This window comes from Paenibacillus xylanexedens (assembly GCF_007680605.1).
Lineage (GTDB): Bacteria > Bacillota > Bacilli > Paenibacillales > Paenibacillaceae > Paenibacillus > Paenibacillus xylanexedens_B.
Genome location: NZ_VEIO01000002.1, coordinates 427,570 through 658,255, shown reverse-complemented (window position 1 = coordinate 658,255; position 230,686 = coordinate 427,570). Strand labels below are relative to the sequence as shown.

Annotated in this window: 257 protein-coding genes, 7 tRNA genes, 1 pseudogene and 1 riboswitch (1 of these 266 cut by a window edge); of the genes and pseudogenes, 43 read left to right on the top strand and 222 right to left on the bottom strand. The window is 45.3% G+C overall.

Annotated features, from left to right (window positions below):
- Positions 1 to 20: 20 nt before the first annotated feature.
- Both purU and FS818_RS17745 read right to left on the bottom strand, forming a co-directional pair.
- Complete coding sequence (purU, locus tag FS818_RS17750; RefSeq protein ID WP_145333432.1) at positions 21 to 914, bottom strand: formyltetrahydrofolate deformylase; 894 nt, start codon at positions 912 to 914, stop codon at positions 21 to 23.
- 65 nt (positions 915 to 979) lie between these two features.
- Positions 980 to 2,086, bottom strand: a complete 1,107-nt coding sequence (locus FS818_RS17745; protein ID WP_145333431.1) for a deoxyribonuclease IV — start codon at positions 2,084 to 2,086, stop codon at positions 980 to 982.
- Positions 2,087 to 2,254: 168 nt separating this feature from the next.
- Between FS818_RS17745 and FS818_RS17740 the strand changes: the two genes are divergently transcribed.
- On the top strand, positions 2,255 to 2,722 hold the full coding sequence (locus FS818_RS17740; RefSeq protein ID WP_186331459.1) for a DUF2621 domain-containing protein: 468 nt from the start codon (positions 2,255 to 2,257) through the stop codon (positions 2,720 to 2,722).
- A 173-nt stretch (positions 2,723 to 2,895) separates the two neighbouring features.
- Positions 2,896 to 3,807 carry a TIGR01777 family oxidoreductase gene (locus FS818_RS17735; protein WP_145333430.1) on the top strand — a complete coding sequence of 304 codons (912 nt, stop codon included), beginning with the start codon at positions 2,896 to 2,898 and terminating at the stop codon, positions 3,805 to 3,807.
- Positions 3,808 to 3,833: 26 nt separating this feature from the next.
- Here FS818_RS17735 and FS818_RS17730 read toward each other — a convergent pair whose 3' ends face one another.
- From FS818_RS17730 to FS818_RS17655, 16 genes are all read right to left on the bottom strand, one after another.
- The gene (locus FS818_RS17730) at positions 3,834 to 5,588 is read right to left on the bottom strand and encodes a DUF6382 domain-containing protein (RefSeq protein ID WP_145333429.1); all 1,755 of its coding nucleotides are present in this window, start codon (positions 5,586 to 5,588) and stop codon (positions 3,834 to 3,836) included.
- A 115-nt stretch (positions 5,589 to 5,703) separates the two neighbouring features.
- Positions 5,704 to 6,210: an A24 family peptidase gene (locus FS818_RS17725; RefSeq protein WP_145333428.1), complete on the bottom strand. Its 507-nt coding sequence runs from the start codon at positions 6,208 to 6,210 to the stop codon at positions 5,704 to 5,706.
- A 15-nt stretch (positions 6,211 to 6,225) separates the two neighbouring features.
- On the bottom strand, positions 6,226 to 7,266 hold the full coding sequence (locus FS818_RS17720; protein WP_313960270.1) for a pilus assembly protein: 1,041 nt from the start codon (positions 7,264 to 7,266) through the stop codon (positions 6,226 to 6,228).
- A 26-nt stretch (positions 7,267 to 7,292) separates the two neighbouring features.
- The gene (locus FS818_RS17715; RefSeq protein ID WP_186375530.1) at positions 7,293 to 9,521 is read right to left on the bottom strand and encodes a hypothetical protein; all 2,229 of its coding nucleotides are present in this window, start codon (positions 9,519 to 9,521) and stop codon (positions 7,293 to 7,295) included.
- The gene (locus FS818_RS17710) at positions 9,502 to 10,176 is read right to left on the bottom strand and encodes a TadE/TadG family type IV pilus assembly protein (RefSeq protein ID WP_145333426.1); all 675 of its coding nucleotides are present in this window, start codon (positions 10,174 to 10,176) and stop codon (positions 9,502 to 9,504) included. Before FS818_RS17710 ends, FS818_RS17715 begins: the two co-directional genes overlap by 20 nt.
- Entirely contained in the window at positions 10,160 to 10,336 is a 177-nt protein-coding gene (locus FS818_RS17705) for a Flp1 family type IVb pilin (RefSeq protein ID WP_090918085.1), read from the bottom strand. Before FS818_RS17705 ends, FS818_RS17710 begins: the two co-directional genes overlap by 17 nt.
- 11 nt (positions 10,337 to 10,347) lie before the next feature.
- Positions 10,348 to 11,217: a type II secretion system F family protein gene (locus tag FS818_RS17700; protein ID WP_145333425.1), complete on the bottom strand. Its 870-nt coding sequence runs from the start codon at positions 11,215 to 11,217 to the stop codon at positions 10,348 to 10,350.
- 12 nt (positions 11,218 to 11,229) lie between these two features.
- Positions 11,230 to 11,988 (bottom strand): type II secretion system F family protein, encoded by a 759-nt coding sequence (locus tag FS818_RS17695; RefSeq protein WP_145333424.1) that lies wholly within the window; start codon positions 11,986 to 11,988, stop codon positions 11,230 to 11,232.
- A gap of 66 nt (positions 11,989 to 12,054) precedes the next feature.
- Positions 12,055 to 13,350, bottom strand: a complete 1,296-nt coding sequence (locus FS818_RS17690) for a TadA family conjugal transfer-associated ATPase (RefSeq protein ID WP_145333423.1) — start codon at positions 13,348 to 13,350, stop codon at positions 12,055 to 12,057.
- A 45-nt stretch (positions 13,351 to 13,395) separates the two neighbouring features.
- Positions 13,396 to 14,589 carry a P-loop NTPase family protein gene (locus FS818_RS17685; RefSeq protein ID WP_145333422.1) on the bottom strand — a complete coding sequence of 398 codons (1,194 nt, stop codon included), beginning with the start codon at positions 14,587 to 14,589 and terminating at the stop codon, positions 13,396 to 13,398.
- Between the two features lie 160 nt (positions 14,590 to 14,749).
- The gene (locus tag FS818_RS17680; RefSeq protein WP_145333421.1) at positions 14,750 to 15,133 is read right to left on the bottom strand and encodes a VOC family protein; all 384 of its coding nucleotides are present in this window, start codon (positions 15,131 to 15,133) and stop codon (positions 14,750 to 14,752) included.
- 227 nt (positions 15,134 to 15,360) lie between these two features.
- Entirely contained in the window at positions 15,361 to 16,218 is an 858-nt protein-coding gene (locus tag FS818_RS17675) for a DUF6612 family protein (protein WP_145333420.1), read from the bottom strand.
- Between the two features lie 131 nt (positions 16,219 to 16,349).
- A complete protein-coding gene (locus FS818_RS17670) occupies positions 16,350 to 16,772 on the bottom strand; it encodes a thiol-disulfide oxidoreductase DCC family protein (protein WP_145333419.1) in 423 nt (140 codons plus the stop codon).
- A 148-nt stretch (positions 16,773 to 16,920) separates the two neighbouring features.
- Positions 16,921 to 17,199, bottom strand: coding sequence for a hypothetical protein (locus FS818_RS17665; RefSeq protein WP_090918103.1), 279 nt, complete (start codon positions 17,197 to 17,199; stop codon positions 16,921 to 16,923).
- 104 nt (positions 17,200 to 17,303) lie between these two features.
- Positions 17,304 to 17,549 carry a zinc ribbon domain-containing protein gene (locus FS818_RS17660; RefSeq protein WP_090918105.1) on the bottom strand — a complete coding sequence of 82 codons (246 nt, stop codon included), beginning with the start codon at positions 17,547 to 17,549 and terminating at the stop codon, positions 17,304 to 17,306.
- A gap of 250 nt (positions 17,550 to 17,799) precedes the next feature.
- Complete coding sequence (locus tag FS818_RS17655) at positions 17,800 to 18,219, bottom strand: organic hydroperoxide resistance protein (protein ID WP_090918107.1); 420 nt, start codon at positions 18,217 to 18,219, stop codon at positions 17,800 to 17,802.
- 409 nt (positions 18,220 to 18,628) lie between these two features.
- Here FS818_RS17655 and FS818_RS17650 point away from each other — a divergent pair, with 409 nt between their 5' ends.
- Complete coding sequence (locus FS818_RS17650; protein ID WP_145333418.1) at positions 18,629 to 19,993, top strand: Nramp family divalent metal transporter; 1,365 nt, start codon at positions 18,629 to 18,631, stop codon at positions 19,991 to 19,993.
- A 133-nt stretch (positions 19,994 to 20,126) separates the two neighbouring features.
- Here FS818_RS17650 and FS818_RS17645 read toward each other — a convergent pair whose 3' ends face one another.
- Together FS818_RS17645 and FS818_RS17640 are read right to left on the bottom strand one after the other, a co-directional pair.
- Positions 20,127 to 20,825: an HAD family hydrolase gene (locus FS818_RS17645; protein ID WP_186375529.1), complete on the bottom strand. Its 699-nt coding sequence runs from the start codon at positions 20,823 to 20,825 to the stop codon at positions 20,127 to 20,129.
- Between the two features lie 157 nt (positions 20,826 to 20,982).
- Complete coding sequence (locus tag FS818_RS17640; protein WP_090918114.1) at positions 20,983 to 21,411, bottom strand: hypothetical protein; 429 nt, start codon at positions 21,409 to 21,411, stop codon at positions 20,983 to 20,985.
- Positions 21,412 to 21,528: 117 nt separating this feature from the next.
- A riboswitch (cyclic di-AMP (ydaO/yuaA leader) is annotated at positions 21,529 to 21,704 on the bottom strand.
- A 378-nt stretch (positions 21,705 to 22,082) separates the two neighbouring features.
- On the opposite strand from FS818_RS17640, the gene FS818_RS17635 reads away from it, so the two are divergent.
- The gene (locus tag FS818_RS17635; protein WP_123063300.1) at positions 22,083 to 22,562 is read left to right on the top strand and encodes a glutathione peroxidase; all 480 of its coding nucleotides are present in this window, start codon (positions 22,083 to 22,085) and stop codon (positions 22,560 to 22,562) included.
- Between the two features lie 201 nt (positions 22,563 to 22,763).
- Here FS818_RS17635 and FS818_RS17630 read toward each other — a convergent pair.
- Positions 22,764 to 22,846, bottom strand: a tRNA-Leu gene (locus FS818_RS17630).
- 448 nt (positions 22,847 to 23,294) lie between these two features.
- Between FS818_RS17630 and FS818_RS17625 the strand changes: the two genes are divergently transcribed.
- The 3 genes from FS818_RS17625 to FS818_RS17615 all read left to right on the top strand — a co-directional run bounded on the left by FS818_RS17625 (position 23,295) and on the right by FS818_RS17615 (position 25,123).
- Positions 23,295 to 23,996, top strand: coding sequence for an urease accessory protein UreF (locus FS818_RS17625; protein ID WP_145333416.1), 702 nt, complete (start codon positions 23,295 to 23,297; stop codon positions 23,994 to 23,996).
- 261 nt (positions 23,997 to 24,257) lie between these two features.
- Positions 24,258 to 24,461, top strand: coding sequence for a Rha family transcriptional regulator (locus FS818_RS17620; RefSeq protein WP_090918120.1), 204 nt, complete (start codon positions 24,258 to 24,260; stop codon positions 24,459 to 24,461).
- Positions 24,462 to 24,496: 35 nt separating this feature from the next.
- Complete coding sequence (locus FS818_RS17615; protein ID WP_145333415.1) at positions 24,497 to 25,123, top strand: nitrogen regulation protein NR(II); 627 nt, start codon at positions 24,497 to 24,499, stop codon at positions 25,121 to 25,123.
- 94 nt (positions 25,124 to 25,217) lie between these two features.
- Here the strand turns inward: FS818_RS17615 and FS818_RS17610 are convergent, their stop codons facing one another.
- The gene (locus tag FS818_RS17610; protein WP_145333414.1) at positions 25,218 to 25,643 is read right to left on the bottom strand and encodes a helix-turn-helix domain-containing protein; all 426 of its coding nucleotides are present in this window, start codon (positions 25,641 to 25,643) and stop codon (positions 25,218 to 25,220) included.
- 300 nt (positions 25,644 to 25,943) lie between these two features.
- On the opposite strand from FS818_RS17610, the gene FS818_RS17605 reads away from it, so the two are divergent.
- Positions 25,944 to 27,032 (top strand): hypothetical protein, encoded by a 1,089-nt coding sequence (locus FS818_RS17605; RefSeq protein ID WP_145333413.1) that lies wholly within the window; start codon positions 25,944 to 25,946, stop codon positions 27,030 to 27,032.
- Between the two features lie 101 nt (positions 27,033 to 27,133).
- Here the strand turns inward: FS818_RS17605 and FS818_RS17600 are convergent.
- The 3 genes from FS818_RS17600 to FS818_RS17590 form a co-directional block, all read right to left on the bottom strand.
- Positions 27,134 to 27,216: transfer RNA gene (locus FS818_RS17600), tRNA-Leu, on the bottom strand.
- Between the two features lie 16 nt (positions 27,217 to 27,232).
- Positions 27,233 to 27,308, bottom strand: a tRNA-Lys gene (locus tag FS818_RS17595).
- A gap of 119 nt (positions 27,309 to 27,427) precedes the next feature.
- Positions 27,428 to 27,499 (bottom strand) — tRNA-Glu (locus FS818_RS17590).
- 305 nt (positions 27,500 to 27,804) lie between these two features.
- Here FS818_RS17590 and FS818_RS17585 point away from each other — a divergent pair.
- Together FS818_RS17585 and FS818_RS17580 are read left to right on the top strand one after the other, a co-directional pair.
- The gene (locus FS818_RS17585; RefSeq protein WP_145333412.1) at positions 27,805 to 28,581 is read left to right on the top strand and encodes a DeoR/GlpR family DNA-binding transcription regulator; all 777 of its coding nucleotides are present in this window, start codon (positions 27,805 to 27,807) and stop codon (positions 28,579 to 28,581) included.
- Positions 28,582 to 28,585: 4 nt separating this feature from the next.
- Positions 28,586 to 29,479 (top strand): Cof-type HAD-IIB family hydrolase, encoded by an 894-nt coding sequence (locus FS818_RS17580; RefSeq protein WP_145333411.1) that lies wholly within the window; start codon positions 28,586 to 28,588, stop codon positions 29,477 to 29,479.
- Between the two features lie 174 nt (positions 29,480 to 29,653).
- Here FS818_RS17580 and FS818_RS17575 read toward each other — a convergent pair whose 3' ends face one another.
- Positions 29,654 to 30,298: a flavin reductase family protein gene (locus FS818_RS17575; RefSeq protein ID WP_145333512.1), complete on the bottom strand. Its 645-nt coding sequence runs from the start codon at positions 30,296 to 30,298 to the stop codon at positions 29,654 to 29,656.
- An 85-nt stretch (positions 30,299 to 30,383) separates the two neighbouring features.
- Between FS818_RS17575 and FS818_RS17570 the strand changes: the two genes are divergently transcribed.
- Complete coding sequence (locus tag FS818_RS17570) at positions 30,384 to 31,082, top strand: ArsR/SmtB family transcription factor (protein WP_145333511.1); 699 nt, start codon at positions 30,384 to 30,386, stop codon at positions 31,080 to 31,082.
- A gap of 199 nt (positions 31,083 to 31,281) precedes the next feature.
- Here the strand turns inward: FS818_RS17570 and FS818_RS17565 are convergent.
- The 3 genes from FS818_RS17565 to FS818_RS17555 form a co-directional block, all read right to left on the bottom strand.
- A tRNA-Ser gene (locus FS818_RS17565) sits at positions 31,282 to 31,370 on the bottom strand.
- A gap of 6 nt (positions 31,371 to 31,376) precedes the next feature.
- Positions 31,377 to 31,452 (bottom strand) — tRNA-Asn (locus FS818_RS17560).
- 94 nt (positions 31,453 to 31,546) lie between these two features.
- Positions 31,547 to 32,008 (bottom strand): SprT family protein, encoded by a 462-nt coding sequence (locus tag FS818_RS17555; RefSeq protein WP_145333510.1) that lies wholly within the window; start codon positions 32,006 to 32,008, stop codon positions 31,547 to 31,549.
- A 119-nt stretch (positions 32,009 to 32,127) separates the two neighbouring features.
- On the opposite strand from FS818_RS17555, the gene FS818_RS17550 reads away from it, so the two are divergent.
- Positions 32,128 to 32,478, top strand: coding sequence for a hydrolase/acyltransferase (locus FS818_RS17550; RefSeq protein ID WP_145333410.1), 351 nt, complete (start codon positions 32,128 to 32,130; stop codon positions 32,476 to 32,478).
- 282 nt (positions 32,479 to 32,760) lie between these two features.
- Positions 32,761 to 32,904: a cortex morphogenetic protein CmpA gene (gene cmpA, locus FS818_RS17545; RefSeq protein ID WP_123063289.1), complete on the top strand. Its 144-nt coding sequence runs from the start codon at positions 32,761 to 32,763 to the stop codon at positions 32,902 to 32,904.
- 172 nt (positions 32,905 to 33,076) lie between these two features.
- Here cmpA and FS818_RS17540 read toward each other — a convergent pair whose 3' ends face one another.
- From FS818_RS17540 to FS818_RS17510, 7 genes are all read right to left on the bottom strand, one after another.
- Positions 33,077 to 35,290 carry a Tex family protein gene (locus tag FS818_RS17540; protein WP_145333409.1) on the bottom strand — a complete coding sequence of 738 codons (2,214 nt, stop codon included), beginning with the start codon at positions 35,288 to 35,290 and terminating at the stop codon, positions 33,077 to 33,079.
- 524 nt (positions 35,291 to 35,814) lie between these two features.
- Positions 35,815 to 38,004 (bottom strand): alpha-galactosidase, encoded by a 2,190-nt coding sequence (locus tag FS818_RS17535; RefSeq protein WP_145333408.1) that lies wholly within the window; start codon positions 38,002 to 38,004, stop codon positions 35,815 to 35,817.
- A gap of 236 nt (positions 38,005 to 38,240) precedes the next feature.
- Positions 38,241 to 38,591 (bottom strand): type II toxin-antitoxin system PemK/MazF family toxin, encoded by a 351-nt coding sequence (locus FS818_RS17530; RefSeq protein ID WP_024630714.1) that lies wholly within the window; start codon positions 38,589 to 38,591, stop codon positions 38,241 to 38,243.
- Between the two features lie 3 nt (positions 38,592 to 38,594).
- Entirely contained in the window at positions 38,595 to 38,876 is a 282-nt protein-coding gene (locus FS818_RS17525) for a CopG family ribbon-helix-helix protein (RefSeq protein WP_024630715.1), read from the bottom strand.
- A 259-nt stretch (positions 38,877 to 39,135) separates the two neighbouring features.
- A complete protein-coding gene (gene alr, locus FS818_RS17520; protein WP_145333407.1) occupies positions 39,136 to 40,323 on the bottom strand; it encodes an alanine racemase in 1,188 nt (395 codons plus the stop codon).
- Positions 40,324 to 40,702: 379 nt separating this feature from the next.
- Positions 40,703 to 41,917 carry a DUF4367 domain-containing protein gene (locus FS818_RS17515; protein WP_145333406.1) on the bottom strand — a complete coding sequence of 405 codons (1,215 nt, stop codon included), beginning with the start codon at positions 41,915 to 41,917 and terminating at the stop codon, positions 40,703 to 40,705.
- Positions 41,918 to 42,069: 152 nt separating this feature from the next.
- The gene (locus FS818_RS17510) at positions 42,070 to 43,914 is read right to left on the bottom strand and encodes an ABC transporter substrate-binding protein (protein WP_145333405.1); all 1,845 of its coding nucleotides are present in this window, start codon (positions 43,912 to 43,914) and stop codon (positions 42,070 to 42,072) included.
- 145 nt (positions 43,915 to 44,059) lie between these two features.
- Here FS818_RS17510 and FS818_RS17505 point away from each other — a divergent pair, with 145 nt between their 5' ends.
- From FS818_RS17505 to FS818_RS17490, 4 genes are all read left to right on the top strand, one after another.
- Positions 44,060 to 45,364 carry an MFS transporter gene (locus tag FS818_RS17505; RefSeq protein WP_145333404.1) on the top strand — a complete coding sequence of 435 codons (1,305 nt, stop codon included), beginning with the start codon at positions 44,060 to 44,062 and terminating at the stop codon, positions 45,362 to 45,364.
- Between the two features lie 171 nt (positions 45,365 to 45,535).
- Complete coding sequence (locus FS818_RS17500) at positions 45,536 to 45,763, top strand: helix-turn-helix transcriptional regulator (RefSeq protein WP_145333403.1); 228 nt, start codon at positions 45,536 to 45,538, stop codon at positions 45,761 to 45,763.
- Positions 45,747 to 46,526: a DUF3169 family protein gene (locus FS818_RS17495; protein ID WP_145333402.1), complete on the top strand. Its 780-nt coding sequence runs from the start codon at positions 45,747 to 45,749 to the stop codon at positions 46,524 to 46,526. Before FS818_RS17500 ends, FS818_RS17495 begins: the two co-directional genes overlap by 17 nt.
- A 31-nt stretch (positions 46,527 to 46,557) precedes the next feature.
- The gene (locus FS818_RS17490) at positions 46,558 to 46,932 is read left to right on the top strand and encodes a hypothetical protein (protein WP_145333401.1); all 375 of its coding nucleotides are present in this window, start codon (positions 46,558 to 46,560) and stop codon (positions 46,930 to 46,932) included.
- 72 nt (positions 46,933 to 47,004) lie between these two features.
- Here the strand turns inward: FS818_RS17490 and FS818_RS17485 are convergent, their stop codons facing one another.
- Together FS818_RS17485 and FS818_RS17480 are read right to left on the bottom strand one after the other, a co-directional pair.
- Positions 47,005 to 48,060, bottom strand: a complete 1,056-nt coding sequence (locus FS818_RS17485; protein ID WP_145333400.1) for a hypothetical protein — start codon at positions 48,058 to 48,060, stop codon at positions 47,005 to 47,007.
- Positions 48,060 to 49,895, bottom strand: a complete 1,836-nt coding sequence (locus FS818_RS17480; RefSeq protein ID WP_145333399.1) for an HSP90 family protein — start codon at positions 49,893 to 49,895, stop codon at positions 48,060 to 48,062. Before FS818_RS17480 ends, FS818_RS17485 begins: the two co-directional genes overlap by 1 nt.
- A gap of 361 nt (positions 49,896 to 50,256) precedes the next feature.
- On the opposite strand from FS818_RS17480, the gene FS818_RS17475 reads away from it, so the two are divergent.
- The 3 genes from FS818_RS17475 (at position 50,257) to FS818_RS17465 (ending at position 52,860) form a co-directional block, all read left to right on the top strand.
- Positions 50,257 to 51,159 carry an ABC transporter ATP-binding protein gene (locus FS818_RS17475; RefSeq protein WP_145333398.1) on the top strand — a complete coding sequence of 301 codons (903 nt, stop codon included), beginning with the start codon at positions 50,257 to 50,259 and terminating at the stop codon, positions 51,157 to 51,159.
- On the top strand, positions 51,152 to 51,985 hold the full coding sequence (locus FS818_RS17470) for an ABC transporter permease subunit (RefSeq protein WP_186375528.1): 834 nt from the start codon (positions 51,152 to 51,154) through the stop codon (positions 51,983 to 51,985). Before FS818_RS17475 ends, FS818_RS17470 begins: the two co-directional genes overlap by 8 nt.
- A 77-nt stretch (positions 51,986 to 52,062) precedes the next feature.
- Positions 52,063 to 52,860, top strand: coding sequence for a MurR/RpiR family transcriptional regulator (locus FS818_RS17465; RefSeq protein ID WP_145333396.1), 798 nt, complete (start codon positions 52,063 to 52,065; stop codon positions 52,858 to 52,860).
- Positions 52,861 to 52,873: 13 nt separating this feature from the next.
- Here FS818_RS17465 and FS818_RS17460 read toward each other — a convergent pair whose 3' ends face one another.
- On the bottom strand, positions 52,874 to 53,863 hold the full coding sequence (locus tag FS818_RS17460) for a Gfo/Idh/MocA family protein (protein WP_186375532.1): 990 nt from the start codon (positions 53,861 to 53,863) through the stop codon (positions 52,874 to 52,876).
- 312 nt (positions 53,864 to 54,175) lie between these two features.
- On the opposite strand from FS818_RS17460, the gene FS818_RS17455 reads away from it, so the two are divergent.
- On the top strand, positions 54,176 to 55,462 hold the full coding sequence (locus FS818_RS17455; RefSeq protein ID WP_145333394.1) for a DUF5050 domain-containing protein: 1,287 nt from the start codon (positions 54,176 to 54,178) through the stop codon (positions 55,460 to 55,462).
- Positions 55,463 to 55,699: 237 nt separating this feature from the next.
- Positions 55,700 to 57,097, top strand: a complete 1,398-nt coding sequence (locus tag FS818_RS17450) for a helix-turn-helix domain-containing protein (protein WP_186331451.1) — start codon at positions 55,700 to 55,702, stop codon at positions 57,095 to 57,097.
- Between the two features lie 46 nt (positions 57,098 to 57,143).
- Here the strand turns inward: FS818_RS17450 and FS818_RS17445 are convergent, their stop codons facing one another.
- Positions 57,144 to 57,731 carry a GbsR/MarR family transcriptional regulator gene (locus FS818_RS17445; RefSeq protein WP_090918165.1) on the bottom strand — a complete coding sequence of 196 codons (588 nt, stop codon included), beginning with the start codon at positions 57,729 to 57,731 and terminating at the stop codon, positions 57,144 to 57,146.
- A 493-nt stretch (positions 57,732 to 58,224) separates the two neighbouring features.
- On the opposite strand from FS818_RS17445, the gene FS818_RS17440 reads away from it, so the two are divergent.
- Together FS818_RS17440 and FS818_RS17435 are read left to right on the top strand one after the other, a co-directional pair.
- Positions 58,225 to 59,454 (top strand): quaternary amine ABC transporter ATP-binding protein, encoded by a 1,230-nt coding sequence (locus FS818_RS17440; protein WP_090918167.1) that lies wholly within the window; start codon positions 58,225 to 58,227, stop codon positions 59,452 to 59,454.
- The gene (locus FS818_RS17435) at positions 59,420 to 62,020 is read left to right on the top strand and encodes a glycine betaine ABC transporter substrate-binding protein (RefSeq protein WP_145333392.1); all 2,601 of its coding nucleotides are present in this window, start codon (positions 59,420 to 59,422) and stop codon (positions 62,018 to 62,020) included. The genes FS818_RS17440 and FS818_RS17435 overlap by 35 nt, the downstream gene beginning before the upstream one ends.
- A 220-nt stretch (positions 62,021 to 62,240) precedes the next feature.
- On the opposite strand, the gene FS818_RS17430 is transcribed toward FS818_RS17435, so the two are convergent.
- The 11 genes and pseudogenes from FS818_RS17430 to FS818_RS17375 form a co-directional block, all read right to left on the bottom strand.
- Positions 62,241 to 63,212, bottom strand: coding sequence for an ABC transporter substrate-binding protein (locus tag FS818_RS17430; protein ID WP_145333391.1), 972 nt, complete (start codon positions 63,210 to 63,212; stop codon positions 62,241 to 62,243).
- A gap of 262 nt (positions 63,213 to 63,474) precedes the next feature.
- Complete coding sequence (locus tag FS818_RS17425; protein WP_186331449.1) at positions 63,475 to 68,658, bottom strand: 5'-nucleotidase C-terminal domain-containing protein; 5,184 nt, start codon at positions 68,656 to 68,658, stop codon at positions 63,475 to 63,477.
- 397 nt (positions 68,659 to 69,055) lie between these two features.
- Positions 69,056 to 69,286: pseudogene (locus FS818_RS17420) on the bottom strand (ABC transporter substrate-binding protein); the annotation flags it as partial.
- 405 nt (positions 69,287 to 69,691) lie between these two features.
- Positions 69,692 to 71,509, bottom strand: a complete 1,818-nt coding sequence (locus FS818_RS17415) for an APC family permease (protein WP_123063269.1) — start codon at positions 71,507 to 71,509, stop codon at positions 69,692 to 69,694.
- Between the two features lie 338 nt (positions 71,510 to 71,847).
- On the bottom strand, positions 71,848 to 72,699 hold the full coding sequence (rhaD, locus tag FS818_RS17410; RefSeq protein WP_145333389.1) for a rhamnulose-1-phosphate aldolase: 852 nt from the start codon (positions 72,697 to 72,699) through the stop codon (positions 71,848 to 71,850).
- A gap of 344 nt (positions 72,700 to 73,043) precedes the next feature.
- Positions 73,044 to 73,586, bottom strand: coding sequence for a GNAT family N-acetyltransferase (locus FS818_RS17405; protein ID WP_145333388.1), 543 nt, complete (start codon positions 73,584 to 73,586; stop codon positions 73,044 to 73,046).
- 83 nt (positions 73,587 to 73,669) lie between these two features.
- Positions 73,670 to 74,359, bottom strand: a complete 690-nt coding sequence (locus FS818_RS17400; RefSeq protein WP_145333387.1) for an MORN repeat-containing protein — start codon at positions 74,357 to 74,359, stop codon at positions 73,670 to 73,672.
- 156 nt (positions 74,360 to 74,515) lie between these two features.
- Entirely contained in the window at positions 74,516 to 74,797 is a 282-nt protein-coding gene (locus FS818_RS17395; protein ID WP_145333386.1) for a hypothetical protein, read from the bottom strand.
- Between the two features lie 188 nt (positions 74,798 to 74,985).
- On the bottom strand, positions 74,986 to 75,474 hold the full coding sequence (locus tag FS818_RS17390; protein ID WP_145333385.1) for a DinB family protein: 489 nt from the start codon (positions 75,472 to 75,474) through the stop codon (positions 74,986 to 74,988).
- 32 nt (positions 75,475 to 75,506) lie between these two features.
- On the bottom strand, positions 75,507 to 76,469 hold the full coding sequence (locus FS818_RS17385) for a helix-turn-helix domain-containing protein (RefSeq protein WP_145333384.1): 963 nt from the start codon (positions 76,467 to 76,469) through the stop codon (positions 75,507 to 75,509).
- Between the two features lie 342 nt (positions 76,470 to 76,811).
- Positions 76,812 to 77,684: an AraC family transcriptional regulator gene (locus FS818_RS17375; RefSeq protein ID WP_260989900.1), complete on the bottom strand. Its 873-nt coding sequence runs from the start codon at positions 77,682 to 77,684 to the stop codon at positions 76,812 to 76,814.
- A gap of 95 nt (positions 77,685 to 77,779) precedes the next feature.
- Between FS818_RS17375 and lacZ the strand changes: the two genes are divergently transcribed.
- Entirely contained in the window at positions 77,780 to 80,920 is a 3,141-nt protein-coding gene (gene lacZ, locus FS818_RS17370; protein ID WP_145333382.1) for a beta-galactosidase, LacZ type, read from the top strand.
- Between the two features lie 106 nt (positions 80,921 to 81,026).
- Here the strand turns inward: lacZ and FS818_RS17365 are convergent, their stop codons facing one another.
- The 3 genes from FS818_RS17365 to FS818_RS17355 form a co-directional block, all read right to left on the bottom strand.
- Positions 81,027 to 81,377, bottom strand: a complete 351-nt coding sequence (locus FS818_RS17365) for a hypothetical protein (protein WP_145333381.1) — start codon at positions 81,375 to 81,377, stop codon at positions 81,027 to 81,029.
- Positions 81,378 to 81,447: 70 nt separating this feature from the next.
- Positions 81,448 to 81,684, bottom strand: a complete 237-nt coding sequence (locus FS818_RS17360) for a hypothetical protein (protein ID WP_145333380.1) — start codon at positions 81,682 to 81,684, stop codon at positions 81,448 to 81,450.
- A gap of 312 nt (positions 81,685 to 81,996) precedes the next feature.
- On the bottom strand, positions 81,997 to 82,251 hold the full coding sequence (locus tag FS818_RS17355) for a hypothetical protein (RefSeq protein WP_145333379.1): 255 nt from the start codon (positions 82,249 to 82,251) through the stop codon (positions 81,997 to 81,999).
- Between the two features lie 105 nt (positions 82,252 to 82,356).
- On the opposite strand from FS818_RS17355, the gene FS818_RS17350 reads away from it, so the two are divergent.
- Complete coding sequence (locus FS818_RS17350; RefSeq protein WP_313960476.1) at positions 82,357 to 82,584, top strand: helix-turn-helix domain-containing protein; 228 nt, start codon at positions 82,357 to 82,359, stop codon at positions 82,582 to 82,584.
- A 256-nt stretch (positions 82,585 to 82,840) separates the two neighbouring features.
- On the opposite strand, the gene FS818_RS17345 is transcribed toward FS818_RS17350, so the two are convergent.
- The 7 genes from FS818_RS17345 to FS818_RS28865 all read right to left on the bottom strand — a co-directional run bounded on the left by FS818_RS17345 (position 82,841) and on the right by FS818_RS28865 (position 85,888).
- Positions 82,841 to 83,590 (bottom strand): hypothetical protein, encoded by a 750-nt coding sequence (locus FS818_RS17345; protein ID WP_145333377.1) that lies wholly within the window; start codon positions 83,588 to 83,590, stop codon positions 82,841 to 82,843.
- Position 83,591: 1 nt separating this feature from the next.
- Positions 83,592 to 83,723 carry a hypothetical protein gene (locus FS818_RS29320; protein WP_260989899.1) on the bottom strand — a complete coding sequence of 44 codons (132 nt, stop codon included), beginning with the start codon at positions 83,721 to 83,723 and terminating at the stop codon, positions 83,592 to 83,594.
- 4 nt (positions 83,724 to 83,727) lie between these two features.
- Positions 83,728 to 84,234 (bottom strand): accessory gene regulator B family protein, encoded by a 507-nt coding sequence (locus FS818_RS17340; protein WP_145333376.1) that lies wholly within the window; start codon positions 84,232 to 84,234, stop codon positions 83,728 to 83,730.
- A complete protein-coding gene (locus FS818_RS17335) occupies positions 84,191 to 84,895 on the bottom strand; it encodes a hypothetical protein (protein WP_145333375.1) in 705 nt (234 codons plus the stop codon). The genes FS818_RS17340 and FS818_RS17335 overlap by 44 nt, the downstream gene beginning before the upstream one ends.
- Before the next feature lie 71 nt (positions 84,896 to 84,966).
- Positions 84,967 to 85,299 (bottom strand): YolD-like family protein, encoded by a 333-nt coding sequence (locus FS818_RS17330; protein ID WP_145333374.1) that lies wholly within the window; start codon positions 85,297 to 85,299, stop codon positions 84,967 to 84,969.
- Positions 85,300 to 85,311: 12 nt separating this feature from the next.
- A complete protein-coding gene (locus FS818_RS17325; protein ID WP_145333373.1) occupies positions 85,312 to 85,599 on the bottom strand; it encodes a hypothetical protein in 288 nt (95 codons plus the stop codon).
- 127 nt (positions 85,600 to 85,726) lie between these two features.
- Positions 85,727 to 85,888 carry a hypothetical protein gene (locus tag FS818_RS28865; protein WP_186375527.1) on the bottom strand — a complete coding sequence of 54 codons (162 nt, stop codon included), beginning with the start codon at positions 85,886 to 85,888 and terminating at the stop codon, positions 85,727 to 85,729.
- A gap of 123 nt (positions 85,889 to 86,011) precedes the next feature.
- Between FS818_RS28865 and FS818_RS17320 the strand changes: the two genes are divergently transcribed.
- Together FS818_RS17320 and FS818_RS17315 are read left to right on the top strand one after the other, a co-directional pair.
- Complete coding sequence (locus tag FS818_RS17320) at positions 86,012 to 86,263, top strand: DUF7667 family protein (RefSeq protein WP_145333372.1); 252 nt, start codon at positions 86,012 to 86,014, stop codon at positions 86,261 to 86,263.
- Between the two features lie 309 nt (positions 86,264 to 86,572).
- A complete protein-coding gene (locus FS818_RS17315) occupies positions 86,573 to 87,013 on the top strand; it encodes a NucA/NucB deoxyribonuclease domain-containing protein (protein WP_145333508.1) in 441 nt (146 codons plus the stop codon).
- 82 nt (positions 87,014 to 87,095) lie between these two features.
- Here the strand turns inward: FS818_RS17315 and FS818_RS17310 are convergent, their stop codons facing one another.
- The 84 genes from FS818_RS17310 to FS818_RS16915 all read right to left on the bottom strand — a co-directional run bounded on the left by FS818_RS17310 (position 87,096) and on the right by FS818_RS16915 (position 131,547).
- A complete protein-coding gene (locus FS818_RS17310; protein WP_145333371.1) occupies positions 87,096 to 87,512 on the bottom strand; it encodes a protein-export chaperone SecB in 417 nt (138 codons plus the stop codon).
- A 3-nt stretch (positions 87,513 to 87,515) separates the two neighbouring features.
- The gene (locus FS818_RS17305; RefSeq protein ID WP_145333370.1) at positions 87,516 to 87,806 is read right to left on the bottom strand and encodes a hypothetical protein; all 291 of its coding nucleotides are present in this window, start codon (positions 87,804 to 87,806) and stop codon (positions 87,516 to 87,518) included.
- A gap of 15 nt (positions 87,807 to 87,821) precedes the next feature.
- Positions 87,822 to 88,349 carry a hypothetical protein gene (locus FS818_RS17300; protein WP_186375526.1) on the bottom strand — a complete coding sequence of 176 codons (528 nt, stop codon included), beginning with the start codon at positions 88,347 to 88,349 and terminating at the stop codon, positions 87,822 to 87,824.
- Between the two features lie 261 nt (positions 88,350 to 88,610).
- A complete protein-coding gene (locus FS818_RS17295) occupies positions 88,611 to 89,054 on the bottom strand; it encodes a phage holin, LLH family (RefSeq protein ID WP_145333368.1) in 444 nt (147 codons plus the stop codon).
- 3 nt (positions 89,055 to 89,057) lie between these two features.
- On the bottom strand, positions 89,058 to 89,873 hold the full coding sequence (locus tag FS818_RS17290) for a M15 family metallopeptidase (RefSeq protein ID WP_145333367.1): 816 nt from the start codon (positions 89,871 to 89,873) through the stop codon (positions 89,058 to 89,060).
- Positions 89,851 to 90,243, bottom strand: coding sequence for a hypothetical protein (locus tag FS818_RS17285; protein WP_145333366.1), 393 nt, complete (start codon positions 90,241 to 90,243; stop codon positions 89,851 to 89,853). Before FS818_RS17285 ends, FS818_RS17290 begins: the two co-directional genes overlap by 23 nt.
- A complete protein-coding gene (locus FS818_RS17280) occupies positions 90,230 to 90,442 on the bottom strand; it encodes a hypothetical protein (protein WP_145333365.1) in 213 nt (70 codons plus the stop codon). The genes FS818_RS17285 and FS818_RS17280 overlap by 14 nt, the downstream gene beginning before the upstream one ends.
- A 5-nt stretch (positions 90,443 to 90,447) precedes the next feature.
- A complete protein-coding gene (locus FS818_RS17275; protein WP_145333364.1) occupies positions 90,448 to 90,714 on the bottom strand; it encodes a hypothetical protein in 267 nt (88 codons plus the stop codon).
- Between the two features lie 62 nt (positions 90,715 to 90,776).
- A complete protein-coding gene (locus tag FS818_RS17270) occupies positions 90,777 to 91,226 on the bottom strand; it encodes a hypothetical protein (RefSeq protein ID WP_145333363.1) in 450 nt (149 codons plus the stop codon).
- Positions 91,226 to 91,540 (bottom strand): hypothetical protein, encoded by a 315-nt coding sequence (locus FS818_RS17265; protein WP_145333362.1) that lies wholly within the window; start codon positions 91,538 to 91,540, stop codon positions 91,226 to 91,228. The genes FS818_RS17270 and FS818_RS17265 overlap by 1 nt, the downstream gene beginning before the upstream one ends.
- Positions 91,541 to 91,804 carry a phage tail protein gene (locus tag FS818_RS17260; protein WP_145333361.1) on the bottom strand — a complete coding sequence of 88 codons (264 nt, stop codon included), beginning with the start codon at positions 91,802 to 91,804 and terminating at the stop codon, positions 91,541 to 91,543.
- Positions 91,804 to 92,091 carry a ketopantoate hydroxymethyltransferase gene (locus FS818_RS17255; protein WP_145333360.1) on the bottom strand — a complete coding sequence of 96 codons (288 nt, stop codon included), beginning with the start codon at positions 92,089 to 92,091 and terminating at the stop codon, positions 91,804 to 91,806. The genes FS818_RS17260 and FS818_RS17255 overlap by 1 nt, the downstream gene beginning before the upstream one ends.
- On the bottom strand, positions 92,088 to 92,669 hold the full coding sequence (locus FS818_RS17250) for a putative phage tail protein (RefSeq protein ID WP_145333359.1): 582 nt from the start codon (positions 92,667 to 92,669) through the stop codon (positions 92,088 to 92,090). Before FS818_RS17250 ends, FS818_RS17255 begins: the two co-directional genes overlap by 4 nt.
- Positions 92,662 to 93,741, bottom strand: a complete 1,080-nt coding sequence (locus FS818_RS17245) for a baseplate J/gp47 family protein (protein ID WP_145333358.1) — start codon at positions 93,739 to 93,741, stop codon at positions 92,662 to 92,664. The genes FS818_RS17250 and FS818_RS17245 overlap by 8 nt, the downstream gene beginning before the upstream one ends.
- On the bottom strand, positions 93,734 to 94,135 hold the full coding sequence (locus FS818_RS17240) for a DUF2634 domain-containing protein (RefSeq protein WP_145333357.1): 402 nt from the start codon (positions 94,133 to 94,135) through the stop codon (positions 93,734 to 93,736). Before FS818_RS17240 ends, FS818_RS17245 begins: the two co-directional genes overlap by 8 nt.
- Positions 94,132 to 94,392, bottom strand: a complete 261-nt coding sequence (locus tag FS818_RS17235) for a DUF2577 domain-containing protein (protein WP_260989898.1) — start codon at positions 94,390 to 94,392, stop codon at positions 94,132 to 94,134. The genes FS818_RS17240 and FS818_RS17235 overlap by 4 nt, the downstream gene beginning before the upstream one ends.
- Positions 94,392 to 95,357: an XkdQ/YqbQ family protein gene (locus FS818_RS17230; RefSeq protein WP_145333356.1), complete on the bottom strand. Its 966-nt coding sequence runs from the start codon at positions 95,355 to 95,357 to the stop codon at positions 94,392 to 94,394. The genes FS818_RS17235 and FS818_RS17230 overlap by 1 nt, the downstream gene beginning before the upstream one ends.
- A 14-nt stretch (positions 95,358 to 95,371) precedes the next feature.
- A complete protein-coding gene (locus tag FS818_RS17225) occupies positions 95,372 to 96,040 on the bottom strand; it encodes a LysM peptidoglycan-binding domain-containing protein (RefSeq protein ID WP_145333355.1) in 669 nt (222 codons plus the stop codon).
- Complete coding sequence (locus FS818_RS17220) at positions 96,030 to 98,342, bottom strand: hypothetical protein (protein ID WP_186375525.1); 2,313 nt, start codon at positions 98,340 to 98,342, stop codon at positions 96,030 to 96,032. Before FS818_RS17220 ends, FS818_RS17225 begins: the two co-directional genes overlap by 11 nt.
- A 92-nt stretch (positions 98,343 to 98,434) precedes the next feature.
- Complete coding sequence (locus FS818_RS17215) at positions 98,435 to 98,791, bottom strand: hypothetical protein (protein ID WP_145333353.1); 357 nt, start codon at positions 98,789 to 98,791, stop codon at positions 98,435 to 98,437.
- Positions 98,792 to 99,022: 231 nt separating this feature from the next.
- The gene (locus FS818_RS17210; protein WP_145333352.1) at positions 99,023 to 99,430 is read right to left on the bottom strand and encodes a phage tail assembly chaperone; all 408 of its coding nucleotides are present in this window, start codon (positions 99,428 to 99,430) and stop codon (positions 99,023 to 99,025) included.
- Positions 99,431 to 99,449: 19 nt separating this feature from the next.
- Positions 99,450 to 99,911 carry a phage tail tube protein gene (locus FS818_RS17205; RefSeq protein WP_145333351.1) on the bottom strand — a complete coding sequence of 154 codons (462 nt, stop codon included), beginning with the start codon at positions 99,909 to 99,911 and terminating at the stop codon, positions 99,450 to 99,452.
- Between the two features lie 12 nt (positions 99,912 to 99,923).
- Positions 99,924 to 101,249, bottom strand: coding sequence for a phage tail sheath C-terminal domain-containing protein (locus FS818_RS17200; protein ID WP_145333350.1), 1,326 nt, complete (start codon positions 101,247 to 101,249; stop codon positions 99,924 to 99,926).
- Complete coding sequence (locus FS818_RS17195; protein WP_145333349.1) at positions 101,249 to 101,452, bottom strand: hypothetical protein; 204 nt, start codon at positions 101,450 to 101,452, stop codon at positions 101,249 to 101,251. The genes FS818_RS17200 and FS818_RS17195 overlap by 1 nt, the downstream gene beginning before the upstream one ends.
- Positions 101,449 to 101,880: a phage tail terminator family protein gene (locus FS818_RS17190; RefSeq protein ID WP_145333348.1), complete on the bottom strand. Its 432-nt coding sequence runs from the start codon at positions 101,878 to 101,880 to the stop codon at positions 101,449 to 101,451. Before FS818_RS17190 ends, FS818_RS17195 begins: the two co-directional genes overlap by 4 nt.
- A gap of 4 nt (positions 101,881 to 101,884) precedes the next feature.
- Positions 101,885 to 102,304 (bottom strand): HK97 gp10 family phage protein, encoded by a 420-nt coding sequence (locus tag FS818_RS17185; protein ID WP_145333347.1) that lies wholly within the window; start codon positions 102,302 to 102,304, stop codon positions 101,885 to 101,887.
- The gene (locus tag FS818_RS17180) at positions 102,304 to 102,669 is read right to left on the bottom strand and encodes an ABC transporter ATP-binding protein (RefSeq protein WP_186375524.1); all 366 of its coding nucleotides are present in this window, start codon (positions 102,667 to 102,669) and stop codon (positions 102,304 to 102,306) included. Before FS818_RS17180 ends, FS818_RS17185 begins: the two co-directional genes overlap by 1 nt.
- A 1-nt stretch (position 102,670) precedes the next feature.
- On the bottom strand, positions 102,671 to 103,075 hold the full coding sequence (locus FS818_RS17175) for a hypothetical protein (RefSeq protein ID WP_145333346.1): 405 nt from the start codon (positions 103,073 to 103,075) through the stop codon (positions 102,671 to 102,673).
- The gene (locus FS818_RS17170) at positions 103,056 to 103,343 is read right to left on the bottom strand and encodes a hypothetical protein (RefSeq protein ID WP_145333345.1); all 288 of its coding nucleotides are present in this window, start codon (positions 103,341 to 103,343) and stop codon (positions 103,056 to 103,058) included. Before FS818_RS17170 ends, FS818_RS17175 begins: the two co-directional genes overlap by 20 nt.
- A 12-nt stretch (positions 103,344 to 103,355) precedes the next feature.
- Positions 103,356 to 104,264: a major capsid protein gene (locus FS818_RS17165; RefSeq protein ID WP_397351782.1), complete on the bottom strand. Its 909-nt coding sequence runs from the start codon at positions 104,262 to 104,264 to the stop codon at positions 103,356 to 103,358.
- Positions 104,265 to 104,371: 107 nt separating this feature from the next.
- Positions 104,372 to 104,728, bottom strand: a complete 357-nt coding sequence (locus tag FS818_RS17160; RefSeq protein ID WP_145333343.1) for a hypothetical protein — start codon at positions 104,726 to 104,728, stop codon at positions 104,372 to 104,374.
- Positions 104,728 to 105,327, bottom strand: coding sequence for a phage scaffolding protein (locus FS818_RS17155; RefSeq protein ID WP_145333342.1), 600 nt, complete (start codon positions 105,325 to 105,327; stop codon positions 104,728 to 104,730). The genes FS818_RS17160 and FS818_RS17155 overlap by 1 nt, the downstream gene beginning before the upstream one ends.
- A gap of 117 nt (positions 105,328 to 105,444) precedes the next feature.
- Entirely contained in the window at positions 105,445 to 105,735 is a 291-nt protein-coding gene (locus tag FS818_RS17150; RefSeq protein WP_145333341.1) for a potassium-transporting ATPase subunit KdpA, read from the bottom strand.
- Positions 105,736 to 105,744: 9 nt separating this feature from the next.
- On the bottom strand, positions 105,745 to 106,026 hold the full coding sequence (locus FS818_RS17145; RefSeq protein ID WP_145333340.1) for a hypothetical protein: 282 nt from the start codon (positions 106,024 to 106,026) through the stop codon (positions 105,745 to 105,747).
- Between the two features lie 10 nt (positions 106,027 to 106,036).
- Complete coding sequence (locus FS818_RS17140) at positions 106,037 to 107,152, bottom strand: minor capsid protein (protein ID WP_145333339.1); 1,116 nt, start codon at positions 107,150 to 107,152, stop codon at positions 106,037 to 106,039.
- The gene (locus FS818_RS17135) at positions 107,149 to 107,352 is read right to left on the bottom strand and encodes a hypothetical protein (protein WP_145333338.1); all 204 of its coding nucleotides are present in this window, start codon (positions 107,350 to 107,352) and stop codon (positions 107,149 to 107,151) included. Before FS818_RS17135 ends, FS818_RS17140 begins: the two co-directional genes overlap by 4 nt.
- Positions 107,321 to 108,802, bottom strand: a complete 1,482-nt coding sequence (locus FS818_RS17130; protein ID WP_145333337.1) for a phage portal protein — start codon at positions 108,800 to 108,802, stop codon at positions 107,321 to 107,323. The genes FS818_RS17135 and FS818_RS17130 overlap by 32 nt, the downstream gene beginning before the upstream one ends.
- A 15-nt stretch (positions 108,803 to 108,817) precedes the next feature.
- Positions 108,818 to 110,071 carry a PBSX family phage terminase large subunit gene (locus FS818_RS17125; RefSeq protein ID WP_145333336.1) on the bottom strand — a complete coding sequence of 418 codons (1,254 nt, stop codon included), beginning with the start codon at positions 110,069 to 110,071 and terminating at the stop codon, positions 108,818 to 108,820.
- Positions 110,058 to 110,501 (bottom strand): terminase small subunit, encoded by a 444-nt coding sequence (locus tag FS818_RS17120; protein WP_145333335.1) that lies wholly within the window; start codon positions 110,499 to 110,501, stop codon positions 110,058 to 110,060. The genes FS818_RS17125 and FS818_RS17120 overlap by 14 nt, the downstream gene beginning before the upstream one ends.
- Before the next feature lie 352 nt (positions 110,502 to 110,853).
- Entirely contained in the window at positions 110,854 to 111,162 is a 309-nt protein-coding gene (locus FS818_RS17115) for a hypothetical protein (RefSeq protein ID WP_145333334.1), read from the bottom strand.
- 13 nt (positions 111,163 to 111,175) lie between these two features.
- Positions 111,176 to 112,093, bottom strand: a complete 918-nt coding sequence (locus FS818_RS17110; protein WP_145333333.1) for a collagen-like domain-containing protein — start codon at positions 112,091 to 112,093, stop codon at positions 111,176 to 111,178.
- Positions 112,094 to 112,534, bottom strand: a complete 441-nt coding sequence (locus FS818_RS17105) for a hypothetical protein (RefSeq protein WP_145333332.1) — start codon at positions 112,532 to 112,534, stop codon at positions 112,094 to 112,096.
- Positions 112,535 to 112,613: 79 nt separating this feature from the next.
- Positions 112,614 to 112,687: transfer RNA gene (locus FS818_RS17100), tRNA-Ile, on the bottom strand.
- Positions 112,688 to 112,723: 36 nt separating this feature from the next.
- The gene (locus FS818_RS17095; RefSeq protein ID WP_145333331.1) at positions 112,724 to 112,978 is read right to left on the bottom strand and encodes a hypothetical protein; all 255 of its coding nucleotides are present in this window, start codon (positions 112,976 to 112,978) and stop codon (positions 112,724 to 112,726) included.
- Between the two features lie 371 nt (positions 112,979 to 113,349).
- Entirely contained in the window at positions 113,350 to 113,889 is a 540-nt protein-coding gene (locus tag FS818_RS17090; protein ID WP_145333330.1) for a sigma factor-like helix-turn-helix DNA-binding protein, read from the bottom strand.
- A gap of 16 nt (positions 113,890 to 113,905) precedes the next feature.
- Positions 113,906 to 114,109: a hypothetical protein gene (locus FS818_RS17085; RefSeq protein ID WP_145333329.1), complete on the bottom strand. Its 204-nt coding sequence runs from the start codon at positions 114,107 to 114,109 to the stop codon at positions 113,906 to 113,908.
- 11 nt (positions 114,110 to 114,120) lie between these two features.
- Positions 114,121 to 114,924, bottom strand: a complete 804-nt coding sequence (locus tag FS818_RS17080; RefSeq protein ID WP_145333328.1) for a thymidylate synthase — start codon at positions 114,922 to 114,924, stop codon at positions 114,121 to 114,123.
- On the bottom strand, positions 114,924 to 115,139 hold the full coding sequence (locus tag FS818_RS17075) for a hypothetical protein (RefSeq protein WP_145333327.1): 216 nt from the start codon (positions 115,137 to 115,139) through the stop codon (positions 114,924 to 114,926). The genes FS818_RS17080 and FS818_RS17075 overlap by 1 nt, the downstream gene beginning before the upstream one ends.
- Complete coding sequence (locus tag FS818_RS17070) at positions 115,123 to 115,461, bottom strand: hypothetical protein (protein ID WP_145333326.1); 339 nt, start codon at positions 115,459 to 115,461, stop codon at positions 115,123 to 115,125. Before FS818_RS17070 ends, FS818_RS17075 begins: the two co-directional genes overlap by 17 nt.
- Positions 115,458 to 115,883 carry a YopX family protein gene (locus tag FS818_RS17065; protein WP_145333325.1) on the bottom strand — a complete coding sequence of 142 codons (426 nt, stop codon included), beginning with the start codon at positions 115,881 to 115,883 and terminating at the stop codon, positions 115,458 to 115,460. The genes FS818_RS17070 and FS818_RS17065 overlap by 4 nt, the downstream gene beginning before the upstream one ends.
- Positions 115,880 to 116,071: a DUF7167 family protein gene (locus FS818_RS17060; protein ID WP_145333324.1), complete on the bottom strand. Its 192-nt coding sequence runs from the start codon at positions 116,069 to 116,071 to the stop codon at positions 115,880 to 115,882. The genes FS818_RS17065 and FS818_RS17060 overlap by 4 nt, the downstream gene beginning before the upstream one ends.
- Positions 116,072 to 116,292: 221 nt before the next feature.
- The gene (locus FS818_RS17055) at positions 116,293 to 116,673 is read right to left on the bottom strand and encodes a YopX family protein (RefSeq protein WP_145333323.1); all 381 of its coding nucleotides are present in this window, start codon (positions 116,671 to 116,673) and stop codon (positions 116,293 to 116,295) included.
- Entirely contained in the window at positions 116,660 to 117,091 is a 432-nt protein-coding gene (locus tag FS818_RS17050) for a YopX family protein (protein WP_145333322.1), read from the bottom strand. Before FS818_RS17050 ends, FS818_RS17055 begins: the two co-directional genes overlap by 14 nt.
- Positions 117,092 to 117,179: 88 nt before the next feature.
- Complete coding sequence (locus FS818_RS17045; protein ID WP_145333321.1) at positions 117,180 to 117,458, bottom strand: DUF3850 domain-containing protein; 279 nt, start codon at positions 117,456 to 117,458, stop codon at positions 117,180 to 117,182.
- Positions 117,459 to 117,472: 14 nt separating this feature from the next.
- On the bottom strand, positions 117,473 to 117,886 hold the full coding sequence (locus FS818_RS17040; protein WP_145333320.1) for a BC1872 family protein: 414 nt from the start codon (positions 117,884 to 117,886) through the stop codon (positions 117,473 to 117,475).
- Positions 117,887 to 118,198 (bottom strand): hypothetical protein, encoded by a 312-nt coding sequence (locus tag FS818_RS17035; protein WP_145333319.1) that lies wholly within the window; start codon positions 118,196 to 118,198, stop codon positions 117,887 to 117,889.
- 38 nt (positions 118,199 to 118,236) lie between these two features.
- Positions 118,237 to 118,386: a hypothetical protein gene (locus tag FS818_RS28860; RefSeq protein WP_186375522.1), complete on the bottom strand. Its 150-nt coding sequence runs from the start codon at positions 118,384 to 118,386 to the stop codon at positions 118,237 to 118,239.
- Entirely contained in the window at positions 118,373 to 118,669 is a 297-nt protein-coding gene (locus FS818_RS17030; RefSeq protein WP_145333318.1) for a hypothetical protein, read from the bottom strand. Before FS818_RS17030 ends, FS818_RS28860 begins: the two co-directional genes overlap by 14 nt.
- A 16-nt stretch (positions 118,670 to 118,685) precedes the next feature.
- Entirely contained in the window at positions 118,686 to 119,006 is a 321-nt protein-coding gene (locus FS818_RS17025; protein WP_145333317.1) for a hypothetical protein, read from the bottom strand.
- A gap of 376 nt (positions 119,007 to 119,382) precedes the next feature.
- Entirely contained in the window at positions 119,383 to 119,565 is a 183-nt protein-coding gene (locus FS818_RS17020; protein ID WP_145333316.1) for a hypothetical protein, read from the bottom strand.
- 30 nt (positions 119,566 to 119,595) lie between these two features.
- Positions 119,596 to 119,766: a hypothetical protein gene (locus FS818_RS28855; protein WP_186375521.1), complete on the bottom strand. Its 171-nt coding sequence runs from the start codon at positions 119,764 to 119,766 to the stop codon at positions 119,596 to 119,598.
- 20 nt (positions 119,767 to 119,786) lie between these two features.
- The gene (locus FS818_RS17015) at positions 119,787 to 119,975 is read right to left on the bottom strand and encodes a hypothetical protein (protein WP_145333315.1); all 189 of its coding nucleotides are present in this window, start codon (positions 119,973 to 119,975) and stop codon (positions 119,787 to 119,789) included.
- Positions 119,976 to 120,020: 45 nt separating this feature from the next.
- Entirely contained in the window at positions 120,021 to 120,422 is a 402-nt protein-coding gene (locus FS818_RS17010; protein ID WP_145333314.1) for a hypothetical protein, read from the bottom strand.
- A gap of 203 nt (positions 120,423 to 120,625) precedes the next feature.
- Entirely contained in the window at positions 120,626 to 120,772 is a 147-nt protein-coding gene (locus tag FS818_RS29580; RefSeq protein ID WP_397351787.1) for a zinc-finger domain-containing protein, read from the bottom strand.
- 35 nt (positions 120,773 to 120,807) lie between these two features.
- Positions 120,808 to 121,263: a dUTP diphosphatase gene (gene dut, locus FS818_RS17000; RefSeq protein WP_145333312.1), complete on the bottom strand. Its 456-nt coding sequence runs from the start codon at positions 121,261 to 121,263 to the stop codon at positions 120,808 to 120,810.
- The gene (locus tag FS818_RS16995; protein WP_186375520.1) at positions 121,260 to 121,730 is read right to left on the bottom strand and encodes a hypothetical protein; all 471 of its coding nucleotides are present in this window, start codon (positions 121,728 to 121,730) and stop codon (positions 121,260 to 121,262) included. Before FS818_RS16995 ends, dut begins: the two co-directional genes overlap by 4 nt.
- Before the next feature lie 12 nt (positions 121,731 to 121,742).
- The gene (locus FS818_RS16990; protein ID WP_145333310.1) at positions 121,743 to 122,117 is read right to left on the bottom strand and encodes a RusA family crossover junction endodeoxyribonuclease; all 375 of its coding nucleotides are present in this window, start codon (positions 122,115 to 122,117) and stop codon (positions 121,743 to 121,745) included.
- Complete coding sequence (locus tag FS818_RS16985; protein WP_145333309.1) at positions 122,105 to 122,380, bottom strand: helix-turn-helix domain containing protein; 276 nt, start codon at positions 122,378 to 122,380, stop codon at positions 122,105 to 122,107. The genes FS818_RS16990 and FS818_RS16985 overlap by 13 nt, the downstream gene beginning before the upstream one ends.
- A complete protein-coding gene (locus tag FS818_RS28850) occupies positions 122,358 to 122,504 on the bottom strand; it encodes a hypothetical protein (protein ID WP_186375519.1) in 147 nt (48 codons plus the stop codon). Before FS818_RS28850 ends, FS818_RS16985 begins: the two co-directional genes overlap by 23 nt.
- Positions 122,505 to 122,516: 12 nt before the next feature.
- Positions 122,517 to 123,815, bottom strand: coding sequence for a replicative DNA helicase (gene dnaB, locus FS818_RS16980; RefSeq protein ID WP_186375518.1), 1,299 nt, complete (start codon positions 123,813 to 123,815; stop codon positions 122,517 to 122,519).
- Positions 123,812 to 124,177, bottom strand: coding sequence for a hypothetical protein (locus FS818_RS16975; RefSeq protein WP_145333307.1), 366 nt, complete (start codon positions 124,175 to 124,177; stop codon positions 123,812 to 123,814). Before FS818_RS16975 ends, dnaB begins: the two co-directional genes overlap by 4 nt.
- Before the next feature lie 10 nt (positions 124,178 to 124,187).
- Positions 124,188 to 124,931 carry a hypothetical protein gene (locus FS818_RS16970; RefSeq protein WP_145333306.1) on the bottom strand — a complete coding sequence of 248 codons (744 nt, stop codon included), beginning with the start codon at positions 124,929 to 124,931 and terminating at the stop codon, positions 124,188 to 124,190.
- A gap of 12 nt (positions 124,932 to 124,943) precedes the next feature.
- Positions 124,944 to 125,276, bottom strand: a complete 333-nt coding sequence (locus FS818_RS16965) for an HNH endonuclease (RefSeq protein ID WP_145333305.1) — start codon at positions 125,274 to 125,276, stop codon at positions 124,944 to 124,946.
- A 14-nt stretch (positions 125,277 to 125,290) separates the two neighbouring features.
- The gene (gene ssb, locus FS818_RS16960) at positions 125,291 to 125,707 is read right to left on the bottom strand and encodes a single-stranded DNA-binding protein (protein ID WP_145333304.1); all 417 of its coding nucleotides are present in this window, start codon (positions 125,705 to 125,707) and stop codon (positions 125,291 to 125,293) included.
- Between the two features lie 14 nt (positions 125,708 to 125,721).
- Positions 125,722 to 126,534 (bottom strand): PD-(D/E)XK nuclease-like domain-containing protein, encoded by an 813-nt coding sequence (locus tag FS818_RS16955; protein ID WP_145333303.1) that lies wholly within the window; start codon positions 126,532 to 126,534, stop codon positions 125,722 to 125,724.
- Positions 126,515 to 127,297, bottom strand: a complete 783-nt coding sequence (locus FS818_RS16950; protein WP_145333302.1) for a RecT family recombinase — start codon at positions 127,295 to 127,297, stop codon at positions 126,515 to 126,517. Before FS818_RS16950 ends, FS818_RS16955 begins: the two co-directional genes overlap by 20 nt.
- 3 nt (positions 127,298 to 127,300) lie before the next feature.
- Positions 127,301 to 128,929, bottom strand: a complete 1,629-nt coding sequence (locus FS818_RS16945) for an AAA family ATPase (protein ID WP_145333301.1) — start codon at positions 128,927 to 128,929, stop codon at positions 127,301 to 127,303.
- Positions 128,930 to 128,987: 58 nt separating this feature from the next.
- Complete coding sequence (locus FS818_RS16940) at positions 128,988 to 129,194, bottom strand: hypothetical protein (RefSeq protein ID WP_145333300.1); 207 nt, start codon at positions 129,192 to 129,194, stop codon at positions 128,988 to 128,990.
- Between the two features lie 167 nt (positions 129,195 to 129,361).
- Complete coding sequence (locus FS818_RS16935) at positions 129,362 to 129,544, bottom strand: hypothetical protein (RefSeq protein WP_145333299.1); 183 nt, start codon at positions 129,542 to 129,544, stop codon at positions 129,362 to 129,364.
- Positions 129,545 to 129,622: 78 nt separating this feature from the next.
- Positions 129,623 to 129,772, bottom strand: a complete 150-nt coding sequence (locus FS818_RS28845) for a hypothetical protein (RefSeq protein WP_186375517.1) — start codon at positions 129,770 to 129,772, stop codon at positions 129,623 to 129,625.
- On the bottom strand, positions 129,750 to 130,016 hold the full coding sequence (locus FS818_RS16930) for a hypothetical protein (protein WP_145333298.1): 267 nt from the start codon (positions 130,014 to 130,016) through the stop codon (positions 129,750 to 129,752). The genes FS818_RS28845 and FS818_RS16930 overlap by 23 nt, the downstream gene beginning before the upstream one ends.
- Positions 130,017 to 130,029: 13 nt before the next feature.
- Entirely contained in the window at positions 130,030 to 130,191 is a 162-nt protein-coding gene (locus FS818_RS28840) for a hypothetical protein (protein ID WP_186375516.1), read from the bottom strand.
- An 80-nt stretch (positions 130,192 to 130,271) separates the two neighbouring features.
- Complete coding sequence (locus tag FS818_RS16925; RefSeq protein ID WP_145333297.1) at positions 130,272 to 131,030, bottom strand: BRO-N domain-containing protein; 759 nt, start codon at positions 131,028 to 131,030, stop codon at positions 130,272 to 130,274.
- Positions 131,031 to 131,262: 232 nt separating this feature from the next.
- Positions 131,263 to 131,547 carry a hypothetical protein gene (locus tag FS818_RS16915; RefSeq protein WP_145333296.1) on the bottom strand — a complete coding sequence of 95 codons (285 nt, stop codon included), beginning with the start codon at positions 131,545 to 131,547 and terminating at the stop codon, positions 131,263 to 131,265.
- 182 nt (positions 131,548 to 131,729) lie between these two features.
- Between FS818_RS16915 and FS818_RS16910 the strand changes: the two genes are divergently transcribed.
- On the top strand, positions 131,730 to 132,662 hold the full coding sequence (locus FS818_RS16910) for a helix-turn-helix domain-containing protein (RefSeq protein WP_145333295.1): 933 nt from the start codon (positions 131,730 to 131,732) through the stop codon (positions 132,660 to 132,662).
- A gap of 14 nt (positions 132,663 to 132,676) precedes the next feature.
- Positions 132,677 to 133,903: a site-specific integrase gene (locus FS818_RS16905; protein WP_260989897.1), complete on the top strand. Its 1,227-nt coding sequence runs from the start codon at positions 132,677 to 132,679 to the stop codon at positions 133,901 to 133,903.
- A 74-nt stretch (positions 133,904 to 133,977) separates the two neighbouring features.
- Here the strand turns inward: FS818_RS16905 and groL are convergent, their stop codons facing one another.
- From groL to FS818_RS16865, 8 genes are all read right to left on the bottom strand, one after another.
- Positions 133,978 to 135,609, bottom strand: coding sequence for a chaperonin GroEL (gene groL / locus FS818_RS16900; RefSeq protein WP_145333294.1), 1,632 nt, complete (start codon positions 135,607 to 135,609; stop codon positions 133,978 to 133,980).
- Positions 135,610 to 135,683: 74 nt separating this feature from the next.
- Positions 135,684 to 135,965: a co-chaperone GroES gene (groES, locus tag FS818_RS16895; RefSeq protein ID WP_090918205.1), complete on the bottom strand. Its 282-nt coding sequence runs from the start codon at positions 135,963 to 135,965 to the stop codon at positions 135,684 to 135,686.
- 165 nt (positions 135,966 to 136,130) lie between these two features.
- A complete protein-coding gene (locus FS818_RS16890; protein ID WP_145333293.1) occupies positions 136,131 to 136,403 on the bottom strand; it encodes a hypothetical protein in 273 nt (90 codons plus the stop codon).
- Positions 136,404 to 136,465: 62 nt separating this feature from the next.
- Positions 136,466 to 137,248, bottom strand: coding sequence for a twin-arginine translocase subunit TatC (gene tatC, locus FS818_RS16885; RefSeq protein ID WP_145333292.1), 783 nt, complete (start codon positions 137,246 to 137,248; stop codon positions 136,466 to 136,468).
- A 78-nt stretch (positions 137,249 to 137,326) separates the two neighbouring features.
- Positions 137,327 to 137,575 carry a twin-arginine translocase TatA/TatE family subunit gene (gene tatA, locus FS818_RS16880; RefSeq protein ID WP_145333291.1) on the bottom strand — a complete coding sequence of 83 codons (249 nt, stop codon included), beginning with the start codon at positions 137,573 to 137,575 and terminating at the stop codon, positions 137,327 to 137,329.
- Between the two features lie 151 nt (positions 137,576 to 137,726).
- Positions 137,727 to 138,212, bottom strand: a complete 486-nt coding sequence (locus FS818_RS16875; RefSeq protein ID WP_017690080.1) for a MogA/MoaB family molybdenum cofactor biosynthesis protein — start codon at positions 138,210 to 138,212, stop codon at positions 137,727 to 137,729.
- 37 nt (positions 138,213 to 138,249) lie between these two features.
- Complete coding sequence (gene moaC / locus FS818_RS16870) at positions 138,250 to 138,753, bottom strand: cyclic pyranopterin monophosphate synthase MoaC (protein ID WP_311278768.1); 504 nt, start codon at positions 138,751 to 138,753, stop codon at positions 138,250 to 138,252.
- 15 nt (positions 138,754 to 138,768) lie between these two features.
- Positions 138,769 to 139,407, bottom strand: coding sequence for a 5-formyltetrahydrofolate cyclo-ligase (locus FS818_RS16865; RefSeq protein ID WP_145333290.1), 639 nt, complete (start codon positions 139,405 to 139,407; stop codon positions 138,769 to 138,771).
- Between the two features lie 278 nt (positions 139,408 to 139,685).
- Between FS818_RS16865 and FS818_RS16860 the strand changes: the two genes are divergently transcribed.
- A complete protein-coding gene (locus FS818_RS16860; RefSeq protein WP_145333289.1) occupies positions 139,686 to 141,650 on the top strand; it encodes an ABC-F family ATP-binding cassette domain-containing protein in 1,965 nt (654 codons plus the stop codon).
- A 789-nt stretch (positions 141,651 to 142,439) separates the two neighbouring features.
- On the opposite strand, the gene FS818_RS16855 is transcribed toward FS818_RS16860, so the two are convergent.
- From FS818_RS16855 to FS818_RS16815, 9 genes are all read right to left on the bottom strand, one after another.
- Positions 142,440 to 143,999: a 2-isopropylmalate synthase gene (locus tag FS818_RS16855; RefSeq protein WP_145333288.1), complete on the bottom strand. Its 1,560-nt coding sequence runs from the start codon at positions 143,997 to 143,999 to the stop codon at positions 142,440 to 142,442.
- Positions 144,000 to 144,085: 86 nt separating this feature from the next.
- A complete protein-coding gene (locus tag FS818_RS29625) occupies positions 144,086 to 144,316 on the bottom strand; it encodes a hypothetical protein (RefSeq protein ID WP_145333287.1) in 231 nt (76 codons plus the stop codon).
- A gap of 221 nt (positions 144,317 to 144,537) precedes the next feature.
- Positions 144,538 to 144,729, bottom strand: a complete 192-nt coding sequence (locus FS818_RS29620; RefSeq protein WP_145333286.1) for a hypothetical protein — start codon at positions 144,727 to 144,729, stop codon at positions 144,538 to 144,540.
- A gap of 355 nt (positions 144,730 to 145,084) precedes the next feature.
- Positions 145,085 to 146,143, bottom strand: a complete 1,059-nt coding sequence (gene tsaD, locus FS818_RS16840) for a tRNA (adenosine(37)-N6)-threonylcarbamoyltransferase complex transferase subunit TsaD (RefSeq protein ID WP_145333285.1) — start codon at positions 146,141 to 146,143, stop codon at positions 145,085 to 145,087.
- Complete coding sequence (gene rimI, locus FS818_RS16835; RefSeq protein ID WP_145333284.1) at positions 146,140 to 146,661, bottom strand: ribosomal protein S18-alanine N-acetyltransferase; 522 nt, start codon at positions 146,659 to 146,661, stop codon at positions 146,140 to 146,142. The genes tsaD and rimI overlap by 4 nt, the downstream gene beginning before the upstream one ends.
- A 17-nt stretch (positions 146,662 to 146,678) precedes the next feature.
- Positions 146,679 to 147,545, bottom strand: coding sequence for a tRNA (adenosine(37)-N6)-threonylcarbamoyltransferase complex dimerization subunit type 1 TsaB (gene tsaB, locus FS818_RS16830; RefSeq protein ID WP_260984445.1), 867 nt, complete (start codon positions 147,543 to 147,545; stop codon positions 146,679 to 146,681).
- 8 nt (positions 147,546 to 147,553) lie between these two features.
- Complete coding sequence (tsaE, locus tag FS818_RS16825) at positions 147,554 to 148,039, bottom strand: tRNA (adenosine(37)-N6)-threonylcarbamoyltransferase complex ATPase subunit type 1 TsaE (protein WP_145333282.1); 486 nt, start codon at positions 148,037 to 148,039, stop codon at positions 147,554 to 147,556.
- Positions 148,040 to 148,290: 251 nt separating this feature from the next.
- Positions 148,291 to 148,467: an H-type small acid-soluble spore protein gene (locus FS818_RS16820; protein WP_145333503.1), complete on the bottom strand. Its 177-nt coding sequence runs from the start codon at positions 148,465 to 148,467 to the stop codon at positions 148,291 to 148,293.
- Between the two features lie 4 nt (positions 148,468 to 148,471).
- Entirely contained in the window at positions 148,472 to 148,771 is a 300-nt protein-coding gene (locus tag FS818_RS16815; RefSeq protein WP_090918228.1) for a hypothetical protein, read from the bottom strand.
- Positions 148,772 to 148,947: 176 nt separating this feature from the next.
- On the opposite strand from FS818_RS16815, the gene ku reads away from it, so the two are divergent.
- From ku to ligD, 5 genes are all read left to right on the top strand, one after another.
- Positions 148,948 to 149,862 carry a non-homologous end joining protein Ku gene (ku, locus tag FS818_RS16810; RefSeq protein WP_145333281.1) on the top strand — a complete coding sequence of 305 codons (915 nt, stop codon included), beginning with the start codon at positions 148,948 to 148,950 and terminating at the stop codon, positions 149,860 to 149,862.
- A 530-nt stretch (positions 149,863 to 150,392) separates the two neighbouring features.
- Entirely contained in the window at positions 150,393 to 151,262 is an 870-nt protein-coding gene (locus FS818_RS16805; protein WP_145333280.1) for a VOC family protein, read from the top strand.
- A gap of 240 nt (positions 151,263 to 151,502) precedes the next feature.
- Positions 151,503 to 152,600, top strand: coding sequence for a GerAB/ArcD/ProY family transporter (locus tag FS818_RS16800; protein ID WP_145333279.1), 1,098 nt, complete (start codon positions 151,503 to 151,505; stop codon positions 152,598 to 152,600).
- 72 nt (positions 152,601 to 152,672) lie between these two features.
- Positions 152,673 to 153,632 carry an ATP-dependent DNA ligase gene (locus tag FS818_RS16795; RefSeq protein ID WP_145333278.1) on the top strand — a complete coding sequence of 320 codons (960 nt, stop codon included), beginning with the start codon at positions 152,673 to 152,675 and terminating at the stop codon, positions 153,630 to 153,632.
- Positions 153,633 to 153,645: 13 nt separating this feature from the next.
- On the top strand, positions 153,646 to 154,536 hold the full coding sequence (ligD, locus tag FS818_RS16790) for a non-homologous end-joining DNA ligase (RefSeq protein WP_145333277.1): 891 nt from the start codon (positions 153,646 to 153,648) through the stop codon (positions 154,534 to 154,536).
- A 104-nt stretch (positions 154,537 to 154,640) separates the two neighbouring features.
- Here ligD and FS818_RS16785 read toward each other — a convergent pair whose 3' ends face one another.
- Together FS818_RS16785 and cls are read right to left on the bottom strand one after the other, a co-directional pair.
- A complete protein-coding gene (locus tag FS818_RS16785) occupies positions 154,641 to 155,552 on the bottom strand; it encodes a YitT family protein (protein WP_145333276.1) in 912 nt (303 codons plus the stop codon).
- A 353-nt stretch (positions 155,553 to 155,905) separates the two neighbouring features.
- Entirely contained in the window at positions 155,906 to 157,345 is a 1,440-nt protein-coding gene (cls, locus tag FS818_RS16780; RefSeq protein ID WP_145333275.1) for a cardiolipin synthase, read from the bottom strand.
- 319 nt (positions 157,346 to 157,664) lie between these two features.
- On the opposite strand from cls, the gene FS818_RS16775 reads away from it, so the two are divergent.
- Complete coding sequence (locus FS818_RS16775; protein ID WP_145333274.1) at positions 157,665 to 159,017, top strand: hemolysin family protein; 1,353 nt, start codon at positions 157,665 to 157,667, stop codon at positions 159,015 to 159,017.
- 78 nt (positions 159,018 to 159,095) lie between these two features.
- Here FS818_RS16775 and FS818_RS16770 read toward each other — a convergent pair whose 3' ends face one another.
- From FS818_RS16770 to FS818_RS16660, 23 genes are all read right to left on the bottom strand, one after another.
- Positions 159,096 to 160,169 (bottom strand): AI-2E family transporter, encoded by a 1,074-nt coding sequence (locus tag FS818_RS16770; protein ID WP_260989896.1) that lies wholly within the window; start codon positions 160,167 to 160,169, stop codon positions 159,096 to 159,098.
- Positions 160,170 to 160,299: 130 nt separating this feature from the next.
- Positions 160,300 to 161,091 carry an ABC transporter permease gene (locus FS818_RS16765; protein WP_145333272.1) on the bottom strand — a complete coding sequence of 264 codons (792 nt, stop codon included), beginning with the start codon at positions 161,089 to 161,091 and terminating at the stop codon, positions 160,300 to 160,302.
- Positions 161,084 to 161,995, bottom strand: a complete 912-nt coding sequence (locus tag FS818_RS16760) for an ABC transporter ATP-binding protein (protein WP_145333271.1) — start codon at positions 161,993 to 161,995, stop codon at positions 161,084 to 161,086. The genes FS818_RS16765 and FS818_RS16760 overlap by 8 nt, the downstream gene beginning before the upstream one ends.
- 574 nt (positions 161,996 to 162,569) lie before the next feature.
- The gene (locus FS818_RS16755) at positions 162,570 to 163,082 is read right to left on the bottom strand and encodes a hypothetical protein (protein ID WP_145333270.1); all 513 of its coding nucleotides are present in this window, start codon (positions 163,080 to 163,082) and stop codon (positions 162,570 to 162,572) included.
- A 94-nt stretch (positions 163,083 to 163,176) separates the two neighbouring features.
- Complete coding sequence (locus tag FS818_RS16750; RefSeq protein WP_145411995.1) at positions 163,177 to 163,656, bottom strand: VanZ family protein; 480 nt, start codon at positions 163,654 to 163,656, stop codon at positions 163,177 to 163,179.
- Between the two features lie 106 nt (positions 163,657 to 163,762).
- The gene (locus FS818_RS16745) at positions 163,763 to 164,680 is read right to left on the bottom strand and encodes an LCP family glycopolymer transferase (protein WP_145333268.1); all 918 of its coding nucleotides are present in this window, start codon (positions 164,678 to 164,680) and stop codon (positions 163,763 to 163,765) included.
- Between the two features lie 41 nt (positions 164,681 to 164,721).
- A complete protein-coding gene (locus tag FS818_RS16740; RefSeq protein WP_145333267.1) occupies positions 164,722 to 166,053 on the bottom strand; it encodes a UDP-glucose dehydrogenase family protein in 1,332 nt (443 codons plus the stop codon).
- A complete protein-coding gene (locus FS818_RS16735) occupies positions 166,050 to 167,438 on the bottom strand; it encodes a sugar phosphate nucleotidyltransferase (protein WP_145333266.1) in 1,389 nt (462 codons plus the stop codon). Before FS818_RS16735 ends, FS818_RS16740 begins: the two co-directional genes overlap by 4 nt.
- A gap of 54 nt (positions 167,439 to 167,492) precedes the next feature.
- The gene (locus FS818_RS16730) at positions 167,493 to 168,494 is read right to left on the bottom strand and encodes a polysaccharide pyruvyl transferase family protein (protein WP_145333265.1); all 1,002 of its coding nucleotides are present in this window, start codon (positions 168,492 to 168,494) and stop codon (positions 167,493 to 167,495) included.
- Positions 168,460 to 169,845 carry a lipopolysaccharide biosynthesis protein gene (locus FS818_RS16725; protein WP_145333264.1) on the bottom strand — a complete coding sequence of 462 codons (1,386 nt, stop codon included), beginning with the start codon at positions 169,843 to 169,845 and terminating at the stop codon, positions 168,460 to 168,462. Before FS818_RS16725 ends, FS818_RS16730 begins: the two co-directional genes overlap by 35 nt.
- Positions 169,845 to 170,741, bottom strand: coding sequence for a glycosyltransferase (locus FS818_RS16720; protein WP_145333263.1), 897 nt, complete (start codon positions 170,739 to 170,741; stop codon positions 169,845 to 169,847). The genes FS818_RS16725 and FS818_RS16720 overlap by 1 nt, the downstream gene beginning before the upstream one ends.
- A 25-nt stretch (positions 170,742 to 170,766) precedes the next feature.
- The gene (locus FS818_RS16715; protein ID WP_186375515.1) at positions 170,767 to 171,912 is read right to left on the bottom strand and encodes a glycosyltransferase family 4 protein; all 1,146 of its coding nucleotides are present in this window, start codon (positions 171,910 to 171,912) and stop codon (positions 170,767 to 170,769) included.
- A gap of 36 nt (positions 171,913 to 171,948) precedes the next feature.
- Complete coding sequence (locus FS818_RS16710) at positions 171,949 to 173,031, bottom strand: glycosyltransferase family 4 protein (protein ID WP_186331441.1); 1,083 nt, start codon at positions 173,029 to 173,031, stop codon at positions 171,949 to 171,951.
- A gap of 1 nt (position 173,032) precedes the next feature.
- Positions 173,033 to 174,220, bottom strand: coding sequence for a glycosyltransferase (locus FS818_RS16705; protein WP_145333260.1), 1,188 nt, complete (start codon positions 174,218 to 174,220; stop codon positions 173,033 to 173,035).
- A complete protein-coding gene (locus tag FS818_RS16700) occupies positions 174,217 to 175,530 on the bottom strand; it encodes an O-antigen ligase family protein (RefSeq protein ID WP_145333259.1) in 1,314 nt (437 codons plus the stop codon). The genes FS818_RS16705 and FS818_RS16700 overlap by 4 nt, the downstream gene beginning before the upstream one ends.
- A gap of 1 nt (position 175,531) precedes the next feature.
- Positions 175,532 to 176,755, bottom strand: a complete 1,224-nt coding sequence (locus FS818_RS16695) for a glycosyltransferase family 4 protein (protein WP_145333258.1) — start codon at positions 176,753 to 176,755, stop codon at positions 175,532 to 175,534.
- 19 nt (positions 176,756 to 176,774) lie between these two features.
- Positions 176,775 to 177,740: a UDP-glucuronic acid decarboxylase family protein gene (locus FS818_RS16690; protein ID WP_145333257.1), complete on the bottom strand. Its 966-nt coding sequence runs from the start codon at positions 177,738 to 177,740 to the stop codon at positions 176,775 to 176,777.
- Between the two features lie 32 nt (positions 177,741 to 177,772).
- Positions 177,773 to 178,441 carry a sugar transferase gene (locus tag FS818_RS16685; RefSeq protein WP_222128597.1) on the bottom strand — a complete coding sequence of 223 codons (669 nt, stop codon included), beginning with the start codon at positions 178,439 to 178,441 and terminating at the stop codon, positions 177,773 to 177,775.
- Positions 178,438 to 179,346, bottom strand: coding sequence for a UTP--glucose-1-phosphate uridylyltransferase GalU (galU, locus tag FS818_RS16680; RefSeq protein WP_145333256.1), 909 nt, complete (start codon positions 179,344 to 179,346; stop codon positions 178,438 to 178,440). The genes FS818_RS16685 and galU overlap by 4 nt, the downstream gene beginning before the upstream one ends.
- A 232-nt stretch (positions 179,347 to 179,578) precedes the next feature.
- Positions 179,579 to 180,259 (bottom strand): CpsD/CapB family tyrosine-protein kinase, encoded by a 681-nt coding sequence (locus FS818_RS16675; RefSeq protein ID WP_145333255.1) that lies wholly within the window; start codon positions 180,257 to 180,259, stop codon positions 179,579 to 179,581.
- Complete coding sequence (locus tag FS818_RS16670; protein WP_090918286.1) at positions 180,240 to 180,992, bottom strand: YveK family protein; 753 nt, start codon at positions 180,990 to 180,992, stop codon at positions 180,240 to 180,242. Before FS818_RS16670 ends, FS818_RS16675 begins: the two co-directional genes overlap by 20 nt.
- A 65-nt stretch (positions 180,993 to 181,057) precedes the next feature.
- The gene (locus FS818_RS16665) at positions 181,058 to 181,816 is read right to left on the bottom strand and encodes a tyrosine-protein phosphatase (RefSeq protein WP_145333254.1); all 759 of its coding nucleotides are present in this window, start codon (positions 181,814 to 181,816) and stop codon (positions 181,058 to 181,060) included.
- 154 nt (positions 181,817 to 181,970) lie between these two features.
- Positions 181,971 to 182,408, bottom strand: a complete 438-nt coding sequence (locus FS818_RS16660; RefSeq protein WP_145333253.1) for a hypothetical protein — start codon at positions 182,406 to 182,408, stop codon at positions 181,971 to 181,973.
- 339 nt (positions 182,409 to 182,747) lie between these two features.
- Here FS818_RS16660 and FS818_RS16655 point away from each other — a divergent pair, with 339 nt between their 5' ends.
- Positions 182,748 to 183,116: a helix-turn-helix domain-containing protein gene (locus FS818_RS16655; RefSeq protein ID WP_123063221.1), complete on the top strand. Its 369-nt coding sequence runs from the start codon at positions 182,748 to 182,750 to the stop codon at positions 183,114 to 183,116.
- 106 nt (positions 183,117 to 183,222) lie between these two features.
- Here FS818_RS16655 and FS818_RS28835 read toward each other — a convergent pair whose 3' ends face one another.
- Positions 183,223 to 183,375 (bottom strand): hypothetical protein, encoded by a 153-nt coding sequence (locus FS818_RS28835; RefSeq protein ID WP_186331437.1) that lies wholly within the window; start codon positions 183,373 to 183,375, stop codon positions 183,223 to 183,225.
- A gap of 224 nt (positions 183,376 to 183,599) precedes the next feature.
- Positions 183,600 to 188,198, bottom strand: a complete 4,599-nt coding sequence (gene gltB / locus FS818_RS16650; RefSeq protein ID WP_145333252.1) for a glutamate synthase large subunit — start codon at positions 188,196 to 188,198, stop codon at positions 183,600 to 183,602.
- Between gltB and FS818_RS29315 the strand changes: the two genes are divergently transcribed.
- Complete coding sequence (locus FS818_RS29315; protein WP_260989895.1) at positions 188,190 to 188,321, top strand: hypothetical protein; 132 nt, start codon at positions 188,190 to 188,192, stop codon at positions 188,319 to 188,321. The genes gltB and FS818_RS29315 overlap by 9 nt on opposite strands.
- 554 nt (positions 188,322 to 188,875) lie before the next feature.
- Here the strand turns inward: FS818_RS29315 and FS818_RS16645 are convergent.
- Complete coding sequence (locus tag FS818_RS16645) at positions 188,876 to 191,158, bottom strand: YhgE/Pip family protein (RefSeq protein ID WP_145333251.1); 2,283 nt, start codon at positions 191,156 to 191,158, stop codon at positions 188,876 to 188,878.
- A gap of 158 nt (positions 191,159 to 191,316) precedes the next feature.
- Positions 191,317 to 191,907, bottom strand: a complete 591-nt coding sequence (locus FS818_RS16640) for a TetR/AcrR family transcriptional regulator (RefSeq protein WP_145333250.1) — start codon at positions 191,905 to 191,907, stop codon at positions 191,317 to 191,319.
- Between the two features lie 412 nt (positions 191,908 to 192,319).
- Here FS818_RS16640 and FS818_RS16635 point away from each other — a divergent pair, with 412 nt between their 5' ends.
- Positions 192,320 to 193,537: an MGDG synthase family glycosyltransferase gene (locus FS818_RS16635; RefSeq protein ID WP_145333501.1), complete on the top strand. Its 1,218-nt coding sequence runs from the start codon at positions 192,320 to 192,322 to the stop codon at positions 193,535 to 193,537.
- Between the two features lie 288 nt (positions 193,538 to 193,825).
- Here FS818_RS16635 and FS818_RS16630 read toward each other — a convergent pair whose 3' ends face one another.
- Together FS818_RS16630 and thpR are read right to left on the bottom strand one after the other, a co-directional pair.
- Complete coding sequence (locus tag FS818_RS16630; RefSeq protein ID WP_145333249.1) at positions 193,826 to 194,683, bottom strand: cell wall hydrolase; 858 nt, start codon at positions 194,681 to 194,683, stop codon at positions 193,826 to 193,828.
- 130 nt (positions 194,684 to 194,813) lie between these two features.
- Positions 194,814 to 195,416, bottom strand: a complete 603-nt coding sequence (gene thpR, locus FS818_RS16625) for an RNA 2',3'-cyclic phosphodiesterase (RefSeq protein ID WP_145333248.1) — start codon at positions 195,414 to 195,416, stop codon at positions 194,814 to 194,816.
- Positions 195,417 to 195,615: 199 nt separating this feature from the next.
- Between thpR and FS818_RS16620 the strand changes: the two genes are divergently transcribed.
- Positions 195,616 to 196,572 (top strand): D-2-hydroxyacid dehydrogenase, encoded by a 957-nt coding sequence (locus tag FS818_RS16620; protein WP_145333247.1) that lies wholly within the window; start codon positions 195,616 to 195,618, stop codon positions 196,570 to 196,572.
- Between the two features lie 157 nt (positions 196,573 to 196,729).
- Here FS818_RS16620 and FS818_RS16615 read toward each other — a convergent pair whose 3' ends face one another.
- The 8 genes from FS818_RS16615 to FS818_RS16580 all read right to left on the bottom strand — a co-directional run bounded on the left by FS818_RS16615 (position 196,730) and on the right by FS818_RS16580 (position 209,233).
- Positions 196,730 to 197,677 (bottom strand): TRM11 family SAM-dependent methyltransferase, encoded by a 948-nt coding sequence (locus FS818_RS16615; RefSeq protein WP_260989894.1) that lies wholly within the window; start codon positions 197,675 to 197,677, stop codon positions 196,730 to 196,732.
- Positions 197,678 to 197,858: 181 nt separating this feature from the next.
- On the bottom strand, positions 197,859 to 199,571 hold the full coding sequence (locus FS818_RS16610) for a methyl-accepting chemotaxis protein (RefSeq protein ID WP_145333245.1): 1,713 nt from the start codon (positions 199,569 to 199,571) through the stop codon (positions 197,859 to 197,861).
- A gap of 287 nt (positions 199,572 to 199,858) precedes the next feature.
- Positions 199,859 to 200,818, bottom strand: coding sequence for an MsnO8 family LLM class oxidoreductase (locus FS818_RS16605; protein ID WP_186375514.1), 960 nt, complete (start codon positions 200,816 to 200,818; stop codon positions 199,859 to 199,861).
- 43 nt (positions 200,819 to 200,861) lie between these two features.
- Positions 200,862 to 202,277 (bottom strand): deoxyguanosinetriphosphate triphosphohydrolase family protein, encoded by a 1,416-nt coding sequence (locus FS818_RS16600; RefSeq protein WP_145333244.1) that lies wholly within the window; start codon positions 202,275 to 202,277, stop codon positions 200,862 to 200,864.
- A gap of 287 nt (positions 202,278 to 202,564) precedes the next feature.
- Positions 202,565 to 204,448 (bottom strand): molecular chaperone HtpG, encoded by a 1,884-nt coding sequence (htpG, locus tag FS818_RS16595; protein WP_145333243.1) that lies wholly within the window; start codon positions 204,446 to 204,448, stop codon positions 202,565 to 202,567.
- 813 nt (positions 204,449 to 205,261) lie between these two features.
- Positions 205,262 to 206,161, bottom strand: coding sequence for a nickel transporter permease (nikC, locus tag FS818_RS16590; RefSeq protein ID WP_145333242.1), 900 nt, complete (start codon positions 206,159 to 206,161; stop codon positions 205,262 to 205,264).
- A gap of 153 nt (positions 206,162 to 206,314) precedes the next feature.
- Positions 206,315 to 207,319 (bottom strand): ABC transporter permease, encoded by a 1,005-nt coding sequence (locus tag FS818_RS16585; RefSeq protein ID WP_145333241.1) that lies wholly within the window; start codon positions 207,317 to 207,319, stop codon positions 206,315 to 206,317.
- A gap of 264 nt (positions 207,320 to 207,583) precedes the next feature.
- Complete coding sequence (locus FS818_RS16580) at positions 207,584 to 209,233, bottom strand: ABC transporter substrate-binding protein (protein WP_145333499.1); 1,650 nt, start codon at positions 209,231 to 209,233, stop codon at positions 207,584 to 207,586.
- A gap of 1,141 nt (positions 209,234 to 210,374) precedes the next feature.
- Here FS818_RS16580 and FS818_RS16575 point away from each other — a divergent pair.
- Together FS818_RS16575 and FS818_RS16570 are read left to right on the top strand one after the other, a co-directional pair.
- Positions 210,375 to 210,932, top strand: a complete 558-nt coding sequence (locus FS818_RS16575; protein ID WP_145333240.1) for a helix-turn-helix domain-containing protein — start codon at positions 210,375 to 210,377, stop codon at positions 210,930 to 210,932.
- Between the two features lie 30 nt (positions 210,933 to 210,962).
- On the top strand, positions 210,963 to 211,442 hold the full coding sequence (locus FS818_RS16570; RefSeq protein WP_145333239.1) for a YbaK/EbsC family protein: 480 nt from the start codon (positions 210,963 to 210,965) through the stop codon (positions 211,440 to 211,442).
- 169 nt (positions 211,443 to 211,611) lie between these two features.
- On the opposite strand, the gene FS818_RS16565 is transcribed toward FS818_RS16570, so the two are convergent.
- The 21 genes from FS818_RS16565 to FS818_RS16460 all read right to left on the bottom strand — a co-directional run.
- Positions 211,612 to 212,601 carry a glycoside hydrolase family 25 protein gene (locus FS818_RS16565; protein ID WP_145333238.1) on the bottom strand — a complete coding sequence of 330 codons (990 nt, stop codon included), beginning with the start codon at positions 212,599 to 212,601 and terminating at the stop codon, positions 211,612 to 211,614.
- Between the two features lie 301 nt (positions 212,602 to 212,902).
- Positions 212,903 to 213,442 carry a phage holin family protein gene (locus FS818_RS16560; protein WP_260989893.1) on the bottom strand — a complete coding sequence of 180 codons (540 nt, stop codon included), beginning with the start codon at positions 213,440 to 213,442 and terminating at the stop codon, positions 212,903 to 212,905.
- A gap of 242 nt (positions 213,443 to 213,684) precedes the next feature.
- A complete protein-coding gene (locus FS818_RS16555; RefSeq protein ID WP_145333237.1) occupies positions 213,685 to 216,969 on the bottom strand; it encodes a pyocin knob domain-containing protein in 3,285 nt (1,094 codons plus the stop codon).
- On the bottom strand, positions 216,969 to 217,514 hold the full coding sequence (locus tag FS818_RS16550; RefSeq protein WP_145333236.1) for a putative phage tail protein: 546 nt from the start codon (positions 217,512 to 217,514) through the stop codon (positions 216,969 to 216,971). The genes FS818_RS16555 and FS818_RS16550 overlap by 1 nt, the downstream gene beginning before the upstream one ends.
- Positions 217,511 to 218,569 (bottom strand): baseplate J/gp47 family protein, encoded by a 1,059-nt coding sequence (locus FS818_RS16545; RefSeq protein ID WP_145333235.1) that lies wholly within the window; start codon positions 218,567 to 218,569, stop codon positions 217,511 to 217,513. Before FS818_RS16545 ends, FS818_RS16550 begins: the two co-directional genes overlap by 4 nt.
- Positions 218,562 to 218,975: a DUF2634 domain-containing protein gene (locus tag FS818_RS16540; RefSeq protein ID WP_145333234.1), complete on the bottom strand. Its 414-nt coding sequence runs from the start codon at positions 218,973 to 218,975 to the stop codon at positions 218,562 to 218,564. The genes FS818_RS16545 and FS818_RS16540 overlap by 8 nt, the downstream gene beginning before the upstream one ends.
- Positions 218,972 to 219,229 (bottom strand): DUF2577 family protein, encoded by a 258-nt coding sequence (locus FS818_RS16535; RefSeq protein WP_186375513.1) that lies wholly within the window; start codon positions 219,227 to 219,229, stop codon positions 218,972 to 218,974. Before FS818_RS16535 ends, FS818_RS16540 begins: the two co-directional genes overlap by 4 nt.
- Positions 219,230 to 219,235: 6 nt before the next feature.
- On the bottom strand, positions 219,236 to 220,246 hold the full coding sequence (locus tag FS818_RS16530; RefSeq protein ID WP_145333233.1) for an XkdQ/YqbQ family protein: 1,011 nt from the start codon (positions 220,244 to 220,246) through the stop codon (positions 219,236 to 219,238).
- 13 nt (positions 220,247 to 220,259) lie between these two features.
- The gene (locus tag FS818_RS16525) at positions 220,260 to 220,958 is read right to left on the bottom strand and encodes a LysM peptidoglycan-binding domain-containing protein (RefSeq protein ID WP_145333232.1); all 699 of its coding nucleotides are present in this window, start codon (positions 220,956 to 220,958) and stop codon (positions 220,260 to 220,262) included.
- Positions 220,959 to 222,941 (bottom strand): phage tail tape measure protein, encoded by a 1,983-nt coding sequence (locus FS818_RS16520; protein ID WP_145333231.1) that lies wholly within the window; start codon positions 222,939 to 222,941, stop codon positions 220,959 to 220,961.
- A gap of 199 nt (positions 222,942 to 223,140) precedes the next feature.
- Positions 223,141 to 223,563: a phage tail assembly chaperone gene (locus tag FS818_RS16510; RefSeq protein ID WP_145333229.1), complete on the bottom strand. Its 423-nt coding sequence runs from the start codon at positions 223,561 to 223,563 to the stop codon at positions 223,141 to 223,143.
- 233 nt (positions 223,564 to 223,796) lie between these two features.
- Complete coding sequence (locus tag FS818_RS16505) at positions 223,797 to 224,255, bottom strand: phage tail tube protein (protein ID WP_145333228.1); 459 nt, start codon at positions 224,253 to 224,255, stop codon at positions 223,797 to 223,799.
- 1 nt (position 224,256) lies between these two features.
- Positions 224,257 to 225,573, bottom strand: a complete 1,317-nt coding sequence (locus FS818_RS16500; protein ID WP_145333227.1) for a phage tail sheath family protein — start codon at positions 225,571 to 225,573, stop codon at positions 224,257 to 224,259.
- Positions 225,573 to 225,818, bottom strand: a complete 246-nt coding sequence (locus FS818_RS16495) for a YqzN/YkzM domain-containing protein (protein ID WP_260989892.1) — start codon at positions 225,816 to 225,818, stop codon at positions 225,573 to 225,575. Before FS818_RS16495 ends, FS818_RS16500 begins: the two co-directional genes overlap by 1 nt.
- A 30-nt stretch (positions 225,819 to 225,848) precedes the next feature.
- The gene (locus FS818_RS16490) at positions 225,849 to 226,268 is read right to left on the bottom strand and encodes a phage tail terminator family protein (protein ID WP_145333226.1); all 420 of its coding nucleotides are present in this window, start codon (positions 226,266 to 226,268) and stop codon (positions 225,849 to 225,851) included.
- A 103-nt stretch (positions 226,269 to 226,371) separates the two neighbouring features.
- Positions 226,372 to 227,865 carry a tail fiber protein gene (locus FS818_RS29090; protein WP_222128824.1) on the bottom strand — a complete coding sequence of 498 codons (1,494 nt, stop codon included), beginning with the start codon at positions 227,863 to 227,865 and terminating at the stop codon, positions 226,372 to 226,374.
- Complete coding sequence (locus FS818_RS16480) at positions 227,865 to 228,455, bottom strand: YmfQ family protein (RefSeq protein WP_145333225.1); 591 nt, start codon at positions 228,453 to 228,455, stop codon at positions 227,865 to 227,867. Before FS818_RS16480 ends, FS818_RS29090 begins: the two co-directional genes overlap by 1 nt.
- A gap of 101 nt (positions 228,456 to 228,556) precedes the next feature.
- Positions 228,557 to 229,696, bottom strand: a complete 1,140-nt coding sequence (locus tag FS818_RS16475) for a baseplate J/gp47 family protein (RefSeq protein ID WP_145333224.1) — start codon at positions 229,694 to 229,696, stop codon at positions 228,557 to 228,559.
- Positions 229,697 to 229,700: 4 nt separating this feature from the next.
- On the bottom strand, positions 229,701 to 230,156 hold the full coding sequence (locus FS818_RS16470) for a DUF2634 domain-containing protein (protein WP_145333223.1): 456 nt from the start codon (positions 230,154 to 230,156) through the stop codon (positions 229,701 to 229,703).
- Positions 230,149 to 230,559 carry a hypothetical protein gene (locus tag FS818_RS16465; protein ID WP_145333222.1) on the bottom strand — a complete coding sequence of 137 codons (411 nt, stop codon included), beginning with the start codon at positions 230,557 to 230,559 and terminating at the stop codon, positions 230,149 to 230,151. Before FS818_RS16465 ends, FS818_RS16470 begins: the two co-directional genes overlap by 8 nt.
- A protein-coding gene (locus FS818_RS16460) for an XkdQ/YqbQ family protein (protein WP_145333221.1) crosses the window boundary here: on the bottom strand, positions 230,552 to 230,686 show its 3' portion. Its footprint extends 855 nt past the window's final position; the window shows 135 of its 990 coding nt (coding positions 856-990); its start codon lies off the right edge, out of view; its stop codon occupies positions 230,552 to 230,554. The genes FS818_RS16465 and FS818_RS16460 overlap by 8 nt, the downstream gene beginning before the upstream one ends.

Here is a 230,686-nt window from a genome sequence, read left to right as displayed (position 1 = left end):
ATTAAAGCGTGATCCCAAACTTAAAATACGACTGTTTTATTTTCGTGTACAAGAACACGGTCTTCCACATGCCATTTTACAGCCCGCGCAAGCACAACACGCTCAATGGTACGTCCAATGCGTTTCAATTCAGTCACATTATCTCCATGGCTTACACGCTGAACGTCTTGCTCAATAATAGGGCCGCCATCCAGCTCTTCCGTTACATAGTGCGCCGTTGCACCAATGATTTTAACACCACGGTTATAGGCTTGAGCGTATGGCTTACCTCCAACAAAGGCTGGCAAGAAGGAGTGATGAATGTTGATAATACGGTTACGGTAATGCTCGATAAACGTTGGAGAGATAATCTGCATATAGCGGGCGAGAATGATCACATCTACATCGTTGCCGATCACTTCCAGCTGACGCTGTTCTGCTTCTTTTTTCGTATCGGCTGTAACCGGAATATGGTGATACGGAATGCCGAAAGACTCTACATAGTTTTTCATATCTAAATGGTTGCTGACCACAAGCGCAATATCCGCATCAAGATCGCCAGCCTGCCATTGCCAGAGCAGTTCTACCAGACAGTGATCCTCTTTGGATACAAAAATAGCCAACCTTTTTTTGCGGCTCACCGCTGAAAGAGACCATTCCATCTCGAAACGTGCTGCCACATCGGCAAAATCCGCTTCCAGCTTCGCCAAGTTGCTCTCCAGTTGCTGAAGATCGAACTCGATCCGCATAAAAAACATTCCGCCTGACGGGTCCATCGTATACTGGTCAGACTGTACAATGTTGGCACCGTGTTGATGCAAAAAGTGCGATACCGCTGCTACAATTCCGGGACCATCCGGACAGGAAATAAGCATACGCGCTCGATTGGCGCGGTTTTGATCTTCAGGTCGTATTTGTTTGGCGTGAATCTCCATCGGGTTAATCTTCCTCCTTCAATTAGACAAGACATATATGAACTATCAGGCAAGACTTGCAGGGATTAACCTGCAAGCCAAGCAATCAAGCGGTGATTGATTTGTTCTTCATTCAAATGCGGGAACAATGCCGCCTCTGTCACCATGTCATACAAGCGTTCCAGCGGTTCGCGCGGATCAGCTTTTTTGGCTTTGGCATCGTTTTTGAGCAGTGTCCACACGTCAAGTACATATGCACGGGAATCCAGCTCTTTACCCTTGAAGAAGTGTTGCATTTGCTCGACTTCACTCAGAAACTCCTGACCGAAGCGGCCTTCCACATCTCCTCGCAATAATGCAATTTCAATTTCATACATCGGCCGCTGGGTTTTGGCATCTTTACCAATCCACGGCGTTTCCAGAATGAATGGACGATTATTCAGCTTTTCATGGTTTACAATGCGGTTGATCGCTTCAAAACCAATCCAGCCCGATCCAATCGGTGTATGACGGTCTTTGCGTGCACCGGCAGCATTTTTACTATCGTTAATGTGCATTACAGCAATTCGGTCAAGTCCAACCGTTCGGTCAAATTGGTCCAATACACCATCCAGATCATTGACAATGTCATAACCCGCATCGTGAATGTGGCATGTATCCATACACACCGTCAGACGTTCGTTATGTTTCACTTTCTCAATAATCTGTGCAATTTCCTCGAAGCTACGGCCCATCTCGGTTCCTTTACCAGCCATCGTCTCCAGAGCAATATTCACATCGGTTTCCTGAATACCGTCAAGCACTTCATTCAAGCCCTGCGCAATACGTTCGATACCGTAATGAGCATCCTTATCCGTAAATGCACCAGGGTGCAATACGATGTTTTTCACGCCAATGGCATGAGTACGGCGAATTTCCTCCTGAAGGAAGTCCACAGCCAGTCCATAGGTGCTCTCCTTGTATGATCCCAGATTGATGATATAGGGAGCATGAACAACAATCTCCTCGAATCCGCCTGCCTCCATCGCCAGCTTGCCTTCCTCAATAAACATTGATTCAATAGGCTTACGGCGTGTGTTCTGCGGTGCACCCGTATATATCATAAACGAACTGGAACCGTACGAGGACGCTTCCTTCGTTGCACTCAATAATCCCTTGTCCGAAAAGGACACGTGGGAGCCGATTTTCAGCATCAATAGATCCCCCTTTTTCTGAATTATCCCTTATCATAACGCGATTATCGAAATAAATCTAGAAATGCGATATAATTCGGATGAGAGGCTATTTTTGACAGCTGATTACGGAACATGGGACGCATTATTATCATGCCGTGAAAATCAATGAACCGAGGTGATTCCGCAATGATTTTTAATACGTACGCCCAGCTTTTAACGAGTAATTCTCCCAGCAACTGGTTTATGAATACGATTGCGTTCTGGACGCTTTTGTTGCTTGGCAGCATGTGCATCGGTGGATTTTTCATGATGCGCAAGTTCCTTAAGGTGCTGCCGAAGGCTGACGGAAAGTCCAAGCTGGATTGGCAGAACCACTGGGTGGAGACAAGCCGCCACCTATGGACAGATGAAGCCAAAGCTTTTCTGGATCAGCTAGTTGAGCCTGTACCTGGCCCTTTTCGCGACATTGCCAAACATTCCATTGCTGCCGAGATTGGTAAAATTGCCGTGGAAGATCATGCGACCGAAGTGTCCAGAGATCATTGCATTAAAGGATATATCATTGCGACACCAAAGCGGGACAACAAATTTCTGGTTAAATTTCTGGAGAAAAATAAAATCGACTATACTCCCTATCGCCATTTGATGAAATAATCATTTAATGTGTTATAGCTTATGAACCGATTGGAAAATAAAGCAGACCAGCATCGTTAGATATGGCACCAATTTGGTTAAATTAAACACATGTTAGCTCCGCTCGGTAAGCCCTTTTTACTCATTTAACTTACCTTGCGGGGCTTTTTGACCCATAAGAGAGGATGTTCAATATGAAAATTGCCATTTGTGGAGGAACCGGATTTGTAGGAGGCGCACTTGTAGATTACTGGTTACAGGCCGGACATCATTTGAAAGTAATCACTCGCAAGCTGCCTGACATGCATAATCCGAGTAAAAACCTTACATATATATCTTGGGACCAGCTCGAAGAAATGCCGCAGGAACTGGAAGGTTTTGATGCTCTGGTGAATCTAGCAGGTGAAACATTGAACCAGCGTTGGACAACGAAAGCTAAACTGGAAATAGTAGAATCCAGAGTTACAACGGTTGCCCGGGTTGCTAAATTAGTGGAATCGCTAGAACAAAAGCCGGAAGTTGTTGTTCAGGCTTCAGCCATGGCGATCTACGGAACCTCTCCCGATGAAACCTTTGATGAGAGTAGCCCGCAAAGATCGATGAATTTCCCTTCTCGCGTCTCGGAACAATGGGAAGTTGCTGCCGATGCCATCAAGGATGTAAGACTGGTCAAAATCCGGGTCAGCCTCGTTTTGGGTCATAAAAAAGGTGCATTCCCATTGATGAAGCTGCCCTATATGCTCGGATTTGGCGGCAAGATCGGCAGCGGCAAGCAGTGGACCAGTTGGATTCATATTATGGATATCGTTCGTTTGATTGACTTTACTATTCATAACAAAGAAATTTCGGGTCCAGTTAATGCTTCTTCGCCCAACCCGGTAACCAATGATGAATTCGGCCGTACAGTAGGCAAAGTCTATCATCGTCCTCACTGGTTCCCTGTCCCTGGCTTCTTGATCAAAACACTGGTTGGTGAACTATCCGTCGTCCTGCTTCAAGGACAACGGGTCATTCCGCAAAAATCCTTGGATCACGGTTTTAAGTTTACCTTCCCCACATTGACCCAGGCTCTTGAGGACCTGAAGCATCGCGGGTTATCCGATTAAAACAAATTACACTGGGACCGTACAGTTCATCCTGACACTCGATAAACGTAGACCGATTCGGCCAGGATGAACGTATCCCCATCCGTCAGTGGGTATTCTTTGTAAGGAGCCAGCAGATTTCCTTGAAGCATCGTTCCATTGACGGAGCCTAAATCCTTGAGAGCATAGCCGGACTTGCTCCGACTCAATTCCACATGTGCACGGGATACACCTGTCGAGTTATCTACATATTGAACCATATCCGCTGCTCTTCCAATGACAAACGATGCGCCCTTCACATCAACACGTCTGCTCCCTTCACCTTTATTTAAAGTTCGTTCCAAGTAATATAATGGTTGTTTAGTGTTTCTGTCTTCGTTTGATAATTCGTCCAATGGCTGCAGATTAACTGTTGCCTCAACGGTTGAGTCCGCAATACGGAGTCTGGAAGTGCTCCCCCATTCTCTTTCCTGTTTCTCAGTATATGGTGGATTGAGCCTTTCTCCAGACGTTAGGTTCAAAGGGGATATGCTCATATCGCGAAGACGGAAAGAGGTATGATCTTCAGCAACCTCAGGCAAAGATTCAATGGATTTCCCCTTATCTTCTTTGGGCTTATCCATGGTATTCCAGCGCCAGCTCTCCTGAAACATTTCCTCTTCTACTTTAGCCCCCTTGTCCTTCTTCCTGCCTATCACTGATAAAGAGAAAGGGATATGAACGCCGGATTTACGAGCGGAATCACCCATTCTTTTCCACATCCAACTCGCCACTGCGATGAGGCCAATGCTCAGCGCCGTAGACAAAATCATTGCATTCTGACTTGGCTGTTGCATGTAGATGAATCTCCATACCAATGCCATGGAAACTAAGCAACCTAGCCAGATGTATGTTGTACGCGAAGAGCCATTGACTGAATTCTGCTCTTCCATCTCCACATTTTTCTGATCTGCGGAAACAAATGATGAAGAGGACTCAAGCTGAGTTGAGGTCTGATTCCAATCAAAGTAGTTTGTATTCCTCGTCGAGGGTTGGCCAGCTGTTGGCCCGTGTAACAAAGATTTCGAATAGGGGTCTACTTTTTTAATGTCTGTATCCGGTTGGATGGTTTGCTGGTGCCCACGCTGATGAAGATCTGATTGTTCTGTATCAGGTTTATTGTAATTAAAGCTGGCCTCGCTTTTCTTTTCAGGTAGCTGACTGGATATCGGTCTTGCTGGTTTACCAGTACACAATTCTAATAAAAGTTCACGTAATTGCCGAATGTCCCACCGCTCAACATCACATAACTGTAATACTCGTTGTATGCCCTCTCCTTCTAATTCCTGAACATGAGCCATAAGCTTGATTACCAAGTCACGGAATAACTGCGGCGTTTGCTTCTCCTGCCGGGCATGGGCATTCATCATGGGTACGTAAACTAAACCAATTTCCCCTTGCTCCATTGCCCCCTGAATAAATACATAGTCTTCCTGAATCCACAAATTTTGTGGTTCCAACATGTAGTGCCTGCACTCCATAAGAGCTTCAGCCAACTGAAACAAAAGATTATACAACACTGGCAAGCTGATTTGGCTCGATTTTAACATCTGGGACAACATCTTATACCCTGAGATGTCATACTGTAACGTTACATTCTGATCAATCTCCCGAGTGAATAAAGGTAGCAGACGAGGAATTCGATTTGAGGTTAACATACCGATCTGTATCCTGCTGAGTTCCTCCATTCGTAGCCCGTCCGCTTTTTCCAAAACCATAAATGTCCCGCCGTTACGTACAAAATCCCTCGTTAATCCATACATACCGCTCCTCACTTTCCATTGCCATTGTTAATAAAATAACTAACTAACAGTCATCCACACGGATACTCCGATGACAGGGTAGGCTTTCAATCGCTGTTATTCCAGAGCAGAGCAACTACCCAAACATATAAATCCATGAGCTAACGAAACCGGGAAGTACAGCGAGCATAAACGGGAACTTCAGCGTTTTTTCGTGACTTACGAGTTTAAGAGAGCCCAGTTTAAAGAAACTGAAAATATTAAACATCATTGTACGTATTCGCTGCGACGCATCTTTGCGAAATAAAAGGATAACTAAGCCGATTAATCCAGCGTACAGAATGGAATATATGATCACGTGTATACCAAATGTAAACCCCGTCCAGGCTCCTATACCCCCAAACAACTTCACATCTCCTGCGCCGACTGCACCGATGACGTACATTAAAAACAACATACCAAAACCAACAGCAAATCCAGCTAAAGAGAACCACATACCTCCCCAGCCTCCCCATGCAAGATGAGCAAGCACTCCCATTGCCGTTACTGGTAGAGTCAGCCGATTCGGAATTTTCATAGACCGTATATCGGTTACAAACGCCACCAGAAGATATATACAACAGATCACATAAAACCATCCCATCTATATCATCGCTCCTTACTTTCTGGATGCTACCGTAAATGAAGTTTCCGTCTGCATACCCTCCGCAGTCTCTACAACAAAACTCCAAGTCCCTTCCGTTGTTCGAGTGCCTACAAACCATGTCCATTCTATGATTCCATTCTCGTCCGCTGTAGCCCAGCCAATATGCTTCGCAGAACTCTCACCAGACTTGTAAAAAATCGTGAGATTAGCCGATGCGCCTGGCTCGACCTGAGCCTTTATCGTTGCATGGTTGCCTATGAATGCTGGATCTGGCTTCGATAAAACAGTTGCTGACCCAGTGCTATTTTCTTCCCCGCTTCCGTTACCGCTTCCTTCTCCTGTGTCACCAATCCATATCCGCTCTGCTGCAGCAACCTGAATTCGTAAAGACTTGCCGAGAAAAGGAACCTTCACAGGCAACTCATAACTCAGCTCTAATCTGAAATACGGATTCGTCTTATTCTTCAAGTTAGGAACGGATACTCCGTTAACATGAATACGTTCCATATCTAGCAGTGTGGTTTCAACAAAAGGTTGCAACAACGGCTTCACAACCGGGTCAAGTATGGCTTCCGTTACCGACGTTTTGATTCTTTGCAGTGGCTCTTCACCACGTTTCGCTGCATCCCGCACCCAATCATTTAAGGGTGAAGGCAAGGAAGAAGCGTAACCGTCTGCCCATTCTGTCAGGGAGAGCTGGGGCCATTTCCAACCCTCCTCCAAGCCCTCACCTCCAGCTGAATCTGAAGGCGCGAAGGCAAGCGATACTGGATAGACCTTCGTTGATAACTGTTTTACCGTTTCCCCCGCTGTACTCTGCAATGCGGTGGAAATCAGTGTCATCTGAACAATGAAGATAAGAAATAGAATAAAGAATAGAAAAATGGGTAGAACCAGCGAAGCCTCCAGCACCATAGTGCCCTGTTCTTTCTTCGCTTCAAGCACCTGTTTTCTCAGTGACTTCAAGCGTTCCAATCTGCTTATCCGCATGATCCGATGCTGCATCTGCACACATTTCCTTTCATCCTGAACCTGAACCCTTTTTTCCATCATGCCTCCATCAACATGTTTTCACCTGTTCAATAGGAATAATCCGCCTTCCGTTCAATGAAAAAACGTCCATCCTGTACTTGATCCTCACTGCCCGTTACAGCGCCTATACTTCGCACAATTCCAGGCAAAAACCATAGCTTGATGCTACTGCGCATCCGTCCGGAAGCATAAGTCTGTTTCTCATCCGGGTTAGCTCCCGTATTCAATCGGATCAAGGCTAACATTCGGGACATTTTGCGATCATTATTGCTATGCATAAGCAGGAACAATCTAAGGTGATCCCTGTATGTCAGCTTCACCTTGATGTATTTGCATAATTCAACATTACCGTCCTTCGCCAGCTTCACCATATCTTCTATTGCATGCGTGATCCCATACAGGATCGCGGCAGATAACACAAGAAGCGGATTCCCAAGCTTACTATTCTCACTTAGCCCTTCAGCTGTACGAATCGCCAGACGCATTCCGAAGACCTCGGCATATGCAGATGCGATGTTACCTGAAGGGTTATGAAAACCGTATAGGATATACTCCAGCTCCTGATTCTCCAGTTTGAACACGTCATTAACATCTCCACTGCCTTCCGTCCAGGAGAACAATTGACCAAAGTCCATGGATTCAAAGTAAGCAAGCGCGTATTCATTTTGAAACAGCTCATCGCCAAGTTGTCCCAGTAGTCCTGACATCCCTCCAAACAGGCGATCCATTCCCTTCATGGCATTTCCACCGGAATCATACGGATCACTCGCAATCTCTGCCTTTTCCGATTGCTCAGAGCTTTTTTGGTTAAACGCTATGTTAGCCTTATAAAATTGTTCCAGCTGTTTGAATGTCTGCAAGGAACCGGAACTTCCGTTTTCTATCCGGCTGAATAACCGTTTCATTTCCTTCAATTTCCCTTTGGATTGTTTGTCATTCTCTTTACGCTGGGCATCCGATCCACGGCCGCTTTCAAGTTCCTGTTGGCTCTGTGTGATAAGATTGGAAGGGCCTGTTCTCCCAAAAGAATTCATATAACGTTCCGTAGTCTGACTTGCCTGCCTGACCGCAGGTTTAATTGGAACACCACTCATACCCGTCACGCTCCGAAGCTGGGTATTGAGTTCCATGCTATCTTTTCGCACGCCAGAGAAGTCTTCATTTTGCGAAATCACACGAGATTTTATCCGATCAAACAGAGCATCTTCCCTGACAAGCTCCGAAGCGAGCGAACGTGCGCTTTTGGCTTCATTGCCGGACCCCGCAGAAGTCGGACTCGTTCCAGGGAGTGTAGAGCTACCCACGTTATCATAACTGGCATTCTCGGAACGACTTTCCCCTTCCGCAATCACTCGTTTCATTTCTTCATTAATCTCACGCGCCTCTTCGATCTTGTCCTGTGCTTCCAATAGTTTGGTCTTATGCGCCTCTAGCGCTGGTTGCATCAACATGCTGATTCCTGTCACAATCTGATTTACACCTGTCCGGTAACGCCCCAAGTCCAATATGTACAGCTGTTCAATTAAAGGCAGTCCTTCGTCTGCTTGCTTCTTGCTTAAGTAATCGGCATAACGTGACGCCGCTTCTGCAGCTGTCTCTGGTGCTGCCTCAAGCATTTCTTCATAGATGGCCTGCGCTGGCGGTTTCATGATCAAGTCTGGAAGTTTCATTACCTTCTCGGCAGATTCAATCTGATTCCCGATCGCTTCATCCAGCAATTTCTCACGTTTGTCATAAAGATTTTGTAATTTTTTCAACAGGTCCACGGTATGTGCTGCTTCCTTCATCTCCTCTGACATCGGTTTGAATCGATTAATTACTTCAATGGCAAAATCAACCGGGGCTCTATACTTCATCTCTTCCTGAATTTGACGATTAAAAATATCATACCTGCCCAGTTCACGTTCCATACCGAGTGATGTGGTATCCCATTGAATATCCAGAATCGGGAAACCATCCTTTACGGAAGAAGGTTTCACACTATCATTCAGCACTTTGGCCATAATGGCATCTCCGCTACTGTCACCATATGCAAACAAACCATACTCCCGAAGTGATGTATCATAAGCTGACATAACTGATCTCATTGCAGCATGTGCCATCCGCTCCGTCTGCACTTTAAAAGCAGCAATTCTCGCATAATCAATAAAAATTGCCACAAACATATATACTCCTGCCAGAATCAAGATCAGAAATAACGTTACAGCTCCTGATTCACCATCTCTTTTTCTAAACAGTGCCTCCCTCCCCCTTTCCTCATTTTTCGTTTTTTCCAAAATGCTGTATAACTTGCCCTGCTTCCACAGCTGATGTCGCTTCCTTTCCACCTTTCCCTTTAAACTTGGCACCGTAATAACGGATCAAATCCACCGTTCGGATGAATTCAACCGGTTCTACAACAGCAGAGGAGCCCTTCGTAAGCACAAGATTGCCGGAATCAAACAAAAATGAGGGCAGAGGCAACGCTATAACCTGCTCAAGCTCAGTGGTTACCTTCCGCTGGATCAATGCATTTTGATATGTGATTTTGCCCTTCATGGCTGAAGGCATATGGCTGGATGCTTGTGCTAGTTTTGTTTCCGAAAGACTAGCGCCTTCAGATCCAGGTATAGAAACGCTAACCTCATTGTCCGCTCCCGCCCAACCAAACAATGCTCCTAAAAGCCGATCATCGCTTAACCGCCAGTACAAGTTATCATATTCCCCAGTAGCATATTCGCCTGTCAGCGCCTGTCTGTGACTGTTATCCCAACTGTAGGCAGCTCGTTCAGAAGCCGCATAAGCATGCTGGTTCAAAAACGTTTTTTGGTACATATACATCGTGAAGAAAAGCAACAACACAAGGATAAATAATATGATCGGGAAGACCAGGGAGGCTTCGACAGTGAAGCTCCCTTCTTCCTTTCTGAAACGTCTATTCAAAAAACTCATCACTTTTGCTACTGACATTAACCAGCAGTCTTGTTACCAACTTTTTAATTTGGTCTTTGAAAATTAACGCTATAATGATGATTACACCAATGATTAGAATCAGTTCCAGCGTACCCAAACCCTCTTCTTCTTTCCAAAATGCCGCTACCTTGTTCTTCATCCCAATTCCTCCTACATATTCATCATCATAAAAGCTGGCGCACCGATCATGACCACGATTGTAAAAAAGATCAGCACCATCGGAAACACTAATTTTGAAGAGGCCTGCTCTCCCTTGGCCCGGCTAACCGCCTTGCGTTTCTCCCACAATACATGTGACAGATCCCGCAGAGCCAATACAAAGTCACCTCCTCCACGCCGGAAATTCAGTAAAACTGTCGTTGTAAAAATCGTCACTTCCTGCACACCGCATCGGCGGCTGAACTGCTCTAAAGATTGCTGGAACGAGTACCCGTTATTCCAGTCTCCTGTTGCTCTACGCAATTCGTTGTACAAAGGATGATTCCGTTCGCCCTGGCTATTCACACTATGATTGATTGCACGTTGCACTGTTTCCCCCGCTCCAACCAAGAGCACAATTCGATTAAGCAGTTCAGGCAGCTCTATAAGGATATCTTGATCTCTTCGCTTCACCTTGGTGTAAAGATCCTTATACATCGCAAACGGCAAAGCGATTGCAAGAATAAACCCACCGGCTAATCCTCCCGTGCCTATTTCCCTCACGAGGGATAGTAAACATCCTGCCAGCATCACTAGCCATGAGTACGTCAGCATTTCAGCACAGTAGAGTAGCGTTTTCTCACCACTATGCTGTATGCCATACATCTTCTGGATCGCGTGTTGCATCCGGAACATAAGTACAGGTAGTTTGCGGCCGATCTCGAACTTGTCCAGCATAAACAGAAACGGGGCATGCATTTTTTTCAAACGCAAACCTTCCATATGCAGCTTTCGTAAATGTTTGTAAGTTTTTCCCCGGGTTCGATCAAGCACAATCCAGCCCGCACTGAGTACTCCTCCAATCATGAGGGGAAACCACATCTTTTCATCTCCTCACACTTTGATATCCATAATGCGATGAATCCATAGATAACAGCAGACCAGCACAGCAAGTGCACCTGTAGAAATGAGATATCCAAGCCCGCTGTATAGTGGTTCCATAAAATCTTTGGCGGTCAGGTTGAGAAATAAAAGAAAAATGAAGGGAGCCGCAAACATCACTTTGGATTCAAATCTTTTCTGTGCCACAGCAACCATAATGTCCTGCTGAATATCCAGCTTTTCTCCAATTACTGCGGAGGTACGGCGAACCACTTCAACCAGATCACCGCCCGTTCGTTTACAAGTAATAAACACGTCTGCGAAATTCGTAATATCTTCAATCTGTGCCCGTTCCGAAAAATCCTGCAACGCCTCTTCAATCGGCTGACCGTATTCCATGCGTGTCCGCAATATAGTGAACTCTCGAATCAAATCGGTATCAGCCTCAGGGTTCAACATCCGCAGGTCTTCAACGGATTCCTTAAAACCGTTTTCTACTGACTTCCCGGCGGCCAGGGCCGAGGATAGTGCATACAGTGCTTGCTTGAAATGCAGACTAAGTGTCATCCTTCTGCGTTCCAGTAGCACCTTTGTCCAAAACCTGGGTACCCATATACAACCCGCAGCCAGTATCGTGCCTGCCAACCAGTGATGATAAAATAACAAGCCAACTCCGAAAAATAAACATCCGCTGACCAGCATACAGACAAAGCGTTGTCTTGAGCTAAGTGTATATACGGTATAATTCGTTAATGCTTGCTTGCCCTGCACCGCCCTCTACACCCTCTTTCTCTCACAACATGGTTTGGAACTTCCTCACTTTATTTTCACAATGTACTACTTGTTTTCTTGTCCCGCCTGCTCAACTATCTGTTCTATGTATCCCTCAAGCCACTCTCCAAGTCCGGCCATTTGAATCTTATCCACCTTGGTCAGGTTGCCCACCCGGATGAGTCCACCGATGATACGCCCTTCCCGTTCCTCCTGCTCCTGAAATCGAAACAACGGGTTCAGTAGCACTTCACCATGATGTAAACCCATCACTTCACTAATTTCTGTCACACGGCGTGAACGGTCTCGAAGCCGGGAAAGATGTACAAAAATATCGATGGCCGAGCTAATCTGCTGTCTTACGACAGTAATGGGAAGTTCAGCACCGCTAAGGACCATCGTTTCAAGCCTACTGATCATGTCCGAGATCGTATTTGCGTGACCAGTCGACAACGATCCATCATGTCCAGTATTCATCGCCTGTAACATATCCAGTGCTTCCGCTCCCCGTACTTCCCCAATCACAATCCGGTTTGGACGCATCCGCAAGGAGGACTTGATCAGATCCCGGATAGAGATAAGACCTTTGCCCTCTGTATTGGCATTTCGGGTCTCCAGAGAGACGAGATTGGGTACGGTCACGATCTGTAACTCCGCTGAGTCCTCAATCGTAATAATCCGCTCATCAGCAGGGATGAACTGGGATAACGCGTTTAGAAAAGTTGTTTTCCCGGAACCTGTGCCTCCCCCGATAAAAATGTTGTACTTGCTTCGCACTAACTGCTGTAATAACACGGCTGCTTCCTCATGCAAAGCCCCCTTCTGAATCAGATCAGACATCTTCATCGGCTCACTTGGGAACTTCCGAATCGTCATCGTTGGCCCCTTTAGCGCAATAGGCGGAAGCACAATGTTAACCCGTGAACCGTCCTTCAGGCGGGCATCCACAATGGGAGAAGATTCATTGACGATGCGGTTCACATCAGACACGATCATTTGAATAATATCCTCCAGCCGCTCTCTGGACTCGAATTGAAGTGGAATCTGTCTGACCTCCCCTTCTTGCTCCACAAAGATCTCCCGATGGCTATTGATCATAATCTCCGTAATGTCCGGGTGATCCACCAGAGGTTGTAAAATATCCAATCCGCGAAAAGAATCGTACAATCGTTGCACCAACTCATGGCGCTCACCTGAAGTCAAATCTTCCAGGCCCGAATCACCGAGAACTTTTCTCTCAATCCCCTGCCACAACTCCTTATCCCCGGCAGAAGAAGTCATATCGAGCGAAGCTCGCACCTCTCTGCGAAGCATTTGAAATTGTTCTTCACGGTCTGTGATGTTCCATGAATGTTCTGTCATAACTCCCCAGGCTCCTCCTGTATATAAATGCATCCTGTCTTTCGGCTAGCCATCTTTTTCAGCCTGCATCAGCATTTCACACAATCTGTTGACTTCACGCTGAAAGATCGGTGAGCTCAGCATGACCTCTTCCTGATTCATCTGTTTCCAAGAAGGAATATAAGGCAACACCGCATCCACATACAGATCAGGTCTTGGCAATGGATTGATCACTTGCTCCCGATATTTGTTAATAACAAAATACGTGCGCTCCAGCATATTTCCTAACAGTTCCGTTCGGGTACGCTCGTTATGCTGAAGCCATTGCCCCCATCGATGCATCGCAGCGATATCATCTTCTACTAGCCAGACGAAGGTATCTGCCGCTTTCAGAATGCCATCGCTACGTTCATCCCAGCCTGAGTCTCCGTCCAGAATCAACACTTCATATTGCCCGGAACCGGTCAGATACCGGATGAGATCTACTGTATCCGCTTTAGACATCTGTAACATTTCCTTTCGGTTGGCCAACGGCCAGAACACATCCGCCTTCAATGCCTCATGCCCGACTACATACTCAACTATTGTTTTCATTTTTCCTGTTGCCGAGACATCCGCCGAATCCGTACCAGACGTTACCTCCCTTTTACGAGCCTTCAGATCATATAGTAGTCGTGATAAACCTGTCTCTGCTTCTACATGATGCTGGCTACCACGCCGCAACCCTTTCTCCAGGAAAGGAAATGAGCTGTCCAGAGTCTCCAGATTGAGATACAACACAGAATATCCAGCGAGTCCAAGCTGCTTCGCCATATGCAGAGCTACGGCTGTTTTACCGCTTCCACCCGATGCCGATAATACACCGATGGCTAACGTTTCTTGACCCGAATGTCGACTCCCCTTACTACGTGGTTGCCTGCAAGCCCTCCTAACGGCTTCAAGCAACGCAGGCAACGGCTGATACTTCATGAGTCGCTTCGCCTCGTGTCCCTCGTCTCCTCCTTCGCTAAGCATAAGCCATGGGATACCTGAGGCATCCCCACCATTCATCAACCAAGGGTTTAGAAACTCAGGTTCAGCGATAATCAGATCAGGTAGCTCGTGTTCATCCTGTTCATCCATATGATTCCTGAATGCCTCCCGCTGCGAAAAAGCGATGAATCGCATCGTGGAGCCTGACGAGCTACTCTGTACATAGTCAAGCCAAGCTTGGATATAATCTTTATCCCTTGATACCAGCACTGCCTTAAGGACAATCAATTACCTTTCCCTCCCCATCAAAAAAAGCACAAAAAAACACCGCCCATTTCCCGCATGAAATTGCAGGATATGGACGGTGCTTCCGTCACGTGCTATGAATGTATGCACACTATAACATACAATTTCTGGACGAGCAAGGGATTTATTCTAACCATCTCACTTAAGAACCATAAGGCGCTCCAAATTCAATGATATTTCGATCCGGATCAAGGATAAAAATCTGAGCGAATCCAGCCACACTATCCGGTCTCGCTTCATATTCAATCCCTTGCTCTTCCAGCCAAGCTAGCGTCTCCGAATAACTGACCACCCAAAGTGCAAAATGTCCGTCGGTCGTATCAATCCCCGCTTCCCTTAGCGTATGACCTTCCGGATGCTGCAATAGATGAAGTTGCTGACTGCCGATCGCATACCACGCTCCCGTGGAGCGAAACGGAGGACGCTCAATCTCCTGCATTCCGAGCAAACCCGAATAGAATTTTTTTGCGGTTTCCAGATTACGAACAGCCAGACTTACGTGATGAATATGTGCATATATGATCATCTCGGTATCCCCTCCCCTTTAAAACAATGATGAATTAACCTTACGCAACCACATGTTTACACTCACAGCAGATCCTTTTACAAATGTCCAAACTTTAAAAATTAATCATACAAGTCCATATTATAACACTCTAAAGAACTTCCAAAATCAAAAAAACACCCCTGATCCTTATCCGGTCTACCGACAGGTATTCCGAAATCAGAATCAAAGGTGTTTCAGGGCTTCACTTATTTTGCGCTATCCAAAGCCTCTTGCGGGATTTTAATTTCTGCAACTTTGTCATGGTTGGAGAACGAAGTGTCCATTTTCATGTCCATCGTCATTTTCTGATTGTTTTGCTCCATTTCCATCACCATCTCAACATCGATCTTCTCCATAAGAGATGTCTCTTTGTTAATCAGATATTTCATTTTCATGCTTTTAATGTTCATTTGATCAAGCATAGCCTGCATTTGAGCATCTGAACCGTTTTGTTCCATAACGGATTTAGCCAATTCCTTCACATTGTCACCCGATACATCTGCGTTCAGGACATAGTTGTCGCCCTCTTCAGTGATCTTAACGTCTTCTTTTACTTTTTTGAATTGGTCCAGCTCTTTTTCCGGATTCATGCTAGCTTTCAATTGTTCGATGAGCGCCTTCGTTTGATCTTCTGGAATCGCTACCCACTGGTCACCCACTTGGGAGTAAATTTTGTCTGAGGTAATGTACTGTTTTACGTTTTGCTTCTGTCCAGACATATCCAGTTCCATCTCTTGATAGATCATCATTGGATCTTTAATGATATCCATTTTCAAAGACGTTTTTACTTGCTGATCCTGAGATTGCTCGCCAGCATCCAATTTAATTTTTTGATCAATGTTAGCTTCTGTAGTGAAGCTTTTTAGTGCTTTCGTTGCTTCACCTGTTTTGGCAAGCAATTCATCCAGTGTTGGAACAGCCGCATTCTGCTCCGCTGTATTGGTGCTTTCATTCGTAGTTTCATTACCTGCTGGCGGCGTTGCAGATTTATCTGTGTCGTTTCCGCATGCTGCCAAGCTTACTGCCAATAACGCCCCAATAATCATTGTCGTCCATTTCTTCAAGTTGTTATCCTCCCAATAATGTAAAAAATAATGTAACCCACAGTAATTACCCAGTAATTACCGATATTAATCACCTTACATGAAACTTCTTTCTTATGGAAGCTTATCCTGAAAAACTGATACTTTTATACTTATAAAAATCGATCTTTAGTCTCGGGTGTAGGTAACATACATGCATCGTCCTTCCCAAACCAGCGGTACCGATTGCGCGCAACCCAGTTGTATACTGCATTACGAATGAATTTGGGCACAATAATAAACACATAGAGTAACGGATAAGGAAACTTGAGACCTTTGGCCAACCTTAACGCTGCTGTGGAGCGTGTATAGTATTTTCCATTTTCAATCAACACAAACGTATCCATGCTATCGGTTCTCAAACCACCCTTCTTCAGCAATCCTTTCGCCACATCCGACTGAAGTGAAGCAAAGTGATATTTCCCTTCCGGATCACGCTTGATGATCCATTTCGTTATTCCCTGGCAAAAGTTGCATACGCCGTCTACAAGAACAATCGGGTGTCCCTGGTGTTTATCCTCCTGGTCTACTGTCATATCTCATGGCCTCCTCTATGGTGCTGTTAGATTACTTACCCATTTTGAGCCAACTTTTCTCGCCTAACCTGAATTTGATCTGCCAAACTCCCTGGCAAAACAGAAAAAAAGCGCAGGCTTAATGCCTACGCTCATAACTGTCCGACAATTACTCAGCCAGTGCTTTTTCCATCCACTCGTCGTTAATCATTTGTTGATGCAGGTCACCTGACCATTGATCCATACATTTGCAGATGAAGTCTTTGCGACATACAGGGCAAGGTGTTTTCTGCAGACGGCTGATCGCAGTCATTTTCCAATCCGGAGATTTGGAGTAGAATACACGGCACTGTGTACCATCCACCAGTTTCATCGTAAATTCGTACAATCCGTCTTTTTCGTTTTTGCTGGCTACTTGCAGTTGTGCAATGCTTGGTCTATAAGACATGGATATCACCCGTGAATTCAAATTTGGTTCATGCTAATGACACTGACACTTTCAGTACTAAATCATATTAAAGAAATTTCGAGTCGATGTCAACTCACGCATGTCTATCCACCAAACAGAATATCCAGAATTGTGCCAACTTGTCCCTGTTTCTTGCCTTTTAGCACGTCCGGGTTAAACACTTCCACATATCCACAGGCCGTACAACCCACAAACAAATAATGGTTATGCTGAATATCAAATACTTTGCTGAGCCCTGCTCCTGACATAGAGACTTCTTTGATGTTGCATTCCGTCCCCCGGCATTTGGTGCATACAAATTTTCTCTCAATCATCTCTTCAATACTCATCGCCGTTCCTCCTTAATGGAATATGTGGCATGAAGCGACTGTACGTTTATGTAAAAGAGTACGACCTAACACGGAGAAATCCTCCTCCGCTTTCAGATTAGGCGATTCATGGGTGGTATATGTTAGAAAACAAAACCCTGCTGAACTACCAGCAGGGCTTGTGTGCTTGAAGATCAGATATCACTGGATACCTTGCTCTTTATTTTACCTGTCACTCTCAAAGAGAAAAAGCCAGGAATTATCCTATCTATTAAACGACGTTGAGTACAACGTCAATGTTGCCGCGTGTTGCTTTTGAATACGGACAGAAGTCATGCGCTTTGCGGGCAAGATCCTCAGCTTGGCTGTGATCCACTCCCGGCATACTCACATCCAGGCGAACCGCTAGCTTGAATCCGTCATCTGTTGGATCTTTGCCGATCGATACGTTGCTTGTTACGACGACATTCTCCAATTTCACACCTGCTTTGCGTGCCACGTTAGCCAGAGCGCTCTCGTAACATGCACCATATCCAGCCGCAAAAAGTTGCTCGGGATTTGTGCCTTCTCCACCGGCTCCGCCAAGTTCTTTCGGCATTTTCAGATCATGTTGCAGCACACCGTCCGAAGAAGCCACCGAACCTGTTCGTCCACCTTTTACTGTCGCTGTTGCTGTATATAAAGCTTCCATCAGAATCTCTCCTTCGTTAATAAAGTTTTGACTGCCTACAATTCATTTTAAACTTCTGGCTCGATTTGAAACGCCTGATTGTGTTCTTTATCAGCTTTTACATTTGGCTACATTTCATGCGTACCTGATAAAAGTCGTATCTTTTTACAAAATGGGTACGATACAAAGAGGCTCTTCGAAAATATAACCTCAGATTCTCCTTATTTTTTGTCCGACTACATAAAAGTTGCACTAGACAAAAATTATTGAGGGTGTACAATGTAAACATGAACATAAAATTTTAGATATATGAGCACTCGTATTCATCCCGTTCATTTGCCGCAGTATTTGTGCCAGAGCACATCCTAAAATTGAATTTTTCCCGGCAACAAGCCGGCCACATCTTATTGTAAAGTCAGGTGATCCATGTATGAGTCAAAAAAATCCGTTCAACCCTTCATCCAGCGAATATGCGTCTGCGTCTGCTTCTGCAGCTACGATGGCTCCCTCGCTAGGTGAAGCTCACAGTTCCATGAAAGTACCCCAGAATGTAGCCTGGTGGAAAAAGTTCCTCGCCTTTGTCGGCCCAGGCTATCTTGTCGCTGTCGGCTATATGGACCCCGGCAACTGGGCTACAGATATCGCCGGCGGCTCGCAATTCGGATATACGCTATTGTCCGTCATCCTTTTTTCCAACATGATGGCCATCGTGCTTCAATCCCTCGCAGGCAAGCTAGGGATTGTCACTGGGCGCGATCTTGCCCAGGCGTGTCGTGAACGTTTCAGCGCTCCCGTTGTCATGATGTTATGGATTCTATGCGAACTGGCTATTGCAGCTACGGACCTCGCTGAAGTGATCGGCTCAGCAATCGCTCTTAAACTTTTGTTTAATATTCCCATGTTATACGGTGTGATTATTACCGCCGTGGATGTATTACTCATTCTCGTGTTGCAAAACAAAGGATTCCGTGCGCTGGAAACACTCGTCATCGTGCTGATGGCAACCATTGCTCTTTGTTTTGGCATCGACCTATTTTTGGCGAAACCGGATATGGGCGGTGTTCTTCACGGATTCGTTCCTAGCACCGAAATTTTGCAGAACCCGGCCATGCTCTACATCGCCATTGGTATCATCGGAGCCACCGTTATGCCGCACAATCTGTACTTGCATTCTTCCATTGTGCAGACCCGCCAGATTGAGCAGACGACTCAGGGCAAAAGAGAGGCTATTCGCTACACCACGATGGATTCCACCATAGCTTTGACGCTAGCTTTGTTCATTAACGCGGCTATCCTAATCGTATCTGCGGCTGTATTCCACAGCGCTGGCATGACACAGGTAGCAGAGATATCCGATGCCTATCATCTGCTAACTCCGCTACTTGGCACAACGATCGCCAGCGTCCTGTTCGGCGTAGCTTTGCTCGCATCAGGTCAGAACTCTACTCTTACAGGCACGCTCGCAGGACAGATCGTCATGGAAGGCTTCCTCAATATCCGTATCCCGGCATGGTTGCGTAGACTGGTTACCCGACTGATTGCGATCATCCCTGCTGTCATCGTCACTGCGATTGCCGGTGAGCGCGGCACAGAAGAGTTACTGATCTTAAGTCAGGTCATCCTGTCCCTGCAACTGCCGTTCGCCGTCATCCCGCTTGTGATGTTTACAAGTGACAAAAAAAGCATGGGGCCTTTTGCAAACAAACTATGGCTCAAAATCGTCTCTTGGACTATTGCCGCTATCATCGTTGTCCTGAATGTGTATTTAATCATCCAGACCTTCATGCTGTTCTAAGCTTCTATATAAAAAGGCCGATTCGCTGTTGGTATTGATCCCAACGCAAATCGGCCTTCTTTGTGTCTTTATATTGATATACTTCCGATCTCCATATACCTGCAATCTAACCCCACATAGTCTAACCTGAGACTCATATAGAGTTACCTGCATCCTCATGAGGTATGAGTAGCGGCAGCAGTTCATCCAGGGACTCCACCGTCCAGTCTGCACGCTCGGCATCCGAAAGCTCTGGCTGGAACCTTCCGTACCCTTGCAAAATACGAATGGTGCGTAAACCTAAACTACGTGCTGGCATAATATCATTATCGATTCGATCACCAATCATAACCGCTTCTTCGGGCGCGCAATCAGCCTGCTTCAGAGCAACCGCATACAACTCCGGATCAGGCTTGGACACCCCTTCTTCTGCCGAACAGGCCAGAACATGGACATATTTACGAAGTCCGTAGCTCTCCAGCCTTGCTTCAGTCCCAGGGCTCTGATTGGCGATGATGCCAATACGATAGTGATGCGAAAGCTGTTCAAGCACCTTGGTTGCAGAAGGAAACGGTTGCTCCAGTTCTTTATGAAATTTCAGCTTCTCCTGAATCAGAGTGCGGTGATTTTCATCATGAATATATGTACGTATGGCTACTTTCATGGGCCACTGTTCATAATTACGGTAACAGGTAGCAAACAGTTCTCTTACCGCCTCGATCTTTACTGGATAGCCGTAATCATTCGCCTCCCGAACGAACTGCCCAATAATATCATCTACTGGCTCCCATTCATCCACCAGCGTATCCCCCACATCAAAAAACAACCACTTCAATCCGGCAATATCCGGCACGCTGATTCCTCCTCGTAAGCTGCAGGTTATCCCTCGCTTCTATACTACCGTACTGTTTCCATAAAAAAAGAAGACCCACGACAAGCATGAGTCTCCTCAAATTCCGTTAGTCTATACCTGCAATTATAACAGGCGTCTTACCTTGGATCAATGTCAATCACAAGCTGCTTACTTCAGCTTCAGGTTTATTGCAACTATTAAGAAGGAACCCGACTTCTCCATTCAATGAATAGACAATTTTATCCGCTCCCATTCCACGATAAATCCCTTTAGGATGGCTCTGCTCCGTGATCACACACAAAGACTTCGATGTCCATGAGCGACAAATTTGAAGATAGCGGCATGTCAAGTTCAGACTGTTCTCAAAAATAAATACATTGCCTACACTGCCTTGCGGCAAAAACCATTTCTCAGCAGCTGCTGTATTCATACGGATGACGTGTTCTACGCCAAGACGGCGAAGTTTGCGCTCCTCATCCGCACTGTTCGTCAGAACGGCAAATGGCATTTTTTTATACATCAGCAATTTCACAAATTTACGTCCTGCTTCATTTGGAGCGGTTACCAAAATCATCTCTTTATCCATTCTTCGTTCCTCCCTTGGCGTGAAAAGACAACAAAAAAGAAGCGTGGGGACCAAGGCCTCCGAAACGCTTCTTAAATAATCCATGACGAAAGCGCCATGAACCAGCGTGCGGTTTGTTGCCTCTCCCTTTAACGCTTACGAGGTTAGCTGACGGATTCGGGCGCGAGAGTCGCCCTATTTCCGGCTTTCACCGAAAAATTCACCCCATGAATGTCCGCTGCTGTCATACAGCCCATTCTGTTGGTTCCCCCGTTTTCCATCCACAATGAATGGAAACTCAGCGATTAAAACATCGTTCGTAAATCTTAAGTATAAGACCGATCGATATTATCGTTTGTTTCGTTTTTCAGGTACAATTTAATTAAAATTCAAATTACGCTATGAATCATACACCCGTACCATGATCATGTAAAGTGCATACAGATCACCGAATCGCCAGATTTCCGGCAATAACCTATGATAATAACGCTTACAATGAGGTTATACGCTATCCTCCTCTTCCAAGCTATCTAATTCTCAACCGTACAAAAATTGATTCATGGTTTTCTCGTCCATTTTTGAGTCCAACAAGCGAATGGTTATAACAACGATAATCCCAAATAAGTTTTGCATTATTTAATTGTTTAAAATATAATAAGTATATTAAGAATAACAGGATGGAGGCGTTCCCCATGTCAGTCTATGATTACAAAGTAAACACCCTTCGCGGACAAGAGATTGAGATGTCCCAATATCGCGGCAAAGTGTTGTTAATTGTGAATACCGCAAGCCAGTGCGGTCTCACCCCTCAATTCAAGGGCTTGCAAGAGCTTCAGGATAAATTCCAGGATGCTCCGTTTGAAGTGCTTGGATTCCCAAGCAACCAATTCGCGCAGGAAAAAGGATCTTCCGACGATATTGCTGAATTCTGTCAGATGAATTATGGCGTAAGCTTCCCGATGTTTGAAAAAATTGACGTCAATGGTTCAAGCGCTCATCCGCTCTTCCAGCACATTACGAAAGAAGCACCAGGCTTGCTCGGCTCCAAAGCCATCAAATGGAACTTTACCAAATTCCTTGTCGATCAGGATGGTAAAGTTGTGAAACGATATGCTCCGCAGACTACACCGGACAAAATCGAAGAGGATATTCAGAAGCTGATTAACAAATAAATATAGACTTTCGAACAAACATATAAACAAAAACAAGCCACCTGTAAAGCAAAGAGCCAGACACTGCTCAAGCTTTCGGGCGGCTTTTTTGCGTTCTCTCTTTTAACACATTCCTCATCCTGAATAATTCGCCCTTGTTGCTATATAAAAACAAAAAAAGCTCTCCATCAAGGAAAGCTTCTCTCGTAAATCTTCATATAATGCGGTCGAGAGGACTCGAACCTCCACGGGCATACGCCCACTACCCCCTCAAGATAGCGTGTCTGCCATTCCACCACGACCGCATGTCGTAAATTATCGGCAACAGAATTGATTATACCGGATTCTTAAACAAAAGTAAAGTCCTTATTAATTACTTTATGAATGACATTTTACTACAACCGGATTTACTCTAAATGGATAACAGTTCTTCTTCCCTTCCTATTCCACACCTCTTGCAAAATTCAGTCATATTTCTTCGAAAATTACATATCATTAATCTGATTCGGCAAAAAGGCCAAAAGGACTTTAGACATGAATATATGACACAGATAGAATTTATAATGTTATATTATATGACTCTATTACTGAATTTTATTTAATTAAGTTTTTATTTTCTCATAAATTATTGACAAAACACGGATATTTATGTGAATATATATATCATATAATTCGGATTTACACATTAAACTTAAGAAAAGATCATCATATGTAATTAAACATAACACAATAAAGCACAGGAGGCGAAAGATCGTGAACCGTGGGAATAAGCTACTCGATTATGCGAAACTGCTTGATCCCTCTGTCCAGGTGGGAGGATTCACGCATTTCTTCGGCATGGACACCCACATCAAGGAAGGTACCATTCGAACAGCTGAGGAACTCGAATCATTTATGCGTTGCCAGCTACACCCCAGTCTCGTTCGACTAGAAGGTATGGCCATCAAGGGGATTTATAGCGCTACAGACCATAAAGACACTTGGCGAATTGCCCTGATCGACAAACTTGTGCATGTACAGCGTACCCCTCCTGAACTTAGAGAGCAAGCAACAATCATAGGCAAACGTTTAATCAAACTGTCTCGCGCCTTGCATCCTTGGATCGACCTCAGCCCGCTTGAACAAATCTTCGTAAAATACAATTCAGTCGGTTGCCTCCCCACCGTTCACGCCTGGATCAACCACCACCTCGATATCCCCGTCGAAGAGGCGGTTCTCGGTTACTTGCATTCAGCCATGAATGCATGCGTATCCGAAGCTTGCAAAGTTATTCCCCTAAATGAAAATGCCACTCGGGAACTGCTGGCTCGCCTGACCGCTGACCTTGAGAATGAATGGGCTACTGTGAGCGCCTCCTCACCGGATGCCCCTCTGCATCCTACGTCCATGTCTATGAAGTCGTTATTTCCCAGCTTCCACATGCTTGGAGCAGGCCTCCACGCTTACAGAGCATAATTCCGCACTCCTCCTCGAAACCTCCTTTTCAGAGCACACCAAAAACACGCCGCAACCCCTTGCTGGCGTGTTTTTTATTTTGCACAATAAAAAATACGAATTTACGTCATTTTAATTCAAAAAATACACTTATTTCCGTATTTTTTAATTGTTAGATGACGGATTTGCGTATATAATAGAACCAACAGCACGTATCTATGTCTATTTTACACAAAGAATAACCTGCTGCATACTATAAAATCCACTCAGGGGTGAACCCTATTGAACAAGAAGAAACCAGTCACTCCGTTCGGATGGGCTATCAAACGACGCTTAACCGAACTTCAGGTCGATCAGAAAACCTTTTGCGAACAACATGATATTCCGCCTTACCGTCTATCCAACCTTATTCACGGCACGCGCAAAGCAACCCGATTCAGACATCAGGTCGCTGATATTTTGAACATACCGGAGGAATTGAGATAAGAACACTTTCATCCATCATAAGGAGGACTTCTCCCATGGGAACTATTACATCCGACCTGGAAAGCCTATCCTTTCAGGCGACCAATCATCAGTTGATCATTATTGATCATCAATGGATGATACGAAGCTGTAACCGGGCCTGGCAGCACGGACTTCATAAACTCTTCTTACGCGTAGCCAGCCGCCACAATCATTACCTCCACCTGATGGAAGCTTGGGAAGCTCAACAGAAAAACCACTATCCAACCAAGTTCGCGAGGTATCTGAGGCATAATGTTGTTCCCTTTAAAAAAAACCATACATATGATATCTCTGTTACTACACCACACAACGAAGAGAAATGGTTTCGCGTAGAACTTACTCCCTTACAGAACGGTCCTACGATAGATACCAACCTCGCTTTGGTGGCTCACACAGATATTACAGAACAAAAGACGACAGAGCTTCAGCTACGACAAGCCTTGACTGAAGCGCGCACCCTCCATGGACTGCTGCCTATTTGTGCCGTTTGCAAACATATCAAGGATGAATCAGACGAATGGAACAGCGTTGAGCGCTATCTGGAAAAACACACTTCCGCCGAGTTTACACACGACATCTGCCCAGATTGCATCCGCCAGTTGTACCCCAAATACTCCAGTATTCTTGATCAGCATCACTAAACGGATATTTCTACAAAAAAAAAAAACCTCCCTACTGTCCCGGAAATCATTCCCTTGGGCGCAGATGGAGGTTTTTTTTATCAACCAGAGACACCTACGTCCCTTCCTGCTCTGACTTATTTTCGTCTTCCGCTTCAGGTTGGTAGCTATAGCTTCCGGCATCTTTACTCTCTTTAAATTTGCGATAACGAGTGAACTCGATATATTCACTAATAAAAGACTGTTCCACAGTCGATAATTCACTCTCTTGGCAATTCAATTGCCGCAACACGTTAAAAAAATAATCTTCCCGCTTTTCCCGCACAATGGCTTCCTTCGATAAACGCCCAATCATTAACCAGTCCAGACTCACATCAAAAAATGAAGCAATTTCAATGAGTTTATTTGTACTCGGGATTGATTTACCACGTTTCCAGTCACCCAAATTGCCTGTGCTTATTTTCAGCTGTTCACAGAAGGCCTTCTTTGTCATCCCTCTTTCGGCAATCAGGTGCTCAATTCGCTCATAGATTGACTGCATGCAAGAACCGCCTTCCAACCGTAATTATCAACTTAAATGCCATATGATTGAATTATAGCACAATATTTCTGAATCCTCAGCCCTTTTATCCAGACCATTAGAGTCCCAAACCAATCTTGAAATAAATATAAAATATTATTATAATTACCATAATATTCATTAAAAGAGTCATTACATACATATTGTACCCTGCTGAATAATACATATTAAACCTACAATATTCTTTTAATAATGACAGAGATAACCATAAACATAGATTACAACACCATAAACTAAAATATCATTTTGGGAGGGAAAAATATGGAAGCGCTATATCCAATGGAGATGGATTATTACTATACCCCTCAAGGAAAACCGAATGCTGAAGTGCAGGCGATCGGAGACTGTTATACTCGTAATATTTTCTTCATGTTAAAAAACGAATTAAAAAATTCAAATCTATCTTATAAAATGTTTCTCGATGATTTTAATCTTAAAATCGTTAAAGATCTCGCGAATTACCCTCTTGACGTTAAATTAAACGACATCAAATCTCCAGAAGATTATGTAATTAGATCAAACCAACACACCTTTAACAATGATGCTTCATCCGCCATCGATAAATTAGAGACCCTTCTGGCTAACGGCGAGGTTGTGTTTGTTAACACTTTCATGAAGAAAGTCCCCTATTACAAAACATATGAATTAAATTCAGCATATGAAACAGATGCTACTATTGACGGACATATATTCTTAATTCTGGGACAAACCGATACAGACTTTTATTTTTTAGATAATTACATAAACTATAATCCACAATTCTTTAAACCCCACCTCGTCAACAAAGGCATTGGCCAAGATACTAAACGTTCATTTATGAATGCCTTTAATCACCAATTCAACTGTTTTACGATACACCCTAATCAAGACGAACTCCATGATTTACCCGATAGAGTACCCATGATTTTTAAGAGAACACTGGAAAATTATTATAAGCCCGACTCAATTGTTGATGGATATATCGAATGTTTCGGAAGATCAGCGATTTTGGAATTGAACAACCTGTTAGCTAGCGGGCTCATTCCACTTAACAGAAAGATCCCTAACCGAATACACGATGCCTATTCTCTGCTTCACACAATCTTGAATCGACACTGCGACAGAAAAAAAGTACTAATATCACTACTAAGTTCATCCACAAACCCCAATGCATTGAATGAAATCATTCAAACTACACAACAAGCCATCAAACAATGGGATCTTTTGAGAAAATACTTAACCAAACAATATTTAACAAATAATTTCACACTCTCTCATTCGTTCGAAAAACGTATGAACAACGCACTTCTTGCAGAGGATCAGTTTTTTCAATCCATCGAAAAAAATATAGACACCTTAATTAGAATCTAGGCTACTAATTTTTCCATAGACCATTTAATTGATACATCACTTTGACTTACATAAAAAAAGCAAAAACCCTGGGTGTCCAGGGTTTTTGCTTTTTAATCTGATGCGGTCGAGAGGACTCGAACCTCCACGGGTATACACCCACTACCCCCTCAAGATAGCGTGTCTGCCATTCCACCACGACCGCATATTAAATTGTTAAATGGTGAGCCATGAAGGACTCGAACCTTCGACACCCTGATTAAAAGTCAGGTGCTCTACCAACTGAGCTAATGGCTCTCAATGTGCCTTCACCTGATGTTATGCCATGCTTCATATCGGATGTTACAGAGCAGTGACTTTCAAAGAAACCCTTTATTAAAACGAATCTCTTAGCGGTGAAGAATGAGGTAATACTATGACCCGTAGGGGATTCGAACCCCTGTTACCTCCGTGAAAGGGAGGTGTCTTAACCCCTTGACCAACGGGCCTTATAAACAATTTGTCTTCTTGGCGACAAGAATGAGTATATCACAGGGAAATAGAATAATGCAACACTTTTTTTATATTCTTTTAAAATCCAATTTTTTACTCGCATTCAAAAGCCACTTCCCTTATCTCCTTAATAGCTAAAATCACATTCTTGTCATAGCTGTACTATAATTATGTAAATTAATGATTAAAAAACTTATAAAAACTTATTTTTACTTACAATATTGCAGATCACATTATAATTACTTATAATTAAACTATAGTACAACGCACGGTCATCCAGAAATATAAGGAGGCTTTACGTTTGTTTCAGGAAGAACGCATGCAACTCATCATTGAGCACCTGCGCAAGCATCATCGTATCTCGGCAGAAGAGATTGTATCTTTATTCGATGTCTCACGAGATACGGCACGCCGGGATCTGATTAAACTCGAAGAGCAGGAAGCCATTATTCGCACACGCGGTGGTGCAATCCTCCCCTCTCCCCCACAAGAATTCAAGTCCTATCAAGACCGGCTGAAGTATGTTTCTGAGGAAAAACGGGCCATTGGCAAACTGGCTGCGGCTCTGGTTCGTTCAGGAGAGACGATCATCTTGGATTCCTCCACAACCGTTCAATCCTGCGCTGAGAATTTGAATGGTAAATCTTGTACGGTCATTACTAATTCGATACACTCAGCTGATCTTTTATCTAATCACACCGCAGTTCAGATTCGCCTGCTTGGCGGCCGCTTAGATAAGGAACAGCGTTATGTGTATGGAACACCCGTTATCGAGACACTCTCCCACTACTACGTGGATAAAGCCTTTATTGGCATTGGCGGTTTCACGATGGATGGATTCAGTGCTTCCGAAGAGGAAGGCAAGATCAAACATCAAATGATGAAATCCGCCAAAAAAGTAATTGTGCTAGCCGATCATTCCAAGACGGGCAAACGTTACGGTTATCGTTTTGCAGATTGGTCACTGGTAGACGTATTAATTACAGATCAATGGCCGGATCAGGAATGGCTGGATTTTTTAAACGAACAAAAGGTTGAGATTCTAATCCCCGAACCTACACAAGATAAGGAGTTGTAAAGATATGAAGTTATTTGCTACCGATTTAGATGGAACTTTGTTGAATCGAGACAGCCAGATTAGCCGCGAGAACGCCGATGCCATCCAGAAGGCGCAACAGTCTGGCATGAAAGTAACCATCGCGACCGGACGCGTATATTCAGATGTTGTGGCGATTAGCCGCCAAGGCGGAATCAAAACACCGATTATCGGTTCCAACGGCGCTACCATTCATGATGAGAATGGAGAACGCTTATTCCACCTTCCTCTGGAACGTGAAACGGCCGCTTCTGTCATGCAATGGCTGGAAGATGAGCACATTTATTATGAAGCTTCAACTCAGATGGGCATATACGCTGCAATCAGTACTCATGAGACGATGCTCGCCGAATTGGAACGTGTCCTGGGATCAAAACCCGGTGAAGATATCGAGCGCATGATCCATTCGATTAAGAAACACTACAACAAAAAAGACTATCATCGTGTGAACAGCCACCTTGAAATTCCGGCAGAAGCATGCATTTACAACATTATGGCTTTCTCGATGAATCCTGAAAAAGTGCAACTTGGACGAGAATACTTCTCTTCCAGAACCGATGTTGCCATGGTTGTCTCCTTTGAGCATAATTTTGAAATGCAACATCCGGATGTCTCTAAAGGCAATGCCCTCTCCAAACTGGCGGAGCATTTGAACATTTCGATGAAAGACACAGTCGCTATCGGGGATAACTTTAATGATGTTTCCATGTTACAAATGGCTGGGTTAGGTATCGCAATGGGCAATGCCGAACCCGAAATTCGCGCCTTGGCTAAAACGATTACACTGACCAATGTGGAGCATGGCGTCGCTCATGCGATTCATAGCCTGTTAGAAGGCAAACCGATTGCGCCTGAGGAAACCATTGTCTCGGAAGGCTGATAAAGTACCATTGAAAGGTTAGTAAAATTAGTAAAATCAAGAAACAAGCACGGCAGTCTCGTTAACCGAGCCAGCCTGTGCTTATTTTTTGATTTCTGCAACGTGCTAACGTGCTAAGAAGTGTAACTCTCACTTGGTCTTTTACTTGGTCTCTTCATCGATCTCATCCTCCACTCATTTATCTGCCCGGAAATTCTCCCCTTGTCTCTCCCCAAGTCCGTAATAATGCCTGAAATTATAAATCAACGGATGCCATTGCTTGGGATCAATCTTATTGACGTCTGAAACCAAATGGGAATGTGCATGCACCTTCACCGCTTTCACTTCTACAATCGCCATATTCGGCGTATGCTCCGGGATACGAATATGTTCTACAAGCGCTTCAATCTGAAGCGGACATTCGGCTATTTTATCTGGCGCCACTTGAACTGATCTTTGAGATGTCAGGCCAACCGTCCTAAATTTATCTTGGCAAAACGTGTATCCCATCTTCTCTTTAACTTCTGGCACGAGAAAGCTTCCCGTCAACCGCCCCAGCGCTTCAACTTTTCCCCACATCGAGTCATCCGGCAGATTAATAACACATTCAGGATGATGACGGAGATTCTCATAAGCTTTGCCCTGTGTACCTATCCCCAGCACCAGACAATCCCCCAGCGCCCAAGAAGACGATAATGGGGAAAGATTCGTGGACCCATTTTCGTTTAAAGTACTAAGGATGATAACAGGGGTGCCATAGTATAAAATACTGGGATTAATCGTCTCGTGCTGATTCGTCCGAGCCGATTTGGTCGTTTGTTCTGTGCTATACTGCTGCATAACGTTACTCACCTTATACCTCTCCTGTTCAAATCATCAATTGAAACCAATTGTAATACAGCGTTATTTCAACTATCATCGAAGTATGAATGCATATCCGAACATCACTGTTATTGCCTCACTTATTGCTGATACAAGCCGTTCTATCTTTCTCTCCGCTTTGCTGGATGGAAGGGCGTTACCTGCCGGTGAGCTGGCCTATATGGCCTCAGTCAGTCCACAGACCGCAAGTAATCACCTTGCTAAACTTGTAGCGGGAGGACTATTGGAAGTAGAACAGCAAGGTCGTCATCGATATTATCGTCTCGCGAACGAGGAAATTGCCGATTTGATTGAGAAGATGGCCAGTATTGCCCCAGCGGTACAGGTTCGCTCATTGAAGCAATCCAATCAATTGCAACAATTAAGTTATGCTCGCACCTGTTACGGTCATCTGGCTGGAAAACTCGGGGTTTTACTCTGCGAAGCATTGCTCAAGAGAGGTTATCTGGTTGAACCTGAAGAAGCGCATGGTAAGGATTATCTAATTACGGAGGAAGGATCGCAGTGGTTTAGCTCATTAGGAATGAAGCTGCAATTGAAGCCAGGATCACGCAGGGCCATCGCTCGTAAATGCCTGGACTGGAGCGAACGCCGTCATCACCTGTCCGGCTTGCTCGGTGAAGAGCTTGTTCAGCGGTTACTTGAACTGGATTGGATTCGTCAAAAAACAGGAAGTCGCTCTGTTGAAGTGACCGAGGCTGGAAAATCAGGTTTGCACGAGCTTTTGGGTATTTCCCTGTGAACGGCTCAGATACTAAAAACAAAAAATCCTCTTTACATGAAAAATTACTCATTCATGTAAAGAGGATTAAAAGTGTATTATTAGAACGGAGAGAGAGGGATACTCTCACTTCGCTCGAGACTGCGATGTATCGCTACCGAAGCTTATGCTAAGGCGAACCTTTAGGGTTCTCATCCCTGGCATAGAAGTAAAATCAGAACGGAGAGAGAGGGATTCGAACCCTCGCACCGCTTACGCAGTCTAACCCCTTAGCAGAGGGTCCCCTTATAGCCACTTGGGTATCTCTCCAAGAAATGGCTCCCCGAACAGGACTCGAACCTGTGACAACTCGATTAACAGTCGAGTGCTCTACCAACTGAGCTATCAGGGAAAATTAACTTGAATAACATTAATTTATCATGATTAATAATTCAAGTCAACCTGCCTTTTACTCACCTTCTACTGTGAACTCTTCTTCGTGTACATCAGATGGTTTGAAGCGTCAGTTTGCCTGAACATCGACCGCAGCGATAACGCTTGGGATCTATTTTCCGTTTACGCAAATATTCCATCCCGCAGCTCTTGCATACCAGCTTGTACCTATACGGCAGCGGTTTTCTGCCCTTGTCTCCAGGAAGAGACTGACAGAACCGTGAACCCCCCACTTTCTGCAAAAGTGCCTTGAATTCCGGATCTCTATGCTGGTATCCCCGCCCTCGAATATGCAGATGATAGTGGCATAGTTCATGTTTGATAATTTTCTCAACCTCGTCTTTTCCGTAGACTTCAAGCTGATGTGGATTTATCTCGATCCGATGGCTTCTGAGCATATACCTTCCACCTGTTGTCGTCAGACGACGGTTAAATATCGCTTCATGAGTAAACGGAACTCCGAAATGTTCAAGAGAAATCTGCTCAATCCATTGTTGTAATTCCTTATTTTCCATCATTCTCCTCTCTCTCCACCCGCTCGAGCACACTGTTTTTCCCGTACAATACTTGAATTTTAACCGTTTCGTAGGCTACACTGTCAAGTAGAATGTATGAGGGGAGATTAATACTCGTTATGCCTACAATGCGCTATGTCATCCTGCAGCAGAAGCAACAATTGCAGTTTGTTGAAATGCCCGCGGACTATGCTTATCAACTCAGTGCGCTTAATCTGCGTCTGCACAAGGAAATCGACAAACTCACGGCAACAGATGTACCCGTTCTACCCTGGGCTATTGCCGAATGTGATCATCTCGATCTGTTGAACGAAAACTTGTCCGTCATTGGCGGGCTTGATTACATCAATGCCCTTGAAGAGCGTTTTGCTGCTCTGCGTGAAAGCAATTATCCTTTGATTTCCCTGCTTACCGAGATTCGGGCACTACAGGCTCAATTGGAACAATGGTATGAGGAAGAGATGGAGTAATTCTAACTCTTTTCATAGGGTAATTACTTCTGTTTAAAACCTGATGTATGACCATCAACTTTCCGAAATATTGTATTCCATCTCGTTTGATAGACAAAATTCAATAAAATACGAAAAGCGCATTTCCCGAACCGGGGAATGTGCTTTTTTCATTCTTGTTTTTTTCGTTCTGGTTCAACAGATTCTGATCATTTTCAATTGACATGGAGTTATCCCGCACAGTCCAGGCTATTGCCACATATGCTAACGTACAGATGAATTATGCAAAAGGAGGAGATTCCTTTGCCTCAATGGCTCTGCAACCAACTCATGCGGGCGTTCCATAAAAAGGACAGTCGTCAAATCAAGTTACTGAACGAATGCTGGTACTTCTATCGTAACAAACCTGCCAGCGGTTCACAGCGCAACATGGAGAACGAAATCTAAGCCTGTAAACCAAACCCTTCCCATCCATACCATTGCACAACAAAGGATAATACTTAACAGCAAACAGCCTTCCCCATGCGGGAAGGCTGTCCCCTTATACGTTTACACGTATATACTCTACAGACGTTTAATCTGACATCTCATCATGATGCCAAAACGCGATAATTCATCATTAATTTGCAGATGCGGGTTTTTTCATCGTCAGGCCAACACGACCTTTTTTCGTATCCACATTCATCACCCAAACCGTCACATTGTCTCCAACGGAAACAACATCCATCGGATGTTTAACGTACCCGTTACTCAGTTGAGAGATATGGACAAGCCCATCACTTTTGATGCCGATGTCAACGAAGGCACCAAAGTCAATGACGTTTCGAACGGTACCTTGCAATTCCATCCCTTCCACCAGATCTTCAATCTTGAGTACATCGGTGCGGAAAATCGGCAACGGCATCTCTTCACGGGGGTCACGACCCGGGCGCTGTAAACTGTCCAGAATGTCACGGAGTGTAGGCACACCGACATTCAGTTTAACGGCCAACTGTTCTGTCTCCTGTTCGGACAAAAGCACAGACAGTTCTTTGCTTCCGAGTTTGTCCAGCTCGACCTGAAGCTCTTTGAAGAGCTGATCAACCACCTTATACGATTCAGGGTGAATTGGCGTACGATCCAGTGGATTCTCTCCTTCAGATATACGCATGAAGCCTACGCATTGTTCGTATGTTTTTGCGCCCAAACGGGGCACTTTCTGCAACTGGCGACGACTTGTGAAACGGCCGTTCTCTTCACGATATTTGACAATGTTTTTGGCAATAGTTGCATTAACACCGGCAACATAAGACAACAAGGAAGGTGAGGCCGTATTAACATCTACGCCAACATGGTTAACTGCAGATTCTACGACAGCCTTCAAGCTCTCTTCCAGAACCTTCTGGGATACATCATGCTGGTATTGGCCGACACCAATCGCTTTTGGATCAATTTTAACGAGTTCGGCCAGCGGGTCTTGTACCCGACGCGCAATAGAAGCCGCGCTACGCTCGGCAACATCCAGATCCGGGAATTCCTCTTGGGCAAGCTTGGATGCAGAGTACACACTTGCACCAGCCTCGTTCACAATCAGGTAAACCAGGCTGTCATCGCCATTCTCCTGAATAATTTCGGCTACGAACTGCTCTGTCTCACGCGAACCTGTCCCGTTACCAATAACGATCAATCCAATATCGTACTGCTTGATCATCCGGTGGAACACTTCAGCCGCTTCACGCTTCTTGTTATGCGGAGGTGTCGGGTAAGTTACAGCTACTTCGAGCAATTTCCCTGTATCATCGACAACTGCCAGTTTACAGCCTGTCCGGTATGCCGGATCGACACCCAGTACACGTTTGCCATGAATTGGTGGCTGTAACAGCAGGTTACGGAGATTCGCAGAGAATACCGAAATCGCCTGATTTTCCCCTTTTTCCGTCAACTCGGCACGCACTTCACGTTCAATGGACGGTGCGATCAGCCGTTTGTACGCATCTTCAACGACGGAACGCAAAATCTCCTGCACCACAGAAGCACCCCGGATAATCTGCCCTTCCATATGACGGTGAGCCGGTTCAGCTTGCACGTCCAGTCCAACCTTGAGAATGCCTTCACGCTCCCCACGGTTAATCGCAAGAATACGGTGCGGCGGCATCTTTTTCGCTAATTCGCGGTAACTATAGTAGTTCTCGTATACGGACTCTTGCTCCGTATCCTTGGCTTCTGAAGTCAGCATGCCGTGATCCAGCGTATATCTGCGAATCCAGGCGCGAATAGCTGCATCATCGGCAATATTCTCAGCGAGAATATCCTTTGCTCCTTGAAGAGCCGACTCTGCATCCTCTACCCCGAGTTCCGCATTAATATAACGCGCAGCCTCCTGATGTGCATCTCCCTGTTTCGGCTGTTCCCATATCCATACGGCGAGCGGCTCCAGACCTTTTTCCTTGGCTACACTGGCACGCGTTTTCCGTTTCTGACGGTAAGGACGGTACAGATCCTCTACTTCCTGCAGCTTGACAGCTTGCGTAATGGATTTCTCAAGCTCTTTGGTCAGCTTGCCCTGTTCCTCTATAATACGGATAACTTCCAATTTACGGTCTTCCAGATTGCGCAAATACACCAATCGTTCTTCAATCTGCCGCAGCTGGTTCTCATCCAGTTCTCCAGTCATTTCTTTACGGTAGCGGGCGATAAATGGAATCGTATTGCCTTCGTCCAGAAGCTCCGATGTGGTGCGAATCTGCTTCAAGGACAGTGACAGTTCCTTGGCTACCTGTTTGATGATTCGTTCTTGGCGTTCGGCCTTTAATGTTTCTTCATTGGGTTCCAGAACCGTTTCCTGTTCAGACAAATAAATCCCTCTTTCCTTCCTGAATCGTTCATAATACTCATTTCAGGGCAGCTGTGCTGCATAATAACAGTATAGTCGATCATCCGAAGTTGATCTCAAGCTTTTTCAAGCTCTAAATAACACTCTTCTCTATATTATCACAAAATCACGTTGATATTTCTACCATTCCTATGGCACGTCTGTTACTTGCTTTTATTGCCTCCTAAACATCCTTCCCCGTTGAACGAAAAAAAAGACCGAGAACGTCATCATGACATCCTCGGGTCTTCTTCAAACATAATTTACTCCAATTCACCTAAATAAGTTGAGAGTTTCTTTTACACGTTAACGGAGGGGACAGAAAAAACCTGGAAAAGCGAAGCTAAAAGCTTTCTGCAAGAAAGCTACATCGGAAGCATACGCTTCGCCTTTATCACCGGATTTTTCCCTTTAGAAAAGGGAATCAAAAAAATCTAGGGATAACAGCGAATGGAAGGTTCTTCTGTCATCGGAGTGGACTGTGTAAAATCTCTAGTTCAACTTATTTAGACCCGCTCAAACCGGAACATTTCGCTCAGATAGTCTCCAGACTCACTACCCACAGCAATACCGCCATACATCAAAGCATCGCCCGTAAACGTCTCTGAGCTGCCTTTCAGGCGGTAATCCGCGTTTGGATCAAGCCCTTTCAGCTTCAGACGTTGAAGCGGGGCATTCGGTTCAGAGAGTACACGGAAGTAGAATACAATCACTTCACCGCCATCCGGTGCAATGAACATCCATGCCGTTTCATTGCCTTCAAACGGACTGAGCAGACGACGGAACGTACCGTATTGTACCGTACTGCGAATTTCCTTGTATAGTTTGACCTGTGCTGTAACAATCGCATTCTCTTCGTCTGTAAACTTCGTCAGATCCAGCTCGTATCCGAAGTTGCCCGACATCGCAACATGACCGCGAATCTCCAGAGAAGTGATACGATTCACCTGATGGTTCGGCACAGCCGAAATGTGTGAACCCATGGAACTTACAGGATATACAAGGCTTGTACCGTATTGAATGCGCAAACGGGAAATCGCATCCGTGTTATCGCTGGTCCATGCCTGAGGCATGTAATACAGCATGCCCGGGTCAAATCGTCCGCCTCCGCCAGAGCAGCTTTCGAACAAAATATGCGGGAAGGAAGTAACGATACGCTCCATTACTTCGTACAGTCCGAGCATATAACGGTGAGCCGTTTCGCGCTGTCTGTCCGCCGGAAGCAATGCAGAACCGACCTCGGTCATGTTCCGGTTCATGTCCCACTTCACATAAGTGATCGGTGCTGAGCCCAGAACATCGGACAACATCCGAACGATCTCGTCACGCACATCCTGACGGGAGAAGTCCAGCACAAGCTGTTGTCTTCCTTCGGTACGACGGCGATCCGGTACATGCAGACACCAGTCCGGATGCTTACGATATAGTTCACTGTCCGGGGAGATCATCTCTGGCTCGAACCACAGCCCGAACTGCATGTCCAGACCTGTGACACGGTTAGCCAAGTCATCCAGTCCTTGCGGCAACTTGTTCTTGTCCACAATCCAGTCGCCCAAGGATGAATTATCGCTGTCCCGGTGACCAAACCAGCCGTCATCAAGCACAAACAACTCAATGCCCAGCTTTTGCCCCGCACGTGCGATCTGCTCAATCTTATCGGCATTAAAGCCGAAATACGTTGCTTCCCAGTTGTTCACCAGCACAGGACGCTCAGCGTTGCGGAATTGTCCACGTGCCAGACGTTCCCGATATAGCTCATGGTAGGATTGGGACATGCCATCCAGACCCGTAGCCGAGTAAACCATGACGGTCTCAGGTGTCTGGAACGACTCCTGCGGTTCAAGCTTCCAGCTGAACTCAAAGGGATTGATACCAACAGATACACGAGTGGTATAGAACTGATCCACTTCTGCCTGTGCAGTAAAGCTGCCGCTATATACCAAACTGAATCCATACACTTCGCCTTGGTCTTCATCCGTTCCCGGTGTCATCAGGGCAATGAACGGGTTTTGCTGGTGACTGCTGGAGCCACGGCGGCTCTCGATCCCCTGCAATCCTGAAGCGAGTGGACGACGAACGATGTCACGTTCACGAGTCCAGGCACCCGAGAGCTGCAGCAATTCGTAATCTGCATGTGGCAGGTCTACAGAAGAGCTGAGTGCTCGCAGCACATTCACCACGTTAGCGCTCTCATTCACGATACGCATCGAGCGTGTAATGGCATTAAAGGCAGTAAATGCAGTATACGTTAACTCGATTTTCACACCAGACACCTGATCTCGCATTTCAATAACGAGCGTATCCGCTTCATCCTCGGATTCTACATACGTTGCCGGAAGTCCCGTTAACGCCTCTTTCCCCTTGACCAAACGATGGCCTGTATACGTAAACTCGGATACCGTTGAGCCGTTCTCCAGTTCCAACTGGATGGCCGGGTTGCGGAAATCACTCGTTCCATAAACCGGTAGTTCCACTGGAAGGGTGTCAAACGAAATCGTACGATCCTCCGGCACCGGATTCGGACTAAAGGATGCTCTTTCCGTCCGGACATGAAGCCAGCTCAGGTCGGTATCACGCAGTTTTTTGCCATAATACAAATGCACCAAATATCCCGAAGGCAATACCTGAAATACGTAGCTCGCCTCGCGGGTCTGTAAATGAAACTGAAGTTTCTCCTGATTGATGTAAATGCTCATATGTCTCCTCCATCTATCTATATAGGTCTTTCGGGTAAACGGTTTCTCAGGTTCCATTATAACGAAAAGATCATCAATGTTCTACGCTTTCACCAAGACTTAACCAAAAGAGCGCACAACACCCATAAAGGTATCGTACGCTCTTAAGGTAACATTCTGAAATTGTGTGTTCCCTCACAGGAACATCCGTTGTCAACAGACAGATGAGCAAGCACATCAAGTACTAAGCTTCACCCTTAAAAATCGATTAAGCCCAGGCTGATCTGCAAGGCTTCGTTAACCAGTTTCATGGTCTCCTCGTCCAAATGCGTAATCTTGTCGGTCAGCCTTTGCTTATCAATCGTCCGAATCTGTTCGAGCAAAATCACCGAGTCCCGGTCAAAGCCATGCGCCGCTGCATCAATTTCGACATGCGTCGGCAGCTTTGCCTTCTGAATCTGGGCGGTAATGGCCGCCACGATACAGGTTGGACTGAACCGGTTGCCGATATCGTTCTGAATAACCAGAACCGGCCTGACTCCACCTTGCTCAGAACCGACAACGGGAGAAAGATCCGCAAAAAAAACGTCACCACGTTTTACGATCACTGTCTACACCCCGCTAACTAAGCGGTCCAGAGTGCTGTCCGCATCTTCCTCCGCGTGAAAGGCTTCGGATGCCATGGTCAGGTTAATCTTCGCCATCTCCATGTACCCTCGCTGCATTGATTCACGGATGTAACGTTTCTTCCGCTCCGTCAAGTACAGCTTCATTGCTTGCCTAATCAATTCGCTGCGGTTGGAATTCTCCAGCGCTACGATGCCATCCACTTCCTGCAAAAGATAATCAGGTAAACTGATCATAATCCGCTTGGTGTTCTGCAAGTTGGCCACCTTTCTTCCACCCCCACAAACCTTTCGCCATTGTGAACCAGTATTACGCTTTTCCAGAACTTTTATACAAAGGAATATATATGCCCCGCGTATATCAAGTATGCTGTACTCCATTATAAACACGGGAATCATTATTCGTACAGACTAAACATCGCATTTCAGGATTAAATTCCTGACATCGTACATATTTCGAGATGCTGCGACAGTATTCCTTCTGTTCTGAAAAAAATGTTGCTGGTAATCGTGTCCAATTTGCGAATTACGTTGTCAAAAGGGGATTGATTCTGGTGACTACCTCTCCTCCCCGGGTATAGACCCGGGGAATGCGATGAGCCATCATGCAGATCACTTCATAGTGAATCGTACCGAGCTGGTCTGCCACCTCACTAGCGGTAATTACACCGCCGGACTGGTGGCCGATGAGAACAACCTCTTCGCCGGCTTGAATTGCTTCCGCTTCTTCCGCGAAAGATTGTAGCGACACCATGCACTGATCCATGCAGATCGTACCGACGACAGGAACGCGGCGGCCACGCACAAGCACCTGTGCTTTGCCTGTCAGCATTCTTGAAAATCCGTCTGCATAGCCGATAGGCAAGGTCGCTATTCGTTCATTTTCCTGTGTAAAATAACGGGTTCCATAACTGACTCCCCAATGGGACGGCAGTGTTTTGACCAGAACCGCTTTTGTCTTCAGTGTCATTACCGGGAGCAACTTCACTACCTGGTGATTCACCTCTACCGAAGGATACAGTCCATACAGACTTATGCCCACACGAACCATATCATAGGATAATTCTGGTGTATCAATGGCAGCGGCACTGTTGGCCGTATGTATAATCGGGATGACACATCCCTGATTCCGAAGCGTCTCTGTAACGCTCTGAAACCGTCGATACTGATCCAGTGTATAGGTCTTGTCTTCTTCATCTGCTTTGGCATAGTGAGTAAACATGCCTTCCAGCATTACCTGATCAAGTGAGGAAACCTCTTGTATAAAGTCAATAGCCTCATTGCCAGGTAGCAGACCCAATCTGCCCATGCCACTGTCGATCTTGATGTGAACTTTCAACTGATTTGCGAATGTGCCTGGTTTCACCTGTTTGATCGCCTCAAGCACGTCTCTGCTAAACAAAGTAATCGTCACATCATGTTGCCACGCTACAGCGACTCCTTCAGGCGGCGTATACCCCAATACCAGAATCGGGCTTGTAATACCGTGCAGACGCAGTTCGAGAGCTTCGTCAAGAAACGCTACACTTAAATAATCCACGCCCACTCGTTCCAATTCTCTGGCTGTCTCTACTGCTCCATGCCCGTAAGCGTTGGCCTTTACACAAGCGAGAAATCTCGTACCCTGAGGCAATACCTCACGAAAAGCGGTTACGTTGCCTCGCAGATGGTCCAGATTAATCTCCGCCTGGGTCGGCCTATATTGTCCTTGCACGTTAAGTCACCTTCTCTAATCTTCTTAATCCGGCTCACGTCAGACTCCATCGTAATGCTCCAGCATGTCACTGTCAAATGTACAGAAATTTCACTTCTCACATCATATGCTGTAGGAGCCTGCAGAGAACCACAATCAAGTGCAAAAGACGGCCAATAAGCACAGTTATTCCAGTCCGCTTGGGTCTCAATATACAGCTGAATATAACTTGCTTACATCAGCTTATTACCCGGTTCTCTCCGCATAGAAGCGTATTTCGTATTTTTAGAGTGAACTCGGCATGTTCTTGTGCACTGTGAAAATAAATAAAGCACCGGAGAAATGAAATCTCCGATGCTCTATAGCATTCCTTGGGATAGAACGGCTATGCGTTCTCGTTTTATTTACCTGACTCTTCCTGCATGGAGGTCGCTATACGTACCATTTCATTCTCAGGCAGATCCGCGCTTGTAATTCGGTATTCCACGCCATCAGAAGTCCAGGTCAGCGTCTGTAAAGCATCTCCGCTAATCATACCTGCTGTAAATCCAAGATCAACCAGACGGGAAGGGGCAAGGGATACGGCACGATCCTGAGGTCTTGCTTCAAATATCGTGTAATTATAGGTTCCCTCATACCGGAGCAGAACGGAATAATCCCCGTCTTCTTCCAGAATCTGATCATCCTTCAGCTTGACACCTTCCGGCGCATATGTCGGTTGAATGACACCAAAGCTGTCTGCTTCCTGCGGTTCAGCCACAGTAGGTTCTTCGGTACCCTGCCCACTTGATGCCCCCTCTGAACCTTCTGTTCCTTGTTGATTCGTACCCTCACTTACACCTGTCTGCCCATCAACAGCTCCTTCGGTTCCCTTGGAGCCTGGCGTAGCCTGAGGATTAGCAGGTTGCTGTGCTCCTGCATCATCCGTTTTCTCGGCTGGAGCCACTCCAGCATCAGTGCCTGTCTTATTCCCCTCTTCCGTTGCAGCCGTCATGTTCCGCTGCATGTCAAAGGCATCTTTTCCAAATTCGGCTCCGAATTTGAAGCTGTCAAACTTCACGTCCACCACCACATTGGCATTGGAGTCGGATACCTCCACTTGTTTCGGTGCGTAATCACTCTTGTTCAGCCAGATTTTCTGTCTTACAAGAGCATGTGTATTGTAGTTGGCAGCCACATCAAACACATAAGTTTCCTTTTCATCTGCAAACTGACGGGTCGTATCCCCTGTAATGCTTCGGATCAACGTTTCATACAAGTAAACCTGCCCCTGGTTATCTGGCCAGTCACTTTGGAAGCGGAAGCTTTTATTCTGACTCGGCGTGAGTACGAATACTCCTTCATCGTTACGAAGAACGATTTGCGTAACATCCTTCTTGGCATTGGTTAACGCAATGCGGTAATACGAAGGCTTCTGATGCCATACCTCGACCTTGTACTGCTGCGGCGTCTCTCCGGTATGCAGCGTCATGACGCCTGCTCCCTGGTAACTTTCCATCTCTCCAACGACTTCGTTCAGATCTTTGACCACAGCTGCCGCATCCTTCTTCCCGCAGGCGGCAAGTAAGGCCGATAAGACCAATACCATGGCAAGCATCCATGATATTCGGCGCATGACATCATCCCCTTTAGCACATGTTTTCACTTCAGGATTTTGCGTACAGCAGAACCCCTACTTGATTAGTACATGTTATGAGGGACTTGTTCGATATATGCGGACTAGTTTGACAAGCATGGCATGAAACGTTGTTGAAACGGATTTCTTGTCTACCACAGAGGGATATACACCGGATAACTTGTCTCCTTATTCGGCGCATCTGTTTTTCTTTTAATCCAAAGTTGCCGCAAATCCGGCAAACCATAGCCTGAAATTTTGTAATTCCGTAGCGAGACATCATGGGCGTGCACTTCTTTGAAAGAATATACCGGCAGTATAAGCGCCTCTTCAATAAGCCGCCCCTCCAGTTGAATTAATCTTTCCATACGCAGCACAGGTTCCTGAATCATAACGATATTTTCACATGCTCGGGCAAGCTCGGCTCTCCAATAATCATTCATTGCAAGCAGAAATAACGTATTTCCGAATGTATACATCGTTATCAGACTCCGCATCATATGCTCATCAAATACTTCTCCCGTATAGATCATCTCATAAGGCTGCAGTTCGTCATGATAGACCATATGAACAGGATCGCCAGTCACAACAGTTATGTTTAAACCCACTGATTCACAACGCTTGGCAAACCAAGCCATATCTGCCTCCATCTGCTCCCCTTCTTCAACCCAGACTCGCAACGGTTGTCCCTGGTAAGCACTGCGCTCAAGCAACGTCGCTGCCTGTACAAGTCCTGACTTGTCCGATCCCGTCTGACCTGTCACAGCCTCTTTAGAAGGAATTACATTTTGTTGCTCCCGTGCTCGAACATGAATCAAACGATCGACCTTCTCCATGTAAGGATTGTCCATTGATTCAACCAACTGATCCGAATCGAGTAACAGCCGGACAGCTTGACGGAAATAAAGATCATGATGCGGGCCTTCCTTTTGCATATTAAACGTCATAAATACACCGCCCTGAATCTCATGCTCCACAGAACGAAGTTCACCGTCTGAAATTAAACGCTTCTTAACTAAAGATTCAGTCAAGTCTGCTTGAGGAAGCTGCCAGAATTCAACCCGATCAATATATGCTCGGCCTCGGAAATAAGTCGGGAATACCTCCATTACCAACAAGGTCGCGTCATGATGCGTAATTCGATAAGGTCCTGTTCCAATCGGACGAAGGGGTTCCATCTGTACATCCATAGGTACAATCGAAGCACACAAACTGCTCAGCAGATCAGGCAACATGAAGTTAGGCTTATGTAGCACAAAGCGTACGGTCAGGTTGTCTATCAATTCAACATGTTGAATTGAACCAAACATGGTTTTGCAAGGATTATCGGGATCAGTAACGATACGATCAAACGTAAATTTAACATCTGCTGCTTCCATCACACGACCATGATGAAACTGAACGCCTTTGTTCAGATAAAACGTCCACTCTCTACCCTCCTGATCACTCTCCCACGCTATAGCCAGACTTGGCTCACATTGCTGCCGCTCTGCATTGTAACGAACCAGACGGTCAAAAACCTCAGTGATAATAAAACCTTCCCCCCACATCGCCGTCTGCGTTGGGTCAAAGGTCTGGAAAGGAGTATTCTGCGGAATTCGTAATGTATCCGTTCTACCTGCAACCCCTTCAATGGAACGTAGACCAAATTGATGTTGCAGATTATGCAGCAGCCTCTCTCTTAACTGAGGTGTCAGGGATGAGGACATTTCATAGGCTTCTTCCATCCTGTTTGCATGCAAAAGCTGATCAAAACGTTCTGCAGCAACTTCTGCCACTGGCTTGCAAAAGACCAGAATTGACTTTTTTCCTCTTCCGCGCTGCGGGCTCCATCTTGCCCAACCATGCTCCTGAAACTTGTTCATAATCAGATTCATGTTACGCATCGTACAGCACAGATACTCCGCAAGTTCACCTATAGTGATGTAAATCTCTTGATCATCATGTACATGCTTAAGCTTCAATCGCAATTGTATATAATGCTCCGATATATCCATGCGATGTATCTCCCTCCGAATGGTCCATTTTCTTTGTTCCCTAAAATACGAAATACGAATGAATATGTATACAGTTTTTATTCATGTTTTATTTTATTATACTCAATAACATCAACATGACCACAGGAAGGAAGACATACTTGCTATGAAATTTGCTGATCTGCACTCGAATATTAAAATTCGAATTGTTACTGATTTTTTTACTGATCTGACACAAAAGACTGTTCTTCCGTTTATGGGGATTTATCTGAGTATGCAGATTGGTGCTGGATGGGCAGGGCTCCTACTGACCGTTAATATTGCTGCTTCCATGCTGGCGGGACTTGGCGCTGGATACTTGTCTGATCGAATGGGACGTAAAAAACTGATGGTCATCGCCCAAAGTCTGCAGGTATTTTCTCTATTCTGGATCGCAGCTGCCAATTCACCCTGGATGAATTCTGTCACACTTACATGTCTTATGTTTCTACTCAGCAGCATCAGTTCAGGGATAACCGCTCCGATTGCAAATGCCATGATTGTTGATGTAAGCAGTGAGCAGGAACGGCATTACATCTATGGTTTGCAGTACTGGACAACCAATGTAGCCATAACTTTCGGTGCATTGCTGGGAGGCCTTTTATTTGAATCATTTCGTTTTCTGCTGTTTAGTCTGGTATGTGCGGAAAGTATCGTAACCTTGCTAATTCTACTATTTTTAATTCATGAAACAATGGTAAATAAACATTACGTTTCAATTAATTCAGCAAATGACTCATCTGTATCTCCACCGTCTGAACCCTCTGGACAATTGAAGTCAGCTTTACAAAACAACATGTTAAACACCTACAAAAAAATACTTCGCGATAAACGTTTTATGGTCTTTTTTACAGCAACCGTTCTTGCAGTTGCCCTTGAATTTCAGTTGGATAAATATATTGCCGTAAGGTTAAAAAATGAATTTGCTTCAGAATTTCTCGGCTTTCATATATCGGGCCTTCACATGTTCAGCATAGTCATGATCATCAACACAGTAATGGTTGCCTTAATTGCCATTCCATTCGGCAAGTACATCAGACGCATCAGTTCCAAAACGATCATAACAGCCGGAATGCTCCTCTATACCTCTGGTTTTGTCGTGCTGGCTTTCAGTAACTGGGCATGGTTGCTTATAACTTCTGCTGTACTGTTCACCATTGGGGAGCTTATGTATTCACCTGTGCGTCAGGTTCTTCTAGCCGGCATCATTCCCGATTCAAACCGCGCGGCATACCTGGCAGCTGATGGACTCAGCTATAATGTTGCCGCTCTGCTGGGAAGTCTTGGCCTGGCAATAGGAGCTCTCTTCCCTTCATATGTGATGGCCGGTTTATACCTGACAGCAGGTTTGGGGGCCCTTTTCTTTTTTCGAATGTCACTTCGAGCAGAGGCCAAACGCAATCCAAACACTTCCTTTGCAGATGCCTCCTAAGCAATATCTATCCATAGACGCAAATAAACATTTGAGAGCCTTTCGAGGCTCTTTTTTACGTTTATTCGAATTCGTTCATCATCCTAAAAAGTAAATAATCATATTCATTTTGTATATTATACTTTACATTTAGTCGATTATCATATACATTGTATTCATGGAGGTGAGTACGTGGAAGAATTACACAATCACGTTCGGGAGTTACGAGCGAGAGATCGATTGTCTCAGGCAGAACTGGCGAAGCTCATTGGCGCATCAAGGCAAACCATTGCTCTGATTGAACGTGGAGATTATTCTCCCTCGGTCGTTCTGGCATTAAAAATAGCCCATGTGTTCGGCGAATCTGTTGAAAAAATATTTGAGTTGAAAGGTGGAGAACCACATGAATCAAACCGCTAATACCTCATCCAAAAAAAGACGAATGCGCCTTCCGCTCTATGCGGCTGGCGGTGCTATTGTCGGATTTATTTCCTCTTACGGGTTCACCAAGCTTCCCTCTGACCTGAACTGGACCCTATCCGTTTATTACGATTACGACCTGCTGTTTGCTCTTATCGCTCTGGTGGTGATTGTTATGACGATTGGGAACACCATTAGCTTGGCCCGTACCCCCTCTGCCCGTCCCGAAGAAGATGAAGCGGATGATATAAGTGACCATCCCTCCCTGATGTCTCCGGCTGAACGTTCGCTGGGAAGTGCCATGATGCTCAGTACGTTCGGTGTGATTACTTCATTTGCATGGGTTGCCCTTGCCTTGTCGTTATATGCATCGAGCAGAGACTTGCCCAAGTCTACAAATCTGTTTACCCTTGGGAATTTGGTTGCCGCCTGCATCGCTGTAATCATCGTCGTTGTGCTACAGAGCGTGACGATCAAACGTTACAACCACTACTTCCCTGATCGCGCCCTGGACTTGAACTCCCGCAACACGCAGAAAAATCACTTCGAAAAGCTGGATGAAGGCGAGAAATGGATCGTGTATCGCGCAGCCTACCGTTCGTTTCAGATGATGAACCTCCTGCTTGGCGTCGGCATGGCCGCTTTGGTCATATATTCGGTCTTGTTTACCTTTGCCGCTTTCCCGATCATACTGCTGTCTGTCATCTGGATGATCAACCTCGGCGTTTATTTTCGTGAAACTTATCGTTCGCAAAAACAGTAAGTACATTTAATCAATCGTAATACCCGGTCCAATGGACCACGGTGACCAACGCATGTATGGCACTTGTTCTTTCTCTCAGCCTCTGGGCTCCCAAGTACAGGCACACAGACAGATGCAAATGATGGTGAAGCTGGGTATCTACGGCCCTGAGGTCAAAATGCTCGAGGACACTGCTGCAGATTACCTCTCACGCAAACCTCTCATTCGTCAGGAACACGCTGCGATCATGTATGCGTTAATCACACAGCCTACCGATCGCATCGTCGCTGAATTGATAGCTACACAGCAACCAGAGCAGGCAGGATCTGAGGAAATTACTAAAGAAGACGCGAAGCCAGAAAGCAAAGCTGAGATTGCACCTAATCAAGCGACAGAAAGCGCTCCTCCAGCAACATCCGTTCAATAATTATGCTATAAAAGCAAACAACAAAAAGGCTTGTTCGGAAAGGATCTCTCCCTCACGAACAAGCCTTTTAAGTTATGCAATTAACGAGGATACATGTGTGTTTCCGTTACGCTGATCAAACTTGACTGCGGTAGCCTTGGCATACTCCTCAAAATAATCTGCAAGTTTGAGTAGATCTCCCGGGTCTCCCTCATACGGGAAGGAAGCCGGCAGACGCAGACGATACCCTTCCGAGTCTTTTTCTTCAGTCCAGCGCCGCAATAACGTAGCGGCCTTGGCATAATACATCATTTTGGCATACACATCTTCATGATCGGCTGCGAGCACCAGTGTTTCTTCAAGGATATCGATCCCTTTGGCAGGATTCGTAAGTGTAAGATACTCCATCTGCTCGGAAAAACTCTGCACGAAATCATTTTCACCTTTGATTAAACGATATCCTTTAACCTGATGTTTATCTGCCTCATCCTTCCGTCCAAGACGATACAGCGGCATCAGAACTTCGGACAAGGTCAGATGTGGGATCTCCGCACAGCTCATACGTCCTTTGAGAATGGGCTTGGCCACTTCCAGCACCTTCTCGTCGTCTCCTTTTAACATAAAATAACGCAGAATCTCATCCTGCTCACAGGCCTCGCAGTCACTCATGAAGTCGCGGTCTAAGGCTCTGAACTTGTCGTAACTGCGCCCTGCTTCCTCCAGCTCTCCGAAATCCATAAAGATGCGGAAGCGGTAATACCAATAAGAACGCTCGCTGTACCCATAAGACTTGAACCGTGCCCCGAAGTCTTCTAACAGCTCCATAATCTTCTCGCGTGAAATTTCAGGGAAATCGGGCATTTTGCCGAGAATCCATTTATAAGACCACAATAACGTTTCTTCATCATACAGCTCTGGCTGCTGATCGAACTTGCCCAGCTGCCAAGAGAAAGCGATCAAAGCTTTCATCGGATACCCACAGAAGGTAGCTACATCCACAATCTCTGAGCGTGCTTCATATGCTTCTTCAACCATGCCATTGACATCGGCTACTCTCGCTGCTTCCTCTAATAGACCAAGCTTCGCCGCACCATTAGGTAGCTGATAGGCCTCTTCCATCAAATCTTCGAAATCCATCTCTGTCTTCATCAGGCATCTCCCTCATGATTATTATTTGCGCGTAAACCCCAATCAATAAACCGAACAATTCCCTGGTTCAACACTTCAAGCTCCTGTTTGTTCATGGCATAATGCCCCATCATCAGTGCGTTAACATACAACATTTCTATGGCAATCGGTGTCATCTGATTATCTGGCGAAGTCAACACCCGTTTAATGATCGGATTGTTCACATTCAGATACAACGTCGAGTATCCTGCCGAATTAATGCCTGCTGACAACGAACCAAGAACAGACGAGAATAAGTCTGTACTCTCTTCGCTGGCTTTTTCAAGCGCACGTAGCGTGGATGACTCCTGCGAAAGGGTAAACAGAACCGGCAAGTCAGCTGGCTTGAAGCCCTTCACCTCTGCCCGGCAACGGAAACGTTGTAACGCTGAATCTGCCAGACGTAGCGCATCATAGTACTGGTTACGCTCAGCAGGTGCGACATCCGTGAAAGTCATCGATACTTCATCCGGCTCAATTCGCTCGGTCCGTACATTATTCAGTATGACAGGCAGCATCCCCATCAGTTCTTTGTCGTAGATGTAACCTGCGTTAACGACCAGCATGGACTGTGCGGAAGCCACATGGTGAATCTGGCGGTATTCATCAATGGTGCTGGTATAGTACAGTGTCTCTCCTTCATCAATCAGTTCACCCAGTTCCCGGTGTCCACGCGTTGTTTCGAAAGGCAACCAGCGATGAATCATCGCGTAAAATTGCTGATCCTGAACAGCCAGCGCCTTCATCGAGAGAGCATGCAGACGAATCAGCTTCTGCAGGCGTTCAGTCTGCTGTTCAGCCATCTCGGTCAGTCCCAACCGCAGCGCGTCTCCGAGCTCGGAGCGCACTTCTTCCAGCTTTTCATTTTCATAAAAATGCTCCCTTGAAGCGGTCGGCTGTAGTTCGTCGGTCCAAATCAGGCATTTTACAAAGAACGCCCACTCCGGCAAAATGTTCTCGGCTTTCTCCGAAATCAGCATACGCTTCAGATAAACCCGGTGGGAACGCTTGGCATTCAGATTCACGGCGTGCGGCAACACATAGGCAATGCCTCCCGTGCGCCCCGAAGCCGTTGTCAGCGGGATGAAATCCTGGAACTTCTCCCCCAGCAGACGTTCTCCAAAAGCAAGTACTTCCGCGCGGCAGGAACGAGCAAGCTCTGGACGTGTTAGCCAGATTGGAGAATCCTGATTAACAACAGTCTGCTTCCCGTCATGAATCAACGTGACCGGATAAGGCAGGAGCGCGCCATAATAAAATAAAGCTTCTTTCACATACTCCGCTTCAAAGTAGTGTGCCGCTTCCGGCGTACAACGCAGATATACTCTCGTTCCGGGAGACAATTGCGTGTCCAGCTGCCTGATCGTATATGTACCATCCGGCTTGCCTCGCCACTCCATGGAAGGGCCGCCCTTCACCGATTGAGTCAGCATGACGATCTCATGACTGACCATGAAACAGCTCAGCAGACCAATACCGAAACGCCCGATAAACGATGTCTCGCCATCCAGCAATGCCTGTTGTCCCCGCTTCGAGGATTGTCCAATCATCGCTAGAAACTCATGGATGTCCGCCTCGGTCAAACCAACTCCGTTGTCCTCCACCATCATCGTCAATTGATCTCCGGTTCCTGTTAGCTCAATACGGGCTTCTCCCTGATATCCCGGTTCCACTTCCTTGCGTGCCGTAATTGCATCTGTTGCATTCTGCATAAGCTCACGCAGAAAAACTTTTGGACTGCTGTATAAATGATTCGATAAAATTTGGATCATTCCGCTCAGGTTCACCTGAAAGCGATATTCATTGGGTGTACTCATGAACCACTTCACCTTTCCTTTGGGTCTAACACAGCACTTAGCCGGCTTTAACATCTCCACACTGAATAAATGGATGTGTTAGACGAACTCATTATGTATATATCGGCCTATACTCTATTACTCCATTATCTATAGCAATGAAACAGCAAACAAACGGCCTTCATACCTTCTTTTCAAGGATACATTGTACAGCCTGCCAAAAAAACAAACCTTAGACCCGATTTGGTGAAATTTCCCGGGGAATTATGCACTAGGATTTCAGGACTATTGAAGCAATAATATATTTCTTTAGTCTTAGTTGAACGATCTGACACCGCTGGACGTATAATCATCAAATTTGGAAAACGGACGGTGATTATACATGATTGAGGTTCTCAATATAAACAAATATTTCGGGGAGCATCAAGCGCTCCAAGATGTCAGCTTCACGATTCAACAGGGCAGTATAACCGGGCTTATTGGCCCAAACGGCTCGGGTAAAACAACCCTCATTCGAATTATGAACGGGGTTCTGGGCGCAAACAGTGGCCAGGTGACCATTCAAGGCATAGATACTTCGCGCGAGACGGAAAAGGTGCTGGCGATGTGCGGCACACTCACCGAACAAAGCGGTTTGTATGAAAATATGAGCGGGCGGGATAATCTGCTATTTTTTGCGGATGCGTTCGGGCTAAATGGTGCGACTGAACGCATTGACGAGTTGGTGCATCTCCTTGAGATTCAGGATTACCAGCATCGTAAAGTCGGTACCTACAGCACGGGTATGAAAAAACGTTTGGGTCTGGCACGGGTGTTGTTGCACCGTCCTTCCATTCTGTTTCTCGATGAGCCAACGAACGGTCTCGATCCTGACGGAATCCAGATGGTGCTTCGCATCATTCGTCAGTTAAATACGGAGCTGAACCTGACGATTCTCATCTCCTCACACGTGCTTACCCAGCTTTCCGCGGTGTGTGATCATTATATTTTTATGGAAAAAGGTCGTGTTGTTGAGAAAGGGACTGAACAGGAGATCATTCAGCGTTATCCATCCGCACCGCGGCTAGAGGTCGAAGCGGAAATGCCAAACGGTTGGAAGATAGGAACGTATTCGCCCGAGACGGTTACAGCGCATACAGCAACGTTTCAATTATCATCTCGTGAGCATATTCCGTTGTTGCTTCGGGAGCTGACCGAGCATGGTCAGGTTTATCAGGCACGTATGGAAGGCAATGATCTGGAAAGCATCTATTTTGCGATAAGGGAGGCGAATGCACATGAATAATCGTCAAGCGATACGTGCACTCATTCGTAAAGATATTCGTTCTGTCACATCCAGCGTGCAGCTATGGCTGCCCATGCTGATTGTACCGCTAATTATCGGAATCATTGTTCCCTCTGCTATGTTGTGGGTTGCATCCCGGGTGGATCTACATTCGATAAGTAACCTAAATGTTGTGTTGGACACATTAGACAAGCTCATTCAGAGTGGACAGTTGCCCTCCCTTGCTGCCATGACCACAGACAATCAACGCATTGTTTATTTTCTTGGCTTGTATATGTTCGCCCCCTTGTTTCTCATTATTCCAGTGATGGCTTCCAGCATCCTGACTGCCAACAGTTTCGCCGGCGAGAAGGAACGCAAGACACTGGAAGGTTTGCTATTTACACCAATGAGCATGAGTACGCTGTTTAGAGGTAAAGTTCTGGCTGCTTTCATTCCGTCAGTGTTGTTGTCCTGGGTGACCTTCATCATCTATGGGGTCATTGCCAACATCCTGATGTACCCGATCTTCGGCACACTGATGTTTCCGAACTGGAACTGGATCATTCTGATCCTTTGGGTGGTCCCTACGTGCAGTTTAGCCGTTATTCTCCTCAATGTGCTGATCTCGGCTAAAGTACGGGGATTCCAGGAAGCCTACCAGCTTGGCGGACTTGTTGTCTTGCCCCTGATTGCCCTGATCGCTGGTCAGGCCACCGGTATGTTAATGATTGGACCATGGATGTTGCTGGGCACCGGTGCAGTGATGCTGCTCACGAGTTTTATTTTACTCCGTCTCGTAACCATGTGGAACCGCCGTCAGCAACTTGCGGAGAGTCAGATCTGATTGAGAAATAAACAGACGCGAGTTATGATGTGGAGACATGTACTCGGGATGATTATAGAGAGGACTGGAACAACAGCATGGAATACAACCTACTCCAGAAATTAAAATATGCTTCACCATTAACAGCACAGGAGAAGCATATTGTGGACTATATCCTGAACGACCCCGAAGTTGTATTCCATTCTACAGCCCATGAACTGGCTCAGCAGACTTATACAAGCGCGTCCACCATTGTTCGCCTATGCAAAAAGCTGGGTACCAAAGGGTACCCAGACTTTCAGTTGAAGCTTGCGCTAGAATATCAGCAACAACCTTCTTCCCCATTACGGACGCCGGATCATAAAATCACAGAACAAGGCAATGTACTGGCTGCGATCGACTCGGTTCCCTACCTATATCACCAGGCGCTGGATGAGACACGCCGTATGTTAAACGCTCCTGTTTTAGTACGAATCGCGAATTGGGTCAAAGAATCCGCACGTATCGATATCTACGGTAGTGACATGAATTATTATTTGGCACAGCAGGCTTGCGCCAAATGGAACGAGCTTGGCATTGGGGCGGTTGCGCACAATGGTCCCAACATGCATTATTTGAACACGATGAATTCCAGCCAATTCATCCTGTCTTTTGTCATTTCCCATACGGGAGAAAACTCATCCATGATTGAAGTCGCCAAAGTATTGAACCATAAGCAACGGAACGTCATCGCGGTGACCGGAAACAATCTCTCAACGCTGTCCAGACATTGTGATGAAACACTGCTAACCTATGGTTATAACGAACAATTGAGGTTGTCCAAAATGTCTTCCATGATCTCGGTACTCTATCTGTTTGATATGCTGTATATGGCGAGCATCAGCGACAACTACTGAGATTTATCATTCATCATTTATCCGCGTCCGCGGCAAAAACAATTCCCGCATTTTTGCGAGCTTCCGCCAGTACGTTCATTACGGAACGGCTGTGTTGAAGCAGTTCATAGCACCGGTTGTAATCCTTAGCCAGATAAATGTCTCTGAACGCTTCCCACTCATAGTACAGCCAATTGGCTTTGCTCTGTGCATTATACTCCGCAGCAGGCTCATTCCCGATCTGAATCTTAATCTCCCGGCAACCGTTCGCGCCTCCTACAACCTGAAGGTACCCCTTTTCTCCCTGAATGAGCACAAAGTTCATGCCATTCGTATCCTTAGCACCTACACATTCTGCAATGAACTCGGGATACTTGAGGACCACAACTCCTGATGTATCAATGCCGTTCGCATGCTGATTCGCTGTATACGATACGGTATTCGGACTGCCAAACAAACTCATAACCAGATGCAGATTGTAAATGTTGATATCCATCAGCGCTCCACCAGAGAACTCGGAATTAAATACATTCGGTGTCTGTCCCGCGAGAAGATCATTGTATTTGCGCGAGTATTGACTGTAGTTACACTGAATCAGTTTGATCGGTCCAAGCTTCGGTAGTTGCTCCTGTATCACTTTAATGTTCGGCAAATGAATGTTGGAGATGGCCTCAAACAGTAACAGGTTCTTTTCTTTTGCAAGTGCAATCAGCGTTTCTGCTTCCTGAAGCGTGGACGTGAACGGTTTTTCACATACAACATGTTTACCATGTTGAAGTGCCTGATAGGCCTGCTTGTAGTGCATACTATTGGGCGAAGCAATGTAAACGAGATCTACATTTTGATCCGAAAATAAGGATTCCAGGTCGGTATAGATTGTACTTATCCCATATTTACCTGCAAGCTCTTGCGCAGTCTCTCTCTTGCGGGAGTACATCGCAGTTACGTTGACATCCTCCAGTTCATTGATCGCGGATAAAATGGCATCTACAATGGTACCTGTGCCAATCGTTGCTATATTCATCATCTCACTTAGCTCCTGTCGTTGATTATGTAGTCGCCTTTCTTCGCAGCTTGATCGCTCACTCCTCTTCTCTGGTTGGCTGTAATGTTATCACGACCAAGTAAGATGGAGAATGCTTTGTAATGAGAATGGCAGCATCATGCGCAATTTGATTTCAGGTTGAACTATGTATGAAATTCAATTTCATTCTCTAGCTTTTTCTCCTTCTATCCCCGTTCTCATCTCCATTCTAGATCTAACATAAATTCCATAGTTTACCGATATAACATAAGAAATTGACCACATATATATATCCAAGGGGAGGAAGAAAGAATGAAGACAGGGTATACATACGTACTACGCACCCTCTGTACATTGCTGTTATTTACACTCATTACAGCAGTTACATTAGCAGGCGGAACCGCTGCCCAAGCAGCTTCACTAAGCCAGTCAACCGTCTATTATGAATCGGATGGCGTACTTTACAAAGTATCCGGAGATGGTAGCAATCCTGCGGAAGTATTAATTGATTTTGAAGGCGTAGATTTGACTGCAGCGGGATCATATCTCTACTACACTCAGTCCTCTACTTCCACAACGTTACTTCGCGTTCCAAATGACGGTTCCAGTGATGCACCAGAGACATTCGCTTCCGATGTCATCAATTATTATGCGGATAACGGATTTATCTACTACATAGACTCCAAGGGAAGCATATATCGTGCCAATGGCGACCAAGGTATATCATCTGCAACCCAAATTGCGGACAACGCTAATACGGACTATCCACTTCTAATCGTGACCAAAGGGCGTGTGTACTATAATACCTTGATTGGCGGGAATACGTGGGTGGCTTCCAAAGCATCAAACGGTACCGGAAACGTACAGAATCTGGCCCAAGGTGCTGTAGAGAGTCGTTATTTTGTGAACTTTGCCAAAAATGAATTACAACTCATGGTCAACACCAATCCTGACGAGCAATATTACTCTACAAAAGCTATTGTGATGTACAAGGCCAACTACAACACAGGTAAAGGCACGGCCGTGAATGCAAAAGCCAAGCTTGATGTAAACGCCGTTTATTCCGGTGGCTGGAGCAACAATCTATATGTGTACAATAGCGGTATTAAGCTGGACAGCAACAAGGATTATAACTATACTCTGGGCAAAGCTTATGCATTAACAACATCCGGTAAAACATTTCAACTTCACTCCAAAAGCGTGCGAGAAGTCAGTGCAGTTGGAACAGACAAGGTGGTAATCATTGATGCGGATCAAAAAGCGTACGCCAAAACGGTTACTGCGAGCAAGGTGAGTAAAACGTCTAATCTCAACTTGAGCAACGTAACGTACGTTACGAATCAATGGATGAATGATAAACCGGAGGTTGTCTACATTTCTGGCAAAAATGGTCTATACGCGGTCAATCCGTCTCTAAAAGTAAGCAAAATAGCTGCTGACGAATGGGAAACGTTCCACTTGCGAGATGATGTTCCTGGAATCTTCTACATCCATGCGAAAGATGAATTCCGTTTATATCATGCAGCGGCCAATGGAACAGGACAACAAGCATTAAGTGATATTTTCCTGGACAACATTCTTTTGATTACACTGAATTAAGTCCGTTCCAGATTCGTTCATTTCAGGTCAGAACAAGGATGACTCTACAGCTTTGGTGCTGAGTGTCATCTTTTTTTTGTGATGCTCACATTTTGACGTATATGTTACATTCGACGTATACAATTTGCATTTTTCTTTCCACGTTTTCTATTTTGTCGAAATTATTTTTCCAAAACGCCTTCCATTTGAGAATGATAATTGTTATCATTAAGAAAATAAGACAAAAGGATGGTCCGTATGAATGAATCGTTTCCCGTATTAACCGAAACCTCTTCTTTACCGCTGCTCTCTTCCATGTGCCGAGTACGTCGCGGGAAAAATTTCCGTATACAAGGCATCACGGTAAGCCGGCCCATACTTTGTCTTATTTTAAAAGGCAACGGCCTTCTGGTTCTGGACGACATCGTTTACGAAGCACAGGCTGGTGAACTGTTTCTGATCCAACCCGGCTTGACCATCGATGCAGTGGCTCATTCAGGAATCACTGAATTCCTTATGTTAAGTATGGAACAAGTCAATATGCTGCGAGTACGAGGCGAGTGGAAAATGACCGCTTCTTCCTCTCTTCCGTTTGAATGGCAGACGGGCAAAATACGTATCCGGCATGAACAGCAGGCAGCAGAACGAATGAGCAAGTTGTATGATTCCTATCGAGGGGAACTTACAGATCATTTTGTCAGCGTACATAGTCAGTTACATGAACTTCTACAATTCCTGTCAGAGCATCGACTGGAAGAAAACCTTGAAAAGGTAGATCCCGCACTGGAGCGCAGCATTTCATATATGCGTCGTTTCATGAGTGAAGGCATTAGCATGGATCATCTGGCCAAAATCGCCGGACTGACCCCAAGCTCATATTCCCGCAGCTTCAAAAAAGCAAAAGGCATGTCACCTACCGATTATCTCAATCGGCTACGGATTGAAGAAGCCAAAAAACAACTGATAGAGGAAAACTGTGTTCTCAAAGAGGTTGCAGAATCCGTTGGATATGGCAATGAATATTATTTTAGTCGTAAATTCAAGCAGATGACTGGCATTTCGCCAAGTATATATATGAAGAAACATCGGTTACGTGTAGCCACAATATCCAGCGCTGGCTTTGATGAGCACCTGCGCTCCTTGGGACTACAGCCAGTCGAATCACTGAGTTGGGGCTATAATCAGAACAAGAAAACCGCTGAGCAAGAACGTAACCTGACGAACCCATTTGAACAACTTCGCAAGGCTAAACCCGATCTGATAATTGGTGACGGTTCCTGCCAACCTTATTATGATCAACTGAAAGGTATTGCTCCTGTGGTTATTGTTGAAGTGACCGATGATTGGAAAGAAACTCATATTCGGTTGGCAGAGCTTACCGGGCGTGAGAAGCAAGCAAAGCACAATTTCAAGGAACTTGCACTTCATCGGTTGGAAGGCGCTCCATCCTCTGCATTCACATCGAATCGCGACCGGAAGCATGTCGTTTGGACAGACCGAAAGAATTCTCCGCTTATTCATTCACAAGCCAAAGGCTCCACATTGCGGATTCCCTCACAACATATACAACGGAAAAAGAAAAACCTGTTGAAGCCCGTTGTCATGCATCCTTCTACGGCATTGGCACACGAAAACTTGAGTGTCATCGGGCGATAAAAAGCAAAGGGACCCTTCCAGACGGAATGGGTCCTTTGTTTCGGGCTTATAACTGTTCTTTCATTTCTTCTTTGATCTCTTCTTTTGGAACAAGCTTATAGATTTCTTCATCTTCCATCGTATCAATAAGCCTGTCGAGCCATCGGTAGTATGCTTCCGCTTGCAATACTTTACGCTTGTCCTCATGCAGTACTTGCAGAAGCTCAGCGTCAGTCTGCTCATCAAGCTGATCCATCAACCGATTCATCTCGTCAACGGATTTGCGAAGAATCTGAAGGTTGCTCTCCACCGCTTTTCTCCATTTAATGGCGAAATAATCCGTAAACGTCTGATGCCAGTCATACTCCACTTCATATAGATCTTTTCTGGAGCCTTTGCTCCACACCTTATTTACCATTTTTAGATCCAGCAGAGTTCGTACTCCGGTGCTCATGCTTGTTTTGCTCATTTCCATTTCCCGGCCCATATCATCCAGGGTCATCGGTTTTTCTGCGAAAAATAGCAATCCATATAAATGTCCCGTGGACAACGTTACGCCGTATAGATCCATATTTCGTCCAATGGCTTCGATAACGCGTTTACGGATCTTCAGCACCGCTGTCTGCTGATCCTCTTGCAAATGGTCCAAGCTCATGCTTGCAACCTCCATTCTGACATTCCAGTCTTGGCAAAAAATCAGCATGTTCAAGCTCTGCTTACATGGGAAAGCATGTAACTGGATATTCTATAAGCTAGAAAACATCTTACACCCAATGGATTATCTTGGGAACTTTACCATGCTTCAATTTGCCTACGATGATCATTTAACCAAAAAAATAAGCTTTAATTCAGCTCATTTTCTATTGTAGGAAAAGCAATAATAAATGTAAAGATGTCTGATTAGCCATAATAAGGAGATAAACAGAGCATTTCGAAGGAAAACTTTGTACAGTTTTTACTGTATAAACATTATGTACTGTTTATTCGGTTGATATACTGGTTAACTATTGTTAGAATACAAACCGTTACCCAGAAAGACGGGAAGCGAAGCAAAAATTACCGGATTTCGTGGCTGGGCGCACAAGTGTATGGGCTTGTGGTTGCTAAAGGCCGTTCGAAGTGCACAACACATCAGAAGGGGTGAAAACATGACCATACTTGAAGTAAAAAACGTAAGTAAACTGTTTGGCCCCCAAACCGAGCAAGGTCTTGAATTACTGGAGCAAGGTTGGGGCAAAGAAAAGTTGGCCAAAGAAAAACAAATAACGGTTGGTGTCAATCGGGTCAACATGGAAATTAAAGAAGGTGAAATCTTCGTTATTATGGGCCTGTCCGGTAGTGGTAAGTCCACACTGGTTCGAATGTTCAATCGCCTGATTGAACCAACATCCGGAGAAATTCTGGTTCATGGCAAAGATTTGCGAAAAATGAACAAAGAACAATTGCGAGAAGTACGCCGGAAAACGATCAGTATGGTGTTCCAGAAGTTCGCGTTGTTTCCGCACCGCACTGTTCTTGATAATGTGGAATACGGTTTGGAAATTCAAAAGGTAGATAAGGAAGTTCGCCGTGAGAAAGCCAAGACCTCACTCGAACTGGTTGGCCTTAAAGGCTGGGAAGACAAAATGCCGGATGAACTGAGCGGCGGGATGCAGCAACGTGTCGGCCTCGCTCGGGCACTTGCGAATGATCCGGAAGTACTGCTGATGGATGAAGCTTTCAGCGCACTTGATCCATTAATTCGTCGTGATATGCAGGATGAGTTGATTGAGCTTCAGGATAAGATGAAAAAGACGATTATTTTCATTACCCATGACTTGGACGAAGCGCTGCGCATTGGCGATCGGATTGCTCTTATGAAAGACGGCGCCGTTGTGCAGATCGGTACACCGGAGGAAATTATGATTCAACCGGCCAACTCATACGTGGCCCGCTTCGTCGAAGACGTGGACTTGTCCAAGGTCCTCACCGCATCGCACGTTATGCGTCGCCCTGAAACCATTACAACCGATCGTGGTCCCCGTGTTGCTCTCGAATTAATGCGTGAGCGCGGGATATCGAACCTGTTTGTCATTGACCGCTCCAAAAAACTGCTGGGTGTCATTACAGCAGAAGATGCTTCCCGTGCTATGCGTGAGAGCAAAACTTTGAATGATATTCTGATCACCGACGGGCCAACCGTTGGACCAGAAACCTTGATACATGAACTATTTGAAATCACAAGTTCAGCCCATGTGCCGCTTGCCGTTGTCGGCGAGAACGGCCGATTGCAAGGTGTTATCGTCCGCGGTGCCCTGCTGGGTGCACTTAGCGGTGAAGTCGCAACAAAGGAGGAACCTGTGAATGATTCCCAAAATACCACTAGCATCGTGGATTGAATCCATCGTTGACTGGATGAGCTCCTCGCTCTCCGGATTGTTTAAAGTGATCTCTGTCGTTATTCAGGAAGTCGTCGGATTTTTCTCGGGGCTGTTTATGCTGCCTCATCCGCTCCTGTTTATTGCTATACTAGGTGTACTGGCGTTTTTGGTAGGCAGATTGCCTCTTACCCTGTTTACTGTTATCGGATTCCTGCTTGTCGATAACCTGGGCTACTGGTCTCAATCCATGGACACGCTCGGTCTGGTTATCACGTCAGGATTGATCTCAATTCTGGTCGGTGTACCTGTTGGTATCTGGCTGGCATACAGCAAAACCGCTGCACGGATTATCACACCCCTGCTTGACTTCATGCAGACGATGCCAGCCTTCGTTTATCTGTTGCCAGCCGTTACGTTCTTCAGTCTCGGCGTTGTTCCCGGCGTTATAGCATCGGTGATCTTCGCTATTCCGCCGACCATTCGTCTAACTCACCTGGGGATTAAGCAGGTTTCGAGCGAGCTGGTTGAAGCAGCGGATGCTTTTGGATCAACTTCGGCTCAGAAATTGTTCAAGGTACAGCTTCCACTCGCCTTGCCTACGGTGATGTCCGGTATTAACCAGACCATCATGTTGTCCCTGTCCATGGTTGTTATTGCATCGATGATCGGTGCACAGGGTATCGGTGCAGAAGTGTACCGTGCTGTTACGCAGCTTCAGATTGGTAAAGGGTTTGAAGCCGGTCTTGCTGTCGTGGTACTTGCCATCGTGCTTGACCGCTTTACCCAAAATCTGTTTATGCCTGGCCGTAAAAAAACTTCCCGTGTCTCTACGAAACAAAAGGCATGGATTACTGCAGCGGCAACACTACTTGTACTTGTTGCTGGCTTCTCTCAATACTTCACAGGCAGCACAACTTCTGCTGGTGGCAACAATGGGGCAGCCAATGCTGTAGGTAAGGAAGTGAACTATCAGATTATTGGTATCGATCCAGGTGCAGGCATTATGAAATCAACCGCCAAAGCCATCAAGGATTATAAATTGTCGGACTGGAACCTGATTGAAGGTTCGGGTGCCGCGATGACCGCTACACTCGACAAAGCCATCAAAAACGAACAACCAATTATCATTACTGGCTGGACTCCTCACTGGATGTTCAACAAGTATGATCTGAAATATTTGGAAGACCCCAAAAAATCGTTTGGTGATGCTGAAGAAATCCATACCATCGCTCGTAAAGGTCTGAAAGAAGATCATCCGGTTGCTTATGAATTCCTGAAGCGCTTTAAATGGACGTCGGATGAGATGGGTGAGATGATGATTGCCATTCAGGACGGTACATCCCCTGAACAGGCTGCCAAAGATTATGCGCAGAAACATGCGGATCAGATTGACGAATGGACAAAAGGTCTGACACCGGTGAACGGTGATTCATTCAAACTGAGTTATGTTGCATGGGATTCCGAGATTGCAAGTACCAACTTGCTGAAATACGTCATGGAAAACAAACTGGGATATAAAGTCAACGCACTTCAGGTAGAAGCCGGACCAATGTGGACGGGTGTGGCCTCAGGTGACGTAGATGCTTCTCCAGCAGCCTGGTTGCCACTTACACATGCAGACTACTGGGCACGTTACAAAGATCAGGTTGAGGATCTTGGAGCCAATATGACAGGTGTACGCACAGGTCTGGTTGTTCCTAAATATATGACGGACGTTAACTCGATTGAAGATCTGGAAACGGGCGCATCCTCTTCCGCTTCCTCGTCTACACCTGCGGCAAATGCCAACGTTGGAGATGAAGTCAACCACCGGATTATCGGTATTGACCCAGGTGCCGGTATTATGAAATCCACTGCCAGTGCCATTGAAAAATATGGCCTGACCAACTGGAATTTGGTAGAAGGGTCCGGCGCAGCCATGACGGCTACGCTGGACAAAGCATACAAGAATAAAGAACCAATTATTATTACAGGCTGGACTCCGCATTGGATGTTCAACCAATATGATCTGAAATATTTAGAAGATCCCGATAAAGTCTATGGAGATGCCGAAGAAATTCATACCATCGCTCGTAAAGGTCTGAAGGAAGATCATCCGGTTGCTTATGAATTCCTGAAGCGCTTCAAATGGACTTCGGATGAGATGGGCGAGATGATGATTGCCATTCAGGACGGTACGTCACCTGAACAGGCTGCCAAAGACTATGCGGAGAAACACAAGGATCAGATTGATGAATGGACGAAAGGTCTGACACCCGTGAACGGTGATACGTTCCGTCTCGGTTATGTTGCCTGGGACTCCGAGATTGCAAGTACGAACCTACTGAAATATGTAATGGAAAACAATCTCGGTTATAAAGTCAATGCACTGCAAGTTGAAGCCGGACCAATGTGGACGGGTGTTGCGTCAGGCGACGTGGATGCTTCTCCGGCTGCATGGCTTCCCCTGACACATGCTGATTATTGGGCTAAGTACAAGGATCAATTGGATGACCTTGGTGCCAATATGACAGGTGTAAAAACGGGGCTTGTTGTTCCAGCCTATATGGATGTCAAATCCATCGCAGACTTAAAAGATAAATAAATCTTTTCTCTTGTTCAAACATTCTTTGCAGTAAGTTGATTTTGTTCTTATAGCATTGTTTCTTTTAACGGAAACGGCCTATCTCGAATGTACGAGATAGGCCGTTTTCGTTTAACTAACAAAGAGACGAAAAGGGCCTTTGTGCCCTCTCGTCTCTTCTCTTATAGCATTTTTATTATGAAAGGTTTACTCGGAATCCATTCAGGTATTAATTGCTTGATTATTTCCCTGTGCCAAGAAATCCTTCTTTGAAAATATTCAATACGTAGTCGAGCGTAATCGGGTCACTGTACGTCACTGATTTGGTATCGAGCTCGATAACCTGTTTGTTCTGAACGGCCGGAATTTTACTCCAGATTCCCGACTTCATAATCTCGTTATCCCGGGTCATATCTCTGCTGACCACGATGAAATCACCCATGTACTCCGGAAGCACTTCAAGTGACAAGGAGTGATACCCGTCTTTTAACGTGTCATTCTTTACTTTTTCAGGCATATTCAACTTCATCGCTTGGTACAGCGCTTCTGTTCCACGGGCCCAGTGATCCCCCATAGCAAAGACTTCTTTATCCGCAATTTCGATGGTGGACACCGTTACGTTATCGCCATACTTCGCTTTAATCTGATTACCGATCTCTCCGGCTCTTTTGGTGAAATCATCAATCCATGCTTGTGCTTCAGACTCCTTGTTCAGCACTTTGCCAATCTCCAGCTGCTGTTGCAGATAGTCGAGTTTACCCCATGTGTATACGATCGTTGGAGCAATTTTAGAAAGCTGCTCAAGATTTTTCATATGTGAACCTGCAATGATCAAGTCAGGATTCAAAGCGGAGACACTCTCCGGATCTTCTTCACTTACGATAGCAACGTCTTTTAATTTATCCTTGAACAGCGGATTTTCTGCTGTCCATTTATCTACGCCCACTGGCGTTACATCCATAGAAAGGATGTTGGGACCGTTCGTCAAAGCAACGATCCGTTGAGGTTTAGCCGGAATTTCCACGGGCCCTGTTTCGGATTGATACGTTATTGTATCCGAAGTATTCGCTGCTTCACTGCTTGTCCCTTCCGTTGAAGTTGTCTCTTGTTTTCCGTTGTCTGATGTACCGCTTAAAGCCCCGTTACCACATGCGCTGGCAATGATAGTAAACAACATCAGCACGATGAACGGTAGAATCCATTTCTTTTTCATCTGTATAGTCTCCCCTAATCGTTAATGATAATCATTATCAATTTAATGAACGTGTTGATTATATGATATGAGTCAATAGCATGTCAATCATTTATCAACTCCTTGTCCAAAGGCAGACTCCCGGAGAATTGTACCTGACTGAACACAACATATTTATCTTAACAAAAAATACAGCTTGCAGAATCATTTCTGCAAGCTGTATCCCATCATTTCAACTTCATTTGAAATACCCTGATTATGCTTCCAATCTGGTACGGAATCCTTATGGCTGCGATTTAAACTCAATGGCGGAAAGGATCAGAGTCACGACTTCAGCCCTCGTCGCCTCTGCCTTTGGATTAAACCTGTTACCTCCCGTACCCTTCACTAGTCCTGCTTCCTGTGCAGTAGCAATGTATGGAACAGCCCATGCAGGCACTTGTGTTGCATCTGCAAACGTCAGTGATGACTTGGAATCCAGCGGCAAGCCAAGGGCTCTCACCAGCATAACGGTCATCTCTACCCGTGATATTTTGCCTGTTGAACGGAACGTATCATCCGTATATCCACTAATAATGCCTTGGTCCACTGCCTGTGCAATGAAGCTTTGAGCCCAGGCAGGAATGGATGCTGCATCTTTGAAAGCTAGCGGTTTATTGCTTGCAGGCAATTCAAATGCTCGTGCCAGCATCACAATGAATTCAGCACGTGTCGCCGGCATATTCGGACGGAAGTTACCATCCTGATATCCATTGACAATGCCCCGGATCATGGCAGCTTTGATCGCTTCTCCTGCCCAGTGACTGCCGATATCCTTCAATTCCACCAGTGGGTTGGCTGGAGTCGTGCTACTGCCATTCCCGGAATTGCCCGGTACTCCCGGTGTAGCTGGATTTGTCGTTCCTCCATTACCCGGATTGCTCGGAGTTGTTGGTGTTACAGGTGTCGTTGGAGTTGGATTGCTTGTACCACCGCCATCACCCCCACTTCCCGGTGTGCCCCCATTGTTGCCGCCGTTACCAGGATTGTTCCCATTTCCATCTCCTGGAAGAGAGGCGCCTTTAAGATCGGTGCTACGACCTTCCACAGCTTGATTTACGGTACCGGTCCGATCCAGATGCTCAAGGAAAATTTCGTAATCAACCAGATTTAATTCATAGAATCGGCCATCATTTTTTGCGGCTCTCATGCTACGGTAGAAGTCTCCCCCGTTAGCCATAAACGAGTTTGTTGCCACAATATAATATCCATTTGGATCAATATCGGTAAATGTGCCATTGCCATTTTTGATCTGAACTTTTATCACACGCTTGCCTTCTTGAGTTACGGTATTTGTAGTGGAATCTATTTTTTCTCCAGGCTTTGTGGAATCATAATAAAAACGCATACCTGATACCTGCGGGAATCTCCCTTCTCCCGTTTCCACACCGCTTACCCCGTTTTCGAGCGCGGCTGTAATTTCCTTGCCTGTCATTTTAAGTGCCGTGAGATTATTCCCGAACGGCATTACGGTCAGCAAATCCCCGAGCGTAATATTTCCTTCTTTGAACGAAGCACGTATACCTCCGCTGTTCTGGATCGCGACGTACCCTTTGACGTCATTCTCTTTTACGATCGATTTTACTTTTTCCAGCATGCCATCGGTCATAAAATTCCCCAGATTCGTTTCCTGCTTCCTTACACTTCCGCGCTCTCCATCCAGGAATACGTTTGTTTTACCGATGACTTTTTTCTTATATTCAGCCAAAGGTGATGCATATTCTTGCAACTTCGCCAGTGACTGTGCATCATCTTTATACACGAAAGCATCGTCGGCTCCCTTGGCATCGAGGTTTAGCAATCTTCCATTCCACTTCTTCAAGATGCCTGCTTCATCAAATGTCACATCAAGTTTACCAAGCGATACATCATATTCTCCCGTCTGTACCACCAAGGTTGGTTCTTCTGCACCGCCAACCACGATCGGTTTGTTCAAAATGGTATGGGAATGTCCGCCGACAATGATGTCGATGCCTTTTACCGCTTCGGCCAATTTCAAATCCTCGGAGTAACCGAGGTGTGTCAGAGCAATAATTTTGTTAATGCCCTCTTCTTGCAGCATATTTACCGTTGCTTGTGCACTTGCCTGCACATCCTGGAATTTCAGATCATCTCCTGGTGAAGACAGGGATACTGTGTCCGAAGTGGTTAAACCAAATATCCCCACTTTCTCCCCGCTCACCTCGGTTATAATCGCCGGATAGATTTTGCCATCTTCCCCTGATTGCCCGATGCTGGCTTGATACAAACTGCCCAGATCGCTATCCATCGTGTAGTCAATATTGGCACTTACAAAAGGGAATTCCGCTTTATTAATGAATTCTTTCAGCACGGCCGGCCCTTTATCAAATTCATGATTCCCGAAGGTCATCGCGTCATATCCGATCATATTCATAAACTCCAGATCAGCGAGACCATTGAAAAGGTTGAAATATAATGTCCCTGAAAATACATCCCCTGCATCCAGCACAAGTGTATGGTCGTTGCGAGCTTCTTTTATCGCTGTCACACGGCGAGGGATGTTGTCCAGATGCGCATGTGTGTCATTCGTGTGTAGCACGCGTAGCTTAAAGTCACCTGCTTCTGCCGGTTCTCCGATACTCAGCTGTGCCAGCAGCGGATCATGATCACTAACTCGTCCGTGTGAGGTTTCAAAGTCAGCGTTGACATGTACTACCTCAATTACCGCCGTGTCTGACAGATTTTTACTCACCAGAATGTGATCCAGAGTCTGGGAATTGCCATCGTAGATGTAGGAATAACGCTGATTCTCAGGTAGCTTGTCGACCAGATTATCAAGTTCATTGCCTGCAACGATGTTCAACGTCTTGGAAAACTGGAAATCGTTAAAATCACCAAGTACAGCTACATTGACTTCAGGGTCTTTGGCAGTCAACTCTTTTACAAAACCGTTCACAAGCTCAGCTTGCTTGGCCCGCTGCACTTCACTGCTCCGCGTTGCAGGCTGGACACTGCCAAACGGTTTGAGATCACCGCCTTTGGAATTAAAATGATTCGCAATCACAACGACTCGCTCACCGTTGAATTCGAATTCCGCAGCCAGCGGTTTACGTGAACTAGCAAATGCTTCATCCGTCGGAGCAACACGGCCAGGATTAAAAGACAAGCTTCCGTCAGCGGAAACAGCGACTGCTTTGGACGCATTCCCTTTACCTATCCCTGCCGCCAAGGAAACTCGTTCTGGTTGGTATAGGAAACCTACACGAATGTTAGCCCCTGGTGCACCGCCATCCTTATTATTTTCCGGAGCAATTTCACTGAATTGATAAGTGGGGCCATGATTGGTCTTGATCGCATCGATCAGCGTCTGAAAGCTCTCATTCGCTTCCGTTGTCCCCGTATCCGCATCACCGTCATTATCCTGTACTTCCATAATGCCGATAATATCTGGTGCTTTCAGATTGTCTACAATGATTTTTCCAATTTTCACAGCTCGTGCAGCATCCTTTTTGCTGAAATTCTCCACATTAAATGTGGCGATGGTCAGCTTGTCCTCCGCCTTCTCAATAGTCGTCACCGCTTGCTCGGTTGGACCCGGAATGACGGGTGGCAATGTCCCATCGGGATTAATTCTGAAATTGCCGTTCGTATAGGTCATCACCCCAACGACGTTACCGTTCAGTTTATCTCCGGTCTTGACGGCACCAGATGGTTTTTTACCAATAAATAACCGTTGCGGATTAAGATCACTTTCGAAGGTTTCTTTTCCGTTATCCGTCAAAATAACACCGCCCGCAGGAGTACGAAGCGGATTATTAACACCATTGTCTACGACGACGGCAAGACCTGGTTGGCTAGAATATGGCCCTATAATCTCAGGATTTTCAAGCTCTACTCTCATGCCCTCCAGACTTTCATAGAAATCTATGGCATCCGTCTCGGGGTTAAATACCGACAGCAAATCGCTGTCAATAACCGTTGGAATGATACGTCCATTGACACCTAACTTCACTGGTGGAGGCAAGTCCACTTGTTCCAGCACCTTACGAATGGAGGTTGCTGTGATTTGTGTGGTCGTTAATTCGTTAGCCACTCCATACTCGGTCACTTTGCCCGATACCTGCACCTGATTACCAACAACAACACCATGGTTCGACTTGTACACCTGAATTGCTTCCGATGTTCGATCATCCTGATCCATCTGATCCGGAAGTTCCTGCATATAAAAGCTGCTTGTGCTTACCGATGTGACGATACCTTCAATATCCTCTACATCATGTCCGTTAAAAATGGAAGTATGGCCTGCACCCTGAATATCATGGATGCGCAAATTCTCCGTGTCGGGAAGCAGTTGATACGTGAATGTATAAATTGCACTGGATTGTCCGTTAAGTATGGCAACCGCTTTAATCTGTATATCCTGGTTAATCATGAGGGGACTATCATATCGTGCCGAGGAGGCGCTTGGGTCCGTCCCATCTGTAGTGTAATGCACGCTAGCACCAGTAGCTGGCGAGCTTAATACTACCTCACTGTTAGCACGAATTCCGCCAGATGGAACACTTGCCATCACAGACAGACTATTCTCTACAACATCTGCGGCTGTTCGAGGCAACAGTTCCAAACCGTAATTCGTGTGGAACGTCAACACGCCTTGCACATATTCATAAGTTTTGCCGACATCTAGTGTTCCTGGGGCATATTTGATATATATTGTCATTACGTCACCATGGCGGTCTGTCGCGTAGAATGTCGTACCATTACCTTTGGTGACCTGAATATCTCTTACTTCGACAATCATTCCTTCATATTTTTCACCCGGACCTTTGTTGCTTTTATCCGAAGGTTGCACAAAATCCGAAGAAATCAATGCCTGTGGTGCTGGCAAAGCAACATCTTGCTCGATAACGTTTACATATCCTTCCGTAAATCCTGACTTATCCTTCTCGATCTGAACAAGTCCATTATAGTGGGTAATTGGGCCATATACTTCAATCCGATCTCCCACTTGAACTTGATTTTTCGTTCGAACGACAATACCTGCTTCATGATCCTGAATGTAATAATTCGTGAATGCCCCTGAAGGCTCACTGAATGTCACTACACCTGATACTGCTACATTCGTATTCGGAGCAAGCTGACGTGCATCTGCAATCGAGATTATATTCTTCTCGTCTGCTGACTGATCTTCTTCCTCTGTTGGATCTAATCTTACATCTCCTTCTTCTGTTTCTGTTGCGTCTACATTCGTTGATTGCTCTATTTCTTCGGGAGAACCGGGCTGTTCTACAGAAGTTTGATCTGCTTCTGTTACGGTTACCTGCTCCAATGGCAATATCTCGGAAACCGTATTTCCGTCTTCTGCATAGGCGTAACTCCCCATCCCAGCAAAAGGTGTCACTCCCGTAATAACTAGAACTAAAATCAGAAACCATTGCGACAAGCGCCTCATTCGCGTGTTTTTCATTCCTTCTACCCCCATGTTTTCAAATTTTCAATCATTTGTTCACAGAGTTTGTACATTAGTTCAAATATAAGATAACTGAACGATAGTAGCATGTAAACAATATTTTTACGAAATGAAAGGAAATAGAACATATACATTACAAATAACTTAGATTTTATTAACTTTCAGATCAATATCTTCACTTTTCAGGACTTTAAGAGGACATCTCGTAACCGAAGCTACGACAATCTAAGCGATTAGACCTACAATGCGTAAACTTTCATAACATAAAAAGAGGTAATCACACGTAGATTCGACAATTCCTGATGTGAAGAAAATAGTTAATTACATCATAATGCGGCGATCAATAGGATCGCCGCATCTGGTTCTTTTCTAATTATAACTGCTTCACGGATTGTTATTTCTTCACTGTGCTATTGTACTGCTTGATTTTTTCCGTAATCTGCTTTGCTACCGCATCCAGTTCTTCTTGTGGCGCTACTTGCCCATTCAGCACCGTTTCAATCGCTCCTTCGACAATCTGTCTCGCTTCTGGAAAAACACCCATAACTGCGCCGGATGTTGCTGTCGAATCAGCTGAAGCATGCAATTGGTTGACTGCTGTCTGGAACTGTGGATATTTCGTCAAACGTTAACGTCTTCACACCCGCTTCGAAGTTCAGCATAGATTCGGTTGCCGCCGCGTTTCTCCCGTTTCCATTGTTTACATAATCTTCATTCCGGTTTGCAAAAAATTGTTATGCTCTCGTTGTACAAGCTCTGAGATGAATAACTCATCTGAACCCAGCACCACGAACTCTAGTTTAATTTTCCAATGTCATAGCAAAATGGAACTTGCATCAAATTCAAGTTAATCCTTGTGCCACCTTTTTACATAACGCAACATAGAACAGGATGAATTCACCAAACTGCACAAGTACGCAAAAAACCGCAAGGAACCTCCAATCTGGAGATTTCCCTGCGGTAATATGCGTAAATGCTATATTAAACATTAACGTTATATTGAGATAACTTGCTTTACATTCATTTCACACTAACGATTCAGATGATACGGCACCGTCGTCACAATCACATCTTTATAATTAATCAGATAAGCCCGAATCATGAAGCTGGTCTGGTTATGCAGTACATTTTGCCACCAGTGCTTCGTAATAAATTGCGGAATCAGGATGGTGATATGGTCTGTTTCGGCTGTTTTCCATTCCACGGTATCAATGAATTTCTTCAGCGGGCCCATAATGCTGCGATATCTCGATTTGATCACGACAAGGCGGACGCCTGGATTCCATTCTTCCCACTTCTGCTCCATCTTCCGTATAGCCTCATCGTCAAAGCCGATGTACAGGGCCACCACATGATCCGACATCGTCTGGGCGTAACTGATGGTATTCATCACCACCCGAGTAATGCCCGCCACCGGAATAACAATCGTATTGCCTTTCTTGGCCGGTTTATCCACCTGAATATCGATACGTAGTTCGTCTGCAATGTTACAGTAATGGCTACGAATGCGCATGAACACATAAACGACCAGTGGCAAGAAAATAAAGATAACCCATGTCTGCGTGAACTTGGTGAAAATAAAAATCAGCGTAATGGACAACGTAGTCAGCATACCGATTGTATTTACGAGCAGTTTTGTTTTCCAGCCAGACGGCTTGATTTTGATCCAGCGTATCATCATGCCGAGCTGCGACAGTGTGAATGGAATGAACACCCCGACCGCATAGAGCGGAATCAGGTTTCCGGTATCCCCTTTAAATCCAACGACCAGAAGTGCCGACATGACGCTGAGAAAAATAATTCCGTTCGAGAAGCCTAGACGGTCTCCTCGCACCATGAACATATGTGGCATGTATTTATCCTTCGCCATCATGAAGGACAACAGCGGGAAGGCCGAGTATGCCGTATTCGCCGCGAGGAACAGGATCAGAGCCGTAACGCCCTGGATAATAAAATACATCCATCCCCTGCCAAACGTAGCTTCGGCAATCTGGGAAATGACCGTTGCTTTCGGATCAGGCTTGATCCCGTATCCAAAGGCCAACAGCGTGATGCCAATGAACATGGCGCCAAGGATGCATCCCATCAGCAGCAACGTTCCGGCCGCATTCTTCTCCGCAGGCTGCTTGAAGTTCGGAATAGCGTTACTAACCGCCTCTACCCCGGTCAAAGCCGAGCATCCAGAGCTGAACGCTTTAAGCAGCAAAAAGATGCTGACATGCGACAGACTTGTTCCGAATTCCGGAGCCGCGGCATGCATGCCGCCAGCCATAAACTTGATACCACCCGAAATAATGAGAATGGCAATCGAAAAGATAAACAGGTAAATAGGGATCGCCAGCACCGAAGCTGACTCCGTAACCCCCCGCAGATTCATAACAGTTAGAAACACAATCATAATAAGCGCAATAATGACACTATAGTCATGCAGTACAGGAAAAGCAGATGTGATCGCATCCGTACCTGCGGACGAACTTACAGCCACAGTCAGGATATAATCGACTAGCAATGAACCTCCGGCTATCAAGCTCGGTGTGGTGCCCAGGTTATCCTTGGCTACGATATACGCGCCGCCCCCTGTAGGATAAGCAAATATGGTCTGGCGATACGAAAAAATTAAAATGACGAGCAATCCCAGCACGGCGATGGAAATCGGAACCGAGTACCACAAGGCGGCGAATCCCGCCGCAACCAGCACCAGCAAAATCTGTTCCGTACCGTAGGCAACGGATGATAAAGCATCGGAAGACAGGATGGCGAGCGCCTTCCATTTCCCCAATTTTTCTGCATCCAATTCAGCCGACTTCATTGGCTTGCCGATTAAGATTCTCTTCATTTTGCCAAGCATGATCATAACTTCCTTCCATCTCTTGTCTATAAGCTTCTTTGCTTCTCATCTGGATAACAATGTCTGTTCTTATCTATGAAGCATAGTTATTATGCAAAATCGCAGAGCCATTGACAATACGTCATTTCACCCGAAAATCGCCAGCGCGTGATAATGCATTCTACGATTCAATATTCGATAACAAAGCCTTTCTTGCTGAGCAAATTGAACGTTTTTGACCTAAAACGGCGATTGTTTGCCCGAAAAAAGAAAAAGACCTTCGGTTCAAAGAACCAAAGGCCACGATCACGATTTCATATGGTCAGCTTCATATAAAACAATTGTCATATTGAGCTTGTTTACACTTCACTTTGAATGATACCGGGGCGAGGAGTTACGCCAAATTGTTCTGTAAGGGCAAGTAGTTGCTCATCCGTAATCCGCTGTCTGATATCGTGACCTGCAACAAGCATGTATACCTGAGCCGCCTTTTCAATAGTCTCAATCAGACCAAATGCTTCGTCAATCGTTGTACCTGTTCCAAAAATGCCGTGTTGAGGCCAGATCACCGCGTGATACTCCTGCATTTTCTCCGCAGTTGCGCGGCCGATTTCATTCGAACCGGGCATCATCCAAGGTATAATCCCCACGCCATCTGGAAATACCACCACACATTCGGTGCACATCTGCCAGAGTGTCTTGGTAAACTTGGCCTCATCCAGCTCATGGATGAAGGTCATGGCTAGTACATGTGTCGCGTGGTTGTGCATGACAACCCGGTGGTTCGGGTCTCTTTGTAAACGTTCAATATGGCTCATAAAATGGGTCGGCAGTTCACTTGTCGGGTTCGCACCACCGTTCAGTCCCCATAATACCTCCAGCTCCTGACCATCCGAAGATACACGCAGTACACCCAGATTGCCTTCCGGGTCTGCCAGCACGTTTTTGAAATATTTGCCCGATGCCGTAACGATAAAATACTGTCCCGCCAGCTCTTGCACGGAAAAGGCAGGTGTGATGGTGCGGATCACATGATGAATGTCAATGTACGGTGCAACCTCTTCCTCCTTCAATAGATAGCTGACATTACCGCCATTACGCTCATCCCATCCATTCTTCCACATATGTTGCGTAATCTCTGCCATCTCGCGCACAAATGGAATATCGAATCCGGCAGGCTCTAGTCTTGCGGTCCGAAGGGTCACGTTCATGTTAATCCTCTCCTATGTTCAAGTTTAAAGTTGGGCTTTCACGATCGAATCAAGTTCCTTTTTTCACATTCATTATACCTTTGTTTTTGTTTGTTAGTCAATAATTATTACACAATTTTCTTTTAAATACCTTTATTTATTTTTGTTTATCTTTATTTTTATTATAAGATGTCGAAAACAAGCAAAAAAATACCCCGCCGTCGCCCGGCAGGGTCAGTCACACATCTATTTAACACGAGAAGGGGTTTACAAGAGTTATCTTATCCTCCCCACCTTAATAGAAGCTGAACGCGAAATAAAAAATGCATGAAAACGACTCGCGATAAGATACCTTGGAACGTTACTCAGCGGGCAGTATTATTTTTCCGTAATCTATAGAAAGGCTTCATCACACCTGTTGCTTCATCCCGCCGCTCATGCATTGGCTCAAATCCGAGTTGGCTCAAAATGTGTTGCGCCGCCTTATTATCCGGATGATGCCCTGCAACCAGAGTCGTTACCTCCAACTTGTCAAAAGCATAACGAACAACAGCCTGCGCCGCTTCCTGTGCATATCCTTGTCCCCAGTGATCACGAGTCAGCAGAAAACCAAACTCATAGATGTTCTCTTCCGGATCATAAGGGCAGAGACCACAGCAACCGATGAAGACGTCTGAATTTTTCTGAAAAAGGGGCCAGTATTGCACACCCTCCTGCTTCTCACGCTCGATCTCCTGAGTTAACCTCGCCTCTACTTCCTCTTCGCTCAGAACCTCGTTGCCCCTAACCCACCGGGTCACCTCATGATCACCCCAGAGCGCAAACGCGAGGGCACGATCACCTTCGTCCCATGTCGCAAATACAAGTCGCTGCGTTTCCAAAACAATTGTCCGTCTGCTATTCATCATCTACTAACCTCCCGAATCCCAGGCACGATCTCAACGTGCAGTCTATATTATGTAATTAATCGTACCGCGTTCGGGATAAACAATTATAGTTTCTTCGCAAGCTTCTCGAATTGCTGGATATAGGGTTTAATCTCTTTTTCTATACTTACGATAAAGGAACGAAACGCTTTTGGATCATACTCATCCCCGACACCAACATTTTTATGTACTTTTCCTTTTTGATACTTAAAAGAGAAGAAATAACCTTCTTTGAGCCCTTTCAAAATTTCTCCTGCCTCACCCAAAATTTGAAGTTTTATTTTTGCATCCTGATAAGCAAAATAATACGGAGGGTCATACTCCCCCTTGCGTACATCATACCCGGCAATCCACTGATCTTTAGCAAAGGTCCCTGTTTGCACTCGTGACTCCAGCATAGCTCCAGTTAGACTAATCTCGGTGATACGCAGTACTCCCTTGCCTTCTTTTTGATCGCTTTTCCAGGTTCCTTCATACTGTGTTTCTGAGATTCGGTCTGTTTCCTGCGTTGTCATTTTATAAACTCCCTGTCCTGAACGTTTGCCTTCAACCCAACTTCCATTGTAAGTTTTGGATTTCCCCCATGTCATTCTGCCTTCCCCGTGAGGTTTTCCGTTTTTGGTCTCTCCGTAATATACTGCTCCATTACTGTAATTTAATGATTGTCTTTCTGCTTGAACTAACATGGGCGCTGATAACAGCACGGTTAAACCTAGACTTGCCCCTAGGATATAACAGAATAATTTTTTAATCATCTTATCTTCCCTTCTCTTCCCTGCAGATTACACTGCTTAATATAGTAACTCAACACACCTTAGTATAATATCACTTTAAATCCAGATCACACCAGCTAAAAAAAGACCCCTGCCGAACATGTCGGACAGAGGCCCATAAGTTTCTACCACACCGGATTACGCCAAAGCAACTTCAATCGTACCGGAAGCAGCACCTCCCTGGTTCGCCAGCAAAGCGAAGACCAGCACCTGACTCGCGGTAATGCTCAAACTGCTGTTCACCGGAACAACATAAGTGACAACTGGAGCATTTACACGAGTGATGACGAGAGATACCGGAAACGGTCCATTGTTGTTCACCGTAACACTTGCATTGGTGCCGCCAGACAGGTTTTCATAGTAGGATTTACCCACACCCGCTGGCAGATTGTAGAACTGTAATGGTAAAAGGATGGCCATCAAAATCACCTCCTTTTTGCTTTGATACGGTATTCTATGTCTGAAATCTAGTAAAGCCACGGTGAATTGACCGTGGTAGAACGTACATTTATAGCTGACATGCAAGTTTAATAGAGATACCGCATATTCTCGAAAAACAAAATAAGCCCCGCCGGATGATCCGACGGAGCCGCTTGTCCAAGAACAAACTAAGCATACAGCATAAAAAAGTTCAATTCATGGCCTTGCTGTTTGAGGTAATTATAGAGCTGTGAGCGATGGTGGAACACGTGTGTGAGCGTTTCGATCTGCCACTGCACCTGCAGGTGTCCATGCTCTGCATAGAAAGCTTTGGTAGAGCGGTTCAAAAAGTCATCTTCGCTGAGACTTGTAATATATGCTTTATAAGCCTCGAAATTGCTCCATAATGTCTTTTCCAGTTGCTCAATATCCTGGTTTCCAGATAAACTGTTCTCCACTCGACCTACTTCAGCCTCACCTTTCTCTTGCATGATGACAAGATCCGAAGCCGTGATCTGGATAAAATGATGCACCAGTTCCACAAGGGAACGCATATTGTCCTGCGGACGATACGCCCAGTCCTCTGGACGAATTAGACGAATTAACGAAGCCCCTGTACGTACGCCTGTTTCCAGTTCCGTTAACAGATGCTCCCGAATTTGCAATGCTCCATTCATGATTCATTACTCCTTTGTGATAAGTCTATGATTCATAGTATAACGGAAGATACTGCCGCATCATTGTACTTTTCGGACAACATCTGTTGATGCTCCTGAACAGCAACTAGCGGTGTATCACCGTAAAACTTGCGGAATTGCCTGATCAGATGCGCCTGATCATAAAATCCATACGTCTGTGCCAGTTCAGCTCCGTCAGCAGCTCGACCTTTACGGATACCGTGCAACACCTCATGAAAACGAACGATTTCACTAAAGCGCTTGGGACTGATACCCACTTGTTCGGTCATTTTGCGATGCAACTGTCGTTCACTGACAGCTTCGCCCTGGGCAAGTTCTTGTATACTCAAGCGACCACTTTCCTTGAAGATCCGGTAGAGCACATTACGAAGCAAATCCTGATCAGCCTGATGATGAATCGGGCTACTGCGCAGGGTCACTCGGCGGAGGTAAGACTCCATCACCTGCACACGCTGGGCAAAATTCACCGTTTCCTCCATCTTCAACTGTAGCTCGTCCCATCGGTCTGGCCAACAGTCTTCCAGGGGTACACGACGGTCTGTAAACAAATCCAGTGACTGGCCGTGTAGAAAAGGAGCTCCCCCCGGAAAAAAGCGAACCCCAAACGTATAAGCTCCCGCCGGAGGCGCTGGAGGCGATAACGGAAAAGCAAAAGGCTGCGTATAATTGCCGCAATAGCTATATGTATACCTTGCTTGCTCTGGATTATAATCGATCAGGATGTCAGTACAGCCATCTGGTAGTACCCGGGCAGAGGCCGGAAATTTCAGCATTAGGTCATTGACCTTAATGTCCATGTCCATTCCCTCTATGCCATACTTGCCATCTTCCATATGTCCCCGAGTTCCTGACTCCCAATAACAGGCTACATAAGGTATAAGCACAGGGGAAGGACTATTCTCTATATAGTATGTACGGGGGTCCATTCCATTCATCTGTACCGGACGATACAATGCGTGCAGACTGGCGTCCATGCACTTCCCTGCCTTTCCCTTTTTATGAAAATAGAACTTCGTCTAATCGCTATCTCTCTGTTTACATTATATGATTATGGTCATTCTTCTCTCTCATCATATCATGAGTATGATCGCTCAGCTAAACATAAAAAAAGTGCCCTGCTCGGAGGACAATCCGAACAGGGCCAGTCACACATCTATTTAACACGAGAAGGGGTTTACAAGAATGATATTAATCCCTCAACCTTAAGAGAAACTGAAATTCAGATGAAGAACAGATCAAAAAATGAACAAGGAACAGATGAGACGAACAACAAACGAAGAACAGATAAACATACACGTTAGGCATCTTGTTTGTTTTCAGCCTAAACCATGCAGTTTCCGAAACTTTTCGGGACTCATGCCCGTATGTCGTTTAAATATCGTACAGAAATAACTCGCATTTTCATACCCTACCCGGTCAGCCACTTCATAAATTCGGAGCTCCCGTTCACTGAACATCAGCTGTTTGCTGCGATTGATCCGTTCCTGGTTAACGTAGAATACAGGTCTGACACGAAGTGCTTTCTGAAACAACCGGCACAAATATTGAGGGGATACGACAGCCACATCGGCCAGTTCCTTCAGCGACAAGGGCTGATCCAGATGCTCTGTAATATAACGTAGCACTGGTTTCAACCGTTCCATCTCGTCGTTATCGTTGTCCGACACAATGAGCAAAGGCTTCAGATCCAGAAGCAAGGCGTACAGGTGTTTGGAACTGTCCCGATCATCGGTAGCATTCATCGTATCTCCTGCATCTTCCTCTCGCCTTGAAAGCATTTGTTCCAGAGCATTCAGCAGTTCGGGTTTTCTAAGTTTATATACTCCTGAACTGGTGATTCCCGCATAGGCCAGTAGCTGACTTGCCTCCCGACCCTGAAAGGATACCCACGCCAGTTCCCAGTGATCCGTAATAGGCCTATACTCATGCGGAATATTCGGGTAGGTGATAAATACCTCCCCTGGGCCAACGATATATTCTCCTTCATCCTCTATAATCAGCCTGCCTTGTCCCTGAATGACCTGATGAATCTGGTAATCGGGAAAACCCTCCGGGCGCTCCGTTTCAAATTGATGTTCCCAATACCCAACGGTCGTCATATAAACTGGCAGACGTGCGGCTTCGTCTGTTTTACCAAAAAAGATTCGTGTATTCATGCGGTACACCACGCTCTCCAGTTCTAGTTTCATATTGTGATATATATGGGCAATATTCTTTATTTTCTAAGTACCTGATCAATTCTATACTGTGAATATATTATAACATGATCAAAGGAGCTGCTGATATGCGAAAGAAACTTGTGCACACCCCTCCGGCTAACGGATATCCGGAATGGAACAATAATCCCGAGACGTTTCAGGTGAATCGTCTGCCAGCCCACGCCAATATGGTAGCGTTCCCAACAATCGAAGAGGCATTGTCTAACGAATTCACCTCGTCCCCTTGGTACCAGACGCTAAATGGTTCATGGAAGTTCAGCTTTGCCGAAACGCCAGAACAGCGCATTACTTCGTTTTACGAAGCCAGCTATGACGCCAGCAACTGGGATGACATCGCTGTCCCGTCCAATTGGCAGTTGCAGGGCTATGATTACCCTCACTACACGAACATGACGTATCCTTGGGTGGAGCGCGAGCCTGAGTTAAAACCGCCCTTTGCACCAGCAACCTATAACCCCGTCGGTTCCTATATTCGCACGTTCACCGTCCCTGCGGACTGGAAAGACCGTCCGGTCTTGTTGCACTTTGAAGGTGTTGAATCTGCCTTCTATGTATGGGTGAATGGAGAACTTGTTGGTTACAGTGAGGATACCTTCACACCTGCAGAGTTTGATATCACGGCCTATTTGACGGAAGGTGAGAACAAGCTGGCGGTCGAGGTTTATCGCTGGTGTGATGCAAGCTGGCTGGAAAATCAGGATTTCTGGCGTCTTAGCGGTATTTTCCGCGGTGTATATCTGCACTCGCCTTCACCGGTTCAGATCGCTGATTTCTTCGTTCGGACGGAACTCGATGATGCTTTTCAGAATGCAGAACTGCAATTGGATGTGAAACTGTACAATCATAATGCTGGACAGCAAGTGGAGGGCTTGACGGTTCAAGCGCAGCTCTATGATGCGGAGCAGAAGTTTGTTCTGGATCAGCCGCTGGCGGCAGAGGTTTCTTTTGCCAATGAAGAAGAAGTGACGTTACACCTCTCTGCTCCAGTTGTGAACCCGCTCTTGTGGAGTGCCGAAATGCCTAACCTGTATACACTGGTGCTGTCCATCCAGAATACGTCAGGCGAAACGGTGGAGGCCGTGCGTACCCGCGTCGGCTTCCGCAGATTTGAGATCAAGGACGGCTTGATGAAAATTAACGGCAAACGCATCGTGTTCAAGGGTGTCAATCGCCATGAGTTCTCGCCAGATTCAGGACGGGCCATCGGACGTGAAGATATGATTCGTGATATCGAGCTGATGAAAGCCTATAACGTTAATGCCGTGCGTACATCGCACTATCCGAACCAGACGCTCTGGTATGAGCTGTGTGACGAATACGGACTGTATGTGATTGACGAGACGAATCTGGAGACACATGGTACCTGGTACTATGGGCAAAAAGAAATGAACGACAACAACATCCCGGCAAGCAAGCCGGAGTGGCGCGACAATGTCATCGATCGTTGTAATTCGATGTTCCAACGGGACAAAAACCATGCGTCCATCATCATCTGGTCGCTCGGTAATGAATCGTTTGGCGGCGATAACTTTATCGCGATGTACGACTATTTGAAACAAGCCGACCCAACAAGACTCGTTCATTATGAAGGCACCTATCACTACCGCCCTTCCGACTCGGCGAGTGATATTGAATCTACAATGTATATTAGCCCGAACGATATTGAGCAGTATGCACGTATGAAAGGCGATAAAAAACCTTATATCATCTGTGAATACAGCCATGCAATGGGCAACTCCTGTGGCGGACTGCATCTGTACTGGGAGATGTTTGATAAGTATGAGATTTTACAAGGGGCATTTATCTGGGACTGGGTGGATCAATCGATTCGTACCAAGACAGCAGACGGTGTAGAATATCTTTCCTACGGAGGAGATTTCGGCGAGTCGCCTCATGACGGCAACTTCTGCGGCAACGGACTCATTTTGGCAGACAAAACGGTTACGCCGAAGCTGGAAGAAGTGAAAAAATGTTATCAGAACGTTCGCATGACGGCACTCAATCTGCAAACCGGACTGGTTCGCATCACGAATCATTTCCTGTTCACGGACCTGAACGAATATGCACTCGCCTGGACGTTGTCCCATAACGGTGTGCCTGTGGAAAAAGGGCATCTGGGCATTGCTGCACAGCCTGGCGAATCCATTGAGGTTCATATTCCTTATACCTCATCATCTGACCTGTACACGGAAGCTGTGCTTACTGTCTCTCTGGAGACCAAAAAAGCTACGAAGTGGGCGGAAGCAGGGCATGAGATTGGTTGGGAGCAATTCGTTGTATCTCCTCGTCTACGTGCAATACAGCAACCTGTTGCGGGAGCGAGTGACGCGCTTCAAATCGAAGAACAGCAAACGGGGGAATTGAAAGTGAATGCGGGTAAAGTTTCCGTAAGCTTTAGTTCGGTTACTGGCGCACTTACTTCCTATCAGATCAATTCACAGGAGCAGTTGCTGGCACCTGCTCGCGCGAACTTCTGGCGTGCGATGACCGATAATGATCTGGGTAACAAATTGAATGAACGTGCCGCTTTCTGGCGTGATGCTCATGCGACGAACAAGCTGATTCGTTTTGAACATCATACGGATGCGCAGGGCTGTCATGTGACAACAGATTATACGTGGGATGCCAGTCCGGGAAGTACGCTGTCCATCACGTATCACATCAAGCCGAATAGCGAGCTCGAAATCAGTCAAACCCTCGTACCAGGTGCAGGTCTGCCTGAACTTCCTGAGTTCGGCATGTTGTTTGAATTAAAAGACAGTCTGGATACGATCTCCTGGTACGGCAGAGGGCCGCATGACAACTATATCGACCGTCTGACTAGTGCACGCCTCGGCTATTACACCGGAGCCGTTCGTGATCAGTTCGTGCCTTACCTGAAACCACAGGAATGTGGTAACAAAACGGATGTACGTTATGCTGAGATTACATCGGCTGTAGGCCCAGATGAAGCAAAGGGCAGCATCGGGTTGCATTTTGAAGCTAACGCGCCGTTTGAAATCAATGCACTGCCATGGTCGCCTGAAGAACTGGAAGCGAACGACCACGTCTATAAGTTGCCAGTAAGTTCACATACCATCGCTCGCATCAATTACGTGCAGATGGGTGTTGGCGGTGACGACAGCTGGAGTGCACGTACACATCCAGAGTACACGCTGCAAGCGAACCGTCCGTATCACTTCACGTTTACGGTAAAGCCTGTATAGAGCTCCCGCTCCATTCAGTTTAATTTCTTAGGTTCCTTCCTCGTAACAAACATAAAATCCCTGTTGGCATGATGCTGACAGGGATTTTTATGATGGAGATCGTTGACTAATCAAACGTTACACTCTCGCTTTTGTCATTCCAGCTAATGTTAAACGTAATTGGCTCTTTGTTATCCACCGGATTTAATGCACCGGACTCGGTAACCGGTGTCGGTTGTTTGGCGAGTGATCGTCCCCACCGCTCAAAATTTGGTCCTATGACTTTGTAGACGAAATCTTTGACGGTACTCTCATCTCCTATGTAAACAATCCCGTATGAACCTGTTGAACGTTGCAATGATACATCCCAATGCGCACTCTTCTCATGTTTGATGTCATCCGCACCACAGGCGGCCAACATAGAGAAGATCAATACAATGCATAATAACAGAAGCAATTTCATTCGTTTCATCTTCATCCTATCCCCTCCTAATTGGTATTTAACCAATATCGGAAGTGGTGATAGAACTATTGAAACACTCTGCAGATTATCTCGTGTAACGATCTATATCCTCTTCCGCTGACTCGTGCACTCTTTTGTGATATTCTTCGTGCTGATGAACGTCATTTTTTAGCTTTGCCAAGAACCCCCAACCTGTAAAGAACATGAGCAGCACAGCAATCAACGCATAAGCAAAACTAAATTGATTCATATAGAAGTTGACAAAGATCCCGGCCAATATGAAACCCAGAATCCACAGCACCCATTTTGTGCTTTTTCTCATCGTTATCCCTCCTTACCCGGTTGTAATTATTTACTCTACCGCACTCTGTGCATCCTTATACATACGCTTAAAACGATTTACGGTTGCGATAAAAAGAAAAAGGCTCCCTTTCGGGAGCCTTTCCTCTATCGGCATAACAAAGGTTTTTACACCTTTATTACATCATGCCGCCCATTTCTTCAGCCTCTGTAACATCTTTAACTTGTGTGTACAATAATGCGGCAAATCGCGTTTTTTAGGTTTTGTTCTTGTAACATGTTCAACTTTTTGTCTCTTCTGTTAACAAGATTTGGTTAGCAAACTGTTTACATGTTAACAACTTTTGCAATGATCTTCATAACCATCCTCATATCCTTTATCATACGCTAACGAACAATACAATTCACCCTTCTGAATATATAATTCTTCAATTTCTGATAGCAAATCTTTACTGACGGATGGAATATCCCAAAGTTCATTAATGATTACCGACAACCTTGTATGCATCAAGTCTTCTTTAGATTCACAATATGAAAGTATTTGTTTTAGTCTCTCACCATATTCACCACTACTTTTTGTTTTTTTCATCCCTACTTCTCCTCTTGGTTGTGTGATATTTGCTATCGATCTTCATTTACCTATAAGTATATTGATGATATAATGTGCCCTGTAACAAAAATGATTTAATGTCAGGTGTTAAAGGTGAAGAAAATCTCCCTGGGGAGATGTTTACTTCAACATTGGCTTGATCATCGCGACATGACTCAAGCTGAATTCGCGCGTATAACTGGAATAACACCACGGATGGTATCCCACTATTGCAACGGTACACAGAAGATGACTGTGGAGGTCCTCATTCTGTCATCCCTTGTCTTAGAAGTTCCGATGGAGAAGTTTTACAAGTATACGTCGATGTTGTAAACTGCGGAAATTTCCGCACTCCCTTGGAGTAGTTCGGAATATATAAGTTCTGAAAATCTTGCCATCACAACCCACCTTTCTCTTAACAACTACATATGATCATATGACCTTCTTTCCATATTTAGTTTATCACAGGATAATAGTGGAATTTGTCGATGGTTGTCGATAAATATTCACCGGACTTTACTAGGCTAACTTTTCATTGACATATGACATAGAATGTGATAAGGCCACTCCTGCATGTTCAGGGATGGCCTTATTTTTTGAAGAACTCTGGAAAGTGCTTCTTATATTTATGAGCCATACTCGTTGTCAGAGGTGAGTTTTTAAATCTAACCACTACATCAAATATCAAATCCTGTGCGCTATCCACCTGATCAATATTCACAAGGTTCGTGTTAAGTAAAGGAAATAATTTGGGGAACAGAGGTTTGTAGGACTGCAATGTCATTGCCTCTACATACTCTTTATACTCGCACTTGTATAGTGGTACATAATAGTTAGCCTTAGGCTCGCAAGATTCAACACACACTACATCCCGCATTCTAATGAGTTTGCCTTCCCCTTGTCCTTTTCCTTCGTTATACTCTATTGCAGGTAGCCACCTGTCATCCTCTGGTTCCTCTTGAGCTGATCGCAATATTTCTATCCAAGGTTTACTGTCGTATGCGTACTCCGATATTTCTATCGGCTCCATATCCACGTTAAATATAAACTGCGCCCCTAGATCCGTCTTCTTGATTTCTGCGACTTTCTTGAGGTTAACTATTGATCCATTCACAAGTGACTCGAAATGTTTAGGTAGACCTTCCTTGCATTGCTTCATTGTCAACACTGGTCCATAACTGTCTTGAGCCGTAAACACTTGGGGTACCTTATAATTCTTCTTTGGCTTATAGGTAGATACATAAAGCATATCAGTGCAGTAATAAAAAAAATTGCTTGGAGTAGCCCTTCTATCTTCAGAAGATGGTACCCCAAACACTTTAATCCTTTTTTCATCCATATTACTTCTCTTTTTTAACTTTCAATGATTCCGGCAATTTCGCTGCACCGAATAGGGTTTTAATCTTGGAAGCTTCTTTTGTAGCGTTGGATTCCAAGTATTTACCTGCCATACTCAAGAGTTTGTTTTTCATATCTTCACCTCCTAGACCAGGGTATAATCGTTAATGCCTGAACAAACAGTATTGAAGCCATCAAACTTGATCCAATTACTATATTACTGGTAGCAACCGCAGTCACGATGATTTTGTTCTGCAGATCATTTCCATCATCAATATGTTCATGAAAATAGTTTGGAGCGAACAAAACAAATATCAGTGTGGAAAATATGGTCATTCCTAAAACTAAAATTTCAGGATAGTTAATCAATGGAACCAATCCCATGAACAAGCCAGATACAATCGAGCAAACTGTTAATGATGGAAGATGCCTTCCGCCTGATTTGCCTCGTATGAGCATTAATAGCAGATATGAAACGACAACTCCGATCCACTGGTTTGTCCATAAGCATATTAAAAACGCTATTGTTATTGCGAATAAGGGGTTTAACTTGTTTTTTAACGTATAAGCCATAACTTCTATATCGGTTTTAGGATCAGCCTTATTTATGGTTTGAGCGATAAACATTGACATTTTTGATAGCATCGCGCCGGTCACTCCTTATTGATAAGTAAATAGAGAGTATTAAACCAACTGATGCCGTAATAGCCAGCCAAAGAGGATTGGCGATATAAAGAAGTGTTACGGTCAGGGCCATTGTTGAAATAGAAATAACTGTGCCAAGAAGCATAACTTTTTTTTCCGAATTAGAGTAATCGTCTTTTATTAAGAAGTCATGAGGTGGAGCGGTGATAAAAGTAAACCCTCTGTGAAGGATAGCCAACACTCCAGTAAGCGCAAAACCTATCAATATTGAAGGGATCTGTATTAAATACACAGCTGCCCCAGTGTTGTGGTTGATTACATCAATCGGAACAATACCGGATATGGAATAAATAAAGAATAATAGCAACTGAAATGAAATGTATGTCAGCATGCCCACTCCAGACACATAAGCAGATATATGTGTTTTAATTTCGACAGCATACCTTAGAAACAAAACTAGGAATACATATTGTAACCCTAAATCGAATTCGGGTAGCTTGAAGATGATACGCATCATATAAGAGAAACTGGTGACAAATAAAGCGTATACGGCTATTTTCTTAATGTTATCCCTTATTGGCAACATAAACAGTTGTAGACACAATAATATGTAAGATAACGCATCGAAATAGCCGAGGAAATAGTAAAGTGTTGCATCCATCAATTTTTTCGGCCCCCATAATAATTATACTGTCAATTATATATGAGGTTGCGGCAATTCCATAGCCAAAATCATACATTTGCAGACATTATTTCAGCTAACTGAATCCACCTAAATTCATCATCTAACATCAATTTGACACGATTAGCTTGATTATCCAGACCAACAACCACGCCAGTAACCGGCTCGTCATAAAACGGGTTGAATACTAATAAGTCAACGGAGCAGTTTGTCTTGTACGATTGCACCAATACCTCCCCGATCCGTTGCATCTCTTGTTCATCCAGTTGAGGTTTACCGCGCCGTTTCTGTTCTTCCATCTCAGCCAGGTATGCTTCTCGGTGCTCGGGCAAGATCATACGTGATCCCTCATATACTCCGTTTGCATGTAATTTGCTTGCCATAGTAAAACCTCCTTAGTATTGAGTCCAGTAATCTGTGTTGTTTGGCCCCTGTGGCTTGCGTTCGATCTGCGGTTTGTCTTCCTCACGCTCCCAGCCTTCCAGGATCACGATATTAGCTGTATCCGACTTATCTTCCCAATGTATGTACCTATTGGCTATGAGAGCCTCTAGGGCCGCCATAACATCGGGTTTATGCTTGCCTGTTTTAACTGTCATCTCATGCAATGTTGGTAATCTCCTGCGTCCACCTTTGTAGTTATATAAGATACGTAGCACCTTGCGTTGGAAATCCGTTAGCATGATATCACCTCGTGAATATTATATGCGAACATACGTTCTTTTAGCAACAGTAAAAATACCCAGTCCGGAGACTGAGCATTGAATAGTAACACTCATGGGAGAGAGAGTAATATCATGGTAACCAATTTTATGTAAACTTATTCTTCTTCTCATCCACTATTTGATTAACAACCACACTTACTGTACATTTCTGTTTTTCAGCCTCTTCACGCAACCATTCAATAAGTTCGGGTTCAAAATATATAGCCTCTCTTACCTTCTTATCCTTCTTTGGCGGTCTACCTGCCATAACATCAACCCCTTGTCCATCAATTTTACAGCATTTAAAAATATTTAACAACATTCTATTCAGGTATTTACACAGCATTTTAAAGCATGTAAAATAGACTCATAAGATCAAGGAGGCGATGAGATGTTCCCTTATCACGCAAGAATGGCTGAGTTGTGGTTGATCAACAAGAAACGCGCGTTAACCCACTCTGAGTTGATTGAACTGGATCAATGCATGTCCCTTAACGCTAAACACTGTTGGACACTAGCGCGGTTACAAAATGAATCACTGCTGGCATCGATGACAAATGACGTAGAGTGGCAGCATGAAACCTGCGCCCGGCTGGAAGAACTGCAGCATACAGGCAAAGTTTCCTACGGTGATGCCTTATGAAATGCGAACGTTGCGGCGGCTCCGGCCGCTTCTCTACCGGATACATTTGTTATTCATGTGCCGGTACAGGTAAGCAAAACTTTGAGTCCATCCGATTAATATGTATAAAGGACTTTGATAAGTATGGGTATCGTGTAGGTGATCGTTGTATAGCTTGGAAAACAACTCCTGCGCTCATTACAGGTGAGGACAGGTACATTGTAAGAAGCTGGCGCACAAAACGTGAATACACCCTTTTGGAGCGTCAGTTGAAGGAGTATTTTAAAGTGATACCGAAGTAGTAAATGGGAGGTTAGAGAATTGAAGAAAATGCTTGTAACAATAGCTATCGCCGCCATCATAGTAGTTTCAATTTTAAACTGGGGTAACAAAGCGACTGAGGTTAAACCAGATGAATCAACTCCTGTAACACAACAGGATCAGAGTTCAACTGTACAGATCGTATTCCCTTCAGATCGATATCCAGAGACAGCCAAACACATCCAGGACGCCATAGAAAGTGGTCATCCAAATACATGCACCATTGATAGGGATGGAGCGGAAAACAACCGTAAACTGTCACTGAGAGGCGTAGAAACCAAGAAAGGATATGACCGCGATGAATGGCCCATGGCAATGTGTGCAGAAGGTGGAGAAGGTGCAGATATCGAATACATAAGTCCATCAGACAATCGCGGGGCCGGCAGCTGGGTAGGAAATCAATTAGAGGAATATCCGGACGGAACATTAGTAGAATTTATATTTGAATAGAAAAAGAGCAGCGAGGTTACACCTCCTGCTTTTTTTGTTTTATCTTATTCTGTTAGATAAAAATTTAAAGTGACATAGTTACTTATGTAAGATCGTCTTGATTATCAATAAGAGCATTTACATTGATTGTAGGTATTATAATTGGGTCGATATTTGCATTCAAAGTTACATTAGAAATAACACTTCTTAGATATGGGAATAATATTGATAGAGTGTTTCTTGTGCAAATATCTCTCAGTGTACCCTCATCGAATGCTCCTGTTTTCTCATAATCAAGGCCGAAATATCCCTGTAGCATGACACTTACATAAACCGAATCATCTGCGTTTTCTTCACCTATACTGCAATCAATGTCAACAACAATTTTGTTCGCACTTATTTTTACTTCATGCCCTAGTGAGATTCCGTCAATTTCTTGCGGCTCCCTCCCGTGAGATAAGTTGTTTTGGAAAGAAATTTTTAAAATTTTATAACCCATAAATTGAATAGCAGCTTTCAAATACTATGCCACCTCGCTCATTGAATCAAACAAAAACAATTTTTCATCCACTTTACAAAAACTTCTTTTAGATTGAGAAGCACCTTTTAGTTCCTTCTCAACTTTTATAGGTTCAACGGTTAAAACAAGTTCATCGTTGTATTCTTGTTCAAAATGAAAAATATCATACAGATTTATTTTTTCTTCTACGCCGTCCTTTTCAAGAAATAAACCTGGGTTATCACTGTTTTCCTGAACTTCGATACCTAGTTCTTTCGCCAACGTTATCATTTTTTCAATATCAATATTGCTCACGCCATACACCCCTTTTTAAACTGCCTTAACTTCTTGTATAACCGAAACGTCGCGGATGCAAACTTGTACTCCGTTTAATTTCAACTTCATCATCATAAGTGATTCGTGATAATCAAATGAAGAGTTCCCTTCAAATGTCCTTTTAATTACTTTGTAATCTACAGGTAACATTCCGCATGCTAAATGTCTCATTTTATTAGGATTATCCGATTTTAATTTATATCCGTTAGTTTCTAGTGTATGTTCAATGTTATCGGTATGTTCCTTGAAATATGCAAGACCAGAACGGGAATCAAGGTCTAAATAATTTTCTGCATTGATTGTCACGTTTGCTTCTAAAACAACAGCCTTACTTTTTTCACCTTTGTACCTGTTTTGCCCCCATATCCTTGCCTGATCTTCATCTTCTCTGAAAAAATAAACTCCTTCTCCTAACCAATGATCATCTCTTTTCGGAGTAGGTAATTTAAATCCAGATTCAAGAATTTGCTTAGAACAAGACTCATTAGTTCCGTGGTAAAGATTTAAGTAATATTTCTTCACTTTTCCACCTTGCCCAATAAAAAAAGATACATTGTTGAGTTTTTCATAAGAAAATAACCTCCCTAATGTATCAGTTGTATTTAATTTTAAGAAAATTAAACACAACTTTCTACATCAAGGTACCGAATTCCTTCTTTTGAATTGTGAACTTTTCAACTTTCCTTAATAATTCGACAATATTTTTAGTAATTACGTTATTTTAACGTAGCAATGACCGTTAAGCAAAGTTTACATACTTCCTATTTGCGTATTAATCAATCTTTATCTCTGTACAGCTTCATCTATTTCCTTTTTAATAAGCTCGGCTACTACTTCTTTACTCGCTACTGATGCAGCTTGTTGCTTAGGTATCTTGTCCAACTTAACCCACGCCTCCTGTATCTTCGCCCGGATCTCATCTGCAGTAACCATAATACCCAATGCCCTCAGACGATTCACTGCATAATTTAACGCAATGTCCATCTTATCTGATCCAGCCAAATCACCCAGTGCCGCCTCAGCCTTAGCGTAGGCTTCCTGCGCTACACTCCATAATGCGTTCTGGATGGATTCAGCGGACCTTGCTTCTGCCGCCGCTTTCCGCGCCGCGATCCACGCGCCAAGTTGACGCCACTCTTTAACTAGGAATATAAACAGCATTACCACCAACAAGCACGCCACTGTGATAAGTGCGTTCGTTACAATAGGTTGAATTATTTCGTTCATCGTTTACACCTTCCCTTTGTATGATCTGACCATTTCAATAAATTTAGGTTCCAAGAAACCGGCGTTGTATAGAGTTTGGATCACTTTCAAATAAGATTGATCCTTGTCGTTCGTAGTTGTAATGGCCCCTACAGCCTTAGCCGCCTCCAATGCCTTGTGATATGCTTCTGGTGGTGTTTGGTCACCGTTAATGTTTACACGCTTCTGGAGTGCTTTCACGTCCGCCTTAAGCTGTTCAAACTCCTTCTTTTCTTCTGCTGTCATGGGTTCGGCCTCCTTTGATGTTGTAGCTTTTTTTATTTTTGATAATGCGGCATCCAATTGCGTTTGTGTTGGCCTCTTACCTGCACGAAACTGTGCTGTCGTCAGGCCGAAAACCATCTGTAGGTGTGGCATGTCTACGAAACTGCGCCAATCTCCACCCCACTCGAATCCGATTTTCTTGGCCTCTTCTACCACTTCGGACCAGTCGGGTAAAGAATCTTTATCATCATCACGCAGTGTGTCCCAAGATACTGATTTCCCGTCTTTTAAAAGCAGAGCAAAATCCAACGCGAAGCCGAAGTTGTGAATGGAGTACCCACCCTTTACCTTCGTTACAACCGATAACTTTTTACCTTTTGAATCGTATAAAACCGTCCGTCCCTGAGCATACAAGGCGTCCTGCTCGGCATAGGTCCGTAACCCTTGAGTGATAACGATCCACACCCCTCGGTTATAACAACGTGCAATAAGTTCTTCTCCCAGTTGCCGAATGACTGGATGTACTCCAGCCAAACGAGTTTGGGATTTAGCTTTAACTTGCTCCAGAGTCAACATCGTCCGGTTCCCCCTTCTTATCAATCTTCCGCAAATATACAAACAGGTCATAGCGCTTCGTATAAGTTAGGATAGACAGAATCACGAGACCTGCTGTGGTGCCGAACATGGCAATGGTCCATGCGTAAGACTGTATGGCTTCCAGAACAGCCCCACGACCCGTTAGAGACGTGCTCAAGCGTATCCAAATGGCAATGACCATCTTGAATGTGTATGCACCCAAAAAAAAGAGCATTGCCAGCATAAATGCGCTGACAACACCCGATTTAAATCGTTCTTTAAAATATCTTCCGTGTGCTAATAGGTTATACACGCCTGCAATGGCCCCGATGAAATACAATGTAAGTAAGATCATATCAATTGTGTGCATGCTCCGTGCTCCCCCCTTTTTCATAGACCAGGTAACGCGCAAAATGGTTTTGCTCGATTTTCGACTTGATCTCCGTAGAGCACTCGCTGTAGCGTTGCATCGCTAAGGATGCTTTATGCTTCACTGCTTGGAGCTGCTCCCTCTCTTTCTCTCTATCTTGACCAGTCGGGAGTAACCGTTTAATCCATTTCAATATCACGGGTTTCAGCCTCCTCGATCCTCGTCAGAATCCTTTTTTAAATTATTAACCATATTCAGCAACGGCTCCATAAACTTTTCACGCTCCGCATTCATTTTCTCAGTTAGTTTGTGAAGTTGTTCTTGTGCCTCGTCTCTCTCTTTTCTGGCATCATTTATAGCTGACCTCACCAAATAAATGCACACGCCTAAAAGCACGAACATTAACACCAAGGCCAAACCGTATTTTTCAGCCAGCGGAAGAACTTCTTTAAGGTCGTCCAACCAGTTCATCCCCTCGCTCCCCTATCTCTATATATTGTGACACTGTGTTAAATTGTGTTTATCTCTATACCTCAACCGTATGCTTCCCAAGTTACAACGTCACCAGCAGATGCATCTACGGGTAATATAAAAGAATCATCGGATACCCCAGCGTAACTAGCAGACTGTATCCCATTAATATATTCAAACGTTCGATAGGCAATTATTTGTCCGAAGTCTCCGCCATTAAGAAAACAATGATTGTAATTAGTTCCGGCAGTAGTAGGGCTTGCTTTTCTTGTGTTAAAATCATAAATTGTTGGCATTAGGACTTGTGAAGGAGGGACGCGAATAATAATTTTCTTCGGCCTGAAAGGTAATCCTCCTGCGAGTACGTATCTATAAGTTTGTACGGTATTACTTTCCCTTAAAAATGTTCTAGTCGCGGTGGTGACGGTATACGAACCACTTGCGTAGTTAACTTTACCATCCGCACCACCCAAACCGAAATTATCAAGTGAGAAGTCATCTAAAGTAGGCATTACGTCACCTCTTTACCACTGATATAAAGATGAATACTTGGAGAGGATGCGCCTAATTGAGCAACTATTGTTTCACCGCTCAATAAAAGCTGATCCAAAAATGGGATTGTTATAGTGTCATTAGCTTTAATCACATGACTGCCTATTACTGCAACACCAGCGAAAAAAAGGCTGAACTGATTAGTAGTTGAGCCTCCGTTACATATAGTCACTGCCTTAACCATAGTAGTTGTATTAGTAGGCACTGTATAAACAGTTAACGCAGTTTGATTAGTTAAGGAACCTTTATATAACCGTTTTGGAACTGTAGCCATCTATAACGCCCCCCATAGGTTTTCTTGATCTACATAAGCTATAGCCTGAGTGAGAGCATCACTTACAGCCTTTTCCGTTGCCGCGACCGTTTCGGATACACCAGTTGTACTGTTGGATAGACGAGTGATACCTGCAGTTGTTAATGATGCTGGTGGGATTTCGATGTTGTCCACATCTGTACGCAATTGGTTAATCTCTTCGCCAAGTTCGTTCATATTGTTCGCTTTAAAATAGTCTTCCATCGTCCAATCTGTTCTTGCCATTATGATGTCACCTCTTCTATTTCGAAAGTTTCAAGCATGAGTGTATCGGATGTAACAGGGAGATTAACGGGTTTGTAACTAATGCGTGAATTATCTGCCCGTTTGATCTCAATCGTGGTCACAAGCGATACTGCTGTCGCTGGGATGATGTAATTAAGGGCGACCGTTGAATCCGTAACCGCTTTTTGCTCGAATTGAGTAATCTCAATCATCCCGTTTAGCACTACCTTAGCGATATCGGTTTGCACCACATCTGCAAGTCTTGCTAGATATGTTTGTTCGATCATAACGTCACCTCCGGGCCAAGCGTGGCAAATGGTTTCTCGCCCAATTTCCACGAACCATCCAGTTTGTAATTCCAGGAGACATTTCGCTTTTTGGTTGTATGTTCAATGCCAATACGATGATTAAGCGATGTATTTTGTTGATAGACCAGGTTAGCTGGTTTAACGGACCTTACTGTGTACTGAACCTCTTTAAAGAGGTTGGCGTTTTCGATATTTGTCGTGACATACAAAATAAACTGTTGCACGTCTACCGATACAACAGCCATTCCGGGTCCGATGAGTCTATCCAATTGTTCCTGCAGCCAGCGTATAGTAAAAGGTGGTTTAGTTGACTGGCGGTTGATAATACGTCTACGTCTGAACTCAAGAGGTTCAGTGGACGGATCTGCTTGTATCTTTAAGATTTTCTCCCGCCGCCTAATGCCATTAACGGATGCTGTCATTACAAACTGATCATCCATGTAATTCTGTATTGCATCTGACAATGCATCCATTTCCGGAACCTCAGCATCAGTCAACGCCTTGAAATCATCAATCTCTCGCAATACTTCGGGCAAATAGTCCAACAGTCTATTCATTTAGCGTCACCGTCCCGAGCACAGGTATTTGGTCGCCTGTCAGTGTTAGATTGGAACTAGACCCGTTAACCTGAGTGTTCATCACATCGACTACACCCGGTACGGTGAGGATGCGCGATTCAAGCTGCGCGACCCGTACAATGATCCCTGATTCATTGGCCCAACCTTGTCGCAATAGCAACAGATACGCGTTTATTGCATCCTCGACATCCTGTTGAACTTGTCCTATGGTTGCATCAGGTGCTAGTGTCAGTGTGGCGGATACATTAATGCTCACTGTCGTAACCCCAACCACCGTTACCTGATGACCTATTGGAGCCAACCCTAGTCCTTGTCCACTGTTAGTGACTGGATCAACGATTGTTTGTACCTCGTTAACAAGTGTTGGTGATGGAGGAACAAATCCTGATGCAATGATAGCCACCTTCACTGTCCCACCACCCTGCCATACTGGGTACACCTTCACGCCGCCTACACCGTCTATGGCGCTTATTTTAAACTTGTAGTCAGCGACATTACCGCCAAATGGTTTTTCGTTTACAGCCGTACTGTAGCGTGCTCTTAATGCATCGTCCGTCTCTTCATCCACTCCAGGTTTGATTAGTTCATCCAATACTCCCTGTACAAGCCCATCTACATAATCGACGGGCAACATTGGACCAAAATCCTGATTACCCACGATACCAGCTGTCTCAGCTGTTAGAACGAATGTTCCAAGTCCAACCTTTGAGGTAACTGTATAGATCACATCGTTAAGTGAGTAACGTGAACCAATAGGTACATCTATCAACGTATCATCAGAACCATAGAATAGACCCTTGCGCTGTGCGAATGTTGCTGGTTCACGGTTAACACCAAACTCAGCCGCACGCCTTGTAAGGAACTCTCCTGTGGCTGTATCGGCGTATGAAAGGTTGATATTAGTATCCAATTCAATATACATCTCAGCTAACTCCCATGCCGCAGGAGCCAGTGCATTGTAAATAATACTTCCTTCGCGCTTGTCCAGGTCATCAGGTACCCGGTCTAGCATCCGTTCCAATATATTTTCAAAGGTTTGATCCTCATACATTCCGGGTTACCTCCTGTTCAAAATTTCCGTATATCGTTACCACTGTGAATCTGATATCTGCCGTATCCCCTTGGATGTTGATTTGGAAATTAACCACGTTCGATATCCGGTCATCCTGTGTTAGTGCATCACGAATACTACGGGATAGTTCAGATCGAATAATAGATGCAGAAGCACCTACCAACCTCACCGACTCTGTGCCGTAGTCTGTACTGTATATCAAAAACTCGAATCTCTCCGATTGTAGGATCAAAAAAACGGCCTGTTTGACTGCTTCCAGACCGTCTGCTGTTCCAACTATTCTCTTCTTCACTGGATCAATGTAATAAGTAAGTCCCGGTTCCTGGACCTCTTCAATCTCTTCATCTGTAGCCACTTCTGTAATTGGTATCATGTACTCACCAACCTATCTAAGACCACAAAGTTTTGACCGCCCTGCATGCGTAACAACAACACCTGATCACCACTAGTCAAACTATATTTTGATACAGTTTCTGTTACGATAAGTAGTTCCTTGGGCAAACTAAATCGTTGATCCACCAATATTTCTAACGGACTTGTACCCGAGACTGTGCCATACATAATAGCAACAGGACCAGCGGCATCCACCGCTTGTGTGGCGATCTGTTTTATGACGTCAATCATCGCCATTACACCACCACCAGTTTCAATTTCATCTTGTGATCGACACCGCTCCAACTGTGCGAAACCTCATCGACCAAGAAATAAACGTTCAATTTTAAACGTTCAATAAATATCGGGATGGAACAACCAGCCCGGACACGTATATCACCTATAGCCTCAACCGTCAAACTGCGTTGTTCTCGATTGTGGAGTTTAGCCAACTGATTAAGGCTTTGATTAATTCTTGCTTCATTCAGTTTTTCGTCAGCCACTTGGTACAATTGTAACAATCCCCATTTGGCTATGTTGGCGCTATCCTGAGCAATAAACACATTTCTCTTCCCGGTCTTTTTATTGTTTTGTACAATCTTGATCTTATTGTACGTCTCACCGTCTATGCTGCGCTTGTGATCGTAGTCAGTCATTAAGCTGTTATCACCAATAACGAAATCCAATTTCCAATCCACCACGTTACGTATGGTCAATTTTCCAAAGTCATCGTAAAACACAAAGTTCCGACCTGAATTGATTAATGTCAGATCCAAAGCTTTATATATCGTATCAAGTAGTTTCTTATTATCCTCAACCATGGACGGTATGGTATACCCCGTAGCTGGTAACGATCCTGTCTTAAGCTTGAAGTCATTCGCAATTTTATTAATGACCTGATCCGCAGTTGTATTTTTAAAAACATATGTGTCTTGAGCCTGGAGATAGCGTATCTGATCGTAGGCTTTCACTTTGACCGCTTCGTCCATGCCCTCGCTGATTTCAAATACATAGCCATAAAACACCTGTTCCTTGCCATCCACTACCCGAATAACGTCACCGTTATTGATTACAAAGCCTTTGTCCTCGTATATTCCACCTGTGACAAGTGTAAACTCAAACGTTGCTCCAGCGCCGATGCGGACCGTCTTCCAACTGATCCCCGAAGCCACTGGAGTCAAATCCCATAGTTTACCGTTTTTATTGTCCAACGTGATTTCCATCGGCGCCTCCTTTGTTACGGTAATTTAAGCACACGCCCAACTTTTAAGCTTTTTAATTCTGAATCCTTGATACCGTTCAATTTCTGTATCTCTTTCCAACGTCCACTATCTCCAAGAGTCTTCTTGGCCACTTTTGCCAGAGTGTCGCCCGATACTAATTTGTATGTTTTTGGCGTCTGCTTGTCATTGGCTCGTGTCTTCTTCTTGCTGGTTGTTGTCTTCTTATTCGTAGTTGTTTTTTTCTTAACCACAATTTTCTGTGGTCGATAAAAAACATACTCTTTGAGAGATAAAGAATATTCAATTGTTCCAGGTGATCCAGCCGACTCTTTCCAATCAAATGATTCAATGCTTGCCGCAACGTTAATGTCGAACGTGGATCCAGTAAAAACAAAACGGATGGGGCGCTTAGTCTCCATCCATTTAAGTATGAGGTCTTTGTAGTAACCTGGATCGAATACAATTTCAGATGAGAACGGGAGATTAAATGCCGGGAATATACTTGAGAATTTGTATTCCGCAAGTTGTGGGCTTTTGATTACGTTGATCTCACCAAGAGCCGAAACATCATATTTGCTACTGTTCCCGCCGTTTGATATCTCAATCTCTCCGGGAAGGATCGGTATCTCAAACCCCTCCTGTTGATTGTTATACGAAAGGTATATGCCATACTTATCTGCCATTGCCATACACCCCCGATGCGTGAGTTGAGATTTCATTTGTCATTACGTCCTCAATGCGACTAACAATGGTATCAATATCTATACCATTTGTGATGTCTCCTGTGGTCACTTGGATCGTAGGGGTGAGAGATACGAAGTTCTGGATGTTCTTCATTTCAGCAAGTTCGCGCATGGTTTTCAGATCCTCGCTAGAGATGTCAACCGCTTTCTCGATCTTTCCTACTTTGTCCACTTTCCCGATGTTCTTCTTTTTCTTTGAGTCATCAGCAGCCATAGGAGTACGAGCCGCATCCGCGGCTTTGTTCCATGCAGTGAAGTCAAAAGGTTTTTTGTTTTTATCGCTTTGTTGCTTATTTGCATCTTTTGCCGCTTGCTCTCTGGCTTTGTTCCGGTCTTCAATCATTTTAACTACGGCTTGTTCTCTCTTGGCAGCATTGGCGGCTGCATCAGATTCCATTGCTGCAATCTTAGCTTCTCCCGCTTGTCTCTGTGCCTCAGCCTCTAAGGCCGCTCCCGCAGCGAAGCTAACCTTCTCAATAGCAGCAATTTCAACCAAAGGTATATTGTTCAATTTATCAATCAACGAATTAAGCATGCTAATCGTTCCGTTAACCAAGCCCTCCATAAACTCCAAAGATTTAACCTTTGCATTATAAAAGGCATTTGAAATCCCGAATCCTATCCTTGCAAAGAAGATCGGAATTCTATCAAAGAAGTTTAATATTCCATTCCAAGCACGTATGAAAAAGGCTGCGAATCTATCATTAGTATTCCAGAGGTTATATATCCATATAATAAAAGCTGCGACCGCAGTTATCATTAACGCAATAGGGTTAGTAGCCATAATTGCATTCCAGGCTAACTGCGCTAATGCAGCAAGCTTAATCGCTCCCCATACCATTAGTATGGCTTCACCAATACTAGTAATTAGAGGACCAAGCCAACTCCAATTGTCAGCGAAAAAATTATATACATTCGTAATTATGTCGAGTAAATACAACGCTCCCTGAACAACCGAGTCCAGACCCGAACTCAACGCGGAGAAAAAATTATCAAAAGTGCCTGCCTGAAATGCATTATTTAGCATTGTGATAAGTGGTAGCAGTGATTCCATTCCAGCTACACCGGCACCTGCAAACATTGATTTAATATTGCTACCTAAAACCTCTACTTGCTTTGCCGGACTTGCCATCATGGTATCAAACGCCGCTTGTCCCATCTTCTGCTTTTCAAGCAACAGGTCGAATGACTTGATAAAGTTGTCCATGTCTCCGGCCTTACCATATTCATCAATATTGAAGGCTCTAATGTCGGTCTTTGACATGTTAAAACGTTCCGCAAGTGACACGATATCACCAGACATAGCTTCTTTGAGTGCAAATGCCGCACCCTCGATACCATTGCCAGCTGAGTCAAAAGCATTCAATCTTTGTGCCAGGTTATTAAGTTTGGTAAGCTGATCCACGTTTTGCGTCGTCGAAAAGAACGATAGCGAACTAGCCAAAGATTTTGTGACGTCTTGACCAGCCGCCAGAGCATCTGCCTTGAACTTTTCGAACATGGCCTTACCAATTTCAACATCACCTGTACGCGCTACAAACATATCTTCCATCTTCTTCTGTTCCATAGCCGCACCTACTGTTGCTCCAAATAGTTTTTGCGCCCCTGCTATGGATAGGTAGGCCGCTACCATCCCTTGCAGATTTGACAATAAACCACCTGAAGCATTAGCACCAGCTTTCATTGATCCGTTAATCCTATTTTGAAGCTGTAATATTTGAGCTTCCAAAGCTGCTATTCGTTGTAAAGCACTCTGCAATTGCGCTGAATTATCCCCACTCGCAACCCTTAATCTTCTTACGGCCTGTATCAATCTCATCACTAGGACTTGAAGGTTTCCGAAAAACGCCATTAGTTGGGCGGGCATGTGTAGGTTTATTTCAGCTCGTATGTTTCTCAATCTCCTGTCAATTTCTTGCCGGATAAATCTTGCTTGTGCTAGGACACTAGATGCATTGAGTGTGATAGTGACAACTGAAGACGTGAACATGTTTCGTACCTGGTTCCGAATAGCCCTTATCTGATTCAACACATCAGTAGAGTTGATAAGTACGTTAACAACGGATCCGGGTCCAATGCTTCTTATGCGATTGTGTAATTGTTCAATTTTCTGCATAGCTGAGGTTGCATTTATATTGATGGTCATGTTGTGTGATAAGGCAGTTTGCAAACGTTGACTGTTTTGCACTGTTCTTTGTAAAGCTGTATTCACGGCGTTAAGTGGTTGAGTGAACCGGTCCATCAACTGAATACCCGTGCTTACTGTAGCCAGATTAATTCCCCCTTTCTGAACAACAAAAAACACCCTTCTATGACAAAGAGTGTTCGGATTAGTTATTCTACTTTAGCAAATATCTCTCTAGCTTCGGCATTCGAAGATTCCAGCATGAAATTTCCTCTTACAGGCCAGTCTTCCATTTGTTTAAACTCTTTCTTAATGTCTTTTATTTCAGAAGGGTCGTTAAATTCATATAATTTAACTGGATTGTTTTTCAAATATAACATCTCACCGTCTTTTGCCTTTATCATACTAAACATAGGCTTTTCTTCTTTCTTTTCAGCACCAGCATCAGTAAATGCTTTTGTGAACTTTTCCATTGTAAGGTTATCATCCACTTTTGATCCGCCTGAGCAACCCGCAAAGATAACTGATAATAGTAACGCCATGCTAATTATCAATATTTTTTTCAACTAAACAACCTCCGTCTAGGTAATTTTCCCTATCTTACCATATCATACGGGGTGTGTGTCATTTATGTTTCATTCTGGCCATTTCTCTTTTTTCTTTCTCAACTCTTATCTGGATCGCCGCGATGATATAGGCTTTTTCCTCCCGAGGCAGATTCATATATTGCCCCGGTAGGATTTTTAATTCATGGAGGGCATAGTACGCTATATTGGCGTCCACATCGCCCCCCTCAATTAGTTTTTTGCCTCTTCAACCAAGTCGTCCATACCAACGTCAAACCCCGACAATTTGGTGATTTCCTCAACCAGTTTAGTAACTTCGCCTGGAAGCAAAACTTTAGCCAAGTACTGCTCAGGTGTTTGGACACCAACGGCTTTCAAACTTGCTGCGTCTTTAAAGTCTGGATAAACCGTGTTCTCAATAACCATCGAAGTTGAGAATTTGCGATTGTCGAAGTGTGTTTTACCACGGGATCTTACTGTCGTGCATTTTTCTTGTAGGTTGTTGTAACCTGCTTGATCCATGGCTTGGATTTTGAAAAGCATCAGGTTACCATCTTTATCTTTAAATCGGTTCGATACCGCTACCTCTTCAGTAAGTCCGTCCACCAAGTGGCTGTTCAGAAATTCTTGTAAGCTCATTGATATATTCCTCCTAGGATTAAGTTAATTGGTTGAATTCGTCAAGCAAATCATAGTCACCGAACGTGAAAGGAATTTCTTCCTCCAACATGTCGTCACTAGTGGAGTCAAAGCTAGCCGCAATAACACTGTCGATATTGCAATTCAAAAGTGCAGCAGTTTGCTTGCCAGTAGCTGATCCAGGTTGCTCATTGGTAATTTGCAAGTCAAAAAACGTATCTTGACCAGTCTTCACATAATCGCGCATCATTCTACGGAAAATTGATGTCACGTAATAAACGGTTAATGTACCTGTTCCACTCCATCCAGCTGAACGCTGAGGCACGTTCGTTCTTCCGAGAATCGGTACATCCACTTTGTTTTTCTCAATTGTTGCTTCAATTGATTTAGCGTAAAACAACTCTTCTACTCGACCATTAATTGTCGCATAGGCAACGGCCATTTTTCCTGAGATTGCATCTTTTTCATTAAAAAATGCCATTTATAATCCTCCTTATCGGACGGTAACCGTCATATAGATTTTTTCAACACTATCCACTGGTTGAACAACTAGATCAATAGTAATCGCATCTGAGTCATTACCAGGAGCTACGGTAATATCCGTTTGGGAATCAAAGTTCTGGATAGCTTCGATGTTTTGGAGATTGGTTAGGTAATTGATTACCTCTTTTTTGAAAAGGTTTCGCCCGTTAGTGTTGTTATTAACTTTGCCCAGGTAGAATTCTCCAAAGATCCGTTGAAGGTCGTTATCAATGCCGTCAAGCACACGCAGTACCCGGTTCTTACGGAACTCATTACGTTTCTCCATGGTGAAAGTGGTAAGGGTGTTGATGTCCTGTTCCACCACTACACGGCCTTTATTCAAAGAAATCACCAACTCGCCATCTTTCAGCGCTTGGATAATTTCAGCGTTGGTGTATTTGGGATAAGCATCGATAGCATTCGGAATATCCGTATTTGTCAAAGATTGATTAACACGGGCCGCCGCTGCCATTGCCGCCACTTCCCAAATGAGCGATGTAGCCGGAACGGTAAGGCCATCTTCTGTAATGACGCCGTTCTTGAGGCTTGTCACACCTTCTGTATCCGCTTGTGGATAGCCAATGACCATTGTAGTGAACTTCTTGCCATCGTTACGCAAACGCTTTGTATAAGCCACTGCAAGTTGCTTGATGGTGTTTTCGTCCGATGGGATGCCCAATACATTAAAGTCCTCAGCCTCAAATGCCGTGAGAGCATCTGAATATTCATTACCTGTCGATGTGCCAGCGGCACCACCGGTCAGGTTTGCACCTGCTGTCGCAGTCAATGTGCCTGTACCGCTCCAATCGATGTAATCGTTAGCCACCAGATCGGCAATAGTTGCGACTGTCTGGCGGTCCAACTCTTCATTGTCCAGCAATGTGTACACATCAAACGAACTAGGCACATCCAAGCTTGCCTGGATAACCACTTTCAGGTCATTACCACGCAATCCGCCGTATTTAGCCGTTGCTGTGAGGTCACCCACAGTTGCTTTGGCTTTAACTGCTCCTTGTCTGCCCAATCCATAAAGCAGCAATGTGTTTGCATGAGCCATAGCAGACGCAATATGTCGGATAGCCTCATCTGTTGCTCTGTAGCCCAGCAAAGGCAAGGCTTTGTCCTGAAATTCATCCGACGTAATTTTGATGATTCCTGTTGGCCCCCATGGGAGTGCAGCAGGGAATGCTACAATACCACGTTCACCGATAGATCCGATGGGACGAGATTGGCTTACTGTATTGGTGTATACACCCGGTCTGACTTTGTTCTGCGTTGTCCACGTTCCTCCAGCCATTATTTAACCTCCTTGTCTTTAAAGGCCTGTACGGCCCGTTCTGCTTCGTCTAGCGTGTATGTCATATCGTTATCAAGCGTCACCGCAAGAATATCCTTGTCAGCTGCAACAAATCGATTGGAAGCAATCAGTTGTTGCTTTGAGTAACGCGAAATTACAGCCTCTGTTTTTACAATGGTTTTCGTTTCTTCCGCTTTGCTCATTTGAGCCATCCCTCCTGTGCTAATGTTCTCATTTTCGGATCATTCGGCGCTTCTTCCCAAACCATAAAGTTAATGTCGAAAAAGAAGTGAAGCACCTCGTCTGTGACCTCATGATTCGTACTTGTGATGATGTACTGTTGTTGATCAATAGTGATGAATCGAAACAATCCATACAATTTCTCAGCCATATCATGAGCGGCGTTAACCTTTCGATCACCTGCAGGAAAGTAGTGGATATCAAACGTATGATAACGTCTGAACCTCCGGCCTAATTCTCTGGTATGCTCCATCGGCAACAACTTCACAAAAAAACAAGGCTCCGTAAAGCCCTGCTTGATCTCTTCGCCATATCGCTTAATGTTGGGAAAGTTTTGGGACAGCACTGAGATTACGCCGTCCCTGATATTATTGATTGTCACTTCTTGCACGGCCTCAGCTCCATCCGTTAAATATTTTTTCAATCAGTTCAGTTTGTTTGCGTTGAAGATAGTCTGGTAAATGGCGTTCAATTTCCTTCATGGATATTCGAGCCATAAACCTACCTTCCACCCAACCGGTTAGATCCTTACCTGTCCGGTGACCATTCTCTACATATCCGGCATAATGCAAGTTGTTGGATATCTCAACTGAGTAATAATCACCTATCTTGGTGACTTGACCAACAACCCAACGCCGCCGTAGATCGCCTGTGTCCACCGGTGTACGCATTTTTATTCTACGTTCAGCACGATAGGCCATTTCCAGGAGGAAATCCTTTATGAACTGGTCAATCACATTGCTGTTTAAAGCAGATTGCACACTCCGTGATAACTGATCCAACTCAGAGTAGTCGAACTTACCCATCTTAGCCATTACGCTTTATCCTCACGTTGTAGGCTTATCTCCTGGTGTGTGGGATACAGGAACGGTTCTCCGGCTGTGTACTCTCTGGTTGAATTGCCACGAGCGACAATACATTTGTCTCCCTGCTTAATCTCTACATCTGGGGAAATAAACATTTTGGTTTCGTAGACAATGTTATTGACCGATTCCGTTTGACCATTGGCTCCAAGCGCCTTTTGAGATATGCGACAAGGTACATTTGTGTGTACGGGGTATTCACCGGGCACTGTTTCACCTGATTCTGGCAATTCAATGTCACCATAGCGCAGAACACTAACCAAATCCTCGTACATCGTCTCTAATTGCTGCCGATACTTGGCGTAATCGATTACCATATTACCACCTCAATCTACGAAACGCGTTTAACTCACCCTGATAATCTCTCAATACTCCATCAATCACCGCAACTGTAGGTGTAGCTGGAGTGGGTTTAACCGCCGCTACAGGTTTAATGGTTGTATCCCCTATCTTGACTTCAAAAGCCTCTACAGGCTCTACAGGAGGGCGCAGGACATTGATTTGCTCCGTGCTTAATGCACTGGCTACCATAGCCACCCATACATAAGATAGTTCGTCCGGAATAACTGAGATGTTGCAGTAGTTCATGATACGCAAACCGACCTCATCAACGTATGTGCCAATGAGGTAATCATGTTCGATATCGTTCACATCCAATTTAAGCCGGCGTTTGACCTCAGCGATGATTAGGTCGCGTTCAGCCTTAAGACGTAGTATTTGCATTGGCTACCGCCTCAGCTTCCTTGATAGCGTTCAGGATTTCTTTTTGACCTTTTGCATCACCCAAGTCAATTTTGTTCAACTCAGCATATTCCTTAAGTTGCGGAACCTTCATCTTTTCGATGTCGGTTTCAACCTCATCAGATTCAATTTCTTCCAATACGCCGCGTTCAACCAAACGGGCGCCTTTTTTCTCGTCAACTTCAAATTCTCCAGCATAAGCAATAACCCCGCCAAGAATGACGGGGCTTAACACTTTATATTTTGGCATGCTGTCTCCTCCTTACACCGACATACGGTGGATTTGGGATGGTTTCTTAATGCCGACAAATGCAGATTTACCAACATAGATTTCATCTTGTGGCGGTGGGCCCATATCCTCTTTAGTAACCACATAGATACCCGGTTCAAAAGCCTTTTCCACTGTTGGTCCTTCAACCGTAATGACTGGTTGTCTGCCGAGTACAGCAACTGTACGAACCGGGAGCAAGCGTGTAGCACTTGCACCATTCAAAGACACTTGGTTGTCGTTAATACGGATTTTGATCGGTGCATCTGCGATTTGAGCGATGATGCTCTCTACTTGCGAACGAGTAGGAATCATTTGGCTGTTAATACCATAGATCGCACCACGGATTTGCTGATTCATGATGATATCCTGCATAACTGCGCCGGACATGTCGATGTATTCTGGAGCCTCGCCGCCATTAGCGTCTTTATATGCTTGAATCAAGGCACGAAGGTCATCCAATGGAACTGAGTCCATGCGATCACTCCATGCATCTGTTGGTGTAACTACGGCCGGAAGATTGAAGTTAACATCGATTTTAACATTGTTTGCGTTGTAAGTGATCGCACCAAGGTACACAGCTTGAGCGCGCAACCACTCTTCTGTATCATTCACACCTTCAATGAGGCGGTCTGTTTGATCATACACACGCTGAACTGCACGTTGTCTTTCAGCTTCAACACGTGGATTCTGGAATTTAAGCTGCTCACGCTCATCAATACGGATACCGTGTTGAATTTTCGCTACTTCCTGCGTAAGAGTCTTGAAACCCTCTTTATCACGCAATGGCGCGCCGGAATTCCAACCCGTGATTGCAGCGCTCGGTGCATATGTTTGTGTAAAAACGTCATAGTCAAACGTCAGATCGTATGATACCTCATTCTCACTGATTTCTTTTAGCATGTATGTTTTGCTAGGCAGTCTATTTTCGACATACCCCAAAAATGTTGGTTGTTTAAATTGATCAAGAGAAAGAATTCCCATTATTTATACACCTTCCTTTATTCTGATTAGTAGAAACGGTAACGCGCGCCAGCAGCTGTTTTAAATGCCGCGGTCACACCCGTCAGTTTGCTTTCAACAACAAGTGCTTCTGCCCATGCACCAACAATTACATTCACTGTCGTCACATCAGCAGTCATTACATCGTGGTTTGTTAGATATGGTTTGCCTGTGTCTGCATCAGCCCATGGTTTAGCCAACCCATTCGCTTGAATACTAACCGCAGTACCAGCTGGAATAAGCGTATTAACCGCAAATTGCGTTCCATCCAAAGTCAAGCCAGCCACTTTCTCAATCGAACCTTTTACTGTATACAAAATTTCCTTCTGAGAACCGTACTCTTTTACACGTGGATTCAAGTTCATTACTTGCCACTTCCTCCCTGGTTTCTTTGTTCTGCTAATGACTTACCTGCATCGTAACCTTTTGGATCTGATGGTGGATTTCCGCCACCCCCAGCTTCTGCTGGCGTAGCGCCTTTGAATGCTGGCTTACTTTCCTCTTTTTGGACAAACAAAAAAGCCTTGCTCTCAGACAGGGCCTTTACTTGGTCTTCGAGTCCGGCTTTAACACTGCCATCCTCATTCAATTCAATTTTTGTTTTGTCCAACAGCCCTGCCACGATATCCGGATCGTGTACCTGACCGCTCAAGGACAGTTTCAATGCAGTGTTAAGGCGTAGTTCCTTCATGTCTGCTTCATATTGTTCCTTAGCCGCTTTGTTTTCACCTTGAAGCGTTTCAATCTGCTTTTTAAACTCTTCACTCAGTCCTGCTGTCTTGCCAAGATCGGCAATTTGCTTGTCTCGCTCAGCAATACTTCCTTCTGCTTGTTTCTTTGCCTCGTTGACTTCATCGAATCGAGCCTTTGGCACAAACCCTTTCAACTCATCTGCTGATGCTGTAGCGGCCTTCTCAGCCAAATCTTCACTCAATCCGAGTGCGATAAATTGTTCTTTATTCACGTTGTTATCCTCCAATTATTCATCTTCGCTTGTTAACCCGGTCGCGTCCGGTGATGTCTTGTTCTTTAACGTCCGCAATACCAAAAGGACGGCATAATAAAAGGCCGTGGCGTTAAGTCACAGCCCATTGTAATAAACGTCTTCTTGTGGTGATTCAACCGGCACTGTTTCGTATGTTGCTCGGAATATTTCCGGCTTACAAGGGTAAATCTCACCTTGGACACCTTTGATAATGTAGTCGCCCAGGTTCGCGGTCATAACGCCTTCAAGCGTGGTGATAGTAGCGTGATCATCGAACACCTGAATAACGCCATTGAAGATAGCACCTGTAAACCATTCAGGCTGAGGATCGCCGATGTTGAATTGAACAGCTTCGATAACAACAGGTTTCTTACGATACTTTGGCATTGTCTTCTCCTATTCGGTTACTTCGGTATACTCTGCTTCAAACTCTGCTTTTGTCATTTTGGTAATCTTGCCCGCCACATCCTTGACGATGTACTCTCCAACCTTGACTTCGATAACATTGATTTGGCTGAAAATGATTCTTAGGACAATCCCTGTGGTTGTAAAAGTAAAAGAAGTCGGTATTTGAACAAATGAATTAACCTCATTTATGTGCATTGGATCAGAAGAAGGATATCCTTCAAATTGAATAGCTTGAACCTGTATTCGTTTCTCATAAAGTCCTACTGCCATGTGATCACTCCTAATCAATAATTTCGTATTCTGTAAACTCAAGCTTACGCCCAGACTCTGATGCCTTGCCTTTCTTTGGAACAGCCTTAACATCTGGCACTTCAACGCCGTATTCCTTCTTCCACTCGGCATAAGTCATACTGCCTGGTACTGTGATGTTCTTTCCGCTTGCATCCCGAGCAATCCGTGTACCAGGATCATCGTCATCCTCGAAATAAACAGTAGTGGTTGTCCGGCAATTAGTGTGAAATGGTGGGAACGTAACGCTAACCTCTTTCTCGCTCAACGAAAAGACCTTACCGTCCATACCTTGGCAGATCTTTGATGTTCTCTTATCAAGCGTGGCGAGTATTTGGTACTTATCCACGACCCCGCTGGCTTTGTAACCATCGAATGTCGCCTCTTGAATGATATGTGCTGTTTCTGTTCGAACCAAACGTTCCGCCGCTCTTTTCCCGACTTCCATACGAGCCGACATAACTCTGGTCATTTGGTCGATGCTGTCACCACGGATGATAGATTGAGATAAGGTGCTTCGTATTTCTCGCACTAACTTGTCTCTGTCATCCCATATCCGGGCACTGTAGTTCTTCCCAAGCCATGGTTGAGCAATCACCTTAGCCACAGCGACGGTATCAACCGCCGCGAAAGATACGCCGATACCTAATCCCTTGTGTACCTCGTAAATTGTTCGGTAATAGGTATCTGTGTACACGCCTTGCATTAGGACGTTAGTGCCTGTTTGTTGATTAGCTGCTAATACCTCAATCTGCTGTTGTAACTGGATCAGCAAGGCGCTCAGTCGGTCTATGCGCGTCTTAAAGTAAACGTTGTTCAGTTCCTTTGTCCACGTACCGTCAAGATTGCCCTTTGCCATAGCCGTAAACTGTTCCAAAGTCATTCTGAACTCTTTCAGTTCACCCTTGGTAAGCAACTTCTTCCCATCTGCAAACGACAACTCGTTATTCTTCGCGAATCGATAGTACCATTCGTTTAGATCCTTGGTCATGGAGCGTATAGCCAACTCATATTCACGGCTTACAGCATTGATGTAACCATCTGTCTTGTCGTATTGGTGTTGAGCGGCTTGTTCAGATCGTTTCTGCCAGTACTTCTGCGGTTTCATTCATCCTCACCACCGCCTGTAGGCACCACAAAACCGATAGCATCCGATACAGGCACACAATTTTGTGATGACTCAAGCAAACGAGCTATAGCCTCAACTGTAGCCGGAAGTCCATCGTGAGATTCTGAGTTTTGCCTCTTTGCAGTCTCACATAGATCAGTGATCAACTCATTCACCGCCGTCTTGACCTTCTTGTCCATTGTCATCACCACCATTCTGTTCCTGAGCAAACGCAAATTGCCTTGAAGCGTCTTCCTCCATGGATGATTTACGTTCTTTTTCGATTCGGTCCATTTCCTCACCCACATCGGTTGTCCATGGATGATTTGCTAGAATAGTTTCCTCTGACAGGATACCTACGCTGTCTTTGACATTTGTGATGGCTTCAGTCTCATTGATTGGGATATCTCGATTGAAAAGAAAGTCTACTGAGTACATGGAATAATCCTTGCCCGTCTTGTTGTAAATATCTGTATTGATAAAGAACATTTCTTTTTCCAAACTAGCTTGGAACTCTGTATCAATGGTATTTGCATCCATATCCAAATCTGAATACATAAACCTTAATGCTATCCCTGTTGGACTATTACCGAACTCCTGTGATTGTGTGTCCACACCTCGGCCGAACTCATAAATGGATTTACGAAGCCGTTCCATATGATCTGAATAAGCTTCTGTGTCAATATCGATAGACACTGAATCAAGTCCACCGTCTATAGCCAATTCAACCATCCTGTACTGAGACAAGTTTCTCCTCGCTTCTCCTAGGTCCGTGCCACCGTAACCTTTCAACACCAAAAGGCTGTTTGGTAAGTCATCCAGGTTATTGGAATTCATAGAAGCTTTTTGGTCGTAATCATCAACTAGCGAGTGCAGCATCTCAACTAAAGGTTGCTCTTCCTCATTGTACTTGTAAGGTATGAAGGGTAATTGCTCCCAGTTCATCGCCTGTTCAACATCTTTTACTGTAACCGTGAAATGACTTTTGATATCCTTAGAAACTTTAAAACCATCAGATTTCAATGCATCCTGTGAAAAAACAATCACGCCATTCAGATCCCAGAATTCAATGATAGAAATAGTCTTCTTGGTTTTAGCCTCATAAACAATTTGGTCATAGAATCGAATGAACGCATCCAACTCAGTATGGGCGTTATCTCTCCATAGAGGCACGCACTCATGAGAAGGCAACACTTTGAATGATAATTTACCTTTTTCATCATAGTAAATCTGCTTCCACCCAATTCCGTTGGTAATTGCGTTCTTCCCTACATTCTTGAGTTGACGTCTGTAACTCTTATCAAAATATTCATTCAACAGATCAATATACTCATCTGGCCCATCCGTTTGGATACTAAAAGGCTTTGATAATAAATATCCGGTCTTTTGATCTGTCAATTTACGAATATGACCATGAACCAATTTGTTGTTAGCAAGGTTCAAAGCCTCGGATTTAACTCCACCTTCACCAATAACCCATCGTTTATGGTCCAGTATCTTGGTTTTATTGCGATAATACTGATCTCCTAAGATCATCCATCGCCTTTTTTCTGACGCTTTGAAATCGGTCACTTCTTGAACTGCAATCTCTCGATTTGTCATTGGCGCATTCTCATCTAGATTACGCAATATTTCGTTGATAGTACTCATATGTACCTCCCTTCGTTAAAAACGTAATGTCGGGCCTCTCATGTCATCCTCAAAGGCATACCTTGTAGCATCGATCGTATGATTGTCTTTGTCATCCAACCGAGCCCTTGGATTACCGTCTGAATCCGTCTGATAGTCGATGTTCTCAAACTCTCGTGCAATGTTCGGCGTGCGTGCTGGATCGATCACGATCTCATCCAGGTCATCCAACCACTTCTCGCCATACTCCACTGAATTAGGGCCTTTCTTTGCTCCCTTGAACCGGCATTGTAGCTGCAGACGCATTTCATCAACCGATTTAGGCTCAGCACTATCGGCAATCGTTACCTGGTTGTCATAGCCCTTCTTCTTGATCCTCTCAGCTAATTCGCGGTTCGATAGCTTTACGCCGTAAACCTCATCTAGTGCGTATATCTTGCGTCGTGTCTTGTCATAGTGCCAGCGAACAAATGCCGCTGGATCAACACCATAGCCCCAGTCATTGCCTTGCCGGATATTATCGAACGTCTTTATTTCCTCATCCGTGATCTTACGGAAATTCAAATTATCAAATGGCACAACGCCGCTCCCTATCGCTTTTCCGAGGTACTCCCACTCATACCGCTGTATACGCGTCCGTTTCAATTCCTCAGCTTCTTCAATACCCTCTTTTGATAGATACGGATTGTTCAGATATGTGGAATGATGAACGTACGTGTTATTTGGTATGATGTGCGATTCATAAAGCTTGTTCACCCACGATTGCTTACGCTTGGGTGGGTTGTAAGAGTAATAGAACGCATAAAAAAGACCATCGCCTAAATCCGCACGCAAAATGGATTTCTCGATAGTCGATATCTCATCTTCAGTTTTAAACTCAGCCATTTCCTCTATCCAAAGGAATGCAATAGGGAACTTGGACATCTTAATTGATTTGATCTTGGCTGGATCATCAGCGCCACGGAATATGATTTTATTGCCGCGAGGGATGTATACCAACTGTAACGGGCTTTTAACAATCTTCCAGTAATGACCTACACCAAGTATGTCGATAGCCTCTTTGAGTTGTTCAAATACGCTTTCCTCTAGTGTGCGGGCGACCTTTCGAACACACAATGTGGTAACTGCATACTTCATCATATCGATGATTATCTTTAAGCTAATTTGCGCCGATTTACCAGATGCACGACCACCTTTAAGAACATGCTTCAGGTACTTATGCGAATTGGATATACGCCAAAAATCGTGAAAGTGCGGCGTAACCTTCTCTGATAGCTTAACCTTCAGCATCGCTATCACCCAAATCATCTATGATCTGCACACCAACATTGCCTTCAATCTGTTGTTTATCCGTCCACAGTGCATAACGTTTACCCAATAATTCAGCCGCTTTGATACGATCCTTGCCATCAAGTTCCTTCTTAACAAGCGATTGCTCACCCATGCCCATGCCTAAAGGAAACTGTTCTTTCACTTCACCCCTTAGCACATTTGTGAGGAATTCGAGCACTTCGTCCTGTTTCGCTATACGTTTTGCATCCTTTTTTGCTATCAATTCATCAACATATTGCCTCACCTTAGCATTCGCTAGCAGTCTGGAAGCATTGACCTCGGCTGATTTACCTTTAGCCTTGTACCCGGCATTATGATAACTCTGCGTTGCATTACCTGTTTCAATGTAATAGTCAGCGAATCTTTTCTGTTGTTCACTTAGGCTCATGTCATATCACCCACCCCCAAACTATTCTGCTTTCTTTAACTCCAATACTGATTCATTAAATACCGAAAACCTATCGTTGATAACACTAGTAATGTCGCACCAACATAGAAAGTTATCTTACTCTTCTTATCATCAACCAACCATCCCGAAGTAATAAGAAAACAAAATAATGATACTGTCCAATAACAAAACATAATATTCTTCAACATCGATAGTCCATACACGGTAAACAATGTTGAAATTCCGAACATGATTAAACCTGTGGCAACAGGCCTCTTCCATGTTGAAGCTGCAGGAAACAATAATATAATCAATACCGCCCCTATTGTTCGATTGAAAGATTTCATATCCATCAAACTTCACCACTCTTATCTGGAGGTTTACCGGCTGGCTCCTGTACCTGACAATCAATAAATATCATTTCTCCATGAAAAGGTTCAAGATAACCAGGTCTCATATAGTCACCGAAGCGATTCATGAGATCCCATATTTGAAAACGTGAGTATCCTTCTTCATCAACATTATCAAATGTGAAATGACCTTCACCACCTCTTGCTCTAACACGTTCATTCAACAAGGCATACTGCTTATTTATGATATCCCAACCCGCTTGAGTTAGTTTCACCTTTACGTGTCCATTGAAGTTAGTTACAGCATCCATAGCTTGTACCTCCTTATGTTGGCTCACAAGCAATCACATGTAGCTTTAAAGCTGGTATAGATGATGCTAATAGGCTTATGTTGAGTAATGCACCTAAACTTATATCAAGACTCGTCTTGCGGCTTACGATCGTTACAGTGAGTGTCCATCCGCTTGTGGCGTTACCACCAATAACACACCTTGGTTCGTCATAGCTGCCACTTGGTGCTTCAATGGCTGTGTATACCAGCGGCCTGGTTGCAAATGTTCCTAGATTGATTGCTGGAAGTGTAAACGATCCTGTCGTTTGTGCAGCAACATCGATTGTTTTGGCAAACTTGATGCGGCTATCTCCCGGGTCGCCTTTTGGCCCTGTTAATCCTTGTACACCCTGCGGGCCAGTCTGTCCTGTGGTTCCTGTTGGACCTTGTAACCCACGTTCACCTTGAACGCCCGTCTCTCCTTTAGGCCCTTGCTTACCTTCAACACCTTGCGGACCTGGTGGACCAACCTCACCCTTTGGACCTTGTTCCCCTGTATCACCCTTAACCCCCTGCTGTCCTGGACTACCTTGTAAAGCGCGATAATCAAAATCGGCTTGGTCATCACGCTTTACTCCAAGGTTAGTCCCGTCCCAACGAAAATTAAGGCCGATACCATTGGCACCGTCCTGTCCATCTCTACCATCTCTGCCAGGCATCCCTTGTATCCCTTGTGGCCCCGGATCGCCTTTGTTACCTTTCAATTCAGGCATATTACCGATAGCCGCTTCAAGCTCTTCTTGTGTCATATCACCTGCTGGACCACGTTCACCTTGTGGACCTTCTGGACCTTGTATGCCGGGTAATCCGTCTTTACCATCCTTGCCATCTTTACCCGGCGCCCCATCGTTACCAGATGGACCAGGCGGACCCATAGGTCCTACAGGCATCGAATCTTCTTCAAAAGGCATTTAAACCACCTCCAAGAAGGTGTAATGCACTCTGGTATCAGCTTTGGCATAGATATATACGTTTTCATCAAACACCATAATTCGAGATGCATTACGTGGTAGCAAAGGTATACCTCGGTCCTCTTTTCCTGATTCAGGAGCATAATATACTGTTTCATCCATGCTCATGTTACGGATGGATATCATACCACCATTAACGGCTATAAAACCCTCTACGCCAGCTTGCATATCCACATAATCATATCCTGGATGCCCGTCTGGTGTTTGCGTCACAATCCTCAACGGCAAATCACTTGTCCTGACGGAGTTACTTCTTAGCATTTCCATGATCTCCGCCGCCGGATCTTCGCCCGTCTCTCCGTTACCACCAACCATCAATACATAAAAAGGATGCTGCGGACTATTAGCCTTTCCGTCCTTGCCTCCTACGGGTAATACCAACGTTACCGCCTCCTTATCCCGTGTACCTTACTTCACCGTCACCCCTCGGCTTTTCAGGTTTAGATTACGGTGTTTTGTATACTCACTGCTGGACTCGAACCAGCGACCAAGCGCATATAAGACGCCTACTCTTACCATCTGAGTTAAGTGAGCATAAAAAAAGAGCAACGGTATTTAACCGTCACTCCCCTATTTCATAATTTCATCTATGCTAAGACCAGTCAATATTGTGTACATGTTTTGAAGTCGATGCTTTGTTTGACTCAATTCAACAACATTCAAATTAGGCGCGTTATAAATCGCTTTTTCAATGGCTTTGTTCAACTCATGGTACTCACATCGAATGTTTTCCACCAGATGCCTAAGATCACCCAACTCTACTGATACAATCTTATCACCCGGTTCATTCGAATTTTCAATTAATACTTGTTTAATTCCGTACATATCATCACCCCTGAAGGTAATTATACACGATGTTGTTGTTGATGTGGGCAAGGGACTCACACCCCTGCAAGACAGTATTTGTGTACTCGTAAGGTAACTGTCCAGAACTCTGCTATGCGTCTATATTCCGCCACCACATCATTTTGACCATACGCTTTTGTTGCATGGTCGCTGCGGATTAGATGAACCCGCTTAATTTACCCCTCATAACCTCAAGCCACGCAACTGAGCGTAACCCTCAAGCGGTTATGACAAGTTATTATTAATTCCTATGGAGAGAGAATTATTTATTCTCTCTACCTATAGGTGGCATTCGTATGGGGAATTTCAACGTTTTCTTTTCGGAAAATCACATCAAACTATTCATTTTCTCATTCATAACCTCCTAAAAACAGGCTATTATGTAAATCATATGATATTTTATGTTGTGCAGTCTTTACATAACTCTGTACTGCACTCTTACTGATGTTAAGGATCATTGCAATATCAGCGTATGAGAAGCAGTCACCGTGCTTCATGATATAACATTCTCTCTCTCTTGGAGATAAACGAGTAAGTGCATCCTCAATCTGATAAAGCTGCCAGTCCGATAGGTTGGCACTGCTCCCCGCGTGCCCTTTTTGTACATAAGCTTGCATCTTGAGTGGGTCAACTAATTTCTCGCGTTGATATGATGCTAATCGTTCAACCCCGCGCTTGTTTCCTGGTCTTCTTCCTGTGCTTAACCATTCAATAGCATAATTACAATCAGATACCATTTTAGAAATCAACTTTTTGTCAGCTTCATTATCGTTCATCTTAGCCCGGTCATATGCATCTTCAGCTATTTTACGCGACTTTTTATAGTTCTGAATTGTTGCTTCTCCCAAGTCGTGTACACTCACTTCTGGACTAAGCTGTGCTGTTGTCATTCGCTTTCCTCTCCCTCTAATAATCGAATATGGACATCTGTCCTTCTTTAACTACTTCTGTTTCATCTTGTATGAGTCCATCATCTAACCATTGTTTGGGTGCTTCGGTTTGGAAATGAGGCCATATCGGATCGCCGGCCCTTGAATGATTCGGATTCTTTCGTTGCGCCAGTTCCGTCCACACCCACTTGGTCTTAGCCTTTACTTTTATCTCGTCCATACGACCACTCCTTACACCGATACAGGCGCTTTGATAGCTGGGTGATGTTTGTACCCGATAAACTCAAAGTCCTCGTATACGTAATCGTCGATGCTCTTAGGCTTGCGTTTAATGTGTAGTTGAGGTAGTGGGAATGGTTCGCGTGTCAGCTGCTCTTTGACTTGATCAATGTGATTCAGGTAAATATGAACATCAGCACCACTGTATACCAATTCTCCGACCTCTAGATCACATTGTTGAGCGATCATGTGGGTTAAGAGGGCATAGCTTGCAATATTAAAGGGCAATCCGAGGAAAACGTCGGTGGATCTCATATTAAAAATGCATGATAGTTTGCCTTCGCTTACAACGAACTGAAATGAATAATGACAAGGTGGTAGTTTCATGTGTCTTATATCTGCAGCATTCCATGCACTGACTACATGACGCCGGGAATCTGGATCATCTTTGATTGACTGGATCACATCAGCAATTTGGTCAACTTCATAACCTATTTCGTTATATGGGTGGGACCACGCTCTCCATTGCTCTCCATACACCGGGCCGAGATTTCCATACTCATTTGCCCATGCATCCCATATCTTTATTCCGTTATCCTGCAGGTACTTGATATTCGTATCTCCGCTTAGAAACCAAAGCAACTCATGCACCACAGATGGAAGGTGTATTTTCTTCGTTGTTATAAGAGGAAATCCTTCTGAAAGATTGAATCTCAGCTGCCTTCCGAACACTGATAACGTTCCTGTACCGGTTCGATCTCCCTTGGCTTTACCGTTATCTAATATGTCTTGTAGTAGTTCTAGATAGTTTTTCATTAAGATGCACACCCTTCACAAGCAATGTAGTTGTCTCCGACCTTCTTACTGATGGCGATTACCTTGCCCAGTTTTATATCTGATTCATCTGTAAACTCCAGATCAGCAATTCGGGCAACAATCAATGCAGCAGCTTCTTCTTGGCTTTCTGCCTCTTGGCTAAACTCTGAACTCGATTGGCTGGACAAAACTTCATATTCAAATGTGTATCTCATCAGTATCCTCCTTGGGTATAGACTCCCTACCCTCCAGTTTCAGATCGCTGACTTTGACAGAACCCGTGAAAATCAATCTATCCCATTCCACATATGCGTTTTGCCCGTTTTTAGATATAGTGACCACCGTTCCTGAGCATTTGTGTCCTGCATGCCTGACTCTATCCCCTACATTTATCTTGAAAATGTCGTCTGGAGCGAACATGCCGTTTTCTATGCTTTCTTGCACTTCTTCAAACGCCGTCATTCGATGATCATTTCCGAGGTGAGACGATTTCTCTGCTAACCACTCCAGCAGCTTATCTGCATCGATCAGTTTCATGCTTCATCCCTACCCTCTAGTAAGTGTGGGTGTTCAAACTGGTTTCCAAGCAATTTGTGATAATCCGCTGCATACGTAAGATCAGTCAATTTACCACTTGTCCAATGCATCATAAAGCTAGTGTTTAAATAAACAACCTTCCCAACCACTTTTTTTCTACCAATGTAGTATCCATATTCGTCATGCTCCATGTCTTCCGACTCAACGATATCTCCCTCATATATCTCTTTTCCATTCTTGTCCTTTAGTCCGGAGTACTGCCCAACTGTTTCTGGCCTTACGCGGTAAGCAAATGGCAAGCCTGAACTGTTGGAAATGTAATGTCCCTTCTCGATCCTCATGTAATTTCTCTCGAGCACCGTGAGTAACCCGTAATTCCATCCTCCATCTATGCCCATGCCGCGAAACTTGATCTCTCTCATGCTTCTTCCTCCCCAGGTAGGATAAGGCTGTACCATCCGCCGTATATCTGTTTGCGAGCCCATACAATGTGCTTATCTAACAACATGTCCTCAATTTCTTTTTCAGTCTTGCCTTCGAATTCTTCATCCGGGATGTCGATTACTTCATTCTTTTTATCCAACCTTGCCCAAAATTCGTATTGTGCCATTTATGTTTCCTCCCCAGGTAGGTTGATAGGCGCCCAATGTGTTACAACTGGCATGTCGATGAGTTGGTCATATCCTGTGTCCCTCTGGCACTTGTACCATGCGTATCCGTGTCCCAAGTTATTTGCGTGGAATGCCCTTATAATCTCAGTGCCATTTGTGACCAGATGCGGTACATGGCTTTCGATGCTCCGGTCTGTTGGATCGTATTTACGCCACTCTATCATTCTGTATCCGCTCCTTCCCCACCCAATAATTCAGGGTTTTCGTAGATATTTCCGATCACTTCTCCGTCAGCAATGTATCCCAAATGCAAGCCCATTAAAGGCTCCTTGCCTCTGAATAACTGGAACATTCCGTCGTATAACCTCACAACCAGATTTTCAGGCAACAGAGCACTACTTTTAAAAGTCAGCTTGTTCACACTGACAATGTCACCATCGTAATAATCATTACCTTTGCTGTCTTTGACCCCAGATTTGATCATCAACACTACATAAGGAGACAATACAGCTACCTTCAACCATGTACGATCCAGAAAGTCATATGACATCTCTTTGGTTTCAATATCCCAGGCTCTCGCTCCAAACTCATACAGGCTCATGCTTATCCGCTCCTTCCTTGGGAGCCAACTCCGGGTTTTCATAGACATTTCCAATGATTTCGCACTCTGCTGAGATGTAATCTGCATCTTCGTATAACGGGTCATTGCCGAGCCAAAATGTATAAGAGCTAAAGTCGATAATTGCATTGTGGTAAGTCATTTGGGTATTCTCTGGTGTTTCGTAAAGATCAGGAACCTTCATGATGTCCTTTTGATACATGGCTTTTCCGTTCATATCTGAAATCCCTACAGGCCACATTAGTTCGAAGTCACTCAGACGGAGACGGTGGAACCCTCTGCCATCTATGACCATGTACACACCGATTACCTTCGTTTCAAAGTTGATACTTTCCACGCTCTCGGGCTGAATCATAACGCCCAACGGTTTGTACCATGCACGCGGTGCTTTTATATTCATCTTGTATATCCTCCTATTTGGGGAGACCAGACTGATCCGGCCTCCACTGAGTTAAGTATTTCGGTCGAAACGATGGCCTATCGGCCAATTATTCACTGTCTGCCTTTCGAGACCAGTTGCTCAAACCCATAATTACGTATCCTTCTTTCACATACTCCGGCGCGTCCAAAATGTATGTCACCCGCTTACATAATCCTGAGCCTGTTCTGATCTTTGTTTCAGGGTCAATCTCTAGCAGAAACAACGTATCTCCAACTTGATAATCCCGGTCGTTCAGCCGGACTTCGAATGTCTTTGTTCCGTCCCAAAGCGCTTTAAAGTACTCAGGTAACACTTTTAGTTCATGTATCTTCGCTGTTCGTTCCATTACGTCTATCCCTCCTATATGTCCAGTACAGCCAATAGAGCTGCCTTACAGATTGCTTCGGGCGCTGTTGCCCCTCTTGCTCGATATGGTCCAATTTCACAAATGTAGTAATCCCGGTCATCTCTATCAAACATTTTTTGAACAAGCGGCATATCAAAGTGTGTGAAGACTTCCCACGCCGCTGTAATATTCTCAGAGAATTCAGGCAACATTTCCATGTATGCAAATTCAACTATTGCAACACCATTTGGAAGTTTTCCTAAGCTTGCATTTTTCACAAGTTTTCGAATATAAAGTTCACCTTTATGCGGATTAAAACTGGTGTCTGTTGCACTGTACCCCATCACTTTCCAAGCAACCCATGCATTTAGTTTATTTCCGGGCTCCATCGCCAACACTTGCTCCCGGGTCAACGCTGTTTGTGTCATCTATATATCCTCCCTCAATGTCATATACGCTGCCTCAGCGATTTGACGAGGCGTAGCAGTCAATAATTTGGCAACTGTGTTCCACTTGTACTTCTCATTCTTCCAATCGCTCACAACCCCACCTAAATTCCTAACGTACCGTTCTGTATCAATCCCGATAATTTTCTCTTGTAGTTCCGACGAGGTAACAGCGTCAGTGCAATAGTCGCAAATATGACCGTAGTTAATTTGTGTAGCATTTTTTTCAGTTTTACCAAGCAGTTTGGACAACTCAATATTCAGATGTTCATTTGTCATGTCCTTTACGTTCATGTGCGTTATATCCTCCTTAGTAGGGAGAGGCCCTAGCCTCAACCCTTCTCCTTTGGTTTGTATTTTTGTTTGATTAAGCTGTATGCAGCAATAGCCGTTTGACGAATGAACTCTTTGTTTATTTCAATCTCATGGTCTGTCATTTCGTTGATATTGTGAAGGTTTTTGAGAACCTCATACCGTTTCATCTTGGTTCCCCTCTCCTTCCTGACCCACTGGCTTGTTCTCTTCCAGCCATCTATATATGCGTTCTAGTGCTACATCCGGAGAAGCTGGATTGCTCATAGAAAGGATGTCCGTCACATCTCTCATTAGCTTAACCATGCTCTTGCGATACGTGTGTACCTCTTCAATCTCCTTGCGGAGCCGCTCTACTTCATTCTGAGCCTCTTCTAATTCGTCCATTAAAATGTCTGGATACGGTACTCTTGCCGCTGCCAGGATACGTTTAATTTCCATAGGTGTTCTCATAATTGGTTTTCCTCCCTTAATCCATTTGGCGATATGCAAGCACTTGGTAACCTCTTCGTTCCATCTCAGCTACAAACACCGTCACAGCCTTTGTGTTAACGTCTCCTTGCCCCTTGCTGACCGTCAGCATATATCCGTCTCCGATCCAACGCCGCTTTCCACGGCAGTACAATCCAGCAGCCTTGATAGCCGCCAACACCTTTGCTTCTCGCGCTCTTGGCAACGAAAGGAATACTTTATCTACGTTCGCCGTGCCTCCATCCACCGTGAACTCGGTAGCATCCTTAGACGCATTGTGTGCGGCTTTCAGGTCTTCAGTTAATTTGTTGTAGTCCATCTGTATATCCCTCCTTGGTAAGAGGCCCTATGGACCTCACTTATTTATTGCCGTACCGTTCAAGCAACTGCATGATTAAAACATGGTTTATATCCTCCCATATACATCCGCTGTTCTTGAGTTGGATAATCTTCTGATTTCCAGCTTTGATTGCATTGTTCCAGGCTGTTTCTATTTGTTCACGTGTAACTCCGTTATCAAAGCACCAAGCTTTAGCTCTGTTCCTACGTCCTTCGAACTGGTGCATGTTATCTCTCCTTTGGTGGGCCTAAACCCACAAATTAATCTAAATAATGTAAAAACAGCGGTACCGTTCCAATTTTATTAATGTTTTATATGGTGGGAAGAGGCTATGCCCCTTCCTCTTTGGTACCCCTCAGTCAAGCACGTCACAAGTCGTTGCTTTATCCGGGTTTTTCCGTTTCGCCAGCCGTTTTTTTACCGCCGGCATTGTCATCCATACGATATACTTTGCGGTTACACCCATCTGCTGGGCACATTGATAGGACGTACCCATTGCTACCAATTTTTCGCCTTTATACACTGCGTATTGTTTCATGTGTCTTACTCCCTTCCTGGGGATGCTACCCTAAACCCCTTCTGCCGCTTCGTTTACTCCTGTAACCCAACGATTAAGTGCGTCTTGACCTGCTCCAATCCCTTGTACACATGCTTTGCGGATCGGGCACCCTCCGCAATTAGACTTGTAATTTTGGTTGCAAATCTGTAATGCTGTAGTGTTAAGTTGTGGTCTTTCCATCTGCATCCTCCGCTCCAGCCCTAATCGTTAATTCCAGGAACTTTCATTCCAAGGATTTTTAGTGCTGTTAACATTCCTTGTTGAAACAGTTGATGCTCTTTTAGTCCATAATGCTGAGGCTCCATATTGTGATCTAAAAAGGCTGTATAAGTAGCAATCAGTTTCTCTTCCACTGTCTGCTCATTTGTCAAATTTGCTTGATCTTGCATGGGTGTATCCTCCCTTAGATGGTTTATTGGTGGGTTAAATCGTGGTCAATCAAACTTCTTTTCATCTAAAAATCCTAATTCGTAAGCGATTTTTGCAGTTTGGTGATCCACCAGCACCCCATTAATTGTGTTTGCATAAGGCGAAACTTTCTTTTTATTAGGGTCGTACCATCCCTTTTCAAGTTCTACTTCCGAGAAAGGGTGTCCATCGCTTAGAACAGGAAATCCATCCTTGTATTCAGGTTTAATTACTGATCCGTATTCATCTCTCTCGCCTACGTACCAATTTTTGAGCTCAGGCCCAATTTCGCTGGCTCCACAACTTTCGCAATGGTAAGGGCCGCATTGAACCATTCCAACTCCTACATCCACAAAGTCCGCATGGCAATCATCGCCGCAGTAAGGGCACGGTTCTGGATCGTCGTAGCTTCCATAATTACTTCTCATATCTATTCCTCCCTGTGGGTTATGCGTTGTATAGGTGATAACTCCGGGGCTTTTTCTTTGGCTTTATCCACTCTGGTAGATCGCGTGGAAATACCAGGTATACCTCTCCAATCACCTTGCCTTTTTCATCATGGATAATGTCCCATGGGATATCCGAAAAGTAGGGGTCATATCGTTCTGGCTTATGCATGCTGTACCTCCGTTCATTTGGTTAGCTGCTTGCCGAGTTCTTGGATTTTCTGACCAGTTTCGCAATTGCGGTTACAGTGGTTATCTATTTTCGAAAAGTTGCTACCGTGCTTTTTAGATAGTTCGTAGTGAGTCTTGCATCTTTTACATTTCTGGTTCATCAGCAAATTGATTTCTGTCAACACATCCAATCTGCTCATTCGCCTGTGTGACCAAATCCGCCGTCACCGCGTTCACTCTCGCTCAACTCCGAAACTTCCTCAAATGAAACTCTCACAACCGGAGCAATAACGCCCTGTGCTATCTTCATACCTTTTTCAATCAATATGTCAGTGTCGTTGCCGAAGATAGATTGCAAGTCGCCGCCGTTGAAAATGTGATCCACAATGATCCCGACCTCACCGCGATAGCTGGAATCAATCGTACCCAACTGCACTCGTAACTTTGAATTAAGTGTCAGACCAGATCGTGGACGTATCTGCATCTCGTATCCGTCTGGTATCTCAAACGCAAGACCTGTTAAAACCTTTCTTGTCTCCCCAGCTGGGATAATCACATCTTGCAACGCGACTAAATCAAAACCCGAGTCTCCCGGTTTGGCATATACAGGTGTTTTCGCTTCCGGATGTAACTTTTTTATTTTCACGTTCATTTCTTGATCATCTCTTTTCTGCTTGGTTTAGGATTTCTTTGATACGACTTCATAGTTGATGCCTGTTCATATGTCCAACCTTCACGCACTCTACGTCTGAATGTCTGTTCAGTTATTCCGTTCCGAACAGCCGCTTCTAGATGTTCCAAAGGATATTTCCGCATTTCTTCATGTCTCTTTTTCTGTGCAAATGCAAAGCTTTGTTTAGGTGTTGTTGCTGCCTTTTCTTCGCTCCATCCTCTTTGCAAACGAGTGTTGAACGCCGCTCTTGTTATCCCGTGTTCAGCAGCAATCTTGATCCAGTTAGATCTGTCAGCTTTTTTATTGATCGGTTCAGTAATAGTCCGTTCCTTATCCCATCCGAGGTTGTAGAATCTTTCTCGCGCTCTTTCTCGGTGGATTCCGTTTGATATAGCTTTTTGATAATCCTCTTCAGTCAGATCGTAGTCACAGTCCATATTAATCACCTCAATACGTTGTTATACGACTTTTTCGAATTCAATCTCAATGCGTGGATTCTTTTTATCCACTTCGTAATCCATTATTCGTGGTAATGCTGTCTTATCGTCTGCATATATGCCACCACTCTCTAGAGCGTCTAGGAGCGCTTTTAAGGTGTTGTGAGTGTCACGCCTCTTGTTGTCCGGGAAAAAGTACCAGAGCCTTACAACGACTTTCCCAGAGGTTGTGGACCACTTGTTTTCACTCCGCCATAGCAATGCTTGCAAAGCGGCTTCTTCAAACCATTCTTTCGCCTTAGGTTTCATTACTTTTATTAGCCGTTTGCCGACTCTGGCATTTTGGTACATATGATTTACACTTGGCGCCGTTCCGTTGAGTATCAATCTTTCCATTGATGTATACCTCCCAACATTCCGCCTGGTCGTTCGCTGATCTTCCCTTTGTCTGCTTGATCCATAGCAAGCAAGATAATTTCCAGTGCCGGCCTCTCAAAATATTCAGCCATCTTCGTTATGCTGAGTCCTTCTTGCCACATGCTTCGAAACTCATAGACATGTGTTGTCCGCCAAATAAAATTCATATCCTGACAAGCTACAACTATTTTAGAGACACTTTCTTTCGCCTTCCCCTTGTCACCCGCTTGCGTCAGAGTCACTCGCAATCACTCCCATTCGCTTCAGGTATTCTTTTGAAGCCTCAATCCGTATGTCATAATCAAATTCCGATTTTTGTGTTGTCTCTATCAATTCATTATTAGTCATATTTTCAAGCAGCTTCATATCATCACCTCGCTACATAATATGAGCACGTTCATAGTTGAGAAATTTACCGTAATTTTTCATGTTCACCATTTCAGCTGTTCCGGTTCTACCATTACGGTTCTTGGACACAATCATTTCAATGATATTTTTCTTCTCGGTTTCCTGGTTGTAGTAGTCATCCCGATACAGAAAAGTAATTGTGTCTGCGTCCTGCTCAATGTTTCCTGACTCTCTCAGGTCCGACATCATCGGACGCTTATCCTGCCGCTGTTCTACGGTTCTGCTAAGCTGAGCCAATGCAACTACAGGACAATCGTTCTCACGGGCCATCTGCTTCAAACTAGAGCTTATGAAGCCCACTTCCTCGTTACGGTTCTTGCTACTGTATTTACTGCCGCCTTTTATCAATTGGAGGTAGTCTATGAACACAATGAGTTCAGGGCATTTCTTTTTTAACTTCCGCACAGCAGATCTAATTTCTTGAACTGACAGTCCCGGTCGATCATCAATGTAAATGTCCAGTTGTGAGAGTTCAGATAGTCCTAGGGTGTATTTTTCCCACTCATGATCCTCTAGCTGTCCTCTTTCCACCCGATGACCGTCAATATTACATTCTGCTGCTATCATTCGGTCGTAGAGTTGCATTTCAGGCATCTCCAGACTGAATATAGCAACCGTCAGGCCGTCTTTGCCGTTCCGGACGGCATTGTTAAGGAGGAAGGCTGTCTTGCCCACAGAGGGCCTTGCAGCGACTATATTGAGGGTCTGCTTTTTCCACTTCCCTGTTATCTCGTCAAGGTCCTTGCCCACCGTGGATGCTCCGAATGCCTTCCCTTCGTATTTCTTTCTGTCTATCTCATCAGAGTGTTCCATAATACCTTGGCTAATGTGTTTGAAGCCATCTGTGCTCCGACTTTGGTCAGCAAGTGATTCCGAGAGGTCCATAAGTTCTGCGCCAAGTTCCTTTGGATCGTTTATGCCACTGCTCGATATTTCTTTAATCGCTTGCATGCCGTTTCGCATAAGATACCGATCTTTAACTATGCGTTCGTGTGTTGCAAAGTCACTTACACTTGGTACGGACTCACTGAGTTTCAGCAGATAACTAATTCCGCCAACATCACTCAGTTCGTCCTTTAATTCGTTTGAAAGGGTGACAACATTAATTAAAATTTCTTTTTTCCGCAGTTCCACCATTGCTGCGAATATAATCTGGTGAGATTCGTTGAAAAACTCTTCCTCGGTCAACAAGGACTCATAAATCAAATCAGGCTGTATAATGATCGAACCGAGAACGGATTGCTCAGCTTCTAAGTTGTAATAGTTCATGACTTCTTCGCCTTGTGTTCTGCAATCGTTCGGCGCATCCATTCTTCCTTACTAATCCCCTCGCGCTTCCATGGTGGGTCCACAGGAACTGTTTGTCTCAGCCGATCCTGTTCATCCAACATTTCACGCGTCCTTTGTTTCTCGCGTTCCGCTGCTATCCTGGCATTCGGTTTAACAATCTCAGCAATGGATGGAGCAAACTTGCTTTCCCTGATATGTTCCTTGGCGTTTGCCCAGCAGCTATCCGAGTCTGCCTGTTCCAACTCTTCGAGCCAGTTTTCCGCAATATCCCGATCCACTTTCCAACTTGGATAACTGGATGCGAGTTTTTTGAACAGTTTTAATGCATCCTGTCGTTCCATGAAGCACCTCCTAAACCATATCGTCCAAGAAACTCAATCTGTCCGTTGACTTCCCCTGTGCATGCCGTTCTTGAATTGCATTTGTATAAAAGGAGAACCCATTAACCTTCCCGCCTTCTTCAATCTTCTTTTTGTATCGTTCAGTCATAACTTCGATAATTAAATCGGATGTAATGCCTTGATCAACCAACTTCGATACTAAAGGCCAATCTTTCGGTTTTAGTCCAAAGCAACCATGAATTTGACTATACGCTTTCTCTATTTTTTCAAGTTCATCTGCAGTAGTAGTAGTATTACTTGGTAAGGTACTGTACTGTACTGTACTGTTACCAGCGCCGTCCCACAGATCATCCGCGACACTTCCGTTGGACGTCCGTTGGACATCCGCTGGATTTCCTTTGGGTTTTCCGCGTGACTTCCGTTTCCTGTCCGCGTCATTTTTGCGCTTTTCTACCAGCTTACCAATGTAGTCATGCCAATCATGGATATAAAGTTTACCGTCTATCACATCAATGAAATTAACTTCAATCATTTTGTCCAGAAGTAATTGGGCATCGCCGGTCCACATCATCTCGTCTGCAACATCTTCAGGTTCTAACTCCGACAAGCAACCATCTGGCAAGTTATCCATGGCCCACCACCATAATAGGTGGAGGTGCCCGATAACTTCTGGTACTGATACTCCAAGCTTGCGTGCCAAACGTTTTGTCTTGCGATGCCGGCCAAGAGTTTGATGACTCTCTAACCAAGCCATGTTATCACCACGCTATCCATTCATTTTGTATAACTTCTCGCGGTATTCTGCCGCCCACTCTTTGCCTTTACGTGTATAGTCAATAATGTTATGACAAGTGCCTGTATTCGTACTGGGACCGCATAGCATTGCTACATCATTTACTGTTGTTTCAGTTTCCACTTTCCACCGTCTAATCAAGTGAGCGCATTGAAGATATCCACCCTTCCCACAACGCTCACAATATCCTCCTGACCGTTCTAAGGCCTTGTCATACACATCGCCAGTTATTTGCCCGCGTTGCTTTGCAGTTCGCTTAAACCGCTTGTGTTTAGGCTTAGGAACGGCTCTTAATTCAAAGTCCATGGAGTTCCCTCCTTCTAAAAGGGCAGATCGTCATTGTTAATATCTATTGGTTTGCCATCATCGGTAAATGGATCTTGATTGGTTGAGTTGCTCCGACTGCCGTTTCCTTGGTTAGCAGATTCCAAGAATCGCACATTATCAGCGATGACTTCAGTCACGTATACTCGCTTGCCTTCGTTATTTTCGTAGTGCCGAGTCTGGATACGTCCTTCGACTGCTGCCAAGCGTCCTTTCCGCAAATAGTTAGCGCACGTCTCAGCCAGCTGCCGCCATGTAACCACAGGAATGAAGTCAGCCTCACGCTCTCCAGATTGATTCGTAAACGGTCTGTCTACCGCAAGGGTAAATGTAGTGGTTGCAACCCCACTCGGGGTATATCTAAGCTCAGGATCACGGGTCAAGCGGCCTATCAAAACAACACGGTTCAACAATGTAATTCCTTCTTTCAGTAGAGTTTAAGTTCAGAGAAATGTTTGATTCGTTGAATCTTTTTAGTAGAACGGCAGTATTCACATTTTTCACACCGTACCGCTTGTTCCGTGCCTGATTTAACAGCCTTAACTCGCTCTATATGCTTGCCTACAATGTGTAAGCCTTGTTCTATAGCGTCATAGTCAAAATAGATAATATCGTGGTCTGGCGGCTTCTGTTTGGTCACTACAACCATATGTGGAAGCAACCATTGATCTCTTTTGTTTACGATCCGTTCTACCTCCGCATACACCGCCATCTGCAGGTTGTATCCATAGTGATCAATGAAATTCTCATAGATACCAACCTCGTTGTTCCAAAACTTCCCGTCCATTTCTTTCATGGTTTTCAAGTCTGCGAAGATCCCAGTTTGAGGTTGGTAACTGTCCAACATCACTTTCCATTGAATCCCGAACAACTCAGCTGACATGATGACTTCTTTTTGACCACCCAAGGCCTTCATTACAAGCGGATCGCTTTCTAAAGTCTCTATCATTGTGTTGCAATGTTGGAAGTTAGCTTTTAATTGTCCTGCTGTTTTACCTGTACTGGCGTATAAGTGAGGATTCTCAGATTTGAATTCATCCAGAGTTCCTTCGTTCCATGCATGCACATAGTGGCCTTCATCGAAAGCTAAAACATATGGACGTTCCCATTCTCCATTTATGCCAGCCATAGCCGCTGCTTCACATCCGTTATATGATGGTAAGAAGCTTTTGAATTGGCTTACTGACATATAATGTTGATTAGCTTCCTGGCTGAAGTAATTATTCTTGTTGAGTTTCATCAGGATCACCTTCTCCTTCCTTAACCTCTGTAAACTCAGCTTCGATAATTAAAGGTTCAGGATTGAGAGGGCTGCTCTGTTGCGGCTTTGGTTCTTTGTTCATATCAAAGTCACTAGAATCTTCGAATGCCATCGCTTGTTCAATTGTGTCGAAGTCCAATTCTATGTTTTTGCATAGACGACGAAGGACGGTTTTTTTATACATTTCACCCTTGCTTTTAGTCCATGCCTGACCGTTAGCCTGCTTGGAATAATCTTTCCGGGTCTTCTCTATCTCAGCTGAACTCATGGCTTCATAAGTCATACCACCATCATGAAACAGGACTACTGCAAAGGCTCCGACAATTTCGCTGTCATTAAATGGTTTTGGAGCGAAACTGATTGTTTGTTGCCCATCTGTGACTTCTTCTTGGAAGTCATCACCTTCGCGAACCAATTTGGCATAAATATCTTTCACTGGTCGCACACTGTATTTTTTTGCGAGTTTCTTTTCGCCTTTATAGTCTGTTTGGAATTGAACTGATCCGTTATAAATAATTGCGTAGCATTCTTTGTTGAAAAAATCTAATCCGAGGAACGCACCTTTCAACATAGTTCTCGCAACACTGGTAGCATCGCATTGTGCAATTCCTTTTGTGTCTTGAAGAACCGTCATGCAGTTTTGAAGGAAACGAGTTTTGTTGAAGTTGGTAGGCATTGCTTCGCGTTTTGAATCCAGTAACTTCTCCAGATTGTTATGGATAACCAGCAATTTATCTGACATCGTTTATCCCTCCACCTGAATATCGAATTCTTTGCCTGGAACCGTCTCGGTGATAAAGTATTGAAGATCATCCTGAGCGGCTTCCTCTATAATCGAATGTTGCATTTCTTCTCCAAGATTTTGCCATCCATCCACACAGATAACCTTCAGTTCTCCTGCTTGAGCCTTTGCAAGTTTGAAAGCGAATGTAATCGCTTCTCCTTCACTCAAACCATCAATAAGTGTTCCGTTGATCCGGATGCGCCCTTTTTCATCTACTTCAAGACCACTGATAGGTAACGATGCTGTTTTGAGTAGCGTCTGAGGCAGTTCACGAGCAGTTTTGATTTTAGTTGTAAGTTCTGCACTGCGTTCTTCTTTTGGAGTGATTTTCTCTCGGATAATGTCATTCATCCGTTCCCATTCCCGGAGATACTCTTTCATTTCAGATGCATTGTTAGCTGCTTCTTTTAATGGTTCTGTGTCAATTAGTTTGAGTGTATCGATAGTTTGTTGGGCATTACCTGTCTTGTCATTCTCCGCAGAGATTAATGTTTCGCGGTGGTCGTTAATCTTCTCAATGTCTTTACGCTCATGTTCATCTAAACTTGATAGAGTAGCCTTTTTTTCTGCAATCTGTTCCTTGTATTCCGAAATGAATACACGGGATTGTTCCGATGCCAACTGGATTTCTTCCCTTGCAGTCTGCTTCTTAGCTTGATATTGAAGCTTCAATCTCTCGATGGCTTGCTCCAACTCGCTATCCAGTTGCGTGGCAGATTCTAGTACTCTGCGATTAGCATCATCGATGCTTACTTGTTCTCTCTGTACATTTTCATCCAATCTTTTTATTGAAGATGTCAAAGCATCTCGTTGGCGATTGTAGTCTAAGCGTTTTTCCTCAGCCGCGTTTTCTGCTCTGCGCTTGATATCATCTATTCTTATAGCCAATCCCTCTACGAGATTCTGCGCTTCGAGCAACCGTTTGTTTGACTCTTCCGCGTCAGATAATGACTTATATAGAGATTGAAGGTTGATGCCTCTCCATTCTTCTCCATCATAGTTAGGTGGCAAATCTCGTTTGATCCCTTCAATGTTTGCTCGTAGCAAGTTAACCTCACGATTGATTGATTCACGTTCAGAATAATACCCGGACTCTATTTGTTTAAGGAATTGCAAAATGTGCAATTGGTAGTCAGCTTCTGGAACCTCACCAAACCACTGTTTGATATCTTCTGTTGTCCAAGGTATTTCCAACATGTTTAAAATGATTTTTGCCTGTTCATCAGGTGATTTCTTCACGAATTCAACTGGCCTGAAAATTTCACCATTCACAAGTTTTTTCAAGAAAGATTCAGTTGAGCTGACAGCTTTAGAATCGTGTTTCACTTTCAAATAGTCGGACTTTTCAGTACGAATTTTCCTTGATACTTCAAGTTGATCATCCAATTCAACAAATAATTCAGCCTCAGAATCACCATGACGTACTACTTCCGTTCTACGGTTCTTATTGGTGAATAACTTCTCCAATGACTCCAATACAGAGGATTTTCCACTGCCTGAATCACCGGAAATTTTATTGATCTTTCCTGGATTAAACTGCAATTCCTTAATACCTAACCAGTTTTTTATTTCAAGGCGTTTAATGTGCATGCTTTACAACCTCCTATTATTTTGTTATATTGACCGTAAATTGATTTTAATAAGAGTGTTACACGACTTCAGAGGTTGCCGCCTTTGGAGTCGTTTTGCTTTCCAGTTCGTTTCGGGCATCTTGCAACAATGATATTGCCCGATCCAAATCATACTGGATGAAGTTTCCCGTCTCTCTAAGAATGTTAGATGCGGAATTCCCCTGAATGTCTGTATTTTCTTGAAGCTTTTCGAGCATCTGGATTACCTTTAACAGTTGTTCCATCTCCGTTTTCCTCCCTCCGTTGTCGTCTGATCTGATCGTAACGATTGCGTTGTAACTCGTTTTGAAATACGAACATAGGATAAGGACTATCTTTGTACTGACCGCCTGATAAACTGAGTGCGAAACGATCCTCGAAATTGTCGCTTGCTTTGATGCGAATCTGCATGTCATTCACCTGCCGTAGTTTTTTCTGCATTCATTGCCAAGCCTAAACACCGGAAGTTGCAACACAATCCATCACCGTACTTCACAACCTCTTGACCCCGGTAAATCTCGCCGCCGCACCCTAAGCAATCATCGACCACTTCAGCATGCTGCGGATCCGGTAAACCTTGCTCAAATCTGTCCATCGTCTTCACTTCCTTGCAGCGCCATTTTTGTTGTAACAACCATTGACAGCGTCCAAACAATCCAAAACCAAGTTGGTATCAGCATTCGCGCAACGCCTCCAGCTGCCGGTTGTACTTCTCGTATTGCCGTTTGGCATGTGCAGCGATGTTAGGCCGACAATCAGCAATCATGCGTTCCTCAAGCTGTTTGAAAAATCCAGTGATGTTAAGCAACAGAAGTTTGTTCATATTCGTTAGCTCCTTCCCGTGTGTAATTACGGAAGTTCAAGCCCAAGCGGTTGATATAGCGAACCGGGTCCTTAATGCGCCGACCATTTGTTTTAAGAACAAAAACGAATTCATCCAGTGCAAGGCCATCAAGCATTTCATGCAGATCGTTTGAAGAGAGAACAACTACTGGATTTTCAACACAACCAAATGTTTGATACTGGCTGAATGTGCCACGTACAATACCTTTGAATTCATATTTCACAGCTATCACCCTCTCAAATTTGATCTTGCAAATGTGCAATAATAGACTGCATACCTTCATTACAAGCAAACTGAGTTCTAGCTCGATCCAGGAAGCCTTCCAGTTGTTCTTTTGAGCAGTTACGTTCCTTGCAGTTATAAAATGCAGCGGTTAATGATTCTGTAGGTGTTGGCATAGTGAACCTCCTGTAAATTAATTTTGAAACTTAGAATCTGGTAACAACGTATTGATAATCATATGAACGAAGTTACACAGCTAAATCAGTGATCCGATGGACAACTCTTTGACAATGATCGAGTAAATCTCTTTCAGCTTCGGATCTGATTCGATGACGTCTAACCGGTTTGCTTTATCCACCTTGGTCTTGGTTGCTCCGCTCTCTTCGAGACGTTCTTTCAAGTTAGCCAAACGAATATTCAGTTTGCAATGAGCGCGTTCTTCTAGCCTTGAGTAGCTTTCCTTGCGTATCTCCTGGTGACCGCCAAACTTTTGCGCAGCTCCGTTAAGCATGCCTGTAATTTTGGCTCTCCAGTTGTCGTCACGTTGTAAGATAGTTTCTTGGATGGTTGTTACTTTGTTCTGAACCTCAGCGATTTGCTGTTTAGCTTCAGTTGCTTCGAGTTGAGCTTTTGCTACAGCATCGAATGTCGCTTTGAACATTTGTAGTTCAGGGCTTAGTTTAGAAAGGTCTATGTCTGTACCGTAGCTTCCTGTTTTGCGAATTGATGGGATTACGTCGTGATTGATCCACCGTCTGAAATTTTTAGCTTCTGGTTTGCGGCTTCCAAAGATTAAAGAATAAAGACCGTGTTCGTTAACAACTTGAATGTTCTGCACTCCTCCGGGGGTCTGTATTGAATGCAACCCCTTTTCATCCTCATCAAGTCGACGAGTTTGTGAGGAATCAATTTCTAGTACGGCGCAAACATCTTTTGCGACAAACCATGGTTCATCATCGATAGTCACTGTTCTCACTTGCGAAGCCCCATAAAAAAATGGCATGATCTCATTCATCTGTTTGCCTCCTTCAACCGTTCTTTCCAACACAATAAATCTGGCTTATCAACTCTTTTTGATGATCCAACAAGATAGTTAGGGATGCCCCCGTGATCAGGGTGAATTTGCATAAGCTCATACACCCTTTTTCTGGATAAAACAAAAATGTCCGCGATATCTTGAGCTGTTAACACATCCGGCAACTGATCCCACGAGTAAATTCTCGTTTTTGACATTTCAACCACCTCGCTCACACAGTTACTTTTTCTTGCTTTTGCTTTGTCTTACGTGGATCATCAACTTCTTCGATGTAAAAATAATCATCAAACCTTCCGCCAAAAATCTCCATAACACCAGCAATGAACTGATTACCAGGAACATTGTTTCGAGGGTCTTCTACAGGCAGCTTTATTCTCCAGATCTGAGTAACGTTAACATTCAGCAAGTCTGCTAATTCCTTATCTGAAGCTATGTCTTTGTCGATCTGTGCTTTCATGAGTTCTTTCACTCTCAAGCGAACGACGAACTTTTTCATGCGATCACCTCCCCTCTAGTTGCGTGATTGCAATTAATTTTTCAGGTGATTTCGTCCTCGCAATTTGATTATATTACAGCAATTTCATGCACGCAATACGAAAATCAAAAATAATTGCGTACACGCAATAATTGTGTTATCATAAATTCAAGCATTAGATGAAGGGAGATTTTTGAGAGTCGATGAGCGAAATTAAAATAGGTGATTTAATAAAAGAAGCACGTATAAAGAATGGGTTCAAAACAATGAAAGATCTATCTATAGTGTCTGGTGTCTCCCCTGCGACACTTAGCAGAATTGAAAAAAACACCCAAGATCCATCTCCAGAAACTTTGATGAAAATATCTAAACACTTAAACAACATTACATATGGTGAATTGATGAAAGCAGCTGGTTACTTAGATGGTCTTAGTGCAGAACACGAAATGTATATGAAAGATCTATTGAATGAAAATGAGGAATTAGACAATAAAATATTTGATTTGCTTAATACAGCATTTTTATATAAACAGGTTGATAATGATATCCATAATCAAATAGTTGCGCTGTTTGTTAACGAGGATTCAGTAGATCTTTACAAGAATGCTAAGTTAGATGAGTTGAAATCCGCATACCTTCAAAATGATTTTGATGTTGATCAAAAACATGAGATTATTGAGACTTTAAATTCTTTAGTGAATAAGTTCTCTCCTAAACTCGGTCAATACTTTTCCATGATGAAGAGTATGAAACCCATCCCGCTTGTAGGGACAATTTGTGCAGGTAATGGCTTGATTCCAATTGAGGCTATTGAAGAATATGTGAACTATCCATTTCTGAAATCCCAGCAGCCTGATTACGCTCTCAGAGTCAAAGGTGATTCTATGATTGGGGCTGGGATAGATGATGGTGATATTGTTTTCCTTCGTAGAGGAAGTTGGGCTGAATTTAATGGTCAAATAGTGGCTGCTCTTGTTAACGGAGAAGAAGGTAGTCTCAAACGTATGAAATGGTCTGAGGGATCCCCGAAAATAACCTTGAGTCCAGAAAATACTTCTTACCAGTCTGTGGAGGTGATGCCTAATGAAGTAACAATTTGTGGAGTTTACGCAGGTCATTACAAACCAGAAATTTAAAGGAGAGTTTAGATGTGAAAGGAAGCTTTTATAAAAGAGGTTCCACATGGAGTTATATGATTGACATAGGCATAGACCCATTGAGTGGGAAGAGGAAACAGAAAAGCAAAGGTGGTTTTAAAACAAAGAAAGAGGCCCAATTAGCTGCGGCAGAGTTAATTTCTGAAATGAATAAAGGTCAATATGTTGCCGAAAATAAAATGACTTTTGAGGAATTAGCAAATGATTGGCTGATAAACTACAAACGCCTGGGAAAACCAAAAAAGGAAGGCACTATAAGAATTAGAAATGTTGAAAAGAATTTATTGTTGCCGTTCTTTAAAATGAAAAAAGCTATGGATATCACACATAATGATTATCAAGATTCATTGATCACACTAATGGAAGGTCAGTTTGATAGTGAAGGAAATACAATAAAAAAAGGGTTGGCCGATAACACCATGTCTGGCGTACACGCTACTGCTAGTATGATTTTTAAACATGGAGTTAAAATTGGTGCAGTAAAGAAAGATCCTACAATAGACGCGAAAGTACCGAAAAAAGCAAAAACAGTCAAAGATTTAGAAGACAACACAGACCTCCCGGAATATTTAGAAAGAGATGAACTTCTATTATTTCTTGAAACAGTGAAAGAATATGGTTTGGAGAATGATTACGAGACATTTAATACACTGGCTTATACAGGAATAAGAGTCGGGGAGTTGTGCGCTCTCAAAGAAACTGATGTAAACTTCGAAGAAAACAAAATAAGAATCACGAAAACTCTTTATAACCCAGAAAATAATTACAAGAAGTATTCTCTTGTGACTCCTAAAACAGTTTCATCATTTCGTGAGATTGATGTTGATGAAGAAGTCATGGATATGATCAAAAATCTAATTAAACTCCATAAGATAGAAAAGGAGAAACGTTCAAATTCATATCACGACGAGGGATTTGTTTTCGCCAGAGTCGGAGCATTTGCGGGTTATCCTGAAATACCCAAAAAGGTAGGGCTTAGAATGGCTAGACTAATAAAATTAGCCAACCTAAATACGAACTTAACACCACACTCTTTAAGACATACACATGCATCGTTGCTTGCCGAAGCAGGGGCTACTTTGGAACAGATTATGCATAGGCTTGGACATGCTAACGACGAGATCACAAGACGTATATACCTCCACATAACTAAACCAAAAAGAAAAGAGGCTGCTCAAAAGTTCAGCGAACTTATGAAAGCCTCTAAAAAAATGGATTGATTGTTAACAATTCGTTAACAAGTTATCATATTTATAGGTCAAACCCCTGCTGTAACAGGGGTTTTCCCTGTTCATTACATCATGCCGCCCATACCACCCATGCCGCCCATGTCAGGAGCGCCAGCAGCGCCTGCAGGTTCTGGCTTATCAGCGATAACCGCTTCAGTTGTCAGGAACATGGCTGCTACGGAAGCCGCGTTTTGAAGTGCAGAACGCGTTACTTTTGCAGGGTCAACGATACCTGCTTCGATCATGTTAACCCACTCGCCAGTCGCAGCGTTGTAACCTACGCCAACTTGCTCTTTTTTCAGACGTTCCACGATGACGGAACCTTCTTCACCAGCGTTAGCCGCGATTGTGCGGATTGGCGCTTCCAGAGCTTTCAGTACGATGTTCACACCTGTTTGCTCGTCACCGGACAATGCTACACCAGCAACAGCATGATATACGTTCAGAAGCGCAGTACCACCACCGGATACGATACCTTCTTCAACCGCAGCGCGAGTTGCGTTCAGGGCATCTTCGATACGCAGTTTGCGTTCTTTCAATTCAGTTTCAGTTGCCGCACCGACTTTGATTACCGCTACGCCGCCGGACAATTTAGCCAGACGCTCTTGCAGTTTCTCTTTGTCGAACTCGGAAGTGGTTTCTTCCAATTGAGTACGGATTTGGCTAACACGTGCATCGATATCGGATTTGTTACCAGCTCCGTCAACGATGATTGTGTTTTCTTTCGTAACACGGATTTGACGAGCTGTACCCAGTTGTTCTACAACTGCGGATTTCAGATCCAGACCCAGTTCTTCCGTAATTACTTGGCCACCAGTCAAGGCAGCGATATCTTGCAGCATTGCTTTACGACGGTCACCGAATCCTGGAGCTTTAACCGCTACAGCATTGAATGTACCACGCAGTTTGTTCACAACCAGCATCGCCAGTGCTTCGCCTTCGATATCTTCAGCGATCAATACGAGCGGTTTGCCTTGTTGAACGATTTTCTCAAGCAATGGCAGGATGTCCTGTGTGCTGGAGATTTTTTTGTCTGTGATCAAGATGTACGGGTTATCCAGAACAGCTTCCATTTTGTCCGTATCTGTGATCATGTATGGAGAGATGTATCCGCGGTCGAATTGCATACCTTCAACCACTTCCAGCTCAGTAGCGAATCCACGGGATTCTTCAACGGTAATTACGCCGTCTTTACCCACTTTTTCCATAGCTTCAGCGATCAGCTCGCCTACTTCTTCGTCAGCTGCAGAGATTGCCGCTACTTGTGCGATGGATTGTTTGCCTTCTACCGGTTTAGAGATGGATTGCAATTCAGCAACCGCAGCTTTAACCGCTTTGTCGATCCCTTTACGGATACCGATTGGGCTAGCGCCTGCAGTTACGTTTTTCAAACCTTCTGTAATCAGGGCTTGAGCAAGTACTGTTGCAGTAGTTGTACCGTCACCGGCAACATCGTTTGTTTTCGTTGCAACTTCTTTAACCAGTTGAGCACCCATGTTCTCGAATGCATCTTCCAGTTCAATTTCTTTAGCAATCGTTACACCGTCATTCGTGATGAGCGGGCTTCCGAATTTCTTCTCCAGAACCACGTTACGGCCTTTTGGTCCGAGCGTTACTTTCACTGCGTTAGCCAATGCATCCACACCACGAAGCATGGAGCGACGAGCGTCTTCACTGAATTTAATGTCTTTAGCCATTTAAGAAAACCTCCCTAGTATATTGTGTAAAATGATACTGCTATATGGTTCGGTTAACCGATTAAAATTTGAAATTAGTCGAGAATCGCGTGAATGTCGCTCTCTTTCATAATCAAATATTCTTTACCTTCGAATTTGATTTCTGTACCGGCATATTTGGAGAAAATAACGCGATCTCCTTCTTTCACTTCCAGAGCTACACGTACGCCGTCTTTCAGTGCACCCGCACCAACTGCAATGATTTTACCCTCTTGCGGTTTTTCCTTGGCGGAGTCCGGAAGTACGATCCCGAAAGAAGTCGTTTGTTCTTGCTCCAGTGGTTCTACCAATACGCGTTCACCTAAAGGTCTGATCATGAAAAATAGCCTCCTTTTAAAATTATATAGCCTTGCATTTGTAGGTTGCAGCCATATGTATTAGCACTCGACAGTGTTCAGTGCTAACAACCAACTTTATGATACTCAACTTGAAGCATGATTTCAAGTCTTTTTGATGAATTCTTGCGAGAATTTACGTTGAATTTACATCCATACAGCTTGACCGCTTATATCCAAAAGCCAGATCACGCCTGATACAGCTGGATGAATGTTACATTCATGCCTTTCTATTTTACGAGATTCGTTGCCCTGGATGCAAACTTCACCCCGTATCCCCTTTTCCATTGTATCCATCGCCCCGCATAATATGCCTGCATGTCCAGATCTCTTCTCATCTTCCAATAAAAACAGAAGACCCGGAACAGGACAAATCGTCTTCTCCGGGTCTTCTGGCGAGTAGATTCGTCCTCCACTCACACTTCACTTTTTTGATGCAGGGTGTTACATGCTCACTCTAAATACATAAAATTCTCACTGCTCTATCCTGCATGCTGATTGTCCTCGGATCGCACATAACGCGCTTCAATCTCCTGATCGGCTGCAAGTTGCTTGCGATACACAATGGCGGATAGAAACACACTGATCTCGTACAAGAGCAACAACGGAATCATGACAAGCAGATCAGATATGAAGTCTGGCGGCGTAATGACCACTGCAATAAAAATCAGCACGAAATAAGAAATTTTGCGCATTTTACGCAGACGAATCGGATTCAGAATGCGTAGCCCTGTCAGGAACATAATCAGCAGTGGCAACTCAAACAGCAGTGACACTGGCAATACAATGCCAAACAGGAAACTGAAGTATTGTTTCATACCGTACGTCTCGACAAGCCCCATTTTCTCCGTAATCGTTGTTGTGAACGCAAGCGCCATTGGAAAAACAACATAATACGAAAAAGCGACACCCACCAGAAACAGTAGAAATACATAAGGGACATACTTCAGAGATGCCTTACGTTCTTGTGGCCGCAGACCAGGACTAACAAACTTCCAAATCTGATATACCGTAAAAGGCAACGTGATAATAATGGAAAAGAGCCCGGCAATCTTCATATAAATCCCGATACCGTCCCAGAACGAGAACGCATGCAGTACGAAGCCCTTGGCCGTCTCTGCCTTCGTCAAATACTGATAGACCGGGTCTGCCACGAAAAAACCTGCAATCAGCCCCAAAATAAAAATGCTCAATACATAAATCAGCCGCTTGCGCAGCTCGCTTAGATGTTCCGAAAGCGTCATTTCAACATTTTGCTGCGTCATGCCTGCCTCCCCTGGAATTCCAGCTTTAAAATACAAAACCCTTCCGGCAGGAAGGGGTCTCTCTCATAGCCATGAAACTTATTCCGGCAGGCGTTTATCCACAGGTTTCTCAGCGGCCGTTGTATCTGCTGCTACCGGTTTCGTTTTCTCCTGCTCTTTGCGGCTGGAAGCATCATCGTCCGAAATAATATCACGTGCGCCTTCCTTGAACTCGCGGAACGTACGCCCGACAGCCCGTCCCAATTCCGGCAACTTGTTAGGCCCAAACAACAGCAATGCAATCACGGCCAGCAAAATAAATCCTGTTGGTCCAATCGAACTTAACATTGATCTTCCTCCTTGTTTCAAGCGTTCAACATGCGCAAATCTTAAGTCATGTTCATCAGATGTCTGAACTGCATCTCGATTTATGCCCATCATACCACAGATGTAACCACTTACATAACCCGTAAAATGTTATAACTGTGCTTTATTTTCCTTATTGCTTGAATTGGCCCGTTACCATCAGGAGCGCTTCCGGAAGCTGGTCCATAATGGCTGCCAGATGTTCGTGCACGCCCTTCGGCGTACCCGGCAGATTCACAATCAATGTGCGGCCGCGAATCCCGCATACCCCGCGGAACAACATCGCAGAGCGATTTTTGCTCATCACACTATATCTCATCGCTTCCGCCATGCCGGGAACTTCACGTTCAATCACTCGTCTGGTCGCTTCAGGCGTAATATCCCGAATGGCCAGCTCCGTTCCACCCGTTGTTAGTACGAGATCGGCGTGAAAATAATCGGTCATCTCGATTAATGCCGCAATAATCTCATCAGGCTCATCCGGAACGATCCGATACTCCACGATCTGTCCACCCAGTTCTTCCTCTACAAGTTCCCGTATCACTTGCGCACTTGTATCCTCACGTTCTCCACGGGCCCCTTTGTCACTGGCTGTCAGGATTGCTGTTCTCCACACCATAAAGATCACCCTTCTCCTCTATGAAAATAAATATCCCTTATCGGTTGAAATCACCGTTTTTACCGCCGCTCTTGGACTGCAACATAGTCGGGCCGATGATCATGTCTTTTTGCATCGCCTTGCACATGTCATAGACCGTAAGTGCCGCAGCCGAGGCCGCCGTCAGTGCCTCCATCTCAACGCCTGTTTTGCCTTCTGTCTTGACGGTTGCTTCGATATGGAGTTCGTCCACGCCGTTATCATGAAAACGAATATCCACACCATTCAGTGCAAGCGGATGACACATCGGAATCCAATCCGACGTTTTTTTCGCCCCTTGGATACCGGCAATCTGAGCAACCGCGAGCACATCGCCTTTCCCAATACGGCCTTGGCGAATGGCTTCCAGTGTCTCCGGGTTCATCGTGACTTTCGTTACAGCAACAGCGGTACGAACCGTTACATCCTTACCCGAAATATCCACCATCCGGGCTCGTCCCTGTTCATTAAAATGAGTCAGCTTCCCACTGGAAGCTTGACCTTGGTTTACTTCTGAGTTCAATCACATCACAACCCTTTATTCGATATGTAATATACCTTCGGGTGTTATCAACAGATCCAGCCGCAGATCTAGCGGGTCCATCGGAATGTCCGGCTCCAACTGGCCAGGTAATACCAAAGCAGCCATGAGAGGTCTTTTACCTTGCTTAGCACACTGGTTCTCAAGACTCGCTGCAAACCGGTCGTAATAACCACCACCGTATCCGATACGTCCTCCTTGTAGGTCGTAACCCAGTCCGGGTACCAGCACCAGATCCAAAGCCGGCCAATCTTCGGGTTGCAACACTTCACAAGACGCCTTAGGTTCAGGTATGCCCCAAACGCCTGGTTCAATATCCTCCTGGCTCGTCACTCGCCGCAGTTCCATTCGTGGCGGATCAGCGAGCACTTTGGGCGCTAGCAACACATCCCCTTGCTTCCACCCCTCTTCAAAAAGAAAATCGGTGGAAGCCTCGCTGCCATAAGACAGGTAGCTGAAAATAACCAGCGCCTCACGCTTTTGCCTGTTCTTGTTTAGCCGCAGGCGATCCAGTTCACGCTTCAGTCCGTCATTCAATCGCATGCTGGCTTGCTGACGCATCTGCTCGTCCAAACGATCGCGTAGCTGTCTAAGCCGGGAGCGAAGCTGCTTCTTCTGTTCCGCATGATCCTGCATAATGCTGACGAACCTCCTGTTGATGTGGAAGGTAAAAAATAAATTCAAGCCATTGCACTTCTATGTTAAGACAAGATGTCATCTGGATGATCAGGTTCAAATGATTCATTTTCTGCAAAATCGTCATGGTATAACATGCCTTCTTTCAGTTTATCACTGATTGACCAAAAAGACTACAAGCCGGAACCGTTCCCCATCGGTGCATTTGCTCTGTTTTTCATGTAAACTGGGAAGTAAGTGTCTAATTCAGAACTCGACCTATGGAGGAACTTAATTCTATGTTGTTGCAAGTATCCGGAATTATTAAACGTTTTGGTGTCGATCCAATCCTGGACGGCGTGAACTTACAAATATTAGAACGTGAGCGCATCGGCCTGGTTGGCGTTAACGGTGCGGGAAAATCCACTTTACTCAAAATCATCGCTGGAGAAATGTCCTATGACAGGGGACAAATTTTCAAATCCAAAGAAACAACCCTTGGTTACCTTGCGCAGAACAGCGGTCTGCAGTCCAATCGAAGCATCTGGGAAGAAATGATGCATGTCTTCGCTCATCTGACCCAGACTGAAGCAGAACTGAGACAGATGGAGCATGATATTGCCGATCCTGCATTCATGGAGGATGAAAAGCAATATGCCGATCTGCTGGAACGCTATGCAAGACGCTCGGACTGGTTTAAGGATCATGGCGGTTACGAGATGGAAACACGTATTCGCAGCGTACTGCATGGTATGGGTTTTGGCGAGTTCTCCCCAGATACCCCAATCGGCACACTCAGCGGCGGTCAGAAGACCAGACTCGCACTAGCTCGCATTCTGTTGCAAGCTCCCGATCTGCTTATGCTGGACGAGCCTACCAACTATCTGGACATCGCAACCCTGACATGGCTGGAAGATTATTTGAGAGGATACTCCGGGGCACTGTTAGTTGTATCCCATGACCGGTACTTCCTGGACAGACTCGTAACGACCATCGTTGAAATCGAACGTCATCGCTCCAAAAAATATACAGGCAATTACAGCCGCTATATGGAGCTGAAGGCAGCCGAGTATGAGATTCAGATGAAACAATACGAGAAACAACAGGATGAAATCTCCAAGATGGAGGACTTTGTGCAAAAGAACATCGTACGCGCTTCAACGACGAAGCGTGCACAGAGTCGTCGCAAAGCACTGGAGAAGATGGATCGTCTGGACAAACCACTTGGCGATCTCAAAAAAGCCCATTTTTCATTCGAGACCGCTGTGATGTCTGGCAAGGAAGTCCTGCGTGTTGATCAGTTATCCGTAGCATACGATGAGGGGTCACCTCTGTTCCGCAATGTATCCTTCGACTTACGACGTGGTGAAACCGTGGCGCTGATCGGGCCTAACGGGATCGGAAAATCAACGATGTTGAAATGTCTGACCGGAAGTCTTCGTCCTGCGCAGGGTGATATTCAGTGGGGCACCAAAGTACAGATCGGTTATTATGACCAGGAGCAGACTGGGTTGAATCCATCCAATACGGTGCTCGAAGAACTGTGGAGTGCTTATCCGGGCATGGAAGAAGCGCGCATTCGGACCGTACTGGGTAACTTTTTGTTCAGCGGTGATGATGTGCTCAAAAAAATATCCTCGCTCAGCGGTGGGGAGAAGGCTCGCGTGTCCCTGTCCAAGCTCATGCTGAAGGAAGCCAATGTGCTTATTCTCGATGAGCCGACGAACCATCTCGATCTCTTCGCCAAAGAAGTGCTGGAAGCCGCCTTAATGGATTACGAAGGAACGCTGCTCTTTATCTCCCATGACCGGTACTTCCTGAACAAAATGGCGGAACGAATCGTTGAGCTTCATCCGGGCGGCACCGAGCAATACCTCGGCAACTATGACGATTACGTGGAGAAAAAGCAGGAATTGGAGGACATTGCACGTGAGGCCGCCGAGGCTCAACAAGCCTCTTCCAAATCCGCTTCTTCCGCAGCAGCAAGTGCCAATTCAGCAACAACTGAAAAATCCGGTGCCGCTTCCTTTGAGGCAGATAAACAAGCCAAACGCGAAGAACGAAACAGACAGCGCAGACAGGAAGCTCTGGAGCAACAGATTGCCGAATTGGAGTCCGAAATCACTTCGCTCGAAGAACAGATGGCTTTGCCAGAAGTGTATCAGGATTATATGAAATTACAGGAACTACAGCAGTCATCGGAGGAGCACAAAAGTCAGCTTGCAAAAGCTTATGAAGAGTGGGAAAACCTAGCGATGGGCTAAGCTGTGATTCCGCGTGATGATTCTGTCTATGATTCCAGTAATGACACTGGCGTCTGTGATTCTACATCTCAATTTTAATAAAATGAGTTATTGCCCACGATAAGACATGAGGTCGGGTATATCGGGTGTAGTGATGTGTACGACAAACAGCTGAAAATGTACAAGAGGCTCCGTGTTACGAAGGTAACGCGGAGCCTCTTGCGGTTTAAAGGAAGCCAGCTATATAGGAGACGTGGGAGTAGCTGATACAACCTAATTTCAATTCTCCCAGCTAAGTAGAGATCAAAAATCATATTTTCACATTTGTCAAATGCCTATGGATTACGTAAAATAAATTTTGGAAGCCCCCCTTTTTCTTATCCACAACAATGAGTAACATTTCACAACCCTTTTCATGTAATCAAACGTTGGTAGAATAAGCTTTTGATGTAAAAACCATATTTATCCACCGTTTTATCCACATTATCCACAATATTGTTGGTAACTCAGATGCATTCTATCCCCTGCGAACCGCATGTTTCGAAAACACTCGTTGCAGGACTTCACCTTAGTTACCCACAAATTATACTGGATATGTGGATAACTATAGTCACACCTTGACAAATCCAGTTATCACTAAATGGCCCTTCATCTATGCATTCCTCCGTATTTCAATCGGCAAGCGAGCGTGTTCCTACTCTGCTCATATCATTAAAAACAGAAAAAGGGTTCCGTTCCGCCCAAACCATGGCGGGAAGGAACCCTTTTTAGCTCTATTTTGCTAAATCATATTCATATCTCTAAGGCACCTTAATGTACAGACACCTCTTCACTATCCGCAACAGTTTCCGCTTTAAGTCCAGCTGCATTACATGCCGCAACGTAAGCCAAACCTGCAGCCATGACAATATCATGATGTGTTGCGGTCCCCCTGAACTCTCGTCCGGCACGTTCTACCGTGATCACGGCTTCCGCGCTGGCTCCTTCTCCCCCACTCAAGGCATGCATCTCCATATCAACAAACGTAATGTCATCTGAGATACACTGCCCGATAGCCTGGATCGTCGCATCTACAGGACCTTTGCCTACGGCAGAGTAGGACTGTTCCCCTGCACTCGTACGAATACGGACCGCAGCCATGCGGTCTGTCATGCTACCTGCCGTCACTTGCAGCTCAACCAATTCATAGTCCTGTGCCGGAATATTCATCGTTTGGCTTACCATTTGCAACAACTGGTCATCACTTACCACTTTTTGCTGATCTGCGGTAACTTTGAACACTTCGTACAGTTGTTCCATTTGTTGCTCATCCGGTTCAAATCCGTATTTGCGCACCCGATCCTTCAGAGCGTGACGACCGGAATGTTTTCCCAAAATAATCATACTGCGCGGAATGCCCAGTGCTTCCGGGTCCATAATCTCATACGTATTGCGGTTTTTCAGCAAACCGTCCTGATGGATGCCCGACTCATGCTGGAATGCGTTACGCCCAACAACCGGTTTGTTGTAAGCAATCGGGAAATGCATGGCCCGGCTAATCTGGCGAGATGTCTCATACAGCTGATTCAACTTGATGTTAGTTGTTGCTCCGATCACATCTCCGCGTGTTTCCAGCGCCATAATCAGTTCCTCTAACGCACAATTCCCTGTCCGTTCCCCAATCCCGTTAATCGTCACTTCAATCTGGGAAGCACCATTCGCAATGGCAGCCAGACTGTTTGCCACGGCAAGTCCCAGATCGTTATGGCAGTGGGCACTATAGCGAACTTTATCACCGCCCCTTGCCCCTTCACGTACGCGTCGGAACATCTCCCCATACTCATGCGGCAGCGCATAACCAACGGTATCCGGCAGATTAATGATACTTGCCCCTGCCTCAATCGCCACTTCAATCATTTCAATCAGATCATCCATCTTGGTACGCGCAGCGTCCATCGCTGTGAACTCCACGGTATCCGTAAACTGGCGCGCATAGGAGACCATCTCCCGAGCCGTTGCCACCACTTCACTGCGTGGACGGCGTAGCTGATGCTCAATATGAATGTCAGAGGAGGATATAAACAGGTGGATTCGTCGCCGGGCCGCATCTGCTGTAGCCTTCACCGCAGCATCGATATCGCCTTTGACCGCACGCGCAAATCCGCAGATTTCCACCTGCTGCAATTGTCTTGAGATCGCCTGAACCGCCTCAAACTCCCCTGGACTGGAGATAGGGAATCCAGGCTCAATGACGTCAATGCCAAGCGCCGCCAGCTGGTGAGCCAGCTCTATTTTCTGCTCAGGATGCAGGCTGGCTCCGGGTGCTTGCTCTCCATCTCGCAGCGTTGTATCAAAAATATCAATCATGCGTTTGTTCGGATTGGTTGTCATATTCATTAACCTCCATTAATTTTGGGATATCGGTTCGGTTATGTTTGGTTTGTGAAAAAGTTATGTTCAATGTGATGTGCGATGGTTCAAAGTGTACGTCGACTTACACCCTGAACAACTGTTGTTCCAGATTTCCTGATCAGACCTGCATCCATATGGTTGTTCCCTTTCGCCCACCCTGCTGCCGGCAGCAAAAACAAATAACCCGCCATCTCATCAAAGAGACGGCGGGTTATTCTCCCCTCCGCGGTACCACTCTCGCTTGATGGCTCAGCCTGCACTGACACCATCCACCTCGTGTTCTCCAAAAAGTCCATTAGACTTCAACCTAACTACGGCGAAACCGTAACATTTCAGAGAAACACCCTGTAACGGGGGTTAGCCGTTGCTATGTACACATGAGTTGACACCTTCTCGTTTAGCGACGAGTATGCTCAACCTCTGCTCATGTTTCCAAAGCTCTGTTCCCGGGCGAGATTCAAACGATTCCGGCCACTGCGTCGCACCACCCCGCAGCTCTCTGAGCACCTTTGCTGTTCTACTGCTCCCGTTCATTACGTTTGTTGATATGATATTCATTGTTCATATTGATCAAAAAATAAAAATCAAAAAAGCCTGCCTTCTCCTGCATAATGCAAGAGACGACAGGCTGTTCACCTTCGCGGTACCACTCTTGTTGACCCCAAGCCTGTTCGAATAACTGCTTGAAAGTCCCCTTAGTATTGTCCATCGATCTCTACACTTCGTATTAGCGTAACGGAAGTTGTCTCCGTTTCGTTCTACTCTGCTTCGACCCGAGCACAATGGCCCTTTCACGGAGGCAACCCGTAACGATATACTGTCGGCTGGCTTCAGCCCTCGGCCTGTTTCTTGGTAGCCGTGTTCCATCGTTCCGCTTCCAGGTGAGTTTCAGGTTTCCTTCGGCTGCGTTGCACCATCCCGCAGCTCTCTAATGACCCGGAGTGACCTTACTGTTCCTGTTCATCGCGTTTTTCAGTTCAGGAGATAATTCCTGTTTAAATTTGTAACTAATATACATTCTTCACAAACCGATGTCAACCATTCATTTCAAAAAAGAGAGAACTTTACACTTCGGTCTGAACCGACCAGGCTTCCAGAGAAAGTCCCGGGTCCGCCTTCGCGTCAAAATTAGTCCCCTCGCCGCGAATCCATTTCAGATGCGCCGCCGCACCGATCATCGCTGCATTATCCGTACAATATTCCATTGGCGGAATGACGAGCTCCAGCCCTTCTTTCGCACAGCGCTCCTGCAAAGCTGTCCGCAAACCGCGATTCGCTGCAACCCCGCCACACAGAAGTAACTGACGAGAGCCATATTCACGAACAGCACGTACCGCTTTTTCCACAAGCACTTCAACGACTGCTTCCTGAAAACCGCGTGCCACCGCAGACGGCTCTAATGTTTCGCCGCGCATCTTGGCCTGATTCAGTGCATTGAGGACAGCTGATTTCAATCCGCTGAGACTGAAGTCATATGAGCCTGCTTCAAGCCATACTCGTGGCAATGGAACAACATCCTCCGCTTCGGATGCCATCCGGTCAACATGCGGCCCTCCCGGATAAGGACAACCGAGAGCCCGAGCCACTTTGTCATACGCTTCACCGACGGCATCGTCCCGTGTGCGGCCGATCAGCTTGAATTTCCCCTCGGACTCCAAATGTACAAGCTCGGTATGCCCGCCTGATACGACAAGAGCCATCGCCGGATATTGCAATTCACGCACAAGGCGATTTGCGTAAATATGACCGGCAATATGATGGGTGCCGATCAGCGGTTTGCCCAGAGCCATCGCAAACGTCTTCGCTGCTACGATACCCACCAGCAGTGCGCCGACCAATCCAGGTCCCTGCGTAACCGCAATCGCACTCAGATCACGCGGGCGAATGCCAGACTGCTCGATCGCTTGCTCCAGCATCAGTGTGATGACTTCAACATGCTTGCGTGAAGCTACCTCGGGTACAACTCCGCCAAACGCTTTATGTGTCTCGATCTGACTAGAGATGAGATTGGATAGCACTTCACGTCCATCTTTGACCACAGCTACCGATGTTTCATCACAGCTTGTCTCTACCGCCAGAATATAGGATGGAGTTCCGCCCTGATTATTTATTAGATCATTCATGAATCCACTACGCTTCCTTCCTCTTCGCCGCTCCGGCCTGCAGGCGGAAGCACCGCCCACATGATCATTGCATCCTCTCCGTTATCAGAGTAATACCCTTTGCGCAGACCTGCCGATTCAAACCCTTTTTTCTGATACAAATTCTGAGCCACGACATTCGACACCCGAACCTCCAGTGTCATTCGCTCCATGCCAAGATAGGCCGCTGTCTTCATTAGCTCGTCCAGCAATTTTTCGCCCAGCTTGCGGCCCTGGTATGCTTTTCTCACTGCGATATTAGTAATATGCGCCTCGTCCATAATGGTCCACATGCCCGCATATCCAATGGCAGTCCCGTCCAGCTCCATGACCATATATTTAGCAAAATGATTATGCTTCAATTCATTGTGAAATGCCTCTTCCGTCCAAGGGAGGGTAAATGCTTCATGCTCAATCTCCATCACGTCAGGGATATCTGCCACCGTCATGAGTCTGAACTGAAACATGGTCTCCTGTCCTTCATTCGCTACGTTGTCCATACGCTCTCCCTCTCCCTTCAGCCTTTGCGCAGCAGGTTGGCTTCGGCTTCGGACAGCTGGGTGTAGTTCGGCACCAGGGCATGTACGTCATCACGCTGACCTGCAAGCAGCGCTTCGGCGCCGAGGCGCCCAATCCAGCGGCCTTCCAGCTCATACGGTACGAGCTGGAGCGCCGTTCCTGCGGGGCAGCGAAGCTCTGCCGCTGCTACCGCATGTTGGCCCGTCTCGCCGACGATCCAGACGGCAACGGGCCGCTCTTCCGGCGCCGCCTCCGCCAGGCGGGCGGCGAGCTCTTCCAGCCATCCGTTCACTTGACGGATGGCATCCGGCGCCAGCCGGCGGGGTGCATCGCCGCCGGCGGAGGCGAACAGCGCGGTATAGGCTTGACCGCGCCGCGCATCCACGAGCGGAACGATCCAGTGGACAGGGGCGGCACCGGTGCCGCCCTGGTCCGCGGATGGCGTTCCGCCAGCCCCGGCTGCGGCATCATCTGCCGCAGCTTGCGCCTTGGCGGCGAGGCCGCTGTGCCAGCCGCCCCAGGCGAGGGCCTGCAGGCTGGACACCCCGGCAACGGGGATGTCCCACGCCCAGGCCAGCGTCTTTGCCGCGGTCACCGCAATGCGGATGCCCGTGTATGAGCCTGGCCCAATGCCGACGGCAATCCCGTCCAGTTGGCCTGGCTTCGTGCCGCTGGCCCCGAGCAATTGCTCCATCACAGGCACGACGTGCACCGAGTGATTACGCTCTGCTCGCTCATTGCGCTCTTCCAGTAGCGAACGCTCCTCCATCACCGCTGCGGCCATCACCGCGGTAGATGTGTCCAACACCAAAAACCGCTGACGCGGCTTTTCCTGCAACTCTTCGTTCGTCCCTTCTTTTCCCAAACCCTGTATCATCCTATAACTCCATTCTGTCTGAACTGTCGGCATAGCTCGGCATATCCCTCACCATACCCATCCAGTGTTATCGTTCGATCTTCCATGCCTGTGGTTTCGATCTGCACATGAAGATGCTCTTCGGGTAACAACTCGGGAATAATGCTGGACCATTCCACCAGACTGACTCCCGTACCATAAAAATATTCTTCAAGACCCAGCTCGTCCGCTTCTTCCAACGAAATGCGATACACATCCATATGATATAGCGGCAATCGCCCCTCGTATTCCTTGATCAGCGTGAAGGTTGGACTGCTTACCACATCTCTTACGCCCAAATGCCAGGCAAACTTCTGAGAAAAAGCCGTTTTACCCGCTCCCAAATCGCCGTCCAGTGCAATGACCATGCCAGCTTGTGCCTGCACCGCAAGTGCAGCAGCAAGCGTTTCTGTATCTGCAATGCTGTGGGAATGATACACCCACTGTTCATGCGTCTGATTCAATATACGTCCCACCTTTGACGGTCTTCCGTCTGAGTTCACTTTGAACCTTATTATATCGGTCCCTTTCCTTGCCCGCAACATCGAAGGGACATGCTGGAAAGGTTGGGCTTTATAACTATCTTTTTGCGTAATCACATACAGGATTCTAACTAAAAAAACCGATACCTTCCGGTATCGGCCGCACTTTCATTGATTTCAAGAATGTCCTCGCTTCTCTTTTACCATCCGTACTTGTCACAATTTTATAGTTGCTACTCTTCCAGACGATCCACTCGCACCGTTTGGGTGTTTCCTGGTCTGCTTCCCACTTGTACCGTTGCCATACCATTGGCCTCATCCACACTTTCAATCCAGACAGGCTCACCTTCAAGCGTCACCGCGATTGTATCTTTGGAATTATAAATGGCTTTGGCCCGCTTCGTATCCATCATACTATTCGTAGTCTCCTTCCGGGTCATCATTGTGGTCCTCTTGCACAATCGTATCTGTCGTACTATCCCCAATATAACCGTTATCCTCTGTAACCTGACCGCCGCCTAAACCTTCATTCACCATACGATCGATATCCAGCATAAAAGATTCCCGATCAAGCGGCAGCTTCTCCGAAGTCACCGCTTCCCAATTCACATCTGCTGCCGGCGTATAAAACTCTTCTGCACTCTCGGCATCCTCCAGAGGATAGGGCGTAAACGTGTGCTTGTGCGCCTCTTCCTCATCTCGCCTGTTCTTCATCTGGCACCTCCCCATCATGTTTCTGTTATCATCCCCGACTCTTGCAGAACCATACAACATGCTGCATCCTCATCCGGAAACTCCAATCCACCATAACAATCAAGGGTTTACGACTATCCCTTACAACAGCTGCCCATACTATTAACAAAAAAAGAAATTCGAAAGGAGTCGCTCTTATGCACACGGTCTGGAAAGGCGCGATCAGTTTTGGTCTCGTGCATGTCCCTGTCAAAATGTTCTCGGCTACCGAAGACAAAGATATCTCCATGCGTTACATTCATAACGTTTGCGGAAGCCCGCTCGCTTATGTACGTCAGTGCCCCTCCTGTGAGGTCGAAGTCAAATGGGAAGAGATTACCAAAGGGTATGAATATGAAAAGGGCAAATTTGTTCTTTTCGAAAAAGAAGAACTTGAGGCCTTAAACGAGTCCAGCAGCAAAACCATTACCATTCTGGATTTTGTGGATTTGACTGAAATTGACCCGATCTATTTTCAAAAAACGTATTACCTCTCTCCTGATCAGGCTGGTGGTAATGCCTATCAGCTTCTCATGAACGCCATGCGGGATACGGGGAAAATAGGCATTGCTAAAATCTCCATTCGCTCCAAAAGCAGTCTCGCCGCCATCCGTGTTCTGGAGGACTGTTTGTCGATGGAAACTATTTTTTACCCGGATGAGATCCGTCCCGTGTCACAGGTACCTAACCTCCCTGAAGTTCAAAATGTAAACGAAAAAGAACTCACGATGGCCAAACTGCTAATTGACCAGCTTTCGACTCCGTTTGAACCGGGTAAATATACGGACGATTATCGGGCAAAGCTACTCGACCTCATTCAACACAAGGTTGCTGGGGAGGAGATCAAGATTGCTCCAGCCAAACCGGAAGCTAATGTGATGGATCTTATGGCTGCCCTCCAAGCAAGTATCGAAGCCGTCAAGCCGATTCCTTCAGACCCTGGAACATCCACGGCTAAACCTAAAAAACGCGCTCCGCGCAAAACAACTGCCCAGGCTGCTGCCGGAGGAGAAACCGATGCTCCCCCTGCTGCACCGAAACGCAAAAAAGCCCCAGCTAAACCAAAAGCGTAATTGTACTGGTGAAGTAGAATGGGTGTAAGGACTATTCGTTTTTATTCCCTAGCCTCTCATGTCATATGGGCTTGTATGTCCTATCGCGTCGTTTACTCTGTGACATATCTTCCTCCCCTCATGGTCGAGGCCCCTGCTTGTGTCTAACGGACCGGACGTAATTGGGTCAACCTGATCCAAAGACTCCCGTATCGGTTCGTTAGCACGTGTTGGAGGCACTATGTATAATCATCCTCTTTATGACCACCATCGGCTTACCACTTCGATCCTTCCAGATCACATAGACCTCTGTGACCATACCGAAGAAAGAATTTCGTCTAAGTTATTGACTAAAAACAGTAAAAATTTTATATTAACTTATGAAAAGTAACTTATTTATATTTATAAAGTGATTTAATCCATTATCAAGTTAATATTGTTCAAAGTTCTTAGCTCTGCTTCGATATGCACCATGTTCCATTAAATGGTATTCGCACATTATAATTTTTGATTTGTTCACGATGAGAAACCACAATAAGGAGGAAATAACTATGAGTACTACTTATCAAATTCCGGCCACAACCCATCTAGGTGAAGTCAGTCTCAAAATTAGCAATCTGGATCGATCCATCCAGTTTTATACGGACGTTGTTGGCCTCACACTGCTGACACGCCAAGATCATATCGCCACAATGACAGCGGACGGAAAGAACGTCCTTCTTCGTCTTGAAGAAGTGAGCAACAGCATCACTTTGCCTGAGCGTTCCCACGCAGGCTTGTACCACTTTGCCATTCTGCTGCCTGACCGCAAGTCGCTTGGACTTGCCATTCGTAATCTGGTCGCATCCGGGATTGAGATTGGTCAAGGAGATCACCTGGTAAGCGAAGCTTTCTATATTTCAGACCCCGATCTGAACGGAATTGAGATTTACGCGGACCGTCCTCGTGATACTTGGAAACGGGATGCTGACAATAATTATGTCATGGCAAGCGATCCAGTGGATGTACAGAGCTTGTTTGATTTGTCGGCAAATGAGACTTGGGACGGTCTGCCAGCTGGCACTGTTATCGGTCATGTTCACTTCCACGTTCGCAGTCTGGAAGAAGCCCGCAGCTTCTACTCCGGTATTCTCGGATTCGATATTGTAGGCAACTTCGCCAACATGTCAGCACTGTTTGTGTCTGCCGGAGGGTACCATCACCATCTGGGGCTGAATATCTGGGCTGGTGTGAATGCTCCAATTAATCCTGCCAATGCTACGGGAATTGACTATTTCACCATTGTGTATGCCCGTAACCAAGAAGTTGAGCTGGCCGCTGAACGTTTACGCCAGGCAGGCGTTGAAGTACGCCGGGATGGTGATTCATGGTATGCGGCAGACCCTCAGAACATACGCATCCGCCTAATTGCAGAAGAATAAAGCTAATTATTGTTTACTTTAGACTTAAGCCGTTGCCCTTCAATTGCTCAGATGTCTTGATTTTCCGCTTCCTTCTTATGACCAAACTTGTAATTGCAAAAAAAGTCTGTCCCTGGTGCCTCCAAAGCTTCCTTAGGAGAACAAGCGGTCAGGCTTTTTTAATATGTCACTGATAAAACCGCAAATATTGGTACATCCTAACCAGACTCAAACATTGCCAGACAAAGGAGAATTTATGGAATGATTGAAAAGGGACGTTTGACCGTCAGGCAGCTAGGTTCGCTGATGTTCCTTTGCACAATCGGTGAGCAGATCCTCTTTTTCCCAACGATGATCACCTCCTATGCTCAGCAAGATGCCTGGATTTCTTCCTTACTTGGCTTATTGGGCGGAATAGTTATACTGCTCATCATGCTTGCTGTATATCGCTTGGATCCGCGTCTGAATTTGATTGAGCATGTATTGCGTATATTGGGGCCTTGGATCGGTGCGGTGATCAGCGTGTTCTATATTTTTTATTTTTTGATCAGTACGTCGACATTCATCCGGGAAATGGGAGATTTTTTGGCAACCGACATTCTAAGAAATTCACCGCTGTGGATTCTGCATTTAACATTCATTATTGCGCTTGCTTGGGGACTGCGATCAGGGCTACCTAATATCGGCAGGTCGGCTGAAGTCCTGCTGCCTCTCGTTTTCCTGTTTTTGATTATTCTCACCCTATGCCTACTCCCCAAGGCAGAGCTCGACAATATAAAACCCATTCTTGGTCGGGGATTGCTTGATCCTTTCAAAGGCTTTATCGCTGTACTTACATATCCGTACTGTGAACTATGTATTTTCATGATGTTATTGCCTTACACGGAGCAGCGCTCTCATCTGAAAAGAGATTTTTTGCTCATGGGTATGATTGGCGGATTAATGCTGACGCTAATACTGAGTATGTGTTTGCTTATTATGGGGCCGTTTATGACACAGCATTATTGGTTTACGTCGTTTAATCTGTCCCGTTTGATTAACATCGGCAACTTCTTGCAACGGATTGAAGCGATCATGGCTTCCGTATGGGTTATCGCTGTATTTTTCAAAAGTGTGCTCTTTTTTTACGGCTTTGTGCTTGGGCTTGCTCACCTGTTTCGCTTGTCCAGCTATCGGAATCTAATCTTACCGGCAGCATTCCTTATTTTATCGTGCTCGATCCTGATCGCTCCAAATGAAACATTTTATCTGAAAGTGGTCATCCCCTACTGGATTGACTGGGATTTAACCTGCGGTATTTTTCTCCCGTTGTTGCTAATTCTGATCCACCATATAAAGCATAAGCTGCAAAAACATTAACGCCTTCCACGCATTCTATATATATCATCCTGATATAAGGCTGTGTGGCTGGTTTAAGGAAAGGAGTAACACATGATCAAACCTGTTATTCCGTTTGAACCTGTATCCCGAGATACTTTACCCACAGGCTCCGAGTGGATAGCCCAGATCAAATGGGATGGTGTGCGCATGCTCGCCTATGAGAACGGGCAAGAGTTACGGCTGGTCAATCGCAGGTTACATGACCGGACGACCCAGTATCCAGAACTAGTGGGGCCGCGCAATCTATGCGAGGGCAACTCTTACATTTTGGACGGTGAGATCATCGCGCTCGATCCGGACACAGGACGTCCCTCCTTTTATCATGTCCTTCGCCGGGATCGCATGAGCAAGCCGGATAACATTGCTCAAGCTAAACAGCAGATACCGATAACTTATATGGTTTTTGACATTCTATATTACGATGGAAAGTGGGTCACAGATCTGACACTATCCGCTCGTCAGCATTTACTTCACCAAGTGTTACATACCAGCAATCATGTTCAGGAAGTAACTAACTCCACGGATGCATCTACTTTGCTAAGCGTTATGAGGCAACATCAGATGGAAGGCATCGTCTGCAAGGATCTCACCAGCACCTACGGGATCGGTAGCAAGGACCCACGCTGGCAGAAGGTGAAGATTATGCATGATCTGTACGCCATGATCGGGGGCGTCACGTATCGCGATGGGATCGTCAACGCCGTTGCGATTGGCGTATATGACGGGCCTCATTTTATCTATATTGGTCATGTAGGAACAGGGAAGTTGAACATTAATCGCTGGCGGGAACTCACTTCACAGGTGCAGCCACTTATCATAAAGGATAGGCCGTTCCATAACATTCCTGAGCGTAGCGCAGAGACAACTTGGGTACAACCAAAGATTGGACTTAAGGTGCAGTATATGGAACTGACGCATCATCGCACACTGAGACATCCTAGCATCCAAACCTTTGCAGAAGTGACACGGGAGGACTGCCCGGCGAGCCAGCTGCGGCATGAATTTCAGTAAAAGGAGGTGCACAATGCCACACAAAATCAAAGGCTCCATCATGATTGAGGGCGTAGAACTCACGGTTACGAATCCAGACAAGCTGTTATGGCCAGAAGCAGGGATAACCAAAGCCATCTATCTGCAAAAGCTGGCTGCCCTGGCCCCATATCTGTTAACCTACACACGTAACCGTTTGTTAACAACCATTCGATACCCTCATGGCGCTGGCGATACGTTCTTTTATCAAAAAAATGCTCCGGAGCCCGTGCCTGATTTCGTTCATACACAGGATCATGAAGGTATACGGTATATTGTCATGAACGGGCTACCTGAACTTCTCTGGTTAGGAAATTTGGCCGCACTTGAATTCCATCCTTCACTTCATGCGATCCACAGTACCCTACCCTGTGAATGGATGATTGATCTCGACCCTTCGATGGAGCACGAGCCGCGGATCATGCAGGCCGCCTTGATTGTTGGTGAAACATTGTCCTCTCTCGGATTGCAATCCGTTCCCAAGACCTCTGGCGCCACAGGTGTTCAAATTATTGTGCCGATTACTCCGGGTGTAACATTCGATGAACTGCGCGATATCGGTCATTTTGTAGGTAAATATGTCACGCAAAAACATCCTGATTTGTTTACGCTGGAACGGCTCAAAAAAGATCGGGGCGATCGAATTTACTTTGATTATCTCCAGCATTATGGCGGCAAAACATTGGCTGCTCCCTATACCCCTCGCGCCAAGCCACAGGGAACCGTCTCCACTCCCCTGACTTGGGATGAGGTCCGTCGTGATGTCTCTATTCAGGATTATCACCTCATGAATATTATTGAACGTCTGACAACCGTTGGCGACCTGATTGCAGCCGTGCCTCCGCAGCCTATGGAGCTGATTCTGAAACATCTCAAGAAAAAATAGCCGATATCCGGTGATTCAGGATATCGGCTTATTAGTATAGTAGAAAAATATTTCTTCCTCTAGTTGTTTAATAACCCTTGTGTCATATCGAGCAGAAAGTTCCGCTAATGGATGCCTTTTTTCTTGAAGCGTCCGCCCTTCACATCGTGAATGTTACCGATAGCCACAAAAGCTTGCGGATCCCAGTCCTCAACAATGGACTTCAGCTTGGCTTCTTCCAGACGAGTGATGACAACAAAAATGATCTTTTTCTCATCCCCGCTGAATCCGCCTTCTCCGTCCAGATACGTTACACCACGTCCGAGACGATCTGTCAACGCGGAACCGATATCGCGATACTTCTCACTGATGATCCAGACCGACTTGGACTGATCCAGTCCTTCATTCACGATATCAATCATCTTCATGGCAATATAATAGGCAATCATCGAGTACAAAGCGTTCGGCCAGCCGAATACGAATCCAGCACCCGCGAAAATAAATACGTTAATAATCAATACGATCTGTCCCACAGACAGCGGTGATTTCTCGCTAAACAGAATAGCAACGATCTCTGTACCATCCAGCGAACCACCTGAACGAATAACGAGACCTACCCCCACACCCAGGATCAATCCGCCGAATACAGCACCCAGAAGTGGTTCACCGGGTGTTAGTGCCGGAACTTTGTGCAGTAGGGACGTGCCGATAGACATCACGACGATCCCCAGCAAAGTAGATAACGCAAAGGTCTTACCGATCTGCTTGTAACCAAGGATTAGAAAAGGCATATTGAGCAAAGTCAGAAATATCCCCAGCGGCAGATGTGTAAGCTCTGAAACCATAATCGAGATCCCCGTGATACCGCCGTCGATGACGCCGTTTGGCACGAGGAATACTTCAAGCGATACGGCCATGAGCACAGCACCGATCAGGATCATTACAATACGTTGCAGAAATTTCAGCGTAAACACCGAGCTTTTGACGCCGCGGTCGGCTTGCTTGGCCGTTAATTCTTTCACCGTTACATTGGACATGGTATCCCCCCCCGTAAAATCAGAATGTGAATCCATTTTATATATCCATTAAATTACTCCACGGGGAAGCTCCATGTAGAAAACGAGCCAAACTGTATTCTTCATGTACTTTAACCCAACATCATACGGGCATCTAAAGGCGATATAAAATAGATTCAAGATGTACTGCTTGCCGGATCACACTTCCAAAAGAGAGCAAAAGGGAGCCTGTTTCCCCAGACTCCCCTCCTTCGTCACGACATGATTTATATAACTATTATATCATAAAAGATCAAATTGGAGCAAAATACTTAGCAAAAAGAAGATAAATTCAAATAAAGTGAATTTATCTTCGGAAATCTGCCCTAAATCGGCTAAAGAAGCGGAGAAAGCATGCGAGAAAGCATTTCTGCCCCTTTTTGCAGACGTGAGCGATGTTGGAATTCGAAGGTATCTATCTGGCTGCACTCCTCTAGGTCACGTTCAAAATCATGCATCAGACGATGAATCGCAGAGCTTTCAAACAATACAGCGGTCAATTCAAAATTATAAAAGAAACTGCGCATGTCCATGTTGGCCGTCCCTACTGTCGCCAGCAGTTCATCGACAATCATCACTTTTGCATGTACAAAACCTTTGCGGTATTGATAAAATTTCACCCCGGCACGTAGCAACTCTTCAACATAAGAAAGAGATGCCAGATGCACTAACCGTGAATCGGACTGATACGGAATAACAATTCGCACATCTACTCCACTGACCGCAGCGGTCTTTAGAGCCTCGTAAAGAGCTGGATCAGGAATGAAATACGGTGTTGTAATATATATCCGTTCACAGGCTACTGAGATCGCCCCAAAACACATCTCCTGAATGGCGTCCCAATCTTGATCAGGTCCGCTCCCTAGAATCTGGATTCGTTCTCCGCCGCTGCAAATATGAGGTGGAAACAACTCTCCGAGCTGCGGCTCCATAATCCGTTTTCCGGAGGCCAGTTTCCAGTCGTTAAGAAACGTGCTTTGCAGGAAATAGACAGCATCTCCTTCAATCTGCACATGGGTGTCTCGCCAAAATCCGACCTCCGGGTATTGACCCAGATAGTCATCTCCGACGTTAATACCGCCGACAAAACCAACCTTCCCGTCCACAACTACAATTTTACGGTGGTTTCGGTAATTGACTCTGCGATCAATGGTAGCAATGAGCGGTGGCAGAAAAAAGTGAAACTCAACACCCGCATCCTGAAGCTTGCGGATAAAACTCCAGCTCAGGTTATGACTGCCAAGCCCGTCGCAGATGAACCTGACTTTAACTCCCTCCTGCGCTTTACGAATCATCATCTGTTGAAAGCGAGTACCGATCACATCATCTCTGAAAATATAGAACTCGACATGCAGATGGTGCTTCGCCTTTTCCATCTCTCTCAGCATAGCCGCAAAAGCCTCTTCCCCATTGGTCAGCACTTTACTCCGGTTACATCCCGTAATCGGGCTCTCGGACAAATGCGATAACAAATTGAATAAACGGTGCTGGTGATTATATCGATCCCCTGGCATTTGGGAAACCTCTTCTATAATGTGCGCCTGTTTCCAGATTGTTTCGCGCATCTCCCTGAAGATGCGCGACCCACCCTTTCGCAGTTTTTTGCGTTTACTATAGTCCTGGGCCACGAAATAATACACAACAAATCCGATTAAGGGCACGCAAAACAAGATGAACAGCCAAGCCACTGCTTTGGCCGGATTGCGGAACTCCAGCACGAGAATCGTAGCCGCTTGAAAGATAAAAACAAGTAAAATAACGACCAGCCAGAACATGCGGCCTCCCCCTTAATACATACGCTCTAATATTTTTATGATCAGTTTTGTAAAATTCCGTTATCTCGCTCACTAGCTTTGCCTTGCTTCATTCTAACCAGCTTTGACGATATTGTTCCCAGCTAATCATAGATACCCAATGTAGACCACAATCGTAACGAATACTTAGATAAAACTTTACATAACCTAACTTCAACACTGTTTTGCATAAATCCCTTTCCAGACTCTTCCTCTTTTCTTCCGGCAAAGGTGGTCTTCTTACGTAAAATTAGATATAATACTCGTTAAAACTTATTACATAAAAGGAGAAGAGTAGTGAATGGACAGTGAGAGGTATGCGTTAAATTTGGTTTTGGTTGCATTATTGATAGGGTTATCGGCATTTTTTGTGGCAGTGGAGTTCGCTCTGGTACGGGTTCGTCCAAGCCGAATTGATCAAATGATTGCAGAAGGGAACAAACGGGCGCTCGCTGTGAAACAGGCCGTCGCTAACCTGGACGGATATCTGTCTGCTTGTCAGCTCGGGATTACGATTACGTCTCTCGGACTAGGCTGGCTCGGTGAACCCACGGTAGAGAAAATCCTTCACCCGGTGTTCGAAAGCATGAGTATCCCGGATGCACTCGCTTCATTCTTGTCATTTGTCATTGCCTTTGTTGCGATCACCTATTTACACGTTGTTGTGGGTGAGCTTGCACCCAAAACGATAGCGATTCGTAAAGCCGAGACTGTCGCCCTGCTGACGTCTGGCCCTATCATCTGGTTTAACCGAGTGATGTATCCTTTTATCTGGCTGTTAAACGGCTCTGCGAACCAACTGGTCAAATTGTTTGGCATCAAGCCTGCTTCAGAACATGAAGAAGCGCACTCCGAAGAAGAGCTCCAGATCATTATTAATGAGAGCTTTGAGAGCGGGAAAATCAATCAGGCGGAATTTGGGTATGTTAGCCGAATTTTTGCATTTGATGAGATGTTAGCCAAAGAGATCATGGTTCCCCGGACTGATATGGTCTGCCTTTATCTAAATAAAACGAACGAGGAAAATCTCGAAATTATTCGTGAAGAGCAATACACCCGTTTTCCAGTCGTTAATGAGAGCAAAGACGACATTATCGGTATCATTAATACGAAACAATTTTTCTTAGAACTATATGGTAATGATGAACCTGTCGACCTGTCTTCCCTCATTCAGCCCGTTTCGGCTGTTCATGAGACAACTCCGGTTAAAGATTTGCTCAAAAAAATGCAGAAGGATGGCGTGCATATTGCTGTTCTCGTCGATGAGTATGGGGGCACTTCGGGTATAGTAACGATCGAAGACGTACTCGAGCAGATTGTTGGTGAGATTCGCGATGAGTTCGATGCAGACGAAGAAGAAGAAATTCAGATTGTGAATGAGCATTATATCATCATGGATGGTAAGGTTTCGCTGTCCAAGGTCAACGATATGTTCACGGCTTCGCTTGATGCGGACGAGTGGGATACGATTGGTGGATGGCTATACAGCCACCGTCCGGAGATGAACGAACAGGAAGAGTATGAATATGAGAACCTGACCTTTGTCCTGCTGGAAAAAGATAAAAATCGCTTCTACAAGGTCGCGATCGTCCCGAAAGAACCCCTGAACATGTCAGACTACACCGATGAAGACGAGAAAGAAACAAACGTTTGATTAAAAGGTCTGTCCTCCGTCACTTCTGACGAGGATAGACCTTTTCTCTATACTGACAGGTGAAGCATCCCAAACTCATCAGGAAACTGCTCGATCTTCAACAATCCGGTTCTGGATCTTCCGAAATATAATCTTAAGTATCATGTATAGCGGAATGATAATAATCATTCCTAGAATGTTACCCAGGTCGGCTCCAACGAGCAGCAGGATCACCGTGGTCAACGGATGGATATCAAGTTGCTTGCCATAGACATACGGGGAGATCAGATTATCCTGAATTTGCTGTGCAACAACGATAATGATCAGAGACCAGAGCGCCATGGAAGGCGAGTCGATAAAAGCAACGATCACAACAGGAATTGCAGCCAGCAATGCTCCCACATAAGGGATGAAGTTAAGAATAATGGATACAACTGTCAACAACAATGCATAAGGCAAGCCAATGATAAGGAAGCCAATAAACATAAGAATACCTAGCGCAACATTAACGATAACCCGGCCCACAATATAATTGCTCAGAGCTTCATCAATTTCATGAACCGTTTCTTCGCCGTCTTTCCGATAATGTCTCGGCAACAACAGCGTCAAGTTGGTTCCGAATTTGCTGCCTTCCTTGAGCATGTAATAGAGCATAATCGGAAATGTTGCCAAAATAATGACCAGGTTGGACACGACGGAAAACAGACCAGAGACATAATCCGTAACCTGCGTAATCCCCTGACTTAAATACTCGGACAATCTGGTAAACAAGTCCGAATTCTCAGGCAGGTAACGGGCAAGAAAACGATTGTTTTCCAGTGCTTTAATCTGCTCTACAAGAGATGAAACAAGCTTAGGTGTATTTTCGATAAAATTCCATAACTGCTCCCGCAGGGAAGGCCACACGAGAACGCTGAATCCTGCAATGAGGAGTCCCACAGCCACATAAATAATCAGGACAGACAGTGCCCTTTTTATTTTATGCCGTTCCATGAAGTCCACGAGCGGACGCAACAGATAGTAGAAAAATCCTGCGATCAGGAGCGGGATAATAATGATATGAACCAGCGAAGTGAGAGGGCGGAAAATAAAGTTGACTTTATCCCCCAAATACACGATCAGCAACAGTAAAATAATTGCCGTGCATATGCGGTAAAATTTGTTGTTAATCAAGAAACATGATCCCTCCATGCGCTGCCCTGCCAAAGTGACTGCGACGATAATATGATTCTAACATTACAATACCAGTATGTACCCTGAATAGACAGCTATGCCTCACGAAAACACAAAAAAGAGGCAGGAATTAACCTGCCACATCTCTTTTGTTGAACACAACCCATGATATCGCCATAAAGATGACGTAGTATACAGCGAGAACGGCCAAGGAGAACCCCAGAGTCATCCCATCACTCGGACCATTGATTAAACCCATATCGGATGAAGCGTTCATATATTTGCTCAGATCCATATTGTTGAACAAAACGTATTTGGCCCATTCATAACGATCTGGATTGAAGATTAGCGAAAAAATGTTTTGCGTGAACATAATGAACAGAGACAGACCAATCGCAAGCGCACCCGAACGAAATACAGACGATACCATAAATGCAATTGCGAGTGTAATAAACAGATCGATATACAGATATCCCCATCTCGTAAACGCATTAGCTGCCATTATACTGCTCTCCACCGGAGCATCATGAGAGAACAGAACATACGAGCTGAGCATCGCCATACCAATGACCAGTAAAGTGCTCAATATACTGAAGCCGACTACAGTCAGATATTTGGAAGCTAGAATCTTGCTGCGTGACCACGGACGGATCAACAGCAGTTTAATAGTTCCCCATGTAAACTCACCCGCTACCGATTCCGCTGCAATGACCACACAAAAAATCGTATTCAGGAAAAATGCGATCTGAACCGTTGTAACCGCCGGCTGCCAATAAAAAGCGTCACTCGACCCCATACCTTCCCTCATTAACACGGGCATTAACAACGAGATTAGGGCAAGAATAGCTAACATGACCCAGGTACGCACACGACGGAATACCTTCATATTTTCATTCAGCAACAGATTGCCGAAACTACCCAATACCGCCACCTCCAGTCACTTGCAAAAATTGATCTTCCAGCGTTCGAGTCACGTTGCGAATGCCGTAAACCTGTACGCCTTCACGAACCAGCTTGGCATTAATTTCAGGAATCTGTTCCCTTGAGAGAGACAGCACGATAACATTCCCCCGAATGGTTGCCTCGCCCTCCAGCAGCTGAATAGCACGTTCCGCATCATTCACTTCAAATGCAACTTCGATTAAAGCATCTGAACCTTGCTCATCTCGCAAATTGCGAACATCAATCAGTTTACCGTTCTGAATGATAGCCACGGTGTCACACATCAATTCCATCTCGGACAAGAGGTGACTTGATACGAAAACTGTAATTCCCTCTTCACGGGTGAGAAGACGCAGATAGTCTCTAAGCTCCCTTATGCCTTGAGGGTCGAGACCATTCGTTGGCTCATCCAGTACAAGCAGCTTGGGTCTATGTAATATAGCCTGCGCGACACCAAGGCGCTGACGCATACCCAAAGAATAGGTTTTAACTTTGTCGTGAATACGAGCTGTCAGGCCTACACGTTCAATGGTCTCCGCAATACGTTCCTTGGTAACACCAGGTGACATGCGGGCAAAATGCACCAGATTCTGATACCCGGTCAGAAACTTGTACATTTCCGGATTTTCTACGATCGCCCCCACCTGGGCTATGGCCTGTTCAAACTCATTCTTCACACTGTGTCCGGAAATGAAGATATCTCCTTTACTAATGGACATCAGACCTACCATCATTCGAATGGTTGTTGTTTTCCCCGCGCCATTCGGTCCTAAAAAACCAAAAACCTGCCCCGGAGAAATATCCAGGGTCAGGTCGCTGACCAATGATCGGGAGGAAATGATTTTACTGACGCCTTGAAGTCGGACGACCGGCTCCTGCTGCATTCAATCCTCTCCTTCATGTACGGGCTTACTTCATGCCCGTTTCTCATATGAGCATAGTGTATCATAATCTTTAGTATATTGTCCTGCAAACTGGGACTTACCTTCTCGTTTTGACTCAACTACACACGCCTCACAGCATCCAAGTGGCATTTCACTCCGGTAAAATCCAGTACGAAACACGTGATTGCCTCCATTGCCCTCTGGCTTCTGGGCGGCGTCTCTAGCGACCGACACAATCATCCCACAACTGACACAGTAAAAGCGGCCCGTTTCATTCAATGGAATACCTTCCCCTCACAGGGAGTCTCTAGTCCCTGTTATTTGTCGTTAGACGCTGAAAATTGATACATTTTGTATCCTAATTCGTAATTTACTTGACACCGGGACTATTGTCAAGCTTTTTAAGCATGGATTTAGGTTGAAAATTCAAAAAAACGCTATAAATGCGACAAAAGTCTCGCATTTATAGCGCTTGATCAAGGACTAATGATACAAAACGGTATACTCAACCTCCATTTACATTACATTATATGTAATATTTATTTCTCATCCTGATATTGTATCCTATCATGCATCACGATGAAGTTTCAGTGTTGTGTTTCCTATCATCCGGGTAGTACCATAACAGCGTCCACTGCTTACCATCCTGTACAAGGTAACAGATCTGCACAAGATCAAACTTCCCAAAGGTTCCGGAATACGTTTGTATAACTTTGATTTTGTATGCTTCGGGAAAGGGCTTCACGCCCTGAACGATCTCCACATCAAACTCCCGCTCTGGCGGCTCCATCTCCAGTTCAAACGTCTGCACACCAAAATGCTGCATAAAAATGTGAGCTCTATTCTGCACATAGGCACTCTTCGGAAATCGCTCTTTCATTAAAGGATGAAAAAGCTCCCAGGAGCTTCCGAAGTCACCCGTTTGCTCGTATTTGTAAAACTCTTCTGCCACAGCAGCAGCCTCTGCAGGCGCATCTGCACGAAACAGTGCAGGTACACTCCTGATAATCAGCCACAGCAAAAGCACTACAAATAAAATAAGTCCGCTTTTTTTGAACAGTGCATTACGGTTTCTTCTTCTTAGCATCATTCAGCCCCCTTGTCCTGCCTACCCCATATGTATGATGGTTTGCAAACAAGTAGAAGCTATGCCTGGACTACACACTGCATTTCCTGGGAAATCAATGATGTCTCCTACCCAGCAAAGCTCGAATTCCTGTATAAACCGCGATGCCGCAACTTCCGCCAATCAAGTCTACACCGACATCCCAGATTGAACTCGTACGATTGGGGCTGAACTGTTGGATATACTCGTCAATGGAGGCAATCACTGCAACGAACATCAGCGCCAACGTAATACAAGTTATGCCTCTCACCCGTTTGTAACGCAGACTGCCATAGATTAATACTGCGAGTACAGCGTAGATTAATAGATGCGCAGTCTTGCGAAAGAGGAATTCTACAAAAGCATAAGGCCTTTCTTTTAGTGAATACTCGTGCCCATTATAAAACAGGTGCACATCGGGCAATGTAACCCCGATGTGCACCTGTTTGGTCAAACGTTGAAGCCATGGCTGAATATTTTGTTGTTGATAGGATTGGGAAGACATCAGCCAGATTATCGCAATCCAGACCCCTGCCAGCATTAGCCAAAACAACATTTTATACGAACGATTCTTCCGTTGATATTTCTGTTTTCTTGTTTCTCTTCCCTCCGCATTCAGCAATGTTTTCACCACTTTCCTTGCTGTTTCACGAACGTTGCCCTTACTGTTCTAGGTGCTGCGTCAGTAATCCGTGAATGCGCTCCTTTTCCTCTTGATCTACAATAAAATAATAAATACCGTTGATTTTCTCGCCTTTTCCCTTGATCTCAACTGTATCGATTTCTTCCAGGTCGCTACGATAATCCAGAAGCAGTTCTTTCATCTCATCAAATGTCAGATCTGTTCTGACATGTGTACCCAGCTCATCTAACATATTTTGAAGGTGAAGCACACTGGAGAATTGCATCGTATTTTTGAGCATCTGCTTCAGGACCTCTCGCTGACGATCATTCCTTCCCAAGTCACCCTTCGGATCATCATAACGCATTCTGGAGAACCCGAGAGCAGCGACACCATCCAGATGAATGTTTCCCTGCTCATAACGTTTACCCTCATAGTCAAAGGCAAACGGGTTGTTTACATCCACACCCCCAACAAGATCAATGATTTTGGAGAACCCCTCCATATCTACTTTCATATAATAGTGAATGGGAATTCCCAAAAATTGTTCAACTGTTGCAAGAGACATATCCACGCCCCCAAAGGCGTAAGCGTGATTGATTTTGTCTTCGGTGTTGCGTCCTACAATTTCCGTTCGTGTATCTCGCGGAATATTAAACATCAGCACTTTCTTTTTCCCCGGATTCACACTTAGAACAATCATCGTATCTGAACGTCCTCGATCATTCTGGCGCTCATCCACCCCCAGGATCAAGGCATTAAAGGGCTCTTTACGATTGAGTTCAACCTGGAGTCCGCCCTTGGCATCGGTTACCGAAACAGGCTTTACGGGATTACGAGGCTCATAAATCTGATCAGCGGTTGATTTAACCGATTGATAGAGATAGATCGCATAACCAAATACAACGATGATCAAAAGGGAAACGATCCAAGCCGTCCATTTCATCCACTTTTTCATGGGGATCTTCCTCACTCATATTGTTGATATTCACTGGCAATTTAGATAATTGCTGTTGCTTTCCCTTCCACCTTCACGAGACCTGGACGTCCGACAGAATAATAGTGGAAGGCAGATGCTTGAATCTGCTCAGCACTATACACATTACGACCATCGATCATCACAGGCTCCTTCATCGTTTGGGCTAAGGTTGTCAGATCAACCTGGGTAAATTCCTTCCATTCCGTCAGCACACATAGCGCATCCGCGTCTTGGGCAGCATGAAGCGGGCTATCCTCCCACGAAATCGAGGCAATGTCGATCTCTTTACGGAAGTTAGCCGTTGCAATCGGATCGTAGGCTCTGACCGATGCTCCAGCATCAATAAGATGTTGAACAATATCAATGGCCGGTGCGTCTCGCACATCATCGGTATCCGGTTTAAACGCCAGTCCCCAGATGGCAATTGTCTTGCCTGCGAGTGACCCCAACGCTTCCTCCAGCTTGTAGATCACTTGCATACGTTGGTCCTGGTTGACCTGCACTACGGATTTCAACAGTCTGAAATCATAATCCACCATGCCTGCAATCTGGATCAGCGCCTGTGTATCTTTAGGAAAACAGGAGCCGCCGTAACCTATACCTGCCTTCAAAAAAGCAGACCCGATGCGTTTATCGTACCCCATGCCTTCTGCCACGCGTGTAACATCCGCCCCAACTTTTTCACAAATATTCGAAATTTCATTAATAAATGATATTTTGGTTGCCAGAAATGCATTGGATGCGTATTTAATCATCTCCGCTGAGCGGATATCTGTAATAATCAGATTGCTTGTTAGAGGCCGATGAAGTTTCTTTAGCGTCTGAATGGCCCGGTCACTGCTGGTGCCGATGACTATCCGGTCGGGGTTGAGCGTATCCTTGATTGCGGAGCCTTCTCGCAAAAACTCGGGAACAGAGGCCACGTCAAATGGCTGGGAGGATATGCTGCGAATCAGATCGCGGATGCGGTCATTGGTGCCTACAGGAACCGTGCTTTTGGTCACGATGATTTTGTAGCTCTCGAGATGGGTGCCGATCTCCATAGCCACTTGCTCTACATAACTTAAATTCGCCTCACCGTTTGGTAGAGAAGGTGTGCCTACGGCTATAAAGACAATATCTGACTGGTGTATCGCTTCACCGATGTTTGAAGTAAAAGAAAGTTTGCCTGCTTGCATATTGGAAATCATCAACTCTTTAAGACCAGGTTCGTAGATCGGAACGATGCCCTCATTCAGCATTTGTACTTTTTCCTCATTGTTGTCTACACAGATCACCTGGTTGCCAATCTCCGAAAAACAAACCCCTGATACCAGCCCCACATAACCTGTTCCAATCACCGCAATATTCATCTTGTTTTCCCCCAATTCACGCAATTTTGGATAATATCTTCCCATTCCATCTCAACGCGAACGATGTCCTCTTCCACCAGTTCACTGCCCATCTGCACCTCAATAATTTCGAGTTCGCTCAACGCTTTGACACTGTGTTTCCCCCCTGCGGGAATCACAATGACATCTCCTTGATGAAGCGGTCTGAGCTCGCCGTCCATAATGAACTCTCCTTCTCCTGAGACAACGGTCCATACTTCATTTCGTTTGAGATGGTACTGGTACGAAAAGTTTTTATGGGGCTCGATGATAATGCGTTTGGTTAATACTTCTTCGCCTTTTTTATTGCGTGTGTAATCAAGCACTCGGTAACAGCCCCAGCGACGTTCTTCATACATAGGGCGCTCAGAGCTGTCCTTTAACACTTCTTTGATCTGAGGACTAGCCTCTTTTTCACTGACGAGAATGCCATCAGGGCTTGTTGCCACGATCAGGTTGGATACGCCCAGCACACAGACCGGAATGTTTAATTCATTAATCAGATGTGTGTTCACCGTGCTGTTCGTCATGACACCTTTGCCCACGATATTGGTACTCATCTCGTCTGTCAGCGTGTTCCATGTACCTAGATCTTTCCAATACCCCTCGTAAGGTGTAACCACAATATGCCGAGCCTTCTCCACCACCTGATAATCAAAGCTGATTTTCTGCAATCTTCCGTATTGTTTCAGCATTTCTTCATACTGGATAGGCAGTTCAAGCGAGATGAGCAGATTGATCAAATAATTGAGTTTGAATGCAAAAACCCCGCAATTCCAAAGGGCAGATTGTTCGATCATCTCTGCCGCTTCAGCTTCACGGGGTTTCTCTTGAAAACGGGATACTTTGGCGTAACGTTGTTCTTCTTTAGTTTCGGACCGTTCTGGAATGATGTAACCATACTTTTCCGAAGGATACGTCGGTTTCACTCCAATTAACGCAAGCTCCGCACCGGAGTCATCCAGCACGTCCTCCAGCTCTGTTACTTTATAAAAGAAGGACTCCTCCACATAGGGATCAACAGGAAGCATGGCTACCGTTTCATTTAAGCTGGCTCCCTGCACCGAGTACAAATATACGGCTGCCAAGGCGATTGCGGGAAAGGTGTCTCTTCGTTCTGGCTCCACCACCAGATCGACTTCATACCCCAACTGACTTCGCAAAATCTCCACCTGCGGTTTACTTGTTGCAATCGTGGCTTGCCCGCTCAGCCCCGTATGCTGCAATTGCCTCCATACGCGCTGTACCATCGATTCCGTCTGTCCGTCCTCACCTTCAAGCACCTTCAGGAATTGCTTGGATCTCGTGTCGTTGGACAAAGGCCATAACCGCTTACCTGATCCACCGGAGAGAAGTACGATTCTCAATGCAACCACTCCACTCTATATATTTTAAGATGATGCGGGACGGCTTTTCGTCCGTTACACGGTTGCCGTTGATTCCATATACTTGGGCACGGGTGGAGCACTCGCCTTGGAAGAGGAGTCCATATTGGCTGTGTTCACTTCATGTGTCCATATCCGGTAATATCCCGAATTCTTCCCATAAGAGTTATCAATCAATAGGTTAGGCTTCGCCATCAGACAAGACAGGATGTGACCATGTAATCTGGATGTGTGAATCATGCGATAATCCGAAAAGCAGCGTACCGCCTTATTTACAAGGTAGTCACTATATTTCATCCATATGAATTGGGAGATCGTTCGTGAAGCGGGTTTCTTCAACCCTTTACTGATATAGTAGATTAGCTTTCGCTCGTATTTGTTATACAAGGTGGGCCAATCCAGGTAATCTCCGTGCTGCTCTATGGAATTCAAAGATTGTTGAGTTGCTGTCTGTTCGATATCTGTTCTAAAAAAATTCAATCGCTCTTTACGAGGGTTACGCTGGATCTCCATCGGCCATAATTGGTGCGCCATATCAGGAACTAAGTTCACCTTACAGTTGGCAAAATGATCCGAGGCAATTTGAAACGATATCTCATCGCGAACATAGATATGCAGATCTGTATGCTGAGCAAAAACAGATGCAGTTCTTTGAAGAATAGCTTGATCCTTATAAAATATTGTCTGAGGAAGAATCACAATTCGATGATGCGGGTAATGCTGAACGATACGTTCCCTTAAAGATTGATGGGCTTCGTATAAATCACCGAAATTCCCGCCGCCATGAAGAACAATAATATGATCGCGTGGAATTTCGACTTGGTCATGAAAGTCATGGACACTGTATCGTTGAGACACATGAATATGATGGTCTTTGAAAAAAGCCTCTGTTCCTTTCATAATAAGGAGATCACCACAATTGCTGTGAACGGGATAATCAATGTAATAGATCTTGGAACGCGGGGGCACAACTTCAAGGATCGATTCAAGTCGTTTTTTCAACTCATCCATCGGATGAATCTTTTGCACGTTTGACATCTCTTCCGGCTCCTTTAAATACATTTTTTTCTCTCCATTTTTGCTTGAGGAAGGCCATATCTTCCTTGTTATATAACATGTTGTGCATCGGCATTTTGAATATAATCGAAACGGATATTAAGGACATCAGCATACGGACGAAGGAACCAAGCAACAACGCCAGCCCTAAACCGTATAATCCGAACATCGGCGTAAGCACAAAAAACAACGTAATCGTAACAGCAAGTGCAATGACCTGCCGAAGCACGATAACGCCTGGTCTCCCGAGCGCATTAAAAGCCGAAGCCAGAATCCATGATCCCCCGCCAACAATACACTCCAGAGATAACAGATAGAACACACCGCTGGCCTCCAGAAATTCCGGGCCAAACAACAAGCCAATAAAAAAACGACCAATCAGCATACTCGGTATGATGATGATCGTCATAAGTACCATACTAATGCGAAAAGCTCTGCCAACAAGAGACAACACCTGTTGCTGCTCCATGCCGGCGACCTTCGGAAAAATCACATTGGTGATTGCCGTCTGCACAACATTAAACATGCGTGACAGGGCAAACACAACGGAATATAACCCGAAATCTTTGGGCGTCAGTAGAGCCAAAATAATAATTTTGTCAAACTGGCTATACAGCGTGCCCAGCAACTCTACCCCATATACACGAAGGCCATAGCTGAATAGATGAATCCCTGTTCGAATCTGAGCCACCAGCTTGCTGACGGAGCTGAATATTTGCTGACGCATCGCAATCATGTAACAGGTCAACACCAGTATAGTGGTGGCAAAGCTGATAATAATGGCTCTTTCCACGGTTAATACCTGCGCTACCCACAGTAGTACCAACCCTGCAAGATTTAATAAAGGAGCCAGCAAGCGCGACAGATTGTAAATATGGAACTTGTCGGTTCCTTGTGCTGCTGCTGCAAGCACACCCATGAACAGCATCACTGGAACCATGGATACGGTATACCACCGTGCAATGGTAATGACGGATTCGGAATATCCGGATAGCCAGACAGGGATACCAAACCAACTGATCACCCCAGCGATGATACTGATCGGAATCTGAACGGCAAAACTCATGCTGATATAGACAGGGAGTTGCTGACTGTTTTTTTTGACGTTGTAAATTAACGAGGTCGGCAGACCAAATGCGGCCAGACCCGAAATAAATGCAGGCCAGAATAAAACGGCAGCGAGCTCCCCCTTCCCCGTCGCTCCGAACATACGGGCTGTAATAATCGAGGTTAGCGTGGTCACAGCCATAATGAGAATATTCGCCATGCTTGTCATGACGATGGTCTGAATAATGCTTCGCTGCCTTGGTTTTCGGGCAATCGCCATGTTCATCAGGTGTTCAGCCCTCTGCCATTTCGGAAAGATCCCACAATCGTGCCGTTCCGATAAGATATTTTAGCCATCTCACTCATGACTTTCTGCACATTATTGAAAGAGATGACGATTAATAGAGCTGCTTGCACAATTCTTATCGTATGTTTGAATACGCCCCATGCACTTTTCTTATACCGCGTGGCATCACTTATACCTTGCCAATACACTCGGCGTAATAGCCAACGTTTGGTTAATCTGCTTTTTGCTATTTTGTGTTCAACAACTGCATATGGACTGTAGAAAACTTTATGTTCTTGGCGGACTCGACTGATTAGCTCACTCTCTTCACTTGACATTAGATTTGTACCAACCCGCCCCAAATCTTCTCTAAACGGCTCTAACTTTTCGAAAATACTCACTCTGAATGCTACATTGGCCCCAAAAGGAATAGAAGGTGCGGGCATCTCAACAACTTTTTCAGAGAAATCCATTAGTGTGTACAAGCTCACAATATCTTGTGGTATCCATTCGGGTCTTCCGCCCTCCCATATGGGAACGATTTTCCCACCCACACAACCAATCCGGGAATCCATATCAAATATCTTAATGACTTCGTTTATCCAAGCAGGACATGCCAATGCATCATCATCCAGAAATAAAATAAACTCACCTTTTGCTTCCTTGATTGCCCGGTTTCTTGCATAAGAAAGGCCTAATTGTGGTTCAAAAATATACCTTACATGCTCCGGCATGTGAGACGAATCAAATAAATCCCTAGTATGATCTGTCGAATGATTATCTATGACCAAAATTTCGTAATCGGCAGGATCGGTATCTCCTTTCAATACACTCTCAACAGCCTGCATAGTGTCTACCGCTCTGTTGTGTGTACAAATGGCTACAGAAGCCCTCATGCTCTCACCCCAATCACATTGATATTTAGGCCAATTGCTTCAACAACTGTCCGCGATGCGACCACAGACAATAGTTGACCACCCAGTCGTATCCGTTATCCCCCATCGCTCTGGCTAGCCTATCATCGGTCATTAATTGTTCGATACGTGTAGCAATCTCCTGATCATTAACCGGATCTACGAGATAACCGGTGATATTGTCCTTCACGGCATCGGGAATACCGCCACTGTTGCCTGCAATGACAGGTAATCGATAATAGTTGGCTTCCAGGAATACAATCCCGAACCCTTCCACGTCACCCTTCTCCTTGATATCCCGGCTTGGCATAATGAAGAGATCCGCACATTCATACAATTGCTGAAGCTCATGGTCTGTAGTACGTCCTGTAAATATAACAACAGATTCGAGTCCGTATTGAGTTACCAGTCGTTCGAGTTCTCCCTTATACGGCCCATCTCCGCAGATAACATACTTCAGATCAGGAATATGCCTAATAACCTGACTCATGGCTTTCAGTGTGACATCATGACCTTTGCGTTCCACAAGTCGCGAGACGGTAATCATCACTTTTTTTCCATGCAGACCATACTTATTCCGTAACTCTTCCTGGCTCCCTGTATCCGCGTTTAGCTTGCTCACGTTAAGTCCCGGTGGAATAATGACAATCTGAGACTCCGAAATCCCCAGTTCAACCAGCTTCGACTTCGTATACTGGCTATTGGCAATCACCTTGTCCGCACGCTTCAGAATGAACAACAGCAGTGGGAATAATCGGCTATTAACCATCCCCATCACATCCAGGCCGTGAACATAGGGAAAGTATTTTACTCGAAAAAGGAATTTCATGAATGGACCGGCTAAGCCAACCGGGAATATATTCACAAAATGAATCTCATCTGTTTTTTTGCGCCATTTCAACAGAATCAGCTGCATGACCAGAACAAGCTGCGAGAGAATCATCAGCCATTTATTAGAATCCGAAAAAATACGTTTCCGAATGATTTCAAAATCACTCTTCCGGTCAAACTGCTCGGACTCTGCGGTATTATTTATTTTATTGGTCAGCACCGTTGTCTCTTCTGCTGGAATCTGTGAGATCAGCCCGTAGGCATAATCATGAATCCCTCCCTTTTCAGGCGGGAAATCAATCGCAACAAACACTTTGTTCATAGCTTTATCTCCCTCACAACAATACATTTGGCATGCTTACACCGTGCTCATAATAATGTTGACTGTATCCTTGGCACATTTATTCCAGGAGAAGAAGGCTGAGTGCTCCTTGCCCTGAATGGACATTCGCTGCCCAAGCTCCGGATCAGACATCATCTCTACTAGACGTGAAGCTGCTTCCTGTGGATGATGAGGATCAAAGTACAGTCCTGCCTCTCCGCATACTTCCGGGATCGAACCGCGGGAAGACACGATAACCGGACAACCAAGCGCCATCGCCTCCAGTGGCGGCAAGCCAAACCCTTCGTACAAGGAGGGGAAAATAAAACCGGTGGCATGTTCGTAGAGCGCTTTTAACTCCTCATCCGACACATACCCTACCCAATTCACACCCTCCGAATCGTTCACGGCATGATTGCTGAACACCTTACTATTCTTGGAACCCACGATGACAACACTCAAATTCTGTGCTTTCACCTGAGGTAAAATCTCCAAGATCAGCTTGAAGTTTTTGTAAGGGTTCATCGTGCTGACGGCAAGTACATACGGGGAGTTAATCCCATATTTCTCAAGCGTGCCTTGAGCTGCCTGCCTGTGATGAATATGATCGATGCCCAGATGTGTAACGGATACTTTCTGCGCGGCAATTTTGCAATGCTGAATCAGTTCACCTTTGGAGAAGTTAGACACGGTAATGACCTTTTTCGATATCTTGCCTAAGCGGACCGTTAAAAACTGATACCATGACCGAAACGCGAAGGAAAATGCCTTCGGATAACTGAATACAGAAGCGTCATGGATCGTCACGACCTGATTGCGTTTGAATGCCGGGCCTGTGTTACACAGGTTAATCAGCAATCCTTTTTTCGCGTAAAATGGCAACTCAAGCTGTTCCCACACATGTCCCTTCAGTCTGCCAACGATCCGGTGACGGATATGTTTCAGTTCAAGATGAGTAACCACATTCGCGGGTGAGAGCAGGCAAAACTCTACTTTCGTACCGTCCACTTCTCCAGCGTCAATCAAATTATCGATTTCCTTCACCAGTTCAATGGCATATCGCTGAACCCCGGTAACGGTCTGTGTCAGGAAACGGGCATTGATATAGATTGTATTCATGCTAATCTCCATTTCTCTTAGAAATTTCCAAACGGGAAGCTGGCTGAGCGGTTTGGAAGCTAACTTCTACATTTCTCGCTTCGTAATAGAGACTCACGAACTCCTCATTCATTCGGTCCGAGCTGAACTTCTCTTTATACACCCGATGTCCCGCTTCGCCCATGGTTGCCAGCGTTTCTTTATCGAGTTGCATTAGAATCTCTCTCAACCCTTCGAGTCGTTCGAGTTCAAAGATGTAGCCATTAACGCCATGCGTCACCAGCTCTGGCAATGAGGCCCGGTTGCTAGCAATGACGGGTTTGTGGTTTTTCATCGCTTCCAGCGCGACCAAGGGTAACCCTTCCCACCTGGAAGGCATAATAATCGCATCACACTGCTCGTAATAGTGATCAATCTCTGCATTATTGACCCATCCTAACCGGATCATATTGTCGGTAAAGGTCCATTCATTTTTTTCCAATACGCTGTCTCCGATGATGTATAACTGAATGCGTTGCTGCAGCTCGGGATACTGCCTGAATGCATCCAGCAACAGATCCAGTCCTTTCTGCCGATCATATCTGCCCACAAACAAGAGCCGGATCATGCTGTCGTCCTTTTGCTCCTGATCTTTTTGCACAATTACTTGCGGCTGCTCTTCATGATTTTGAGGCTTGTGAGGCTTGTGAGACTTGCGGTCACGCAGGCCACTGTAAACGAATCGGGATTTGGCTGGGGACATACCCATGCGAATCGATTGCTGCATCTCATATTTTGAAATGTTCACGATATAGTCTGTTTTGAATTCCAGTATTTTCTCGATCATGAAATAAGCCTTTTTATGCAGGGGTTTGGTATCCATCAAAAAAGACCAGCCATGTGAGCAGTAAAAGATACTCGCTTTGCGCGGTGTGAAAAAAAACAAGCCCCTTGCGAGCATACCCGCAAATGAGCTGTGTACATGAATAATATCCGGTTCGATCCGCCGAATAGCTTGGTGAATCTGTCTCATCGCTGAGAAAAAGTGTTTTGGGTGGCGTTTGTAACTGTAACGAAAGATATGTTCTGGCTCCAGATCAAAATCCTTTGCCGAGTTATAATCACTCATCAATACATAAACCTCAAACCGGTTACGCTGGTAGGACACCAGCTCGTTTAAATACGTGGCGACACCGCCCACCACATATTCTCCGATGTGCAAAACCTTCATTTTCGCTCACCCGCTTTATATGGTATATCACCTGCATTACGATGCTGATACAGAGCTATGCCTATGAACATCCAGAAAAAAACGTTCGCAGGAAACAACTCAAGAACGTTGGTCGTCATACATGCCGCAGCCACTCCTGCGCCGAGGGCTATAGCCACCTGAGGAAGTCTGGAACCTGCCGAGTAAGGTGAGGCATTCATTCGTCTAACCAGTGTGATGAGCAGCCACATGAATAACACCAAAAAATAGGCGAGCCCGATCCAACCTGTCTGTTCGTACAAGGAAAAGTATTGGTTATCCACTGCAAAATTACTGGAGTTCAGACCCATCATATGTGTGCGCCGGCTGGCTGCACCAACCGAACCAATTCCGTTGCCGATCATGCCATTCATGGTGAATGGCGAGGTCAGGCTGCTTCCCCATATCTGTAATCGATCAAGCAGGGATGAACTGGAGAGCAGGTTTTTGGATTGCAGGAACCTGCCTCCGAAAAACACAACTGCAGGCAGTGTCAGAAAAACAACCGCCAGAACTAACATATTCTTTTTGCTGTACTTGCGAATCTGAAGTAAAAAAAGAACCACTTGATATACAAACCAGAGCAATAAAGCCGATCGAATCGTGGATAAAAGCAAAAAGCCGATCGTCAGCAACTGGATCATCAGGCGAAAGCTACGGTGTTTCACTGCCATCCTGGTTTGTTCTGCAATGATGCCTGTCATTAACAGGGCATACGCATAACCATCCGGGGAGTACGTAATGGAGGATAGGCGCGGCACACCCTCAAGATAGTTTTTGATGTTTACGCCGTATACGAATCCCATAGTGATTAACTTTTCTATACCCAGCGCATATTGGGCGCACCATCCTGCAATGAGCATAATAAAAATAACCAGATTGGTTCTGGCAAATGCGTACATTCCACCCTGCTCGGCCATAAACATGCCTGCAAACAACATCACCAGCGGTAAAAGCGTAATTTTGATTCCATAGACTAACGTGACCACGCTGGAACCGACAAGTACATTTAACGATCCGAGCACGATGAGGGAGGCCAGTATAAACAGGAATAGATTCAGAAAATGAATCTGCTGGCGATACACCCGGGCAAGCGTGTATACCGCAAGCAGCAACATGCCCGCATCCTTTAATGAACGAATCACAATGTTATCAACGTAGATCGAAATCAGACCATAAATGGACAGATAGAGCAGTAAGAAATGAATCAACATCATGATGACAGAGGAGGGCGCATCAGACTTCGCTTGAATTAATGATGGCGATTTGACGTTCAGAGAAGTCATGTACATCTTAACCTTCACCCCCAATTAACTTCTCGTAGATGATCTCATGTCTGGTGAGAAGATAATCTTCATTAAAGGATAAGCTGTGTTCGCAGCATTGTAGCATTAAATCATTTTTCTCAGCTTCGGATAATGCATAGTAATGGAGGATTGCGTCACGGATCGCATCGGCACGATGAGCGGTAAAAGAGAAGGTGTCCGCATCCAGCAAAATCTCGGGCATGCCCCCAACCTTCGAAGCGTAAACAGGCGTACCTGCTTGATACGATTCGATGACCACTCTGCCAAAAGGTTCATCCCAGGTGGACGGTACAATCGTGAGATCCATCTTTTTCATCTGGGAAGTGATCTCCTTTTTATCGATTTTGCCCACGAACACGATCCGGGGATCATCCCCTGCAAGTTCTTGTAACGTCTGGAGCAGAGGGCCATCCCCATGGATGAACAGCTTTCCTACGATCTGCTGATCGAGCTTTTGCACCGCTTCAATCAGATACTGAACTCCTTTGACCTCGGTTAGTTGTCCAAAATATCCAACGTGCAGGGGTTGCTGGTGACGAACCGTTTTGCCCGCATTAACATGCTGAACCTGATCATCACGCTCAACAATGTTATGAATGACATGTTTGGACGCGTGCGCGAAAAAACCCAGTTCGGTATGCTTGTTAAGCACATGCTCGGATATGCCAATAACAGAAGAAACCCTGCGGCTATAGTGTTTGGAGATCTGTCTGTAAAATCTGGAATATGCCGAGATCGCAATGGGTTCAATTAACGAAAAATCGCGCAGGGTATGCACAACCGGGATGTTCAGTTCAAACGCCGCTTTCCAGATCGCAAGGCTTAGTCCCGGAATATTCTGAGTATGGATCAGGGCAGGACGTTTCATCATCAAATATTGTTTAATATGCTGGTACTGCTTCACATTAAAAATATCCCGGATACGCCATAACACTTTGTCAGAAGTGCTGGCCTGCCTTGCCGTATCACCGATCCAGTACCGATTATGAAATGGTAGCCGCGAGATTTCAATCCCGTTCACTGTATCCATCTGCACCCCACCCTCCTTATGTCCACCAACCGTAATGACTTTAACGTCATAACTGGACTCCAGCGTCTGGGCCAAAATTTGTGTGGATATCTCGGCTCCCCCAATAATATGGGGTGGATATAAACTGTGAGCAATCAATATAGTTTGCACGGTTCTCAACTCGCTTTTATTCAGCTTCATTGTTATCAGTTCAGTGTTATCAAGTTTCCTGTACCTGCAACATGGATCGATAATGTTCTATCGTACGTTTCAATCCCTCTTCCAGACCGATCTCCGGTTCCCAGTTTAACAGTTCGCGAGCCTTATCAATTACTGGACGTCTAACCTTCGGATCATCTTCAGGTAAAGGCAAGAATACAACCTTACTGTCCGATTGTGTGAGCTGTTTCACCAGATGGGCAACCTCAAGGATTGTGTATTCCATAGGATTGCCGATATTGATAATCTCCCCATCAGCACGATCTTCCGCCATGAAAGCTTGTAATCCCCGGATGTTATCATCCACATAACAGAAGGATCGGGTCTGTGAACCATCTCCATACACCGTAATATCCTGACCCGTCAGCGCCTGTGTTACAAAATTAGATATCACCCTGCCGTCATCATTGCGAAGCCCTGAAGAATACGTGTTGAAAATACGCGCAACCTTCACGGAAATCCGTTGTTTTGTGTAGTATTCATAACAAAAAACTTCGCCTAACCGTTTGGCTTCATCATAGCAGGCTCGTGGCCCCCACGTATTTACATTGCCCCGATAACTCTCCGGCTGCGGATGAATCTCGGGATCGCCATAGGCTTCACTTGTACTGGAATACAGAAACTTGGCTCCTTTGACCCGGGCCAGTTCCAGCATATGATAGGTTCCTCGCGTGTTCACCCAGATCGTGCCGATCGCATCCGCCTGATAGAACTTCGGTGAGGCAGGCGAAGCCAGATGATAGATTTCGTGTACCTGCTGATCAAGGAAAATATCCAGCGCATCGGGATGTGTAACATCTGCTTCATGGAATACAAAATGAGGATTCTCCATGACCTCCGCCAGATTACGGATCACACCTGTTGAAAGATTATCAATCCCTGTAACCTGATGACCCTGGCCAATTAAGGATTGCACGAGATGAGAGCCCAGAAATCCGGCAGCACCTGTCACTACAATATGTTTCATTACATCACACTCCAAATTATGATCCAAAATGGTCAAAAGGTGTTGCTTTTAATCATTACGCCGATCGTTTTAAAAATGATCGTAATGTCCATTTTCATGGATACATTCGAGATATAGTGGAAATCATACTGGAGATTATGGTGAATAGGCTCCTTCCGAGCCTCGCTCACCTGCCACAATCCCGTAATTCCCGGTTTCACCAGAAAACGCCTGCGTTCCAGATCGGTATAACATTCCTCTACAATACGTTTCATCTCAGGTCTTGGGCCGATAAAACTCATATCGCCTTTGATAATATTGAGCAGCTGCGGTAGTTCATCGAGACTCGTTTTGCGCAGAATTCTGCCCAGTCGCGTAATCCTCGGATCATGGCTGGTCGTTGGCGATAGGCCATATTTCGGTGCGTCTGTACGCATCGTTCTGAATTTATAAATGTTAAATTTGACTCCGTTTTTCCCGTACCGCTCCTGCTTGAAAATCACAGGCCCTTTGGAATCCAGTTTAATCAAAATAGCTGAAAGTAGCATGACCGGTAATGTGATCAGCAGTAACAGAATAGCGATAACAAAATCGGCCAATGGCTTCATCACATCCGCATACCCGCCAACACGTTGTGAGTATGGCTGCTCAAGTACAGCGGCATTCCCCTCTTTAACCAAGGTTTCCCCGCTCCCAAAGTATTCCGGTCCTGATAGCTTCACAGACTATCCCCTCCAGCTACAAGGATTTGATTCATTTGTTCCTTCATTAGAATCTCTTCAATCGCCATCAGCACCGGTGCACGCAATTCTTTATTTTTGAGTGCAAAATCTAAAGTTGTAAGGATATACCCTAGCTTCTCCCCTACATCAAAGCGGGAACCTTCAAAGTCATAGGCACTGATTCCTTGATCATTATTCAACTTTTGCAACGCATCTGTAAGCTGAATCTCGCCTCCTGCGCCTACATTTTGCTCTTCCAAATACTCAAAAATTTTCGGAGTCAAAATGTATCGTCCCATAATCGCCAGGTTGGACGGTGCCGAACCTAGTGGCGGCTTTTCAACCATACTCTTCACAGAAGACAAGCGACCTTCTGTATGCAGTGGATCAATAATCCCGTAGCGGTATGTTTCACTTGGACTTACCGTTTTCACACCAAGTACTGACTGCTCTACCTTTTCATACTGCTGGATGAGCTGTTTCAGGCACGGTACTTCTGAAACGACGATATCATCACCAAGCAGTACAGCAAAAGGCTCATTGCCTATGAAATTCCGGGCACACCAGACCGCATGCCCGAGTCCAAGGGCTTCCTTCTGTCTTATGTAATGAATATCCACGTTGGAGGACTTCCGGACTTCTTCCAGTAAACTGAGTTTTCCTTTCTCAAGGAGGTTATGCTCCAGTTCAAACGCACTGTCAAAATGATCTTCAATCGCACGTTTTCCCTTACCCGTCACGATGATAATATCTTCGATCCCGGAAGCAACCGCCTCTTCAACGATGTACTGGATAGTCGGTTTATCCACAATAGGCAGCATTTCTTTAGGCATTGCCTTTGTAGCAGGTAAAAAACGGGTTCCCAATCCAGCAGCAGGGATAATTGCTTTTCTCACCTTTGTCATAGATATCACCCTATCCATTTAGTTTTTTTATTTAAACTCAAAACCATGAAACCATGAAAACATGAAATAAATCATTCATAATAGGGCATTGAACCCCTCCTCACATCACACCCCTGACGATACACGTCTAAGGTACACTACCCACAGTGTGACCGAGTGCCTACCTTGATAGAGGTATAGTAGACATGACCTTTTAAGATGATTTGAAAATAAAACTCAAATGTCTTGCCTGTTATTTTTCCCCGTAACTGTTATTGCGGCTTTTCGGTATCTGTACATTGTTCAGCACAGCGCCCAGAATACGTGCGTTCACATGTTCAAGATGAGCCTTCGCCTTTTTGACCAGATCCTTTTTTACCTTGCCTGCATTCACCACAAGAATGACACCATCACACAATGAACTGATAATCAATGCATCTGTCACGGTTAGAACCGGCGGTGTATCGAACAGAATAACGTCATACTCTTCCTTCAGGCCCTCAAGCAGTGCTGTCATCTTACGTGAACCGATCATCTCCGAAGGATTAGGAGGAATCGGCCCGGAAGACAAGACATGCAGACCTTCCACCCCGGTTTCCCGAAGCACTTCCGTCACTTTGTATTGACTCGATAACACACTGGTTAGCCCTACATGATTGGGCACATTAAACATCAGATGTACTGCTGGTTTACGCAAATCCGTATCCATCACCAGAACCTTTTTCCCTTCCTGGGCATAGGTGACTGCCAGATTGCCAATCGTCGTTGTTTTCCCTTCACCTGAGGATGCCGAGGCAATCATGATCGTTTGAATCTGACTGTCTATGGATGAAAACTGAATATTGGTTCGTAGCTTTCGATAGGCTTCTGATGAAGTGGATCTGGGATTAGCCATCGTGACCAGGCCCACTCGTTCATTGGTTAATCGTGACATATTGTCCATCACCTACCTGTTTTTGAGATATGGATGATTGTTTTGACATACGGCTCTCTTCTTTTCTTATCTTGGAGATGACAGCAAGTGCAGGGAGATTTAATTCTTTCTCCAATTCGTCTTCCGTTTTCAAGGTGTCATCCAAATATTCCAGCAGGAATATAAACCCTACTGCCAGTAATAGGCCAACAATAAAGCTGATCAAAATATTGATGATGGGGTTGACGTTAATGGGATTGGAGGAATCCGTAGGTTTCGCTTCACTCAGGATTGTGACATTGTCTACTTTCATAATTACGGGGATTTGAGATTTAAACACTTTCGCAACTGCATTTACGGTTTTTGCGGCTTTTTCGGATGATAGCCCCGTAGCCGTTAGACTCATAACCTGGGACTCATTGGCGGTGGAAACTCGGATGTTCTGCCCGATTTGATTACCAGTCATGCCAAGATCGGGGTATGTAGATGCCACTTTATCGAGGATTGCAGAAGATTTGATAATCTCCATATAAGAGTTGATCACTTTGATGTTTGTCTGAATAGTGCCAATATCCAAACTTGGAACACCTTGGGCATTGTATGCCTGGTTGACAATTAATTTGGCGCCTGCTTCATAGATCGGTACAGTAAAAAAGTAGTTTTTGACACCTGCACCAATACAAGCCACAGCTACGAAGGCAACAATAATCCAGATGCGTTTACGTAAAATGTGTAAATACTCTTTGAGTTCCATTCGATTTTCCTCCCATATAAGTCAACCATGATAAGTGACTATGTATTTGGTACATCAGTAGCTGCTCACCAGAATAAAAAGCTGCGCTTTTTATTGGCTGGTAATACAGCTGAAATACGTTGATTATTCCATATGGATTGTGCATTATCTTGAAAATGTTGAATGTAGCAACGTCCCAAACGTCTTTCGAGCAACGGATATACGACATCCAGTTTGAACGTCCGATGTTTCGTATCATGTGCATCTGATGAAATGAAATGAAACCCGTTTTCTTTGCAAAAATGAAAACACCACTTCTGAACTTTTCGCCCGAAAAGTCCAGTGAATGATTCCGCCGTTAGCTGGCATAGTCCACCTTGAAGCAAGTAGTCGGACAACAGCAATGGCTTTTTCAAAATGACAAGGTTGCGTTCCGGATGAGCGATAATAGGGGTAATTCCCGCGATTCGCAGTTCGTGCAGTATTCCGGGGAACTGTGAGGGAATATGACCAAAGGGCAACTCCAGCAACATATAACGACTACCGGCGAGTGTGCAGCACTTTCCTGCATACAAGTCTCCAATCAGCCCATCGTGCACTCTGATCTCCTGACCGGGACCAATCTGCAAACGGATATTTCGTTTGGCTAGCTCGGCACGAAACATATGAACAGCCTGATTGACTACCTTTGGTTCATTGTTGTACTGTCCGTTCAGGTGATGCGGAGTTGCAATAATGGAGGTAATTCCTGAAGCTACTGCCTTCTCAGCCATCGCAACGGACTGCTCCATTTGAACAGGACCATCATCCAGACCGAATAGAATGTGGCAGTGCATTTCAACCATATCCAAACTTCCTGAAATAGTATGCTCCCCCTCGCCCCTTTATTCATTGCGCAAATGCTTTTGGTGTTAAAGAACTAATGCATAACGCTACGAAATATAGTAAAATGGCGTTAAGTACATGCTTGTTCAGAAAATGTTCAGAGTCCACCTCATCCTATATGATAAAATCAATGTAACGATAAGGCTTTAGCTGAGGCGATGGATCTGTTGCGTTCCCATATCTAGAACGGGAAACCGCCTCAAATTCAACTTCAGTAAGCATTCTGTTTAACTGTCCAGTTATATATAGTGTTTGCTCTTTCTGAATATGCAAGTTTGAATGATACAATATCAGTTCTCCGAAAGGCTGTTTCCATTGCAGCTTGGCATGAAGCCTGACGCATACATGGCTGTCTTCTACATCCAAGCCTAGTACCATTTCTGATAATACAGGTAAGTTCAGGTCGCTCAGGAAAGTGATCGCTTGTGTATCCATACCAAGTAACAGGACGGGTCGTCTTTTGCGGTCTACCATTTTCCCATGAAACTCCTGAATGTACATATGGACATTTGGTCTCAGATCGGCCCATTCCTGAAGAATTTTTGAATTCATGATTTCATTCCTTTAGAATGGATTGGCCAGCATGGACGAGAACGTTTGCTTTTGACAGGTATAACGCTCAAACCATGAGGAAATACTTAAAACACTAACGATGATACATTTTGTAACTCCATACGTTCAATTTACGATACAATACGTATCATGTCAAGCGGTATTTGGACATGGTTCTTTTGATTTACGACAATATGAGATGTCCTTAGACAGACCTATTTATTAAGTGGTATATGAGACGAATGAGGCGTAGTACATTTGCAGGAACGTTTACCCTGATCAAAAACTTGGCTCAGGATTGTTTCAATATATATGATGGTGTTCAGGGGGAAATAGCTTATGAGCTACGGAAATCGCATTGCTGAATTACGAGAACAGCGGGGACTTACTCAAGAAGAACTTGCGAACTCCATTCATATTACCAGAGCAGCTCTTTCCCACTACGAGAAAAACCGGCGCAAACCGGATTTCGAGGTGTTAACGCGGCTTGCTGATATTTTCGATGTGTCCATCGATTATCTGATTGGACGTACGAAGCAAAGTGATATGGTTATGGATGAAGATGTGCGTGAATTCGTGGATGCGCTTGAATTGTCAGATAAGGAAGTGTTAGAGCGCTTTGATCTGATGATTGATGGTAAACCTTTAACGGAGGAAGAAGCTCGTCGTTTTATTGCTTTTGTACGAATGGAACGCAGTATGGATTAATCATGCTACACCCGAGAAGAAAACCCAGTTTCCGAGTACTTCCTGCTCCGGTTTCTGGGCCTTTTTGTGTATCATGACTTCCCTCCATTCCTTGGTGTGCACCAACTCATGTACGCTTGCTGTCGGAGGATACGAAATGTTTCAAACGCTCCGGGTCGATTCCACATTGCAGTAAAACTTTCATGATGTCCATCTGGGTTGCTTCGACTTTGTTCCCTGTCGGCTTAGAATCGCCCATGTTTGGATGCTTCATCTTCATTCCGCTAACCTCTCTTATCTTTATACTTTCTCTTTGCACTCCAAAAACTAAACCTAATTATACGTTAGAACGTTCCTTGATGTTGTCGTCTCATGGCGATAACGTTTTTTGAGCGGGTTCTAATTTTGTCGAAAGCAAAAAGGAGCCTTATAACGCCGTTCTGGCGGCTATAAGACTCCTTTTGTTTCAAAGCTCTTCTTTTATTTAGGAAAATAAACGAAACATTAACCTCCGGTGCGCGCAAGCTCACGCATATTCGCTTCAAATGCAGCCAGCAAAGCGGCTTCACCTGTCAGACCTGTCGCCTGTACCCGCTCGATCTGTTCCGTCATACGTTTGAAGTCCTTCGGAATGACACGTACGAATTGATTCAGGGAATCCTGCCATGTATCCAGAATACGTTGACCTGCAAGACTACCTGTAAGTGCTACATGACGTTGAATCATACCGCGTAGATCTGCACTTTCGGAAGTATCCTCTACCCGTTCCAAAAGAACCATTTCCAGGTTGCAACGTTGCAGGAAGGTGCCTTTTGGATCATACACGTAGGCGATACCTCCGGACATCCCTGCCGCAAAGTTACGACCTGTATCGCCGAGTACGACGACACGCCCGCCTGTCATGTATTCACAGCCATGATCGCCTACACCTTCAACAACCACTTTGGCTCCTGAGTTACGTACAGCGAAACGCTCTCCGGCAATACCGCGGATATACGCTTCCCCACTAGTCGCCCCATATAGAGCCGTGTTTCCGATAATAATGTTATTCTCGGCTTCAAATGTCGCTTTTGGTGAAGGCATAACAATCAGCTTGCCTCCTGACAAACCTTTACCCACGTAGTCGTTGGAGTCTCCTTCAACCGTGAGCGTCATGCCTTTTGGTACAAAAGCACCAAAGCTTTGTCCAGCGGAGCCGACAAATTTAAATTTAACCGTATCCTCAGGCAAACCAGCAAGACCATACTTACGTGTAATCTCACTACCCAGGATGGTACCCACTGCACGGTTCACGTTGGTGATTGGCAGAACTGCTTCAACAGGTTGACCCGATTCAATAGCTGGCTGCGCGAGTGGCACCAGTTGTTGCATATCCAGCGTTTCTTCCAGTTGGTGATTCTGATGCTGTGTACGGTAACGTGCGGCGCCTTCTGGCAGTTCAGGCACGTGTAGCAATACCGACAGATCCACACCTTTTTTCTTCCAGTGATCCACAGCTTCTACCGTTTCGAGGCAATCTGTACGTCCAACCATTTCCTGAATGGTACGGAAACCAAGATCAGCCATAATCTCACGCATGTCTTCAGCAACGAAACGCATAAAGTTCACGACATGTTCAGGGTCTCCCATGTAGTTTTTACGCAGTTCCGGATTTTGTGTTGCCACACCAACTGGACAAGTATCCATTTGGCAGACACGCATCATGATACAGCCCAGTGCAACGAGTGGCGCAGTAGAGAAACCATACTCTTCCGCTCCAAGCAACGCTGCAATCGCCAGGTCGCGCCCGTTCAGCATTTTACCATCCGTTTCAAGAACAACACGATCACGCAGGTTGTTAAGCATCAACGTTTGATGTGTCTCTGCCAGTCCAAGCTCCCACGGCATACCCGCATGACGGATGGAACCTTGAGGAGATGCCCCTGTACCGCCGTCGTAACCGCTGACTAGGATAATGTCCGCACGACCTTTAGCTACACCTGCAGCAATCGTTCCGACACCCACTTCAGATACCAGCTTCACGTTAATTTCGGCACGCGGATTAGCATTTTTCAAGTCATAGATCAACTCAGCCAAGTCCTCGATCGAATAAATATCGTGATGCGGCGGCGGTGAGATCAGGCCTACACCCGGTGTAGAACCACGCACTTCTGCTACCCAAGGATATACTTTACGGCCTGGCAATTGTCCACCTTCACCCGGTTTAGCTCCTTGAGCCATTTTGATCTGAATCTCGTCAGCATTAACCAGATAGTTGGAAGTTACACCAAAACGTCCGGATGCCACTTGTTTGATCGCACTGCGACGGGAGTCCCCGTTGCTGTCTTTAATGAAACGAGCCGGATCTTCTCCGCCTTCACCTGTGTTGGATTTACCGCCTACACGGTTCATGGCGATTGCCAAATCTTCATGAGCTTCTTTACTGATCGAACCGAAGGACATCGCACCCGTTTTAAAACGACGCATGATGTTTTCTACCGACTCTACTTCTTCGAGCGGAATGGAAGCTCCGACCGGTTTCAGCTTCAACATCGAACGAATCGTAAGCAATTGATCATTTTCACCCTGTACGAGTTTGGAATACTTTTTGTACAGCTTGTAATCGCCCGTACGTACAGCGTGTTGCAACGTATGGATCGTTTGCGGGTTGAACAAATGCTCTTCCCCGTCATTACGCCATTGGTATTCACCGCCGGAATCCAGCACTTTATCATTGCCGTCCTTATCCGTGAAGGCACGGTTGTGATGTGTCAGCGCCTCTGCTGCTACTTCCTCCAGACCGATACCACCGATTCGCGAAGGTGTCCAAGTGAAGTAACGATCTACGAAATCTGATTTCAGACCAACGGCTTCGAAAATTTGAGCACCGCGATACGATTGGATCGTTGAGATACCCATTTTGGACAATATTTTAATAACGCCTTTTGTTGCGGCTTTAATGTAGTTTTTAACGGCTTTCTCATGGGAAATGCCGCGCAGCAAGCCTTGCTGAATCATATCATCCAGCGTTTCAAATGCCAGATAAGGGTTAACCGCACTTACGCCATAGCCCAGAAGCAATGCGTAGTGATGAATATCACGCGGTTCTCCCGATTCGAGCAAAATGCTGACTTTAGTTCTTGTACCCTGACGAATCAGGTGGTGATGCAGACCTGCAACAGCCAGCAACGCCGGGATTGCTGCATTCTCGGCATCCACACCTCGGTCAGACAAGATCAGAATATTATGTCCTTTGTCGATGACACGGTCTGCTGCTTCAAAGAGCAGGTCCATCGCTTTACGCAACCCTTCTGCTCCTTCTGCAGCGGTGAAGAAAATCGGGATCGTCATGGAACGGAAGCCTGGACGACGAACGTGACGGATCTTCGCAAAATCTTCATTAGACAATACCGGTGTATCCAGACGGATCTGGCGACAGCTCTCCGGTTCAGGGTTAAGCAGGTTACGCTCCGGACCAATCGTTGTCGCTGTAGAGGTAACGATCTCTTCACGGATCGCATCAATCGGCGGATTGGTTACCTGTGCAAACATCTGTTTAAAGTAGTTATACAGGCGTTGCGGGCGATCTGACAGAACAGCCAGCGGTGCATCATAACCCATGGAACCTGTAGCTTCCATTCCTGTGGATGCCATTGGCTCCAGCACTTTGCGCAGTTCTTCAAATGTATATCCGTAAGCCAGTTGAAGTTGCGTAACATTATCATGTTTAGGGTCTGGAAGCTCCGGTGCTTCCGGCAACTCGTTCAGGTCCATCAAGTGCTCTTCAAGCCATTCCTCGTAAGGATTCTCTGCAGCGATGAGCGCTTTGACTTCTTCATCAGAGATAATACGGCCCTCTTGAGTATCGACTAGCAACATCCGTCCCGGACGCAGACGATCTTTGTACAGAATGTCTTCCGGTGCGATATCCAGAACACCGACTTCGGAAGAAAGAATGATTCGGTCATCCTTCGTTACATAATAACGGGCAGGACGCAAACCGTTACGGTCAAGCGTAGCACCGATCTGCAAACCGTCTGTAAATGCCATAGCCGCAGGGCCGTCCCATGGCTCCATCATCGTGCTGTGGTATTCATAGAATGCCTTTTTCGCAGGGTCCATCCCTTCGTCGGTGCTCCACGGCTCAGGAACCATCATCATTGCCACGTGTGGCAGGGAGCGTCCGCTTAGGTACAGGAATTCCAGCGTGTTGTCAAACATCGCTGTATCTGAACCGTCCGGATTAATGACCGGTTTTACTTTCGCAATGTCATCGCCGAACAGTTCACTTTCGAACAAGGACTGACGCGCATGCATCCAGTTCACGTTACCACGCATCGTGTTGATCTCACCGTTGTGGATCATGAAACGGTACGGGTGGGCACGTTCCCAGCTCGGGAAGGTGTTCGTACTGAAACGGGAGTGTACGAGTGCAATCGCTGATTCAACCAGTTCTTCCTGCAAATCCAGATAGAACTTGCCCACCTGCTCGGTTGTCAGCATGCCTTTGTAGACCACTTTACGGCAAGACAAACTCGGCAGGTAGAATGATTCTCCTTCCGCCTCGTCTGCGGAATAACGGATAGCCAGTTCAGCACGTCTGCGAATGACATACAATTTGCGCTCAAATGCAAGCTCATCCTTTACTTCATCCGATCTTCCGATAAACACCTGGCGTACATAAGGCTTCGCTGCCAGTGCAGAACGACCCAGCATCTCATCATACGTAGGTACATCCCGGAAGCCCAGGAAGGTCTGCCCCTCTTCTTCAATAATCTTCTTCAGGCTCTCTTCATGTGCAGTACGAACAACCGGATCATGAGACAGGAACAGCATACCTACGCCATAGAATCCCTGTTCAGGCAAAGCAAAACCGAGTCGTTCTGCTTCCTTTGCGAAATAACGATGTGGAATCTGAATCAGGATGCCTGCTCCGTCACCGGAATTTGGTTCACTTCCCTGACCCCCACGGTGCTCCATGTTACTGAGCATGGTCAGTGCTTGACTAACGATATCGTGTGAAGGTACTCCTTTGATGTTGGCAACAAAACCCATACCACATGCATCTTTTTCAAATTGTGGGTCATACAGACCTTGTTTTGGAGGTAATCCGATGTGTCTCATGGAACGCAACCTTTCTATAATGAAGTATTTCGGAAAGATCAAGACATAACAACAGGCAACAATGAAACGGGAGGAGCTGGCATTTCGCTTGCGATAAGCCTGCCTGCTGAGATGGAGGGGTGATAGCTTGGGATATCTGTTGTAAGCCTGGTATTGCGGTAAAGACCGCCATTATTGCGAAGGACTGACACCGGTAATCCGGTAACAGCATATATACAACAATACGTAGCCGCTAGCACGACTACTCAAGATGAAGCGACGTTTTTTGATATAGTTCTATTATTTTAACACCGACCTAACATCAGCGCAATTTAAACTTTTTAATACCTCTGATAAGAATTGTTTTGCAGTACAGCTTTAGTGTGCTGACGTTTAAAAACATCTCTTTTTCGAATAATTATACACATTTTATAGCAGAGCACAACTGATTTTAATTGCTGATAAAAGAAAATCGTTCCATATCCAGCCTGCGTTTGACCATATTTTCGCAATTTTCATGCTTCAGCTTCCAATATAACTTTCTATTTTCATACTATTGAATACAAAATGGCCTGCGGCTTATTTTAACGCCGCAGGCCATTTGTACTATTTGACTACTATATTGCATAATTTCGATACATATGCTTTAACTTTTTTTTGCAAAAAGTTCTGCAATTATCGTCTTGCTTCATTCATTATTATACAGTCAAAGGTTGACCGCTTTCGGCTACTTCGGCTTCTCTCTTCGTACGTCGGCCGTTCAGGAGGAAGTACGTTAGCGTAAGCAACACAGATATAGCTGCATAGACGCTCAATATTTCAGCCTGATGCCACATCACATTGAAATTACCGCTGGAGACAACAGCTCTGAGCCCCATAATGCTGTGTGTCATTGGTAGCCACTGACTGATGGACTGCAGCCATGAAGGAATCAGTTCTACCGGGAATGTACCCGCACTTCCTGCAAGCTGGAAGACCAATAGCAAGATGATCACATAACGTCCAGGCAGATCGAGCCAAGTAACCAGCGCCTGAACGATCAGCATGAAGGTTAGACCCGTTATAATCGTAAACAGATAAAACAGTCCTGTACTATGTGTCTCTAGTCCGAGACCGTAAAGCATAAAGCTTGCTACAATAACCGACTGGAAGATGCTCACCGAACCAAATATCAATGTACGGCTTACGAAACGATTCCAGCCTGTTGCTCCAGGTACAGACGTTTCACGCATTTTCAGAACGATCGTAGAGATCAGTGATCCTACAAACAGACCGATGGACAGGAAAAATGGTGTCATGCCTGTTCCATAATTACTTACGTTCTCTGCCTTGTTCTCGGAAGAGCTAACCGGTTCTGCAAACATATTCACAACTTCATCTGTTTTCTTCACTTCGGACGTTTTCTGAGCAGCATCCTTCAGCTTCGTTGCCAGTTCACCTGAACCGTCTTTCAGTTCTGTAAGGCCATTAGCCAGTTTACCGGCTCCGTCACCCAGCTGTTTGGAACCGTCAGCGAGAGATGAAACACCGCCGCTAAGTTTCCCAACACCTGACTGCAATGCAGCCGTACCTGTACCTAGCTGTTTCGCACCAGCTGCCAGTTGTGTACCGCCAGTGGTTGCTTCACCCAATTTACTACTGAATTGTTGCAAGCCGCCCGATAGTTTTGCTCCACCCTGACTGAGCTGTCCAGCACCTGCGAGCAGTTGCTTCTGTCCATCTACCAATTGAGTGGCACCTGCAAGCAGTTGCTGTTGACCTCCATGCAGTTCAGTTGCACCCGTAGCCAGTTGCTGATTACCTTGGTGGAGTTGATCCGCCCCTTGAGCCAGCTTCTCCTCGCTTTCACGCAACTGTGCACTGCCGTCAGCAACAGCCTGACTCGCTGCAATCAGCTTTTGAACATCAGCGCTTGCCGCCAGTTCCGGGTTGCTTGCTGCCAGTTGCTTCAATCCGGCTGCCACTCCCTGTGCGCCATCGGCAACTTTACTGCTACCATCCACAGCGGATTGCAGGCCGGTTGCCAATGTTCCACTGCCCTGAACTGCTGATTGCAGACCGTCAGACAGCTTCGCACTGCCTTGTTCGGATGATTGCAGGCCTGCTTGCAGCTTGTTTGCGCCATCCAATGAAGATTGCAGGCCGGAGGCCAGCTTGTCGCTTCCTTCTTTCAACTGGTCAGCCCCACTTTGAAGCTGCCCCGTAGCTGCTTCATGAAGTTGCTGTAACCCTGAAACTAGACTTGTCGTTCCATTTTCAAGCTTCGAAGCTCCATTATGCAGTGCAGTAACTCCGTTACTTAACGGAGCTAATCCATCCTGAAGTTTCAATGTGCCGGATGCAAGCTTAGCCAGATTATCCTTCAGTTTCACGGCCCCGTCGTCGAGCTTTCCAGCACCAGTCTTCAAATCTCCGGCACCGTTGCCTGCTTCAGCCAAGCCATCCGACACTTCGGAGAATTTATCTAACAACGTTTCTGCATAAGACTCAGTAACTTTGGCTGAAACTTTAGCCTTCAAATCTTTAATTGCCGTTTTACCGATTTGCGCACCTACGAAGTTATAATTGCCGTTCGGCTCATAGATCAGTTCTGCTGGTGCTGGCTTATCATTAAGCAATGTTGTCGCTTGGGACGAAAAGTTCTCAGGAATGGTGATCTGCATGTAATACTTGTCGTTTTGCATGCCATCCTTGGCCTGAGTGGCACTGACAAAGTCCCATTTGAAATCTTCATTTTTCTTCAGTTCATCGATAAGGTCCTTACCGACATGAAGTGATTTTCCTTCCAGTTCGGCGCCTTTATCCAGATTAACTACGGCTACCGGCAGTTTATCCACATTACCATAAGGATCCCAGTAAGCCGCCAAATAAATGCCGCTGTACAGGATCGGTATAAATAATATCGCAATTACAGGGATCAACACCTTCGGGTTTCTCACGGCTGATCCCAAATCCTTGAAAAACACGTTTAATGATTTCATGTCATTTTCTCCCCTTAATCTCTCTGCTAGACAGCAGGAATAACCAATATGAAAACAGAATGAAAAACTCTGGTATTTTTACCGAAATACGTGATGACCAATTCTCTCAAACGGTCAGTCCAGAGCAAAAAACAAACTTGTCTTTCGACAAGCGAGTTTCAATCAACCGGACTGATCGCAGCTATGCCTTCCATTAAGAAAAGACGAAAGTAGTTCTTGATTTCCTCTTTGCTAAGCGGCTCGTGATGTTTACTCCAGTCAGAGGTCAATGCGATATACAATCGAATCATCATAAAAGCGACAACTTGCGGATCGCAATCGCGTATTTCTCCACTAATTCTTGCTTTCTCCAGTTCGCGGGCCAGAAAATCGGAAATAACCTTCTCCACTTTTTCCAGACCTTCTTTGGCCTGCAACGTTCCGAAATCCTTCAATTCCTGTGACAGTTTCACGAGCAGCTCGTGATCACGGCGGAATTCCAACAGCGCATCCAGCACGCGAAACAAGTTATCAAAAAAAGTACTTTCCTGATGCACTTCACGCTGCGCAATATTTTTCATTTCCTGTATGACTTCCACGAGGATCTGATCAAACAGCTGTTCTTTATTCGTGAAAAAGGTGTAGATCGTGCCTTTGCCTACATTGGCGATCTTGGCCACTTGATCCATCGTAGTCGCTTTGTATCCAAACATGGCAAACGACTGGGCGGCTGCATGAATCACCTGCTGTCTCCTGTCGATCGGAGCCATCTTATCCCCTCCTTGCTTCATATATATTGTGACGAGTGATTTCATCGCTCTCTATAAAATGACCAAAAATACAAAATGGTCATTCGGTCAAAAACTACAATATCACCTTGAAAATAAGATTGCAAGCCTAACAATAAAAAAATGTATTAATATTTTTTAACCGAAATGCAGTGGAAACTGTCAGCGCCGTCGTCTATAGTGTAAGATGACTCAAACAATCCGCATATAACTGAAGTTTGCTGTCTCAAATCAGGTTATACGGTGTAAATATTTTTGGATGAAACATGATTCCTTGTTTTGCTGTATATTCATTAAGTAACAAACCTAGCATAACTGTCCTTACTTAAAACGTACGAAACTGTTCTCATTCAAATATTAATTTTAACTCAAACTTATGAATAAAGGTGAACTCATGCGAAAACCAAGAGTGCTCTTATTATCAGAAGGATTCGGTACTGGTCATACACAGGCGGCTCATGCTCTGGCTCATGGCATCAAAAAAGTAAGTCCTCATGTTCACAGTCGCGTTATCGAACTAGGGAAATTTTTGAATCCGACCGTCGCTCCACTGATCTTTTCTGCATATCGAAAGACACTATCGGTTCAACCCAAACTTGTCAGCCTGTTGTACCGCACACAGTACAACAAATCTTTAAACGGCTTAACCAAACTGGCGTTGCACCGTATCTTCTATACCCAGACGGCGCAGGTCGTATCCCAGTTGAAGCCGGATATTGTAATCTGTACCCATCCGTTTCCTAATGCGGTTATTTCCAGACTTAAACGTCAAGGACTGAATATTCCGCTTTATACGTTGATCACGGATTATGACGTGCATGGAACATGGATCAACCCGGAGGTAAACAAATATCTGGTTTCTACTCCTCAAGTTAAAGCCTTGCTAGAGATTCGAGGGGTCCCTTCCTCACAGATCCAGATTACAGGCATTCCTGTACACCCTGATTTTTGGGAGTCTGGGGATAGGGTCAAGCTCAGAGAAGAGATGGGACTGCAGAATATGCCAACAGCGTTGCTTATGGGGGGCGGTTGGGGGCTTTCTTTTGACGAGGAACATATGAAAACTCTCGCATCCTGGGCAGACCGGGTTCAATTAATCTTCTGCCTGGGAAGCAACCAGAAGATGATTGATAAAATGAAAGAAATCCCTTGCTTCCAGCATCCCAACATCCGTATTCTGGGATACACGAAGGAGGTCAGCAGACTCATGGATGTTTCGGACGTCCTGATCACCAAGCCAGGAGGCATGACATGTACGGAAGCGATGGCTAAAGGCCTTCCGATGCTCTTTATCCCTCCACTGCCAGGACAGGAAGAGGAGAACTGCGAATATTTTGTACAAGCTGGATATGGAGAGGTCATTCACTCTAAGGATGTCATAACAAATCGATTCCGGGAGTTGTCTGAAAATCAGCATAAGCAAGGTAGTCTGCCTAAGAAGAACAAAAGGTATATAACAGGACATTCACCAGCTTATGATCCAACCCGTTGTGCTCAAGCTGTTCACGATTTACTCTTCCCTGCAACAACAGAGGTTACAACTACGTCTCTAGAGCGTTTCTCAGCAGGCATTACAAACAGACCTTTGTCTGGTACCAGACTCCCTTTATAACCTCTCTAAGGGGCCTTAGCATCGGCCTGAGGACGCAATAATCAATACACAATCAATCAAGTGCTTAAACGAATACGAAAAAGCAAAAAGGTTCCCCTTCAGAGAATGAAGGGGAACCTTTTTTATTTCTATTGCATTTCATCGTATGATCTACCAAAAAAATGGGTAAATTACAATCAAAGATACTTACAAAAATGACGAAATAAAACTGCAACTTTACAAGATTCAGGGCTGATGTGACACTCACATTGTTAACTACCCTGCCTGTTTGCAGAATTTTTAGGTACTTTACTTGTAAAAAGTATGATGCCCAATCGTTTTTACTTCTTTCTTCGTACGAGCCACTGTCAGATCATCAGCAAGCGTCAAAGATAAAAAATAATACGTATCATCTGACACTTCCTTCTGGCCGTTAAGTGCAGCATTTACAGCTTTGATGCTATCTTCATTCGGGGTTACCCGTTTTAGTCGTCCATTCGCCACAGGGCTGAACTGTGATTTTTGATGGATGACCTTGTAAATGGTATCGGGAAAATTGGCTGACCGCAGCCGGTTTAAGACAACGTTGGCAACTGCCACTTTGCCTTTGTACGGTTCGCCTTCCGCTTCTGCCATGACAATTTTTTGTAGCAGATGCAGCTCTTTATCGGACACACTGTAAGACCAGGTTGCGAGTTTCGCATCATCCTGATTCAAAAGTTTGGTCCGCGTAAAGTAAAGTTGTTGGGGGGGAGTTGACATCGCAGCCGCCGCTTTGGCATGTTCCATTTTAGCCAATTTCAGAGCAGCTTCTTTTTTGGCTTTGGCCGTAGCGATAGCTTGGGCTTTTTGTTTAGCCGCAGCTTCCTGTTGCTCGCGCTCTTCCTGAGCAGTCAAAAGCCAGTTTTTTGCTGGCAAAGCATTCGTCCATGTTACGGATTGTCCAGACGTGTCAGAAGATAGACTTGTCCCATCTTCCATCATTCGCCTCTGTTCTTGCGGAAATGATGGGTTGTTATGCGCCGAAGACGCAAGCTCCGTCATCTGTTTACTATCACTCGCTTCATTCCATTTCCCCGTCGCCTGAACGACATTTACCCCCACTATACATACAAGCAGCACTGATAACATCGGTGCTACCCAACGATTCTTGCTTATAATTTCCATTCGAAGATTCCTCCTATCGAAACAATTCCCTAATCTTAGTAACCCAAAAAAAAGAATTTGAATAACGATGGCTAATATTACATAGGGATAAACACAATGTCAATGTGAGTTTATGGCATTAAAAAGTTTTTCAGGAAAATGAAAACGCATCCACTGTCTCATACATTGGCGTTTGTCCAAGCCTTGTCACATAAAGTACAAAACCGTCTACTGACCATGAATTTCCATGAGAAGCATGTTCTGTAACGATTTCGAAAACTCCATCATGATCTATACCAGGAAGCGATCCAAGATATTTTCTGGCTACAGTAACATGTGGACGATAAGGTCTTAACTCGGCTTCAAAACCCAAACTTTTTGTGGACTTTACAATTTTTTGCTGTAACTGATGTAATCGCTCTACATCTCCGTTAACACCTCTCCAGAGAACTTTCGGTGTTTTCTCCAAACCAAACGTTCCCCATTCCGATAGCTGTAGGTCAAATGTATGAAAATCAGCGGCTACGTTGTGCAAAGCTGCCCGAATATGACCGACATCACTCATCAACGTATCCCCCAGGAATTGCAAGGTAATATGATAATCTCTTTGGTCTGTCCACTTACGAAAATCAAGCTTGTTCCGTATTAACTTGGCCTGCATATGAAGAAACTGCTGAACAGATTCAGGCAGACGCACAGCAATAAACAGACGTTCCCGTCTGGATGCATGTTCTTGAAGTTTTGGGGCATTCATTGCATACACCTCTCTAAAGTTCGCTCTATTATTCCATAACTATGCATATCATTTCAAGCTGGGTAAATATAGAGTGACACACAATATAGATTTTGCATATCAGACTTCGTTCCTGAATTTTCCATTTTCATGCACAGGATACACTGAATCTGATACACTTGACAAGACTAATTCATCGATCTCAGGAGGCACACACATTATGGGTAAAATCGTATGTTTTCCATCTCTGTCCGAAGAACAACAGCAACAGATCCAGAAGGCTGCGCCAGGATACACGATCAAAGTGGGTAAAGCCAAGGATCTGGATCCGAGCGAATTAAAAGAAGCCGAAATTATACTGGGCTGGTCTCCTCTTGTAACTGAACACGCTCTGCATAAGGACAGCCCTTTGAAATGGATTCAGGTCTGGTCAGCCGGTGTAGATAATCTCCCATTCGCCGAGCTACAACAAAATAATATTCAGGTGACCAGCGCCAACGGCGTTCATGCCATTCCTATTACAGAAATCATTTTGGGTATGATGTTATCCCACAGTCGCTGGTTAAGACAAGCTATGCTGTATCAGCAACAGGCTGAATGGAAGAATCCTGGAAAAGCACTGCCTGAGTTACATGGTAAGACAGCTGTTATTGTCGGAGTCGGCGAGATTGGTACCGAAACAGCCCGTGTATTACAAGCTCTGGGGATGCGCACAATTGGAGTACGACGCTCAGGAAAAGACGTGCCCCATGTTGACCGTATGTATGATATGTCCGGACTGCATGAAGCTCTCAGCCAAGGTGACTATGTAATTAACATTCTGCCATTGACCGATGAAACCCGGCATATTTACGATCAGAATACCTTTAACCATTTCAAGAATGATGCGTGTTTTGTCAATGTAGGTCGCGGCCCCAGTGTAAACACAGAAGCGTTGCTGGCTGCCCTGCAAAGCGGCAAAATTGCCTTCGCTGCTCTGGACGTGTTCGAAGAGGAACCCCTTCCATCAAGCCACCCGTTATGGGGGATGGAAAATGTGTTAATTACACCTCACATTGCAGGAAGTACAGAACAATATACGCATCGCGCTCTCGATATTTTCATCAAAAATCTGGAAGCCTACGTTGCAGGTAAAACTCTTCCGCTCAACCTTGTCGATTATAGTCATAAATATTAACACAAACACCCGTTCCCATGCAACTTGTTTAACGTGATGCTCATTCACTATGGATCAATTTGGAACGACAAAACACTCCACGAAGGATTCTTTCTCTCTTCCTTCGTGGAGTGTTTATTATGCACTCTAACGTATAATTACATGCACATCCAGATCATCACATACACACCCAGACATGACGTACAAACGTGCCTTTACGCACCGTTATGTACTTTTCTATCGTCCATCCTGATTCCAGCAAGTGAGCCTGTACCCACTCTGTGGAAACGACGACAGCTCGTTTGCATAACTTGCGCAATTTCTGGATCATCTCTCGCTGTTCTTGATCGGGAAGAACCGAACAAAGATTATAAGGCATGTCGAAAATTGCCGAATCATACTCACCTTCCAGATCCCTCATGTCTCCCAAAGTAATTCGATTGGCATCATACCCGAAATGAGGTAGATTAACTTTTGCTCCGCGCACAGCAAGTGCATTAAGATCATTGCCTACGGTATCAATTCCCATGGATAAAGCTTCAATGACAACCGTTCCCATTCCACAGCATGGATCCAGCAAACGATGATTTTCTGCCTCTGGAACAGCAACGTTTACCAGCGCCCTTGCTAAGGTGACACCGAAGCCTGTCGAGTAGTTTTGCGGCTTCTGCTGATGGATATGCCACGATTTCTCCGCTTCTGTCCACTGACCCAAGATCCATTTTAGACCTATTTTGATTAGTCCGAAAGTCACTTTAGGTTGCTTCATCTGAGCCTTTCCATGGATGCACATCCCGATTTCTTTTTCAATCTTCCGTGCCTGAGCATAGTCAGGTGGAGCATCTCCTGCCTTCAGACAAACGACCTTAAATGTCTCATCCTGCCGTAAACGAATGTTTCCAGCTATAGGGAGTAGCTCCGTAATGGAGTTTCCTTCACCCAATACATTCAGCCGTCCATGAATAAATGGACTTCTTCCCGGCGGGATACATCGCTCAGACCTAATATAAGAACTATTGGCAATGCGCATTTCTGAATCCGGCCTAAGCAATGTACTCAATTCAAGATGGCATAACTCACGTTCATTTTCATGACATGCAAAGATGTATATATATGTAGCTGCCATCATAATCACCCTCGTTTCTTGGTTATACTTTTCAAGTTTAATTCAAAAAAATAAGGGATCCCATTGCTGGATATCCCTTTCAACTTTAATTTTAGGACCTGATCTTAAACTTAAAATTCAACCACAAACCCACCTGTTCAAACAATCGTTTTACCCTGTTTCTACTATTATAAAGAACGACTTATACTTTTAATTTTTCAATAGATGTGAGCAGATCGTCAGACAGTTCCTTCAACGTTTGGATATTACTGCTGATGGTCTCCATAGAACCGACTTGCTCTTCAGCCGATGCAGAGACTTCCTCCACACTGGCCGCCGATTGTTCAGAGACTGCAGAAATCTGCTGACTGAAGTCATTCATCAGGCCACTGCTCTGTTCCATACCTGAAAGTCCTTCCGACATCGTGCCAATTACCTCTACCATGCCTTCTACGGATGTGTTGATGGTTCTGAACAACTTACCTGACGTAAGCATACGCTCCTGCCCTAATTCCGTTTCTTGAACGCCAACACGTAGCTCGTTCACTACACCCTGTGAATCTTGCTGGATATCCTGAGTGATGGTCGTAATTTCTTCAACGGAAGCTTGGACTGCTTCTGACAATTTCCGGACCTCCGATGCTACAACAGCAAAACCGCGTCCACTCTCTCCAGCCCGTGCAGCTTCAATCGATGCATTCAACGCGAGTAAGTTGGTTTGGCGAGCAATGTCGTGAATCACCAAAACCAGCTTGGAAATGTCTTCATTTTTACGGTTTAGCTGCTCCATCTTGCTCATCGAGGACGATACCGAGCTGGCAATCTGTTGCATCTGTTGTACGGATTCTTCCATGGATTTGCGGCCGCTCTGTCCCTGCTCCAACACTTGATTGGACATCATACGAAGCTGATTTCCCTGTTCCGCATGTTGCTGAATATGATTATTCAAATCTTCCACCGTGCGAGCCGACTCCACAGCGGTTTGAGCCTGACTCTCCGCCGCCTTAGCCGATTCCTCCATTGTGATCGCAATTTGCTGACTGCCGATCTTCACTTCTTCCGAAGCAATGGCCAATTCGCTACTCTGACGATTTACCGATTCAGCTACACGCCTTACATTAAGCACCATCGAGGTCAGGTTACCTTTCATCTCATTGACTGCTTTCGCCAGGGCACCCACTTCATCTTCATGTTTAGTATGGATGTCCTGCACGTTCAATTGACCTTCCGCGATCAATTTAACAGCACTGATAACACGAAGTAGCGGTTTGACCACCTGAGTACGGATGATCGGAACAAAAATGGCAGTTATGATAATCATTGCAAGCACGCCTATAATAACGGACAATCTGCCGTCTTGCACAGATCGAATGGTTTGGGATGCCGATAGATCTGATTGTTGCTGGTTGTAATTGACGAGATAATCCAGATCGACCTGCATCAAATCAAACGAATCTGCCCCTTTGCCAGCAACCTCTTTGGCAAGCTCAGTCTGTCCTTCATCACTGATTCGAATGGCTTGTGCATTAATTTTAAGATAGTCTTCCCATTTGCTCTTAAACGATGTCCAGTGCTCATTCTCTTCTGCAGACTTTGCCTGTTTATCGTAGATGGCAATCGTCTGGGCAGTTTCACGAATATACTTGGTGCGCTCTTCGTTAAGTTTGGCCTTGTCCGCTTCCTCAGCATCAAAGTAACGATAACTCAGTGACAAAACATGTTCAGTTGAATAATTTAATTGGTTGATCTTCTGGATCGAAGGCATCCAATTCCCTGTAATATCGTTTGTGTTGGTCTCAATTGAATTCATCCGGCCAATGATGGTAACACTCAGAATAATTAAACAGAGGATTAACAGGTAAAATGCGATGCTGATACGCAGACCGATGCTCTTGATTTTAAATCGGCTAAACATATAATTTCCCCCTCATGACAACTTTCGCCACATTTCAATTTAGTGCTTTTCTCGCAAATAAACCCATCTATTGGCCCCTTGCAAATTACACTCTTCTATATTATATCTGCATGATAGCGATAAAGTATTATAGCATTCTTTTGTCGGTAAACGCTGTAATCCATGAAATTTTGTTGAACTTTATCGAATTAAAAATGAGCTACAACATCTGTATAATTCAGATCTGCAACTCATCGCCATTCTTAACATCACCTAACAATTAGTTAGGTGATGTTAGATTCACTTTGTCACCGAAGCCCAGCTAGCAAACGATAGGATTCCAACCTGCGTTCATAATCAGGACCAGCCGTTACCATGAGGATCTGGTTGGTATCCAGCCTCTGCCCTGCTTGCCGAATATACTGCCATACTTGTTCCGGTGTGCCAGCAACATGCCGCTTCACTCCCTTATCTTCTTTGTTGAAAGAGCTCCAATCTAAAGCGTCATTCTCATTTGCCGCACACATTGCACTGACGGCCACCATGACTTCCGGTTCCTTCAGCCCGGCACTAGGCACGAATTCCTCACGATAGCGACGTACAGCCTCCACCCCATCCGAGTCACTCATGAATTGTCCAAAAACATAGCCCATACCAAACTGTGCAGCATATGTTGCGCTTTTGACATTGGTCCCTAGCATCCATATCGATAATGGAATTTCTGGAATTGGACGCGCTGTAACCGGAACATCCTCATACGCAAAACGTCCTTCCAGCAATTCGGTAAGCGAAGCCAGTTTGGCGGGAAGATTCGAGACATGTTGCAAATAATTGCCACTAAGCGCCATCGTTGCATGAGGCCCTCCGCCAGGAGCACGTCCTAAGCCGAGCTCGATTCGTCCGGGATAGAGTGAAGCCAGCAGATGGAACGACTCTGCTACCTTGAGCGGACTGTAATGGGGAAGCAAAACAGCTCCCGACCCAAGCAGAATGGTATCTGTCTTTGCACCAATATGAGAGAGCAACACCTCAGGAGAAGCAGAAGCAAGGTCGGCCATATCATGATGCTCAGACGTCCAGTATCGTTTATATCCCCACGCTTCTGCTTGTTGAGCCAACAGTACTGCTTGTTGAAGAGCATGCTCAGCGGATGCACCATTCAGTCTAGGAACGAGATCCAGCACGCCCAGACTGAACTTTTCTCCAGATCGATCTTGGGTGTCGTCACCTGAGCTTTCGCTAAAGGTTTCACTTGAATTTGCAACCACACCGTACAACTCCTTTGATCTCTCGCCCCTCTTGATTTCGCGCCTAGTCCAGATCGTAGATCGAACCAACCTTCAGGCCATAAAGTTCATTATAGATTTTCTCGGCAAATGCATCGGTCATCCCCGCAATGTAATCAATCACCATATGCTCCCAAGTCCAGATCGGTTGCGCTTTGGCTTGATCCTTCTCATATCGTTGCAACCAATCGGAAGGAATGATGGATTTTGACGTTTCCGGATCGAGAAATGCGTCCCAGAGCCGTTTAATCATCCACTCACTGCGCTTCTGCAAACGCTGAACGCGCAGATCCCGAATCATCGTCACCCAGGCGAAGCTCTTGAGTACACTCACTGTGCGTAGCATGTCGAGGTCTTCTACGCCTTCGCGGACAAAGGTTACCTTTTTCCAATCCCCGTCATCAATGACCCCGAGACTGCCTACGAAAAGGCTGACCCAATAGGCCTTTACCTCACGACGAGTACGCGAGTAATCATGCTCGCAGAAAGGCATCTTCTCATTCCAGATGCGCAGGAACGATGCGAGGACTTCTTCTACTTTTTCCGCGATGGCCTCTCTTGTCCAGCCCTTCCAGAACAGATCTTCCAGTGTAGTGACTTTGTCTACGATGAGCCGGTTAATATGCTGGTCTTGCAGAAAATGCTCATGCACCTCGATTTTGCCTGCCTTGATGCCATCCTCCAGATCATGTGCGGAGTACCCAATATCATCGCATAGATCCATCAGTTGTGCTTCAAGCGTTTTCTTGCCTGCCGGAATGTTCCAGCGCTCCCGAATCTCACGAATGTACTGCCACTCGTGGTGATACATGCCTTTTTTGCTCTCTGTTCCAGGATACGGATACTTGTTAATCCCAAGTAGCACAGCATCCGACAAGTTCAATCCGTCGATATCTTCACGTTTCTCCAAATGCATGATCAGGCGGAAGTTATGTGCGTTTCCTTCAAAATGCTCATATTTCCGTTTGAGCTCCGCTCGCACGTCAGACTCAGCCTTAGGGGCTTTCGCGGCCCGACTTTTTTTCATAATCTTCTTCGTCTCACTGTTAATCAGATCATCCAAAATGCCATCAAGCACTTCTTCCCCTTTATGTCCAAAAGGTGGATGACCAAAGTCATGTGCAATCGCCGCACATTCTACGACTTCCGAATCAATAATCAGACCGGGGTTCTCTGCCCGGCCCCAATCTACCTCCGGGTAATGACGCAGCAGGCTTCTCGCCGCTTCTCGCGCAATCTGTGCCACCTCAAGGGAATGGGTCAGACGTGTCCGGTAATAATCACCCGTACCTGCGCCAAACACTTGCGATTTGCCCTGCAGTCTCCGGAACGTTGGGGAATGAATCAATCGGGAATAGTCTCGCTCATACGCTGCACGAGAGCCCTCCAGCTTGGTAAGTTCAGGGTATTGTCTATGTTCTCTCAGGTCATGCCATTGCATGTTAGATCACTCCTAGCCGACTGTCTCTATTTTGAGTGATTATACACAACATCTGCGGTTTCGAAAAGCAAAATCCGTCTGTCATGTCATCTCTTCTTACATCAACATATGATGCACAGTCCTCTCTATGTATATTATACCCTGCAAGACTACTGTCTGTGCATAGAATGAAGAACTGTATGTCGATCGTTGAGCCGGTGAGTGTTACCTCGATATAAAAGAAAACCCGACAGACGAATGACGTCTTGTCGGGTTAAACTTCAAATGAAGTTTTAAATCTAGCAGATCTATACCATCACTTTGCAGATATCATTTGTAAATTCTACCGGGTCTTGAATCGGCAATCCTTCAATCAGCAACGCTTGATGATACAAGAGGCTCGTATACAAGCTCAACTTCTCTTTATCCTGCGCAAAAGCATCTTTCAACGATTTGAACACATCATGGTTCACGTTGATCTCCAGCACTTTATCCGCTTGAACATCTCCGCTGTTCGGCATAGCTTTCAGCACTTTCTCCATCTCAATCGTCAAATCACCCTCGGTGGACAAACATACCGGGTGGCTACGAAGGCGTTTAGACGCTTTCACCGCTTTAACTTTACCTTCCAGCTGTGCCTGCATCGCTTCGAACAATTCTTTGTTGTCATTGTCCTGCGCTTCAGTCTCTTCTTTTTCCGCACTGTCTTCAATACCGAGATCGCCACTGGAGATCGATTTGAACTCTTTTTCCTTGTAATTCGTGATCATCTTGATCGCGAATTCATCGATGTCATCGGTGAAGTAGAGCACTTCGTACCCTTTTTCCAACACACCCTCGATCTGAGGCAGTTTCTCGATTCGGCTGATGGACTCACCCGCAGCATAGTAGATGTACTTCTGATCCTCCGGCATTCTGGAGACGTATTCGTCCAGGCTCACCAACTTGCTCTCTTTAGAAGACGTGAACAGCAACAAATCCTGCAGTGTGTCTTTGTTTGCGCCATAATCGCTGTATACGCCGTACTTCAGCTGACGACCAAACGCTTGATAGAACTTCTCGTAGTTCTCGCGCTCGTCTTTGAGCAGGCTTTGCAATTGGCCTTTGATTTTGTTCTTGATGTTCTTCGCAATCAGGCTCAGCTGACGGTCGTGCTGAAGCATCTCACGTGAGATGTTCAGAGACAGATCCTCGGAATCCACCATCCCTTTGACAAAACCAAAGTAATCTGGCAACAGGTCGCCGCACTTATCCATGATCAATACGCCGTTGGAGTATAGCTCCAGACCTTTTTCATACTCTTTTGTATAGTAGTCAAACGGTGTATTCTCGGGAATAAACAGGATCGCATTGTACACCACGGCGCCGTCCGCGCTAATGTGCAGATGTTTCAGCGGCTTGTCAAAACCGTACCGTTTCTCCATATAGAAGTTGGTGTAGTCTTCTTCGGTCAGTTCGCTTTTATTTTTACGCCAGATCGGCACCATGCTGTTGACCGTTTGTTCTTCCTTGTAATCCTCGAACTCGTTCTCCGTGCCTTCCTTCGGACGGTGATTGGTCACATCCATTTTGATCGGATAACGAATGAAGTCAGAGTATTTCTTGATGATGGATCTCAAACGGTATTCTTCCAAAAACTCGTCATACGAGTCTTCTTCGGTGTTTTGTTTAATCGTCAAAACGATCTCTGTACCTACGCTGTCTTTCTCAGCAGGCGTAATCGTGTACCCGTCGGCACCTTCGGATTCCCATTTCCAAGCTTCGTTGCTACCCAGCGTTTTACTCGTTACCGTCAGCTTGTCCGCCACCATGAACGCCGAGTAGAAACCTACCCCGAATTGACCGATAATGTTATGGCCGTCTTTGGCTTCGTTTTCTTTTTTGAAGGCCAGGGAACCACTCTTCGCAATGACACCCAGGTTGTTCTCCAGCTCTTCTTGTGTCATACCAATTCCGGTATCGGTAAGGGTAAGTGTGCGGTTTTCCTTGTCAATGGTAAGCTTGATATAGTAGTCCTCTTTGTTGAAAACGAGCGTGTCGTCCGTCAATGCTCTGTAATATATTTTGTCGATGGCATCACTGGAGTTCGAGATCAGTTCTCTGAGGAAAATTTCTTTCTGTGTGTAAATGGAGTTGATCATCATATCCAGCAAACGTTTGGATTCTGCCTGAAATTCTTTTTTAATCGCCATGAATGAAGTGCTCCTTTCGAATTTGGGTATTGAATGATTCGATAGAAAATAAAGGCAAGCGGCTCTGCAAGATAAACGTTCCGTTTACAAATGGTGCACAGCATAACCATATTCTCGATAAAACCATTCCATATGTAGTGGTTTGTATTCTTCACTCTATTAGCACTCATACATAAAGAGTGCTAAGCCCTCCTTTTTATATAACATATGGGAAAATTGGGTGTCAATACGAAGACGGTTATTTTAACAAAATCATGGATTTCAACTTGAAAAATGATGCTACAGCTGCGTCCGGACTTCCCTTTGTCCACGCCGAGTTCCCTGCGCGCTGTGCTACAATGTTTGATGGCAGTCAGTCAAGATACATGCTCTATATCAGTTTAACGTACTTCCTTCAGCAATACAAAAACCGCCACGAATTCAACTTCGGGACGGCAGGGGTAAAACGAGACGTATGGAGGTTTAGCCAGACCGCTGATGCCGCAAGGAGTAAATGTACCAGTGTGATGTCAACAAAATCGCGAGCACCACTCTCCATTTTCGTATGTCGACTTCAACCACCCGTCGCTAACGATCATGAGAGACGTTAATGAAGCCTTTTTGAGGTATTTCCCATTCTAACGATCCTCAGGAACGTTATTTAACTACATTCGGCAATATTTTGGGTAAATCCTTAAAGTTTTCGGTAAATAAGCTCTGTGGTGATCGTTAGCCTGGGAAATATCCGGGAAATCATAAAATAAGGTTCCTCAGGATCGTTAGGTTTCCCAACGAACACCTAGAGAGGTGTCTAATAAATCGTGGCGCCCTGCTTTATTTCTTCGCCATCTTTGGATCAAGAGTGTCACGCAGGCCATCGCCCATCAGATTGAAACCAAGTACCGTCAGCATAATGGAAAGACCGGGAAAGATTAGCGTCCACGGAGCCTTTTGGATGTACTGACGTGAATCCGAAAGCATCTTGCCCCACTCCGGGTCCGGTGGTTGCGCCCCCATACCTAGAAATCCGAGCGCCGCTGCCTCGATAATCGCCGTACCGATCCCAAGTGTTCCTTGCACAATTAGGGGCGTAAGACTGTTTGGTAAAATGTGCCGAAACAATATTCGTCCGTTCCCCGCTCCCAATGTCCGTGCCGATGTAATAAACTCTTCCTGCCGCAAGCTAAGTACACGCGACCTCACCAACCGTCCATACGTTGGAATGTTCACAATGGCAATGGCGAGCAACGCATTCTGCAAAGAGGGTCCCAGAATCGCGACAATTGCTATTGCCAGCAAAATGCCCGGAAATGCCAGCAAAATATCAAACAGACGCGAGATCAGCATATCCGCCCATTTTCCATAGAACCCCGCAACCAGTCCGAGCAGTGCTCCAGCAATAATGGACCCAATGACAGAGAAAAATCCAACCCACAACGATATTCTTGCACCATGAATTACACGGGAGAACACATCTCGTCCCAGATCATCCGTTCCGAACCAGTGCTCAGCCGAAGGGGCTTGAAGCCTGTCCTGCAGCACCTGCTCTTTGTAATCATAGGGCGAAATATAGGGGGCAAGGAAGGCTAATACGATGAAAAAAACAATAATGATCAAGCCTGCCAGCGCAAGCTGATTTCGCCGAAACGTCCTCCATGCCTCACGCCAGGGACCCGATCTACTTGCGCTGACTGCGTCAACGGTTTGTCCGGTATTGGTCGACAATTTGGCCATACAGGTTCTCCTTTGCTGAACTTAGATATGTTGAACGGAAATTCGGTGATACAAACGCAGCTTACGCTTCCGAAGCATCTTTTTTTCACAGGCTACGCAGGTTTCTTACGTGCATCCGTTTGCCTGTAAATCAGCTTTTCTCGTAAATCTCCCCTACTTGTAACTGATCCTCGGATCAAACACCGCATAGAGTAAATCTACAATCAGATTGATCAACACAAAAAAGAAAGCCACGATCAGGATTCCGCTCTGAATCACGGGATAATCCCGTGAACTAATCGCTTCATATATATAACGCCCTACACCCGGCCAGGCAAAAATCGTTTCCGTCAGCACCGCGCCACCCAGCAGAGACCCGGTCTGGATACCAATGACGGTCAGCACAGGGATAAATGCATTTTTCAGCGCATGTCCGTATACGACAAAAAACGGCCCCAATCCTTTCGCCTTGGCGGTACGAATATAATCGGAACTCATCACTTCCAGCATGCTGGAACGTGTCATGCGCGCAATCACAGCCATCGGGATAGTGCCCAGCGCCACACTTGGCAGAATCAGATGTTTAGTCACTGTCCACAGCTGATCCCAGCGTCCGGCAAGCATCGTGTCCAGCACATACAAACCTGTAATCGCCTCTACCGGATCACGTGCATTCATTCGTCCAATAGACGGTAGCCATTGCAGTTTGTTGGCAAACAGCCATTGCTCCATCAATCCGAGCCAAAAAATCGGCATCGATACACCTACAAGCGCAATCACCATGCAGCAATAATCAAACCAGGAGTTGTGCTTCCATGCACTAACAATCCCTGCATTCACACCAATAATGACAGCAAACAACATACTTGCCACCGTAAGTTCAAGTGTTGCTGTCAGATAAGGCACGATTTCCTGGGCAATAGGCACCTTGGTGCGAATCGACGTGCCCAGATCTCCTTTCAGCAAGTCGCCCAGATAGGCGAAATATTGCTGGAACCAGGGTTTGTCCAGTCCGAGCTGATCCCTTAGAGCCTGCTTGGATTGTTCGGTTGCTTTTTGTCCCAGAATCGTCTCTGCCGGATCACCGGGTATTGCATGAATGATGGAAAAAACGATCAACGTCATGCCCAGCAAAACGGGCAACAGTACCAGCACACGTTTGACAATATAGCTGTTCACTTTCAGATCACCTGCCTAAAGGGTTCATCTGCATGATTTCAACTTCGGAAAAATCAAAGAAATAGCGCTGGCGAACACGTATGCTTTGGCTCGTCACGACCCGGATGTAGTATCTAATAAGCATTGCATGTCTGCCAGCGCATCACTTGGTTTAACACTTGCGTTTAACTTTACGTTGGGTGTTATCGTCTGCGACTCATTTTTGCGTTTATTATTTATTTTTGTAGCTTCGTGTCCAGAACTCTTAACTTTTATTCAGAATATTTATTCAAAATAAGCCCCCACGTACGATTCCGTTCCCAGCGGGGAGGTTACAAAACCTTTCAGGCTCGCTTTCCCTGCGAGAATTGGTGTCGTATGCACAAGCGGAATCCAAGGCGCATCTTCCTTGATGATGACCTGAGCCTGTTTGTACAATTCGGCACGTTTGTCCTGATCCGTCTCTGTTTGTGCTTTCGTGAGCAGCGTGTGCAGTTCCTCGTTTACATAGTAGCTGCGGTTGTTGCCTGGAATGGCGTCTTTGTCCAAAAGAGTATACAGGAAGTTGTCCGGGTCACCGTTGTCGCCTGTCCAGCCGAGCATGTAGAGATCATCCTTCTCCCCGGCTTTGGAATCTTCCAGATAGGTCGCCCATTCAGGGGATTCGATGGTGGTTTTGACTCCAATTTTTTCAAAATCCGCCTGAATGGCCTCTGCTACCTTCTTGCCATCGGGCATATATGGACGAGACACTGGCATCGCGTAAAATGTCACCGGATCAGGCAATCCGTCAGGAAAGCCGGCTTCGGCCAGCAACGCTTTTGCTTTTTCCAGATCATACGCGTAATCTTCGATCTCATCGTTATAACCCCACAGCGTAGGTGGCATCGGGTTCACCGCAGGCTCTGCCTGTCCGGCAAAGAACGCGTCAATGATGGCTTGTTTGTTCACGGCATGGTTCAGGGCTTGTCTGACTTTGACGTTATCAAACGGTTTTTTCTTAAAATTAAAGCCGATATATGCCACGTTGAACGGTGGACGTTCAATTTTCTGCAGCTCGCTATTGCCCTCCAGAATACTCAGATCGTCCGGATTCAGATCTTCCATAATATCGATCTCGCCATTTTGCAATGCATTGAAACGAGCGGTGTTATCCGGGATGGAGCGTACGATCACTTTGTTCAGCTTCGGGAAACCTTCCCTCCAGTAGTCTGCATTTTTCTCCAGCGTGATCGAGTCGTTCCGCTTCCACTCTTTGAATACAAACGGGCCGGTACCTACAGGCTCACTTTTGAAGTTCTCTTTTTTCTCCCGGATGGCTGTTGGGCTGCCAATGCCAAACGGAGTCATCGCAATATTTTGCAGGAAAGGAGCTTGTGGCTGGTTCAGGGTAAACTCCACCGTGGATTCATCGAGCGCCTTCACTTCCTTGATCACACGTGCGCCATCTGGCCCGAACATGGAATCATAATAGTCGAAGGAATCGCCTTCGAATTTATATTCACTTGCCGGATCGCTCCAGCGATTAAAATTAAACACTACGGCCTCCGCGTTAAAGTCAGTTCCATCATGGAACTTCACCCCGGATTTCAGCTTAAATACATACTTCAGCCCGTCCGCGGAAATTTCCCAGCTCTCAGCCAGTGCCGGAACCACTTCGGTTCCACCCTCTTTGTAATCGAGGAGCGAATCAAATACCTGATGCCCGATCTTGAGAGATTCCCCATCCGTCACAATCGAAGGATCAAGCGCAACCGAGTCCCCGCCGCGTCCCATAATCATCGTATCCTGGGCAGCCGCTTCTGTAGGAGGATCATTACCTTCCGCAGGTGCCGGCGTACCTTCCCCGCCTTCCTTGCTACTGGAGCAGCCAGATAACACAAGTACGGTACTCAGTGCCAAAGTCAGAAAACCGGACATCCATTTTTTTCTCATTCGCATACGTACAACACCCTTCCCTGTCTCATAATGTGTGTGATGCTTGCGCTCGAAAAACGGTAACTCTGGCCGTGTGTGCGATGATGTGGTGGCGATGCTGATGCTATTTAATTTGAACTAAAATTGATTTACACAGGCACTCCGATGACAGAACAACTTTCAATCGCTGTTATCCCCAGATTTTTTTGATTCTCTTTGTCCTCAGATAAAATCCGGTGATAAAGGCGAAGCTTATTCTTCCGATGTAGCTTTCTTGCAGAAAGCTTTTAGCTCCGCTTCTCCAGTTTTTTCTGTCCTCTCCGTTTTTGTGTAAATGAATCGTTCAACAAATAGCTAGTCATCAGATCATCCCTAGTTGTAATCTTTAAATTCTTGTATCATTTATTAAAGGCTTTATATGCCTGTGATACCTGTATTAGAGTGCTGAGAATCGGGACACAAGTTAATTAGACTAATGAGATAGTAAGGCAAATGTAGAACCATTGAAAAAACCGGGGCAACGGATCAGCAGCGTTAGAGTATAAAGCTTCTAGCATTCTGAGATAGGGCGATGAATCTATTTGAACCAAGGTCAATTCGAAACAGCAAATCTGCCCTTGAATGGGTACAAAAATAGAACACAAATGTTGGCCTTGGGACTTTGTCCCGTGAGTTTGTCTTCATGAGGTGTGAAATAGATTTAATTCGATTTATGGGTAGAAAAAAGAATAGAACAGATCGACACTACAATAACTTTTCATGTTATGGTTTTGTCATGATGAGGAGGTTTGTGTATTAAATCGTGGTGAAAAACATTTTCGTGTAACTTACTTTACATCACATTTACCAATTAGACAAGAACTTTACAGACATACCTTTTCAACAATATTACACGCGTCAGAATTAGTGACATTATGTACAAAAAAGGAACACAGCTCGACAATAATCGCCCGTGTTCCTTCCTTTTTTTCAGTTTCAGCTCTGTTCTATTTGTACAGCCGACTCATTGAGACTTAACCATAGCGGATCAGATGTTTACCCATAGTATGTGAGAAAATGTTTAAAATAACCGGCAGTTTAGCACAATACAATGTTTGTGGCATGTTCTATATAATGATATATTTGTATAATATAATAAACAAAAAAAGGAGGTTATTTCTTGAATGCTATACACATCAGGATAGGAAACAACCTGCAACGTATTAGAAAACATAGGCAGTTAAGCTTAGATAAGCTTGCTGATTTGACAAAGGTTAGTAAAGGTATGCTTCATCAAATTGAGCGAGGAGAAACGCAGCCCACAGTAACAACCGTGTGGAAAATTGCTACGGGACTCAATATTTCGTTTTCATCTCTACTTAAAGAGGATGAGGCAGTAGTATCCATCGCAGCTCGAAAAGAAATTCCAGATTTAACAGAAGACAATGGAAAGTGCAGAGTATACTTACTGTTCCCGTTTGACCCTCAAACACGTATTGAAATGTTTACGATCATTCTTAGTCCTACTTGTAGCTATGTTTCACTCCCACACAATGATGGGGTTGAAGAGTACATCACGGTTACCTCAGGAGTGTTTAATCTACAGATTAAGGATGAAATATACGCCTTACAAGAAGGACAGGCTATACGATTTGCAAGCAATGTTGAACACCGTTATATCAATAAATCGGACGAAGATGTAACGATACAGGTTGTTATGTATTATGCAGAATCTTAATTTACTGCAAACATTAAGGAGGGGTACACGTTGACAAGTCAACTTAAAGATACTGCACAACAGGTTCAAAACAAACTAATAGAGTTGGGATATGCAAATAAAGTTATAGAACTACCTGACAGTACACGAACATCACAGGAAGCTGCCGATACGATCGGTTGCGAGGTTTCACATATAGCTAAGTCAATTATCTTTCGACTCAAAAATAACGATAAACCCTTATTGGTTATAGCCAGTGGAGTAAATCGAATTAATGAAAAACAAATTAAAACCCATCTGAATGAAAATATAGGAAAAGCGGACGCTGATTTTGTACGTGAACACACAGGGTTTGTTATTGGAGGCGTGCCACCTTTAGGACATATAGAGTCCATCACCACTCTTATTGATGAAGACTTGTTACAATTTAAAGAGATATGGGCGGCTGCCGGACATCCAAGAGCAGTGTTTCGATTAACACCCGAAGAATTAGTGCAAATGACAAAAGGACAAGTCATCTCTGTAAAATAAATTTGTGTTACCTTTCTGTTATTTTGCTAACGGGAAACGATAGCTCAATCAATTCAAGTGAAATCAATCGTAATCAAAACGAAGTAGGAATGTGAGTTTGTAGATGGGCAAATTGAAAGCATAAGTTTGCCAAAAGGCAAACTTATGGGTTAAATCTCACTCATATCATTTACTTTTTAAATAACCCTCTACGGTGCATCACGGTAATAAAACGATAAAAATCGTAGCTCGCTCCGTTATCGATACTGAACAGTGGATTTTTGGAATCATAGGCCAGCGCTGCATCTACAGCAGCCTTCGCCCAGACAGGTACCTCCATCTGCTGACGCGCTTGCAAACGGTCAACCTGCGCTTTCAATGCATCAAACGTGGCTTTTTCTTCGGCTGTCATCGGTTCGCCCCCCTTCGGTGGTACAGTTGGCGTATTCGGGTTCGATGGTGTGGTCGGGTTCGACGGGTTGCCGGGATTAGTCGGATTGGTGGGCTCTGTTGGATTCGTAGGATTGGGGTTTGGAATAGCCATTGCATATCTCGCTCTAAGCTGTGCCGCCGTTCCTTCGAATTCATTCATATCCACGTTGCCGCTAATGCCATTTACCTTGCCCGAATCCGTATACTGCCAGAACGTCCAGCGCTTCCATGCCGGCTGATCATCAGGAACACGCGTCGTGCTGTATCGGGCAATCCACAGATCGTAAGAGCCCAACGAAGTATCAAAATTGCCGGCAAATGAATTGCCTGTATATATGATCGGTTTAACACCTGTGAGACGTTGCAATTCTGTTAAAAAGGCTTTGGCTACCGTATTCATCTGGGCTTTGCTCAGATTGCCAGGATTGTTCTCGTAATCCATAACCGGTGGTAACTGTAGGGCTTTGGCTCCTCCAATTTGGCTCAATGTATTGGCATAGTGTGCCGCTTCCGCCTTCGCAATCTCCACAGTCGTTCCGCGGAAGAAATGATAGGTTCCCACCATCATGCCCGCCGCCAGCGCACCCGCTACATTTTTCTGAAAATTCGGATCGATATACGTTCGCCCTTCGGTTGCCTTGATAAACACAAACGTCATGCCGCTTGCCTTCACCTTGGCCCAGTCAATATTGCCCTGGTACCTGGAGACATCAATGCCCTGCGTGTTGCCCGGGGTTCTATTTTGCAAATTTCTCACACCCTTTATTCGGCTAGTTGCCGTTTGTATATAGTTAATGCGGACGGATTAAATGCTGCCTGTGTGCGTGTCCCTTGTTGTAATGAAAATGCTATGAAATCATAGAGTAAGGATTTATAAGATGCATAAAAGTGATGACTGGAAATAAAGAAAGCACCCATCACGGGTGCTTTGCTTATTTTTTGCTGCTACTTAGCAATTCCGTCTCTTATTTGTTCTTAATATAACGTTTGGTAACCAAACCCGTTCTATATTAAATCGTTTGGATTCAGATGGTTCTAAATCATCCATTCTAACTGCTTATCTTAACATCGGAATGCTCTTGATCCGCGGCTTTTTCCTTGGGTTGCTCATTTTCTGGAGGATGATTATTTTCGCCTTCGGAATGATCCAACGACGGAGGGGTATGTGGCAATGGAGAAGATAACACATCTTCCCCCGCCTTTCCTTTGAGCACTTGGATCGCCTGCCGAATGACAGGCGGGATCGGAGCGCCCAGCTTACCCCCGTTTTCAATAATGGACAACAACTCATTCGCGATATAAAAAAAGGCGACCGCATCCCTGAACAAATGTCCGTCTCCCAGAACACCGTCCACCAGATGAGCCACCGATACCATTGCAAATATAAATACCTTTCGTGCGATGCCAAACAGTCCAATATTACTCTCAAGCTTGCCCGTCATTCCCGCCGCCGCAATACCGGTTAGGTAGTCGAAGATGACAAAGACAAGCAATACGCCGAGCACTCCTGACCAGCCTCCAAAGAAGTAGGATGCCGAGCTACTCATCAGCGCAATCCCCCATTTCCATAGGGTGTCCCATCGTTCCATAGCTTCACCTCCTTTTTATTACTTCGTGTAACAGTTTGTAGATTAAAAAAGTATTATATATGGTATGGCTAAATGCCGAGTTAATAAATTAGCTACTTACGTAAGGGATTAAGAACATTAACAGCAGGTGAGTAAGAATCCCTTACCCCATAACTATAGAGTATAGAGGATATATAGGAGTATTTATCCTATCAAAAATTCTTAACAAACTTTTAGCACCTTAGAAGATGTTTAAAGTTACTTTACATAGATACAACTCTCAAATTTGACGCAGCTACATACCATGATGCGTTAATTCCAGATGTGTTCGTTCCTACCATGTAACACAGCTTGAAGGGTTGTGAAGTATTGAAGTTCGAAGGCTTGCTCCTAGAACCTAATGACCAGTTAGTTGTACTAATCGGTGCTAAAGAACCGTTAGTCTGTCTGTATTCGACAGTTAAAAGTCCACCGGTAATATCAACTGAAAATCCGTATAAGTTTACTAATGCCTCTGTACCTTGTCCGTATATTGACCCTACCACCCCCCAAGTATTACCGCTAATATCTCTCAAGCCTAGATAAAGCTGAATTTGAGTAGTTACTTGGGACGATATACCGACCCGAAATGTGTTTTGCTCCGCAAAGATCGGCATAGCTGAAATGATATTCGTACCCGCAGGGAAAGTCATAATCTCATGCAAAACGTGACCTACAGTAGCACTCCCTGGGACTGCACCTGTAACAGCATTCGTATTATTCAAATAAACAGATTGGTAATTCCCCTGCTGAATTTTCCCCACCTTTGTTGCCAACTGCTGATGTGTATCGCTGCCTGATGCTACTACACCTTTGCCAGTAATAGCGGCAGCGATTGCCAATTTCCCATCACTGACAGAGGACTTTAAACTCTCAAATTCCTCTCTAGAAGGAACCTTAATCCACGCTCCCCAGATATCATAAAGATTCCGTTGCCAAGTAGTAAATCCTACGGGCAGAAAAGTGATTAGTGTTTGTGTTACTCCTGGTATGCCCCCTGTATTCTGGGTTCCATTTTTGCTTACTTTCAGACTGAAGGCTATTCCTACAGGGCAATTTTTTAATGTTTCAGCAACACTACTAAGTTGACAATAGAACTCTCCTTCTGTTACGAAATTATTTAAATCATCATTTTGTTTGATGCTTGTTGACTTACTGAGAAAATGTTCACCTACGAAATTCTTTAATTCTTTTTCTCTATCTTTACCATCAAACACGGATAGGTTTTTAGAAATAGCAGAAGAATCATTTATCAATTGATCTATTACTGTCTTCTCGCTCAAAGCAACAGATCCATTGAATGGTACTGAAAAGAAATCACCTAAACTCTGATATGTGACTGAGTATTTTGCTGATGATTTAAATTGCGAAGCTGGTAAACTAGCGAGTTCTCTCCCATAAATCTTAGACTCTGGACTAAATCGATTTACGTTCCAATAATCCGGAATATCGTCTTTGTAGATGGACATTATTTTTTTAACACTGCTCTTTAATTTAGAAGATTGATTGAAGTTATTAATGTTGTAGGAGTTATATTCGTTTGAAGTAAACACGGGATTAACTCTCTCTCTAATTTCCAGGCCTGACCCTACTTCTAGCTGATTATGCCCCTGGAACAACGTTAAATGTCCTTCTGCTTGGATAGGCTCGATAATCGGTTTCGAAATTAAATACACGAGTTGATAAGGAGTCCCTCCCGGCACCTGTACAGTTGGCAGAATCTTAGTCCCTTCTCCCGGTGTAGAAATACCATCAGTCAGCTTATGCCAATACTTTGTGCCAACTCCGTTATACAATGAACTCTCTCCGTCATATAGTCTCCAACCTAAGAAGTACGCCTTAATATCATCAGCGGTCGGATTGTACGAATCTCCCCACCCACTGTCATCATTAGAAACGGTCATCCATACATATCCCTTATATGAATCATTTCCAACATTGAATACATCAGCACTTAACAGAGGGGAACTTGATCGATCTAATGTTAGATTTTTCCCATTATATTTGGTCAGATAAGCTTTAACATTCGAGGTATCTACGTTTTTTGGCATATAAATAGCAATTTGTTTATATCCGCTGTATTTAGTAGCACCAAGACTACTAGAATCTAAATTCTCAGGAATAAGTTGAACTTGTCCCCACTTTCTTACTCTGTAATAATGCCCTTCTCTATAGAAAACTTCATCAGCGTTCTCACCAGTCACTGGATCAGAATACAAGTCTGTCTGCAGCGCGAGCATGGAATCTTCTCGTACTTTAAATGATTTGTACGAATCACCTAAAGTCATTACAGGTTGCTTAAAAGTGGCTTTGTTCCCAGCAGCCCATGTCCATTTGCTTACATCAAATTCATCAGTGTATTGTGTAACACCGCTTATATGCATTCCGATATACACAGCATTGGGTGCTGTTCTTATGGTTTTAGTTTCTCCAGGATTGATGAATAACCCCTGTACTCTTTCAGAAGCAGCATAAACACTGATTCGAAGTTTACCTGTGCTTTGTATTGGATTGGTGATCGTATATTCTTGATCAGCTAATATATTCAAATAAGTCACGGCATACGCATCAGTTCCAATAGAATCGGCCAGCATTTTTCCACTTGCAGAATACGGAGCATCGATCACTAGACTATGCCCCAAAGAACTCCATTCATAGAACGGTGGTAACAAGTTTTCTCCATAACGAATGACAAACGGATTATGCACAGGTTGGACGCTATCCACATAAGGATATTTCGCTACAATTTTGTTAGCAGGCATGCTAGAAAGAGCCTTCAATTCATCTGAAGTAATCTCATACAACCGTACTGCATCCACATGACCAAATTGTCCAGCTGTACTTCCCACAATTGAAATTTGTAAATTATTCGTCATAGTCCCTAGACTCGCAGCAGGGGCTAGTAAGATTGCTGACGAGAACTGATCGGTTGTGGCTACTGTCCCGGATACGTTAGATGTGCCATTCCATAATGAAAGGGAAATACTCGTCGAAGTGCCCTTTTTCAAATCTGCAAGTGCAATATAGTTTTTACTCGTTGATAGAGTTTGCCCTAATAATTTGTATAAACTGCCACCGGTGCTGCCTTCTTTTAAAGAAATTTTAACACTTTGATTACCTTGCGTTCTCAGTGACGAATCTAATTCAGACCCCACGCCTGCTGTTGTAAACCATCCACTCATGCTCTCAAAACCACCATCACGCCCCAACAAGTTCACAAGCGTGCGACCCTTTATCCCTTCAAACTTAAAGGTAGAAGCTCGCTCCGCATGAATGATCTGCAACCCGGGCTCCAGCGTTACCGATCTTCTCTTCTCCACATCCAATCGTTCCTGAATGTCACTTACCTTCGTTGCTGTTTCTTCAGTCTTTTCCCCCACCTGATCGGCAAAATCATCAATCTTCTCCCAGTTCTGATCCAGATATTTGTCCAGATCAAAGTAGGTTGTTGACGGCGAGGAACGATCAATTTTATTCAAACCCAGTTTGGGGGTTTTTGGTTCACTCATTACGCTCCACCTCCTGCTAATTTATCCTGCCGGGTTTGTTCCATCTCACTAAGGGTCATGCTCTCGACCTCGGCAACGGTCAGATACCGCAGACGGTACTCGACGGTCATGTGAGCCGGTTTGATATCTTCAATTGCTGCTTTCAGATCGTCCAGGTTGGGCGGCAGTCCCAATGTATCGATAAATCGAATCAAGATGCGATACTCGCCTGGATTAACGGATACATCAATGCCCCCGTTTTCGTACGCTTGAGCTACATTTTTGAGCATGGACCCTGAAACTTTACCGCTGCCACGCATTTTGGAGATGATGACAGACCTTCGTTGATCGTCCGGTTTGGCACGATTGGTCGGAATCTGCAGATCCTGTTCATATCTCTCCAACGCCCACGTTGCGGATTCCGGGTAAAACTGTTGCAATACGTCTTCTACCCCATCTGCAAGCTGGTCTAGCTCAGTACCTTCTGTCTGTGTCAGAAGCTGCATCTCCAGCACATTTTCATAGAGCGGGGGCAATAGATTCATCAGTATATCTGCTTTACTCACGTCACCTTCACCGTCCCAAGCACAGCGACAGCTCCCGGCGCAATCTCCAGATTGGACATACCGCCGTTGACCAGCAGATTGCTGTAATCGATTACGGGCGGAATATCCAGTATGACATTGGCAATCCGTGTCCAGCGAACGAGCGGATCTGCAAACGCCAACTCTTTCAGATAAACTGTCACCCCTGTCTCAATCAAGGATTTCACCCCATCATACGTTGATCCTGATGCGAGCGTAACCTGCACCTCGATATGAATCGGGACTTCTTCCGCCCCTACAACGGTGACAACCGGACCGATGGGTGCTACCCCTTCCCCCATACCGTCCTGCGTAGGATCGATGTATTGCTGCACGGCCTCGATGACCCCCTCCGCAGGAGCATGCATCTCATTATTAAGCAGAGCTACCTTGACTGTGCCTGGACCATTCCAGAGCGGAAATGCCTTCGCTTTGCCAACTCCCGAATTCTCCCGCGCCCACAGCTCATACTGATACTTGTTAGCACTTGTGATCGGACGCGAAACTTTGTCCTGATAACGATCATACAGGGCTTGATCCGTCTCCTCGTCTTCCCCTAGAACAAGCAGTTTGGTTAATCCTGCGGTGGTCAGGCCTGCAATATAATCAATAGGTAACAGTGTCCCGGTATACTCGTTACCTTCCACACCAGCATTCTCACATTCGAGCACATATTGCCCTGCGGCGATTCGCTCTACCGCTCTATACACCCGTTCTCCTGTCGAAAAACGACTCTCCGCTGGAACCTCTACAGGTTTGCCCTCTTGATCCTGAAAGCTGGCAGACCAGCGTGCCTTCGTAGGCCGTTTGCGAGTAATACCTGACCATGCTACCGCACGATCCAGATATTCACCTGAAGCGGTATCGGCAAACTTCAGATTGGCGTTAATATCTAACTCAATATACATCTGGGCCATCTCCACGGCTGCTGGCGCGAGGGCATCATAGATGATGCTACCCTCCCGTTTATCCACACTATCCGGAATTTTTTCCAACATCCGATTCAAAATAACCTCAAATGTCTCCTGTTCATACATTTATGTTCACCTCCGTCTCTTGCCTGAAATTGCCAAAATCAGTTATCACGGTAAAAGAAACCTTGACGCCATCCGGCTCATGAACAAACTCAAACTGGGTTACTTCCGAAATCCGGTCGTCCGGAAGCAATGCTTCTTGAATCCAGCGTTCTAATTCAGATTCCACCATGGATTTCCCGGAAATGCCTTCCCAAGACCATTCCATTCCATAATCAGATGAATAGATCAGATGTTCATATCGACGTGTGGACAAGGCTTTGTACACCGCCTGTTTAACTGCCTCTTTTCCGTCCAACTGAAGCCTGCCAATCCGTTGTCCAGAAGCCTGCAACACATAGGTCAGGCTAGGAAGCACCGAAACCTCTTCCTGATTGTCTACTCCAATTTGAGAACCTTGTGGAATCATGGTTTCACCAGCCGATCCAGCACAACATAACTGTCCCCGCCCTGCACACGTAGCAATAGGGCCGAGTCACCGATCATCCAGTTTTTCTGTGCCACCGATTCCGTGACAACGAGAAAAGGGTCACTTAGCGCAAGCCGCTGTTCCAAGGTAATCTCCAAAGGCTGCGTGTTCGTCACACTTCCGTACATAATCTGTACGGGAGCTTTGGCATCTACGGCGGCTACTGCCGCCTTTTTAATCACATCAAGCATCATAAATGGCTACACCACCTTCAAATCCAGGGACATGGTGTGCACACCCCCCTGTACCTTATGCGTACACTCGTCCACCAGAAAATATTGATTGATCTTCAATTCATCGATCTGAATATTGACAAAACTTCCGGCTCTCACCTTGAAATCGCCCAGGGCATCCACCTTTAACTTCTGTGTTTCCCGGTTCCGCAAGGTCATCAGCGTTTTCAGCATGTTGTCAATCTGACCTTTATTCAGACCATCGTCCGCTTTTTGGTACAAAAAAAGCAGCCCCCAACGACGGATGCTGCTTGAATCCTGATGCACAAACGTATCCCGTTTGCCCGTATCCTTGTTATCCCGGTATAACTTGATCTTGTTATACGTCTGATCGTCAATCGACCGTGTATAACTATAATCCGTCAGCAGACTATGGTCCCCGATCACAAAGCCATAGGGCACCTCTTCGATATCTCGAAGGACGAGTTTGCCAAAATCATCGTAAAAAATATAATTTTTCCCGCCATAAACCAGCGTTCTGTCCAAGGCTTCACAGATCATGTCAATCAGCTTTTTGTTATCAAAAAGCATGTGCGGAATAACATAACTGGGCTGCTTCAAATCACCCGTTTTCAATTGGAAATCCGTTGCAATCCGCTTGATGACATCCGCTGCCGTCGCTTTAACAAACTGATACGTTTGATTCGCCGTGAGATATCGTGTCTGGTCATAGGCTTTGATCTTTACTTTTTCGTCCTTGCCACTGTCGACAGAAAAGATATATCCGTAAAATACTCCCTGATTTCCATGGATGTACCTCACTACATAACCATTCTCATAACTAAACTTTTGATTTTGAAACACACTGCCCTTAATCAACGTGAATTCGAGAGAGGATGGCTTGCCGATACGTGAAGTCTTGTACGTAATTTCGCCAGCAATGTCGCTGATGTCCCAGATGTTTCCCTGTTTATCATCCAGCAATAATTGTTCCTTCTCACCAATCTGCCTCTTGTCCAGATGGATTTCCTGTTGCATATCGTCTCTCCTTTCAAGGAAGCTTGATGACAAGTCCAACGGGCAGCTTCTTGAGCTGTGCATCCTTGATGCCATTCAGCTTCTGCAACTCTTTCCAGCGTGCTCCATCACCCAGATGAGCTTTGGCAACAGACCATAAGGAGTCTCCGGCTTTCAGCGTTACGGTCTTAGGTTTTACTTTTTCATCCGGCCGGGAGGCTTTGGTTTTCGTTTTTGAAGCATCAGCCTTGTTCTGGCTGTTCTTCAGGGGTACTACTTTTTTGGCGGTATAAAAAACATACTGCTTCAGCTTGATATCATATTGCACGTCGCCCACCGTTCCCGCTGTCTCCTTCCAATCGAAGCTCTCAATGGAGACGGCCATGTTAACCGTATATCTTTCACTCGAAAAGATTAGCCTGACGGGGCGCCCTGTCTGCATCCAGCGGATGATATCTTTCACGTACTCGTAGGGATCACGGTAAAACTCATTCTTTACTTTCGGGTCTTTTACGTCATATTTGTAATGATACGGACTGTAATCTGCCGGAAAAATACCGCTAAAGCTCACTTCACGTAGTTTGGGGGACTTGATCACATTAATTTCCCCTAGACGACTAACGTTAAACGTGCTCCCGTCCCCTGCATCTGAAAACTCAATACTCTCCGGTATAACCGGGAAAAAAATATATTCGGCGCGGTTGTTAAAGCTAAGCTGTATCGAATAGCTCACTTATCCATACACCCCCTGGGCACTGGAGACGATCTGACTGTTCATTTCTTCGGTAATTTTGCTAATGATACTGTCCACATCATGTCCGCTATTGATATCGCCTGTCGTCACCTGCACCGTTGGCGTCAGACTGACGAAGCGCTGAATGGCCTGCATCTCGGCAAGCTCACGCATCAGTTTCAGATCCTCACTCGTTACGTCCACCGTGCCATCCACATCACCGATTTTGTCCACCTGTCCGATATTGTTAATCTTGTTGAGGTTACTCATATTGTTCATGTTTGTGGGGGCAGGTGCTGTTGGTATGGAAGGTACGGGAGGTGTTTTGGGAATTATATTCTTACCGAACCCATTACCGAATTTACCTGGTAAATCTTTTTCCTTGGAATTGGGTGTGGGTAAAGCAGGAATGTTCGAGAACAGTTTTTTTGCCAAATCTTGTCCATCTTCATATGCATTAGGATTGTATTCTCCATTCATTTTGAAGAATTCGACTACATCCTTGTCGCTTTTGGGGGCCCAAGATTCTAAGCCTTTCTTCCATTCCTTGATGTCCTTCCCACCAAAACTGATATCTGTTTCCTGAAGTAGACCAATATCAAATCCAAAGGTGCTATTTACCATTTTAATCAGACTATTGATACCGCCATTGATACGTTTCATAGCATCCTCGATGACAGTGACTACGTTATACATGATATCGAGGATAAAAATACCCATATCTTTAAATAAATTCTGTATGGAATACACTGGAGCTCTGAAAGCATTAAAAATTGCCTCACCAAGAGACGCAAACAGATTCCACACTGTCGCAACGACAACTCTTACGATCTCACCAAGCATCATAAAGGCTCCAATAATCACGCCAATGATTTCCGTGCCCGATAGTCCCATCAGACTCAAAATACCAATGACTGTTGCGATGGCAGCTATGGCAAGCAGTATCGGCCAATTCAGCAATAACCAAGCAGCAACGAGACTATAAACTTGAGCGATGACCAAAGCCAAAACTACAATCGCTAACGCCATCAAGATCGGCTGAATGATTTCCCAGTTCTGCTGAATCACACTCGCGATATACAATATACCATCAACTAGCATCGTCAGCGCATTAGCAGCAACCATAAATGCATTGCTAATCCATTCAATTATTCCCGTAAATTCCCCGTTCGCAAATGCTTCATTCAATCGATCCAGTAGAGGTGTCAAAGCCACGAGAGCTATCTGTCCAATCTGACCCAAGACTCCATTAAACTGATTGACAAGCATATTCCACTTCTGAAGAGGTGAATCCAACATTGTGTCAAAGGCCTGTTGGGTGTAGCCTTGCTTTTGCAAAATAACGTCCAGCTTCTGAATAAACCCGTCCAGATTGGATGAATCAATGGTTTGTTGCAGCCCTGCCCCATTTAATACTTCTTCTGGAATATTAAAAGATTGAGCCAGATCGCCATTATCTCCATTCATGGCGGCAACTAAGGCTCCTGTTGCATCCGACATGTTTTTGCCATCTGGAGATAACATGCTCATCCGTTTAGCCATATCCCGCAGCTTGTCTATCTGATCTGTATTCTGTGCATACGGGATAAGGGACAGCGCACCTTGCAAAGCGTCCGTTACATTCTGTCCACTCTTGAACGCTTCGGCTCGATAACGATTAAAAATGGTTTCTCCCTGGGCATCATCGCCCGTTGCTGCCATATACCGATGCTTCAAGTCCTCCTCTTGCGCTGCTGGGGCCAAAACAGCTTGTCCTGCTGACTTCATGATACCGATCCAGGCTCTGGCTCGTTGAGCCCCTTCAGCAAAAGCAGCATTCACTTTAGCTTGCTCTTGAGATACTTCTCGAAGCAAGTTACCAGCTGCGGCAATACTATTCAGACGCGCAGAGCTAAAGGCGGTACTCATCGCCGCAGGCATTTGTTGAAATTGTTGAATCATTCGGTTTGACATCACATATAACCTAGCAAACATGGCATACATTCATTTCCCTCCTTCCTTCGTTATTTCTTTCGTGTGCGGCTTCTCGCCCGCTCTTTCTTCTCTTCCTCCACCCGGACCTGGATCATCGCATAGATGGCTGCTCGTTCTCGCATGGAGAAGCCCATAAGCTCATGCGGCAAAATCTTTAATTCATGGAGAGCGTAATAAGCCAGATTGGCTTCGGAATCGCCCTCTTTGATTAGTTTTTTACGTCATCCACCAGTTCGTTCATGTCCTGATTAAAACCGTTCAGCTTCTGTACCTGTTCACCAAGCGAAGCAAATTCCCCAGGCAACAGCATTTTTCGCAAAAGTGACTCTGCCCCCATTACGCCGTAGGAACGCTGCAGTTCGGTATTCTTCAGATCCGGGTATACCACGCTTGCCGTCATCAAACGAGCCATGTAATCATTGGCATCAATGTCGGGTGTGTATACGCCGTTTTTACCTTTGATTTTGCGGGTAGCGGCCTTGCGGCATTCCTGGTTCTCGTCCTCGGTCATGCTGCGCAGTTTCCAGGCAACCGGTGCACCTTTGTCATCTTTGAAACGAGGGGAGACGATAAATTCCTCCGTTGTATCCGCTACCGCATTTTGTGCAAAAAACATACTCAATCCACTCATGTTAGTTCCTCCTCTTAAGTTAAGGCTCCCCGCCGCAAAGAAGCGGCGAAGAGCAGTTATATTAGGTTATTTACAAGCAAGCACAGCTCGGTGTGTTCAGAGCCACTGCCTGAAGAATTTGGACACGTCAAATAGCCCGTAACACAGGCAAGTTGAACCGGTTTCTTTTACAAAAAACCAATGCTCCATTATTTATTATTTATCTTGGTGTACGCGTAAACCGCATATATTGCCTACTTCGGTAGATCGAAGGATGCTGACATTTCTACATCTTCAAACGTAAAGCTCACTTCTTCCTCCAACGCCTCCGCCTCGGTATCCAGAGATGCCATAATCACACTGTCAAGGTTGACACCCTTGAGAGTCACGGTCTGCTTGCCAATAGTGGACGAAGGATCTTCATTGGTCACTTGAATGTCGAAGTAGGTGTCCACGCCATTTTGCATGTACTGAAGCATCAGCGCGCGGAAACGGGAAGTTGTATAGAAAATCGTCATGGAGCCTGAACCGGACCAGCCTGTTGCTTTGTGTTGCACGCCACGGCGACCCAGAGTTTTAACCTCTGCTTTTTGCTTCTCCACCGTTGCTTCGAGTGTCTTCACATAGAACATTTCTTCCGTCTGTCCGTTAATGGTTGCATATGCACGGCCCTCTTGGCCGGAAATCGTGTCGCTTGCTTTCAAAAATGCCATCTTAAACCACCTTCACTTTCATGTATACTTTTTCAACGGAATCTACAGGTTGTACCTGTACTTCAATCAAAATACTGTCGGTTTCATTGCCCGGAAGCACGGTAATATCGGTTTTGGAGTCAAAATTCTGAATCGCTCCAATATCCTGAAGCTGCTTCAGATAGGTAACACATTGGGAGCGGAACAGGCTACGTCCGTCCTCGTTGTTGTTTACTTTGCCGATGTAATAGGATTCAAAAATACGTTTCATATCGTTTGCGATGCCATCCAGAACACGAACTACACGGTTTTTGGCAAAATGACGCGCCTTATCCGGTGTCACTGAACGGAAGGTGTTCACATCCTGCTCCACTAGCGCACGGTTACTGCTCGCTGTGAATATAAACTCGCCGCTCCGCAGGGCCGCCTCTGTTTCAGTGTGTGTCAACCGTCCGTTTACATCCACAGCATCGTCATACGCACGGAAGGTTAGAGATTCGTTTAGGTTAGCCCCTGCCGTTGCACCGGCAGTCCAAGCTACCGTTTGTTTCGGTGTAAGCGCGGTACCGTCCGCAAGCACAACGCCATTTTTCACACTGATGACACCTTCATGATCCGCGGCCGGATAATTGGAAAGCACAAGTTGTACCTTCTTGCCCTCGATATCGCGCAAACGCTTGATATATGCGGTGTAAACAGACTTCAGTGTTGCATCATCCGAGATCAGGCCAACCGTATTGAAATCAAGTACTTCCAGTTTGCTCAGGAAATCGGCATGCTCTTGGTTGGTAGATGTACCATCATTTCCACCTGTTAGCGGAAGAGCAGCCGTATTCGTGAGCGTGCCTTCGCCAGTGAAGGTGATGAATGCATTGGATTGCAGTTGACCGATGTTCGACACCGTCTGTTTGTGTACTTCTTTGCCTGCCAGCAAAGTAGATACATCAAAGTGTTCCGGCTCATTCATATTTGCGGAAATGACAATGGCCAGATCATTTCCTCGAACACCGCCATGCTGAGCAATTACTGTAAGAGTGTCCAATGTGGCTTTGGCTTTCGTTCCTGCATTAAGACGATATAAAAGTAGAGTCTGTGCACGTTTCAACACTTCACGAATCAGCAACAGTTGTGGTGCTGTCCAGTCATAACCAAGCTTCGCCTGTACATCATCACCTGCCTGTACCGTCAAGATTGTACCTGCTTGTCCCCAAGACAGCGGAAGTGCCAAAGCCACCGTTCCCCGCTCTCCCACTGTACCGGGCAAAGTACCCTCTGATGCAAAGTTCATATATACGCCGGGGCGTACCTTATTTTGAGTTGTCCATGTTCCTCCAGCCATTATTGTGCCTCCCCATTCATAAATTGTTGGATGTGTTGCTGTGCTGCTTGCACGGTGTACGTTTTCTCTTCCGATAGAACGGCTGCCAAAATATCTTTTTCCAACCGGCTAAACTGCCGGGCTTGGGCAAACTGTTCTTTCTTATATTCGGTATCGTTATGCTGCTGTTCTGTTTCTTCCAGGTTCTTCTTTTGATCAGTTTCTTTCTTGGTAAACATCGCGAGCGCGCCTCCTATTCCTTTCATAATAAGTCCCCCTAAAATAAGTTCATCCTGCTATGATGATTTCAAAGCAGTTGGTCGTTGTTCCAGCTGCTTCATTGGACCGGAGGACTCCGACACTTTGGTGGTTCGCATCGTGTAATACACCCACAGTTTGGGTGTCTCTCCCCAAGCCTTCCATCGCAGCTCCGTTGCTCGATAGGGCGTACCTTCCACTTCAATCGTCTCCAGTGCTTCAAAGAGCTTGTCTGGCAAGTCTTCCGGAATGTTACTCCCATCCAGCCACCGAATCTCGTAGATGTGAGATTGCACGAATCGATCACTACGCTCACGAGTGAGTTTGGCAGCCAGTAAGCGGTAAGTTAAACTTTGAGTGTCTGGGTTATCGGCTCCGATAGCTGGATGGATAGGGATGTTGGGAAGGTGATGTGATAGTGATGTTACTATGGCGTTGGTAAGTTGGGTTGTGGTCATGGTTCACCTCCTTTATATTGATAATTATTAATACGAGTACAGTGTAAAAGGATTTTTCATTCTATTAAATTACATATGATTTATTTACTCAAATCAGACATTTTTAAATAGATATAATACTGGATCCGTTGTTGAAAATTGCTGTGAAAGTTAAAAACCCGTCTATTTTTATAAGCTTAAATCTTAGCTTTAATGGTCCGGTTACGTCGAAACCTGGTCTTAGGTTGAGAGAAAGATTTTCAGTCGTAGAAAGTGTTACTAAAGCTACATTTGCCACTAAATCAATATTGAGTGCAGAAAATGAATCGAATCTAGTAGCATTGCTTCCATTAACCTGGTAGTTAATAATCCATTCTAACCCCCATTGATCTTCAAGCACTATTAATGGTTTATCATAGGCTGTCGCTCCTGAGCCATGACTCACTTGGATGCCTGGTGAACCGAAATCTGTGTAATTCCTCGTCAATTGTATTACCTTTGTACCAGCTGGGAAATCAGCAATGTCTATATAGGTTACCGGTGGCTTATTATCATTTCTCCCATGTTCGGCTCTATAATTTATATTCGGCAACAGTCGTCTATAATGACCTTGCTGTATCTGACCTAACTTAGTTGTAAGCGTTACCCACGTATCACTAATCGAAGCATTGACTCCCTTGGCGTTGATGGCATTTACAATGCCCTGCTTCGCATCAACGCCAGATTGCTTTACCGAGTCAATTCCCTCATACAATGCACGAGTATCCATTTCCACAGAGTAAGGCATGTCCTTACCAGCATCGTCCATTACTTCACTGAGTTTAATCCGAGCAAATCCATGCGTACCGACTGGGACATTATTAACAACTAATCTTAGGTATATAGCTGTTACACCCGTTGGAATAGTAATAACTTGCGCTTTCCTATGCCACCATTTTTGATTGTCAGCTACTAAACTGTTAATTGTCACATTGTCTGAAGCGTTCTTCACCTCAATCAATACGGCAGAATTATAATAAGTTTCACGAGTATGGAATACTGCTTGTAACAGATACCTACCTCCTGGCGAAACTCCCACGGGCTCATTATCAAGTACGCCATAATTAGTAGGGGAAACAGATGAATTAACTGCAAAAAATGCTCCTACGGTTTGATTCTGGAATCTTAGAAAAGTGGCCTGGCCCGAATTCTTCCAGTAGTCAAGATTCAACATTCCTGATGAATTTTTAATTAGATTGGAGCTCATTACTTCTGATGGTTTGCAAAAATTCGCATCTGCATAGTTTTTCGTATTAAGCTCAGCTGCATTTGCTTTTGAAGTGGCGTCTGTAGCTGCCGCATTAACAGTAGCTCGACTCGCATCCCTAACCGCCTTCTCCGTCGCCGCTACCAACTCGGAGGTGCCATCCGTCTTGTTCGATAACTGCACCTTCCCTTTTTGCGTCAAGGACGCATCAGGAATATCCATCTTGCTCACTGTTTCACGAAGTGCATCCAGATCGGCTTGCGTGGCAACGCCTGCGTCAATCTTTTCAAAAATTCCATTAATACTCTCCCTCGTTACTGTCTCGTTCCCCAAGGGGAGGGGTAGCTGCAATCGATCGGTTTCCTGTGGCATTACGCCCACACCTCCAGTTCATTCCACGTCAGGGACGCGGCATCAAGTTCATCCCAAGTTTTCTGCTTCTTGTCCAGATCGTCCCAGACCAGATAACGGTATTTGTATTCCACGGCCATGTGGGCCGGTTTCAGTTCATCAATGGCGCGTTTCAGATCATCGATATTGGGCGGGATGCCCATCGTATCCACAAAACTCACCGTAAAACTCCATGCTTCCGGCTGGAATGTAACGTCCACCTTGCCACCAGCATAGGCTTCGGCCACATTGCTAACCTGCCTGCCCGAAAACTTACCTGCTCCGCGCAGTTTCGACTCCAACACAGCACGCCGCTGCTCCACAGGTTTGAGACGATCCGTCTCAATGCCAAGCTCCTGCTCCCAGAAGTCCAGCCCCCATGTTGCCGTACGGACAAAAAACTGCTCCAAGGTCTCGTCCAGAGCCTGATACAGAAGATCCATCTCCGCACCTTTGGCCTGCATATCGGCCTGCATCACACGCGAAGTTTCATAATACTGAGGCAAATACGAGAAGAGCTCCTGCCCTTTCTCACTCGTCATTCCAGCATGTACAACAGAAGGAGCACTCATGTCCTGTGTCCTCCTTTCTTTTCACATCTGTGGGAAGCCACTCACACGGCTGTTCTTCCCCATTCACTTTCTGAATCGCATCCTTTACCTCTACCCCCACACTACTCATGCACATCCACCGTCCCCAGCACAGCCACTTGGCTGGCGGTCATCTCGATATTCTGGTCGCTTGCACCGTTCACGGTAAGCTCCGAATAGTCGATAATCGGCGGGATGTCCAGCAGGATTGCGGCAATGCGAGTGTAACGTACGAGGGGATCGGCAAAAGCAAGCTGCTTCAAATACGCGGTCACGCCGCGTTCGATTAATGCCCGGACATCCGCCAACGTGGCATCACTTGCCAAAGTCAGCTTCACCTGAATGTTCATCGGCACTTCCTCTGCCGGCATCACCGTCACAACAGGTCCAGCCGGGGCAACGCCCTCACCCTGTCCATCTTGCGTGGGGTCAACGTACTTTTGCACTGCGGCCACCAGATCGGTGCCCGCCGCACGTTTGTCCGTATCGAGCAGATACAGTCCAACTGTACCCGGCCCCTGCCACAGCGGGATTACACGCGTTGCCCCGACGCCCGGTACTTCACTGGCCCACTGCACATACTGTGCCTTGTTCCCGCTGGTTCCCTGATTGCGGACTTTGGCATAAAAGCGCTCCAGCAGCGCGGTATCTGCCTCGATGTCCGCACCGCCCTTGATGACGTCCGTGTTCACCACAGACGTAACGCCGCTTACCGGTGTAGACAGCACGGTTAACGTGCCTGCGGGTACATTGCTCTCTTTTCCAGCCACGAGCGCACGTACCCCTACACTCCCCACACCATCTTCATCCAGTTCCACAGCGCCCACCGTTTCATATTCCAGCGACGCTTCACCGGACACCTCATCTGCGAGCGTAGCTACAACCGTACCTGCTGGCACGATTTTCCCCGGCTCACCCGCGAATTTCACGGTGCCCTGTGCCGCCACCGCCGCCCGGCGCGTAATGCCATGTTCCCCCGCCCGCAAATCCAGCTCCTCCGAACGAAAATCCGGATCACTGCTCGCCGCCGTACTGGCAAATCCGCGCCGCAGCAGCTCCTGCGCCCAAAGCGCCGCCTCGGACAGCATAAAGGCTACCGGAGCCTCCGCATCCCACAAAAACGAACCTTCCGACTTGTCCAGATCCGCGGGCAGACGATCCAGCATACGCTGCATAATCTCTTCCTCCGTCTGGTTCTCCAAATAACGCGGAATCTCAGCCATCCCGTCAGATCACCTCACTTTCCAGAATAAACATCTCATCCTGCACACTCATCACCCGGCACGTGAACCCGCACTGCTCCCGTTCCCAATCAAACGTAAACTGGTCCACCGCATCCGTACGCGGATCAGCGAGCAGCGTTTCCGTCACCATCCGGGCAATCTCACTTTCCATCACACCGCGGCTATCCCCCTGACCGACCAGATCCTCCAGCTCCGAACCGTAGTCCCGAGAGTAGATCACATGTCTGTACCGCGGGGTTTTCACCGCTTTGATACACCATTGCACCCACGCTTCATGCGCGTCTGCCGTAGCCACCTTGCCACTGGGATTCAGCACAAAATCACCAGCATCATAGTCATAGCGCCAGCTCCGTCCAAAACGTATCTCTTCCAAGGCCGTTCCGGATAGATCCTCTTCATCTCCCCAGACCATACGCGTTTCCGGAAACAAACTAGGCATTCACACTCACCACCTTACACAGCACCACAATATCGTTCCCGCCATTCACCCGCATCGCCAGCACGCGATCCCCGGCTTTCAACCCTTTGCCCAAAGACCAGACTGCTTCTTCCACTTCCTCTTTTTGCAAAAGAAACCTTCCCGTGCCCGTCGTACCGCCGCTCGCCACGTCAGATATCCCGGAAATCGCGCCGGCCTGCTCGCGCTCCGGCAACCCTAGCGTGCCCGGTAACTCGGCCACGAGATAATCCTGCACTTCGTGCTTGAAATCGTCCAGCTTCACACCGGACGCCGTGATCGTACCAAGCACCGCGCCCAGACCGCTCACCGCCTGACGGGAATGTGTGCTCATCGCACCCCGTATCACATCGGCAAACTGCCCGTACGGATTTTCTTTATTCAAGGTAAAACCTCCTCTTCACCAGTTCCGCCGTGCCCAGCTCCAGCGTCATCGTGCCCGGCCCGGCTGACAGATCCCGGCTAACCGACATGACGATCAGCTTTAGACCTTTCAGCATGACCGCATCTCC

Bases quoted from the DNA above. Each gene is read 5' to 3' on its own strand.
- FS818_RS28850 (WP_186375519.1), bottom strand. From the start codon at position 122,504: ATGAAGCTGCTTGAAAATATGACTAATAATGAATTGATAGAGACAACA.
- lacZ (WP_145333382.1), top strand. From the start codon at position 77,780: ATGCGAAAGAAACTTGTGCACACCCCTCCGGCTAACGGATATCCGGAA.
- FS818_RS16815 (WP_090918228.1), bottom strand. From the start codon at position 148,771: ATGAAGAACAGGCGAGATGAGGAAGAGGCGCACAAGCACACGTTTACG.
- FS818_RS17355 (WP_145333379.1), bottom strand. From the start codon at position 82,251: ATGAAAAAAACAAAAAGTAGTGGTGAATATGGTGAGAGACTAAAACAA.
- FS818_RS17260 (WP_145333361.1), bottom strand. From the start codon at position 91,804: ATGGCAAGAACAGATTGGACGATGGAAGACTATTTTAAAGCGAACAAT.
- FS818_RS17330 (WP_145333374.1), bottom strand. From the start codon at position 85,299: ATGGCAAGCAAATTACATGCAAACGGAGTATATGAGGGATCACGTATG.
- FS818_RS16795 (WP_145333278.1), top strand. From the start codon at position 152,673: ATGATCAAACCTGTTATTCCGTTTGAACCTGTATCCCGAGATACTTTA.
- FS818_RS17440 (WP_090918167.1), top strand. From the start codon at position 58,225: ATGACCATACTTGAAGTAAAAAACGTAAGTAAACTGTTTGGCCCCCAA.
- FS818_RS17495 (WP_145333402.1), top strand. From the start codon at position 45,747: ATGAATCAAACCGCTAATACCTCATCCAAAAAAAGACGAATGCGCCTT.
- FS818_RS29620 (WP_145333286.1), bottom strand. From the start codon at position 144,729: ATGGACAATACTAAGGGGACTTTCAAGCAGTTATTCGAACAGGCTTGG.
- nikC (WP_145333242.1), bottom strand. From the start codon at position 206,161: ATGGCCAAATTGTCGACCAATACCGGACAAACCGTTGACGCAGTCAGC.
- FS818_RS17220 (WP_186375525.1), bottom strand. From the start codon at position 98,342: ATGGACCGGTTCACTCAACCACTTAACGCCGTGAATACAGCTTTACAA.
- FS818_RS17390 (WP_145333385.1), bottom strand. From the start codon at position 75,474: ATGAATGGAGCATTGCAAATTCGGGAGCATCTGTTAACGGAACTGGAA.
- FS818_RS28855 (WP_186375521.1), bottom strand. From the start codon at position 119,766: ATGGAAAGACCACAACTTAACACTACAGCATTACAGATTTGCAACCAA.
- FS818_RS17470 (WP_186375528.1), top strand. From the start codon at position 51,152: ATGAATAATCGTCAAGCGATACGTGCACTCATTCGTAAAGATATTCGT.
- FS818_RS16745 (WP_145333268.1), bottom strand. From the start codon at position 164,680: ATGAAAAAGTGGATGAAATGGACGGCTTGGATCGTTTCCCTTTTGATC.
- FS818_RS17365 (WP_145333381.1), bottom strand. From the start codon at position 81,377: ATGAAGATGAAACGAATGAAATTGCTTCTGTTATTATGCATTGTATTG.
- FS818_RS17475 (WP_145333398.1), top strand. From the start codon at position 50,257: ATGATTGAGGTTCTCAATATAAACAAATATTTCGGGGAGCATCAAGCG.
- FS818_RS16535 (WP_186375513.1), bottom strand. From the start codon at position 219,229: ATGATGCTTGATGTGATTAAAAAGGCGGCAGTAGCCGCCGTAGATGCC.
- FS818_RS17435 (WP_145333392.1), top strand. From the start codon at position 59,420: ATGATTCCCAAAATACCACTAGCATCGTGGATTGAATCCATCGTTGAC.
- FS818_RS17615 (WP_145333415.1), top strand. From the start codon at position 24,497: ATGGGAACTATTACATCCGACCTGGAAAGCCTATCCTTTCAGGCGACC.
- FS818_RS16640 (WP_145333250.1), bottom strand. From the start codon at position 191,907: ATGGCTCCGATCGACAGGAGACAGCAGGTGATTCATGCAGCCGCCCAG.
- FS818_RS16495 (WP_260989892.1), bottom strand. From the start codon at position 225,818: ATGAAAGGAATAGGAGGCGCGCTCGCGATGTTTACCAAGAAAGAAACT.
- FS818_RS17340 (WP_145333376.1), bottom strand. From the start codon at position 84,234: ATGCTATCAAAAATGTCAATGTTTATCGCTCAAACCATAAATAAGGCT.
- FS818_RS17655 (WP_090918107.1), bottom strand. From the start codon at position 18,219: ATGGAAGCTTTATATACAGCAACAGCGACAGTAAAAGGTGGACGAACA.
- FS818_RS17460 (WP_186375532.1), bottom strand. From the start codon at position 53,863: ATGAATATAGCAACGATTGGCACAGGTACCATTGTAGATGCCATTTTA.
- FS818_RS16670 (WP_090918286.1), bottom strand. From the start codon at position 180,992: ATGGAACTCAAAGAGTATTTACACATTTTACGTAAACGCATCTGGATT.
- FS818_RS17225 (WP_145333355.1), bottom strand. From the start codon at position 96,040: ATGGCAGATAAGTATGGCATATACCTTTCGTATAACAATCAACAGGAG.
- FS818_RS16560 (WP_260989893.1), bottom strand. From the start codon at position 213,442: ATGGAACGATGGGACACCCTATGGAAATGGGGGATTGCGCTGATGAGT.
- groL (WP_145333294.1), bottom strand. From the start codon at position 135,609: ATGGCTAAAGACATTAAATTCAGTGAAGACGCTCGTCGCTCCATGCTT.
- FS818_RS17050 (WP_145333322.1), bottom strand. From the start codon at position 117,091: ATGAATATAAAAGCACCGCGTGCATGGTACAAACCGTTGGGCGTTATG.
- FS818_RS17455 (WP_145333394.1), top strand. From the start codon at position 54,176: ATGAAGACAGGGTATACATACGTACTACGCACCCTCTGTACATTGCTG.
- FS818_RS16470 (WP_145333223.1), bottom strand. From the start codon at position 230,156: ATGCCTAGTTTGTTTCCGGAAACGCGTATGGTCTGGGGAGATGAAGAG.
- FS818_RS16715 (WP_186375515.1), bottom strand. From the start codon at position 171,912: ATGAACAAAGTGTTTGTTGCGATTGATTTCCCGCCTGAAAAGGGAGGG.
- FS818_RS17415 (WP_123063269.1), bottom strand. From the start codon at position 71,509: ATGCTTGGCAAAATGAAGAGAATCTTAATCGGCAAGCCAATGAAGTCG.
- FS818_RS17670 (WP_145333419.1), bottom strand. From the start codon at position 16,772: ATGACAGTAGACCAGGAGGATAAACACCAGGGACACCCGATTGTTCTT.
- FS818_RS17700 (WP_145333425.1), bottom strand. From the start codon at position 11,217: ATGTGGTTTCCCCTCATGATTGGAGGAGTACTCAGTGCGGGCTGGATT.
- FS818_RS17450 (WP_186331451.1), top strand. From the start codon at position 55,700: ATGAATGAATCGTTTCCCGTATTAACCGAAACCTCTTCTTTACCGCTG.
- FS818_RS28840 (WP_186375516.1), bottom strand. From the start codon at position 130,191: ATGCCAACACCTACAGAATCATTAACCGCTGCATTTTATAACTGCAAG.
- htpG (WP_145333243.1), bottom strand. From the start codon at position 204,448: ATGGCGATTAAAAAAGAATTTCAGGCAGAATCCAAACGTTTGCTGGAT.
- FS818_RS16690 (WP_145333257.1), bottom strand. From the start codon at position 177,740: ATGAAACATATTGTAGTGACAGGTGCTGCCGGATTTCTGGGCTCTCAT.
- FS818_RS17145 (WP_145333340.1), bottom strand. From the start codon at position 106,026: ATGGCAGTAGGACTTTATGAGAAACGAATACAGGTTCAAGCTATTCAA.
- FS818_RS17060 (WP_145333324.1), bottom strand. From the start codon at position 116,071: ATGGCACAATACGAATTTTGGGCAAGGTTGGATAAAAAGAATGAAGTA.
- FS818_RS17635 (WP_123063300.1), top strand. From the start codon at position 22,083: ATGTCAGTCTATGATTACAAAGTAAACACCCTTCGCGGACAAGAGATT.
- FS818_RS16910 (WP_145333295.1), top strand. From the start codon at position 131,730: ATGAGCGAAATTAAAATAGGTGATTTAATAAAAGAAGCACGTATAAAG.
- FS818_RS17485 (WP_145333400.1), bottom strand. From the start codon at position 48,060: ATGAAGACAGAGATGGATTTCGAAGATTTGATGGAAGAGGCCTATCAG.
- FS818_RS16610 (WP_145333245.1), bottom strand. From the start codon at position 199,571: ATGTTTAGCCGATTTAAAATCAAGAGCATCGGTCTGCGTATCAGCATC.
- FS818_RS17240 (WP_145333357.1), bottom strand. From the start codon at position 94,135: ATGATACCAATTACAGAAGTGGCTACAGATGAAGAGATTGAAGAGGTC.
- FS818_RS17130 (WP_145333337.1), bottom strand. From the start codon at position 108,802: ATGAGTACTATCAACGAAATATTGCGTAATCTAGATGAGAATGCGCCA.
- FS818_RS17725 (WP_145333428.1), bottom strand. From the start codon at position 6,210: ATGGGATGGTTTTATGTGATCTGTTGTATATATCTTCTGGTGGCGTTT.
- FS818_RS28835 (WP_186331437.1), bottom strand. From the start codon at position 183,375: ATGAAGATGAAGCATCCAAACATGGGCGATTCTAAGCCGACAGGGAAC.
- FS818_RS17015 (WP_145333315.1), bottom strand. From the start codon at position 119,975: ATGCAAGATCAAGCAAATTTGACAAATGAGCAGACAGTGGAAGAGAAA.
- FS818_RS16750 (WP_145411995.1), bottom strand. From the start codon at position 163,656: ATGTTGTTTTGGCTAATGCTGGCAGGGGTCTGGATTGCGATAATCTGG.
- FS818_RS16635 (WP_145333501.1), top strand. From the start codon at position 192,320: ATGCGAAAACCAAGAGTGCTCTTATTATCAGAAGGATTCGGTACTGGT.
- FS818_RS17405 (WP_145333388.1), bottom strand. From the start codon at position 73,586: ATGATGAATAGCAGACGGACAATTGTTTTGGAAACGCAGCGACTTGTA.
- FS818_RS17660 (WP_090918105.1), bottom strand. From the start codon at position 17,549: ATGAGTATTGAAGAGATGATTGAGAGAAAATTTGTATGCACCAAATGC.
- FS818_RS16955 (WP_145333303.1), bottom strand. From the start codon at position 126,534: ATGAAACTCAACAAGAATAATTACTTCAGCCAGGAAGCTAATCAACAT.
- FS818_RS16970 (WP_145333306.1), bottom strand. From the start codon at position 124,931: ATGGCTTGGTTAGAGAGTCATCAAACTCTTGGCCGGCATCGCAAGACA.
- FS818_RS17505 (WP_145333404.1), top strand. From the start codon at position 44,060: ATGAAATTTGCTGATCTGCACTCGAATATTAAAATTCGAATTGTTACT.
- FS818_RS16675 (WP_145333255.1), bottom strand. From the start codon at position 180,259: ATGTCACGATTAACCAATGAACGAGTGGGCCTGGTCACGATGGCTAAT.
- FS818_RS17030 (WP_145333318.1), bottom strand. From the start codon at position 118,669: ATGAGAACACCTATGGAAATTAAACGTATCCTGGCAGCGGCAAGAGTA.
- FS818_RS17325 (WP_145333373.1), bottom strand. From the start codon at position 85,599: ATGCTAACGGATTTCCAACGCAAGGTGCTACGTATCTTATATAACTAC.
- FS818_RS17360 (WP_145333380.1), bottom strand. From the start codon at position 81,684: ATGAGAAAAAGCACAAAATGGGTGCTGTGGATTCTGGGTTTCATATTG.
- FS818_RS17075 (WP_145333327.1), bottom strand. From the start codon at position 115,139: ATGAGATACACATTTGAATATGAAGTTTTGTCCAGCCAATCGAGTTCA.
- FS818_RS17245 (WP_145333358.1), bottom strand. From the start codon at position 93,741: ATGTATGAGGATCAAACCTTTGAAAATATATTGGAACGGATGCTAGAC.
- FS818_RS17210 (WP_145333352.1), bottom strand. From the start codon at position 99,430: ATGAGCTTACAAGAATTTCTGAACAGCCACTTGGTGGACGGACTTACT.
- FS818_RS17125 (WP_145333336.1), bottom strand. From the start codon at position 110,071: ATGCTGAAGGTTAAGCTATCAGAGAAGGTTACGCCGCACTTTCACGAT.
- FS818_RS17465 (WP_145333396.1), top strand. From the start codon at position 52,063: ATGGAATACAACCTACTCCAGAAATTAAAATATGCTTCACCATTAACA.
- FS818_RS16500 (WP_145333227.1), bottom strand. From the start codon at position 225,573: ATGGCTGGAGGAACATGGACAACTCAAAATAAGGTACGCCCCGGCGTA.
- FS818_RS17085 (WP_145333329.1), bottom strand. From the start codon at position 114,109: ATGGACGAGATAAAAGTAAAGGCTAAGACCAAGTGGGTGTGGACGGAA.
- FS818_RS16695 (WP_145333258.1), bottom strand. From the start codon at position 176,755: ATGAAGCTGAATAAAAGCGAGTTGAGAACCGTGCAAACTATATTGATT.
- FS818_RS16820 (WP_145333503.1), bottom strand. From the start codon at position 148,467: ATGGATACGAAGCGGGCCAAAGCCATTTATAATTCCAAAGATACAATC.
- FS818_RS17230 (WP_145333356.1), bottom strand. From the start codon at position 95,357: ATGGAAATCACGTTGGACAATAAAAACGGTAAACTATGGGATTTGACT.
- FS818_RS16805 (WP_145333280.1), top strand. From the start codon at position 150,393: ATGAGTACTACTTATCAAATTCCGGCCACAACCCATCTAGGTGAAGTC.
- FS818_RS17315 (WP_145333508.1), top strand. From the start codon at position 86,573: ATGCTTGTAACAATAGCTATCGCCGCCATCATAGTAGTTTCAATTTTA.
- FS818_RS17535 (WP_145333408.1), bottom strand. From the start codon at position 38,004: ATGAGCATTTACATCAATCAGGAGAAACTTCAGTTTCATTTACAGACC.
- FS818_RS17605 (WP_145333413.1), top strand. From the start codon at position 25,944: ATGGAAGCGCTATATCCAATGGAGATGGATTATTACTATACCCCTCAA.
- FS818_RS16555 (WP_145333237.1), bottom strand. From the start codon at position 216,969: ATGAGTGAACCAAAAACCCCCAAACTGGGTTTGAATAAAATTGATCGT.
- FS818_RS16945 (WP_145333301.1), bottom strand. From the start codon at position 128,929: ATGCACATTAAACGCCTTGAAATAAAAAACTGGTTAGGTATTAAGGAA.
- FS818_RS16785 (WP_145333276.1), bottom strand. From the start codon at position 155,552: ATGTCCAATGTAACGGTGAAAGAATTAACGGCCAAGCAAGCCGACCGC.
- FS818_RS16540 (WP_145333234.1), bottom strand. From the start codon at position 218,975: ATGATTCCACAAGGTTCTCAAATTGGAGTAGACAATCAGGAAGAGGTT.
- FS818_RS17185 (WP_145333347.1), bottom strand. From the start codon at position 102,304: ATGGCTAAGATGGGTAAGTTCGACTACTCTGAGTTGGATCAGTTATCA.
- FS818_RS17690 (WP_145333423.1), bottom strand. From the start codon at position 13,350: ATGACAGAACATTCATGGAACATCACAGACCGTGAAGAACAATTTCAA.
- FS818_RS17235 (WP_260989898.1), bottom strand. From the start codon at position 94,392: ATGGCGATGATTGACGTCATAAAACAGATCGCCACACAAGCGGTGGAT.
- FS818_RS16630 (WP_145333249.1), bottom strand. From the start codon at position 194,683: ATGGAAATTATAAGCAAGAATCGTTGGGTAGCACCGATGTTATCAGTG.
- FS818_RS17195 (WP_145333349.1), bottom strand. From the start codon at position 101,452: ATGAGCAAAGCGGAAGAAACGAAAACCATTGTAAAAACAGAGGCTGTA.
- FS818_RS17070 (WP_145333326.1), bottom strand. From the start codon at position 115,461: ATGAAACTGATCGATGCAGATAAGCTGCTGGAGTGGTTAGCAGAGAAA.
- FS818_RS16665 (WP_145333254.1), bottom strand. From the start codon at position 181,816: ATGGTTGAAATGCACTGCCACATTCTATTCGGTCTGGATGATGGTCCT.
- FS818_RS16925 (WP_145333297.1), bottom strand. From the start codon at position 131,030: ATGAATGAGATCATGCCATTTTTTTATGGGGCTTCGCAAGTGAGAACA.
- FS818_RS16760 (WP_145333271.1), bottom strand. From the start codon at position 161,995: ATGCAGCAGGAGCCGGTCGTCCGACTTCAAGGCGTCAGTAAAATCATT.
- FS818_RS17665 (WP_090918103.1), bottom strand. From the start codon at position 17,199: ATGTCTTATAGACCAAGCATTGCACAACTGCAAGTAGCCAGCAAAAAC.
- cls (WP_145333275.1), bottom strand. From the start codon at position 157,345: ATGTTCTGGCTGGTCGTTATTTTACTTGTTTTTATCTTTCAAGCGGCT.
- FS818_RS17080 (WP_145333328.1), bottom strand. From the start codon at position 114,924: ATGAAAAACTATCTAGAACTACTACAAGACATATTAGATAACGGTAAA.
- FS818_RS17680 (WP_145333421.1), bottom strand. From the start codon at position 15,133: ATGATCATATATGCACATATTCATCACGTAAGTCTGGCTGTTCGTAAT.
- FS818_RS17170 (WP_145333345.1), bottom strand. From the start codon at position 103,343: ATGCCAAAATATAAAGTGTTAAGCCCCGTCATTCTTGGCGGGGTTATT.
- FS818_RS16775 (WP_145333274.1), top strand. From the start codon at position 157,665: ATGGACAGTGAGAGGTATGCGTTAAATTTGGTTTTGGTTGCATTATTG.
- FS818_RS17295 (WP_145333368.1), bottom strand. From the start codon at position 89,054: ATGAACGAAATAATTCAACCTATTGTAACGAACGCACTTATCACAGTG.
- FS818_RS17490 (WP_145333401.1), top strand. From the start codon at position 46,558: ATGGACCACGGTGACCAACGCATGTATGGCACTTGTTCTTTCTCTCAG.
- FS818_RS29090 (WP_222128824.1), bottom strand. From the start codon at position 227,865: ATGCCACAGGAAACCGATCGATTGCAGCTACCCCTCCCCTTGGGGAAC.
- galU (WP_145333256.1), bottom strand. From the start codon at position 179,346: ATGACAAAGGTGAGAAAAGCAATTATCCCTGCTGCTGGATTGGGAACC.
- FS818_RS17205 (WP_145333351.1), bottom strand. From the start codon at position 99,911: ATGGCATTTTTTAATGAAAAAGATGCAATCTCAGGAAAAATGGCCGTT.
- FS818_RS17140 (WP_145333339.1), bottom strand. From the start codon at position 107,152: ATGAAACCGCAGAAGTACTGGCAGAAACGATCTGAACAAGCCGCTCAA.
- FS818_RS17010 (WP_145333314.1), bottom strand. From the start codon at position 120,422: ATGAGAAGTAATTATGGAAGCTACGACGATCCAGAACCGTGCCCTTAC.
- rhaD (WP_145333389.1), bottom strand. From the start codon at position 72,699: ATGAACGTGACCCTTCGGACCGCAAGACTAGAGCCTGCCGGATTCGAT.
- FS818_RS16875 (WP_017690080.1), bottom strand. From the start codon at position 138,212: ATGGTGTGGAGAACAGCAATCCTGACAGCCAGTGACAAAGGGGCCCGT.
- FS818_RS16935 (WP_145333299.1), bottom strand. From the start codon at position 129,544: ATGGACAGATTTGAGCAAGGTTTACCGGATCCGCAGCATGCTGAAGTG.
- FS818_RS17400 (WP_145333387.1), bottom strand. From the start codon at position 74,359: ATGATTAAAAAATTATTCTGTTATATCCTAGGGGCAAGTCTAGGTTTA.
- FS818_RS17160 (WP_145333343.1), bottom strand. From the start codon at position 104,728: ATGAACTTGAATCCACGTGTAAAAGAGTACGGTTCTCAGAAGGAAATT.
- FS818_RS16520 (WP_145333231.1), bottom strand. From the start codon at position 222,941: ATGTATGCCATGTTTGCTAGGTTATATGTGATGTCAAACCGAATGATT.
- FS818_RS17745 (WP_145333431.1), bottom strand. From the start codon at position 2,086: ATGCTGAAAATCGGCTCCCACGTGTCCTTTTCGGACAAGGGATTATTG.
- FS818_RS17065 (WP_145333325.1), bottom strand. From the start codon at position 115,883: ATGAGAGAGATCAAGTTTCGCGGCATGGGCATAGATGGAGGATGGAAT.
- ku (WP_145333281.1), top strand. From the start codon at position 148,948: ATGCACACGGTCTGGAAAGGCGCGATCAGTTTTGGTCTCGTGCATGTC.
- FS818_RS16655 (WP_123063221.1), top strand. From the start codon at position 182,748: ATGAGCTACGGAAATCGCATTGCTGAATTACGAGAACAGCGGGGACTT.
- FS818_RS16975 (WP_145333307.1), bottom strand. From the start codon at position 124,177: ATGGAACGACAGGATGCATTAAAACTGTTCAAAAAACTCGCATCCAGT.
- FS818_RS16915 (WP_145333296.1), bottom strand. From the start codon at position 131,547: ATGAAAAAGTTCGTCGTTCGCTTGAGAGTGAAAGAACTCATGAAAGCA.
- FS818_RS16730 (WP_145333265.1), bottom strand. From the start codon at position 168,494: ATGTCAAACGTGCAAAAGATTCATCCGATGGATGAGTTGAAAAAACGA.
- FS818_RS17445 (WP_090918165.1), bottom strand. From the start codon at position 57,731: ATGAGCTTGGACCATTTGCAAGAGGATCAGCAGACAGCGGTGCTGAAG.
- rimI (WP_145333284.1), bottom strand. From the start codon at position 146,661: ATGGACAACGTAGCGAATGAAGGACAGGAGACCATGTTTCAGTTCAGA.
- gltB (WP_145333252.1), bottom strand. From the start codon at position 188,198: ATGAGACACATCGGATTACCTCCAAAACAAGGTCTGTATGACCCACAA.
- FS818_RS17045 (WP_145333321.1), bottom strand. From the start codon at position 117,458: ATGGAACGAACAGCGAAGATACATGAACTAAAAGTGTTACCTGAGTAC.
- FS818_RS17735 (WP_145333430.1), top strand. From the start codon at position 2,896: ATGAAAATTGCCATTTGTGGAGGAACCGGATTTGTAGGAGGCGCACTT.
- FS818_RS17610 (WP_145333414.1), bottom strand. From the start codon at position 25,643: ATGCAGTCAATCTATGAGCGAATTGAGCACCTGATTGCCGAAAGAGGG.
- FS818_RS17375 (WP_260989900.1), bottom strand. From the start codon at position 77,684: ATGAAACTAGAACTGGAGAGCGTGGTGTACCGCATGAATACACGAATC.
- FS818_RS17285 (WP_145333366.1), bottom strand. From the start codon at position 90,243: ATGCACACAATTGATATGATCTTACTTACATTGTATTTCATCGGGGCC.
- FS818_RS29625 (WP_145333287.1), bottom strand. From the start codon at position 144,316: ATGGACTTTTTGGAGAACACGAGGTGGATGGTGTCAGTGCAGGCTGAG.
- FS818_RS16490 (WP_145333226.1), bottom strand. From the start codon at position 226,268: ATGACCACAACCCAACTTACCAACGCCATAGTAACATCACTATCACAT.
- FS818_RS16710 (WP_186331441.1), bottom strand. From the start codon at position 173,031: ATGAATACAATCTATATCAATGCCCGTTTCCTGACACAGACCGTTACC.
- FS818_RS17180 (WP_186375524.1), bottom strand. From the start codon at position 102,669: ATGGTAATCGATTACGCCAAGTATCGGCAGCAATTAGAGACGATGTAC.
- FS818_RS17265 (WP_145333362.1), bottom strand. From the start codon at position 91,540: ATGGCTACAGTTCCAAAACGGTTATATAAAGGTTCCTTAACTAATCAA.
- FS818_RS17095 (WP_145333331.1), bottom strand. From the start codon at position 112,978: ATGTACGGAATTAAACAAGTATTAATTGAAAATTCGAATGAACCGGGT.
- FS818_RS17720 (WP_313960270.1), bottom strand. From the start codon at position 7,266: ATGATGGAAAAAAGGGTTCAGGTTCAGGATGAAAGGAAATGTGTGCAG.
- FS818_RS17025 (WP_145333317.1), bottom strand. From the start codon at position 119,006: ATGGACTACAACAAATTAACTGAAGACCTGAAAGCCGCACACAATGCG.
- FS818_RS17055 (WP_145333323.1), bottom strand. From the start codon at position 116,673: ATGAGCCTGTATGAGTTTGGAGCGAGAGCCTGGGATATTGAAACCAAA.
- FS818_RS16800 (WP_145333279.1), top strand. From the start codon at position 151,503: ATGATTGAAAAGGGACGTTTGACCGTCAGGCAGCTAGGTTCGCTGATG.
- FS818_RS16475 (WP_145333224.1), bottom strand. From the start codon at position 229,696: ATGGCTGAGATTCCGCGTTATTTGGAGAACCAGACGGAGGAAGAGATT.
- ligD (WP_145333277.1), top strand. From the start codon at position 153,646: ATGCCACACAAAATCAAAGGCTCCATCATGATTGAGGGCGTAGAACTC.
- FS818_RS17550 (WP_145333410.1), top strand. From the start codon at position 32,128: ATGCCTACAATGCGCTATGTCATCCTGCAGCAGAAGCAACAATTGCAG.
- FS818_RS17150 (WP_145333341.1), bottom strand. From the start codon at position 105,735: ATGCCAAAGTATCGTAAGAAACCTGTTGTTATCGAAGCTGTTCAATTC.
- FS818_RS17320 (WP_145333372.1), top strand. From the start codon at position 86,012: ATGTTCCCTTATCACGCAAGAATGGCTGAGTTGTGGTTGATCAACAAG.
- FS818_RS17020 (WP_145333316.1), bottom strand. From the start codon at position 119,565: ATGAAACAATACGCAGTGTATAAAGGCGAAAAATTGGTAGCAATGGGT.
- FS818_RS17110 (WP_145333333.1), bottom strand. From the start codon at position 112,093: ATGCCTTTTGAAGAAGATTCGATGCCTGTAGGACCTATGGGTCCGCCT.
- FS818_RS17705 (WP_090918085.1), bottom strand. From the start codon at position 10,336: ATGAAGAACAAGGTAGCGGCATTTTGGAAAGAAGAAGAGGGTTTGGGT.
- FS818_RS17165 (WP_397351782.1), bottom strand. From the start codon at position 104,264: ATGCTAAAAGAAATCAGTGAGAATGAGGTATCATACGATCTGACGTTT.
- FS818_RS17040 (WP_145333320.1), bottom strand. From the start codon at position 117,886: ATGACACAAACAGCGTTGACCCGGGAGCAAGTGTTGGCGATGGAGCCC.
- tsaD (WP_145333285.1), bottom strand. From the start codon at position 146,143: ATGAATGATCTAATAAATAATCAGGGCGGAACTCCATCCTATATTCTG.
- groES (WP_090918205.1), bottom strand. From the start codon at position 135,965: ATGATCAGACCTTTAGGTGAACGCGTATTGGTAGAACCACTGGAGCAA.
- FS818_RS17385 (WP_145333384.1), bottom strand. From the start codon at position 76,469: ATGGACGCCAGTCTGCACGCATTGTATCGTCCGGTACAGATGAATGGA.
- FS818_RS16755 (WP_145333270.1), bottom strand. From the start codon at position 163,082: ATGCTAAGAAGAAGAAACCGTAATGCACTGTTCAAAAAAAGCGGACTT.
- FS818_RS16700 (WP_145333259.1), bottom strand. From the start codon at position 175,530: ATGTACATGACTTCTCTGAACGTCAAATCGCCATCATTAATTCAAGCG.
- tatC (WP_145333292.1), bottom strand. From the start codon at position 137,248: ATGACGCAGCAAAATGTTGAAATGACGCTTTCGGAACATCTAAGCGAG.
- FS818_RS17480 (WP_145333399.1), bottom strand. From the start codon at position 49,895: ATGAGTACACCCAATGAATATCGCTTTCAGGTGAACCTGAGCGGAATG.
- FS818_RS17200 (WP_145333350.1), bottom strand. From the start codon at position 101,249: ATGGCTGGAGGAACGTGGACAACGCAGAACAAAGTCAGACCGGGTGTA.
- tatA (WP_145333291.1), bottom strand. From the start codon at position 137,575: ATGTTAAGTTCGATTGGACCAACAGGATTTATTTTGCTGGCCGTGATT.
- FS818_RS16940 (WP_145333300.1), bottom strand. From the start codon at position 129,194: ATGGAACAACTGTTAAAGGTAATCCAGATGCTCGAAAAGCTTCAAGAA.
- purU (WP_145333432.1), bottom strand. From the start codon at position 914: ATGGAGATTCACGCCAAACAAATACGACCTGAAGATCAAAACCGCGCC.
- FS818_RS28845 (WP_186375517.1), bottom strand. From the start codon at position 129,772: ATGAACAAACTTCTGTTGCTTAACATCACTGGATTTTTCAAACAGCTT.
- FS818_RS17640 (WP_090918114.1), bottom strand. From the start codon at position 21,411: ATGGATAAAGAGATGATTTTGGTAACCGCTCCAAATGAAGCAGGACGT.
- thpR (WP_145333248.1), bottom strand. From the start codon at position 195,416: ATGAATGCCCCAAAACTTCAAGAACATGCATCCAGACGGGAACGTCTG.
- FS818_RS17335 (WP_145333375.1), bottom strand. From the start codon at position 84,895: ATGGATGCAACACTTTACTATTTCCTCGGCTATTTCGATGCGTTATCT.
- FS818_RS17575 (WP_145333512.1), bottom strand. From the start codon at position 30,298: ATGCAGCAGTATAGCACAGAACAAACGACCAAATCGGCTCGGACGAAT.
- FS818_RS17570 (WP_145333511.1), top strand. From the start codon at position 30,384: ATGAATGCATATCCGAACATCACTGTTATTGCCTCACTTATTGCTGAT.
- dnaB (WP_186375518.1), bottom strand. From the start codon at position 123,815: ATGAACTATTACAACTTAGAAGCTGAGCAATCCGTTCTCGGTTCGATC.
- FS818_RS16965 (WP_145333305.1), bottom strand. From the start codon at position 125,276: ATGGACTTTGAATTAAGAGCCGTTCCTAAGCCTAAACACAAGCGGTTT.
- FS818_RS17650 (WP_145333418.1), top strand. From the start codon at position 18,629: ATGAGTCAAAAAAATCCGTTCAACCCTTCATCCAGCGAATATGCGTCT.
- FS818_RS17270 (WP_145333363.1), bottom strand. From the start codon at position 91,226: ATGCCTACTTTAGATGACTTCTCACTTGATAATTTCGGTTTGGGTGGT.
- FS818_RS17710 (WP_145333426.1), bottom strand. From the start codon at position 10,176: ATGAGTTTTTTGAATAGACGTTTCAGAAAGGAAGAAGGGAGCTTCACT.
- FS818_RS17035 (WP_145333319.1), bottom strand. From the start codon at position 118,198: ATGAACGTAAAGGACATGACAAATGAACATCTGAATATTGAGTTGTCC.
- FS818_RS16600 (WP_145333244.1), bottom strand. From the start codon at position 202,277: ATGCAATGGCATGACCTGAGAGAACATAGACAATACCCTGAACTTACC.
- FS818_RS17255 (WP_145333360.1), bottom strand. From the start codon at position 92,091: ATGATCGAACAAACATATCTAGCAAGACTTGCAGATGTGGTGCAAACC.
- FS818_RS17135 (WP_145333338.1), bottom strand. From the start codon at position 107,352: ATGGACAAGAAGGTCAAGACGGCGGTGAATGAGTTGATCACTGATCTA.
- FS818_RS16505 (WP_145333228.1), bottom strand. From the start codon at position 224,255: ATGGCATTTTTGAAAGCAAGCGACACGATTTCCGGCCAAGAGGGCCGT.
- FS818_RS16530 (WP_145333233.1), bottom strand. From the start codon at position 220,246: ATGCAACAGGAAATCCATCTGGACAAGAGGCAGATTGGTGAGAAGGAA.
- FS818_RS17275 (WP_145333364.1), bottom strand. From the start codon at position 90,714: ATGAACTGGTTGGACGACCTTAAAGAAGTTCTTCCGCTGGCTGAAAAA.
- FS818_RS17740 (WP_186331459.1), top strand. From the start codon at position 2,255: ATGATTTTTAATACGTACGCCCAGCTTTTAACGAGTAATTCTCCCAGC.
- FS818_RS16725 (WP_145333264.1), bottom strand. From the start codon at position 169,845: ATGAACATGGCGATTGCCCGAAAACCAAGGCAGCGAAGCATTATTCAG.
- FS818_RS16740 (WP_145333267.1), bottom strand. From the start codon at position 166,053: ATGAATATTGCGGTGATTGGAACAGGTTATGTGGGGCTGGTATCAGGG.
- FS818_RS16480 (WP_145333225.1), bottom strand. From the start codon at position 228,455: ATGAGTGCTCCTTCTGTTGTACATGCTGGAATGACGAGTGAGAAAGGG.
- FS818_RS17290 (WP_145333367.1), bottom strand. From the start codon at position 89,873: ATGTTGACTCTGGAGCAAGTTAAAGCTAAATCCCAAACTCGTTTGGCT.
- FS818_RS17730 (WP_145333429.1), bottom strand. From the start codon at position 5,588: ATGTATGGATTAACGAGGGATTTTGTACGTAACGGCGGGACATTTATG.
- FS818_RS16645 (WP_145333251.1), bottom strand. From the start codon at position 191,158: ATGAAATCATTAAACGTGTTTTTCAAGGATTTGGGATCAGCCGTGAGA.
- FS818_RS16720 (WP_145333263.1), bottom strand. From the start codon at position 170,741: ATGAGGGCTTCTGTAGCCATTTGTACACACAACAGAGCGGTAGACACT.
- FS818_RS17515 (WP_145333406.1), bottom strand. From the start codon at position 41,917: ATGCGCCGAATATCATGGATGCTTGCCATGGTATTGGTCTTATCGGCC.
- FS818_RS17555 (WP_145333510.1), bottom strand. From the start codon at position 32,008: ATGGAAAATAAGGAATTACAACAATGGATTGAGCAGATTTCTCTTGAA.
- FS818_RS17510 (WP_145333405.1), bottom strand. From the start codon at position 43,914: ATGGATATATCGGAGCATTATATACAATTGCGATTGAAGCTTAAGCAT.
- FS818_RS16855 (WP_145333288.1), bottom strand. From the start codon at position 143,999: ATGACAACCAATCCGAACAAACGCATGATTGATATTTTTGATACAACG.
- FS818_RS17115 (WP_145333334.1), bottom strand. From the start codon at position 111,162: ATGGATGCTGTAACTAACTTCAATGGACACGTAAAGGTGAAACTAACT.
- FS818_RS17430 (WP_145333391.1), bottom strand. From the start codon at position 63,212: ATGAAAAAGAAATGGATTCTACCGTTCATCGTGCTGATGTTGTTTACT.
- FS818_RS28865 (WP_186375527.1), bottom strand. From the start codon at position 85,888: ATGGCAGGTAGACCGCCAAAGAAGGATAAGAAGGTAAGAGAGGCTATA.
- FS818_RS16620 (WP_145333247.1), top strand. From the start codon at position 195,616: ATGGGTAAAATCGTATGTTTTCCATCTCTGTCCGAAGAACAACAGCAA.
- FS818_RS17175 (WP_145333346.1), bottom strand. From the start codon at position 103,075: ATGCAAATACTACGTCTTAAGGCTGAACGCGACCTAATCATCGCTGAG.
- dut (WP_145333312.1), bottom strand. From the start codon at position 121,263: ATGAACGTGAAAATAAAAAAGTTACATCCGGAAGCGAAAACACCTGTA.
- FS818_RS16950 (WP_145333302.1), bottom strand. From the start codon at position 127,297: ATGTCAGATAAATTGCTGGTTATCCATAACAATCTGGAGAAGTTACTG.
- FS818_RS16990 (WP_145333310.1), bottom strand. From the start codon at position 122,117: ATGGAAAGATTGATACTCAACGGAACGGCGCCAAGTGTAAATCATATG.
- FS818_RS16705 (WP_145333260.1), bottom strand. From the start codon at position 174,220: ATGAAGGTTTTGCACATCGGAGAATATGTGGTGGGCGGTGTCGCCACG.
- FS818_RS29580 (WP_397351787.1), bottom strand. From the start codon at position 120,772: ATGAACCAGAAATGTAAAAGATGCAAGACTCACTACGAACTATCTAAA.
- FS818_RS17580 (WP_145333411.1), top strand. From the start codon at position 28,586: ATGAAGTTATTTGCTACCGATTTAGATGGAACTTTGTTGAATCGAGAC.
- FS818_RS16860 (WP_145333289.1), top strand. From the start codon at position 139,686: ATGTTGTTGCAAGTATCCGGAATTATTAAACGTTTTGGTGTCGATCCA.
- FS818_RS16580 (WP_145333499.1), bottom strand. From the start codon at position 209,233: ATGAGAAAAAAATGGATGTCCGGTTTTCTGACTTTGGCACTGAGTACC.
- FS818_RS17425 (WP_186331449.1), bottom strand. From the start codon at position 68,658: ATGAAAAACACGCGAATGAGGCGCTTGTCGCAATGGTTTCTGATTTTA.
- FS818_RS16615 (WP_260989894.1), bottom strand. From the start codon at position 197,677: ATGGCAGCTACATATATATACATCTTTGCATGTCATGAAAATGAACGT.
- FS818_RS17090 (WP_145333330.1), bottom strand. From the start codon at position 113,889: ATGACAACAGCACAGCTTAGTCCAGAAGTGAGTGTACACGACTTGGGA.
- FS818_RS17345 (WP_145333377.1), bottom strand. From the start codon at position 83,590: ATGGATGAAAAAAGGATTAAAGTGTTTGGGGTACCATCTTCTGAAGAT.
- FS818_RS17395 (WP_145333386.1), bottom strand. From the start codon at position 74,797: ATGGCCATCCTTTTACCATTACAGTTCTACAATCTGCCAGCGGGTGTG.
- FS818_RS16545 (WP_145333235.1), bottom strand. From the start codon at position 218,569: ATGTATGAACAGGAGACATTTGAGGTTATTTTGAATCGGATGTTGGAA.
- FS818_RS17250 (WP_145333359.1), bottom strand. From the start codon at position 92,669: ATGAATAGACTGTTGGACTATTTGCCCGAAGTATTGCGAGAGATTGAT.
- FS818_RS29320 (WP_260989899.1), bottom strand. From the start codon at position 83,723: ATGAAAAACAAACTCTTGAGTATGGCAGGTAAATACTTGGAATCCAAC.
- FS818_RS17120 (WP_145333335.1), bottom strand. From the start codon at position 110,501: ATGAGCCTAAGTGAACAACAGAAAAGATTCGCTGACTATTACATTGAA.
- FS818_RS28860 (WP_186375522.1), bottom strand. From the start codon at position 118,386: ATGAAACGGTATGAGGTTCTCAAAAACCTTCACAATATCAACGAAATG.
- FS818_RS16510 (WP_145333229.1), bottom strand. From the start codon at position 223,563: ATGAGTGGATTGAGTATGTTTTTTGCACAAAATGCGGTAGCGGATACA.
- FS818_RS16660 (WP_145333253.1), bottom strand. From the start codon at position 182,408: ATGAATTCAAAAATTCTTCAGGAATGGGCCGATCTGAGACCAAATGTC.
- FS818_RS16865 (WP_145333290.1), bottom strand. From the start codon at position 139,407: ATGCAGGATCATGCGGAACAGAAGAAGCAGCTTCGCTCCCGGCTTAGA.